The sequence below is a fragment of the Rhizobium atlanticum genome (assembly GCF_030182485.1).
Classification (GTDB): Bacteria; Pseudomonadota; Alphaproteobacteria; order Rhizobiales; family Rhizobiaceae; genus Rhizobium.
Genome location: NZ_JAQJCJ010000006.1, coordinates 57672 through 283336, shown reverse-complemented (window position 1 = coordinate 283336; position 225665 = coordinate 57672). Strand labels below are relative to the sequence as shown.

Annotated in this window: 217 protein-coding genes and 8 pseudogenes (1 of these 225 only partly in view); 101 read left to right on the top strand and 124 right to left on the bottom strand. The window is 62.1% G+C overall.

Features of this window, described 5'->3' with window-relative positions:
- A protein-coding gene (locus PH551_RS11760) for a lysylphosphatidylglycerol synthase domain-containing protein (RefSeq protein WP_285193118.1) crosses the window boundary here: on the bottom strand, window positions 1-83 show its 5' portion. It extends 880 nt beyond the left edge of the window; the window shows 83 of its 963 coding nt (coding positions 1-83); its start codon is at window positions 81-83; its stop codon lies off the left edge, out of view.
- A gap of 183 nt (window positions 84-266) precedes the next feature.
- Between PH551_RS11760 and PH551_RS11755 the strand changes: the two genes are divergently transcribed.
- The 4 genes from PH551_RS11755 to PH551_RS11740 all read left to right on the top strand — a co-directional run bounded on the left by PH551_RS11755 (window position 267) and on the right by PH551_RS11740 (window position 5915).
- A complete protein-coding gene (locus tag PH551_RS11755) occupies window positions 267-1760 on the top strand; it encodes an ArnT family glycosyltransferase (protein WP_285193117.1) in 1494 nt (497 codons plus the stop codon).
- 138 nt (window positions 1761-1898) lie between these two features.
- Window positions 1899-2915, top strand: coding sequence for a glycosyltransferase family 2 protein (locus tag PH551_RS11750; protein WP_085777531.1), 1017 nt, complete (start codon window positions 1899-1901; stop codon window positions 2913-2915).
- A gap of 12 nt (window positions 2916-2927) precedes the next feature.
- Entirely contained in the window at window positions 2928-4427 is a 1500-nt protein-coding gene (locus PH551_RS11745) for a glycosyltransferase family 39 protein (protein ID WP_285193116.1), read from the top strand.
- A complete protein-coding gene (locus PH551_RS11740; RefSeq protein WP_285193115.1) occupies window positions 4428-5915 on the top strand; it encodes an ArnT family glycosyltransferase in 1488 nt (495 codons plus the stop codon).
- A gap of 6 nt (window positions 5916-5921) precedes the next feature.
- Here the strand turns inward: PH551_RS11740 and PH551_RS11735 are convergent, their stop codons facing one another.
- Window positions 5922-7289 (bottom strand): aspartate aminotransferase family protein, encoded by a 1368-nt coding sequence (locus tag PH551_RS11735; protein ID WP_285193114.1) that lies wholly within the window; start codon window positions 7287-7289, stop codon window positions 5922-5924.
- An 83-nt stretch (window positions 7290-7372) separates the two neighbouring features.
- On the opposite strand from PH551_RS11735, the gene PH551_RS11730 reads away from it, so the two are divergent.
- Window positions 7373-8722 carry a glutamine synthetase family protein gene (locus PH551_RS11730; RefSeq protein WP_285193145.1) on the top strand — a complete coding sequence of 450 codons (1350 nt, stop codon included), beginning with the start codon at window positions 7373-7375 and terminating at the stop codon, window positions 8720-8722.
- A 9-nt stretch (window positions 8723-8731) separates the two neighbouring features.
- On the opposite strand, the gene PH551_RS11725 is transcribed toward PH551_RS11730, so the two are convergent.
- A complete protein-coding gene (locus tag PH551_RS11725; RefSeq protein WP_285193113.1) occupies window positions 8732-9676 on the bottom strand; it encodes a diacylglycerol/lipid kinase family protein in 945 nt (314 codons plus the stop codon).
- 290 nt (window positions 9677-9966) lie between these two features.
- Here PH551_RS11725 and PH551_RS11720 point away from each other — a divergent pair, with 290 nt between their 5' ends.
- Window positions 9967-11196, top strand: a complete 1230-nt coding sequence (locus PH551_RS11720) for an MFS transporter (protein ID WP_285193112.1) — start codon at window positions 9967-9969, stop codon at window positions 11194-11196.
- Here the strand turns inward: PH551_RS11720 and PH551_RS11715 are convergent.
- Window positions 11152-11559 carry a winged helix-turn-helix transcriptional regulator gene (locus tag PH551_RS11715; RefSeq protein ID WP_285193111.1) on the bottom strand — a complete coding sequence of 136 codons (408 nt, stop codon included), beginning with the start codon at window positions 11557-11559 and terminating at the stop codon, window positions 11152-11154. The genes PH551_RS11720 and PH551_RS11715 overlap by 45 nt on opposite strands.
- A gap of 101 nt (window positions 11560-11660) precedes the next feature.
- Here PH551_RS11715 and PH551_RS11710 point away from each other — a divergent pair, with 101 nt between their 5' ends.
- On the top strand, window positions 11661-12674 hold the full coding sequence (locus PH551_RS11710; RefSeq protein WP_285193110.1) for a zinc-binding alcohol dehydrogenase family protein: 1014 nt from the start codon (window positions 11661-11663) through the stop codon (window positions 12672-12674).
- A 314-nt stretch (window positions 12675-12988) separates the two neighbouring features.
- A complete protein-coding gene (gene mgtE, locus PH551_RS11705; protein WP_285193109.1) occupies window positions 12989-14362 on the top strand; it encodes a magnesium transporter in 1374 nt (457 codons plus the stop codon).
- Between the two features lie 198 nt (window positions 14363-14560).
- On the opposite strand, the gene PH551_RS11700 is transcribed toward mgtE, so the two are convergent.
- Window positions 14561-15034, bottom strand: coding sequence for an Lrp/AsnC family transcriptional regulator (locus tag PH551_RS11700; protein ID WP_041678850.1), 474 nt, complete (start codon window positions 15032-15034; stop codon window positions 14561-14563).
- A gap of 145 nt (window positions 15035-15179) precedes the next feature.
- On the opposite strand from PH551_RS11700, the gene PH551_RS11695 reads away from it, so the two are divergent.
- Window positions 15180-16082, top strand: a complete 903-nt coding sequence (locus PH551_RS11695; RefSeq protein WP_285193108.1) for a DMT family transporter — start codon at window positions 15180-15182, stop codon at window positions 16080-16082.
- Window positions 16083-16157: 75 nt separating this feature from the next.
- On the opposite strand, the gene PH551_RS11690 is transcribed toward PH551_RS11695, so the two are convergent.
- Both PH551_RS11690 and PH551_RS11685 read right to left on the bottom strand, forming a co-directional pair.
- Window positions 16158-16772 (bottom strand): L,D-transpeptidase, encoded by a 615-nt coding sequence (locus PH551_RS11690; protein ID WP_285193107.1) that lies wholly within the window; start codon window positions 16770-16772, stop codon window positions 16158-16160.
- 130 nt (window positions 16773-16902) lie between these two features.
- The gene (locus tag PH551_RS11685; RefSeq protein ID WP_285193106.1) at window positions 16903-18567 is read right to left on the bottom strand and encodes an electron transfer flavoprotein-ubiquinone oxidoreductase; all 1665 of its coding nucleotides are present in this window, start codon (window positions 18565-18567) and stop codon (window positions 16903-16905) included.
- Window positions 18568-18811: 244 nt separating this feature from the next.
- On the opposite strand from PH551_RS11685, the gene PH551_RS11680 reads away from it, so the two are divergent.
- Complete coding sequence (locus PH551_RS11680; RefSeq protein WP_183703820.1) at window positions 18812-19600, top strand: SDR family oxidoreductase; 789 nt, start codon at window positions 18812-18814, stop codon at window positions 19598-19600.
- A 6-nt stretch (window positions 19601-19606) separates the two neighbouring features.
- On the opposite strand, the gene PH551_RS11675 is transcribed toward PH551_RS11680, so the two are convergent.
- The gene (locus tag PH551_RS11675; RefSeq protein WP_285193105.1) at window positions 19607-20488 is read right to left on the bottom strand and encodes a phosphotransferase family protein; all 882 of its coding nucleotides are present in this window, start codon (window positions 20486-20488) and stop codon (window positions 19607-19609) included.
- A 273-nt stretch (window positions 20489-20761) separates the two neighbouring features.
- Here PH551_RS11675 and PH551_RS11670 point away from each other — a divergent pair, with 273 nt between their 5' ends.
- The 6 genes from PH551_RS11670 (at window position 20762) to PH551_RS11645 (ending at window position 28245) form a co-directional block, all read left to right on the top strand.
- Window positions 20762-22087: an efflux RND transporter periplasmic adaptor subunit gene (locus PH551_RS11670; RefSeq protein ID WP_285193104.1), complete on the top strand. Its 1326-nt coding sequence runs from the start codon at window positions 20762-20764 to the stop codon at window positions 22085-22087.
- On the top strand, window positions 22084-25203 hold the full coding sequence (locus tag PH551_RS11665) for an efflux RND transporter permease subunit (RefSeq protein ID WP_285193103.1): 3120 nt from the start codon (window positions 22084-22086) through the stop codon (window positions 25201-25203). The genes PH551_RS11670 and PH551_RS11665 overlap by 4 nt, the downstream gene beginning before the upstream one ends.
- Before the next feature lie 207 nt (window positions 25204-25410).
- Window positions 25411-26703 (top strand): Hsp70 family protein, encoded by a 1293-nt coding sequence (locus tag PH551_RS11660; protein WP_285193102.1) that lies wholly within the window; start codon window positions 25411-25413, stop codon window positions 26701-26703.
- Window positions 26704-26771: 68 nt separating this feature from the next.
- On the top strand, window positions 26772-27665 hold the full coding sequence (locus PH551_RS11655; protein ID WP_285193101.1) for a uracil-DNA glycosylase: 894 nt from the start codon (window positions 26772-26774) through the stop codon (window positions 27663-27665).
- 132 nt (window positions 27666-27797) lie between these two features.
- The gene (locus PH551_RS11650; protein ID WP_085777512.1) at window positions 27798-27989 is read left to right on the top strand and encodes a hypothetical protein; all 192 of its coding nucleotides are present in this window, start codon (window positions 27798-27800) and stop codon (window positions 27987-27989) included.
- Between the two features lie 97 nt (window positions 27990-28086).
- Entirely contained in the window at window positions 28087-28245 is a 159-nt protein-coding gene (locus PH551_RS11645; RefSeq protein ID WP_285193100.1) for a hypothetical protein, read from the top strand.
- On the opposite strand, the gene PH551_RS11640 is transcribed toward PH551_RS11645, so the two are convergent.
- On the bottom strand, window positions 28246-29118 hold the full coding sequence (locus tag PH551_RS11640) for a hypothetical protein (protein ID WP_285193099.1): 873 nt from the start codon (window positions 29116-29118) through the stop codon (window positions 28246-28248). It lies immediately after the preceding gene.
- A 231-nt stretch (window positions 29119-29349) separates the two neighbouring features.
- A complete protein-coding gene (locus PH551_RS11635) occupies window positions 29350-30288 on the bottom strand; it encodes a DMT family transporter (protein WP_285193098.1) in 939 nt (312 codons plus the stop codon).
- A gap of 363 nt (window positions 30289-30651) precedes the next feature.
- Between PH551_RS11635 and pepN the strand changes: the two genes are divergently transcribed.
- Both pepN and PH551_RS11625 read left to right on the top strand, forming a co-directional pair.
- The gene (pepN, locus tag PH551_RS11630; RefSeq protein WP_285193097.1) at window positions 30652-33300 is read left to right on the top strand and encodes an aminopeptidase N; all 2649 of its coding nucleotides are present in this window, start codon (window positions 30652-30654) and stop codon (window positions 33298-33300) included.
- 191 nt (window positions 33301-33491) lie between these two features.
- A complete protein-coding gene (locus PH551_RS11625; RefSeq protein ID WP_285193096.1) occupies window positions 33492-35795 on the top strand; it encodes a PAS domain-containing sensor histidine kinase in 2304 nt (767 codons plus the stop codon).
- Here PH551_RS11625 and PH551_RS11620 read toward each other — a convergent pair.
- From PH551_RS11620 to PH551_RS11565, 12 genes are all read right to left on the bottom strand, one after another.
- Complete coding sequence (locus PH551_RS11620) at window positions 35792-38749, bottom strand: bifunctional [glutamine synthetase] adenylyltransferase/[glutamine synthetase]-adenylyl-L-tyrosine phosphorylase (RefSeq protein WP_285193095.1); 2958 nt, start codon at window positions 38747-38749, stop codon at window positions 35792-35794. The two genes, PH551_RS11625 and PH551_RS11620, sit on opposite strands and share 4 nt — an antisense overlap.
- 135 nt (window positions 38750-38884) lie before the next feature.
- The gene (locus PH551_RS11615; RefSeq protein ID WP_085777506.1) at window positions 38885-40297 is read right to left on the bottom strand and encodes a sensor histidine kinase; all 1413 of its coding nucleotides are present in this window, start codon (window positions 40295-40297) and stop codon (window positions 38885-38887) included.
- Window positions 40294-41049 (bottom strand): response regulator transcription factor, encoded by a 756-nt coding sequence (locus PH551_RS11610; protein ID WP_483315414.1) that lies wholly within the window; start codon window positions 41047-41049, stop codon window positions 40294-40296. Before PH551_RS11610 ends, PH551_RS11615 begins: the two co-directional genes overlap by 4 nt.
- Window positions 41050-41116: 67 nt before the next feature.
- Window positions 41117-42703, bottom strand: coding sequence for a Do family serine endopeptidase (locus PH551_RS11605; protein WP_085777505.1), 1587 nt, complete (start codon window positions 42701-42703; stop codon window positions 41117-41119).
- Window positions 42704-42880: 177 nt separating this feature from the next.
- On the bottom strand, window positions 42881-43342 hold the full coding sequence (locus PH551_RS11600; protein ID WP_285193093.1) for a cytochrome c-type biogenesis protein: 462 nt from the start codon (window positions 43340-43342) through the stop codon (window positions 42881-42883).
- Window positions 43339-45327: a heme lyase CcmF/NrfE family subunit gene (locus PH551_RS11595; RefSeq protein ID WP_285193092.1), complete on the bottom strand. Its 1989-nt coding sequence runs from the start codon at window positions 45325-45327 to the stop codon at window positions 43339-43341. The genes PH551_RS11600 and PH551_RS11595 overlap by 4 nt, the downstream gene beginning before the upstream one ends.
- Window positions 45324-45806, bottom strand: a complete 483-nt coding sequence (gene ccmE, locus PH551_RS11590; RefSeq protein WP_285193091.1) for a cytochrome c maturation protein CcmE — start codon at window positions 45804-45806, stop codon at window positions 45324-45326. Before ccmE ends, PH551_RS11595 begins: the two co-directional genes overlap by 4 nt.
- Window positions 45803-46930, bottom strand: a complete 1128-nt coding sequence (ccmI, locus tag PH551_RS11585) for a c-type cytochrome biogenesis protein CcmI (protein ID WP_285193090.1) — start codon at window positions 46928-46930, stop codon at window positions 45803-45805. The genes ccmE and ccmI overlap by 4 nt, the downstream gene beginning before the upstream one ends.
- A 96-nt stretch (window positions 46931-47026) precedes the next feature.
- Entirely contained in the window at window positions 47027-47452 is a 426-nt protein-coding gene (locus tag PH551_RS11580; RefSeq protein ID WP_085777500.1) for a hypothetical protein, read from the bottom strand.
- A 118-nt stretch (window positions 47453-47570) separates the two neighbouring features.
- Complete coding sequence (locus PH551_RS11575) at window positions 47571-48974, bottom strand: sensor histidine kinase (protein ID WP_064706664.1); 1404 nt, start codon at window positions 48972-48974, stop codon at window positions 47571-47573.
- Window positions 48964-49635, bottom strand: coding sequence for a response regulator transcription factor (locus PH551_RS11570; protein WP_285193089.1), 672 nt, complete (start codon window positions 49633-49635; stop codon window positions 48964-48966). The genes PH551_RS11575 and PH551_RS11570 overlap by 11 nt, the downstream gene beginning before the upstream one ends.
- A gap of 53 nt (window positions 49636-49688) precedes the next feature.
- The gene (locus PH551_RS11565) at window positions 49689-49937 is read right to left on the bottom strand and encodes a hypothetical protein (RefSeq protein ID WP_085777498.1); all 249 of its coding nucleotides are present in this window, start codon (window positions 49935-49937) and stop codon (window positions 49689-49691) included.
- A 465-nt stretch (window positions 49938-50402) separates the two neighbouring features.
- On the opposite strand from PH551_RS11565, the gene PH551_RS11560 reads away from it, so the two are divergent.
- On the top strand, window positions 50403-51626 hold the full coding sequence (locus PH551_RS11560; RefSeq protein WP_285193144.1) for an MFS transporter: 1224 nt from the start codon (window positions 50403-50405) through the stop codon (window positions 51624-51626).
- 161 nt (window positions 51627-51787) lie between these two features.
- Here PH551_RS11560 and PH551_RS11555 read toward each other — a convergent pair whose 3' ends face one another.
- Together PH551_RS11555 and PH551_RS11550 are read right to left on the bottom strand one after the other, a co-directional pair.
- Window positions 51788-52093, bottom strand: a complete 306-nt coding sequence (locus tag PH551_RS11555) for a Dabb family protein (RefSeq protein WP_085780018.1) — start codon at window positions 52091-52093, stop codon at window positions 51788-51790.
- 33 nt (window positions 52094-52126) lie between these two features.
- Window positions 52127-52800 (bottom strand): annotated as a pseudogene (locus PH551_RS11550) (hypothetical protein); the annotation flags it as partial.
- A 156-nt stretch (window positions 52801-52956) separates the two neighbouring features.
- Here PH551_RS11550 and PH551_RS11545 point away from each other — a divergent pair.
- Entirely contained in the window at window positions 52957-53088 is a 132-nt protein-coding gene (locus PH551_RS11545) for a hypothetical protein (protein ID WP_259668252.1), read from the top strand.
- Between the two features lie 108 nt (window positions 53089-53196).
- Here the strand turns inward: PH551_RS11545 and PH551_RS11540 are convergent.
- The 4 genes and pseudogenes from PH551_RS11540 to PH551_RS11525 all read right to left on the bottom strand — a co-directional run.
- Window positions 53197-53475 (bottom strand): annotated as a pseudogene (locus tag PH551_RS11540) (LmrA/YxaF family transcription factor); the annotation flags it as partial.
- Between the two features lie 16 nt (window positions 53476-53491).
- Entirely contained in the window at window positions 53492-53953 is a 462-nt protein-coding gene (locus tag PH551_RS11535) for a nuclear transport factor 2 family protein (RefSeq protein WP_285193087.1), read from the bottom strand.
- A 61-nt stretch (window positions 53954-54014) separates the two neighbouring features.
- Window positions 54015-54959 carry a pyridoxamine 5'-phosphate oxidase family protein gene (locus PH551_RS11530; RefSeq protein ID WP_285193086.1) on the bottom strand — a complete coding sequence of 315 codons (945 nt, stop codon included), beginning with the start codon at window positions 54957-54959 and terminating at the stop codon, window positions 54015-54017.
- A gap of 58 nt (window positions 54960-55017) precedes the next feature.
- Entirely contained in the window at window positions 55018-55629 is a 612-nt protein-coding gene (locus PH551_RS11525; protein WP_285193085.1) for a glutathione S-transferase family protein, read from the bottom strand.
- Between the two features lie 132 nt (window positions 55630-55761).
- Here PH551_RS11525 and PH551_RS11520 point away from each other — a divergent pair, with 132 nt between their 5' ends.
- Window positions 55762-56655, top strand: a complete 894-nt coding sequence (locus PH551_RS11520) for a LysR family transcriptional regulator (protein WP_285193084.1) — start codon at window positions 55762-55764, stop codon at window positions 56653-56655.
- Window positions 56656-56664: 9 nt separating this feature from the next.
- Here PH551_RS11520 and PH551_RS11515 read toward each other — a convergent pair whose 3' ends face one another.
- Window positions 56665-57033 carry a DUF983 domain-containing protein gene (locus PH551_RS11515; RefSeq protein WP_085777495.1) on the bottom strand — a complete coding sequence of 123 codons (369 nt, stop codon included), beginning with the start codon at window positions 57031-57033 and terminating at the stop codon, window positions 56665-56667.
- A 186-nt stretch (window positions 57034-57219) separates the two neighbouring features.
- Window positions 57220-58623, bottom strand: coding sequence for an aminotransferase-like domain-containing protein (locus PH551_RS11510; RefSeq protein ID WP_285193083.1), 1404 nt, complete (start codon window positions 58621-58623; stop codon window positions 57220-57222).
- A gap of 215 nt (window positions 58624-58838) precedes the next feature.
- Here PH551_RS11510 and PH551_RS11505 point away from each other — a divergent pair, with 215 nt between their 5' ends.
- The 4 genes from PH551_RS11505 (at window position 58839) to PH551_RS11490 (ending at window position 61042) form a co-directional block, all read left to right on the top strand.
- Window positions 58839-59744 (top strand): S1C family serine protease, encoded by a 906-nt coding sequence (locus tag PH551_RS11505; RefSeq protein ID WP_085780016.1) that lies wholly within the window; start codon window positions 58839-58841, stop codon window positions 59742-59744.
- Between the two features lie 133 nt (window positions 59745-59877).
- A complete protein-coding gene (locus PH551_RS11500) occupies window positions 59878-60258 on the top strand; it encodes a VOC family protein (protein WP_285193082.1) in 381 nt (126 codons plus the stop codon).
- 254 nt (window positions 60259-60512) lie between these two features.
- On the top strand, window positions 60513-60896 hold the full coding sequence (locus tag PH551_RS11495) for a hypothetical protein (protein WP_259668253.1): 384 nt from the start codon (window positions 60513-60515) through the stop codon (window positions 60894-60896).
- Window positions 60878-61042, top strand: coding sequence for a hypothetical protein (locus PH551_RS11490; protein ID WP_176536308.1), 165 nt, complete (start codon window positions 60878-60880; stop codon window positions 61040-61042). Before PH551_RS11495 ends, PH551_RS11490 begins: the two co-directional genes overlap by 19 nt.
- Here the strand turns inward: PH551_RS11490 and PH551_RS11485 are convergent.
- Complete coding sequence (locus tag PH551_RS11485) at window positions 61033-61947, bottom strand: SDR family oxidoreductase (protein ID WP_285193081.1); 915 nt, start codon at window positions 61945-61947, stop codon at window positions 61033-61035. The genes PH551_RS11490 and PH551_RS11485 overlap by 10 nt on opposite strands.
- A gap of 106 nt (window positions 61948-62053) precedes the next feature.
- On the opposite strand from PH551_RS11485, the gene PH551_RS11480 reads away from it, so the two are divergent.
- Entirely contained in the window at window positions 62054-62614 is a 561-nt protein-coding gene (locus PH551_RS11480; RefSeq protein WP_285193080.1) for a TetR family transcriptional regulator, read from the top strand.
- 7 nt (window positions 62615-62621) lie between these two features.
- Here the strand turns inward: PH551_RS11480 and PH551_RS11475 are convergent, their stop codons facing one another.
- Window positions 62622-63098, bottom strand: coding sequence for a YcgN family cysteine cluster protein (locus PH551_RS11475; protein WP_285193079.1), 477 nt, complete (start codon window positions 63096-63098; stop codon window positions 62622-62624).
- A gap of 193 nt (window positions 63099-63291) precedes the next feature.
- Between PH551_RS11475 and PH551_RS11470 the strand changes: the two genes are divergently transcribed.
- From PH551_RS11470 to PH551_RS11460, 3 genes are all read left to right on the top strand, one after another.
- Window positions 63292-65478: a transglycosylase domain-containing protein gene (locus tag PH551_RS11470; protein ID WP_183703746.1), complete on the top strand. Its 2187-nt coding sequence runs from the start codon at window positions 63292-63294 to the stop codon at window positions 65476-65478.
- A 150-nt stretch (window positions 65479-65628) separates the two neighbouring features.
- Window positions 65629-66216 carry a DUF1214 domain-containing protein gene (locus PH551_RS11465; protein ID WP_285193078.1) on the top strand — a complete coding sequence of 196 codons (588 nt, stop codon included), beginning with the start codon at window positions 65629-65631 and terminating at the stop codon, window positions 66214-66216.
- Window positions 66209-66760: a DUF1254 domain-containing protein gene (locus tag PH551_RS11460; protein ID WP_285193077.1), complete on the top strand. Its 552-nt coding sequence runs from the start codon at window positions 66209-66211 to the stop codon at window positions 66758-66760. Before PH551_RS11465 ends, PH551_RS11460 begins: the two co-directional genes overlap by 8 nt.
- A 52-nt stretch (window positions 66761-66812) precedes the next feature.
- Here the strand turns inward: PH551_RS11460 and PH551_RS11455 are convergent, their stop codons facing one another.
- The gene (locus tag PH551_RS11455) at window positions 66813-66980 is read right to left on the bottom strand and encodes a hypothetical protein (RefSeq protein ID WP_285193076.1); all 168 of its coding nucleotides are present in this window, start codon (window positions 66978-66980) and stop codon (window positions 66813-66815) included.
- A gap of 839 nt (window positions 66981-67819) precedes the next feature.
- Between PH551_RS11455 and PH551_RS11450 the strand changes: the two genes are divergently transcribed.
- Window positions 67820-68869, top strand: a complete 1050-nt coding sequence (locus PH551_RS11450) for a hypothetical protein (protein WP_285193074.1) — start codon at window positions 67820-67822, stop codon at window positions 68867-68869.
- A gap of 19 nt (window positions 68870-68888) precedes the next feature.
- Here PH551_RS11450 and PH551_RS11445 read toward each other — a convergent pair whose 3' ends face one another.
- The 4 genes from PH551_RS11445 to PH551_RS11430 all read right to left on the bottom strand — a co-directional run bounded on the left by PH551_RS11445 (window position 68889) and on the right by PH551_RS11430 (window position 73672).
- Complete coding sequence (locus PH551_RS11445; RefSeq protein WP_285193143.1) at window positions 68889-69233, bottom strand: DUF1491 family protein; 345 nt, start codon at window positions 69231-69233, stop codon at window positions 68889-68891.
- Window positions 69234-69648: 415 nt separating this feature from the next.
- A complete protein-coding gene (locus tag PH551_RS11440) occupies window positions 69649-71097 on the bottom strand; it encodes a methyl-accepting chemotaxis protein (RefSeq protein WP_285193142.1) in 1449 nt (482 codons plus the stop codon).
- A gap of 108 nt (window positions 71098-71205) precedes the next feature.
- Complete coding sequence (locus tag PH551_RS11435) at window positions 71206-72159, bottom strand: peptidoglycan-binding domain-containing protein (RefSeq protein WP_285193073.1); 954 nt, start codon at window positions 72157-72159, stop codon at window positions 71206-71208.
- Window positions 72131-73672 carry a sensor histidine kinase gene (locus PH551_RS11430; protein ID WP_285193072.1) on the bottom strand — a complete coding sequence of 514 codons (1542 nt, stop codon included), beginning with the start codon at window positions 73670-73672 and terminating at the stop codon, window positions 72131-72133. Before PH551_RS11430 ends, PH551_RS11435 begins: the two co-directional genes overlap by 29 nt.
- 451 nt (window positions 73673-74123) lie before the next feature.
- Between PH551_RS11430 and PH551_RS11425 the strand changes: the two genes are divergently transcribed.
- Complete coding sequence (locus PH551_RS11425; RefSeq protein ID WP_285193071.1) at window positions 74124-74612, top strand: DUF5330 domain-containing protein; 489 nt, start codon at window positions 74124-74126, stop codon at window positions 74610-74612.
- 495 nt (window positions 74613-75107) lie between these two features.
- On the top strand, window positions 75108-75530 hold the full coding sequence (locus PH551_RS11420; RefSeq protein ID WP_064801307.1) for a SufE family protein: 423 nt from the start codon (window positions 75108-75110) through the stop codon (window positions 75528-75530).
- 376 nt (window positions 75531-75906) lie between these two features.
- Here PH551_RS11420 and PH551_RS11415 read toward each other — a convergent pair whose 3' ends face one another.
- Together PH551_RS11415 and PH551_RS11410 are read right to left on the bottom strand one after the other, a co-directional pair.
- A complete protein-coding gene (locus PH551_RS11415) occupies window positions 75907-76338 on the bottom strand; it encodes a Ros/MucR family transcriptional regulator (RefSeq protein ID WP_010060045.1) in 432 nt (143 codons plus the stop codon).
- 456 nt (window positions 76339-76794) lie between these two features.
- Window positions 76795-77010 carry a hypothetical protein gene (locus PH551_RS11410; RefSeq protein WP_085780013.1) on the bottom strand — a complete coding sequence of 72 codons (216 nt, stop codon included), beginning with the start codon at window positions 77008-77010 and terminating at the stop codon, window positions 76795-76797.
- Window positions 77011-77197: 187 nt separating this feature from the next.
- Between PH551_RS11410 and msrB the strand changes: the two genes are divergently transcribed.
- Window positions 77198-77611 carry a peptide-methionine (R)-S-oxide reductase MsrB gene (gene msrB, locus PH551_RS11405; RefSeq protein WP_085777480.1) on the top strand — a complete coding sequence of 138 codons (414 nt, stop codon included), beginning with the start codon at window positions 77198-77200 and terminating at the stop codon, window positions 77609-77611.
- Between the two features lie 431 nt (window positions 77612-78042).
- On the opposite strand, the gene PH551_RS11400 is transcribed toward msrB, so the two are convergent.
- From PH551_RS11400 to PH551_RS11380, 5 genes are all read right to left on the bottom strand, one after another.
- Window positions 78043-78408, bottom strand: coding sequence for an SPW repeat protein (locus PH551_RS11400; protein WP_285193069.1), 366 nt, complete (start codon window positions 78406-78408; stop codon window positions 78043-78045).
- Between the two features lie 30 nt (window positions 78409-78438).
- On the bottom strand, window positions 78439-78765 hold the full coding sequence (locus tag PH551_RS11395) for a DNA-directed RNA polymerase subunit omega (RefSeq protein ID WP_285193141.1): 327 nt from the start codon (window positions 78763-78765) through the stop codon (window positions 78439-78441).
- An 8-nt stretch (window positions 78766-78773) separates the two neighbouring features.
- A complete protein-coding gene (locus tag PH551_RS11390) occupies window positions 78774-79517 on the bottom strand; it encodes an NADH dehydrogenase ubiquinone Fe-S protein 4 (protein WP_285193068.1) in 744 nt (247 codons plus the stop codon).
- A 66-nt stretch (window positions 79518-79583) separates the two neighbouring features.
- A complete protein-coding gene (locus PH551_RS11385; protein WP_285193067.1) occupies window positions 79584-80093 on the bottom strand; it encodes an Hsp20/alpha crystallin family protein in 510 nt (169 codons plus the stop codon).
- Window positions 80094-80181: 88 nt separating this feature from the next.
- Window positions 80182-80661, bottom strand: coding sequence for an Hsp20 family protein (locus tag PH551_RS11380; RefSeq protein ID WP_183703719.1), 480 nt, complete (start codon window positions 80659-80661; stop codon window positions 80182-80184).
- A gap of 214 nt (window positions 80662-80875) precedes the next feature.
- Between PH551_RS11380 and PH551_RS11375 the strand changes: the two genes are divergently transcribed.
- Window positions 80876-81097: a hypothetical protein gene (locus PH551_RS11375; RefSeq protein ID WP_085777474.1), complete on the top strand. Its 222-nt coding sequence runs from the start codon at window positions 80876-80878 to the stop codon at window positions 81095-81097.
- A gap of 38 nt (window positions 81098-81135) precedes the next feature.
- Here PH551_RS11375 and PH551_RS11370 read toward each other — a convergent pair whose 3' ends face one another.
- The 5 genes from PH551_RS11370 to groES form a co-directional block, all read right to left on the bottom strand.
- Window positions 81136-83346: an amylo-alpha-1,6-glucosidase gene (locus PH551_RS11370; RefSeq protein WP_285193066.1), complete on the bottom strand. Its 2211-nt coding sequence runs from the start codon at window positions 83344-83346 to the stop codon at window positions 81136-81138.
- 14 nt (window positions 83347-83360) lie between these two features.
- Window positions 83361-84455: a glycosyltransferase family 4 protein gene (locus tag PH551_RS11365; protein ID WP_085777472.1), complete on the bottom strand. Its 1095-nt coding sequence runs from the start codon at window positions 84453-84455 to the stop codon at window positions 83361-83363.
- Between the two features lie 86 nt (window positions 84456-84541).
- Entirely contained in the window at window positions 84542-84964 is a 423-nt protein-coding gene (locus PH551_RS11360; RefSeq protein ID WP_285193065.1) for a hypothetical protein, read from the bottom strand.
- Window positions 84965-85054: 90 nt separating this feature from the next.
- The gene (gene groL / locus PH551_RS11355) at window positions 85055-86683 is read right to left on the bottom strand and encodes a chaperonin GroEL (protein WP_085777470.1); all 1629 of its coding nucleotides are present in this window, start codon (window positions 86681-86683) and stop codon (window positions 85055-85057) included.
- Between the two features lie 51 nt (window positions 86684-86734).
- Window positions 86735-87049, bottom strand: a complete 315-nt coding sequence (groES, locus tag PH551_RS11350) for a co-chaperone GroES (protein ID WP_097599849.1) — start codon at window positions 87047-87049, stop codon at window positions 86735-86737.
- 279 nt (window positions 87050-87328) lie between these two features.
- Here groES and PH551_RS11345 point away from each other — a divergent pair, with 279 nt between their 5' ends.
- Complete coding sequence (locus tag PH551_RS11345; protein WP_085777468.1) at window positions 87329-87601, top strand: usg protein; 273 nt, start codon at window positions 87329-87331, stop codon at window positions 87599-87601.
- Window positions 87602-87686: 85 nt separating this feature from the next.
- Here the strand turns inward: PH551_RS11345 and PH551_RS11340 are convergent, their stop codons facing one another.
- The 4 genes from PH551_RS11340 to PH551_RS11325 form a co-directional block, all read right to left on the bottom strand.
- The gene (locus PH551_RS11340; protein ID WP_285193064.1) at window positions 87687-88388 is read right to left on the bottom strand and encodes a pentapeptide repeat-containing protein; all 702 of its coding nucleotides are present in this window, start codon (window positions 88386-88388) and stop codon (window positions 87687-87689) included.
- Window positions 88389-88559: 171 nt separating this feature from the next.
- Window positions 88560-89120: a GNAT family N-acetyltransferase gene (locus PH551_RS11335; RefSeq protein WP_285193063.1), complete on the bottom strand. Its 561-nt coding sequence runs from the start codon at window positions 89118-89120 to the stop codon at window positions 88560-88562.
- A gap of 65 nt (window positions 89121-89185) precedes the next feature.
- Window positions 89186-89854: a PAQR family membrane homeostasis protein TrhA gene (trhA, locus tag PH551_RS11330; protein ID WP_221113205.1), complete on the bottom strand. Its 669-nt coding sequence runs from the start codon at window positions 89852-89854 to the stop codon at window positions 89186-89188.
- Between the two features lie 128 nt (window positions 89855-89982).
- Complete coding sequence (locus PH551_RS11325; protein ID WP_085777466.1) at window positions 89983-90402, bottom strand: universal stress protein; 420 nt, start codon at window positions 90400-90402, stop codon at window positions 89983-89985.
- A 183-nt stretch (window positions 90403-90585) separates the two neighbouring features.
- On the opposite strand from PH551_RS11325, the gene PH551_RS11320 reads away from it, so the two are divergent.
- The gene (locus PH551_RS11320) at window positions 90586-91539 is read left to right on the top strand and encodes a VOC family protein (protein WP_285193062.1); all 954 of its coding nucleotides are present in this window, start codon (window positions 90586-90588) and stop codon (window positions 91537-91539) included.
- A gap of 11 nt (window positions 91540-91550) precedes the next feature.
- On the opposite strand, the gene PH551_RS11315 is transcribed toward PH551_RS11320, so the two are convergent.
- The gene (locus PH551_RS11315) at window positions 91551-91934 is read right to left on the bottom strand and encodes a hypothetical protein (protein ID WP_285193061.1); all 384 of its coding nucleotides are present in this window, start codon (window positions 91932-91934) and stop codon (window positions 91551-91553) included.
- A gap of 190 nt (window positions 91935-92124) precedes the next feature.
- Here PH551_RS11315 and PH551_RS11310 point away from each other — a divergent pair, with 190 nt between their 5' ends.
- Together PH551_RS11310 and PH551_RS11305 are read left to right on the top strand one after the other, a co-directional pair.
- On the top strand, window positions 92125-93291 hold the full coding sequence (locus PH551_RS11310) for an AI-2E family transporter (RefSeq protein WP_285193060.1): 1167 nt from the start codon (window positions 92125-92127) through the stop codon (window positions 93289-93291).
- 18 nt (window positions 93292-93309) lie between these two features.
- The gene (locus PH551_RS11305) at window positions 93310-94602 is read left to right on the top strand and encodes an NAD(P)/FAD-dependent oxidoreductase (protein WP_285193059.1); all 1293 of its coding nucleotides are present in this window, start codon (window positions 93310-93312) and stop codon (window positions 94600-94602) included.
- Between the two features lie 54 nt (window positions 94603-94656).
- On the opposite strand, the gene PH551_RS11300 is transcribed toward PH551_RS11305, so the two are convergent.
- Both PH551_RS11300 and PH551_RS11295 read right to left on the bottom strand, forming a co-directional pair.
- Window positions 94657-95454, bottom strand: coding sequence for a polysaccharide deacetylase family protein (locus tag PH551_RS11300; protein WP_285193058.1), 798 nt, complete (start codon window positions 95452-95454; stop codon window positions 94657-94659).
- 98 nt (window positions 95455-95552) lie between these two features.
- Window positions 95553-95942 carry a DUF930 domain-containing protein gene (locus PH551_RS11295; RefSeq protein WP_085777460.1) on the bottom strand — a complete coding sequence of 130 codons (390 nt, stop codon included), beginning with the start codon at window positions 95940-95942 and terminating at the stop codon, window positions 95553-95555.
- A 243-nt stretch (window positions 95943-96185) separates the two neighbouring features.
- Here PH551_RS11295 and PH551_RS11290 point away from each other — a divergent pair, with 243 nt between their 5' ends.
- A complete protein-coding gene (locus tag PH551_RS11290; protein WP_285193057.1) occupies window positions 96186-98294 on the top strand; it encodes a S9 family peptidase in 2109 nt (702 codons plus the stop codon).
- 36 nt (window positions 98295-98330) lie between these two features.
- Entirely contained in the window at window positions 98331-98855 is a 525-nt protein-coding gene (locus PH551_RS11285) for a DUF1697 domain-containing protein (protein WP_285193056.1), read from the top strand.
- Window positions 98856-98940: 85 nt separating this feature from the next.
- Here PH551_RS11285 and PH551_RS11280 read toward each other — a convergent pair whose 3' ends face one another.
- A complete protein-coding gene (locus PH551_RS11280; protein ID WP_285193055.1) occupies window positions 98941-100386 on the bottom strand; it encodes an MFS transporter in 1446 nt (481 codons plus the stop codon).
- A 260-nt stretch (window positions 100387-100646) separates the two neighbouring features.
- On the opposite strand from PH551_RS11280, the gene PH551_RS11275 reads away from it, so the two are divergent.
- Both PH551_RS11275 and PH551_RS11270 read left to right on the top strand, forming a co-directional pair.
- Complete coding sequence (locus PH551_RS11275) at window positions 100647-102149, top strand: protein adenylyltransferase SelO (RefSeq protein WP_285193054.1); 1503 nt, start codon at window positions 100647-100649, stop codon at window positions 102147-102149.
- A 140-nt stretch (window positions 102150-102289) separates the two neighbouring features.
- A complete protein-coding gene (locus PH551_RS11270) occupies window positions 102290-104629 on the top strand; it encodes a glucose/quinate/shikimate family membrane-bound PQQ-dependent dehydrogenase (RefSeq protein ID WP_285193053.1) in 2340 nt (779 codons plus the stop codon).
- A 309-nt stretch (window positions 104630-104938) separates the two neighbouring features.
- Here the strand turns inward: PH551_RS11270 and PH551_RS11265 are convergent, their stop codons facing one another.
- Window positions 104939-106945, bottom strand: a complete 2007-nt coding sequence (locus PH551_RS11265) for a BTAD domain-containing putative transcriptional regulator (protein ID WP_285193052.1) — start codon at window positions 106943-106945, stop codon at window positions 104939-104941.
- Window positions 106946-107119: 174 nt separating this feature from the next.
- On the opposite strand from PH551_RS11265, the gene PH551_RS11260 reads away from it, so the two are divergent.
- On the top strand, window positions 107120-107359 hold the full coding sequence (locus tag PH551_RS11260) for a DUF1127 domain-containing protein (RefSeq protein WP_285193051.1): 240 nt from the start codon (window positions 107120-107122) through the stop codon (window positions 107357-107359).
- A gap of 28 nt (window positions 107360-107387) precedes the next feature.
- Here the strand turns inward: PH551_RS11260 and bla are convergent, their stop codons facing one another.
- The 3 genes from bla to dmeR form a co-directional block, all read right to left on the bottom strand.
- Complete coding sequence (bla, locus tag PH551_RS11255) at window positions 107388-108293, bottom strand: class A beta-lactamase (protein ID WP_285193050.1); 906 nt, start codon at window positions 108291-108293, stop codon at window positions 107388-107390.
- A gap of 150 nt (window positions 108294-108443) precedes the next feature.
- Window positions 108444-109451, bottom strand: coding sequence for a CDF family Co(II)/Ni(II) efflux transporter DmeF (dmeF, locus tag PH551_RS11250; protein ID WP_285193049.1), 1008 nt, complete (start codon window positions 109449-109451; stop codon window positions 108444-108446).
- Between the two features lie 19 nt (window positions 109452-109470).
- Window positions 109471-109743 (bottom strand): Ni(II)/Co(II)-sensing transcriptional repressor DmeR, encoded by a 273-nt coding sequence (gene dmeR / locus PH551_RS11245; RefSeq protein ID WP_097599864.1) that lies wholly within the window; start codon window positions 109741-109743, stop codon window positions 109471-109473.
- A 277-nt stretch (window positions 109744-110020) separates the two neighbouring features.
- On the opposite strand from dmeR, the gene PH551_RS11240 reads away from it, so the two are divergent.
- Both PH551_RS11240 and PH551_RS11235 read left to right on the top strand, forming a co-directional pair.
- The gene (locus PH551_RS11240) at window positions 110021-110515 is read left to right on the top strand and encodes a GNAT family N-acetyltransferase (protein WP_285193048.1); all 495 of its coding nucleotides are present in this window, start codon (window positions 110021-110023) and stop codon (window positions 110513-110515) included.
- Window positions 110516-110556: 41 nt separating this feature from the next.
- A complete protein-coding gene (locus PH551_RS11235; RefSeq protein ID WP_285193047.1) occupies window positions 110557-111186 on the top strand; it encodes a glutathione S-transferase family protein in 630 nt (209 codons plus the stop codon).
- A gap of 48 nt (window positions 111187-111234) precedes the next feature.
- Here PH551_RS11235 and PH551_RS11230 read toward each other — a convergent pair whose 3' ends face one another.
- The 3 genes from PH551_RS11230 to PH551_RS11220 form a co-directional block, all read right to left on the bottom strand.
- Window positions 111235-112149: a c-type cytochrome gene (locus tag PH551_RS11230; protein WP_285193045.1), complete on the bottom strand. Its 915-nt coding sequence runs from the start codon at window positions 112147-112149 to the stop codon at window positions 111235-111237.
- A gap of 87 nt (window positions 112150-112236) precedes the next feature.
- A complete protein-coding gene (locus tag PH551_RS11225) occupies window positions 112237-112677 on the bottom strand; it encodes a c-type cytochrome (RefSeq protein WP_085777447.1) in 441 nt (146 codons plus the stop codon).
- A gap of 129 nt (window positions 112678-112806) precedes the next feature.
- Window positions 112807-113442, bottom strand: coding sequence for a LysE family translocator (locus PH551_RS11220; protein WP_285193044.1), 636 nt, complete (start codon window positions 113440-113442; stop codon window positions 112807-112809).
- Between the two features lie 129 nt (window positions 113443-113571).
- Here PH551_RS11220 and PH551_RS11215 point away from each other — a divergent pair, with 129 nt between their 5' ends.
- Complete coding sequence (locus tag PH551_RS11215) at window positions 113572-114264, top strand: helix-turn-helix transcriptional regulator (protein WP_085777446.1); 693 nt, start codon at window positions 113572-113574, stop codon at window positions 114262-114264.
- A gap of 259 nt (window positions 114265-114523) precedes the next feature.
- On the opposite strand, the gene PH551_RS11210 is transcribed toward PH551_RS11215, so the two are convergent.
- Complete coding sequence (locus PH551_RS11210; RefSeq protein WP_285193043.1) at window positions 114524-115369, bottom strand: metallophosphoesterase; 846 nt, start codon at window positions 115367-115369, stop codon at window positions 114524-114526.
- Window positions 115370-115471: 102 nt separating this feature from the next.
- Window positions 115472-116074, bottom strand: a complete 603-nt coding sequence (locus tag PH551_RS11205; protein WP_085777444.1) for a superoxide dismutase — start codon at window positions 116072-116074, stop codon at window positions 115472-115474.
- A 210-nt stretch (window positions 116075-116284) separates the two neighbouring features.
- Here PH551_RS11205 and PH551_RS11200 point away from each other — a divergent pair, with 210 nt between their 5' ends.
- From PH551_RS11200 to PH551_RS11190, 3 genes are all read left to right on the top strand, one after another.
- Window positions 116285-116611, top strand: a complete 327-nt coding sequence (locus PH551_RS11200; RefSeq protein ID WP_285193042.1) for a hypothetical protein — start codon at window positions 116285-116287, stop codon at window positions 116609-116611.
- 196 nt (window positions 116612-116807) lie between these two features.
- Window positions 116808-117461 carry a class I SAM-dependent methyltransferase gene (locus tag PH551_RS11195; RefSeq protein WP_285193041.1) on the top strand — a complete coding sequence of 218 codons (654 nt, stop codon included), beginning with the start codon at window positions 116808-116810 and terminating at the stop codon, window positions 117459-117461.
- A gap of 59 nt (window positions 117462-117520) precedes the next feature.
- The gene (locus tag PH551_RS11190; RefSeq protein ID WP_285193040.1) at window positions 117521-118252 is read left to right on the top strand and encodes a sulfite exporter TauE/SafE family protein; all 732 of its coding nucleotides are present in this window, start codon (window positions 117521-117523) and stop codon (window positions 118250-118252) included.
- Window positions 118253-118267: 15 nt separating this feature from the next.
- Here the strand turns inward: PH551_RS11190 and PH551_RS11185 are convergent, their stop codons facing one another.
- Window positions 118268-118612, bottom strand: coding sequence for a nuclear transport factor 2 family protein (locus PH551_RS11185; RefSeq protein ID WP_285193039.1), 345 nt, complete (start codon window positions 118610-118612; stop codon window positions 118268-118270).
- A gap of 110 nt (window positions 118613-118722) precedes the next feature.
- Here PH551_RS11185 and PH551_RS11180 point away from each other — a divergent pair, with 110 nt between their 5' ends.
- A complete protein-coding gene (locus PH551_RS11180; protein ID WP_285193038.1) occupies window positions 118723-119985 on the top strand; it encodes a multidrug efflux MFS transporter in 1263 nt (420 codons plus the stop codon).
- On the opposite strand, the gene PH551_RS11175 is transcribed toward PH551_RS11180, so the two are convergent.
- Window positions 119947-120564, bottom strand: a complete 618-nt coding sequence (locus PH551_RS11175) for a TetR/AcrR family transcriptional regulator (protein ID WP_285193037.1) — start codon at window positions 120562-120564, stop codon at window positions 119947-119949. The two genes, PH551_RS11180 and PH551_RS11175, sit on opposite strands and share 39 nt — an antisense overlap.
- Window positions 120565-120681: 117 nt before the next feature.
- Between PH551_RS11175 and PH551_RS11170 the strand changes: the two genes are divergently transcribed.
- Complete coding sequence (locus PH551_RS11170) at window positions 120682-121353, top strand: glutathione S-transferase N-terminal domain-containing protein (protein ID WP_285193036.1); 672 nt, start codon at window positions 120682-120684, stop codon at window positions 121351-121353.
- Window positions 121354-121365: 12 nt separating this feature from the next.
- Here PH551_RS11170 and nadE read toward each other — a convergent pair whose 3' ends face one another.
- Both nadE and PH551_RS11160 read right to left on the bottom strand, forming a co-directional pair.
- Window positions 121366-122199, bottom strand: coding sequence for an ammonia-dependent NAD(+) synthetase (gene nadE, locus PH551_RS11165; protein ID WP_285193035.1), 834 nt, complete (start codon window positions 122197-122199; stop codon window positions 121366-121368).
- 461 nt (window positions 122200-122660) lie between these two features.
- Window positions 122661-123548 (bottom strand): branched-chain amino acid aminotransferase, encoded by an 888-nt coding sequence (locus PH551_RS11160; protein ID WP_285193034.1) that lies wholly within the window; start codon window positions 123546-123548, stop codon window positions 122661-122663.
- Window positions 123549-123793: 245 nt separating this feature from the next.
- Between PH551_RS11160 and PH551_RS11155 the strand changes: the two genes are divergently transcribed.
- Window positions 123794-124837 (top strand): zinc-dependent alcohol dehydrogenase family protein, encoded by a 1044-nt coding sequence (locus tag PH551_RS11155; RefSeq protein ID WP_285193033.1) that lies wholly within the window; start codon window positions 123794-123796, stop codon window positions 124835-124837.
- Between the two features lie 65 nt (window positions 124838-124902).
- On the opposite strand, the gene PH551_RS11150 is transcribed toward PH551_RS11155, so the two are convergent.
- On the bottom strand, window positions 124903-125850 hold the full coding sequence (locus PH551_RS11150; protein ID WP_285193032.1) for an AraC family transcriptional regulator: 948 nt from the start codon (window positions 125848-125850) through the stop codon (window positions 124903-124905).
- Window positions 125851-126092: 242 nt separating this feature from the next.
- Between PH551_RS11150 and PH551_RS11145 the strand changes: the two genes are divergently transcribed.
- The 8 genes from PH551_RS11145 (at window position 126093) to PH551_RS11110 (ending at window position 133318) form a co-directional block, all read left to right on the top strand.
- A complete protein-coding gene (locus tag PH551_RS11145; protein ID WP_285193031.1) occupies window positions 126093-127523 on the top strand; it encodes an extracellular solute-binding protein in 1431 nt (476 codons plus the stop codon).
- Window positions 127524-127659: 136 nt separating this feature from the next.
- Window positions 127660-128538: a carbohydrate ABC transporter permease gene (locus PH551_RS11140; protein WP_085777432.1), complete on the top strand. Its 879-nt coding sequence runs from the start codon at window positions 127660-127662 to the stop codon at window positions 128536-128538.
- Window positions 128535-129368: a carbohydrate ABC transporter permease gene (locus tag PH551_RS11135; protein ID WP_085777431.1), complete on the top strand. Its 834-nt coding sequence runs from the start codon at window positions 128535-128537 to the stop codon at window positions 129366-129368. Before PH551_RS11140 ends, PH551_RS11135 begins: the two co-directional genes overlap by 4 nt.
- A 4-nt stretch (window positions 129369-129372) precedes the next feature.
- Complete coding sequence (locus PH551_RS11130) at window positions 129373-129576, top strand: DUF2160 family membrane protein (RefSeq protein ID WP_207241065.1); 204 nt, start codon at window positions 129373-129375, stop codon at window positions 129574-129576.
- A 4-nt stretch (window positions 129577-129580) separates the two neighbouring features.
- Entirely contained in the window at window positions 129581-130621 is a 1041-nt protein-coding gene (locus PH551_RS11125) for an NAD(P)-dependent alcohol dehydrogenase (RefSeq protein WP_097599883.1), read from the top strand.
- 122 nt (window positions 130622-130743) lie between these two features.
- Window positions 130744-131814, top strand: a complete 1071-nt coding sequence (locus PH551_RS11120) for an ABC transporter ATP-binding protein (protein ID WP_285193030.1) — start codon at window positions 130744-130746, stop codon at window positions 131812-131814.
- A 25-nt stretch (window positions 131815-131839) separates the two neighbouring features.
- On the top strand, window positions 131840-132568 hold the full coding sequence (locus PH551_RS11115; RefSeq protein WP_285193140.1) for an SDR family oxidoreductase: 729 nt from the start codon (window positions 131840-131842) through the stop codon (window positions 132566-132568).
- Between the two features lie 21 nt (window positions 132569-132589).
- Window positions 132590-133318, top strand: a complete 729-nt coding sequence (locus tag PH551_RS11110; RefSeq protein ID WP_285193029.1) for an SDR family oxidoreductase — start codon at window positions 132590-132592, stop codon at window positions 133316-133318.
- Between the two features lie 179 nt (window positions 133319-133497).
- Here PH551_RS11110 and PH551_RS11105 read toward each other — a convergent pair whose 3' ends face one another.
- Both PH551_RS11105 and PH551_RS32900 read right to left on the bottom strand, forming a co-directional pair.
- Entirely contained in the window at window positions 133498-133845 is a 348-nt protein-coding gene (locus PH551_RS11105) for a YciI family protein (protein WP_183706317.1), read from the bottom strand.
- 361 nt (window positions 133846-134206) lie between these two features.
- Window positions 134207-134386 (bottom strand): YjiS-like domain-containing protein, encoded by a 180-nt coding sequence (locus PH551_RS32900; RefSeq protein WP_350223852.1) that lies wholly within the window; start codon window positions 134384-134386, stop codon window positions 134207-134209.
- 679 nt (window positions 134387-135065) lie between these two features.
- Here PH551_RS32900 and PH551_RS11100 point away from each other — a divergent pair.
- The 3 genes from PH551_RS11100 (at window position 135066) to tam (ending at window position 138044) form a co-directional block, all read left to right on the top strand.
- Window positions 135066-135527, top strand: coding sequence for a cupin domain-containing protein (locus PH551_RS11100; protein WP_285193028.1), 462 nt, complete (start codon window positions 135066-135068; stop codon window positions 135525-135527).
- A 390-nt stretch (window positions 135528-135917) separates the two neighbouring features.
- The gene (locus PH551_RS11095; RefSeq protein ID WP_221113239.1) at window positions 135918-137198 is read left to right on the top strand and encodes a hemolysin family protein; all 1281 of its coding nucleotides are present in this window, start codon (window positions 135918-135920) and stop codon (window positions 137196-137198) included.
- A 75-nt stretch (window positions 137199-137273) separates the two neighbouring features.
- The gene (gene tam / locus PH551_RS11090) at window positions 137274-138044 is read left to right on the top strand and encodes a trans-aconitate 2-methyltransferase (protein ID WP_285193027.1); all 771 of its coding nucleotides are present in this window, start codon (window positions 137274-137276) and stop codon (window positions 138042-138044) included.
- A 20-nt stretch (window positions 138045-138064) separates the two neighbouring features.
- On the opposite strand, the gene PH551_RS11085 is transcribed toward tam, so the two are convergent.
- From PH551_RS11085 to speB, 7 genes are all read right to left on the bottom strand, one after another.
- Window positions 138065-139084 carry an Ldh family oxidoreductase gene (locus tag PH551_RS11085; protein WP_483315416.1) on the bottom strand — a complete coding sequence of 340 codons (1020 nt, stop codon included), beginning with the start codon at window positions 139082-139084 and terminating at the stop codon, window positions 138065-138067.
- A 14-nt stretch (window positions 139085-139098) separates the two neighbouring features.
- A complete protein-coding gene (locus tag PH551_RS11080; protein WP_285193025.1) occupies window positions 139099-140232 on the bottom strand; it encodes an alpha-hydroxy acid oxidase in 1134 nt (377 codons plus the stop codon).
- Window positions 140233-140373: 141 nt separating this feature from the next.
- The gene (locus PH551_RS11075; protein WP_097599894.1) at window positions 140374-141171 is read right to left on the bottom strand and encodes an ABC transporter permease; all 798 of its coding nucleotides are present in this window, start codon (window positions 141169-141171) and stop codon (window positions 140374-140376) included.
- Window positions 141168-142025, bottom strand: a complete 858-nt coding sequence (locus PH551_RS11070) for an ABC transporter permease (protein ID WP_285193024.1) — start codon at window positions 142023-142025, stop codon at window positions 141168-141170. Before PH551_RS11070 ends, PH551_RS11075 begins: the two co-directional genes overlap by 4 nt.
- Window positions 142022-143056 (bottom strand): ABC transporter ATP-binding protein, encoded by a 1035-nt coding sequence (locus PH551_RS11065; RefSeq protein WP_285193023.1) that lies wholly within the window; start codon window positions 143054-143056, stop codon window positions 142022-142024. The genes PH551_RS11070 and PH551_RS11065 overlap by 4 nt, the downstream gene beginning before the upstream one ends.
- A 60-nt stretch (window positions 143057-143116) precedes the next feature.
- Window positions 143117-144199: an ABC transporter substrate-binding protein gene (locus tag PH551_RS11060; protein ID WP_285193022.1), complete on the bottom strand. Its 1083-nt coding sequence runs from the start codon at window positions 144197-144199 to the stop codon at window positions 143117-143119.
- A gap of 104 nt (window positions 144200-144303) precedes the next feature.
- Complete coding sequence (gene speB, locus PH551_RS11055) at window positions 144304-145362, bottom strand: agmatinase (RefSeq protein ID WP_285193021.1); 1059 nt, start codon at window positions 145360-145362, stop codon at window positions 144304-144306.
- 173 nt (window positions 145363-145535) lie between these two features.
- On the opposite strand from speB, the gene PH551_RS11050 reads away from it, so the two are divergent.
- Together PH551_RS11050 and zwf are read left to right on the top strand one after the other, a co-directional pair.
- Window positions 145536-146414 (top strand): LysR substrate-binding domain-containing protein, encoded by an 879-nt coding sequence (locus PH551_RS11050; RefSeq protein WP_085777415.1) that lies wholly within the window; start codon window positions 145536-145538, stop codon window positions 146412-146414.
- Window positions 146415-146593: 179 nt separating this feature from the next.
- A complete protein-coding gene (gene zwf, locus PH551_RS11045) occupies window positions 146594-148111 on the top strand; it encodes a glucose-6-phosphate dehydrogenase (RefSeq protein WP_285193020.1) in 1518 nt (505 codons plus the stop codon).
- Window positions 148112-148123: 12 nt separating this feature from the next.
- On the opposite strand, the gene PH551_RS11040 is transcribed toward zwf, so the two are convergent.
- The 3 genes from PH551_RS11040 to PH551_RS11030 all read right to left on the bottom strand — a co-directional run bounded on the left by PH551_RS11040 (window position 148124) and on the right by PH551_RS11030 (window position 149495).
- Window positions 148124-148441, bottom strand: a complete 318-nt coding sequence (locus PH551_RS11040) for a hypothetical protein (RefSeq protein WP_085777413.1) — start codon at window positions 148439-148441, stop codon at window positions 148124-148126.
- Between the two features lie 119 nt (window positions 148442-148560).
- Complete coding sequence (locus tag PH551_RS11035) at window positions 148561-149016, bottom strand: NUDIX hydrolase (protein WP_285193019.1); 456 nt, start codon at window positions 149014-149016, stop codon at window positions 148561-148563.
- 86 nt (window positions 149017-149102) lie between these two features.
- Entirely contained in the window at window positions 149103-149495 is a 393-nt protein-coding gene (locus tag PH551_RS11030) for a hypothetical protein (RefSeq protein WP_085780007.1), read from the bottom strand.
- A gap of 199 nt (window positions 149496-149694) precedes the next feature.
- Here PH551_RS11030 and PH551_RS11025 point away from each other — a divergent pair, with 199 nt between their 5' ends.
- The 3 genes from PH551_RS11025 (at window position 149695) to PH551_RS11015 (ending at window position 155121) form a co-directional block, all read left to right on the top strand.
- Complete coding sequence (locus PH551_RS11025) at window positions 149695-151251, top strand: helicase HerA-like C-terminal domain-containing protein (protein ID WP_285193018.1); 1557 nt, start codon at window positions 149695-149697, stop codon at window positions 151249-151251.
- A gap of 330 nt (window positions 151252-151581) precedes the next feature.
- The gene (locus PH551_RS11020) at window positions 151582-153177 is read left to right on the top strand and encodes an ABC-F family ATP-binding cassette domain-containing protein (RefSeq protein ID WP_285193017.1); all 1596 of its coding nucleotides are present in this window, start codon (window positions 151582-151584) and stop codon (window positions 153175-153177) included.
- Window positions 153178-153588: 411 nt separating this feature from the next.
- Window positions 153589-155121, top strand: a complete 1533-nt coding sequence (locus PH551_RS11015) for an ABC-F family ATP-binding cassette domain-containing protein (RefSeq protein WP_285193016.1) — start codon at window positions 153589-153591, stop codon at window positions 155119-155121.
- Window positions 155122-155282: 161 nt separating this feature from the next.
- Here the strand turns inward: PH551_RS11015 and PH551_RS11010 are convergent, their stop codons facing one another.
- From PH551_RS11010 to PH551_RS11000, 3 genes are read right to left on the bottom strand one after another with little or no spacing between them, the layout of a single operon-like run.
- Window positions 155283-156062, bottom strand: coding sequence for a VOC family protein (locus PH551_RS11010; RefSeq protein WP_285193015.1), 780 nt, complete (start codon window positions 156060-156062; stop codon window positions 155283-155285).
- Between the two features lie 50 nt (window positions 156063-156112).
- Window positions 156113-156580, bottom strand: coding sequence for a DUF1579 domain-containing protein (locus PH551_RS11005; RefSeq protein ID WP_285193014.1), 468 nt, complete (start codon window positions 156578-156580; stop codon window positions 156113-156115).
- A gap of 43 nt (window positions 156581-156623) precedes the next feature.
- Window positions 156624-157352, bottom strand: coding sequence for a DUF899 domain-containing protein (locus PH551_RS11000; RefSeq protein ID WP_183703393.1), 729 nt, complete (start codon window positions 157350-157352; stop codon window positions 156624-156626).
- An 86-nt stretch (window positions 157353-157438) separates the two neighbouring features.
- Between PH551_RS11000 and PH551_RS10995 the strand changes: the two genes are divergently transcribed.
- On the top strand, window positions 157439-157960 hold the full coding sequence (locus tag PH551_RS10995; protein WP_285193013.1) for a MarR family winged helix-turn-helix transcriptional regulator: 522 nt from the start codon (window positions 157439-157441) through the stop codon (window positions 157958-157960).
- Window positions 157961-158135: 175 nt separating this feature from the next.
- Here PH551_RS10995 and PH551_RS10990 read toward each other — a convergent pair whose 3' ends face one another.
- Window positions 158136-158558, bottom strand: a complete 423-nt coding sequence (locus PH551_RS10990; RefSeq protein ID WP_064837534.1) for an organic hydroperoxide resistance protein — start codon at window positions 158556-158558, stop codon at window positions 158136-158138.
- Window positions 158559-158683: 125 nt separating this feature from the next.
- Here PH551_RS10990 and PH551_RS10985 point away from each other — a divergent pair, with 125 nt between their 5' ends.
- Window positions 158684-159166 carry a MarR family winged helix-turn-helix transcriptional regulator gene (locus PH551_RS10985; RefSeq protein ID WP_285193012.1) on the top strand — a complete coding sequence of 161 codons (483 nt, stop codon included), beginning with the start codon at window positions 158684-158686 and terminating at the stop codon, window positions 159164-159166.
- A 39-nt stretch (window positions 159167-159205) separates the two neighbouring features.
- Here PH551_RS10985 and PH551_RS10980 read toward each other — a convergent pair whose 3' ends face one another.
- The 10 genes from PH551_RS10980 to PH551_RS10935 all read right to left on the bottom strand — a co-directional run bounded on the left by PH551_RS10980 (window position 159206) and on the right by PH551_RS10935 (window position 167323).
- Window positions 159206-159442: a hypothetical protein gene (locus tag PH551_RS10980; RefSeq protein WP_285193011.1), complete on the bottom strand. Its 237-nt coding sequence runs from the start codon at window positions 159440-159442 to the stop codon at window positions 159206-159208.
- 139 nt (window positions 159443-159581) lie between these two features.
- Window positions 159582-159818 carry a 30S ribosomal protein S21 gene (rpsU, locus tag PH551_RS10975; RefSeq protein WP_011424510.1) on the bottom strand — a complete coding sequence of 79 codons (237 nt, stop codon included), beginning with the start codon at window positions 159816-159818 and terminating at the stop codon, window positions 159582-159584.
- A 55-nt stretch (window positions 159819-159873) separates the two neighbouring features.
- Window positions 159874-160158 (bottom strand): cold-shock protein, encoded by a 285-nt coding sequence (locus PH551_RS10970; RefSeq protein WP_085777400.1) that lies wholly within the window; start codon window positions 160156-160158, stop codon window positions 159874-159876.
- Between the two features lie 167 nt (window positions 160159-160325).
- A complete protein-coding gene (locus tag PH551_RS10965) occupies window positions 160326-160535 on the bottom strand; it encodes a cold-shock protein (protein WP_085777399.1) in 210 nt (69 codons plus the stop codon).
- A 227-nt stretch (window positions 160536-160762) separates the two neighbouring features.
- Window positions 160763-161497: a L,D-transpeptidase family protein gene (locus tag PH551_RS10960; protein WP_085777398.1), complete on the bottom strand. Its 735-nt coding sequence runs from the start codon at window positions 161495-161497 to the stop codon at window positions 160763-160765.
- 141 nt (window positions 161498-161638) lie between these two features.
- The gene (locus PH551_RS10955; RefSeq protein ID WP_285193009.1) at window positions 161639-162445 is read right to left on the bottom strand and encodes a L,D-transpeptidase; all 807 of its coding nucleotides are present in this window, start codon (window positions 162443-162445) and stop codon (window positions 161639-161641) included.
- 122 nt (window positions 162446-162567) lie between these two features.
- Window positions 162568-163491 (bottom strand): alpha/beta hydrolase family protein, encoded by a 924-nt coding sequence (locus tag PH551_RS10950; RefSeq protein ID WP_285193008.1) that lies wholly within the window; start codon window positions 163489-163491, stop codon window positions 162568-162570.
- A 118-nt stretch (window positions 163492-163609) separates the two neighbouring features.
- Window positions 163610-165235 (bottom strand): cisplatin damage response ATP-dependent DNA ligase, encoded by a 1626-nt coding sequence (locus PH551_RS10945; RefSeq protein WP_285193007.1) that lies wholly within the window; start codon window positions 165233-165235, stop codon window positions 163610-163612.
- A 222-nt stretch (window positions 165236-165457) separates the two neighbouring features.
- Window positions 165458-166468 (bottom strand): ligase-associated DNA damage response exonuclease, encoded by a 1011-nt coding sequence (locus PH551_RS10940; protein ID WP_285193006.1) that lies wholly within the window; start codon window positions 166466-166468, stop codon window positions 165458-165460.
- A 51-nt stretch (window positions 166469-166519) separates the two neighbouring features.
- A complete protein-coding gene (locus PH551_RS10935) occupies window positions 166520-167323 on the bottom strand; it encodes an alpha/beta fold hydrolase (RefSeq protein WP_285193005.1) in 804 nt (267 codons plus the stop codon).
- Between the two features lie 122 nt (window positions 167324-167445).
- Here PH551_RS10935 and PH551_RS10930 point away from each other — a divergent pair.
- Window positions 167446-168218, top strand: a pseudogene (locus PH551_RS10930) (glycerophosphodiester phosphodiesterase family protein); the annotation flags it as partial.
- 209 nt (window positions 168219-168427) lie between these two features.
- A pseudogene (locus PH551_RS10925) lies at window positions 168428-168637 on the top strand (glycerophosphodiester phosphodiesterase family protein); the annotation flags it as partial.
- Window positions 168638-168656: 19 nt separating this feature from the next.
- Here PH551_RS10925 and PH551_RS10920 read toward each other — a convergent pair.
- Entirely contained in the window at window positions 168657-170447 is a 1791-nt protein-coding gene (locus PH551_RS10920; protein WP_285193004.1) for a methyl-accepting chemotaxis protein, read from the bottom strand.
- A gap of 462 nt (window positions 170448-170909) precedes the next feature.
- Between PH551_RS10920 and PH551_RS10915 the strand changes: the two genes are divergently transcribed.
- Both PH551_RS10915 and PH551_RS10910 read left to right on the top strand, forming a co-directional pair.
- Complete coding sequence (locus tag PH551_RS10915; RefSeq protein WP_285193003.1) at window positions 170910-171632, top strand: LuxR family transcriptional regulator; 723 nt, start codon at window positions 170910-170912, stop codon at window positions 171630-171632.
- Between the two features lie 312 nt (window positions 171633-171944).
- Complete coding sequence (locus PH551_RS10910) at window positions 171945-175253, top strand: adenylate/guanylate cyclase domain-containing protein (protein ID WP_285193002.1); 3309 nt, start codon at window positions 171945-171947, stop codon at window positions 175251-175253.
- A gap of 153 nt (window positions 175254-175406) precedes the next feature.
- Here PH551_RS10910 and PH551_RS10905 read toward each other — a convergent pair whose 3' ends face one another.
- Window positions 175407-177716, bottom strand: a complete 2310-nt coding sequence (locus tag PH551_RS10905) for a sensor domain-containing protein (RefSeq protein ID WP_285193001.1) — start codon at window positions 177714-177716, stop codon at window positions 175407-175409.
- Window positions 177717-177963: 247 nt separating this feature from the next.
- Here PH551_RS10905 and PH551_RS10900 point away from each other — a divergent pair, with 247 nt between their 5' ends.
- On the top strand, window positions 177964-179331 hold the full coding sequence (locus PH551_RS10900) for a TIGR03808 family TAT-translocated repetitive protein (RefSeq protein WP_285193000.1): 1368 nt from the start codon (window positions 177964-177966) through the stop codon (window positions 179329-179331).
- 19 nt (window positions 179332-179350) lie between these two features.
- Here the strand turns inward: PH551_RS10900 and PH551_RS10895 are convergent, their stop codons facing one another.
- Window positions 179351-179815, bottom strand: coding sequence for a YbhB/YbcL family Raf kinase inhibitor-like protein (locus PH551_RS10895; RefSeq protein ID WP_221114727.1), 465 nt, complete (start codon window positions 179813-179815; stop codon window positions 179351-179353).
- Window positions 179816-179867: 52 nt separating this feature from the next.
- Entirely contained in the window at window positions 179868-180104 is a 237-nt protein-coding gene (locus tag PH551_RS10890) for a hypothetical protein (RefSeq protein WP_285192999.1), read from the bottom strand.
- A 246-nt stretch (window positions 180105-180350) separates the two neighbouring features.
- On the opposite strand from PH551_RS10890, the gene PH551_RS10885 reads away from it, so the two are divergent.
- Entirely contained in the window at window positions 180351-181016 is a 666-nt protein-coding gene (locus tag PH551_RS10885) for a glutathione S-transferase family protein (RefSeq protein ID WP_085777384.1), read from the top strand.
- A gap of 3 nt (window positions 181017-181019) precedes the next feature.
- Here the strand turns inward: PH551_RS10885 and PH551_RS10880 are convergent, their stop codons facing one another.
- A complete protein-coding gene (locus PH551_RS10880) occupies window positions 181020-181916 on the bottom strand; it encodes a LysR substrate-binding domain-containing protein (RefSeq protein WP_285192998.1) in 897 nt (298 codons plus the stop codon).
- 179 nt (window positions 181917-182095) lie between these two features.
- Here PH551_RS10880 and PH551_RS10875 point away from each other — a divergent pair, with 179 nt between their 5' ends.
- On the top strand, window positions 182096-182281 hold the full coding sequence (locus tag PH551_RS10875) for a hypothetical protein (protein ID WP_285192997.1): 186 nt from the start codon (window positions 182096-182098) through the stop codon (window positions 182279-182281).
- A 258-nt stretch (window positions 182282-182539) separates the two neighbouring features.
- Here PH551_RS10875 and PH551_RS10870 read toward each other — a convergent pair whose 3' ends face one another.
- On the bottom strand, window positions 182540-183001 hold the full coding sequence (locus PH551_RS10870; protein ID WP_285192996.1) for a DUF2231 domain-containing protein: 462 nt from the start codon (window positions 182999-183001) through the stop codon (window positions 182540-182542).
- Between the two features lie 314 nt (window positions 183002-183315).
- On the opposite strand from PH551_RS10870, the gene PH551_RS10865 reads away from it, so the two are divergent.
- Entirely contained in the window at window positions 183316-184194 is an 879-nt protein-coding gene (locus tag PH551_RS10865; RefSeq protein ID WP_285192995.1) for an SDR family NAD(P)-dependent oxidoreductase, read from the top strand.
- Window positions 184195-184369: 175 nt separating this feature from the next.
- Complete coding sequence (locus PH551_RS10860) at window positions 184370-184927, top strand: DUF2087 domain-containing protein (RefSeq protein WP_285192994.1); 558 nt, start codon at window positions 184370-184372, stop codon at window positions 184925-184927.
- Between the two features lie 51 nt (window positions 184928-184978).
- Here the strand turns inward: PH551_RS10860 and PH551_RS10855 are convergent, their stop codons facing one another.
- Window positions 184979-185173 (bottom strand): hypothetical protein, encoded by a 195-nt coding sequence (locus tag PH551_RS10855; RefSeq protein ID WP_285192993.1) that lies wholly within the window; start codon window positions 185171-185173, stop codon window positions 184979-184981.
- A gap of 134 nt (window positions 185174-185307) precedes the next feature.
- Here PH551_RS10855 and PH551_RS10850 point away from each other — a divergent pair, with 134 nt between their 5' ends.
- The 5 genes from PH551_RS10850 to PH551_RS10830 all read left to right on the top strand — a co-directional run bounded on the left by PH551_RS10850 (window position 185308) and on the right by PH551_RS10830 (window position 188704).
- Entirely contained in the window at window positions 185308-186309 is a 1002-nt protein-coding gene (locus tag PH551_RS10850; protein ID WP_285192992.1) for an ABC transporter ATP-binding protein, read from the top strand.
- Window positions 186310-186352: 43 nt separating this feature from the next.
- Window positions 186353-187153 (top strand): ABC transporter permease, encoded by an 801-nt coding sequence (locus tag PH551_RS10845; protein ID WP_285192991.1) that lies wholly within the window; start codon window positions 186353-186355, stop codon window positions 187151-187153.
- A gap of 2 nt (window positions 187154-187155) precedes the next feature.
- Window positions 187156-187959, top strand: a complete 804-nt coding sequence (locus tag PH551_RS10840) for an ABC transporter permease (protein WP_285192990.1) — start codon at window positions 187156-187158, stop codon at window positions 187957-187959.
- An 83-nt stretch (window positions 187960-188042) separates the two neighbouring features.
- Window positions 188043-188297, top strand: coding sequence for a type II toxin-antitoxin system Phd/YefM family antitoxin (locus PH551_RS10835; RefSeq protein ID WP_085777374.1), 255 nt, complete (start codon window positions 188043-188045; stop codon window positions 188295-188297).
- Complete coding sequence (locus tag PH551_RS10830) at window positions 188297-188704, top strand: type II toxin-antitoxin system VapC family toxin (RefSeq protein WP_285192989.1); 408 nt, start codon at window positions 188297-188299, stop codon at window positions 188702-188704. Before PH551_RS10835 ends, PH551_RS10830 begins: the two co-directional genes overlap by 1 nt.
- 60 nt (window positions 188705-188764) lie before the next feature.
- Here the strand turns inward: PH551_RS10830 and PH551_RS10825 are convergent, their stop codons facing one another.
- Complete coding sequence (locus PH551_RS10825) at window positions 188765-189385, bottom strand: glutathione S-transferase family protein (protein ID WP_285192988.1); 621 nt, start codon at window positions 189383-189385, stop codon at window positions 188765-188767.
- Between the two features lie 276 nt (window positions 189386-189661).
- The gene (locus tag PH551_RS10820) at window positions 189662-190018 is read right to left on the bottom strand and encodes a DUF4406 domain-containing protein (RefSeq protein WP_097601544.1); all 357 of its coding nucleotides are present in this window, start codon (window positions 190016-190018) and stop codon (window positions 189662-189664) included.
- A gap of 140 nt (window positions 190019-190158) precedes the next feature.
- Between PH551_RS10820 and PH551_RS10815 the strand changes: the two genes are divergently transcribed.
- Window positions 190159-190914 (top strand): DeoR/GlpR family DNA-binding transcription regulator, encoded by a 756-nt coding sequence (locus tag PH551_RS10815; RefSeq protein ID WP_285192987.1) that lies wholly within the window; start codon window positions 190159-190161, stop codon window positions 190912-190914.
- Between the two features lie 59 nt (window positions 190915-190973).
- Here PH551_RS10815 and PH551_RS10810 read toward each other — a convergent pair whose 3' ends face one another.
- A complete protein-coding gene (locus PH551_RS10810) occupies window positions 190974-191981 on the bottom strand; it encodes an asparaginase (protein WP_285192986.1) in 1008 nt (335 codons plus the stop codon).
- Between the two features lie 186 nt (window positions 191982-192167).
- Here PH551_RS10810 and PH551_RS10805 point away from each other — a divergent pair.
- Window positions 192168-192638, top strand: a pseudogene (locus PH551_RS10805) (MFS transporter); the annotation flags it as partial.
- A 2-nt stretch (window positions 192639-192640) separates the two neighbouring features.
- On the opposite strand, the pseudogene PH551_RS10800 reads toward PH551_RS10805, so the two are convergent.
- The 6 genes and pseudogenes from PH551_RS10800 to PH551_RS10775 form a co-directional block, all read right to left on the bottom strand.
- Window positions 192641-192802 (bottom strand): annotated as a pseudogene (locus PH551_RS10800) (MarR family transcriptional regulator); the annotation flags it as partial.
- A gap of 67 nt (window positions 192803-192869) precedes the next feature.
- On the bottom strand, window positions 192870-193649 hold the full coding sequence (locus tag PH551_RS10795; protein ID WP_097601536.1) for a class I SAM-dependent methyltransferase: 780 nt from the start codon (window positions 193647-193649) through the stop codon (window positions 192870-192872).
- Window positions 193650-193810: 161 nt separating this feature from the next.
- Window positions 193811-194806, bottom strand: a complete 996-nt coding sequence (locus PH551_RS10790; RefSeq protein WP_285192985.1) for an NAD(P)H-quinone oxidoreductase — start codon at window positions 194804-194806, stop codon at window positions 193811-193813.
- A 77-nt stretch (window positions 194807-194883) separates the two neighbouring features.
- Window positions 194884-196779, bottom strand: a pseudogene (locus PH551_RS10785) (GGDEF domain-containing protein).
- A gap of 80 nt (window positions 196780-196859) precedes the next feature.
- Window positions 196860-197102, bottom strand: coding sequence for a ribbon-helix-helix domain-containing protein (locus tag PH551_RS10780; protein ID WP_064801122.1), 243 nt, complete (start codon window positions 197100-197102; stop codon window positions 196860-196862).
- A gap of 192 nt (window positions 197103-197294) precedes the next feature.
- On the bottom strand, window positions 197295-197843 hold the full coding sequence (locus PH551_RS10775) for an HdeD family acid-resistance protein (protein WP_085777365.1): 549 nt from the start codon (window positions 197841-197843) through the stop codon (window positions 197295-197297).
- Between the two features lie 138 nt (window positions 197844-197981).
- Here PH551_RS10775 and betI point away from each other — a divergent pair, with 138 nt between their 5' ends.
- From betI to PH551_RS10755, 4 genes are all read left to right on the top strand, one after another.
- On the top strand, window positions 197982-198578 hold the full coding sequence (gene betI / locus PH551_RS10770; protein WP_097601533.1) for a transcriptional regulator BetI: 597 nt from the start codon (window positions 197982-197984) through the stop codon (window positions 198576-198578).
- Window position 198579: 1 nt separating this feature from the next.
- Window positions 198580-200043 carry a betaine-aldehyde dehydrogenase gene (betB, locus tag PH551_RS10765; RefSeq protein ID WP_285192983.1) on the top strand — a complete coding sequence of 488 codons (1464 nt, stop codon included), beginning with the start codon at window positions 198580-198582 and terminating at the stop codon, window positions 200041-200043.
- 218 nt (window positions 200044-200261) lie between these two features.
- Complete coding sequence (gene betA / locus PH551_RS10760; protein WP_285192982.1) at window positions 200262-201911, top strand: choline dehydrogenase; 1650 nt, start codon at window positions 200262-200264, stop codon at window positions 201909-201911.
- A 114-nt stretch (window positions 201912-202025) separates the two neighbouring features.
- Window positions 202026-203369: a chloride channel protein gene (locus tag PH551_RS10755; RefSeq protein WP_285192981.1), complete on the top strand. Its 1344-nt coding sequence runs from the start codon at window positions 202026-202028 to the stop codon at window positions 203367-203369.
- On the opposite strand, the gene PH551_RS10750 is transcribed toward PH551_RS10755, so the two are convergent.
- Complete coding sequence (locus PH551_RS10750) at window positions 203370-203816, bottom strand: RrF2 family transcriptional regulator (protein WP_097601523.1); 447 nt, start codon at window positions 203814-203816, stop codon at window positions 203370-203372.
- Between the two features lie 418 nt (window positions 203817-204234).
- Between PH551_RS10750 and PH551_RS10745 the strand changes: the two genes are divergently transcribed.
- From PH551_RS10745 to cysN, 3 genes are all read left to right on the top strand, one after another.
- Window positions 204235-204975: a phosphoadenylyl-sulfate reductase gene (locus PH551_RS10745; protein ID WP_285192980.1), complete on the top strand. Its 741-nt coding sequence runs from the start codon at window positions 204235-204237 to the stop codon at window positions 204973-204975.
- 111 nt (window positions 204976-205086) lie between these two features.
- Window positions 205087-206040, top strand: coding sequence for a sulfate adenylyltransferase subunit CysD (gene cysD, locus PH551_RS10740; RefSeq protein WP_064692172.1), 954 nt, complete (start codon window positions 205087-205089; stop codon window positions 206038-206040).
- Window position 206041: 1 nt separating this feature from the next.
- On the top strand, window positions 206042-207538 hold the full coding sequence (gene cysN, locus PH551_RS10735; protein ID WP_285192979.1) for a sulfate adenylyltransferase subunit CysN: 1497 nt from the start codon (window positions 206042-206044) through the stop codon (window positions 207536-207538).
- Between the two features lie 103 nt (window positions 207539-207641).
- On the opposite strand, the gene PH551_RS10730 is transcribed toward cysN, so the two are convergent.
- A complete protein-coding gene (locus PH551_RS10730; RefSeq protein WP_285192978.1) occupies window positions 207642-208022 on the bottom strand; it encodes a response regulator in 381 nt (126 codons plus the stop codon).
- A 6-nt stretch (window positions 208023-208028) separates the two neighbouring features.
- Entirely contained in the window at window positions 208029-209006 is a 978-nt protein-coding gene (locus PH551_RS10725) for a PAS domain-containing protein (RefSeq protein ID WP_285192977.1), read from the bottom strand.
- A 325-nt stretch (window positions 209007-209331) separates the two neighbouring features.
- Here PH551_RS10725 and PH551_RS10720 point away from each other — a divergent pair, with 325 nt between their 5' ends.
- The 3 genes from PH551_RS10720 (at window position 209332) to PH551_RS10710 (ending at window position 213128) form a co-directional block, all read left to right on the top strand.
- Entirely contained in the window at window positions 209332-209772 is a 441-nt protein-coding gene (locus PH551_RS10720) for a hypothetical protein (RefSeq protein ID WP_285192976.1), read from the top strand.
- Window positions 209773-210060: 288 nt separating this feature from the next.
- Entirely contained in the window at window positions 210061-210702 is a 642-nt protein-coding gene (locus PH551_RS10715; protein WP_285192975.1) for a peroxiredoxin-like family protein, read from the top strand.
- A 545-nt stretch (window positions 210703-211247) separates the two neighbouring features.
- Window positions 211248-213128, top strand: a complete 1881-nt coding sequence (locus PH551_RS10710; protein WP_285193138.1) for a PBP1A family penicillin-binding protein — start codon at window positions 211248-211250, stop codon at window positions 213126-213128.
- A 30-nt stretch (window positions 213129-213158) separates the two neighbouring features.
- Here the strand turns inward: PH551_RS10710 and PH551_RS10705 are convergent, their stop codons facing one another.
- Window positions 213159-214025, bottom strand: a complete 867-nt coding sequence (locus PH551_RS10705) for a LysR family transcriptional regulator (protein ID WP_285193137.1) — start codon at window positions 214023-214025, stop codon at window positions 213159-213161.
- A gap of 71 nt (window positions 214026-214096) precedes the next feature.
- Between PH551_RS10705 and PH551_RS10700 the strand changes: the two genes are divergently transcribed.
- The gene (locus tag PH551_RS10700; protein WP_285192974.1) at window positions 214097-215068 is read left to right on the top strand and encodes a quinone oxidoreductase family protein; all 972 of its coding nucleotides are present in this window, start codon (window positions 214097-214099) and stop codon (window positions 215066-215068) included.
- A gap of 287 nt (window positions 215069-215355) precedes the next feature.
- Window positions 215356-216309 carry an NmrA/HSCARG family protein gene (locus PH551_RS10695; protein ID WP_285192972.1) on the top strand — a complete coding sequence of 318 codons (954 nt, stop codon included), beginning with the start codon at window positions 215356-215358 and terminating at the stop codon, window positions 216307-216309.
- 11 nt (window positions 216310-216320) lie between these two features.
- Here PH551_RS10695 and PH551_RS10690 read toward each other — a convergent pair whose 3' ends face one another.
- Window positions 216321-217241, bottom strand: a complete 921-nt coding sequence (locus PH551_RS10690; RefSeq protein WP_285192971.1) for a LysR family transcriptional regulator — start codon at window positions 217239-217241, stop codon at window positions 216321-216323.
- Between the two features lie 100 nt (window positions 217242-217341).
- Entirely contained in the window at window positions 217342-218379 is a 1038-nt protein-coding gene (locus PH551_RS10685) for a LacI family DNA-binding transcriptional regulator (RefSeq protein ID WP_285192970.1), read from the bottom strand.
- 454 nt (window positions 218380-218833) lie between these two features.
- Here PH551_RS10685 and PH551_RS10680 point away from each other — a divergent pair, with 454 nt between their 5' ends.
- Window positions 218834-220336, top strand: coding sequence for a DegQ family serine endoprotease (locus PH551_RS10680; protein WP_285192969.1), 1503 nt, complete (start codon window positions 218834-218836; stop codon window positions 220334-220336).
- 548 nt (window positions 220337-220884) lie between these two features.
- Entirely contained in the window at window positions 220885-221085 is a 201-nt protein-coding gene (locus PH551_RS10675) for a hypothetical protein (protein WP_285192968.1), read from the top strand.
- 158 nt (window positions 221086-221243) lie between these two features.
- Here the strand turns inward: PH551_RS10675 and PH551_RS10670 are convergent, their stop codons facing one another.
- From PH551_RS10670 to PH551_RS10660, 3 genes are all read right to left on the bottom strand, one after another.
- Window positions 221244-221429, bottom strand: a complete 186-nt coding sequence (locus PH551_RS10670) for a hypothetical protein (protein WP_082240273.1) — start codon at window positions 221427-221429, stop codon at window positions 221244-221246.
- A gap of 173 nt (window positions 221430-221602) precedes the next feature.
- Window positions 221603-222031: a DUF1515 domain-containing protein gene (locus PH551_RS10665; protein ID WP_285192967.1), complete on the bottom strand. Its 429-nt coding sequence runs from the start codon at window positions 222029-222031 to the stop codon at window positions 221603-221605.
- An 11-nt stretch (window positions 222032-222042) separates the two neighbouring features.
- On the bottom strand, window positions 222043-222945 hold the full coding sequence (locus PH551_RS10660; protein WP_350223851.1) for a hypothetical protein: 903 nt from the start codon (window positions 222943-222945) through the stop codon (window positions 222043-222045).
- A gap of 565 nt (window positions 222946-223510) precedes the next feature.
- Between PH551_RS10660 and PH551_RS10655 the strand changes: the two genes are divergently transcribed.
- Window positions 223511-224362: a dienelactone hydrolase family protein gene (locus PH551_RS10655; protein ID WP_285192966.1), complete on the top strand. Its 852-nt coding sequence runs from the start codon at window positions 223511-223513 to the stop codon at window positions 224360-224362.
- A gap of 258 nt (window positions 224363-224620) precedes the next feature.
- On the opposite strand, the gene PH551_RS10650 is transcribed toward PH551_RS10655, so the two are convergent.
- Window positions 224621-225163 (bottom strand): YidB family protein, encoded by a 543-nt coding sequence (locus PH551_RS10650; RefSeq protein ID WP_285192965.1) that lies wholly within the window; start codon window positions 225161-225163, stop codon window positions 224621-224623.
- A 142-nt stretch (window positions 225164-225305) separates the two neighbouring features.
- Window positions 225306-225634, bottom strand: a pseudogene (locus PH551_RS10645) (hypothetical protein).
- Window positions 225635-225665 lie beyond the last annotated feature (31 nt).

The following is a 225665-nucleotide window of genomic DNA, read 5'->3' as shown; positions in this document are numbered from 1 at the left end:
GCTGCGACAATTACGACCGTCAGCGCCGTCATGCGATTGCGCATAAACCAGGACTGCTGGCTTTCAACGATCGAACTCTTCATGTAGTAGGCATTCCTCGCTTGGCGTCGGCATGAGCCTCGGCTCCATTGCCAGGCGTTTTAGGAGAAATGAAGGTTGGGCACAACGGCGGAGTTGAAGCGACGGCGGCGAGATCGCTCTAAGGCCGACCACCGCCGCGGCAGACCGACAGATCACGGCGTCTTGCCGGCTTGACTTGGAGATCGATGTTGGAGCGCATTACCAGAAACATCACGAGCGCGAGCATTTTTCTGGCAGTCTATTTCCTGCTGAACATCGTGCTCCGCATCGCATTGCCCCATACGCTTGATCTCGACGAGGCGGAACAATCGTTCTACTCGCAATATCTTCTGGCCGGCTACGGTCCGCAGCCTCCCTTCTACAACTGGATCCAATACGCCATCGTCTCGGTCACCGGAATCACGATGTGGGCGCTCTCGGTTCCGAAGAACATCATTCTCTTCGGCTGCTATCTTTTCTATGGGCTGGCTGCCCGCGAGGTGCTGAAGAACCGTCTGCTCGCACCCGTCGCTATGCTGAGCCTGATTACCCTGCCACAGGTCGGCCTGATGGCGCAGCGCGAACTGACCCATACGGTTGCCCTGCTGTTTGCGACCTCGCTCTTCCTCTTCGGCTTTTTTCGGACACTTCGGCAGCCGACGATCGGGAGCTATCTCGTCATCGGCATCGCCACCGGCATCGGCCTCATCTCAAAATACAATTTCGCCATCCTGCCGTTTGCCGCCTTCGTCGCGGTCCTGGTGGACCGAAAGTGGCGCAGCCGTCTGTTGGATTGGCGTCTGCTGCCGGCGTTCGCAATCGCCATTCTGATCATTCTGCCGCATGCGCTATGGCTGCCCGATAATCTCATCAGCGCTTCGGCCCCGACCATGGAGCGGATGACCGCCGAACACGAGGCCGCCGCTGGCCTTCCCCGCATCGGTCAGGGGCTGTTGTCCCTCGTCATCGCCGTCCTCGGCTTCGTCGCACTGCCCATCGTTCTCTTCGCAGCAGCCTTCCGACGGGATTTCTTCCGTGCGCTTTCCGCGTCCAGTCCGATGATACGGGTCATCGAGCGAATGATGATCGTGAGCCTGCTCGCCTTCGTCGGTGTCGTCATCGTTGCCGGCGCGAGCGATATCCACGAGCGCTGGCTCGACCCGTGCCTGCTCGTCATGCTGATCTATCTGTTCCTGAAGCTCGAAACCGCTGGCGTCGATCTTTCCGCCGGCCTTGCACGCTTCCGGCCTGTGGTGCCGGTCTTCATGGTCGTCATCCTGGCGATCCTTCTGCTCAGAATCGTCGGCATGCAATATACCGGCGTTTACACGAGAACGAACGTGCCCTTCGCGAATTTCGTTGACGAGCTGACCGCGACCCGCAAGCCGGTTCTCATCGTGGCGGGAACCAAGTTCGTGGCCGGCAACATGAAGCTGGAATTCCCCGACGTCCCCGTCGTGATCCCATTCTTTCCAGGCCCCGGGGTGCCTGAATATGCGGCTGCGAAGGGTCCTGTGCTCGTCGTCTGGCGCGGAGAAACCGCAAATGACCCCACCATTTCTCCCGACTTTGCCGATGATCTCGTGAAGTCGGGTATTCATCTGCAGGAGGTGAAGGCGCTGACCCTTCCCTATCTTTTCGGTGACGGCAAACATACGTTCTCGATTGGTTATTCCTGGGTAGAAGGCGGCGCGAAGTAGGGTTGCGGCAAGTCGGCCGATTGCGGGGAAAGCGGCATTGCCCGCTGGCAACGGGCGGACACTTCATGTAGTAGGCTTCCGCAAGCGCGGTGGCGGCAGTAAGATTGCAAGGCCGCCCGGCCTTTTGGAGATGCAAAGTTGCAGACAACGGTAGAGCCCATTCGCGGCACGAATGATCCGGTACAATCGCTCGAGCTGTCGCTGGTCGTGCCCGTTTTCAACGAAGAGGAAAGCGTCGGCCCGCTGGTCGAGCGCATCGTTGCGGCGATGGCCGAGTATCCTCATCGCTGGGAACTGATCCTCGTCGACGACGGCAGCACGGATGCGACGCTCGTCAACGCCCGAAAATTTGTCGGCCGCAAGGGCCTGGCGCTCCGGATCGTCGAGCTGCAGCGTAATTTCGGCCAGACTGCCGCCATGCAGGCCGGCATCGATACCGCCCGGGGGCGGCTGATCGCGACGATGGACGGCGATCTGCAGAACGACCCGAAGGACATCCCTGCGATGGTCTCGGAGCTCGAGCGGCGCGAACTCGACCTGCTGGTCGGCTGGCGCAAGAACCGCAAGGACGGCCTATTCCTGCGCAAGATCCCCTCCTGGTGCGCCAACTACCTGATCGGCCGCATCACCGGCGTCAAGCTGCACGACTACGGCTGCAGCCTGAAGATCTACCGGGCCTCGATCATCAAGCAGGTGAAGCTGATGGGCGAGATGCACCGCTTCATCCCAGCCTGGGTCGCCGGCGTCGTCCCGAGTTCGCGCATCGGCGAGATGGCCGTCACCCACCATGCCCGCGAGCACGGTGTTTCGAAATACGGCATCTCGCGCACCTTCCGCGTTATCCTCGATCTGCTGTCGGTGATGTTCTTCATGCGCTACAAGGCGCGGCCCGGCCATTTCTTCGGCTCGCTCGGTCTCGGTCTCGGCGCGGTTGCCATCTTGATCCTGCTCTATCTCGGGTTCGACAAGTTCATCATGGGCAACGATATCGGCACACGTCCGATGCTGATGGTCGGCGTCGTGCTCCTGCTTTCGTCGGTACAGATGATCACCACCGGCATCCTGGCGGAAATGATCGCGCGCACCTACTATCGTGACGATGCCTCCCCGAACTACATCGTCCGGGAGATCTTCGACGATCAAAGCCAAGCATAAACCGGCAGCACGATGCTGAACCGGGCGACGAGGACGATCAGAACCGCGGCGCTGCTGCTTGCAGCCTATTTCGTGCTGAACATCGCGCTCAGGCTGGTACTTCCGCACGCGCTGGAACTCGACGAGGCCGAGCAGTCCTTCTTTTCGCAATATCTGCTGGCGGGTTATGGCCCGCAGCCGCCCTTCTACAACTGGATGCAATATGCCATCGTTTCGGTGACCGGCTTGTCGATGGGCGCGCTTGTCATCCCGAAGAACATCCTGCTCTTCCTGTGTTACCTCTTTTACGGCCTTGCCGGACGCGAGGCGCTGAAGGACGAGAGGCTTGCCGCCGTCGGAATGATGGCATTGATCACCCTGCCCCAGGTTTCCTACATGGCGCAGCAGGATCTGACCCATACGACGGCGCTGCTCTTTGCCAGTTCGCTCTTCCTCTACGGCTTCTTCCGCACGCTCGAGCGGCCCGACATCGGCAGTTACCTCCTGCTCGGGCTTGCGACCGGCATAGGGCTGATCTCGAAATATAATTTCGCGCTGATGCCCGTCGCGGCGCTGATCGCCGTCCTGCCCGATGCCGAATGGCGGCGCAGGGTGCTGGACTGGCGTATCCTGGCAGCGATCGCCGTCGCGCTCATCATCGTGCTGCCGCACGCGATCTGGCTGCGGAGCAACCTCGAATTCGCCTCCTCCGATACGCTGGTCAAAATGGCCGCCGGCAATGAACCGGCCGGAGCCTTGCGCATCGGCAAGGGCATTGTCGCCTTTGTCATCGCCATCATCGCCTTTGCGGCGCTGCCCATCGCCATTTTCGTCGCCGCCTTCGGCGGGAACTTTTTCAGGGCGCTCGCATCCGGAAACCGCTGGACAGGGATGATGGAGCGGATGATGCTTGCCAGCCTCGCCGGAATCCTTTTGATCGTTCTGTTCACCGGCTCCACGACGGTGCGTGAACGCTGGCTCGACCCGTTCCTGCTGGTGCTGCCGATCTATTTCCTGGCAAAGATGCAGGCGGCCGGGCTTGACCTTTCCGCCGGACTGCGCCGCTTCCGACCCGTCGTGCCGGTGCTGATGGCCTGCGTCCTGGTGGCGCTCGGCTTCCGCGTCGTCGGCGCCGGGCTGATCGGCACCTACAGCAGGCCGAATGTGCCGATGGCCGATCTCGCCCGCGGAATGACGCGACAGGCCGAACCTGCGCTGGTGATCGCCTCGGATACCTATGTCGGCGGGAACATGCGGCTGCAGTTTCCCGGCGTGCCCGTGGTGATCCCGGATTTCCCTGCACCCGGCATCCCGGCCTATGCGACATCGGACGGACCAGTGCTCATCGTCTGGCGCGGCAAGAAGACGGCGACGGCCGCCGATGCGGTCATGCCGGAGCGATTTTCATCGGCGCTGGCGGCGGCCGATATCGCACCGCAGGAGATCGGCGCCTTGTCGCTTCCCTATCATTTCGGTCGCCAGGGCGATAATTTCGCACTCGGCTATGCCTGGGTTTGGCCGGGAGCGAGATAGATGAGCGAGACCAGCCTTCGCGACGTCAGGTGGATTTTCATCCTGCTGGCCGCCTATTTCGCCCTTCAGATCGGTGTGAGGCTGGCGACATCGCATTCGCTCGATCTCGACGAGGCCGAACAGGCCTTTCGCTCACAATGGCTCGCCGCCGGTTATGGCCCGCAGCCGCCCTTCTACAATTGGCTGCAGTATGCCGTCTTCCAGTTTGCCGGCGTCTCGCTTGCCGCCCTGTCCGTCGTCAAGAACCTTCTGCTCTTTATCTCCTATCTGCTGTATGGCCTGACGGCGCGGCTCGTCCTGCGTGACAAGGCGCTCGTGGCAATCGCAACACTCGGGCTGCTCACCATTCCGCAGATGGTTTTCGAGATGCAGCGTGACCTGACGCACACGGTCGCGGTCTTCTTCTCGGCCAGCATCTTCTTCTACGGTTTCATCCGCAGCCTGAAGCAGCCGAGCCTTGCCTCCTATCTGATCGCGGGCATCGGCATCGGTTTCGGTCTGCTTGCCAAGTATAATTTCGCCATCCTACCGGCCGCTGCCCTGATTGCCGCGCTGGCGGATACACGCCTGCGGCCGCGAATCTTCGACCGGCGGCTGGCGCTGACCGTGATCGTGGCCCTCGCCATCATCCTGCCGCATCTCTTCTGGCTGAAGGACAATCTCGATTTCGCAACCGCGCGCACGCTGGAGAAGATGACGGCGAGCGGCCATGCGAGCTATCCGATGCAGGTCGCCATGGGCATCGGCTCGCTCGCTCTCGCCGTCATCAGCTTCGCCGGATTGACCATCGCAGTGTTCGCGATGGTCTTCGGCAAGAAGCTTCGCTCAGCGCTGACTGCCCAATCGGAATGGACACGGCTCCTCGAGCGGATGCTGCTCGTCTTCGTCATCGGCATCCTGCTGTTGATCGTCTTCGGCGGCGCGGCAGGCATCAAGGATCGCTGGCTGGTGCCGATGCTCTTCATAGTGCCGCTTTATCTCTGCCTAAAGATCGAGGCGGCAGGGGTGGAGACCGACAAGGCTTTGCGGCGCTTCATGCTCATCGTCGCCGTCATCATGATCGGCGTGCCGGCCGCCCTTTGCGGCAGTGTGGCGAGCGCGCGCTTCACGGGTCACTACGAGCGCCTGAACAGGCCATATGCTGATATGCTGGAAACCTTGCGCAGGCAGGCCGAACCGGCGGCGATCCTTGCCGGCGACAGCCTGCTCGCCGGCAATCTCAGACAGGATATTCCCGGTATTCCCGTCCTCTCAGTCGATTATCCCGGCTTCAAGCCGAATATCTCAGGCCGCCGGCCGCTTCTCCTGGTGTGGCTCATGCTGCAGAGGGAGAAAAACGAAGGGCTGCCGCCGGCCATGGCGCAATGGCTCCAGGTCAATCTCGGCGTATCCGCGCCCGACGCCGCGGTGATCGATGTGCCATATCTCTACGGGCGCGGCGACGACCGCTATCGCTTCGGTTATGCCTGGATCAACCAGGCCAACTGAACGATTTCATGATTTCAGCTCCTTCCAGGCCGCATCCAATGCCAGCCTGGTGATTCTCGCCATCTCGTCCACCTCCGCATGGCTGATGACGAGCGGTGGCGAGGCGAGCATGCGGTCGCCGGTGGCGCGCAGCACCAGGCCGTTCGCCAATGCGTGATTGCGGACGAGCGCGCCGACCTGATCGGGCTTTTCGTAACGGGTGCGCGCGCTCTTGTCGGCGGTAAGCTGCAGGCCGCCCATGAGGCCAATGCTGACCGCCTCGCCGACAAGATCGTGTTCGGCCAGTGCTGCCCAGGCGTTGCCGAAGTAGGGACCGATATCGTCGCGCACGCGCTCGACCAGTTTTTCCTCCTCGATGATGCGCAGGTTTTCGAGAGCCGCGGCGGCGCAGACCGGATGGCCGGAATAGGTGAAGCCGTGATTGAAATCGCCGACCTCGTTGATCAGCACATCGGCGATGCGGCCGCTGACGAGCACGCCGCCGATCGGCAGATAGCCGGAGGAAAGCCCCTTGGCGATCGGCGCGAGATCGGGTTCGACGCCGAAATGCTGATGGCCGAACCAGGCGCCCAGGCGGCCGAAACCGCAGATCACCTCGTCGGTTACCAGCAGGATATTGCGCGCCTTGCAGATGCGGTCGATCTCAGGCCAGTAAGTCTCGGGCGGAATGATGACGCCGGCAGCCCCCTGCACCGGTTCGGCGACGAAGGCCGCGACATTTTCCTCGCCGAGTTCGTCGATCTTGGCTTCGAGCTCGCGGGCGACTTTCAGGCCGAATTCGGCGGGTGAGAGATCGCCGCCCTCACCGTACCAATAGGGCTGCCCGATATGGACAATGCCTGATATCGGCAGATCGCCTTGCTCATGCATGTACTTCATGCCGCCGAGGCTGGCGCCGGCGACGGTCGAGCCGTGATAGCCGTTCCTCCTCGCGATCACGATCTTCTTCGACGGCTTGCCGACGGCGCTCCAATAGACGCGAGCCATGCGGAACCAGGTGTCGTTCGCTTCCGAACCGGAGCCGGTGAAGAAAATATGGTTGAACCGTTCGCCCGCATGCGACGTCACCTTCTGCGCCAGCAGCGCCGCCGGCGTGGAGGTCGTGCCGAAGAAGGTGTTGTAATAGGGCAGCTCGTTCATCTGCCTTGCAACCGCTTCGGCGATCTCTCGGCGGCCGTAGCCGATGTTGACGCACCAAAGGCCGGCGAAGCCGTCAAGATATTTTATGCCGTGACTATCGAAGATGTAGACGCCCTCGCCGCGCTGAATGATCCGCGTTCCCTCGGCGTTCAGCTTCTTCATGTCGGCGAAGGGGTGCAGATGGTGCGCGGCGTCGACCGCAGCAAGGTTGGAGGGCGGGTAAGTATCGGGCATCACTGGCAAAAGATCCTCGCGGATTGAAAGGCTGCTGTCGATGGGATAGGAGCTTGGCCTTGTCCCGGAGGATTTTCAAGGTCATGGTGAGCGACAGGATGGACGGCAAGGCCGATGGAGACCCACGTTTCGATATCCTGATCGTCGGCATGAATGGCGAGCTGCGCGGCAAACAGCTTCCGCCCGGCAGCGAAGGCAAGGTCTGGGCCGGCGAGATCCGCCTGCCGACATCGACACAGTCGCTCGACATCTGGGGCGACGACAATGACGACATCACCGGCCTGTCGCTGACCATCGGCGATCCCGACGGGATGGTCGTTCCAGACCGACGCAGCCTCGCGCCAATGCCCTGGGCGCCGGAGGGCTCGATGCAGGTCCTCGCCACCATGTGCGAATTCGACGGCACCCCGAGCTTCATGGATCCGCGCGCGATCCTCGCCTCGGTGGTCGAACGCTACAGGCTGCGCGGGCTGACGCCCGTCATCGCCACCGAGCTGGAATTCTATGTGATGTCCGCAGACTGGCGCGAGACCGGACGGCCTTCCCCGCCCGAAAGCCTCACCTATCGCGGCGAGCCGAATGGTTTCCAGCTCTACGACATGAGCGCCGTCGACGCGCTCGACAGCTATCTGCGGACGCTGAGGGCCTATGCCAAGGCGCAGGGGCTGCCAGCGGACGCGACGACAGCGGAATTCGGACCCGGCCAGTTCGAGGTCAATCTCATGCACCGGCCCAGTGCGCTGGCGGCAGCCGACGACTGCCTTTATTTGAAGCGCATCGCCGAACAGGCGGCGCGCCGCCACGGGCTGAAATCGACCTGCATGGCCAAGCCCTATTCCGACCATGCCGGTTCCGGCCTGCATGTGCATGTAAGCGTCGTCGACGAACAGGGCCGCAACATTCTCGACGCCAAAGGCGGCGAGCCGAAGCTGCTGAAATCGGTCACGGCAGGTATGCTCGACAGCATGCGCGAGGCGCAGCTGATCTTCGCCCCCTTCGCCAATTCCTACCGGCGCTTTCAGCCGGGGTCCTTCGCGCCCGTCGATCTGAGCTGGGGCAACGGCCATCGCGGCACGGCAATCCGCATACCCGAAAAGGACGGGCCGGCCGCACGCATCGAGCATCGCGTCGCCGGCGCCGATGCCAATCCTTATCTGCTGCTGGCGGCGATCCTCGGCGGCATGCTCACCGGTCTCGACCGCGAGCTCGATCCCGGCGAGGAGACGACGCCCGCGCACACGCCCGCAGATACGAGGCGACTGACGCATGATTTCCTGAGCGCGGTCGAGACCTTCCGCACCTCGCCCTTCATCGCCGATATCTTCGGCAGCCGATATCAGGCGCTCTATGGGGACACCAAGCGCAAGGAAGCGCTGGCGCATCTTCGCACGGTCTCCGATTTCGACTATCGCACCTACCTACCGCGTCTCTGAATCCTTCCGTTACGCCGCGGGTTCGCGGCGTTCGTCCGCATCGATCTGAGCCGCCAGACCCTGCTTGACGAGAACCTTCAGTTCGCCCGGATGCAGACGGATCAAGACGTCGCGTTCGAGCGGCAGCAGTTCCCCGTCCATCACGCAATTGGCCTTGGAGCGCAGCTTCGGGAAATGCAGGCGCACCTCGGCCGGGTGCATCACCATGACGTCCGCGTTCTCGCGGACCTTGCCGCGCATCATATCGAAGGCGAGGCGGGCGACACCGAGCGGTTTCAGCGGATTTGCCGTATAGAAGCCGAGTTCGCCGCTTCTCAGATTATCGGCATACAGCAGTGCATTTTCGCCAAACGGGTTGTTGGAGACCGAGACTGCCGAAACCCGGCGACGCTCGCGCATGCCGGCCGCTTCGAACTCAACCTCGAATTCTGGCGGATTGAAGATAACGCCGAGGGCCGCCTTCGTGCTTGCCCTGATCTTGCCCAGCCGCGAGCGATAGCTGTAGGAATTGCGATAGCGCACCATGCGGGCATGCAAGCCGGCGGAAAACTGATGAATGAAGGGGCGGCCGTTGGCGCTGGCAATATCAACATTGTCGATCTCGCCTGATGCAAGCACGTCGAGAGCCTGCCAGATATCGAGCGGCACGCGCAGCGAACGGGCAAAGAGGTTCATGGTGCCGGCCGGGACGACGCCGAGTGCGATACCGTTCTTCCAGGCGATCGATGCCGCCGCCGAAATCGTCCCGTCGCCGCCACCGGCGACGATGCCGTCGATATCGTTGCGCTTGGCCGCACGTTCCATGGCCGGAATGATTTCATTTCCAGAGAAAACGATCGCGTCGAAATCGTGCCCCGCATCGCGGAACGCTGCTTCCGCCCTCTTTTCGTAGGCCAGCATATCGGTGGTCTTGAAGGTACCGCCGTCGCGATTGAAAAAGCCTACAAGCTTCATGAGGGCTCCCGTCCCTGGCGCGGAAATCGTCCTGCCTTGCTCCTCAAATGGTTGCGGCACTGACGATTTCAAGCGCCGCCCTGGCGCGGCAGAAATCACAGAAATGCAAATGTTGCAACGGACATATGCACATAGCAGGACGCTGCACTGCGAAAAATGCACTCGACGCCTGTCGGCATATCACGGATAGATCAGACATCGCCATCTTCCTTCCCGCCATTTGTCCCGATCGCCTCGAGGCCGCACTTGGCCAGTGGCCTGCCGAGCAGAACCGTCCAGAGAGAGCTCCCATGAGTGAGATCGCCATCAACGATTCCATCGGTACCCAGCCTGCTGACGAGTTGCCGTCGGCAACGACCGTGGCTTTGGTTCAACTGGCGCTCGCTTGCGGCGGCTTCGGCATCGGCACCGGCGAATTCGCAATCATGGGGCTGCTGCCCAATGTGGCCGACACCTTCTCGGTGACGACGCCGCAGGCGGGATACGTCATCAGCGCCTATGCGCTCGGCGTCGTCGTCGGCGCGCCCGTCATCGCCGTGCTCGCCGCGAAGATGGCGCGCCGCACATTACTTTTGTCGCTGATGCTGCTCTTTGCCCTCGGCAATATCTCGAGCGCCGTGGCGCCGACCTTTGAGACCTTCACCGTCCTGCGCTTCATCACCGGCCTGCCGCATGGCGCATATTTCGGCGTCGCCGCACTTGTGGCCGCCTCAATGGTGCCGATTCATCGGCGGGCACGCGCTGTCGGACGCGTCATGCTCGGACTGACTGTCGCAACGCTCCTCGGCACGCCGCTGACGACGCTTTTCGGCCAATCGCTGGACTGGCAGGTTGCGTTCCTGTCGGTCGGGGTCGTCGGGCTGCTGACAGTGGCCTTGATCTGGGTCTATGTTCCGAGGGACAGGGTTTCCGAGGAAGCGAGTTTCTCACGCGAACTCGGCGCCTTCCGCCGACCACAGGTCTGGCTGACGCTCGGGATTGCCGCGGTCGGTTATGGCGGCATGTTCGCCATGTTCAGCTATATCGCCTCGACGACGACCGAGGTGGCGATGTTGTCGGAAACGGCCGTTCCGGTCATGCTGGTGCTCTTCGGCGTCGGCATGAATGCCGGCAATTTCATCGGCTCGTGGCTCGCCGACAAGTCGCTGCTCGGCACGATCGGCGGCTCGCTCGTCTATAATATCGTTGTGCTGACGACCTTCTCGCTGACCGCCGCCAACCCCTATATGCTCGGCCTCTCGGTCTTCCTCGTCGGCTGCGGCTTTGCCGCCGGCCCGGCGCTGCAGACACGGCTGATGGACGTCGCCGCCGATGCGCAGACGCTGGCCGCTGCTTCCAACCATTCCGCCTTCAACATCGCCAATGCGATCGGCGCCTGGCTCGGCGGCCTCGTCATCGCCTGGGGTTACGGTTTTGCGGCCACGGGCTACGTCGGCGCAGCACTCTCTTTCCTTGGTCTCTTCGTCTTCGCAGCCTCAGCCCGCCTGGAGAGGCGCAGCCGGCGCGTGCAGCGCGCCTGAGGACATGCGCAACTCACGTCCTTCCGGGCTGCAGAAGACATAATCGTCGCCCCAGGCGGCAAGCGCATCGACGACCGGCTTCAGCGTCATGCCTAGCGGCGTCATCGCATACTCAACACGCGGCGGCACCATCGGGAAGACGGTACGCGACACCAGACCGGACCCTTCGAGTTCGCGCAACTGCTTCGTCAGCATCCGCTGGGTCACGGCCGGTAGCTTGCGGCGCAGTTCATTGAAGCGCAGCGTGCCCTTCATGAGGTGAAAGAGGATCACACCCTTCCATTTGCCGTCGAGGTAGCTCAGCGTCGCCTCTACAGGGCAACCGGGAAAATTCCTGACGAGTTTGGCGCGCGGCAACGACATTTACAGTATCCTTTTTAGTACTGCGTACAGAATTGTGCATTCTTGCGTTGCTCGAACATAGTGCGCATCTAGCTTCCGTGCAAAGAACACAGGAGTTTCCCATGCGCGCCGTCGCTTATAAAACCCCACAGCCCATTACCGCCGAGACCTCGCTGATCGATGTCGACTTGCCGATGCCGGAAGCTCGCGGCCACGATCTGCTCGTCGAGATCAAGGCGGTCTCCGTCAATCCCGTCGATGTGAAGGTGCGCGCCCATTCCGCGCCACCTGCCGACGAACTGAAGGTGCTCGGTTGGGATGCCGCCGGTGTCGTCAAGGCCATCGGTGCTGACGTCACGCTGTTCAGGCCGGGCGACGAGGTGTTCTACTCCGGCGTCATCAGCCGTCCGGGCAGCAATGCCGAATTCCACCTCGTCGACGAGCGCATTGTCGGCAAAAAGCCGAGGAGCCTCGATTTCGCGGCCGCAGCCGCCCTGCCGCTGACCTCGATCACCGCTTATGAGACGCTGTTCGACCGGCTGAAGGTGCAGGACCATATTGCGGGCCCGGCACGCTCCATCCTGATCATCGGCGGCGCAGGCGGGGTCGGCTCGATCGCGATCCAGATCGCCCGTTCTCTCACCGACCTCACCGTGATCGCAACGGCATCGCGGCCGGAAACGCAGGACTGGGTGAAGGCGCTCGGCGCACATCACGTCGTCGATCACTCCAAGCCGATCGCGCCTCAGGTGGCAGCGCTTGGTATCGGCGCGCCGGGATTCGTTTTCTCGACAACCAATACCGACAGTCACATCGGCGACATCGTGGAAGCCATCGCGCCGCAGGGCCGCTTCGCACTGATCGACGATCCCAAGACACTCGACATCGTGCCCTTCAAGCGCAAGGCCATCTCCATTCATTGGGAGCTGATGTTCACCCGCCCGCTTTATGGCACGCCTGACATGATCGAGCAGCACAAGCTGCTGAACAAGATTTCCGAACTGGTCGACGCCGGACAGATCCGCACGACGCTCACCGAGACCGTCGGTCCGATCAATGCGGCAAATCTGAAGAAGGCACATGCGATGGTGGAAAGCGGCCGTATGAAGGGCAAGGCAGTGCTTGCAGGCTTCTGATTCGCACTTGCACGAAGGTTTTTTAAGCCGTCAGCCGCAAGTCATTGCCACACGCCGGAATGCGGCACCGCACAGGTGCGACATTCTGGCGTTAAGCATTTATCCTGCTTGACTTTTTCGGCGTTCGGGGCCACCTAGCATGACACGTGGATGACATTCATCTTCCGCGCATTTCAACGGAGCCATCACTCAGATGCCAAGCGACAGTAACAGTCGATTGCCTTTGCCGTACGCGGCCGCCCTCGTGCGCTGACCGACTCCTGTCGGCTCGCCCGATCGGACGCTACGGCGGATCGACGGAAAGGCGAGCCTCAATGAATATCAACCGCCTCCCTCTTCGGGCAGGCCATGCCGCCCGCGCCTTCATCAACAACAGCCGCGGCGCAACAATCGCCGAACGCGTCGAAGCTCTGAATGCGCTCAGCGTCCAGGACGCCGGGCGGGTGCTGTCGGGCATGCCGCTCGACTATGCCGTCAATATGCTCGACCGGCCGGAGCTTCGCAACGCTGCACAGATCCTCGCGCTGATCAGCGCCGAGGACGCCGCACGGCTGATGCACGGCATGTCCAACGACCGCGTCGCCGACGTGCTGCTCGAACTCGACGGCGAGACCCGGGCCCGGCTGTTCTCCAGCCTCGACGAGCCGGTGCGCGTCGCCATCCAGCACCTGATGGGCTATCCCCCGCGCACGGCGGGCGGCATCATGACGACGGAATTCGTCAGTGTTCCCGACAGCTGGACCGTTGCCCAGACTCTCGATCATGTACGCCAGGTCGAACGCTCACGCGAGACGGTTTACGCTATCTACGTGCTCGATGAGTTGAGCCATGCGCTGCAGCATGTGGTGACGCTGCGCCGCCTCATCACCGGCGAGCCGGATGCATCCATCCTCTCCGTGGCTCAGAAGGGCGCGCCGGTTTCGGCCGATCCGCTGATGAAGCAGGAGGACGTCGCCCGGCTGATCCGCAAACACGACCTGCTTGCACTGCCGGTCACCGACGAGCACGGGCAGGTGCTTGGCATCGTCACCGTCGACGACGTGATCGACACGATGATATCGGACACGACGGAAGCGGCCCAGAAGTTCGGCGGCATGGAGGCGCTCGGCCAGCCCTATATGAAGATCGGCTTCGCCGGCATGATCCGCAAGCGCGCCGGCTGGCTCGCCGCCCTCTTCCTCGGCGAGATGCTGACAGCAAGCGCCATGCAGCATTTCGAAGGCGAGCTCGAAAAGGCCGTGGTGCTGACGCTGTTCATCCCGCTGATCATGAGCTCGGGCGGCAATTCGGGTTCCCAGGCCACTTCGCTGATCATAAGGGCGCTGGCGCTCGGCGAATTGAAGCTTTCGGACTGGTGGAAGGTGCTGTTGCGCGAACTGCCGACCGGCATCGTGCTCGGCGCGATCCTCGGCCTCGTCGGCTTCGTCCGCATCGTCTTCTGGCAATCGGCGGGGCTCTACAATTACGGTCCGCACTGGCCGATGGTCGCCGTCACGGTGTTTGCCGCGCTCATCGGAATCGTCACCTTCGGCTCGATCTGCGGTTCGATGCTGCCATTCATGCTGCAGAAACTCCGACTCGATCCGGCCAGCGCCTCTGCGCCCTTTGTCGCCACGCTGGTCGACGTCACCGGCCTCGTCATCTACTTCTCGGTGGCGCTGCTCATCCTCAGCGGGACGCTGCTGTAGCGCATGCGCAACCGGCTAGATGTGCCCCTCACCCTGGCCCTCCCCCCGCACTCGGGGAGAGGGGACCTGCCTTGCGAGAGATTGGTGAGAAAGGAGAGGTTGCGGCGATCCTCTCTTCGCCCCGTTTACGAGGAGAAGGTGCCGGCAGGCGGATGAGGCGTGGGCTCCACGCCCTATCCAAGAAAAACCATTGGGAAATCACCTTCCCTCAGGCAGCTTCAGCGGCCCATGCGTCTTTATGCTGCGGATGGCGAAGTTCGAACGGATGTCGCTGACGTTCGGCAAGGTCAGCAGCGTCTCCGTCAGCAGCCGTTCATAGGCGGCGAGATCCTCCACCACCACTTCCGCTAGGAAGTCGGCCGTACCTGAGATCAGAAAGCAGGAGACGATCTCGGGAATGGCGAGCAGCGCCTTCTGCTGCGCCTCGGAATTCTCGCGGCTGTGATGCACCACCTTGAATTCGACGAAGACCGTCAGGCCGAGACCGACCTCCTTGCGGTCGATATCGGCCGTGTAGCCGCGGATGATACCGGAGCGTTCGAGATTGCGGATGCGGCGCAGGCAGGGCGACGGCGAGAGGTTCACTTTCTCGGCGATCTCGACATTGGTGGCGCGCGCATCCTCCTGCAGGCATTTCAGGATGGCAATATCGAATTTATCGAGATTTGGCATTTTCCAGAGATCCATGGGAATCATTTGGCAGAAGATTGCGTATAGCACGATTTTCAAGCCACAGATAGCAAGGACATGCCCCGGCCTCCGGCGCTAATCTTCTTTTCAACCGGACAGGATCCGGATCGAGGAAAGGATTGGGACTATGAGCACGATCGCATTTTCAAACGACAAATCACCTTCGCAGACGCTCGGTTATGCCGCCGGCAGCGTCACCGTGTTGATCTGGGCGAGCTGGTTTCTGGCAACCCGCCACAGTGCCGCGACGTCGCTCGGTTCGATCGATATCGGCCTTATCCGCTTCGGCATCCCGGCGCTTGCGCTTTCGCCGGTCTGGCTCCGCACTGGCCTGTTGCCGAAGGGTCTGCCGCTCCATCTGCTGGCGATCATGGTTGCGGGCTGCGGCGCGATCTTCTTCCTGGTGACGACGCTTGCCATTCACTCCACACCGGCCGCCTCCTCGGGCATCCTGCTCGGCGGCTCCATGCCGCTTGCCACCGCATTGATCGGCATTCTGTTGTTTCGGGAGCGGCCGGATGCCACACGCATTGCCGGGCTGGCGGCAATCGTCGGAGGCGTGATGATCCTGCTGACCCGCAGTCTTGCCGACGCCTCCCTGCCCTGGACGAGCTTCGTGATGCTGCCGGCCGGCGCCGTGCTGTGGGCAAGCTATACCCATGCCTTCCGCCGCTCAGGTCTGACAGCCATTCAGGCAAGCGCGCTGATCGCCGTCTGGTCTTTCCTGATCATGGCCGGGCTCGCCCTCGTCTTCGGCATCTCGCTGCCGCAGGCCCCGCTTGCCGAGATCGGCCTGCAGGTGCTGAGCCAGGGCATTCTCTCCGGCCTCGTCGCCATGGTCGCCTATGGCACGGCGGTCCGCATCCTCGGCGGAACGCAGGCCGCCGCCTTTACGGCATTGACGCCTGTTCTTGCGACTGTCGGCGGCGGTCTCCTCCTTGGTGAAACGATTGGTCTTGCCGAAATCAGTGCAGCAGTGATCACCGGCATCGGCGTCGCGCTTTCAACCGGTATCGCTGCACGACGCTGACCATCAGCCACAATCGACAATATCAAGCCGCCGGCAGCCATCGCTGCCGCGGCTTTTCAGTGTGTTCTCGATCGCTCAGGCCTGGATGACGACGACCCTCGCACCGACCTCGACGCGACCATAGAGATCGATGACATCGTGGTTCATCATGCGAATACAGCCGCTCGACATTGCGAGACCGATCGATTCCGGCTGGTTCGTACCGTGAATGCGGAAATGCGTGTCGTTGCCGCCGCGATAGAGATACATCGCCCGCGCGCCGAGCGGATTGTTCGGACCGCCCGGCATGCCGCCGGCAAGCTTGCGGTAGCGCTCTTCGCGGCGCTGCATGTTTTCCGTCGGCGTCCAGCTCGGCCACTCGGCCTTGCGCCCGATATAGGCGTTGCCGGCAAATGCCAGTCCCTCGCGGCCAACACCGACGCCATATCGCATCGCCCTGCCGTCACCGAGGACGTAGTAGGCGCGACGCGCCGGCGTGTCGATGACGATCGTGCCCGGCGCATGTGTGGTTTCATAGGCGACTTCCTGGCGGCGAAGTTCCGGCTTGATCTTATCGATCGGCACCTGCCTCAGCGGAAACTTTTCATCCGGAAGTGCTGCATAATTCGTCTGGCTATTGAGGCCGGTCGAGGAGCAGCCGGCGACAAAAAGCGGCAGAGCGATCAGAAAGCCCCGGCGGGAGATCGTCATGAATGTGTCCTTAGTGCGTCAACAACATGTCGCAAGCTAAGGAATTTATGGTTAACGAACGGCTAACGGCAGCCGGCGAGATCACGAAGACGTCAGCGGTCGAAATCACCGCCGATGTCGGCGATGCACCTCACATATTCGGATAGACCGGCCCCTCGCCGCCCTGCGGCGGCACCCAGTTGATGTTTTGGTTCGGGTCCTTGATGTCGCAAGTCTTGCAGTGCACGCAGTTCTGGGCGTTGATAACGAAGGTCTTGTCGCCATCCTTCTCCACCCATTCGTAGACGCCGGCCGGACAGTAGCGCGTCGACGGGCCGGCATAGATGCCGAGCTCGGAGCTCTTCTGCAGCGCCATGTCCTTGACCTGCAGATGCACCGGCTGGTCTTCCTCGTGATTGGTGTTCGACAGGAACACCGAGGACAGGCGGTCGAAGGTCAGAACGCCATCCGGTTTCGGATAGGCGATCGGCTTGTGGTTTGCGGCCGGCTCCAGAGACTGTGCATCCGTCTTGCCGTGCTTCAGCGTGCCGAAGAAGGAGAAGCCGAACAGCGTGTTCACCCACATGTCGAGGCCGCCGAGCGCGACGCCGACGGCCGTGCCGAACTTCGACCACAGCGGCTTGACGTTGCGCACCAGCTTCAGGTCGCGGCCAATGTCTGTGGCGCGCCATTCATTCTCGATCTCGACCACTTCGTCATGGCTGCGGCCTGATACAATCGCCGCGGCTATCTTCTCGGCCGCCAGCATGCCCGACAGCACCGCATTGTGGCTGCCCTTGATGCGCGGCACGTTGACGAGACCGGCCGAACAGCCGATCAGCGCGCCGCCGGGGAAGGAAAGCTTCGGCACCGACTGATAGCCGCCCTCGGTGATCGCACGCGCCCCATAGGACAGCCGCTTGCCGCCCTCGAAGGTGGATCGGATCGCCGGATGGGTCTTGAAGCGCTGGAACTCCTCGAAGGGATAGAGATAGGGGTTCTTGTAGTTCAGGTGGACGACGAAGCCGACGGCCACCAGATTGTCTTCGAGATGATAGAGGAAGGAGCCGCCGCCGGTTTTCATGCCAAGCGGCCAGCCGAAGGAGTGCTGCACCAGACCGGGCCTGTGATTCTCCGGCTTGACCTGCCAGAGCTCCTTGATGCCGATGCCGAATTTCTGCGGCTCGCGGTCCTTCTGCAGGTCGAACTTGGCGATCAGCTGCTTGGCGAGCGAACCACGCACGCCTTCGCCGATCAGCGTATATTTGCCGCGCAGCTCCATGCCGCGGGTGTAGTTGGGACCAGGCTCGCCATTCTTCTCGATGCCCATGTCGCCGGTGGCAACGCCGATCACCGCGCCTTTGTCATCGTACAGCACTTCGACGGCGGCAAAGCCCGGATAGATCTCGACGCCGAGTTCTTCCGCTTTGCCAGCCAGCCAGCGACAGACATTGCCGAGAGAGACGATGTAGTTGCCGTGATTGTTCATCAAGGGTGGCATCAGCACATTCGGCAGACGGATCGAACCGGCGGGGCCGAGGACCAGGAAGTGATCGGCGGTCACCTCGGTCTTGAAGGGATGGTCGGCATCGTCACGCCAGCCGGGCAGCAACCTGTCGATGCCAATGGGATCGACGACGGCGCCGGAGAGGATATGGGCGCCGACCTCGGCCCCCTTCTCCAGCACCACGACGGACAGTTCCGGATTGACCTGCTTCAGCCGGATCGCCGCCGCCAGACCGGCAGGACCGGCGCCGACGATCACAACGTCGAATTCCATGCTCTCGCGTTCGGGCAGCTCAGTCGTCTCGGTCATTCATTCGTCTCCGCTTGGCCAGTGGCCATCATCCCATGGCCACTGTCTTGTCAAAACCGCGCAGCATTGTCGAGCCGGGATGCGACAGCCAATCCTCAATTCGCACAAAGACATTTCAGCCGATGCGAGACTTACAATAACGCTTACGTTAACATCAATTGTGAAACCCGCGAGATCACGGCCCTCCCTTTCCTTTTTTGTCACCCGCGCCTTATACATCCCTCGAAGACATTTGGAGGAAATCATGGATCTCGGTATCAAGGGCAAACGAGCGCTCGTTCTTGCCTCCTCGCGCGGGCTTGGCCTCGGCATCGCCACAGCACTCGCGCGCGAAGGCGCAAACGTGCTGCTGTGCGGACGCAGCGGCGAACAGCTGGAAGCCAATTGCGCGGCGATCAACAGCGAAGGGAATGGCCGGGCCGACTGGATCTGGGCCGATCTTGGCGATGAGCGCTTCGTAGAGACGGCAACGACGGCAGTGAAGGAGAAGTTCGGCGGCATCGACATCCTCGTCAACAATACCGGCGGGCCAACGCCCGGCACGACGGAGGAGATGACGGCCGAAAAGCTCGAGACCTATTTCCTCTCCATGGTCGCCCGGGTGATCACGCTCACCAATGCGCTGCTGCCTGACATGAAGGCGCAAGGCTGGGGCCGCATCCTGACGGTCGCCTCATCAGGCGTGATCGAACCGATCGCCAACCTGGCGCTGTCGAACACGCTGCGCCCGGCGCTTGCCGGCTGGAGCAAGACGCTTGCCTCCGAAGTGGCGAGCTTCGGCATCACCACCAACCTGCTTCTGCCGGGCAGCATCCTGACCAGGCGGCTCGACGACCTCGACGGCGCCGCGGCAAAGCGGACGGGCAAAAGCCTCGAGGAAATCCGCGCCGACAAGGAGGCGCGCATTCCTGTCGGCCGCTACGGCAGGGTCGAGGAATTTGCCGCAACGGCCGCCTTCCTGTGCAGCCAGCCGGCAAGCTACATTACCGGCTCGCTGATACGCTGCGACGGCGGCGCCGCACGGTCCGTCTAGAGCCGCTCAGGCCGCACGGGCCGCCACGGCGGCCCAGGTCGCCGCGTTCCGGATCATCTGTTCGACATTGGCTGGATCGTCGGCAAGTTCGGCGAGTTCGGAAAGCCGATGGAAACCCGTCAGGATCGCAATGCGCCGCCGGTCGAGCCTCCGTCCGGTCAGCATTTCATAGCCAGAGACGATGCGCGCGGTTAGATCGGGCGAGATGAAGTTCGAATAGATGAACTCCTGGTGCAACGGACCGAAACCTGAATCGGCGAAATCGTAAATGCCGTTGAGCTTACCGTGCCGGTGATCGAATGCCATATTCCAGCCGCGGCCATCGAAGAAACCAAAGACGCTGCCGAAGGGATCCGGCGGCAAGGCTTCGAAATCCGAAACAACGCTCTCCGCAAAGCCCTTGATATCAGCCGGCAGCAGCGGCAATGCCTTCGTCCGAACCGCCTCCGGCGATTGCCATGGCTGGATCGCTCCGGCGCCGGCCGCCCGTAGAAGATCGGCATCGAGCGCGTGCAGCTCGGCGTAAAATCGCGCGAGGTCATCCGCGAGCCGCTGACGGTCGCCCTCCCGAAGCGCATCGTAGTCTTCGGCAATTAGGTGTTCACCCTCGAGCTTGGCGTGGCTGGAGAAGATCGGCGGCCCGTCGTGAATGCGCATGTCGGGAACCGCCATCGACAGCGACGGTCGGACGACATCGAGCAAAGCGGCTTCTTTCACAAGCGCTCTTTCGGCGCCTATATGGCGGGGAAACTTGAAGATCAGCGTGTCGTCGACGTCGATCGCGATCGAATCCCAGTCCTTTGCCGCCAGCTTGAAGACGGAGCCGGTCAGTTCGGGAAATACGCTTGTGACGACAGATCGAAATTCGCTGGCATCCAATTCAGTCATGACGAGCTGCCTTCTCTGTTTCCCCATCTTTCGCGCGTGGGGAGTGGCGCCGAGCTGTTGCGAACCGCCGGATTGCAGCCTTCGAGCCCGCGCCAATTTGCACTTCACATATATTAGTATAACCTGAATATTACGGAATATTCATTACAAAAATTTAAGCCATTATAACCACTTAGTGATCGCGACACGGGAATTATGTCTTTTTTGCGCCGCAATATAAGCGGCTCAATCAAAGCGTAAATTTGCGCCCGTGCTCAAACCCCGGTCTCACCCATGAAGAAATTTTGGATCACCGTCAGCTTTGTCGCAATCGCCGCGGTCGGCGTTTGGCAATTCGGGAATCTCGACCCTTATGCCGCGCACATTCCCTACCTCTCGCAGTTCATCAAGCAGCCGGCCGGCCGCAATGGCGGCGGAAGGCAGGCACCGGGCGATCAGACGCAGGCCAATCAGGCGCCGACCGACCAGGCCTGGAATGGCGGGCAACACCAGGGTGGCGGACGCAGACGTGGAGGTGGTGGCCCGACCGTCGTCAAAACAGTCGCTGCGGTGAAAACGACGCTGCCGACGGATGTCACCGCGTCCGGCTGGGCCGATGCCGACGACAATACGACCATGGCCGCACAGGAACAGGGCCTGGTCGTCAGCATCAATGCGCAGGATGGAGCCACCGTCAAAGCCGGCGACCTTATCGCCAAGCTCGACGACCGGACGGCCAAGGCGGCGGTCGACAAGGACAATGCGATGATCGTCCGGGATACGGCAACGCTTTCGGAAGCCGAGACCGCCCTGGTTCGCGCACAGGACCTGTTCGACCAGAAGGCAGGCACCCAGCAGAGCCTCGACCAGGCAAGAGCTGCCCGCGACACCGCCGCGGCCACAGTCGAGGCTGACAAGGCCACCCTGGCCTCGGATCAAATCACCCTCGAGAATACGGATATCCGGGCGCCCTTCGACGGCCGGCTCGGCGATATTGCCGTCAGCAAGGGCGCCTTCCTCAATGCCGGGTCGGCAATCGTCACCATCGCGAAATACGATCCGATCTATGTGAAATTTCACCTGCAGGAGCGCTATCTGCGCGTCCTGAAGAAAGCGCTGGCAGCCGGCCCGGTCGAGGTCAGCACTGTTCCCGCTTCCTCCAAGGGGCAGGTGCGCAAGGGCGAGGTCAGCTTCTACGACAACACGGTCGACACGGCCTCGGGCACGATCTTGGCCAAGGCGAAATTCGAGAATGCCTCCGGTGCGCTGTGGCCCGGCCAATCGGTCAATATCGTCGTGCATTTCAACAACGACGAACAGCAGGTGGTGGTGCCGACGGTTGCCGTCAGCCCCGGCCCGGACGGGTTCTTCGCCTTCGTCGCCAAGGACGGCAAATCGCATCTGACGCCGGTCACCGTCGCCCGCGCCAATGGCGGCTTCACCGCTATCGAATCGGGTCTTCAGCCGGGCGACCATGTCGTCATCGAAGGCCAGGGCCAGCTCAGCGACCAGCAGGCAATCAACGAGCAGTTCGACGACAAGACGCTTGACGTCGCGTCTGCCGAAGAGCCTCGGCAACTGCGGCAGTCCGAGACGATCGCGGTGGGAGCTCAGCAATGATCCCGAATTTCTGTATCCAGCGCCCCGTCGCAACGACGCTGCTTGCCATCGGCGTCATTCTGGCCGGTCTTGCCGGCTACCGGCTCGTGCCGGTTGCAGCCCTGCCGCAGGTTGATTTTCCGACGATCAACGTTTCGGCGCAGCTGAGCGGTGCTTCGCCGCAGACCATGGCGACCTCGGTTGCCACGCCGCTGATCAAGCAGTTCGAGACCATTCCCGGGATCAGCGAAATCAGCGCCTCGAGCTCGCTCGGCAGCACCAGCATCGTGCTGCAGTTTGATCTCAATCGCGATATCGATGCGGCTGCTGCCGATGTGCAGGCGGCAATCTCACACGCGACGCGGCAGCTGCCCGATAACCTGACGACACCACCGAGCTATCGCAAGACCAACCCGGCCGATGCGCCTGTGATGCTGCTCTCCGTGCAGAGCAACACCATGCCGCGCAGCAAGCTCGACGAGATCGCCGAGGACATCATCTCGCCATCGCTTTCGACGCTGCCCGGCGTTGCGCAGGTCAGCGTCTATGGTGCGCAGACCTATGCTGTACGAGTCGAGGTCGATCCCAACAAGCTGCTCACACGCGGCATCGGCATCGATACCGTCAACAAGGCGCTTTCTGCCGCCAACAGCCAGCAGCCTGTGGGGACGCTGCAGAACAATGCCCAGAGTATGACGATCACCGCGAATACGCAGCGCACCAATGCCGAACAGTTCCGGTCGCTCGTCATCGCCAATCCGAACGGCGCGCCGATCCACCTCGGCGACGTCGCCGATGTGCAGGACGGCGTCGAGAACCAGTATACCGGCAGCTGGTATGACGGCCAGCGCGGCATCATCCTCGCCATCCAGCGCCAACCGGACGCCAATACTGTCGATGTCGTCGATGCAATTAACGCCAAGCTGCCGCAGTTGCACGCCGAAATTCCGTCTTCGGTGACGACCGTGGTCATGAACGACGCCGCAAAACCCATTCGCGCCGCCATTGCCGACGTTAAGTTCACACTCTTCCTGACGATCGGCCTCGTCGTTCTCGTCATCTACCTCTTCACCGGCCATGCAACGGCAACGATCATCCCGGGGCTTGCCGTTCCGCTCTCGCTGATTGCGACCTTCGGCATGATGTATGTGCTCGGCTACAGCATCGACAACATTTCGCTGCTCGGGCTGACACTGGCAGTGGGACTCGTGGTGGACGACGCGATCGTCATGCTCGAGAACATCCTGCGCCATGTCGAGGAAGGCATGCCGGTGCGCGAGGCGGCGATCAAAGGGGCCGGCGAAGTCAGCTACACGATCATATCCATGTCGGTTTCGCTGATTGCCGTCTTCATCCCGATCCTCCTGATGGGCGGCGTCGTTGGCCGCGTGTTCAACGAATTCGGCATGGTGGTCGCCATCGCCATCATCTCGTCGGCGATCGTCTCGCTAACCGTGACGCCGATGCTCGGTTCGCGCCTTTCCAACAATCACAGCCGGCCGCCGCTTTTGATCCGCATCTTCGATGCCGGTTTCGAGCGGACACTCCGCGGCTACGACAGATCAGTCGGCTGGTGTCTTCGCCATCGTGTCACGATTCTCGGCCTGTTCCTCGGCTCGGTGGCGCTGACAGTCTATTTCTTCATGACGCTGCCGACCAGCTTCTTCCCGCAGGAGGACATCGGCCGGCTAACGATCAGCACGCAGGCCCGGCAAGATATTTCCTATTCCGCCATGGAGGCTCTGCAGCAGCAGGCGGCAGCCGCCGTCAAGGCGAACCCGGCCGTCAACCATGTCATGTCGACGATCGGCGGCAATCCGAACAAACCGCAGAACAATGGCTCGATGTTCGTCGAACTCAAGGACAAGAAGGAGCGCCCGCCGCTTGATCAGACGTTGCGTGAGCTGCGCACCGCGATCAACAAGATCCCCGGATTGCAGGCCTTCGTGACGCCGAACCAGAGCCTGCGCTTCGGCGGCCGCCAGACCGCAAGCCAATATCAGCTGGTCATCCAGGCGCTGAGCGCCGACCAGACCAATCTCTGGGCCGGCAAGATCCAAGCGGCGATGCGTGGTGACCGCGGGCTGTTCACCGATGTGACGTCGGATGCCCAGAACAACGCCCTGCAAGCCAATATCGTCATCGATAGTGAGCGGGCGGCGGCCTATGGGATCGACAACGATACGCTGCGCACGACACTGCAGGAATCCTTCAGCGGATATACGGCGGCAGAGATCCAGTCGACCGGCGACAGCTACGACGTCATCGTCGAATACGACACCAGCAAACCCTGGGACGACCAGAAGCTGTCGGAGATTCGCGTCGCCTCGTCCAATGGCAGTCTGGTGCCGCTTTCGAACTTCGCGCACGTGCAGCGCACCACCGGCCCCGTGACGATCAACCAGACGGGCCAGCTTGTCTCGACCACCGTTTCCTTCAACCTGCCTGAAGGCGTTTCGCTCAGTGACGCGACGGCAGCGATCGACCAGATCAAGAAGGAGATCGGCCTGCCGGCCGATGTCTTCACCTCCTATGGCGGCACGGCCGAGATCTTCGAACAGTCGCAGGGCAATACGCCCTATCTGATCCTGGCGGCGGTGCTGACCATCTATGTTGTGCTCGGCGTGCTCTATGAAAGCTTCATCCATCCGCTCACCATTCTGTCCGGCTTGCCCGCGGCGGCCTTCGGTGCGCTGCTCGCCTTGAAGATCATGGGCTTCGACCTGTCGATCATTGCCCTCATCGGGCTGCTGATGCTGATCGGCATCGTCAAGAAGAACGCGATCATGATGATCGATGTGGCGGTGGAGACCATGCGCACGACCGGCGAAAAGGCGACGTCGGCGATCCACGAGGCCTGTGTGCGACGCTTCCGGCCGATCATGATGACGACCTTCTGCGCCCTGCTCGGCGCGCTGCCGATCGCACTCGGCACCGGCGCCAGCTCGGAGCTGCGCCAGCCGCTCGGCATAGCCGTCGTCGGCGGCCTCGTCGTGTCGCAGTTGCTGACGCTGTTCATCACCCCTGTCATCTTCGTCGAGATGGACCGGTTCGGCCATTTCCTCGGCCGGCTGATGGGCCAGAAGAAGGTCGAGGAGCCGGTGCTGCAGGAGACAAGGGCGCTGGCCGCCGAGTAAGGCGGTCTGACGATACCGGGCCTTGCCTGTCCGCTTCTTGCCCCCGAGCGGCGAAGAAGCGGGCGCGGCAACGCGTCTCGATCTTCAATCCCCTTGAATGTGTCACGCCGCTATGGCATCAACCGCCCTCCTTGATCCGGGCGTCCTTTACGCCCTTGCGGAGCGCTGCTCCGTCTCCAGCAACAATCGGCATGAAGAGGTGCGGGCATGGCTCAGGCGCTGGGTTTCGACTTCGGCACGACGAATACGGTTCTCGCCATGGCGGATGGCGGGACAACGGGTTCGATGACGTTCACAAGCGCGGCCGGGACGGCCGACAGCATGCGGACGGCACTCTCCTTCATGAAGGACGCCCAGCTCGGCGCCTCGGCGCTGAAAGTGGAGGCGGGCCATGCGGCGATCCGGCAATTCATCGACAATCCCGGCGAATGCCGGTTCCTGCAGTCGATCAAGACCTTTGCGGCAAGCGCGCTGTTCCAGGGCACGCTGATCTTCGCCAAGCGGCACAATTTCGAGGATTTGATGGAGATCTTCGTGCGGCGCCTGCGCAACTATGCCGGCGACAGCTGGCCCTCGGATGTCAGCCGCATCGTCACCGGCCGGCCGGTGCATTTCGCCGGCGCCAGCCCCGATCCGGCGCTCGCGACCGAACGCTATAACGAGGCGCTGTCGCGCTTCGGCTTTCCCGAAATCCACTATGTCTACGAGCCGGTCGCCGCCGCCTTCTATTTTGCGCAGAACTTGAAGCAGGATGCGACGGTGCTGGTTGCCGATTTCGGCGGCGGCACGACCGACTATTCGCTGATCCGCTTCGAAACGGTCGCCGGCAGGCTGACGGCAACGCCGATCGGCCATTCCGGCGTCGGCGTCGCCGGCGATCATTTCGACTATCGGATGATCGACAATATCGTCGCGCCGCTGATCGGCAAGGGAAGCCATTTCAGGAGCTTCGACAAGATTCTCGAAGTGCCGTCCAACTACTATTCCAGCTTCGGCCGCTGGAACCAGCTGTCGATCTTCAAGACCACGCGGGAATTCGAGGATCTGAAGAAACTGGTGCGCACCAGCCTTGAGCCGGAAAAGCTCGAAATCTTCATCGACCTCATCGATCATGACGAAGGCTATCCGCTCTACCAGGCGGTGTCGACGACGAAGATGGCGCTCTCGGCTGCCGACGAGGCGCCTTTCGAATTCGCGCCGCTTGGCCGCGGCGGACAGCGCAGCATTAAGCGCCGCGACTTCGAAAGCTGGATCGCCGAGGATCTCGCCCGCATCGAAGGCGCCCTCGACGAGGTGCTTGTCAAAACCGAGACGAAGCCTGCTGACATCGACAAGGTGTTCCTGACCGGCGGCACCTCCTTCGTGCCGGCGGTGCGCCGCATCTTCACCGAGCGCTTCGAGCGCGACCGGATCGAAAGCGGTGGCGAACTGCTGTCGATCGCCCATGGTCTGGCGCTGATCGGCGAACGCGACGACATCGCGCAATGGACTGTGCAATAAAGCGGGCAAGCGCGGCCAACGTGCCGCCCGCCCTTTCAATGCCACGATCTCTTCGCTAGATTTGCCGTATGATCTCCGCCAACGACCTTTCCCCCGCCGAGCTTGCAGCACTTCTGCATTTCCATGCGGATGCCGGTGTGGAATGGCTGCTGGAAGAAGAGGCGGTCGACCGCTTCGCCGAATTCGAGGCGATGAAGGCTGCGCGCCGTCCGGCCGCGCAGACGCAGCAGGAATCATCTCCCGCTGAGCAACGTCCGTCGCCTGGGCAGCGCCAGACATCGCCTCGTCCGAGTGCAGCAGCACGTCCGACCCCGGTCGCCGGGCCGCAGCCGGCAATCCCGGACGGCGAGGCCGTGCAGCAGGCGCGTTTCGTCGCCGAAACCGCGCGGTCGCTCAGCGAGCTGAAGACCGCAATCGAATCCTTCAACGGCTGCAATCTCAAGCACAGCGCCCGCTCGACCATCTTTGCCAGCGGCGACCCCGGCAGCGGCATCATGGTGATCGGCTCGGCGCCGAGCGCCGAAGACGATCGTGAAGGTACGCCCTTCTCGGGGAAATCCGGCCAGTTGTTCGACAAAATGCTGGCTGCGATCGGACTTAGCCGTGCCAGCGTCCTGCTGACGCAGGTCATTCCCTGGCGGCCGCCCGGCAACCGCGCGGCGTCGCCGGCCGAAATGGATATCTGCCGACCCTTCATCGAGCGGCAGATTGCGCTCGCCGAGCCGCAGGCGATCCTGCTGCTCGGCAATTTCGCGGCGCGGTTCTTCTTCGGAGAAAACGATACGATTCACGGCTTGCGTGGCCGCTGGAGGGAAATTGCCGTCGCCGAGCGCGTCATTCCCGCCATTGCCAGCCTGCATCCTCAGGATCTGTTAACCGCACCTGTCAACAAACGGTTGGCCTGGAACGACCTGCTGATCTTTCAAGCGAAACTTAACTCGCTCTCTTTGCTTAGAAATTAGTCGAAGTAAAACGATTCATAAAATGATCCATGCGTATTTCGCATGGCTGCATCGCATTACGATGCATTGCAGAATCGATGTTGCACTGCAATATAAGGCCGTGTCTTGGGAGGAATTACAGGAACCAAGGCCATGAACAAACGATTTCGTCCTATCCATTGCGGGTTTGAAACCCTTCGTCTCACCGGCGACCAGATTCGTTCCACTAACGGCTATAGCCGCTTCGGCTTTGCCGCGAACGAACAGATGGTTGCCCGCGGCACCGGCATCAACAGCCGCACGGCACGTCCGAACGCCATTTTTTCCGACTTCCAGCAATATTAAGCGGCGGGCGCTGCCGCGCCGCGCATCTTTTCAGAGGCATCAAAGGCCTCTGAGGAATCGCGCAGCCGCCTGCCCGTTCATGTCAGAGTAAACCACCATGTCGACGATCCTGCTGTCGTTTCTGCGCAAAATCGAAACCTTCGAACATATCCGCGTCGCGGTCTGCGCCGCACGGGAATATGAGCGCGAGCTGTCGGTCAGGCCTGCCGATGTCGCCTCGGATCTTGGCGCGAGTGCAGCGGCGATCGTTCTCTGATCAGACTGCCATTTCTTCGATCCGGGCTTTCGCCCATTCGAAGGCTTCGTCGACATAGGCGAACTTGACGGCCTGCCAGGCGCAATATTCTTCGACAAAATCCCGCGATATCCAGAGCCGCGTCTTGCGCGGCTCGTCATGCCAGCCGACGCAGCCGCGCTGCGCCGCCTTCGCCAAGAGCCGCTGCAGGTGCGTGCGCGACATCATGAAATCGGCGGCGAGCGCGCGGGTTTCGACGCGGCCGACGACAAAGCTGTCAGACGCGGTGTTCTCGATATCCATCCGGCTGATGAAGTTGTCGACCACGAGGCCGCCGGCTTCGGTCCAGAGAAACTGCGCCACCTGCTCCGGCGGCTCCCGCCAGGCGGCGTCTTCCAGGCAATGGCGTGCGATGCGCGGCTGAACAAGCTTCATCAATGCTGGATTTGCCTGGAAATAGGCCGCCCTTTCGCCGCCGTCCAGCAGGTCGAGCGCAGCCAGATTGGCGTGAATCCAGCCAAACATTGCCTGGTGGCTGACAATGGCCGGTTCAAAATGCCGTGGGCGGCGCCGCTCGTCGCCAGGCGTGTGAGCGATGAAGCGGTAGGTATAAAGTTCTTCGATGAAAGCGAGCACGGTGTTACGGCTCGCCACCTTGTGTGCGGTGATGCGGCCGGTCAGCCGAACGGCGGTGAAACCCGACGTCGGGTCGCGCGGATCATATTCCAGGTGGAGAGCATAGGCGGTCTGGGTCAGGAGCCAGCGCTGATGGGAGGCGAGCAGTCGCGCCAAACGTGGACCGGCGTCGAACATGCTGCGCGTCTGCCCAGCCAGAAAGCGGATGCTCATCAAAAAGGAGCAGTTCCCCGCCAATTGCTCCGCCGTGAACGCCATTATGCTTTTCTCCATCTCCGCTCGCAGGCCAGCGTTCGGAGCAGTAATATCGAAAGCCGCAAACCGGCTCATTCAGACATGCATAGCATTGAATAAATGATAGTTTTTCATGTTCAACAATCATATTCCGCAGGTCGACGCCATCCCAAGAATTCGCCATTCTTTTCGCTCACCGGCAGCAAGCCTCTCATGACAGCAATCCCTGCGTAAAATATAGTGCCGGTCGGCACCTCAGGCTTGCGGCGTCGTCGCCTTGCGCGCCTCTCGCTGTTCGATGCCCAGCTGATGCTCGCGATAAATGATGAAGATACCGGCAGCAACGACGATGACGGTACCGATCAGCATTGTGACGGTCGGCACGTCGCCGAAGACGAAGTAGCCGACGATACCGCCGAGCAGGATCGACGTATATTCGAACGGCGCGATGGTGGAGACATCCGCATGGCGGTAGCTTTCCGTCAGCAGAATCTGGGCGACGCCGCCGCAAAAGCCGGCAGCGACCAGATAAAGCGCCGACGGCCATGGCAGGACGAGCCAGCCGAAAGGAAGGGAAGCCAGCGAGAAGACCGACGCGGTCAGCGAAAAATACAGCACGATCGTCGCAGTCTTCTCTTCTTCGACGAGCCGACGCACCTGGATCATCGCCATGCCGCCGAGAACGGCCGAGAGCAGCACGCAAAGCGCGCCGACGGCCTGTTCGGCTTGCATGCCGCCGTCACGAAACAGCGTCAGCTTCGGCCAGGAGACGATGGCGACGCCGACGATGCCGACGAGAACGGCGGTCCAACGATAGATGCGCACGGTCTCGCCGAGAAAAACCGCGGCGAAGACAACGGCGACGAGCGGCAAAGCGTAGCCAAGCGCGATCGCCTCCGGCAGCGGCAGATGCAGCAGGCCGTAAAAACCGAAAGCCATCGACAGGATGCCGATCGTGCCGCGCTTCAGGTGGCCGAGCGGGTTGGCGGTGTGGAAGGCTGCGCGCAGCTGGCCGATATAAGCGAGATAAGCCATGATCGGGAAGAGCGCGAAGAAGGACCGGCAGAAGGTGACCTGGCCCGGCGGGATATCCGGGCCGGCCAGCTTGATGAAGGTCTGCATGGCCAGGAAGACCACGACCGACGAGACTTTCAGCGCAATGCCTCTCATCGGGTTTCTGAGAACCGAGTGCATGATCCTGGCTCTGATGCTGACTTAAAAGGAACGGGGAGACGCATCCGACTCGGGGACGCGGCGAGTGACGTCTGTCATCCTAGCTAAAGAAAACCGATGTGGGCGAAAATTTATCGCTTTTCGCATCCGATCCGACTGGTCAGGCGGGAGAGCGGCGCTGCGGCGCTCGATCCGATATAGCGCCTTTCGGCCGACAGCCACGTTCATCCGGCTCCAATGGATATTTTGCCTGCGAACTTCGCGTTTGCGGGCAATTTGCTTTAACTTTAGTTCAGACTTTAATGTAATCATGCCCGTCAATTTAGGCAGAGTGCGCCCGCCTCTGTATCCGCGGTTGTCAAATAACGGTCTTCAGGAAACACCATGCGAACAGATACCGGCCAGGTCATTCATCTGGCAGATTACCGTCCCACCGACTTCGTGCTGGAACGCGTGGACCTGACATTCGAACTTGATCCGACCGAGACAAAGGTCGAAGCGCGTCTCATCTTTCATCGTCGTCCGGGCGCCGACATGGCAGCGCCGATCGTGCTCGACGGCGACGAGCTGACGCTGGCGGGGCTGTTGTTCGACCAGGTGGAGCTTGACCCTTCACGTTATGACGCGACGCCGGAAAGCCTGACGGTGCGCGACTTGCCGGAAAGCGCCCCTTTCGAGCTGACGATCACCACGATCATCAATCCCGAAGCCAATACCCAGCTGATGGGCCTCTACCGCACCGGCGGCGTCTACTGCACGCAGTGCGAGGCGGAGGGCTTCCGCCGCATCACCTACTTCCCCGACCGACCCGACGTGCTTGCGCCCTATACGGTCAACATCATCGCCGACAAGGACGCCAACCCGCTGCTGCTGTCGAACGGCAACTTCCTCGGCGGCGCCGGCTACGGCCCCGGCAAGCATTTCGCCGCCTGGTTCGACCCGCATCCGAAGCCAAGCTATCTCTTCGCCCTCGTGGCCGGCGATCTCGGCGTCGTCGAAGACACCTTCACCACCATGTCAGGCCGTGAAGTGGTGCTAAAGATCTATGTCGAACACGGCAAGGAGCCTCGAGCAGCCTATGCGATGGATGCACTGAAGCGCTCGATGAAGTGGGACGAAGAGCGGTTCGGGCGCGAATATGATCTCGACATCTTCATGATCGTCGCCGTCTCCGACTTCAACATGGGCGCGATGGAGAACAAGGGCCTCAACGTCTTCAACGACAGATATGTCCTTGCCGATCCTGAGACCGCGACCGATGCCGACTACGCCAATATCGAAGCGGTCATCGCGCATGAATATTTCCACAATTGGACCGGCAACCGCATCACCTGCCGTGACTGGTTCCAGCTGTGCCTCAAGGAAGGCCTGACGGTCTATCGCGACCAGGAATTCTCCTCCGACCAGCGCTCGCGCCCGGTCAAACGCATCGCCGATGTGCGCCATCTGAAATCCGAACAGTTTCCGGAGGATGGCGGCCCTCTGGCCCATCCGGTGCGGCCGACGACATATCGCGAGATCAACAACTTCTACACGCGGACTGTCTACGAGAAGGGCAGCGAAGTCACGCGGATGATCGCCACACTGCTCGGCAAAGACGCTTTCAAGCGGGGCATGGACCTCTATTTCGACCGCCATGACGGTCAGGCCGTGACGATCGAGGATTTCGTCAAATGCTTCGAGGATGCAAGCGGGCGCGACCTGACGCAATTCTCGCTCTGGTACCATCAGGCCGGCACGCCGCTCGTCACCGCGTCGGGCAGCTACGATCCGGCGGCCAGCACCTTCACCCTGTCGCTCGAACAGATGGTTCCGGCAACACCCGGCCAGTCGAGCAAGGAACCGATGCATATTCCGCTCAGCCTCGCGCTGTTCGGCGAAAACGGCGGCATGATCGAACCGAGCTCGGTCAGCGGCGCCGAATATGCCGGCGAGGTGCTGCACCTGACCAACCGCGCCCAGACGGTGGTATTCCACGGCATCGGCTCGCGTCCGGTCGTCTCGATCAACCGCAGCTTCTCGGCGCCGATCAATCTGCATTTCGATCAGAGCCCGGCCGACCTTGCCCGCCTCGCCCGGCACGAGACGGATCATTTCGCCCGCTGGCAGGCGCTGATCGATCTGGCGCTGCCGAACCTTCTCAAGGCCGCCCGCGACGCGCGTGAGGGCAAGCCCGTCGCCTGCGAGGCGACCTTCGTCGAGACGCTGATTGCGGCTGCCGCCGACCAGAGCCTCGAGCCCGCCTTCCGCGCTCAGGCGCTAGCTCTGCCGAGCGAATCCGATATTGCCCGCGAACTCGGCAGCAACAACGATCCCGACGCGATCCATACCGGCAGGCAGGCGATCCTGAAACAGATCGCCGATGCCGGGAAGGATGTTTTCGCCAGCCTTTACGCGGCAATGACGACCTCAGGCACCTTCAGCCCGGATGCCAGAAGCGCCGGCCTGCGCGCCCTGCGCAATAGCGCGCTGACCTATCTCTCATACGCGGAACGGACGCCCGTCCGCGCCAAGGCAGCCTTCGACGCAGCCAACAATATGACCGATCTCAGCCATGCGCTGACGATCCTCGCCCATCATTTCCCCGAGAGTGCGCAAACGAGCGAAGCACTGGCCGCCTTCCGTGAGCGCTTCTCAGAAAACGCGCTCGTGATCGACAAATGGTTCTCGATCCAGGCCGGCGTTCCAGGCGCCAAGACCTTGGATCGGGTCCGCGCCCTGATGGAGAATTCGCTGTTCAAGCGGACCAATCCGAACAGGATGCGGGCACTGGTCGGCACCTTTGCCTTCGCCAATCCGACCGGCTTCGGTCGTGCCGACGGAGAAGGCTACCATTTCCTGGCCGGTGAGATTCTCCAAATCGACGAGCGCAACCCGCAGCTCGCCGCCCGGATTCTTACCTCGATGCGCTCCTGGCGTTCGTTGGAGCCGACGCGTGCCGCTCATGCTCTCGCCGCATTGAGCAAGATCGAACAGGCGCCCAACCTTTCCACTGACGTTCGCGACATCGTGGAGCGCACCCTTAAAGGGTGATTTGCCGAACCGGCCGTCGCACATGATGTGACGGCCTGGTCGCCCGGTGCTTCGAATCGCCCAAAAATCCCAGATATATAAATAGTTAACGGATTTTTACCTTTGCCTCTGGACAACGCGAATCACCCGTGATTCTCTAGGTCAGGTTCGAGCGAGCGGCGCGCGAATCACACGAGGGACAAGGCGAAGAGATGATGGACGTGCGGCGGGCAACCGTGGCCGGAGGACGGCTGCGTGTCGATTTTGACGGGTTGAAGGCCTGGCGAAACAGCCTTTCCGGTCACGCGACATCGGACCCGCTCCTTCGTCATCTGCCGAAGGCGGAACTCATCTTGAAGCGCACCATTCCGGCGCTGATCATTGCCTTCCTCTCCGTCGTCGCCGCCTCGCATTTTTTCGGCATGATGAATGAATATGCCCGCCTGGAGGCTTCCGCACGCCATGCCACCGCGCTCTCGGCGGCGACTGCCTCGGCGGTGTTTGCCGATGCCTCCCAGATCTTCGACAGCGGCGATATCGGCCAAGCGCAGACCCGCCTCACCAAGTACCTGCCGCAGGACCGGCTGGACAGCGGCGCTTTCGTGCTGCTGGTGCAGGCTAGCGGCAAGGTTTTCGCCGCCACGACCGCCGGGCTTTCGCATGTCGGCAGCAATGTCGGCGATTTCTTCCCGGAGGTCTCGGCGATCCGGCGTTTCGGCGATCGTGCCGGCGTCATCGAAACCACGATCGGCGGCGTGCCGCACTATGCCGAGATCACTTTGATGGGCAATGCCGGCGGCTACATCGTCGCCGCCACCTCGCTCGAGGAGATCAGCCAAGTCTGGCGCGAGGAGCTGGCGCTCAACGTCACCCTGTTTGCCGGCATATCCTCAATCCTGATCGTCATCCTCTACGCCTATTACACCCAGGTGAAGCGCGCCCGCGACGCCGACGACATCTTCCTGGAATCGAACCTGCGCGTCGAGACGGCCCTGTCGCGCGGCCGCTGCGGCCTCTGGGATTTCGATTTCGAGAACCGCGAATTCTTCTGGTCGCGCTCAATGTACGACATGCTCGGCCTGCCGGGTTCGGACAAGACAATGGGCTTCGGCGAAGCCGCGCGGCTGATGCACCCGGATGACGGCGGCCTTTACGAGATCGCACGCGCCATCGCCAACGGCCATTCCGGTCAGGTCGACCAGATCTTCCGCATGCGCCATGCCGGTGGCCACTATGTCTGGCTGCGCGCCCGCGCCCAGGTGATCCGCAGCAATTCCGGCCGGATGCACCTGATCGGCATCGCCATGGACGTGACCGAACAGCACCGGCTCGCCCAGCGCTATGCCGAAGCCGACCAGCGGCTCGCCGACGCCATCGAATGCACCTCCGAAGCCTTCGTGCTCTGGGACAAGAACGATCGGCTCGTCATGTGCAACACGCATTTCCAGGAAGCCTACGGCCTGCCGGACAGCGTGCTGGTGCCCGGCACCGAGCGCTCGATCGTCAATGCCGCCGCCGCCCGCCCCGTCATCGAGCGGCGGGTCGCCGATGCCGACGGCTCGGGGCGCACGACGGAGGTGCAGCTTGCCGACGAGCGCTGGCTGCAGATCAATGAACGGCGCACGCGCGACGGTGGCAGGGTCTCCGTCGGCACCGATATTACGCTAATGAAACGTCATCAGGAGCGGCTGCGCGAATCCGAACGCCGGCTGATGGCAACGATCGGCGATCTCTCCGCCTCGCGTCAGACGCTGGAGCTCCAGAAGGCCGAGCTTTCGACCGCCAACGCCAACTATCAGGCGGAGAAGGAACGGGCCGAGGCCGCCAACAAGGCGAAGTCGGAATTCCTCGCCAACATGTCGCATGAGCTGCGCACCCCGCTCAACGCCATCCTCGGCTTCTCCGAGATCCTACAGAACCAGATGTTCGGGCCGCTCGGCTCGCTGAAATATGACGAATATGCCCGCGATATCCATGACAGCGGCAAACATCTGCTGAACGTCATCAATGACATTCTCGACATGTCGAAGATCGAGGCCGGCCATCTGAAGCTGCACCGCGAGCGCATCGACCTCGTGCCGCTGATCGAGGAAAGCCTGCGTTTTACCGCCATTCCGGCGGCCGAAAAGAACATCGTCATCGAGCAGCGCATCTCGTCGGGCCTGACGCTGACGGCAGACCGCCGAGCGATGAAACAGGTGCTTCTCAACTTGCTCTCCAATGCGGTGAAGTTCACCGACGATGGCGGCCGCATCGCATTGCGCACACGCCGCGTCGACGGCGCCGTCTTCGTCACCATCGCCGATACCGGCATCGGCATCCCGCGCTCGGCGCTGTCGAAAATCGGCCAGCCGTTCGAACAGGTGCAGAGCCAATACGCCAAGAGCAAGGGCGGCTCCGGCCTCGGCCTCGCCATTTCCCGCTCGCTGACTTCGCTGCATGGCGGCCGCATGAAGATCCGCTCCCGCGAAGCTGTGGGCACGGTGATCTCGCTGCGCATTCCGGATGATGTTTAGGCTTTCACGGTATTCAAGAATATCTTTCTCACTGCCTTCGAAAGCCGCTTCACCTCGCCTTCCAGCGTCCTGATGTCAGGGCAGTCGCCGGCACGGCAGACGAGCTCGATTAGGCCGGCGGGCGCGTCGTTCGGGTCGAACTCGCTCTCGATGCAGAGCCGGATCAGCTGTGAAAGACTGGTGTAGAGCGTGAAGGCTTCGAGGCACGTGTCGAGGTCGGCAGTCGCCATCAGTCGGTCACCAAGCAACTTAAGGGCCTCGCCGGTGCTCTTGCCATTCACGACAATGTCGATGCCCTTGGTTGGTGCGATCAACGCCAGATACTGGGCGATGAATTCGAGATCGATGACGCCGCCGGGAATGTGCTTCAAGTCCCAGGGGCCGGATGGCGGCTTTTCCTTGTCGATCAGTTCGCGCATCTCGGCAACGTCATGCGCCACCTTGGCGATGTCGCGATCTGAAGTCAGCACCTCGCGAATAATATGTTCCGCCTCGGAGATCAGGCTGTCATCGCCTGAGATCAACCGGGCGCGGCTGAGCGCCATATGCTCCCAGGTCCAGGCCTCTTCGCGCTGGTATTTGCGGAAGGCATTGATGCGGGTGGCGACCGGGCCCTTGTTGCCGGAGGGACGCAGCCGCATATCGACCTCGTAAAGTACGCCCTCGGCGGTCGGCGCCGACAGGGCGGCGATCAGTCGCTGGGTGATGCGGGTGAAATAGCGCGTCGAGTCGAGCGGCTTTGGCCCGTCGGATTCGGAAGCCGCTTCGTCATAATCATAGAGCAGGATCAGATCGATGTCGGAACCTGCGGTCAGCTCAAAGCTGCCGAGCTTGCCCATGCCTGATATGGCGATGCGGCCACCCGGATAATCGCCATGCGCCGCCCGCATCTCGCTCACCACGGCATCGAGTGCGGCCGCAATGATGAGATCGGCGAGATGGGTAAAGGCGCGGGCGGCCATTGCGCCATTGATTGCGCCGGTGAGCAGGCGGATGCCGATGAGGAAGCGCTGTTCGGCGGCGAAGATGCGCAGCCGGTCGAGCACTTCCTCATAATGGCGCGCCTGGGCAAGAGAGCCCTTCAGGCGTTCGCCGAGATGCTCGCGGGTCGGCAGCTCGGCCATCAGGCCGGGATCGAGCATGCCGTCGAAGACATGCGGCTTGGCGGCAATCACTTCGGCCAGGCGGGGCGCCGAGGACATGATGTTGACGATTAGCGACAGGAGCGCCGGATTGCTGCCGAGCAGCGAGAAGAGCTGGATGCCGGCGGGAAGGCCGGAGATGAAGCTGTCGAAGCGCAGCAGCGCCTCGTCGGCACGCTTGCTTTCGCCGAAGACGCGCAGCAGCTCCGGCGTCAGCTCCGTCAGCCTTTCCCGCGCCTCCACCGATTGCGTCGCACGATAGCGGCCGTAGTGCCAAGTGCGGATGATGCGCGAAATGTCGGATGGTCTGGTGAAACCAAGCTTCTTGAGCGTCTCCAGCGTGTCCGGGTCGTCGCCCTGGCCGGTGAAGACGAGGTTTCCGGTTTCGCTGGAAAGCTTGCTCTCCTGCTCGAATAGGCGGGCGTAACGACGCTCGACCGTTTTCAGGACACTGACCAGCCTTTCGGAAAAGCTCGGCGTGTCGGGAAAGCCCATCATGAAGGCGATGCGCTTCAGGTCGGCGTCGGTCTCCGGCAGAAGGTGAGTCTGCTCGTCGCGCACCATCTGAATGCGATGCTCGACGTCACGCAGGAACCAGTAGGCCTCCGTCAGTTCGTCGCGCGTCTCCGCATCGATCCATTTCGCCTTGGTGAGTTCACGGAGTGTCTCCTCCGTCGCCCGGGCGCGCAGCGCCGGCATGCGGCCGCCGGCAATCAGCTGCTGCGTCTGGACGAAGAATTCGATTTCGCGAATGCCGCCGCGGCCGAGCTTGACATTATGACCCTTGACGGCGATCGCGCCGTGGCCCTTATGCGCGTGGATCTGCCGCTTGATCGAGTGGATATCGGCGATCGCCGCGTAATCGAGGTATTTGCGGAAGACGAAAGGGCCGAGTCCGCGCAGGAACTCGCCGCCGGCCGCAAGGTCTCCGGCGACGGCGCGCGCCTTGATGAAGGCCGCCCGCTCCCAGTTCTGGCCCCTGCCCTCATAATAGATCATCGCCGCGTCAACCGGGATCGCCAGCGGCGTCGAGCCGGGATCGGGACGCAATCTGAGATCGGTGCGGAAAACGTAGCCGTCCGCCGTGCGCTCCTGCAGGATGCGCACCAGCCGGCGCATCATCCTCGGAAAGATGTCGATCGCATCATCCGGATCGGCCACGATGCCGGCCTGTTCGTCGAAGAAGACCACGAGATCGATATCGGAGGAATAGTTGAGTTCGCACGCGCCGAGCTTACCCATGCCGAGCACGATCAGGCCCGAGCCCTCGCTTGGTTTGGCCGGATCGTGCAGCCTGAGCTTTCCCCCCTCATGCGCCGAAAGCAGCAGATGGTCGACCGCAGCCGCGACCGAAGCCTCGGCAAGCGCGCTCAGCCAGGCCGTTGTCGTCCGGCTGTCGAAAATGCGCGAGAGATCGGCGAGCGCAACGAGAAAAGCGGCCTTGCGTTTGATGATGCGCAGCCTGCTCATCACCACGGATTCCCCCGGCGCCGCCCCTTCACCGTCCCGCCGCCAGCAGCTTCGCGCCTCGGCGATCAGCGCTTCGATCTGCGGCTCCAGCGGTTCGCTGATGGCGCCGGCAAGGACGGCGGGATCGAGATTGACGATTTCACGCAAGTAGGGCGACAGCGACAGCACGGCGGCGATGAAGTCGCGCACCCGCTCGTCCGTCTTCAGCATTGCCGCAATTAACGGCTCGCTTTTGCCCGCCTCCTGCAGATCGGTCAGCGCCAGCTTCAGCTCCGTCTGGCTCAGCGGACGCAGTAGCCCTTCAGCGACATCCTTCAGGCCATGCGTCGATTTCGTCAGCATGCGCTCTCCCTGGCTCTGCAGAAGGCGTTGCGATTATCTGGAATCGGGGTCGCCGCCTTCGGTTTGGAGGTAACTTAGTGTCCTGGTGGAAAACCGCCAATACGCGATTCAGCCTATCGCAATCGGACAAGACCCTCAGGCGACCTTGGCCGGGAAGATCATGCTGACCGTCAACCCGCGCTGCTCAGGCTTGTCGGGATTGGTGTCGGAGAGTTCCAGTCGGCCGTTATGCAGCTCCATCACTGCTTCCACCAGCGAAAGCCCGAGCCCTGTGCCGGGCTTCGAACGGCTCTCGTCGAGGCGAACGAAGCGCTTCACCACGTCGTCGCGCCGGTCGGCCGGAACGCCAGGCCCATGGTCGGCCACCGACAGGCAGATGCCGTCCGGGTGGCGGGCGAGCTTGAGCGACACTTCGCCCGCACCTTCCGTATCGGAGGAATATTTAATCGCATTGTCAAGCAGATTGAAGATCGCCTGGCCGATCAGCTCGCGATTGCCCTGCACCTCGATGCCCGGCTCGACACTGGCGCTGAGGCCGAGACCGGCCTCCTCCGCTGCGGGTTCATAAAGTTCGGCACTGTCGGAAACGATTGCCGAAAGCTCCACCGGCGACATCTCCGCCGCGACCGACCCGGCCTCGACGCGGGAGATCATCAGCAGGGCGTTGAAGGTGCGGATCAGCTGATCCGATTCGCTAATAATGCCTTCGAGGGCGACGCGACGCGTATCGCCATCCGTCATATCGAGCGCATCGGCGGCCTTGTTGCGTAGCCGTGTCAGCGGTGTCTTGAGATCATGGGCAATGTTGTCTGAGACCTGCCGCAAGCCTTCATTCAACTTCTCGATACGTTCCAGCATGGTGTTCAGCGACATCGACAGCCGGTCGAACTCGTCGCCGGAGCCGCCGACCGGCAGGCGTTGCGAGAGATCGCCTGCCATGATCTTCTTGCTCGCATCCGACATGCGGTCAATGCGTTTCAGTGCGTTGCGCCCAATGCCGAACCAAATGATGATCGCGCCGAGCCCCATGATCGCCAAAGCCACCATCAGCGCCTGGCGCACCAGCAGGCGGAAGCGCTCGGGATCGCCGAGGTCGCGGCCGACCAGGATTCTCAAGCCGTTGTCGAGCACGAAAATGTTGGCGATCGCCTTATGGCGGCGCTCGATACCACCGCCGTCTGTATAACGCTGATAGGCGAAAGGAGCCGAGGTCCAGCCGACCTCCTCGAAGACACCGGGCTGCACCGAGGCGACGTTGCCGGCGAGAATATCCCCCGAAGGACCGGCGATGATGTAGAGATTGGCGCCGGGCTGACGGGCACGCCGTTCCATCGTGCGCAGCAGAAGGTTCATGCCGCCGGTGTCATAGGCGCGCTGCACCTGCTCCACCTCCTGCCGGACGGCATCGCGAATCTGGCCTGTCAGCAGCCGTTCCGACATCGCCGTCACATAGAAGACGAGCGTCGCGGCGCAGATGGCGAATAGTAGAATGTAGAGTGCCGAGAGGCGGACTGCGGTGGACTTGAAGAGAACCCTGAAGCGGCTCATCCCTCATCCTTGATCATATACCCCGCACCCCGAATGGTCTTGAGGAGCGGCTGGCTGAAGTCCTTCTCGATCTTCGAGCGCAGGCGCGAGACATGGACGTCGATGACGTTGGTCTGCGGGTCGAAGTGATAGTCCCAGACATTTTCGAGCAGCATCGTTCGGGTGACCACCTGGCCGGCATTCTTCATCAGATATTCGAGCAGGCGGAACTCGCGCGGCTGCAGCGGGATTTCCTTGCCGCCGCGGCGCACCTCGTGGGAGAGCCGGTCGAGTTCAAGATCGCCGACGCGATAGACGACGTCCTGTTCCGGCGTGCCCTTGCGGCGGCCGAGCACTTCGACGCGCGCCAGCAGCTCACTGAAGGCATAGGGCTTTGGCAGGTAATCGTCGCCGCCGGCACGAAGGCCGGTGACGCGGTCGTCGACTTGGCCAAGGGCGGAGAGGATGAGGACCGGCGTGTGGATGCCCTTGCGGCGCAATTCGCTGATGACCGAAAGTCCGTCCCGGCGCGGCAGCATGCGATCGATGACGATAACGTCGTAGGTGTTCTCCGACCCCATGAACAAGCCGGCCTCGCCGTCGCTGGCGTGATCGGCGACGATGCCCGCCTCACGAAAGGCTTTCGTGAGGTAGGCCGCGGCTTCGAGATCATCTTCGATGATGAGAATCTTCATGCGGCCGACATTACCCACCGGCTGCGTTTCGGCAAGGCTCAAAGCATCTTGCTGCGAGGCGGCGCTCATCGCGATCATCCTTGAAAGGTCAGAAGAAACGAGCCGCGCGGACGTTGATCCGCACGGCTCCGATTTTCTTTGCGGATCAGCCCTGGCCGTTGATCGGAAGCGCGACGAAACGGCTTCCTTCGCTGGACTGGATCTGGAACAGCGCGCGGGTGCGGCCGTCCTTCTTGGCCTGATTCAGCACCTTGACGACATCGGCGGCAGTGGAAACCTCCTGATTGTTGACCGATGTGATCTTTTCGCCTTCCTTGATGCCCTTGTCGGCGGCGTCAGAGTCGGGATCGATGCCGGTGATCGTCAGGCCCTTGCCGTCATCGGAGGGGCCGACGGTCAGGCCAAGATCGGCAAGCGCCTTCTCGGAAGCCGGTGCCTCAGGCTGCTGCGGCTGATTGTTGTTGTCGTCGGCGTTGGCATCCTTCTGATCGGCCGGCAGCGTGCCGAGTTCGACGGTGAGCGACTGGGCTTTGCCGGCGCGCCAGACCGAAAGCTCGGCCTTGCTGCCCGGCTGCATCGCGCCGATGCGGCGGCTGAGATCACGGGCATCCTTGATCGTTTCGCCATTGAGTGCCGTGACGACATCACCGGCCTTCATGCCGGCCTTGTCACCCGGCGATCCGGGCTGCGGGGCGACAACGAGGGCGCCGCTCGGCTCGGAAAGGCCGATGGACTCGGCGATATCCTTGGTCACCGGCTGGATCTGGACGCCCAACCAGCCGCGGGAAACCTGGCCATCCTTCATCAGATCGGCGACGACATCCCTTGCGGTCGAGGCGGGAATCGCGAAGGCAATACCGACGCTGCCGCCCGAAGGCGAGAAGATCGCCGTGTTGATGCCGACGACTTCGCCGTTGAGGTTGAAGGTCGGACCGCCGGAGTTGCCGCGGTTCACGGCCGCATCCACCTGCAGGTAATCGTCATAGGGACCGGAGCCGATGTCGCGGCCGCGGGCCGAAACGATGCCGGCCGTCACCGTGCCACCGAGACCGAAGGGATTGCCAACGGCGACAACCCAGTCGCCGACGCGGACATTGTTGTCGTCGGCCCAGTTGACGTAGGTGAACTTCTTACCCTTGCCGTCGACCTTGAGGACGGCGAGATCAGTGCGCGGATCCTTGCCGATCAGCTTGGCATCGAGTTCGGTGCCGTCATTCATGACCGCAACGAAGGCCTGGCCGTCGGAAACCACGTGGTTGTTGGTAACGATATAGCCGTCTTCGGAGATGAAGAAGCCGGAGCCTTGAGCGACCGGGCGCAGACGGCCCTTACCGGGACCATTCGGGCCACCCGGACCGTTCTGGCCGAAGCGCCGCTGGTGGCCCTGCTGGTCGTTCGGATCCTGGCCGAACTGCTTGAAGAACCGCTTCAGGGGGTGATCGTCAGGCAGATCGTCGAAGCCGCGGCCGTTGAAATCGAAGGAGAAGCCGTCATTGTCGGCGACGGGGTTGACGCGGTTTTCGACGCGAACGGAAACGACGGCGGGTGAAACGGCATCGACGACATTGGCGAAGCTCGGCACGGCAGGCGCCTGAACCTTGACAGCTTCAGCGTAAGACCGGGTGATTTCGAGCGGAACGCCGGTTGCGAGCACAGCGGCTGCGATACCGGCGACGGTAGAAGCCTTGAGCACAGTGGCGAGGGACGGACGTCCGTTGAAATTCTTGAGCATTGGAGCACCTTCTCTTGTTCTTAGATCTTCAGACCGGCGGCGCCGGATCAGTCGATGACTTAAGATATAGGATGGCGCACCTTACTGCGAACTGTCCAGCCAATGAAAAGTTGGTAATGTTTGTGATCTCTGCTTGCCCGAATTTGGGCCATCGCGACGAAGGATCGCCATCCAGCGTTACTTATCTAAAAGCTCACTCAGCTTCGCCTGCTCTTCCGGCGTCAGCTTGCTTCCCGTCGGCCTGCCTGTCCTCTTGCGCGCAAAGACGAGCAGCGACGCGCCGCCGGCAAGGACCAGCAGCACCGGGGCGCCCCAGAGCAACAGCGTCCTCACGCTGAACCTCGGCTTCAGAAGCACGAACTCGCCGTAGCGCGAGACGATATAGTTGAGCACCGCCTCATCGCTGTCGCCGTTGCTGATGCGCTCACGCACAAGCAAGCGGAGATCCTTGGCGAGCTCGGCATTGGAATCGTCGATCGACTGATTCTGGCAGACCATGCAGCGCAGTTCGGCCGATAGCGCCCGGGCGCGGGCCTCCAGCGCCGGATCCGCCAGCACCTCATCGGGATTGACGGCGAAGGCGGAAACGGGTGCGAAGAACACGAACACGGCGACGAGGAGACGGAAGAGACGCATCATTCCGCCGGCTCCATCGCAGGAGCTGCGGCCTTCGCCTTTCGGCGCGGGGCGCCGACACGCAGGCGCCGGTCGGAGAGCGACACGCAGCCGCCGGCGGCCATGATCAAGGCGCCGCCCCAGATGCACAGGATGAACGGCTTCCACCAGATGCGCACGACGATGCCGCCGTCCTTGGTGGCGTCGCCGAGCGAGACATAGAGCTGGCTGAGGCCGAAGGTCAGGATGCCCGCCTCCGTCGTCGGCATCTGCCGGGCGGTATAGAGCCGCTTGGCCGACCAGGTATCGGCAATGGTGACACCGGCGCGGCGGATGGTGAAGTGGCCGCGCTCCTCGGTGTAGTTCGGTCCCCTGCCCGCTCGCATGCCGTCGAACTCAAGGCTGTAGCCACCGGCTTCGACCGTGGCGCCCGGCTTCATCTCGACGACATGTTCGCTCTGGAAGGTGGTGACGGCGAAGATGCCGAGCACGCTGACGCCGAGCCCGGCATGGGCGAGCGCCGTGCCTAAGGCTGAGCGCGGCAGGCCCAACAGGCGGCGCCAGGCGATGGAGCCCGCCACCTTGCCGATGCCGGCCCGATACCAGAGATCGGCAATGGCGCCGAGGATCAGGAACAGCCCGGCCGCCAGCCCGAGCACCGACAACACCGGCCCGCCATGTTGGAGATAGAAGAAGGCCACCGCGGCAAGAAATGCCAGGCTTGCAACGGCATAGAGCCGCTGCAGGGCGCCGAGCAGATCGCCGCGCTTCCAGGCCAGCAGCGGCCCGAACGGCACGATGACGAGCAGCGGCGCCATCAGCAGGCCGAAGGTCAGGTTGAAGAAGGGCGGCCCGACGGAGATCTTGTCGCCGGTCAGCGTCTCCAAGAGCAGCGGATAGAGGGTGCCGGTCAGCACCGTGCCGCAGGCGACCGTCAGGATCAGATTGTTGAGAACGAGCGCCCCTTCACGCGAGATCGGCGCAAACAGCCCGCCGGCCGAAAGCTTCGGCGCCCGCAGGGCAAACAGCGACAGCGCCCCGCCGATGAAGATCAAGAGGATCGAGAGGATGAAGACGCCGCGGGTGGGATCGCTGGCGAAGGCATGCACCGAAGTCAGCACGCCGGAGCGCACCAGGAAGGTGCCCATCAGCGACAGCGAGAAGGTCAGGATCGCAAGCAGCACCGTCCAGATCTTCAGCGCCTCGCGCTTTTCCATGACGAGGGCCGAATGCAGCAGCGCGGTTCCGGCAAGCCAAGGCATGAAGGAGGCGTTCTCCACCGGATCCCAGAACCACCAGCCGCCCCAGCCGAGCTCGTAATAGGCCCAGTAGGAGCCCATGGCGATGCCGAGCGTGAGACAGGTCCAGGCCGCCAGCGTCCACGGCCTGACCCAGCGCGCCCAAGCGGCGTCGATGCGGCCTTCGATCAGGGCTGCCACGGCAAAGGAGAAGCAGACGGAAAAGCCGACATAGCCGAGATAGAGCAGCGGCGGATGGATGGCGAGCCCGATATCCTGCAGCACCGGATTGAGATCGCGGCCCTCGGCCGGGGCCGGATCGAGCCGCAGGAAGGGATTGGAGGTCAAGAGAATGAACAGGGTGAAGGCGAGCGAGATCCAGGCTTGCACGGCAAGTACATTGGCCTTCAGCGTCTCCGGCAGATTGGCGCCGAAGATCGCGACCAGGGCGCTGAACAGCGCCAGGATCAGCAGCCAGAGCATCATCGATCCTTCGTGATTGCCCCAGACGCCCGAATATTTGTAGATCAGCGGCACCAGCGAATGCGAATTCTCCCAGACGTTCTCGACTGAGAAGTCGGAGACGACATGGGCATAGGTCAGGACGGCAAAGGCAAAGGCGACGAGCGCAAACATCACAAGCGAGCCAACGCTTGCCACATCCATCATCGCCGGATCATGGCGGCGGGCGCCGATCACCGGCACGATCGAGACGATCAGCGCCGTCGCCAGCGCCAGCACCAAAGCGTAATGGCCGATCTCGATGATCATGGCGTTGCTTTCGCCTCCTGCCCCTGGCCTGCTCCCCCTTGGCCTTCCTGCCACAGCCCCTGCTGCTTCAGCTTGTCGGCCACCTCCTTCGGCATATAGGTCTCGTCGTGCTTGGCCAGCACGGTGTCGGCGGTAAAGACGTTGCTGCCTGCGGCAAACACGCCCTCAGTGACCACGCCCTGGCCCTCGCGGAACAGATCGGGCAGGATGCCGGTATATCTGACCTTCACCGCATTGGCGCTGCCGTCGGTGACGGAAAACTCCACCGTCGAACCGGCGCCGCGTACGACGCTGCCCGCCCCGACCAGGCCGCCGAGCCGGATGCGGGTCTCCGGCGCCACCGGCGTCTTGGCAAGATCGGCCGGCATGTAGAAATAGGCCACCGATTGGCTGAAGGCGAACATCACCAACAACACCGCCGCCAAGATGAAACTCATCCCGCCAGCGATCACCGCAAGGCGCTTCTGCTTGCGCGTCATTGCGTCATTCCCTCCGTGGCAATGCCAAGTTCCCTGGCAAGCGCCAGCAATTGCCGGCCCTGCTCGCCGGACGGCGGAAAGGCGGCCAGCCCGCGCTTCAGGGCGTCGGCCGCGCGATTCTTATCGTTCAATACGGCGTAAGAGCGGACGAGCCGGATCCATCCCTCGAAATTGTTGGGATCCTCGCTGAGTTTGGCATCAAGGCTTTCGACCATGCCGCGGATCATCTGCTGGCGATCGCCGGCGCTCATGTTTCCAGCCGCCGCCACATCTTCCGACGTCGGTCCGCCAGGCACAGCCGGCTGAGCCGCACCGCCGTTCTTGGCGATATGTTCATTGACCAGCGGCAGCCAGGGTGCATCGGCCGGCGATTGCTGCGCCAGCGCCTCGAAAGCCCGGAGGGCCTCGTCGGCCCGTCCCGCCTGTTCCATGCTGAGCGCGATGTAGAAGCGGGCACGCGGATTATCGGGCTCCAGCGTCAGCGACTGTTCCAGCGCCTGACGCGCTTCCTCCGTCACGACGCCGTCCGAAACCGCCATCAGCGTCTCGGCAAGGCCGTCGAGCCGGATCGGGCTCGGGCCCAGAAGCCGGATCGCATTGCGGTAGGCGACCTCGGCATCGGCAATCCGCATCGTGCGGAAATAGATCGGCGCCAGTACGTCCCAGCCCTTGCCGTCGTCGGGATTCTGAGCCAGATGCCGCTCCGCCTTGGCGATCAGCACCGCCACGTCGTCGCCTGGATTTTCCAGCCGCGCTTCCAGCGGCTGCGACGGCAGATCCGGCCTGCCCGTCGTCAAATAAAGACAGAGTCCGAGCACCGGCAGGATCAAGAGGACGAAGACTTCGGTGAGACGATGATGCCGTGCGGGTTTGTCTACCGTCTCCGGCTCTGCTGCAGAGACGGCGATCAGCCGCCGGCCGATTTCGGCCCTGGCGTAATCAGCCTCCTCAGGCGTGATCAGCCCGCCAGCAAGATCGCGGTCGAGTTCGCGCAACTGGTCGCGATAAACTGCCGCCTCGCCGGCGCGGCTGTTCTGCGCCGCCTTCGCACCACGCAGAAGGGGATAGAGCAGGATGACGGCGACGGCTGCCGTCAGAACGGCAACGAGAATCCACAACAGCATATCGGCCCAAATACGTGAAGCACACGCTTATTCCAACTGCCAAAGCCGGAATGACGAAGATTTGAGGCTATTCGCCGCAATTTAGGCTGAACGACTTCAGCCGAGCGGCGACCAGCTGCCGTCGTCGTTGCGGCAGGCTGCACCCCGTGCCACGGTTTCCTTGCCGTCGACGGTCAGCGTATGGGTATATTGCCGGCAGTTCTGCGAGCCGACCTGATAGGGTGCGGCCGCCACGACCTTGCCTGTGACCTCCTTGCCGCTCCAGACCACCGGTTGGCCGACCGCCGCCCCTTCGAGCGCCCGATACTCCGCCTCGAGCGCCCGCTGTTTGTCGCTATCGCTCAAGCTCACGCCGCTGCGGCCGACGATGCCGCCCTGGAGCGCGGTGATGAAGGCGGCCGAGGCGGAGGGTTTGCTCGAAAAAATGCCACGCGAAGCGGCACCCTTCGTCGTCGTGCAGCCGGTGAGCGCGACGGCGAGAAGAAGGATGGAAACCATCATGCCTTGCGAGCGTAGAATCATTGCGTCGAACCACGATCAGAGGTCAAATTCAGCCGATCGAAGTGCAGCGTCCCCGTGTCAGCATTGTGGCAAAGCACGCTATACATTTGCCACTATCCTTGTGACATCAAGCAGTTGGTCATGCAACATCCTTTGTGACGCCGGGCAGGATAAGCTTCGCCTTCAGCCCGCCCCATTCGCCGCGGGACAGTTCGAGCCTTCCCTGGTATTCGTTGGAAATTTCGGTGACGATCGAAAGGCCCAGGCCGGTTCCAGGCTTGCTTTCGTCGAGCCTGCGGCCACGCTTCAGCGCCTCGCGGATCTGGTCGGGCTCAAGGCCGGGGCCGTCATCCTCGACGGCAAGCTCCACCCAGCGCCGGCGGGCGCTCGCCTCCGCCCCTTTCACGTCCTCGCCAGCCTCGACGGCCGAAAGCCGCACCCTGCTCTTGGCGAAACGCGCCGCATTTTCCAGGAGATTGCCGACGGTTTCCTCGAGATCCTGCTGTTCCATGGCAACGGCAAGATGCGGCGGCGACACGACAAGATCGAATTCGGTATCGACGTTCAGCCGGCGCATGACGCGCACCAGCCGCTCCAGCGCCGGCTCGGCATCGGTGCGGGCGAGCACGGATTCGCGCTGGGCGGCGATGCGGGCCCGGTTGAGATAGGATTGCACCTGCCCCTGCATCGATTCCGCCTGGCTGCGCACCAGTTCGCCATGAGACTTTTCAAGGACGCGTGCCTCGTTGAGGAGAACCGCAATCGGCGTCTTCAGCGAATGGGCGAGATTGCCGACCTGCATGCGCGCCCGCTCGACGATGCGGCGGTTGCTGTCGATCAGCGCGTTGACCTCGTTGGCGAGCGGCAGGATTTCGCGCGGGAAGTCGCCCTTCAGCTGCTCGCTCTCGCCGGCGCGGATGCGCTCCAACGCGGCGCGCGCCTTGTCGAGCGGCTTCAGGCCATAGAGGATCGCCAGCGCATTGACGATCAGGCTGCCGACGCCGAAACCGGCAAGCGCCAGATAGAGGCTGTGGGAAAATGTGCGGACATCGTCCTCGACGACGTCGACATTGCCGGTGACGCGGAAGCGAGCCGCTCGCCCGTCGGTGTCGAGCACCACTTCGGTTTCGGCCACCTGCACGCGGTTGCCGGAGGCATCCGTCACCTGGTAGTAGCGCTCATAATTCTTATCGAATGGCGCCTCGACGACGGAGGGTACAGGAATGAGCGCCGAGCCGAGAGAGGGCGAGACCAGCGGCGCGGTGGTATAAGTGCCGAGCGGCTCCACCACCCAATACCAGCCGGTCTTCGGCTGGGCGAAACGCAGGTCGCCGAGCTGCGGGCTGCCGCTCAACGCCCCCTGATCGCCGATCGTCACCGAATTGATGACGTTATAGAGCTGCGCCCGCAGCAGATCCTGAAAACCGCGTTCGGCGCTCTTACGGTAGAGCGTCGAGATCAGCAGGCCGATCACCACCAGGGCCACCGTCGACCAGACCGTGGTCAGCAGCAACACGCGTGCGGTTAGCGACTTAATTCGCATGTTTCGGCGCTTGGATGCGGTAGCCGAGACCGCGCACCGTTTCGATCAGATCGACGCCCATCTTCTTGCGCAGACGGCCGACAAAGACCTCGATCGTGTTGGAATCGCGGTCGAAATCCTGATCGTACATGTGCTCGACGAGCTCGGTGCGCGAGACGACCTCGCCCATGTGATGCATGAGATAGGCCAGCAGGCGATATTCGTGCGAGGTCAGCTTCAGCGTCATGCCGTTGACCGTCGCCTTCGAGGATTTGGTGTCGAGCCGCACCGGCCCGCAGACGATCTCGGAGGATGCGTGGCCGGCGGCGCGCCGGATCAAGGCCCGAATGCGCGCCAGAACTTCCTCGACGTGGAAGGGCTTCGTGACATAGTCGTCGGCGCCCGCGTCGATGCCAGCGACCTTGTCGCTCCAACGGTCGCGCGCCGTCAGGATCAAGACCGGCATGCCGCGGCCGGCGCCGCGCCATTTTTCCAGCACCGTCACACCGTCCATCTCCGGCAGGCCGATATCGAGAATGATGGCGTCATAGGGTTCGGTGTCGCCGAGGAAATGGCCCTCTTCGCCGTCGAACGCCTGGTCGACGACATAACCCGCCTCCTTCAGCGTATCGGTCAGCTGCCGGTTCAGGTTGACGTCGTCTTCGATTACCAGGATGCGCATCGGTCCGCCTTCGTCCGCTTCAAATCGATCGTGTTTGAATAGACCGATTCCGCTTACATCGGAACCTTTACCGTTACCTTGCGTGGACGCTGGCCATTGCCCGACACGAGAACGGTAATGATGCAGCTATCGCCCACCGGTTGCACGGATAGGAGCTGCCCGCCCGTCTGTTCGACGACCTGGGCTGCGGCGGCGCTGCAATCGCCAGCCACGCGCAGGACGAGGGTGCCCGCGCCGTCCGGTGAGGGCGCCGATGCCACCAGTCCGGCGGCCACTACTGCGACGCTCAGAGGAAAGGCCATGTCTTACGCTTTCAAGGTAATTCCAACTTGCTGCGAATATGTACCCACGCGACCTGAATGGCAAATGAATGCGCTGTAATACAGGGCGTTTAGAACCATTCTCGCCTGTTCGACAAAAACGATTCCTACGATCGGAAACCACGCTCGCAGCAGGCAGAGGCGGCGCTTTCTCCGCTCCCCAAATGAACCTCGCCAGACGGGATCAATGCCTTTGCCATCGCGCCGCGGGCAAGCCGACCGGTGGTCGGCGATTGGGCCACAGCGTTGCCGGGAAAGCGGCGGCAAGGCGGTCGATACCGCCGATTTCCGTGCGCAGCAGGTCGTCCTGAAATTGTACCGGCCGATCTCTATTTCCGGCTGGAGAAAAAGCGCCGGGCTGCAATCCGAATCGACGGCGGCTGCTTTCACCGGGGGATCGAAACTGTTATGGCTTGGTCGCTCCCGTTTCAGGCCGTTTCAGCACCGATGCCCATTTCCTTTCGCTTCCGCTCGGCGCAGACGGTCATCGTCCTCGCCGTCACCCAGCTGATCGGCTGGGGCACGACCTTCGACATGCTCGGAGTCATGGGCCGCATCGTGGCGGCCGATCTCGGCATGGCGAACGAGGTGGCGTTCGCCGGCCTGACGATCATGATGATGGTCAGCGCGATCCTCGGTCCGGTGACCGGTCGCTGCCTTGCCCACTATGGCGCCGCCCGGGTGCTTTCGGCGGCTTCTGTGACCTTTGCGCTCGGCCTCTCTCTGCTTGCCGGCGCAAACGGCGTCATTCTCTATGCCGCCGCCTGGATGGTGATCGGCGTCGGCGGCGCGCTTGGCCTGTCGGCGCCCGCCTACACTGCAGTCGTGGAGCGCGAAGGGATGAACGGCAAGCGCGTCATCGCCGTCCTGATGCTGTTCACCGGGCTCTCGAGCGCCGTCTTCTGGCCGATCCTCAGCCTGCTCAACGACACCTTCGGGTGGCGCCTGACCTTCCTCATCTGCGCGGCGCTGCAATTGTTCCTATGCCTGCCGCTGCATCTTTTCGCCCTGCCCAGCCCGATCGCCGCCCAGGTCGGCGGCGGCGCGGCCGACATCGCCCCGGTGACGCTGTCGAAGGCGGCGCGGCGCAGAGCCTTTTTGCTGATCGCCGCCTCGACGACCATCACCACCTTCATCACCTTCGGCATCTCGCCATCGCTGCTGGAGATCTTCCGCCAGTCCGGCGCCTCGCCGGCTTTCGCGCTGCAACTCGGCTCGGCCCGCGGCATTCTCGGCATCTCGGCACGGTTCCTCGACATGCTGCTCGGCCGGCGCGGTAATCCGATCCTCAGCGCCGCTACTGGCATCGGGCTGATGCTGACGGGCTTCCTGGTGATGCTGGTCGCCAGTCCTTCGACGCCGCTGCTCGTCACCTTCATCCTGTTCTACGGCTTCGGCGCCGGCGTGATGACCGTCGCCCGCGCGCTTCTGCCGTTGGCCCTGTTTTCGCCGCGCGAATTCGGCCTGCAGTCGGCCCGATTGTCGCTGCCGCAAAACCTTGCCAATGCCGTCGCTCCCGTCGTCTTCACCGCCATCCTCGATCGCGCCGGCACCAGCCCGGCGCTCTTCGCCGCAGCCGTGCTTGCGGCATTGTCGCTGGCTTTCGTGATAATGCTGATGACGCTGGTGCGCGGCGCGCAGTCATCGCAGCCGAGCCCCGCCACCTCGTAGGCAGGCAGATTTTGCGAATCTTCTGAATCGCTTGCCGCGGCTTTTCTAATAGGCGCCTTCAGTGGCTCAGAAGTTTATTCAACTGTGCGATTCGACTCCGGAAGATTGCTCAGCCAATCGAAGCTTAAGCACTGCCCGGCTCGCGCCAATCGATTGCGAGTTCAGAGCGGCTGCGTCACGGCCGTGCGGCTGTCGTAATCAGCAGCGATGCGTTTTTCCCGGAGCGGGCGGACGCGCTCGATCGAGCGCTGATAATCGGGGTGCGCCTTGTAAGCGGCGAGAGCCGCCGCATCATCGAATTCGCCATAGACCACAAGATCGATCTCGGTGCCCAGCTGATCGGTCTTCACGTTCGTGCCGATTTCCAGCAGTCTCGCGTGCGGAATGCCGGTCAGGATCGAAAGTCCCGCCCTCACCTCCTCCAGATGTTCCTCCTGCACGGTGAAGAAGACGATATGGCGGATCACGCGGAAGCTCCTGTCAGATTCCAGAGGGTTGGCCCGCGCGATAACACGCGCGCCGCAGGCCTTCAACCGCGCGGCCGGTCCTGCGGGGCATCCGGACGCAGTGCCGCATGGAAGGCCATGGCGTAACCCGCAAGCTTCTCGGCCCGGTCGGTGCCGTTGACGATGCGGCGCGCATTGACCCAATCCTCGGTCGTCGCATTCAGGTGATCGGCAAGTTTGTGACCGGTAAAGCTGCCCTGCAGCATGCCTTCGATCAGGATCGTCACCGCCGCATCCATCTCCATTGCCCGATCGGGATCGGCGACGAGATCAATGCCGGTCAGCGTGCTCATCGCCTCGTAATTGCGCTTATGAGTGAGCTGCACCAGTCCGCGCCCGAGCCAGCAGCGGCCGTCCTCGTCCGGCCGCCAGTAGGGCGACCTCACCCAGGAGAGCCGGCCTGCGGCAAAGGCAGTCTCCAGAATCTCGACGGCGCGCAGATCGCTTTCGGCCAGCGTCTCGCGCACCGGCTGCATCGTATAGGCGGTTTCATGATAGGCGGTGGCAAGGATATAGGCGAGCCATCGGCGATCGGCCTGGGTGAACCGCTTTTCCCAGGCGTCGAGAATCGCCGTCATGCCCACCACCTGAGGCTGAGTCAGCCCGCCTTTGAAAAGCTCTTGGCGCACCGCATCAAAAAAGAATACACGGTCCATGTGGACAACCATTCCGCGCTTCCCGTAAACGTTACGGTTAAAATCGTCTTAATCGATTAAAATAAACTTAATCGTTTGAAGTGCCTAAGCCCCTGATTTACATTCCTTTTGGCTTATGCGATGCATTTTCTTGCCCTGAAGCCTTACCACCACAAGAGGAGACTTCCGATGCAGGCGCCCGCCAACACACAGCCCACCATTCCCCAGCATGTCCTCGACCAGATGGAAAATGAGTGGCGCCAGATTCGCCCTGAGCGCGAGAATACCCGTCCGAGCCAGCAGCCTCAACAGCAGCGCTGAGAAATACAGCAAAGCGGTGCGGATGTAAGGCCCGGGCTCATTGCGCTGCGGCCTCAAGCCGGTTTCCAGTGACCGGGTGAAGAGGCTCTATTGCTAAGTGCGCGCCATTAGAACCAGAGCACCCTGAATGCGGCAGACGCCTTCCTCAGCCAGCGTCTGCGCCTCCGCCTCCGCCTCAGCACAGCCGGCCCGCATGAGGGCCGAACGCAATGCATCGATCCAGCGGATGAAATAACCAGCGATCGCCGAGAAAAACCGCTCACGGGTGTCGTGGAGCGCGAAGGCGCCGACGAGGCAGAGGCGGCCGCCGGCGCGGAAGTAATCATTCACATTGTCCCACATTGCCGCGATCGCCTGACGGGCGTCGTCATGCCACAGCGGCCGATATCGCCTGCGACGCGATTTAAAGACCGAGCTCGGTCAGGCCGGGGTGGTCATCCGGCCGCCGGCCGAGTGGCCAGTGGTATTTGCGCTGCGTTTCCCGGATCGGCAGATCGTTGATGCAGGCAAAACGGCGCTGCATCAAGCCCGCCGCGTCGAATTCCCAATTCTCATTGCCGTAGGAGCGGAACCAGTTGCCGCTGTCATCGTGCCATTCATAGGCAAAGCGGACGGCGATGCGATTGTCGGTAAAGGCCCAGATTTCCTTGATCAGCCGGTAATCCAGCTCCTTGGCCCATTTGCGGGTGAGGAAAGCGAGGATCTCGGCGCGGCCGTTGATGAATTCGGCGCGGTTGCGCCAGCGACTATCCGGCGTATAGACGAGCGAGACGCGCTCGGGATCTCGACTGTTCCAGCCGTCCTCAGCGAGACGAACCTTCCGGGTGGCGGTCTCGAGGGTGAAGGGCGGGACGAGGGTGGACATGATCATTCTCCTGTATTGAGTTGACTGTAGCGATTGGTAAGAACATCAGCGAGCATCATGCTCACCTACCTTCTCCGCGGTCGAGATTGCGGCTCCAGCGCAACGGCAGGGCATCCGGGCGAAGCACGGTGCTCTCGGGCTTAAAACGCCACAGCCTTTCGGCCCTTTCAAAGCTGGCGAGTTCAGGCGAAGACAGCAATATTTCGGCCCTTCCGGTGATCTGCAGCATATCGCCGGTTTCGAAATCGACGAAGACCAGCCCGGCCGTCGGATTAACGAGAAGATTGCCGAGCGTGTTGAAGAACCGGTTGCCGGGAAAATCGGGGATGGTCAGCACGCCGTCGGTACCGAGCCGCACGAAGCCGGCATTGCCGCCGCGATGGGAGACATCCACCTGCCGCTCACCATTCTCACGATCGACATAGGAGGCGACGAAAAACGTATCGGCGCTCCCGATCATCCGCCGCGCCCGGTCGTCGAGGCTCACGGAATGAAGCGGCCGCATCGAGGTGGGCTTATCGGGATCGCGGACAAAGACGGCTGAGCGCGGCTGGATATATTGCGGACAGTTGCCGAAGCTCTGGCCGACCCGCAGGCGGAAAGCCTCGGCATCGGTCCTGCGGATCACGCCGTTCAGCCGATTGCGCCTGCGGGTCTCGAGCTGGATGCCGAGCAGCGCGATCGCGTCTCCATCTTCCATGCCTGCGTCGGCAGGATCGTCCGGGTCGCGGCGCAGATCCACGTCGAGAGCCTCCGGCACCGGCGAGGACATGAATCCCGGGCGCCCCGCCCGCACCGTTGCCCAGACATCGCCCTTGGCGGCGACCGCGCCGAGCACGACGAAAGGCAGCATCGGAAAGAAGGCGCGGTGCTGTTCGGGCATGGCCTTGCGAATGAAATTGCGCCCTGGCCCGTCCATGCGGTCGACGACGCCGATACTGCGCTGCATGGCAAGTTCGCCCTCATGCCAGGGCGATGCGGCACCCTGTCCTGTCTCATTCAGCATCATGGCCTCCTTGTGGGATCATCGGGAAGCCGGGACGGCAATCCGCCCCGGCGACTGTTCATGCGGCAAGGCCGATCTTCGTCTTCCGAAAGCCGACGAAACCTGGCAGCGCCTCGATGCGCGCAAGCCATGCGCGGACGCTCGGATAGGCCGAGATATCGACATTGCCCTCCGGCGCATTGGCAATGTAGCTGTAAAGCGCGATGTCGGCGATCGTCGGCCTGTCGCCGAGCAGGAAGCTGTCGCCGCCGAGCTCCGCCTCGACCAGTGCGAGGATGCGGTGCGCCCGGGCAATCACCTCCTCCGTACGGAAATCAGCGCCGAAGACAGTGACCAGACGGGCCGCACACGGCCCGTAGGCAATCTCGCCCGCGGCGACCGACAGCCATTTCTGTATCCGCGCCGCCGCAACCGCTTCCTCCGGCAGCCAATCGGCGCGGCCGTATTTGCGTGAGAGATAGACGAGGATGGCGGAGGAATCGGCAATGATTGTGCCGTCATCATCGAGAACCGGCACCTGACCAAAGGGATTGAGCTTGAGGAACTCCGGCGCCTTGTGGGCGCCTGCCGCCAGGTCGACCTCGAACAGTTCGTAGGGCACATCAAGCAGCGACAGGAAAAGATGGGCACGATGCGAATGGCCGGATAGCGGGTGATGGTAGAGTTTCATGATGGCTCCTCTGGGACCGAAGGCGATTGGCGATGGCTGCTCGGAACCATCGGCAGCGAATCTACGGCCTTCCGCTGAGTTGGAGTAGAATGCTAATCTGAAAGACAGATTTCCAATTTATGGAAGGATAGGATGGACCGCCTCGAAGCCATGACCGTGCTTCTCACCGTCGTCGAACAAGGCAGCCTGTCGGCCGCCTCGCGGCATCTGCACTCGCCGCTTGCCACCGTCAGCCGCAAGGTTTCGGAACTCGAAGCACATCTGGGCGCCCGGCTCTTGCAACGGACCAACCGGAAGATCGGGTTGACGGAGGCCGGCCGCGCCTATGTCGAGGCGGCGCGGGAGATTCTCGACCGCTTGGAAGAGGCGGAGCGGACGGCGGCCGGCGAATACCGCGCACCGAAGGGTGAGCTGACGATGACGGCGCCGATCGTCTTCGGTCGGCTGCATGTCCTGCCCATCGTCTTGGATTTTCTGAAGGCCTATCCCGATATCAATCTCAGGCTGATGCTGGGCGACCGGCTGGCGAACCTCGTCGAGGATCATATCGACCTGGCGCTCAGGATCGGCAATCTGGCCGATAGCAGCCTGATCGCCACAAGGCTCGGCGCGATCCGCCGCACGGTCTATGCAAACCCGGATTATGTTGCCCGGCACGGTGCAATCCGCCACCCCAGCGATCTTTCGGTGCATGACTGCATCACGTTCGAAGGCATGGCCTCGACGCGAAGCTGGACATTCGTCGAGGGCAAACGCGACCTCGTTGTGCCGATCCGCTCACGTCTTGCCGTCAACACCGCCGAGGCGGCCGTGGATGCCGCCGTCGCCGGTCTTGGCATCACCCGCGTGCTCTCCTACCAGGCCGCCCGCGCCGAGAAGGCAGGCCTGCTGGCGCCACTGCTTGCCGATTTCGAACCGCAGCCGGCGCCGGTGCATCTCGTCTATCCCTCGCAGGGGCTGGTGCCACTGAAACTGCGGGCCCTCATCGATTTCGCGACGCCGCGCCTGCGCGCCGCGCTGAAGTAGCCCGCAGCTTCAGGCCAGCTTGCCCTCTTCCGCCTTATAGAAATACTGGCTGGCGACCAGCCAGCCTTTCAGTGGCCTGAGCGGCGGAATGCAGGTGGCGAGCATGAAGGGACCGGTGACGAGAAGATGCGCCCAGATCGGCGCCGAGAAAGCCACCTCCAGCCAGACGCCGAGCAACACGCTCGGGATGCAGGCGAAGCAGATGACGAAGAAGGCCGGGCCGTCAGCCGGATCGGCGAAAGAATAATCGAGGCCGCAGGCTTCGCACTGCGGCTGCAGCGTCAGGAAGCCCTTGAACATATGACCCTGCCCACAGCGCGGGCAGCGTCCCCTGATGCCGGTCTGCATCGGAGGAAGCGGGGGATATTCCGTGTCCATGATGACTGATCCTATCTCACGGCCCATTCAATGCCGCGCAATGTATGCATTCAATACAAATACATTGTACGGAAGACACCATCAATCTGCCAGATTGCCGCAGAAGCCCCCGAACGATCAAGGGGCCGGTCGCAGATGGGCGCAAACCATTCGAAGAGCGGCCTGGCAGGCCGCGACGCGGCCGGATCAAAAGAACGAAGCCGCCATCTCCGGCGGTCCTTCCAGCGCATGGGCCATGAACTCCAATGCGCCCTGCAATTTCTGGCGTGCAATCGGGCCGCCGAGGCAGACCCGGACGGCCTCGGGCGCGGCACCCTCGACCGTGAAGGCATCGCTTGCCACCACGCCGATGCCAGCGGAATGCATATGGCTGCCGAAGGTGGAACGGGTCCAGCCGTTGGCCAGAGGCAGCCAGATATTGAAGCTGATCGGATCGGCGCGGTAGCTGCCGGCGGGCAGAACGGCGGCGACCATCTGCTGGCGGGCGCCCGCCTCTGCGCGAATGAAGCGGAGGATCGCATCGGCCGTGCCATCCTCGATCCATCGGGTGGCGAGTGCCATATTCAACGGCGAGGCCATGACATTGTTTGCGCGCATGGAGCTGACGAAGGGCCACACCGCCCTGGTGTCGGGCGCCACAACATAGGCAAGGCGCAGGCCCGCGCCGAGGCATTTCGCCAGGCCGCCAATATGCCAGGTCAGATCGGGCGCCGTCGCCGCAATCGGCGCAGGCCCTTCTTGCGGAATGAAGCCGTAGGCATCGTCCTCGACGATCGGCAGGTGATATTTGCGGGCGACGGCTGCGATTTCCGCACGGCGTCCGGCGGGAATCGTCAGCGTCGTCGGGTTCTGCAGCGTCGGATTGAGGTACAGCGCCTTCGGCTTCAACCGCTCGCAGGCCGCGGCCAAAGCATCCGGCCGGATTCCATCCCCGTCCATCGGCAGGCCGGCAAGATTGAGCCGCAACTGGGCTGCGATCGAGCGCATCCCGGGATAGGTGATGATTTCCGAAAGTACGGTCTCGCCGGGCTTGGCCAGCAGGCCGAAGATCGCCAGGAGAGCCGGATGGGCGCCCGGCGTGACGAAGAGCCGCTCCTGCGAGGGCGTCAGACCCCGGCGGCCGAGCCAGGCGGCGGCGGCCTCCTTGTCTACTACTGAGCCGCCGAAGCCTTGATAACGCAAAAGCGGGATCAGACTCGCGGCTACCGCCGACATGCCTTCACGCATGCGGGCGATCAACTCCAGATCGTCCGGTTCCGGCGGTAGGTTCATCGAGAAGTCGACAACCGACGCTCGGCGGGGATCGGGCGCGTAATCGGCGCCTAAGTCCTGGTGCTGCCTGACGGCAGCGCCTGTGACGAAAGTGCCTCGACCGACATGGGAATCAACGAGGCCGCGCTTCTGCGCCTCGACATATCCTCTCGCCACCGTGGTGAAATCGACGTTCAGCCGTTTGGCAAGTTCGCGCTGCGGCGGCAGCCGGTCACCTGCTACCAAGTGACCGCTGCGCAGATCCATTTCGATCAGATCGGCGATCGCCATGTAGCGCGGACTGCTGCTGCGGCTGAGATCGGGATACCAGTCCATCATGTCGTGATCCGTGCACGTCTGATTCCTGGATTGACTGTATATTGTTGCGCAGCGCCCTACCACCCCCGCATATTCCGGTATTCCTCCACGCCAGGAGAGGCGGTGGCGGAAATTCCCGCCGCTCCAACCTTGCCGCCGCCCCTTCATCTCCTTACCTATGGAAGGAGAAGTGCCGGCTTTCGGCGTTGCTCGGCGGCGCCCATCGGGATGAAAGCATGAATATCGATCCTATCTTGCGGTCAGTCGTGGCCGTCCGTTCCACCATTCCGGAAGATGCCTTCACGGCGGAGACGCTGGGCACCGTCCGCGAGGGCAGCGGCGTGGTCATTCGCGACAATGGGCTGGTGCTGACCATCGGTTATCTCATTACCGAGGCCGAGGAAGTCTGGCTGACGACCCTGGACGGCCGGGTGGTTCCCGCCCATCCGCTTGCCTATGACCAGGAGAGCGGTTTCGGACTGGTGCAGGCGCTCGGCGTCCTGAACGCGCCGGCGGTGGATTTCGGCGATGCGGCCGCGGCCAAGCCCGGCGATCCCGTCGTGCTTGCCGACGGCATCGGCGAATATGTCCAGGCAAACATCGTGGCCCGGCAGGAATTCGCCGGTTATTGGGAATATCTTCTGGATGAGGCGATTTTTACCGCGCCGGCTCATCCCGCATGGGGCGGCGCGGCGCTGATCGGCGCGGACGGCAAGCTTCTCGGCATCGGTTCGCTTCGTCTGCAGATGAGCCAGGACGGCGAGGTGGCCGATATCAACATGATCGTTCCGATCGATCTTTTGCCGCCTATCCTGGACGATCTCTTGAACCGCGGCCAGGTCAACAAGCCGCCGCGGCCCTGGCTCGGCGCATTCTCCGCCGAAAGCAGTGGCGGCGTGGTGGTGATGAGCGTCGCCGAAGGCGGCCCGGCCGCCGAGGCCGGCCTGCGTCAGGGCGATATCATTTCGGAAATCCGCGACGAAGAGGTCGATGGCCTAGCCGATTTCTACCGCAAGCTCTGGAGCAGCGGCCCAGCCGGCGCCGAGATTCCGATGCGGATTCTGCGCAACGGCCGGGAGGCCTGGCTGCGGATCAAATCCGCCGACCGCAACAGCTTCCTGAAAAAGCCGCAGCTGCAGTAGGTCGCGCCCCGGCTGGCCTCGCAAGAGGGGCCGGTCATCCGGCGCGCCTGTTCGAAGCATGTTCTCTCGTTGACTTGGAGCGGCCGTTGAAAGATGCTGCCGGCCAGCCTGGGATGAACGGAGTTTGAGGTCCATGTTTGATCATATCTCCATCGGCGTCAAAGATCTCGAAAGAGCCCGCCGCTTCTATGACGCGGCGCTGGCGCCGCTCGGATATGAACGCCTGTCGAATTCCGACGGCATGATCGGCTACGGTTCCGAACAGGTCGGCCTCTGGGTGATGCAGGTTGCGCACCCCGTTGTCGCCGACATGCAGTCCGGGCTGCATTTCTGCTTCGTCGCGCCGGACGAGGCTGCGGTCGACGCGTTCTATGCGGCTGCGATCGCCTCCGGCGGCACGGACAACGGCGAACCAGGCATCCGGCCGGATTACGGCCGCTTCTATTATGCCGCCTTCGTCATCGATCCGGACGGCTACCGCCTCGAGGCCTATTTCCACAAAGGCGAAATATAACGGCCGTCGGGGCCGCAGCACTTGAGGGGCCGAGGACACCCTCGCCCGTCAGCCAGCCTGTCGGGCGGCGCAATGATCATCATGCCCAGCATCTCGGAGGTGCCAGCTGTGCCTGCGCCAGAGCCTCTGTCAGTCGCGAAAATCCCGTTGCGTTGCTCCGGCGAAAGGCGCATTGTTTCAGCTTCGGCAGCCATCGCACGGGCGCTGCCGACTGAGGGTTTCATAACCCCCGCCCCGACGAAAGGAGGACGTTGATGTCTTCCACTTCCGATAAGCCCTATCTGACGTCATCCGATCTCGACATGCTTCAGGGCGTGCTCGACGCCGCCGGCTATACAACAAAAATCCCGGTCGAGGACGAACAGGCCTGCAACGCCGCAGCCATGCTGCTGATCAAGCTGTTCCAGGAGGGCGTCACCTCGCCGGTCATGCTCTTACGGGCGCTCGAATACCATTTCGGCAAACCGAAGAAGCAACCGAAACCGGTCACCCCCGTCTGCAACCGCTATGCGATCCAGGGATTGCCGCGCGAACGCCGAACCAAGCCGCCGGTCAAATTCTGCAGGCGGGTAACGCGTGGCCAACAGCTTTCAATTCCAGTCCAACGGGAGATCCATCCATGGCAAAAGGACAGCTGAGAAGCAATCGCGAGGCCCGCAAGCCGAAGAAGGACAAGCTGGCGACGAAGCCGGAAACCAGCTTCGCCGGACAGATGAAGACGGCGGCCCAAACCGCGCCTCAGGGCAGCAGCTCGCCCAAGGGCGGCGGTCAGCCTCACCGGTAATCGGTCACGTCAGCCGGTTTGCCCGGCTCCTGCACTTCCACCAGATAGCGCCAGCAATCCGGCCGCGAACCGTCGATGTCGTCGAAACCATAGGCCTTGGCCAACCCGCCGCTCGACAGCGACTGGCCGTTCCAGCGGGCGCGGTCGGGATCGGCTGACAGCGCCGTGACCGCACGGCCGATGAAGCGCGGAGTTTCGGAAATGGCGAAATGCGGCTGCACCTTGGTCGCGTCGCGCCAATTCTCCTCGCCCACACCATAGGCCTCCAGCATCATTTCGGAGCGCAGCCAGCCAGGCGTGATCGAAACGGCGGTGGCGCCGTATTTGGCCAAGTCCTGCGCATGCGCCCAGGCCATGCGGGTGACGCCCGTCTTGACGAGGTCGTAGAAGGGCGAGAGCCGGTAATGCGTGGCATTGTATTCTGCCGTGCCGTCGGTTACCTCCACCAGCAGCCCGCCCGGCCGCTCGATCATCAGCGCCAGCGCGTAATGGGCGGTGATCAAATGCGTCTCAATACCGAGCCGCAGCATGCGCAGGCCCTTGTCCAGCGAATGCTCCCAGACCGCCTTGTCCCATTCAAACAGCTTTTCGCAGCCCCAGATGTCATTGACGAGGATGTCGAGCCGGCCGACTTCCGTCCGGATGCGCGCGACGAGCGCCTCGACCTCATGCGGAACGAGATGATCCACCTGCACGGCAATGCCCTGGCCGCCAGCCGACGTCACCAGCTCGACCGTCTCCTCGATCGTTTCCGGCCGCATATATTCGGATTGCCCGGCGCGTGTTGTGCGACCCGTCACATAGACGGTGGCGCCGGCAGCGCCGAGTTCCACCGCAATGCCTCGGCCGGCGCCACGCGTCGCGCCCGCCACCAAGGCCACTTTCCCCCGCAAATCCGCTGTCACGTTTCCATCCTCCACGCTAGAACCGAGAGCCGGCGGACTGCCACCGGCCCTAGTTGAATATAAACGAATGTTCGTTCATATTAAAAATTAACGCAAGGGGAAATTCATGCCGCGCCGCCGCACCCTTTCCGACGAACAACTTCTCGCCATGGTGCTGGCCCTGATCTATGCCGAAGGGCCGGATGCAGCAACGTTTGCGGCGGTGGCGAAGGCGAGCGGCCTTTCCGGTTCAACACTGGTTCAGCGTTTCGCGACAAAGGCGGCGATGTTGCGCGCCGCGCTACTGTACGCCTGGGACCGGCTGGATGCGGAAACAGAGCGGCTTGCCGGCAGCGTGGCGAAAACGCCGGAGGGCGCCGTCGCGCTGCTCGTCGGCCTGTCGCAGGATTACGGCGACGATGCCGCCGCCTATGGCGAAGGATTGCTGGTCCTGCGCGAGGATTTTCGCGATCCGGTGCTGCGCGCCCGAGGTGCGGCCTGGGGAACGACGCTGACGGCGGCGATCGCACAATGTTTCGGCTCGGCGAAGGCGCCGGAAACGATCGCCCGGCTGATGCTGTCACAATGGCAGGGATCGCTCACCTGGTGGGGCTTTGGCGCCGGCGGCCCGGTGGCCGCCTATGTGGAGACGGAATTGCGGCGCTTCCTGTCAGCAGTGGAATTATGACCGCCGCTCACGCTTCTTCTTCATCCTTTTCCGCGCCCACGGTCAGCGGCCAGTCAACGACGTAATCCTCGAGATCGTCGATATCGATCTCGTTTTCATTGATCGTGCGGCCGCGGGCGGAAATGCCGGCGGCGTGGACGGTCTCGGGATCGCCGGAGACAAGCGGATGCCACCAGTAGAGATCGCGGCCCTCATTAATCAGCCGGTAGCCGCAGGTCGGCGGCAGCCAGGCGATCTCGGGCACGTTCTCTCTGGTCAGCTGCACGCAGTCCGGCACGAAATCCCAGCGGTTCTCATAGCTGGAGCAGCGGCAGCTGTGGCCGTCCAGCAGTTTGCAGCTGACCGAGGTGAAATAGATATCGCCGCTATCCCATTCCTCGAGCTTGTTGAGACAGCAGAGGCCGCAGCCGTCGCAGAGGCTTTCCCATTCGGCGGCGGTCATTTCGGCAAGCGTCTTCTTCTTCCAGAAGGGCAGATCGTTCATCGTCCGTTTCTTGCAACAGCGGGCCGCAAATTCACGTGACCGCCACTCTATCTCTCTTGTTATCCGCGGCAAAATCAATCAATTCTTCAGCATGCTCCTGGTATCGGAGAGCTTTCGGGCGATCGGGCCTCGCGCTTTCGTCGCGTCCGGCGACCGGACATGAGGCAAGCGCGATCAGGCGGGAATACAGGACGTGCAGGATCCGGACAACCCTGAAAAAGGGCCTGAAAAGGAAGCAGACAAGCGAACCGGTGACACGGTGGGCAGGCGGCCGACCAGGAGCCGCCACATTCTGCTGCGCATCGATTCGTGGATCGATTCGACCGTCTGGAACGCCGGCTTCCGCGCCGCAGAGATCTGGGAAGACACCACCATCTTCTTCCGCCGCTTCCGCGTGCGCGGCTGGAAACGCATCGTCTTCGAGCTCGCCGGCGAAGGGCTGACCCTCGGGGCGGCCGGCGCGGTGCTGATGCTGGTGCTTGCCCAGCCGGCCTTCGAGGCGACCAAGGAGGACTGGCGCAATCGCGGCGATTTCGCCGTCACTTTCACCGACCGCTACGGCAACGTCATCGGCCATCGCGGCGTCATCCACCAGAATTCCGTACCGATCGACGAGCTGCCGGATTCCCTGATCAAATCCGTCCTTGCCACCGAAGACCGGCGCTTCTTCGACCATTTCGGCATCGACGTGGTCGGCCTCTTCCGCGCGATGGTGACCAACGCCCAGGCCGGCGAAGTCGTGCAGGGCGGCTCGACGCTGACCCAGCAGCTGGCCAAGAACCTCTTCCTTTCCAACGAGCGCTCGCTCGACCGCAAGATCACCGAAGCGTTCCTGGCCCTTTGGCTCGAGGCAAACCTTTCCAAGAAGGAAATCCTCTCCACCTATCTCGATCGCGCCTATATGGGCGGCGGCACCTTTGGCGCTGCTGCGGCGGCGCAGTTCTATTTCGGCAAGAATATCACCGATGTGAACCTTGCCGAGTCGGCGATGCTGGCCGGCCTGTTCAAGGCGCCGGCCAAATATGCGCCGCACGTGAACCTGCCGGCGGCGCGTGCGCGCGCCAACGAAGTGCTGACCAACCTCGTGCAGAGCGGTCTGATGACCGAAGGTCAGGTGATCGCCGCCAGACGCAATCCGGCGACCGTCGTCGATCGCAACGAGGTGGAATCGCCGGATTTCTTCCTCGACTGGGCTTTCGACGAAGTGCAGCGGCTTTCGCCGCGCTTCCACCAGCACTCGCTGATCGTGCGCACGACGATCGACATGGGCATCCAGAAGGCGGCCGAAGATGCGGTCGAGACGTCGCTGCGCGAATATGGCGAGGCTTATCACGCCAAGCAAGGCGCCATGGTGATGATCGAGAACGGCGGCGCCGTACGCGCCATGGTCGGCGGGCGGGATTACGGTGAGAGCCAGTTCAACCGCGCCACCAAGGCGCTGCGTCAGCCCGGCTCCTCCTTCAAGGTCTATACCTACGCGCTGGCGATGGAGAGCGGAATGACGCCGCAGACGACGATCGTCGACGCGCCGATTTCCTGGGGCAATTGGAGCCCGCATAATTACGCCAACCGCTATGTCGGCCGCATCACGCTCGAGACGGCGATCGCCCAGTCGATCAATACCGTGCCGGTGCGGCTTGCCAAGGAAAAGCTCGGCATCCAGCCGATCCGGGCGATGGCGAAAAACCTCGGCGTCGAAACGCCGATCCGCGACGACGTCACAATCCCGATCGGGACATCGGAGGTGACGGTGCTGGATCAGGCGACAGCCTATGCCACCTTCCCGGCCGGCGGTTATCAATCGCGCCGCCACGGCATTACCCAGATCCTCGATTACGAAGGCGATGTGCTCTACGACTTTGATCGTGACGAGCCGGCGCCGAAACGCGTGCTGTCCGAGCAGGCCGATGCCTACATGAACCAGATGCTGTCGCGGGTCCCCTATGTCGGCACGGCACGAAAGGCGGCACTCGACAACGGCATCCTGACAGCCGGCAAAACCGGCACGACCCAGGCCTATCGCGATGCCTGGTTCGTCGGCTTCACCGGCAATTACACCTGCGCCGTCTGGTTCGGCAATGACGACTATACCTCGACCAACAACATGACGGGCGGCTCACTGCCTGCGATGACCTTCAAGCGCGCCATGGACTACGCCCATCAGGGTGTGACGTTGCGCCCCATCCCCGGCGTCGAACCCCCCCCGCCCTCGGAAAAGGATCTCGCCAAGACCGCGGCCGCCAAGCCGCAGGACGGATTGCCGCAGCTCATCCGGCCGCGCATGCTCTCGGTGCAATCGACAAACATTCTCAAGAAGCTCGGAGAGAAGTTGAAGGCCGCCGCGCCGCCGACGCCGCAGAAGGTGGCGAGTGCGGATTAGGAGCTGCGTGGAAGTGTCGCTTTTCTCTGTCTCCGCGAGCATTCAGACGAGACCAGCAGCCTCTGACAGATCGGCGTTCATTCGCCACCCGGCATTCCACCCTGCCAGAATCAGTGTTAACCCTGTCATCCCGGTTTCCAAGGTCATGACGTGTTTCGATTCCCCCTTTTCATCCTGATCACGCTGATCGTCGCCTTTGGCGGCGGGATCATGATTTCGCTTTATGCGCTGGATGCGACACAGGGTTTCGGCGCGATCAAGCTCGGCGCCTGGGAGGCTTTTCCGGCGCTGCAAACAGTCGATGCCGACCCTTACGCCAAGTCGCATCGGGCACGCGCCGGCAAGCTGCTCTACGGCAGCGCCGAGGGCCTGACCTTCACGGCGAGCGTTGACGACGAAGGCGCACGGCTGAATGCCGGCTGCCGCTACCGCCTCAGCGGACAGACGCCACCCGCCCGGCTCTGGACGCTCTTTACCGCCGACAATGGCGGCAATCCGGCGCCGGTGAAGACCGGGCTTCCGGCGGCGCTTAATTCCTGGACGGTGCTGCGCCAGCCCGACAGCAGCTTTTCGATCGAGATCTCCGCCGTCGCTCGGCCGGGCAACTGGCTGGCCTTGCCGCAGGCCGGCACCTTCCGGCTGGTGCTGACGCTGTTCGATACGCCGACCGCCGGCAGCTCCGGTGTAATCGATCTCGCCATGCCGAAACTCACCAAGACCGGGTGCGGCAATGGTTAGGATCTTCTTCGCCGTCCTGACCGGGCTTTTCGGTGCGGCGCTGCTGCATCTCGTCATCATCCTGTCCCTGCCGCATTTCACCGGCAGGGATGCGGCGACTCGTGTGGCGGCAGAGGGCGATCTCAACAATTTCTATCTGCTCGGCGAGCAGTACGACGAGGCTGGGCTTGCCAATGGCGACCCCTTCCTGCGGACCGCCGTCTGCTCCTTCGACGTCGAGGATGCGCCGGTGCATTTCACCGCCAAGGGCAATGTGCCCTTCTGGTCAATCGCCATCTACGACAGCGCCTCCAACGAGGTGTTCAGCATGAACGACCGGACCTCGGTCGGCGGGGCGCTCGACGTCCTGGCGGGCGGCCCGATCCAGTTGACGGACTTGCGCAAGAATCTGCCGAAGGAACTGGATCAAGCGATCCTGGTGGAAATGGCGCGGCCGGACGGTTATGCCGTGCTACGGACGCTGGCACCGCAGGCAAGCTTCGACGAAGCAGCGCGCAACTTCCTGACGGAAGCGGGCTGCGAGCAATTCACCCCCGGCAATTAAGCGGGATGTCTGTTCTCAATTTCGGCATCACGCTCCGGGGTTGAGGAAGCGCTTACTTCTTCCTGGCGCACGGCGCGGGCGCCGGACCATGTCTAGGCTTCTCGGCGAGCCGCTCGTAGCGGACCCCGGTGAACCAGAGGATCTTGGCTTCGCGCGGTTCCTTGTCCGGGCGACGCGGCGCCCGCGGCCGCCGATCCGCCAATGCGACTACTATTGCCATTCTCGTCTCCATGCACTGCCCGAGACGGATGAACTTGCGACGGATTTCACCCTGCCCGCCAATCTGCGGGCCGGCGCGTCCTGCGGTGCTGGCATGGCCGAACCGAGGGCATTCGCGCCTTTCCCACGGCACCTGACTGAAATACCGTGATGCGGAGTTTCGACGATCCAAACACTCAAATCGCGTCGTTCCTGTCCGAATTGAGACACATGACAGTTAACAGTTTACTAATATTCGGTGGATGCCAAATACAGTTTCCGTAACTTCCTCTTCAACGCTTGAAGAGTCGATTTAGTTTCACGCCCCCGCTGAAAGATCAGAAGGCGGCCGGCAATATAAAATTAGAAACAATTCATATGGTTGACGCTATCTGCCAGCCGCAGGCGGTGCCGGTGTTGCAAATATGCGGCACAAAAATATTCGTTGCGGCACATCCGGATCGGCTTTGGTTTGTCCCGCATTGGCCACGCGTTTCGGGAGAGGGACCGATCGCAGTTCCCGCCACGCTCGAAATGGCTGTAGCGGCCCGATTTTCATCTTTCTCGTTGCGGCATGTTCGAATCGCGAGAACGATCCGAAGGGAGGAACGAGCTGTTTCAGCCGCCGCGCCGGCCGCGGGAACTGCCCCAGCGCCCTTTCAAAACCGATCGCCTTTCCTTGCCGGCAAACAATTCGCCGCACGTTCCGCAGGCATATTTCTGTATCATTTTAATAAAATCTTCAGCATCCATTAACCGTACCGCTGTAGGATTTGTTCATATCCGTGTGGTCCGAGAGGCGTATCCGCCAGCGCTATCGGCCCGCGGTTTCCCTTGGTTCTGCGTTTTCAGGGTGTGCTTGTGCGTGACCGGTTTCGAGACCTGGAGGGCCCATTGGCCGTCAGGAAAAAGGACGTGGTGTTAATGGCGACGGTGAGCAGTTTCGAGAGCCTATCTCGTCCGACACGATCCGAGCTGCGCCAATTCGCCGAACTTTTCACACCGCTGTTCCAAGCTTCCTCCGAGGAGGCCAAGCGCCAGGCGGTCGCGGCCCTTTCCCAATGCGAGACCATGCCGGCAGCCGTGGCGCTGTTCATCGGCAATCAGCCGATCGAGATCGCCGCGCCTTTCCTTATCGCCTCGAAGGCCATTGCCGACGACACGCTGATCACCATCGCGCGCATGCACGGTGCGGCGCATGTCAAGGCGATCGTCAGCCGCGATTCGCTCTCACCGAAGGTCATCGACGCGCTGGTGGCGTTGCGCCAGACCCAGCCGCGCGCCGCGGCCGCTTCGACGCCGATCACGGAACCGGTGACCGTCCCGCTTTCGCCGGTTCAGGTGGAGAGCAACGAGGCCGAAGCGCTGGAGGAGCAGCGCGTCGCCAATGAAGAAGCCTTGCGCGGACGCATCCTCGATCTCGCCAGCCATCTCGCCCGCGATGATAAAGACAGGCTCGGCCTGCGCACCCTCACCGACGTTCAGGAGGCGCTGCTGGTGCGCTTCGCCCGGTCGCACGAGGCGACGCATTTCGCCACCGCACTTGCCGATGCGCTTTCCGCCAGCCGCTGGCTTGCCGAACGCATCATGCTCGACCTCTCCGGCCAGCAGCTCGCCACGACGCTGACGAGCCTCGGCATGGACTTTCTCGACGCCGTCTTCGTGCTGGAACGCTTCTATCCGCATCTTGCCGAACAACAGCACAATGTGACGCGCGGCTGGATGGTGCTCGATGCGCTCGATCCGGAAGAATGCCACGCAAGGGTGGAGGCCTGGCGGCGCGCCGATCGTTACACCTACAAGGCCGAGGCACCCGATTCGGACACATCTCGGAAAACAGAAACCCACCGCTTCGTCCGTCAGGCGCCGGTGCAGCGCGATATGCGCGCGCTGGGGCGGCGGTCGCGTTGAGTTGAAGAAGACCTGACCCTCAGCGATCCCCCGCCAAGGGGACCATGTCCCCCAACTCCTCCGCCTCCAGCTCGACGATCCAGAGATCTGGGTCGAAGCGGCGTTCGCGATCCAGTATCGCCCGCACCGCTTCCGGCTCGCTTCGCGCGAGACGGACTTCGAACAACCGGTCTCGGATCTCGTCTTCGCCGAAGGCGGTCTGCGGCGCCGGCGCATAGAGGGTCTCCAGGCCGTCGCGGAAGTGCTGGCGGATGAAGATCGCGCCCGCCTCCTCCGCGCCCTTCTTCTCCACAGCCGCGAAATCACCACTCGCGAAGACGCGGCGCAGAAGGGAAGATACGAAGATGTCGGCGCGTAATCTCATCAGCGCGGTATAGAGCCTTTCCGAGTTGGATTGAAGCATCCTGTTGGCTCAAACGGAGTCGGGTGGTCGACCGGCCGGCGCGCGTCGTAGCCCAGCTCTGCGGCCAAGCCGGCCGGTCGATCAGCCGGCCCGTTTCTGCCAACCCTCCCGCAGATTTGCCCGGCAAATCTGCAAGACTTGAGAATCGCCGGACGCATTTATCGCTTCGCCACGGCGAAGCGGTGCGGCCAGTGGGCCGGGCATGTTTCCGCCAGGATCAAAGCGATCGGCTCGGACGTACCTCGGGGGTATGCCCGTCGCCAATCGCCTTTACCCTGACGAAAACCTGCGCCGGCAGAATGCTTCAATCTAGCTCGGAAAGGCTCTAAGACCGGCGCCAGCGCCGGCAATCCGCAGTCGAGCCTTGACGAATGCGTCAGACCTTGATCGCCAGCCGCAAGCCACCCCAATGGCGGCCCCTGACGGTGATCGGCGCGGAGATATCCTTCATCATCACGAAATTGCCGCCGCCCATGTCGCGGCGATAGGTCTGGACGAGGAAAGGTGCGGTGCTGCGGCCGGCGGCAAGGCCGACGCGATCGGCGAAGACGCGGCGATTGCGGCAATTGGCGGTGTTCCAGACGACGTCGCCTGGCCGCTGTGGCTGCGAAAACTTCCGGTTATGGGTCGGCAGATAACCGTTTTCGTCGACCGCCGCGCAGAAAGCGACGCGCTCGTCCAGGGCGACGACGGCCTCCTGGATCGGCGGCAGCAGACGGTCGGTGAGCTCGGTGAAGGCGGCCATCACCTGAACCGGATCGGTGTCAGGCAGCGGCCGGTAGCGCCGGTCGAAGAGGGCATCGAAACCGATCTGACCCTCGGCGACGGCGCGTTCAAAAGCGCCTGATATCTGCCTTGCCACCGATTTTGCTTCCTCGATCCAGCGGCTGTCGGCGGTCTTGACGCCGGCGCTCGCCGTCAGCTGGATCAGCGTTTCCGAGAGGCCAACGACGCTGTCGACGCGTTTTGCCGCCTGCTGCAGCCTGACATTCGAATCGGCGACCTCGGCGGACATCTCGCCGAGCTTCTGGACGAAGCCGGCGCATTGCTGGTCGACCGCCTCGGTGGTGTTGGCCATGACGGTCGAACTGTCGAGAATGCGGGTGATGACATGTTCCATACTTTCGAAGGCGCCGCGCATCGCCTCCGACTTGTCGCGCACGCCGGCGGCGCTGTCGCGGGCATTGCCGCCGACCGCCGACAGCCGGTCGATCTTCACCCGCAGCTCATCCAGCGTGTCCTGAATGGAGCCGGTCGCCTTCGACGTCTGCAGCGAAAGTGCGCGCACTTCGGCGGCAACCACGGCGAAACCCTTTCCTGCCTCGCCGGCGCGCGCCGCCTCGATCGCGGCGTTCAGCGCCAGAAGGTTGGTCTGGCGGGCTATGGTGCTGATCTCCTCGGCAATCTTGTCGACATCCGCAAGCGATTTCGAGAAGCCGGCGATTTCGGCGCCGATGACGTTGGAAGCCTGAACCATATGGCCGATCTCGGCAACGGAGCCGGACAAGCGGTCGGCCGATTCCTTGAGCATCTGGCGGGCTTCGGCCGCCGTGCGGTCGGTCTCGCTCAGCGACAGGGCGACCGAGCGATTGGTCTCGGCAATCGAAAGTGCGGTGCTGGTGACATGATCGAAGGCGGAGGTGTGGCGCGCCGACATCGCCGCCATGTCCTGGATGGCGCCGGCAATATCGACGAGATCGATGCCAAGGGTGGAGGCTTCTTCAGCAAGGCGCTGCAGGATGTGGCGCAATGCCTCGCGATCCGGGCTTTCCGCTTTGGCCGCCGGTTCTCCGGCCAGATCGTCTATCGCCTTCAGCGCATGCATGACCGACATTCCCCCGCCGCAATGGGCAAAGCTTCGGACAACATGGTTAACAAGTTGCAAACGGCGCTAGGGTCTTGGACTTAGGTTGTAATCTACGGCGCGAACGCCTTAGATCGCACCGATTTCCTTCAACTTCTTCAGCACCGCTTCGTTCGGTTCGCCGTTTTCGGGGAGGTTATAGTGCTTCTGGAAATGGCGGATCGCGGCGCGGGTCTGCTCGCCCGCCACACCGTCGACGCCGACATTGGCATAGGCCATGTTGGAAAGGCCCTTCTGGATTTTCAGCACCAGGTCGACGGTGGCGAGCTCGCTCGATGGAAGCTGCTTTGCGGCTGACGGAGCCGTCTTGACGGTCTTTTCGGCGCTGCGGATCGCGGCAGCCACCGGGTCTTCCGCCGCCGCCTTCGAGGTGACATCCTCAGGCGGTTTTTCCACAGGCACAGTCGAGGGGCCGGCAGCGTCGGTTCTCAGCGCGGCCAGCACCTCCGGCGTCGCTTCCCCAGTCTGGGCCATGCCGACGGTCTCCTGGAAAAACAGGATGGCGGCGCTGGTGCGGGGACCAATGATGCCGTCGGCGGTGCCGTTATAGAGGCCGCGACGCACCAGCTGCTGCTGGATGTCCATGACGAGCTGGCTCGGCTGCTGAGCGGCTGCGGCCGGCGCCGGCGTCCCGCTGGTGGTGGCGGCATCCTCCGGCCGTTCGATCCGGAAGGTGGTGACGTCAGCCGGCTGTTCGTCGGTTGGACGGCGCGCACCGAGCACATTGGGAGACTGCGGGTCGCGGGTGCGGAAAATCGGGTGCGGATGCAGGCCAGGCTGATACCAGAGCGCGTTGGCCGCAACGAAGGAGAAGATGACGAAGAAGGCGATCGTGCCACCGGCGACCGACGGATTACGGCCGATGACGCCGCCGAGCGCGGACGCCCCCTGCAGCCCTAGACCACCCAGCGCGGAGGCTCCCTGCAGGCCGAGCGCCCCGAGAGCGGCCGCACCGGACACGACAAGGCCCGGCTGCTGCCGTCGCTTCTTTCCCTTAGGCGATTTTCGCTTGCGCGCGGCCATCGAAAAGCCCCTCTTCCAATTCTGCTCCGGTGCCGACCGCGTCCTTCAGCCGCGGCGGAAATTCGACGGTCGCGCCATGGCCGGCATTTTCGGCGCGCCGGGCGCCCGAGCCATCCACCGCGATCTCAACGGTGATGATCGTACCTTCGCCCGGCTGGCTGGCAATGGCAAAATTGCCGCCATGCAGCGCCACTAACCCCTTGACCAACGAGAGGCCGAGACCGCTGCCCTCGAAGCGGCGGGTGTAATCGTTCTGAATCTGGACGAAAGGTTGGCCGAGCATCGCCAGCTTATCGGCGGCAATGCCGATGCCGGTATCGCTGACCGTCAGCTTCAGAATGCCGTCACGCGCCGCCGCATCGACCGAGACGACGCCGCCGGCTTCGGTGAATTTCACGGCATTGCCGACGAGATTGATGAGGATCTGCTGGATGGCGCGCTGATCGGCGACGATCTCGCCAAGCCCGCGCTGAATCCGGCTCGTCAGCGTGACGCCCTTGGTCTTGGCTTGCAAAGCCAACATCGATTCGCAGGATCTGACGGAGCTTGAGATATCGAAGGCATCGAGAATCAGCTCGTAGCGCCCCGCTTCGATCTTGCTCATGTCGAGCATCGTATTGACGACGGAGAGCAGATGCGCGCCGGATTCGCGGACGAGCCCGACATATTCACGCTGGCGGTCGTTTTCGAACTTCCCGAAATATTCGCCGATCAGAATATCGGAGAAGCCGAGGATGGCATTCAGCGGCGTGCGCAGTTCGTGGCTGACCGCGGCGAGGAAGCGCGACTTGGCATCATTTGCCGACTCGGCCTCGGCCGCACGGTTCTGGGCTTCGGCCCGCAGCTGCTGCTCGACGGAGACATCGCGCAGCTGGGCGATGACGGCGGCAAGCTCGCCATCGGCATCACGGCGCGCCGTCATATCCATTCTCAAATAGGCGAACTGGCGCTGATCGCGCGAGACCGAAGGCCGGTCGAGGCGCAGATCGACGCTTGCGGCATCTTCGCCTCGCCTGAGCTCATCGAGCGCCTGCAAGAACAGGATACGGTCTGAGACATGCACCTGCTCCAGGAAGCCCCTGCCCTTCGGATCGCGCATCCAGGCAAGGAAATCGCGCCGGTCGCGGCCGCCGATGGTGGCGACGCTGCCGTGCGGATCCAGGAAGAAGACGAGGCCGGGGGTGACGGCGAGGAAGAAATCCTCGGCCGACTGTGCGGCAATGCCGGCGGACGAGCCCTGGCGGGCCAGCGCGATGCTGCCGACGGCGGAAAAGAGAAAGGCGGCGCAGACCATGGCGACGCCGGCCGGCAGCGCGACGGCCGGACTGGTGACCGCCGAAAGACCGACAGGCGCGGCGACGAGAGCGGCCGAGGAGAGCAGCACGAGGCGGCGCAGAATCGCAAGCTCGCGCTGGCGCACGGCTTCGCCGCCGCCCGTCCGGGAAAGCCAGCTTGTCGCCGCCCGGTCTACGAGGGTCGTCACCCAGCCGCCAATGTCACTCAATACTCGCACGCAATACCCGCCCAAAGAGGCTGTCTGTCGATCCGGACAATAGGCCGCCGCGACTTAAGGAAAGGATAAGGCAAAGGCGCTGTTCACAGCCAGAAAGAGCAGAAATTCCCACTTTGGAGCATCCGAGAGCTCCTTTGCTTTTTGTGGTTAATGGCCAGTAAGCGGCGGATTTCCTTCATATTTCAGCATCGCGTTAACTCCTGTGGCAAGGCGAACCGGCAAAAACCCTGCAATTGCAAGCAGGTGCCGCCCTGATACTTAACGACAATCGCTCGCATTCGACTTAAATGCGGCTCAAATGCACTTCGCTAAAATTTGAATTAAATTTGCCGCAAATGCGCACGAGTTTCGAAAAGAGGCATTCGCAACTTGCCGATATGGTGAAAGCACACCGGACAACCGGCCTGATTCGGCGATAGAACCGGACGGGAAAACAGGATGGGCAACGACAATGTGGTTTCTGATCAAAGGATCCTTCTGGTTTGGCCTTGTGCTCGTGCTTCTTTCCGTCTTCAGCACGGAGGGATCCGACAAGCTCCCCGGCGGCCCGCAATTGCAGCTCTCCGATGCATTCACGGCGGCGAGCGGCGCCTACGACTATCTCACTGGCATGTGCTCGGAAAAGCCGGAGGTCTGTGCCAAAGGCGCCGAGACCCTGACGGCGCTCGGCTACCGGGCCCGTGAGGGCGCCCGCGTCGCTTACGAGCTTCTCGACAGCCAATTCACGGAGGAACCGACGACGACCGCAAGCCCCGCCGAACCGGCAAACCGGTTAGCAGCCGCCGCACCCTCCCTCGCCTCTCCTTCCGCTCAGGAGAAGGTACGCGAGGCAAAGGGTGCGCTCAACCAGCCGATGCCTTACCGTCCGCCGGTCGACGATGAAGCCGCGACCGTAGTAACCGGCGCGATCCCGCTGCCGACGCCGAAGCCGGCTATCTGACGAAATTGCGCGAGCAATCGGCCCGCCGCGCATGAGCAACATTCGGAGGCGAGACCGCTTCTCAATTGAATTCTAAAGCGCGGTGCGATCCTTGAGATTCGCCTGCCGCGCTTTAAGTCCTTGGTTTACCGCATGTCTTTCACGCAAAACCGCTGCACACTTTTGCGCGACATGCTTTAGAGCTTGCATCGGTGGTCCGCATGACGCGGAAATGCCCCATGCTGACGTGCCTGCCCTGTTTAATTCAGCAGATTGCTGCGCCGTGAGGATGCCCATCCCTCACGGCGTTTCTTTTGAGAGCATGTCGCACAATAATGTGCGGTGGTTTTCGATAACGACGTGCGTAAAATAAAAGCTGGAGCGCGGCATCGGCAAGACGACGCGCTTTAGCGGTTCAAATCTGTCGGTCTATCACCTATATGCAGTCCTAGAGCATGTCCGGACGCAAAATTGCCGTGTCGTTTTGCCAGCATGCCAAAAGGTGAAAGGCATTTTATGGCATCCCTCGACCAGATCATCGATGACTTCGCCTTCCTGGACGATTGGGAAGACCGCTACCGCTATGTCATCGAACTGGGCAAGGCGCTGCCCGAGCTCGCCGAGGAAAAACGCACCTCGGAGAACAAGGTGATGGGTTGCGCCAGCCAGGTGTGGCTGGTGACGCATACGTCGGGCGATCCGGAAAACCCAATCATGAGTTTCGAAGGCGATTCCGACGCGCATATCGTGCGCGGCCTCGTCGCCATCGTGCTTGCCACCTATTCCGGCAAGCCGGCTTCCGAGATCGCTGCTCTCGATGCCTTCGAGATCTTCTCGAAGATCGGCTTGGTGGAGAACCTGTCGTCGCAACGCTCGAACGGGCTGCGCTCGATGGTGAAGCGAATCCGGGAAGAGGCGAAAGTCCGCGCCGCGGCCTGAACGCGATCGATTCGGTCGGTCAGCGCGGCCGATTGCGCATTTGCGGAGACGGCCAATCGACTATATTAACACTTCCTTATAGTATAGGAATACATTCTACGCCACCCTCCCAAGCGTAAGAGAGGCTTCCTGATAATATTCCGTCTCCCCCGTGCATGATCTGCGACAGCGGCGGAATAGTCAGGGTAGATTATTATCCTCATTCAGAACAGGATGAACTCTGTGCCGTTTGCACTAAAGTCTGAATCCTGCTTTCATTTAACAGGCCCGGACAGACAGCGCCCGGAAACGCAACCGGTTTTCGGCATCATGTTTGCGGTACAGACAGAAAAGCCGGGCACAAGACCCGGCTTTTGTCGTTGACTGCTTCGAAAGCTCAGCCGCGGCCGCGCTTGCGGCGCTGACCCAGGCCCATCTCCTTCGCCAGGCGCGAACGCGCTTCGGCATAGGCGGGCGCGACCATCGGGTAGTCGGTCGGCAGGTCCCATTTCTCACGGTATTCTTCCGGCGAGAGACTGTGATGCGTCATGAGGTGACGCTTGAGGGACTTGAAGTTGCCGCCGCATTCCAGGCACGTAATCTGCTCGTCCTGTACGGACTTGCGGACAGAGACTGCAGGCTTCTGCTTTTCGACGACAGCCGCAGCGGGCTGCGGTACGGACGTGTTGCTCAGTGCCGAATGCACGTCGGAAATCAGATTTGCCAGGTCGCTGACCGGGACAACATGGTTGCTGACATAAGCCGCGACGATGTCGGCCGTCAGTTCCACAAGCAGCTCCGGCCCATTGCCGGTCGCCATATCCGTCATATTTTTTCTCCTGTTAGCATGCTCAAACGATCTTTGACTGTCACGCCAAAGACCCGCCTCGTAGAAGCGAACAGCAAAAGCACAGGAAGCAATCTTCTGTTTCGAAAAACGTGAAATCCACCCCTAGATTCCGAAGTCCGAGACCTGTTCTTATACTGCCTGACCGAAAACCACTACCGTCTTGCTCCAGGCGATGGCCCCAGTTAGACATTGAAAAATCAAAACTGAGGGACTTGGAAGCAGAACGATTGTAATTCACAATCAGAATTCTACTTGCATTTTCAAATACCATCGTTTGGCCGAAAGGCCAATTATTATTTGTCGTTTTTCTTGAGAAAAAATGGCTGAGGAAGAATTATAGGACTTTAGGCCAAGCTTTACTCACAGCTTCCTGTGCATAAGTTCGGCGTAAAACAGGTTAAGACGCCAATAGCACGGGTTCAGAGAGTTGCCGTGTCAGGCCAGCGAGCGGGAGAGACGCGTCAGCAGCCGGACGACCGAACCGTGCAGGATAAAGAGCAGAAGCGTCAGCGGCCAGAGCAGGCAGGCGACAAGTCCGGCGAGACGATGAAACGTCAAACCGGCATGATTCGCCCAGCCCTCCAGCAGCGTGACCGTCATGGCGGTCACGGTCACGAGGCCGTAGAGCAGGACGATTGCAGCTTCAAACACCAATGGCTCCTCAATGTACGTAACATTAACCCTAACAGAAAACCCTTAATAGATGTAAAAGCAGACGTCTTCCCTGATAGCTGCATGCCGCGATTCCCGCGGGCCGGCGCCGGAGGCTTGATCAAACAAGGACGGCGCACCACATTTCTGGCGAAACGGAACCGCCCTTCGGCGAAAGGAGCACGTCATGTCCGAAACTGCAACCACCGCCAAGATCTATAAGTCTGACGCCGAATGGAAAGAGCAGCTCACGCCCGAGCAATACCGCATTACCCGCCAGCACGGCACCGAACGCGCCTTCACCGGCCCCTACTGGGATTCCTTCGAGACGGGGCTCTACCGATGCGTCGGCTGCAACGCGCCGCTTTTCCGCTCTGACACGAAATTCGACGCCGGCTGCGGCTGGCCGAGCTATTTCGAAGCGGTTTCTCCCGATGCTGTGACCGAGCATCGCGACACGAGCTACGGTATGGTGCGGACTGAAATCCGCTGCGGCACCTGCGACGCCCACCTCGGCCACGTCTTTCCCGACGGCCCGCCGCCGACCGGCCTGCGCTACTGCATCAACGGCCACGCCATGGTATTCGAGCCGGGGGAATAAGCGCCGAGCCATGATCGGCACGATCAAAGCACTCCAGGCGGCATAGTCGCCGCGGCGAATTAAGTTCCGGAGGCCACCTGAGCCCGGCAAAGGCCGCGCCGGCCTACGACATCTCGGCCGCAATTGTCACCTTCTCGGCGGCCGATTGATCGTGCCGCCCACTCAAGTGGGCTGATCCGCCGCTTCGACCCTGACCAGAAGGGACCGCAAGTCGGTCTCATTTAGATTCTCTTTTTCGAGGAGAAGGCGCCGCTGTCTGTGCAATGACGGGGGTGACGGTGATCAGGACGGCTCCGGCGGCGATAGCTGCGGAAACGGCGATCGTGCGAAGCCTCGGGGCTAAATCGAACATCGGTTTGCTCCTCGACTCTCCTCGTTTGAAACTTGAATTCGGAAGAACGGGCCCGGCGGCCGGACCCGTTCTGAGTCGCTTATACGGTTGACAGCGGATGGTTATGGCTGAACCAGATGCTGCCCGCGGCCACAACGGCGACGACAACACCCACAATCAGATGCACCCACATCGCCGCTGTCACGGCCGCAAAGCCCAGCACCCACGGTGCGACGACGGCCCATACGCCGAGGACAAGATTGACCCATTCCTCCACGTCATAGAAGGCGTAGAGAGCCGCTGCGGCGACCAGGGCGATGGCAGCGCCGACGATCCAGGCATTCCATGCGGCGCCGCTCTCGGCTGCGAAGCCGAGCAGCCATGGTGAGATCAGAAGAGCAAGACCGGCAACGGTATTGACGATATCGAGAGCCGTCCGGTTGCTCGAATTCAGGGACTTCAGCATCGTTCATTTCTCCTCATCTGTTGTTTGACATCATCGATCGACCGCCTCATGCGATGAGGCGACGGGTGCGGCGGCAGTGCTTGAAAGGCCGTCGCCGCGAAGCTCGATTTTCGTGGGTGCAGGTGGCAAAAAGCGTGCGCCTGCTTGCGATGCGAACAGAAATGGCGCCATCTCGTCGTCGGCGAACGCACCGCAAGCAATCTCCTGCAATGCCACCTCGCTCGCGCTTGCGCACCGCGGATCAAGCCTTGGTTCGGCACCCCGCCTTAGTGCGCGGGTGCGGGCTGCTGCCGCGAGCGACAAAGCGAACCTGTTCGGAAGAATGTTCTGGCAATCGAAAACGACATGCGGATCCATGACCCACCTCATGCAGCTTCCCGATTGGCCACAGGATGTGTTTGCGCGCTCTCGACATTTCGCTCCAGGGCAAGCAGCGCCTGCTCGACCTCATGGAGACGCGACGACCGGTCGTTCTCCGGCATGCCTTCGTTTGTTGCCTGGTCGAGAAGATATTCCGTCCAGGCCCAATTCATAAGGATCGAGCGCTTCGCTTGCAGCGAAAGGGAGGGATCAACAACGATGTCCATCGGCGACGACCACGTCGCCGGACCGGAAGAATCTCCTCGACTTGTCGCACCGTCCATGGCCTGCCCGTAGCTCTCGCTCAGCGGGGCAAGGCCAAGCCGGTCCAGTGTCGAGTCAGCGAAAGCATGGGACATTTTTTCGGTTCGGCGGCCGGTCATACGCTTTGCCGTAGCAGCAGCAGGCCGTTGCACGACATAAGTCAGACCGTGACGCTCGGCGTACCGGATGGCGGATCGCAGCGTGGGAAATTCGAGTTCCACCTGCGTCAGCATATCGCGATCACCCGTGTAACCCATCAAAGGTTCGACGAATGGGGCGCTGCTGCGCTCGAAGACGAGCCGCCAGCCCTTCGTTCGCGCTTTGCGCGACGTCGTAACGGAGCGGCACGGTTTGAAGATACGGGCAACGGCGTTTTCGGGAAACAGTGATTGCCCGAAGGAAAGTTTGCTCCGTTCGTTATCGTTCGACGCGCAGATAGTACCAGATATTGGGGTTTTCCGATGTGTGTCTCTTGCGGTCTCCATGGTTCTATCCCTCCCTATCGGCGAAGGATGAGCGGCGGCCGGCCAGGTGGCCGGCCGCCGCGCTCGTCAGCTTCTGATGGCGATGCGCTTGACCTGTGACTGCGCCTTTTCGGTCTTGGGCAGAGTGACAGTCAGAACGCCGTTCTTGAAGGTGGCGTCGACCTGGTCTTCCTTGACCTCGGTGCCGAGCGGGATGCGTCGTTCGAAGCGGCCGTAGTAGCGCTCCGAAAACTGCTTCTCCTTGTCTTCCGTTTCCGAACGCTTCTCACCCTTCAGCGTGAGCACGCCGTCATTGAGAAAGACCTCGATGTCCTTTTCTTCAAGACCGGGTACTTCGGCCGTAACCCTGATTTGCTTGTCAGTGTCCGAAATCTCGACACTCGGCCAGCCTGCACCGAAGCCGCCGGCGCCGCGATGTGACGGCAGGCCGGGGCCAAAGCCGCGAAAAACGTCGTCGAACAGCCGGTTGACCTCGCGGTGAAGCGACAGGAAAGGATCGCGGTCGTCGTCGCGAAGGAGACTCGGCATCTGATTGCCGTTGTTGCGGCCCCAGGGAATCAAATCACGAACACTCATGGCTTTACTCCTTTCTGGTGGTTCTTCGGCATTCCGGTGGGCGCCAGACGACGTCTGGCGCCACGTCTGCTCCCTGCTATTGGAACGCTTAGGCCGCCACCTGTTTCTCACCTTCGATCTGCTTTGTCTCGGCCTTGGGCAGCACTCCGTCGGCCTTGATCTCGATCTGGCGCGGCTTCATCTCTTCGGGAATTTCGTGCTTGAGATCGATGGTCAGCAGACCGTTGACCAGACCGGCGTCGACAACCTTGACATGATCGGCCAGTTCGAACCGACGCTGGAACGAGCGTCCGGCAATGCCGCGATGCAGATATTGAGCATCTTCGCTGTCTGCCTTCTGCCCTGATACCATGAGCATGTTCTGCTCTTGGGTGATTGCCAGCTCGTCCTGCGAGAAGCCCGCCACTGCCATGGCAATGCGGTAGTCGTTCTCGCCGGTCTTGACGATATCGTAGGGCGGCCAGTTGTCGATTGTCTCGGCGCGGCCTGCAGCCTCAAGCGCGTTCAACATTCGCTCAAAGCCGATGCTCGACCGGAACAGGGGAGAGAAATCGAGGTTTGTCCTCATAGCCATATCCTCCTTGCAAGCAACATGGACACAAGGAGACGCCAAGAGCGACCGGCGTCTCCTGGGCTTTCTGTCGATCCCTATTGGGCGATCAACAATACTAATATAATTCAGTGTCTTACGGTTTCAAGGGGACCGAATTTCTCGACGAGAAAAATTGATCTTTTCGAAGACGCCACCATATGTTCTGGAGCTTGAGCGAGGAGCAATTGTTATGACAATGACTTCACACGACGTCGTCGCCGTCCTTGGGCCCGCCGACAAAACGCTTGTGGCCGAGATCATCGCGACAGGTGCAACCCAAGCCGAGCTTGCCGAGGCGTTTGCATGGGCCAACAATGACGAGGCCCTGGTGGGTGAAGGGCGGCATCTACCGACCGGCAGGGTTGCTGCGCTTGTTGACCTGCTGAGGTCGGACGAAGAGGAACCCGATTAGAAAAGGCGGTTGACCCGCCTTCCCTGCACCGTCCTTCATCAGGCCGTGGTGAGCACGCTGACATCGCCCTGTCGATTGAGGACATCGACCACGACCTGGTGTCGAGACCGACGGATGGCCACGTCAGCCGAGCAATTGCCGATCAGCAGACGCCGCAAGATTACCTCGTCGAGAAACGAAGGAAGCCGCGGCACGCTGAAGTTGATCTGCAAATTATTCGGATCGAAGTCGAGGCCAAGGCAGGATTGCAGCAGCGACAAAGGGGCTGCTGCCGCCCATGCTTGCGGCGAGCAGGCAACCGGATAAGAGGTAGGACCGCGTGCGCGTTGACGTGGCAGGCCGCAGAGGAGTTCGGGAAGCCGCCGCAGGTCGATATAGGTCGCAGCGGCAAACAGCCCCTCGAAGATTCGCGCGGCTTCGGCGCGATAGCCATAGCGGGCAAGACCACTGGCGATCATGGCATTGTCATGTGGCCAGATCGAGCCATTGTGGTAGCTCATAGGATTGTAACGTGCTTCGGTCGAGGGAATGGTCCGGATGCCCCAGCCACAGAAGGAGGAAGCATTCATCAGGGTGCGGGTCACCTGTGCGACCCGTTCAGGATAAGCAATACCGGTGAACAGAGCATGGCCGGCATTGGAGGATCGGACCCGGCAAGGCCGTTTATCCCCGTCGAGAGCCAACACATAGGTGCCGAGTTCCTCATCGAAGAAGCTCATGTCGAAGGCGTGGCGCAGTCCCTCCGCGCGCGCGAGAAAGCTCGCCGCGCGCTCCGGCTTGCCCCTCCACCGGAAGATTTCGGCAGCACTTTGCCAAGCGCCGTAGACATAGGCTTGGACTTCGGCGATCGCGATTGGGCCCCGGGCCAATGTGCCATCGGCATGGAAGACCGAGTCGTGGCTATCCTTCCACGCCTGATTGATCAGGCCTTCTTCCGTCAGCCGCCCGTATTCGACGAAGCCGTCGCCATCGCGATCCCCATGTTCGTCGATCCATGTCAACGCCGCTTCGAGATTCGGCAGGAGACGGTCGATGGTCGCAAGGTCACCGGTTCGTTTAAGATACTCGCCGGCCAGCATCACGAAGAGCGGCGTCGAGTCGATGCTGCCATAGTAACGCCGGAAAGGAACCTCGCCGAGTTCGGCCATTTCGCCGCAACGCACTTCGTGCAGGATCTTGCCCGGCTCGGCGTCTGAAGCAGGATCGACGTTCGTCGCCTGATTGGCAGCAAGATGACCCAGAACCCCGCGGGCGATCTCCGGATCGAGCCAAAGTGTCTCAAGCGCCGTGATCAGGGCATCGCGGCCGAAAACGGTGCTGAACCAGGGAATGCCGGCATAAGGATAGGGGCCTTCCGGCTTGTCGGTGATCAGCATGTAGAGGTCAGAGGCGCTGCGCCGCGCGACTTCGTTGAAGATCTCGTTGGAAGTTGTGACCGACGCTGCGCGCGAGGAGGAGGCGCGCAACGCACGGCGGGCATCCCGCAAGGTAAGAAAGAAGGAAAGGCGGCTCAGTCGATCGGCGGAGGTATGGTCGCAGCCGATCTGGATAAAGAGCGATTTGGTCTCGTGCGGCTCCAGATGGAGGTCGTAAGTGACGAGATCGCTACGAATCTCGGCCGGTTCAGGCATGAAGGAAAGGCGCGTCGACCGCTTGCGATCGTCCAGGCCAATATAGGAAAGCAGGATCCAATCCTGTTCCACGACGGCGGGAAGATGGTGCCCTCGCCTTGCCCTTGCGGTGCCGCGGACTTCAAAAAGATCGGCGAAATCGGCCCCGAAAGAGATCTGAATGCGAACATGTTGCCGCCGCTCGTCATAATTCCTCACGGCCAGCCGTTCATAACAACAGGCATTCCAGAGAAAGCGTGATCTGCGCAGATGAATCACGTCATGGCCTAGAACCAGCCTTCCCTTGTCATCGAACTGATCAGGATTAGTAAGATCACAGGTCAGCGTGGCATTGTCATCCCGCAGCGTCGACGACAGAAGCATGGGCCGCTGTTCGTTGATCGTCAGGTAAAGATGCGAGAGATGACGGGTGTCCCGGTGAAAAAGGCCTTCCGGACTGCCGGGACCGGAAAGAGCATCGCCATTATGATCGAAGACGGCAAAAGTATCGCCGTGCTTCAAGGTACGCGGCCGGCGCTCCTGCAGCGATGCGGCGGCCGGAATGAAGAACTGAGCGACCGGCGCCGTCAGGCCTGACGATGCCTTGGCGGGGTTGCTGTCCGCAGACACGTTCGACATGCCTCCTCCTTGCCTCAGGCAACAGCCTGCAGGTCGGGCGCTTGACTACGCGACCGGCGGATCGGCGCAGCTTTGATGCGAACGCCCGGCAGGTTGCGATAGATGTCGAGATAGTCGCACGCCATTCGTTGTGCAGTGAAGCGCTTTTCAAACGCGGCCCGTACCTTGTGCCGATCGAGGCGCAGTGCCCATTCGACGTTTTCGGCCGCCTCGGTGACGCTGTCGACCAGGATGCCCGAGATGCCATTGTCAATGACCTCGGGAACCGAACCACAGCCGAAAGCGATGACCGGCGTGCCGCAGGCCATGGCTTCGATCATCACCAGCCCGAAGGGCTCCGGCCAGTCGATCGGGAAGAGCAGAGCGCCTGCATTTCCAAGGAAGGCAGCTTTCTCACGTTCATCGATCTCGCCGATGAATTCAACATGCGGATTGCTCTTTATCATCGGCTCGATGACGGTTTCCCAATAGGCCTTGTCGGCATTATCGATCTTGGCGGCGATCTTCAGCTGCATTCCGACCTTTGCCGCGATCTGGATCGCGCGATCGGGGCGCTTTTCCGGAGAGATCCGACCAAGAAAAGCCAGGTAATTGCCTCCAGGGTTTTGCGTGAAGGGAAGCAGATCAGCCGGCAGTCCATGATAGACCGTTCCGCGCCAGTCGACCGGCGGCATCGGACGGCGCTGGTCGTTGGAGATCGACACCATCGGAATATCCGGGAACGCCGCGTAGAACGGCTTGAGATCCGGCAGGTCGAGCCGGCCGTGCAGTGTGGTGACAGTGCGGTCGGCGAAATCGCGGATCAGCGGGAAATGCAGCAGGTCGATGTGGAAATGCAGCACGTCGAACTCATGCGCCCGCTGACGGATCTCCTCCAGCATCAAGACCTGATGCGGCAAATGTTCCTTGACCGCAGGGTTCAGCCGCAAGGCGACGTCCGCACATGACACGAGTGTCGCCCGGGTGACGGAATCGCCGCTGGCAAAAAGCGTGACCTCATGCCCCTGTGCCACGAGTTCTTCGGTAAGGTAGGAAACGATCCGCTCCGTTCCCCCATAGAGCTTTGGCGGAACGCTCTCGGCGAGCGGCGCAATCTGAGCGATCTTCATCGGCAAAACCTCCTCAGTTGAGCAAACAGTCGTCGGCAAAATCATGCCCGCGTCCTTTAGAGGCACACGGCGGGCCGGACGGAGGGTCAGGTTTCGAGTAGCGGTCGGCGCCGTCCTCCTTTCCAGTAGCTGCACAAGCCAAGGCCGGGAAGCCGGCGTACCGACGGTCTTCGACGACGCGTCCTGTGGGCACTCAAGGGAGCGGACGTATCTTGTTTCCCGGATGGCAGATCGCCTTTGTCCAAAGCCTTCAGCGCTTCGAGGATCTCGTCGTAGGATACAGCTTTTTCGGTCCCGGGGTAAAGGCGAAGGGCAGGTACGGATTCGATCGCGAAGATATCGGATGCCCATGAAGCGAGAATGGCCCGCTTCTCGTCGTTGCCGATGTCGGCGGCGTTAAGCACGTCACGCGGGTGACTGAAATGTTTCGCTGGATGAAGCAGATGTGCCGCGCTGATGGCAGCCATGGCGCTCTGCTGCATGGAATTGCTGATGCTTTCCTTTCTCATAGCTCGCTCCATTGATGTTGACCGATGGAACTTGGTTCATTCGATAGTGTGAGGCCCGCCCCGATGTCAGAGCGGGCCGAGTGGTTGCTATTAGAAGTCCATGCCGGCGCCGGCGGGCATAGCCGGAGCAGCTTCCTTCTTGGGCTTCTCAGCGATCATCGCTTCCGTCGTCACCAGCAGGCCGGCAACGGAGGCGGCGTCCTGAAGTGCGGTGCGCACCACCTTGGCCGGATCGATGACGCCCTGCGCGTAGAGATCGCCATATTCGCCGCTCTGGGCATTCCAGCCATAGGAGAATTCGCTCTTCTCGCGCAGCTTGCCGACAATGATGGAGCCTTCGGCGCCGGCGTTTTCGGCAATCTGGCGAACCGGGGCTTCGATCGCGCGGCGGACGATGTCGACGCCGACCCGCTGGTCGTCATTTGCCGTCTTGACGGCGTCGAGCGCCTTGACTGCACGCAGCAGCGCCACGCCGCCGCCCGGCAGAATGCCCTCCTCGACCGCTGCGCGGGTGGCATGCAGCGCGTCGTCGACGCGATCCTTTTTCTCCTTCACCTCGACCTCAGTCGAGCCGCCCACGCGGATGACGGCAACACCGCCGGCGAGCTTGGCGAGGCGTTCCTGCAGCTTCTCGCGGTCATAGTCGGAGGTGGTTTCCTCGATCTGCGCGCGGATCTGAGCGGTACGACCGTCGAGCTCCGCCTTCGAACCGGCACCGTCGATGATGGTGGTGTTTTCCTTTTCGATGGCCACCTTCTTTGCCCGGCCGAGCATATTGAGCGTCACATTCTCGAGCTTGATGCCGAGATCTTCGGAGATGACGGTGCCGCCGGTCAGGATGGCGATGTCTTCCAGCATGGCCTTGCGGCGGTCGCCGAAGCCAGGCGCCTTGACGGCGGCTATCTTCAGGCCGCCGCGCAGCTTGTTGACGACGAGCGTTGCGAGCGCTTCGCCTTCGACGTCTTCAGCGATGATGAGGAGCGGCTTGCCCGACTGAACGACGGCTTCGAGAACCGGCAGCATCGACTGCAGGTTCGACAGCTTCTTCTCATGAATGAGGATATAGGGATCCTCCAGTTCGACCCTCATCTTGTCCTGATTGGTGACGAAGTAGGGGCTGAGATAACCCCGGTCGAACTGCATGCCTTCGACGACTTCGAGTTCGGTTTCGGCAGTCTTGGCTTCCTCGACTGTGATCACACCCTCGTTGCCGACCTTTTCCATTGCTTCGGCGAGGTAACGGCCAATCTCGGCATCGCCATTGGCGGAGATCGTGCCGACCTGGGCAATTTCGGAATTGTTGGAGATCTTGCGGGCGTTGGTCTTCAGTTCCGCCACGATAGCGTCGACGGCGAGGTCGATGCCGCGCTTCAGGTCCATCGGGTTCAGGCCGGAGGCGACCGCCTTGGCACCCTCCTTGACGATCGCCTGGGCGAGCACCGTCGCCGTCGTGGTGCCGTCGCCGGCGAGGTCGTTCGTCTTCGACGCCACTTCGCGCAGCATCTGCGCACCCATGTTCTCGAACTTGTCTTCGAGCTCGATTTCCTTGGCGACCGAGACGCCGTCCTTGGTGATGCGCGGCGCGCCAAAGGATTTGTCGATGACGACGTTGCGGCCTTTCGGGCCAAGCGTTACCTTCACGGCATTGGCCAGCACATCGACCCCACGCAGCATGCGTTCACGGGCATCGCTATGGAATTTCACTTCTTTCGCAGCCATGCTTTAACTCCTTCAATAGGCAGCTTTTTTGACTAACGCGGGGCGAACGCCTCAGGCGGCGATCTTTTTGGCCGCCTGGGCTTCGATAACACCCATGACGTCGCTTTCCTTCATGATCAGCAGGTCCTCGCCGTCGATCTTGATCTCCGTGCCGGACCATTTGCCGAACAGGATGCGATCGCCGACCTTGACGTCGAGCGCCTGGATCTGGCCGGCATCATTGCGCGCACCAGGACCGACGGCGATGACCTCGCCTTCCTGCGGCTTTTCCTTGGCGGTGTCGGGAATGATGATGCCGCCCTTGGTCTTTTCTTCGGAATCGACGCGGCGGACGAGAATGCGGTCATGAAGCGGTCGGAACGACATGTTTTCCTCCAATGGACAAACAATAACGATGTTTTTCCCCTGGCCGGACCGGATGACCAGTCCGGGCGAGTGCAAACCTCTGTCGAGCGTTTTGCGCGCATTGATCTGGTTTTGCGATTTTTCGATTTCAAGAGGGCGCAGAGAAAAAATTAGCACTCACCCGAAGTGGCTGCTAACACCCTGAGAAGGAACAACAAAAGCCGCCGTTGCGTTGAGAATCCCGTTGATGGACGCCAAGATATGCGCCACCTTCTCGTTGTCGTGAAACGGAGATGAAGCATGCAATTTTCATCGGATCTAGAGCGCCAGCTCAGCGGTTACGGCCTTACCACTGCCCACATCCTCTACCGCCTTCCGGATTTCGAATCCGTTCTGCAGACTTATGTCTGGCAGGATTACGACCTCGCCCCGGGCTTTCCGGAAATGCACAAGTTCCTCGATTTCTGGCAGTCCAACCTTGACGGACCGCTGCATTCCGTCCGCTATAGCCATCAGCGGCTGATCGGACCGAATGAATGGCGTCGGGTCATTGGCGAGTTAAGGCTGCACTAGTTCGAACCGGACACATTCCACATCGGCCAGGCATTGCTGCCATAGCTTTCGTCAACCTGCACGGAATCTATGCAAAAGCCCGAGTTCACTCGTGCTCGGCAGGGCATGGCCAATTTGAAGGCGCAGAAAGGCCTGCCGGCAATTTGGTCGAGGCATCGCCGCAGGCCAGGTCGATCTGCGCCTGCTCGAGGCCGGCGGCAGCCGAGAGGTCAAGGCCTTCGATGCGGGTCAGGAACATGAAGGCGCGCTCGAACGTCGCCGGGCCTTCGAAGACGGCGCTGGAGAGATCGGCGCGGGAGAGATTGGCGAAGGAGAATTTCACCCCCGTCAGTACCGCCTTATCGAAATCGGCGCGGCCGAGTTCGGCCTTTTCAAAGCTCGCGCCGGAAAGCCGGGCACCCGCGAAATTGGCGCGCTGCAGCTCGGCCCCGGCAAAGGACGCGGCGTCCGCGACAATATTGGCGAAGCTGGCGCGATAGGCCTCGATCTTGGCGAAGTTGGCCCCTTCGGCATGTGCCCCCTCAAGCGAGGCGCGCACCAAGCTCGCCTTTTCCAGATTGGCGGATTTCAAATTCGAACCGCTGAGATCGGTCAGCGAGAAATCGGTGCTGAAGAGATTGGCGCCTTGGAGATCACTGCCCTGCAGCATCAGGTTCTTCTTCGTGCATTCCTGCCAGTCGAGCTTCGGCGAGGCCGTGCTGCCGCAATCGGCAGCACGCGAGGAAATCGGAGCAGCGGCGAGAAGAAGGAAGGCAAGGAGGCCGAGCGGCGATCTATGCATTACCATTGAATTGTTGATCTCCATGACGCTTATCACGCCGCCTCTCGCGAAGCAGGCGGCCTCTCTTTTCTACACAGCTCAGAATACAATAAAAAGATGGTGACCGCTCCGGCAATGATTTGCCGGTTCACTCCGTCCAGCGAGCGCTCGTCCCTCCGTCGGCCTTGGGCAGGCAGCTCAATCGGCCTCGCCGGGCAGGCGAAGCTCCATGCAGGTGAGGTCCAGCCAGCGGCCGAACTTGGTGCCGACCTCGGAAAATCTGCCGGCAATGCGGAAGCCGAGCTTTTCGTGCAGCCGGATCGAGGCTGTGTTATCAGCCTCGATGCCGGCGATCATCACATGGATATTGGCGGCCGCCGCACGCGCGATCAATTCGCGCATCAGGGCCTCGCCGATGCCGGCGCCGCGATGATCCTTTTCGACATAGACGGAATGTTCGACGGTGTGGCGATAGCCTTCGAAGGCGCGCCAGTCGCCATAGGAGGCGTAGCCCGCGACCTTGCCCGCCATCTCGGCGACGATGACCGGAAAGCCGCGGCCCTTGCGCGCGCTCAGCCATTCCCGTCGGTTTTCGAGATCGACGAACGTTTCGTTCCAGATCGCCGTCGTGTGCTCGACGGCATGATTGTAGATATCCCGGATGGCTGGAAGATCGGCTTCGGTGGCGTCGCGGAGAAGGACGGCGTCTGTCATGATCACCCGGTTCGGATTGACTGCCGGATTGGCATACGCTGCCAATCAAAAGATGTAAACGGCTGACACGCCAGAGAAAGGCTCGCGGGACGCGCTCGGCAGGCCGCAGCTCAGAAGGCTGGCATCGGCAGGCTGAAACAGGTGAAGACGGCTGAATAATGCACAGCCGCGGCGATGACGACGAAACCGTGCCAGATGGCGTTCTGGAAACGTAGTTTCTCCCAGACGTGGAAGATGACGCCGAGCGAGTAGATAACGCCGCCGATAACGATCAACAGCATCGAAGCGGAGGGAATGCGCGCGGCGACAGGCCCCGCCACCAGCACGCCGCTCCAACCCATGGCTAGGTAAAGCAGGATGGCGAGGCGGTCATAGCGCCCTGGAAACACGCATTTCAGGACGATGCCGACAGCTGCGAATAGCCATATCGCCATCAGCATGAAGAAGAGCAGCGGATCGTCGGCGCCGCGTTCGAGAAAGGGCGTATAGGTGGCGGCGATCAGGATGAAGATCGCCGAATGATCGAAGCGGCGCAGGAACCATTTGGTGCGCGAGACCGGCCAGAGATTGTAGGAAAAGGAGATGGCAAGCGTCAGCACCAGTCCGACGCCATAGATCCAGGCGGCGGCGAGCGCGCCGTGGGAGCTCCAGACCGTGGCGTAGAAGATCAGAGCGGTGGCGCCGATCAGCGCCAGCACGAGACCGACGCCATGGACGATGCCGTCGGCGATCAGCTCATATTTGTCGTAAGCCCAGCGAATGCCGTTAAACTCGGCCATGCACGCCAACCCGTTTCGTACCCATGGCGATGGTCGCACCGAACGGGCGGGGGCGCAACTACGGCGCATCGTGCGCGTGGTAAATCTTCGTGACAGACCACACAGGCGACCTCGACGGCGGCGCAGATTCAGATCTTCTGCCGCTCGACCAGCACGGAGCACTTGGCGTGCCGCACGACACGGTCGGCCGTGGCGCCGATAAAGTAGTTGGAAAAGTCCGGAATATGCGAGGCGAGGATGATGAGGTCGGCGCCGTGGCTTTCGGCGGCTGCGATGATGGCTTTGGCCGGCGGACCGTTGCGGATGTCGATCGTCGCCGTGACCCCGGTTGCGGCGACCAGCGCCTCCAGCTTGTCGCGGCCATCCTTCATGGCGTCCTCGAGCATGTTGGCCGGCAGTTCGATCGCGACATAGGTCGGCACATCCTCGACGACGTTGAGCGCGACAATCTGGCCGCCCGCGTCGAGCAGCGAGGCGGCCTTGCGGAGAATGTTCTCTCCCCTGTCGAGGCTGCCGAGCGCGATCGCCACGATGATTTTCCTGTACATGGCTCCCTCCATGACTGAGATGCATAAGCTTGCTCAGATGAAGATATGGGCGCATTGACTCCGATCAAGCCGGTGAAGGTCATCGTCAACATCTGCTCAACGCTTCATCCTCAAAAACAAGCCTTCTGTGAACAATCGGGATAGGCCATATAGAGATCAACGGCAACCGAAGAGACCAGGCGCATGAACCGGCGAGACTTCCTCGGATTTGCCACGGGCGGCATGGTTGCCGCCACCGCCGGTACACCTTCAACTGCAGAGGCAGGAGACCCATTGATGACGACAGAAACATCCTATGCGCTGACGCGGCCTGCCTATATCGACCAGTCGCATCTCGTCGTCACCGACCTCGGCCTCGTTTCCGGCTTCTATCAGTCGATGCTCGGCCTGAAGGTCATCGAGAAGACGACGAGCGGCGAAGTGCTGGGTGTCGGGGGCCATCCGCTGCTGACGCTGACCACGGCAAAGGACGCGGCAGTCGCGCCACGGAATGCCGCAGGCCTTTTCCACACAGCCTTCCTGATGCCCGACCGCATCGAACTGGCGCGCTGGCTGCGCCACGCCGCCCAAAACAACGTTGTGCTCGACGGCGCCTCGGACCATCTCGTCAGCGAGGCGATCTACCTTTCCGATCCCGAGGGCAACGGCATCGAAATTTATGCCGATCGGCCACACGAGGGATGGAAATTCCTTGAGGATGGTATGGTCGAAATGGCGACGCGGCGGCTAGACCTGCAGGCTCTTTATAACAGCGCACCGGAGGATCGCTGGGGCGGCATGGCTGAGGGAACGGCAATCGGCCATCTGCACCTGCAGGTCGGCAATATCCCGCAGGCCGACGCCTTCTACCGCGACGTGCTCGGTCTCAAGCTGATGGCCCGTTATCCCGGCGCGAGCTTCTTTGCGACCGGCGGCTATCACCACCATCTCGCCGCCAACATCTGGAACAGCCAGGGCGCCACCGCCCGCGCCGACAATATGACCGGGCTTTCGGACTACCGGATCCGTTTCAACGACAAGACGACGCTCGACGCGGCGGTTTCCAGGCTCGACGCGCTGGAGCTCAACAGCGAGAAGCGCGACGGCGGCGTCTTCCTCAAAGATCCCTGGGGCATCGGCCTGACACTTTCGGCCTGAACCTGAAAACCCTATTGAACCTTCTCGGTTCCTGATGGCGTCGTCACCTGCGTCGGTCCGCCGCCGTTTCCGCTCGGCGTTGGCGACCGGTCTGTCGCTTCGGGCGGCCGTGCAGGGCCGGAGGCCGGGTCGTTATTGAAGGCGCCGGGACCGGAGGGCTGCGTATTGATCGCATCCGGCTTGGTCGAAGCCGTTGCAGTCGGATCATTGTTGCTGGGATCGGGCCAGATTGCAACGCTCACGCCGGCAATGATGAGAACTGCCGCGCCCGCCGCAAGAACGGCCCAAACCCACCAACGCTGCTGATCGGCGGCTTTCAGCCTCGCCTCGTCCGCATAAGGGGGATTGCTCGAATAGGTCTCGGTGGTTTTCGTCTGATCGGGATCTGCAATCACGAGCACTCTCCTTCCGAGGTCGAACGCCAGCGACGGCGAGGTTGTTCCGGCGGCAGGATCAAATCGGCGGACGAACCGATGAAAGGGCGGGCGCTTCAGCGCCCTTACAACAGCGCCATGGGCCGGCGGAACCGGAACCGCATCAGCGCGTTTTTGTGGCGAAGCAATCTGGCTTCGGGGACCTCAACGCATGGGCATCGCCAACGGCATCCGCAAACACGCAAAGAAGATCGCCATCGGCGAACGCCAAACCAGCGCCTGGGCTAAGTCGTTGCAGGAGACGGCGGAGGCATTGCCGTCCCCGCCGGTGCATCGGCTTGAGAAGGACGGGCTCGACATCAGCATGGCCTGGGCGATCATCGGCATCTTCGGCATCCTCGGCCTTGCCGCCGTCTATACGATGTCGCTGATCCTGATTCCGGTCACCCTTGCCGTCGTCGTCGGTATGATCCTCGGCCTTGCCGCAGAAAACCTCAGCAAAATGGGTGTACCAAGGCTTGCCAACGCTTTCCTCCTGTCAAGCGGTGTGGCTCTGGTCATCGTCCTGGTGGTTAGTTCGCTTGCCGACCCGCTGGCGACGCTTGCCAACGAAGCTCCGGCTTTCATCGAACGGACGATCAGCCGCGTCCTGCCTTATCTGGAGCGCATCGAATGGCTGCACATCACGCCTGCGACTTTTGAAAGCGGGCCGATGTCGATCGGCGCGCTGCTGGAAAACACCGGTAACGTGCTGCATGTGGTGACAACAAGCCTGACGCCGGCGCTGATCCAGGGGCTGATCTTCTTCGCCGCGCTGCTCCTCTTTCTTGCCAGCCGGGTCAATCTGCGCAAGACGATCATCATGACCTTCCGCACCCGCCCGCAACGACTGGCGGCGATCCGCGTCATCAATGGCGTCGAGCAGGTGCTCGGCTTCTATTTCGCCACCGCTTCGCTGATCTACATCGGGCTTGGCGTCGTCATGACCATCATCGCCTATGCGAGCGGCTTGTCGGCGCCGGTGCTCTGGGGCTTCTTCGCCTTCCTGTCGAGCTTCATTCCCTATCTCGGCATCACGCTGATGACGCTCTCCGTCGCCATCGCCGGGATCATCACCTATGACGGCTTCATCGTCGGTCTGGTGCCGGCGGCAGCCTTCTTCACCGTGCATCTCGTCATGGAGAACCTGATCTTTCCAGCGGTGATGGGGCGGCGGCTGGAAATCAATCCGTTTATCGTCTTCCTCGCCATCCTGTTCTGGACCTGGATGTGGGGTGCCGTCGGCGCAATGCTGGCGCTGCCGCTGTCGCTGATCGTCATGACTATCATCGAGGAACTGCTGATCGAGGAAAAACCGCAGCCGCAATTGCCGAAGTGATCAAGCGAGGAGACATAAGTGGCTTCCGATCTCGATCTCGACGAATCCGATCATGAACAGATGGTCAGCGGCCGTTCGCTCTGGGGGAAGAATGCCATACGTCCGCAATGGCGGCCGCTGGCGCAGAGCTTTTCGACGGATGTTGCGGTGATCGGCGGCGGCATCACCGGCGCGCTGATCGCAGATCATCTGACGGCGCGCGGCTTTTCCGTTGTTATCATCGACCGGGAAGAGCCGGGCTTCGGCAGCACCGCCGCCAGCACCGCGATGCTGCAATGGGAAATCGACAGCACGCTCATGGAACTCGAGGCCTATTACGGCTTCGAACGAGCGGCCGGAATCTATCGCCGCAGCGCCGCTGCCGTCGCCGGTCTTTCCAAGCTGATCGCAGCGAATGGAATCGCCTGCGGCTTCCGTCCGCGCAACACGCTTTTTCTCGCCTGCAATCTGGAAGGCGCCCGCGACCTCAGGGAAGAGCGCCAGCTTCGCCGGCGGGCGGGGCTGCCCGGCGTCTATCTCGAACATCCTGATCTCTTTACGCAATTCGAGTTCGATCGCGATGGCGCAATCTATTCGCCGGGTTCTGCGGAGGCCGATCCGCTGCTGCTCACCTGGGCGCTGATCGCAATCGCCGTCCGGCGCGGCGCCCAGTTGGTCAGCGCTTCCGTGACCGCGCTGCACAGCGAAGGCGATTGCGTCACGGCGGAGACGGATGGCGCCCATGTCATCGAAGCGCGGCATGCCGTGCTGGCGACCGGCTATTCAATGCCGGGTTTCGACATGCCGAAGCTGCATCGGGCGCGTTCGAGCTGGGCCTTCGCCACCGTGCCGCAGGATCCCGCCACCTTCTGGCGCGACCGGGCTTTGATCTGGGAGGACAATCATCCCTATCTCTACATGCGCACGACCGCGGACAATCGCATCGTCGCCGGCGGCGAGGACGACGGTACGACAGATGCCGCGGCGCGGGATCGAAAGCTGCCGGCCAAGATCAGCGCTGTCCAGGAGAAGATGAGGCGGTTATGGCCGAGAGCGGATACCCGCATCGCCCATGCCTGGGGCGGAACCTTCGGCGAAACGGCCGACGGCCTGCCGCTGATCGGCCCGGCGCCCGGGATGCCGCATGTCTTCGCCGCCCACGGTTATGGCGGCAACGGCATCACCTTCTCCTATCTCGCTGCCCAGATGATCGGGGCGATGATTGCGGGGATCTACCGCGACTGGTTCGAGGACTTTGCGCTCGACCGGGAAGGACCGGGGATACGGCGGTTTGGCGAGGACAGGTTGGGGGCTGGAGATGCGTTGCGGTAGAGGCTTTGCCTTGGCTATTGTGCCGCGCCACATGGCCCATCTTCAACCGCAGCCCTACTCCGTCGTCTTGTCGTCGCCCATATCCTCGACATCCTCAAGACGAACGAACGCCGCGCCCTTCATCTTGAGATCGACCAGTGCCTTCGCCACACCCTCGCCCGCCGCATGGGTGGGCTGATTGATGTGGGAGATAACGACATCGCCGTCCTTAGCGGAGGCGATGCGTTTTTCGGTGATCGCTGCGCCGAGCAGCGAACCACCGTCGCCGTTCACCGAGTAGCCGGCGATGCGATAGCCCATGGCGCGAATCTCGCCGATGGCGGAAAGATCGTATTTGGCCGTGGAGCCGCGGAACCAGTGCGGTGCGGGAATGCCGGCCGCGATCATGGCGGCGGCGCCGCCTTCGACTTCCTGCCGCACCGCCTGCGGCGAGCCGGCCGAGGCGATGCCATAGACGAGCGTCGGCGTATCGACGGCCGGAATATGGTTCTCGCCATGGTTTTCGAGCTCGAAGAGATCCGGATTTTGCAGGAAGACGGCAAGGGCTTGCGGGTTGCGCTTCAGCCAGCGGGCGGTGACGAAGATCGTTGCCGGAATGCGCTCGCGCACGAGGATCGAAAGGATGCGTTCGTCCGCCTGCCCCATGCAGGCGTCGAAGGTGAGCGCGACGCGGGCATGGCCCGGTATGTTGGAACGGGCGATATGCAGATGCGGCTCGACGAGCTTGACCGACGGCGCCTTGGCCGGACCAATTGCGATCGGGGCCGAAGCGATTGGTGGCGGCATTTCGTCCGCCAATGCAGCGGAGACGGAGGCGAGAAGCAAGGCCGATGTGAGCAGGATGCGGTTCATGTCATGGACTTTACGATTCGAGCGCCGCGACTCTAGCCGCTCGCCTTGCCAGACGCCATGTGGCCGGATGTCACCGCAGCCGCCGGCGGGAGACCGCATCAATCGTAGAGATAGTACTTGTCCCACTTCTCGCGCGGCACCTTCTCACCGATCTGGTAGTCGAGCTGGCGCACGTTGATATGCTGCGGGCCGGTGATGCAATTGTAGGAAAGATGATACCAGTCGCCCTTGCTGCGGAAGACCGCGCCCGGCGCCTGCAGCGAATTGTCGCCGGCGATCGGGTCCTTGAAGGTATAGGCGATCACCTTGTCGGGCTTGAAGCCGGTGCTGTCCTTGTTGATGCGGCTCATCGCTTCCGTGTCGCAGCTCTGTTCGAGGCGGGTGGAGGGATCGAGTTTTTCCAGCTGCTTCTTGATTGCCGGGTCGACGGCAAAGGCGGGGGCAGCCAAGCCGGCCAGGGATACAAACAGGAGCAGACGTTTCGGCATTGCGGAGGAAATCCCTTACTGTTGTACAGTCTTCGTCCTGCCGCCGGCGGCTTGCCGGGGGCTGGGCACGTGCAAAATTCGCTCTGCGATAGCGGACCTCCTTAAACATTGTGGTGACATCAAGGCACGGCGGGCGGTGCCGTCTCCTCGACTGTGGACGGTCACCTGCACCCTTGGCGCTTGATCCGGCGGCGGCGCGCCTCTATCTCTTGCCAACCCGACATTCCCACCGGAGCCAATTCCTTGTCCGTCTTCAAGAGCCTGCCGACACCGCCCGCCGCACCGAAAAAGCCCGTCTCCGATACGCGCCACGGCATTACCCGCACGGACGATTACGCCTGGCTGCGCGCCGACAACTGGCAGGCGATGTTCAAGGACCCGTCGATCCTCGACCCCGAGATCCGCCGGCATCTGGAAGCCGAAAACGCCTATATGAATGCGGCGATGGAGGATACCAAACTGCTGCAGAAGGCGCTGTTTGCCGAAATGCGCGGCCGCATCAAGGAAGACGACAGTTCGGTACCGATGAAGGACGGCGCCTATGCCTATGGCACGTTCTATGTGACCGGCGGCGAACAGCCGCGTTATTTCCGTATTCCCCGTGACGGCGACGTTGCCGACGAGACGATCCGTACCGTGCTGCTCGACGGCGACAAAGAAGCCGCCGGCAAAGCCTATTTCCGCCTCGCCGGCCTCGACCATTCGAGCGACCACAGCCGCGGCATTTGGGGCTATGACGACAAGGGCTCGGAATTCTTCACCCTTAAAGTGCGCGACCTAGCGACCGGTGAAGATCTCGAGGACCGGATCGAGAATACCGGCGGCGGCGGCGTCTGGGCGCCCGACGGCAAGAGCTTCTTCTATTCGGCTCTCGATGAGAACCACCGGCCCTCGAAGGTGTTCCACCACATTGTCGGCCAGCCGCAATCGGAAGACCGGCTGGTCTATGAGGAGGCCGATGCCGGCTTCTTCATGGGTGTCGGCGGCTCGCTGCTCGACGACTTCATCTATATCGATATTCACGACCACGAGACCAGCGAATACCGGCTGCTGTCGACCAAGGATCTGACAGCTCAGCCGAAGCTGGTGGCGGCGCGCGAGGAAGGCATCGAATATTCGCTGACCGAGGGCGGCAACGTCTTCTACATCCTGACCAATGACGGCGGGGCCAAGGATTTCAAGATCATGGAAGCGCCGGTGGACAATCCGGGCAAGGAAAACTGGCGCGAAGTCGTCGCTCACAAGCCCGGCACGCTCATCATCAGCCACATGGCCTATGCCCGCCATCTTCTGTGGCTGGAGCGCAAGGACGGGCTGCCGCGGATCATGATCCGCGACCGGGCGACCGGCGAGGAACATGCGATCGCCTTTGCCGAGGAGGCCTATTCGCTCGGGCTTTCGGGCGCGGCGGAATACGATACCGACGTCATCCGCTTCTCCTATTCCTCGATGACGACGCCGTCGCAGCTTTACGACTACAATATGGTGACGCGCGAGCGCACATTGCTGAAGACTCAGGAAGTACCCTCCGGCCACAATCCTGAGGACTATGTCACCCGCCGCGTTTTCGCCCCGGCATGGGACGGTGAGACGGTGCCGATCACTCTACTCTATCGCAAGGATACGGCGCTCGACGGCTCAGCACCCTGCCTGCTTTACGGCTACGGCGCCTACGGCATCACCATTCCGGCCGGCTTCAACACCAATTGCCTGTCGCTTGCCGACCGCGGCTTCGTCTATGCCATCGCCCATATCCGCGGCGGCAAGGACAAGGGCTTTGCCTGGTACGAAGACGGAAAGATGGGCAAGAAGACGAATAGCTTCAAGGACTTCGTCGCCGCGGCGGATTATCTGAATCAACAGAAGTTCACCTCTTACGCGAAGATCATCGCCGAAGGCGGATCGGCCGGCGGCATGCTGATGGGCGCCGTCGCCAACATGGCGCCGGAGAAGTTCGCCGGTATCATCGCCGCCGTTCCCTTCGTCGACGTGCTCAACACCATGCTTGATGACACGCTGCCGCTCACCCCGCCGGAATGGCCGGAATGGGGCAACCCGATCGACAGCAAGGAGGAATACGAGCAGATCGCCGCCTATTCGCCCTATGACAATGTCGAGGCAAAGGCCTACCCGCCGATCCTGGCGCTCGGCGGCCTTACCGATCCGCGCGTCACCTATTGGGAGCCGGCCAAGTGGGTGGCGAAACTGCGCGACAAGACAACCGGCGAGGCGCCGATCCTGCTCAAGACCAACATGGACGCCGGCCATGGCGGGGCGTCGGGACGGTTCCAGCGGCTGGAGGAGATTGCGTTCGAGTATGCATTTGCGATCAAGGTGGCTGGGAAGATGTGAGGTGGCGGCGACGGCACAAGATCGAGCGAGAGAGAAATGCCAGTCTACATCGCCCTCCTCCGCGCGATAAACGTCGGCGGCACCGGCTCGCTGCCGATGGCTGAACTCAAGGTGATCTGCGAAGGCCTCGGCTTTACCGACGTGAAAACCTACATCCAGAGCGGCAATGTGCTTTTCCGCTCTGACGAAACTGAGAAGGCGGTCGCGGAAAAACTCGACGCCGCGCTCGGACAAAAGATGGGCAAGCGGCCGGGCGTGATGGTGCGCAGCCGGAAAGAGCTCGAGGCGATTGCCGCCAACGCGCCCTTTGTCGATGCCAAGCCGAATTTCCTGCTCGTCACCTTCCTGCCCGAAAAGGCGTCCGGCGATGCGCTCGATAAAATGGTGGCGCCCGATGGCGAGGAGGCGAAGCTCGCCGGCCGGGAGATCTACGTGTACTACCCCAACGGGTCCGGCCGCTCGAAGCTGAAGCTGCCTGCGCTTAAATCAGGCACCTCGCGCAATCTCAATACCGTGCGCAAGCTTGCGGAAATGGCCGCTGACATGGAGGACAAGATCTGAGAACAAGGATTAAGAACGGCTGCGTCGCGCAGAATTTAATTCAGGCGAAGCGCCTCAAGTGCTTGTTTTCATGGCGCCGCTTTTCTCAAGAAGCATCTTTGGCCCGCTTGGCCTTATAGCCGCTGATCTCCTCGCCAGCGGTCGGCGAAAAACGCAGGTTCCAGACGGTCGCGGTGATCGAGATGATGGTGACGACGATGAAGGCGGTCGAGAAATCGCCGAGATCAGGCGTTTCGCTGCCTGAGAAAGCCATGGAGCCGTGCAGCGCCAAGGCCCCGATGCAGATGCCGAGCGACAGCATCAGCTGCTGAAAAGTGGTGTAAAAACTGGTGGCCGAGCTCATCCGCTCCTTGTCGATCTCGTCATAGGCGATGGTGTTGTAGGCGGTGAACTGGAACGACAGGAAGAAGGCGCTGAGCACCAGAACGACGAAGATCAGCGGCATCGGCCAGTCCGGCCGGAAGGCGGCGCAGAGAGCATAGCCGGCCGTGCCGAGGATGCCGTTGAGGACGAGGCTGCGGCGGAAGCCGAGCCGGCTGAAGACGAACCGCGCCATCGGCTTCATGGCGAGCGCGCCGAGCGCGGTTGATATGACGATCTGACCGGCCGCGGCGGCGGAAAGGCCGAAGCCTATCTGGAACAGTAGCGGCAGCAGGAAAGGCTGGGCGCCCTGGGTGATGCGCGTCAGCGAACCGGCAATGACCGAGGTGCCGAAGCTCGGCACCTTCATCAGCGAAAAATCCATGATCGGCGATGGATGCCTGCGGGCATGCCTCAAATAGCCGATGCCGAAGATGAGGCCGACTGATATCAGGAAGATCGAAAAGGCGCCCTCGCCTTCATGACTCGACATTTCGAAGCCGAAGAGCAGCGAGCCGAGAGAAATTCCCGAGAGGACGAAGCCGATCGTATCGAAGGGGCCGGCCGCCTTGCCCTTGACCTCGTCGATATAGATCGAGACGAAGATTATGCCGATGATGCCGATCGGCACGTTGATGTAGAAGATCCAGCGCCAGTCGAGATAGGTGACGATGAAGCCGCCGAGCGGCGGGCCGACGATCGGGCCGATCAGCGCCGGCACCAGCAGCCAGGACATAGCGCTGACCATATCCTTGCGGGCGACGCTGCGCATCAGCACCAGACGACCGACCGGCATCATCATGGCGCCACCCATTCCCTGCAGCAGCCGCGCCAGCACCAGGAAGGGCAGCGTCGGGACCAGCGCGCAGAGGACGGAGCCGATGACGAAGACGGCGATCGCCGCCCTGAACACTGTACGCGAACCGAAGCTGTCGGCCATCCGGCCGCTCGCCGGAATGAAGATCGCAAGGCTGAGGAGATAGGAGGTCAGAGAGATCGACATGGCCGGCGCGCTGACGGCGAAATCGCGCGCCATCGTGGGCAGCGCGGTCGCCAGCACGGTCGCGTCGATATTTTCCATCAGCATCGCACTTGCGACGATCATCGCGATCACCCGAAAATTGGGCGCGGCGCGCCGAACCATCGGCGCCTGGTAAATCTGATCCGACATCGTCCGGAATCACTCACGGTGGCGCGGCGGAGCAGAGGAAGCAGCAAGGCCGCAGGGATGACATGGCACAAGGCCAAGGGGAGACGATCTGCTATACGCCCGAGATCATGGCGGGGCTATGGCCTTTCTGGCAAAGCAGCTTTGACGAGAGGTAAAAGCAGATCACGATTCCTTGCATCGGCATGATCTGCGTGACGGCCGACCGACCGGGCGCGCAAGACCGGCTTGCGCGCGGGCCACCCCGGCCCTACCTATGAACAATGACCTCGACCCCGCAGAAAATCCGGTCCGGTGCGGCCTTTCCGTTCGACAACAGCTATGTCGGCTTGCCCGAGCGCTTCTTTGCGCCGCAAACGCCGACGCCGGTGGCCGAGCCCCGGCTGATCAAGCTGAACGAACCGTTGGCCGCCGAGCTCGGCCTTGACGTCGAGACGCTACGCCGCGACGGCGCGGCGATCTTTTCCGGCAATCTCGTTCCCGAAGGGGCCGAACCGCTGGCGATGGCCTATGCCGGGCATCAGTTCGGCGGCTTCTCGCCGCAGCTCGGCGACGGCCGGGCGATCCTGCTCGGTGAGGTGGTCGACCGCAGCGGCAAGCGTTTCGATATCCAGCTGAAGGGCGCCGGGCCGACACCTTTTTCGCGCCGCGGCGACGGCCGGGCGGCAATCGGGCCGGTGCTCAGAGAATATATCATCAGCGAGGCGATGTTCGCGCTCGGCATTCCCGCCACCCGGGCGCTGGCGGCCGTGACAACGGGCGAACCGGTCTATCGCGAAGAGGTGCTGCCGGGCGCGGTCTTCACCCGGGTGGCGGCGAGCCATATCCGTGTCGGCACTTTCCAGTATTTCGCCGCAAGGGGCGACACAGACGGCGTGCGGGCGCTCGCCGATTATGTAGTCGACCGCCACTATCCCGAACTGAAGGCTGCCGAAGAACCCCATCTCGCGCTGTTTTCGGCAATCGCGGAGCGCCAGGCGGCGCTGATCGCCCGCTGGCTGCATGTCGGCTTCATCCATGGCGTGATGAATACGGATAACATGACGATATCTGGCGAGACGATCGACTTCGGCCCTTGCGCCTTCATGGATGTCTATAACCCGGCGACCGTCTTCTCGTCGATCGACCAGCATGGCCGTTATGCCTATGCCAATCAGCCCGCCATCGGCCAGTGGAACCTCGCGCGGCTCGGCGAAACGCTGTTGCCGCTGATCGATGCCGAGCCGGACGGCGCGGTCGACAAGGCCAATGCCATCATCCGCGCCTATGGCGAGCGGTTCCAAGCCGAGTGGCTTGCCGGCATGCGAAGAAAAATCGGCCTTGCCGGCGAAGAAGATGGCGATCTCGAGCTTGTCCAGGCGCTGCTGTCGCTGATGCAGGCACAGGGCGCCGATTTCACCGTGACCTTCCGGCGGCTCGCCGATCTGGCTGGCAACGACGGCGCGGAGCCCGCCTTTGCCCGGAGCTTCCGGGAACCGGAAGCCTGCCCCCCCTGGCTGACGCAGTGGCGCGAGAGATTATCGCGCGATCCGCAGACAGCGGCCCAACGCGCCAGCGCCATGCGCCGCGTCAACCCAGCCTTCATCCCCCGCAACCACCGGGTCGAACAGGCGATCGAGGCTGCGGTCGAACACGGCGATTTCTCGCTGTTCGAGGCGCTGCTCACCGTGCTGTCGAAGCCGTACGAAGACCAGCCGGAATTTGCCGCTTATATGGAACCGCCGAAGCCGGAGGAACGAGTGCTGCAGACTTTCTGCGGGACCTAAGCGGCTTCAATACAACCGTACCGTGACATCCACCTGCGGCAATGCCGGCCGTTGAAAGGCATCTCCCTCGCTCTATCTGCCTGACCGGCGGACCTTTTCCGCTGATCCCCCACCGGCTAACCCACGCGGGAGACAGCCTTATGGCGCTCGTCATCACCTCCATTCTCTTCATCATCATCGGGGTTGCGCTCGGCGGCGGCGGGCTCTGGCTCATCTCGCTCGGCGGCAGCATTTTCTATCTGTTTGCCGGCCTGATGTTCCTCATCACCGCAGCGCTGCTGCTGATGCGCAAGGCGGTGGCGCTCTGGGTCTATGCGGTGCTCGTGGTCGCCGCACTCGCCTGGGCGATCTGGGAGGTGGGATTCGACTGGTGGCAGCTAGGCCCGCGCGGCGGAGTCATAATCCTGCTCGGCCTCTGGCTGCTGACGCCCTGGATCCGTCGGCCGCTCGGCTTTCGCAGCCCGACCGGCATTGTCTACGGCGCCAATCCCTGGCCGCTCGCCGTGCCGGTCATTCTCGCTATCCTCGTCGCCGTCTATTCGATGACGACGGATCCGCATGATCTGGCCGGCGATCTGCCGAAGGATGCGGTCGCCGCCAATCCAAGCTTCGGCGGCAGCGTGCCGGACGGCGAATGGCACCAATATGGCCGCACGCCCTTCGGCCAGCGCTATTCGCCGCTCGACCAGATCAATGTCGCGAATGTCTCCACCCTGAAGGAAGCCTGGAGATACCAAACCGGCGACGTCAAGCGGCCGGAGGATATCAGCGAGACGACCTATCAGGTGACGCCGCTCAAAGTGAAGGACACGCTCTATCTCTGCACGCCGCATAACTGGGCGATCGCGCTCGACGCCAAGACCGGCAAGGAAAAATGGAAATACGACGCCAATTCCGGCATGAATCCCAACCGGCAGCACCAGACCTGCCGCGGTGTCACCTATTATGCCGATCCCGATGCCGCCGCCGGCGAGCCCTGCGCCGAGCGCGTCTATCTGCCGACGTCGGACGCCCGGCTGATCGCCCTCGACGCGGCCGACGGCAAGATCTGCACCGGCTTTGCCGATCAGGGCGTGCTGCATCTGGAAACCGGCATGCGCTTCAATCCGGCCGGCTATTATTATTCCACCTCGCCGCCGGTCGCGGTGGCCGGCAAGATCATCATCGGCGGGGCGGTGAACGACAATTATTCGACCGAGGAGCAATCCGGCGTCATCCGCGCCTTCGACATCAAGACCGGCGCACTGATCTGGAACTGGGATTCCGGCAATCCCGACGTGACGACGCCGATCGCCAACGGCCAGACCTACACGACCAACTCGCCGAACAGCTGGTCGGTCTTCAGCGTCGATGAGGCGCTCGGCATGGTCTACATCCCGCTCGGTAACCAGGTGCCCGATCAGATCGGCATCGGCCGCAGCGACAATGTCGAGAAATTCTCTTCTTCGATCGTCGCGCTCGATATCGCCAGCGGCCAGCTGCGCTGGGTACGCCAGACCGTGCATCACGATCTCTGGGACATGGACGTCCCGGCCCAGCCGGCGCTGATCGATCTGACCAAGCAGGACGGCACCGTCGTTCCCGCCCTCGTCGGCCCGACCAAGCAGGGCGATCTCTATGTGCTCGACCGGCGCAGCGGCGAGCCGATCATCCCGACCAAGGAGATTCCGGCGCCCGGCGGCGCAGTCTCGGGCGATCATACGTCGCCAACGCAGCCGATCTCCGACCTCACCTTCTCGCCGGAGCCGCTCAAGGAAAAGGACATGTGGGGCGTGTCGCTGTTCGACCAGCTGCTCTGCCGCATCGACTTTCATCGCTACCGCTACGAGGGCCGCTACACGCCGCCGTCGCTGAAAGGGACGATCGTCTATCCCGGCAATTTCGGCACCTTCAACTGGGGCTCGGTGGCGGTCGATCCGGAGCGGCAGATCATGTTCGGCATGCCGACCTATCTCGCCTTCACCTCGCGCCTGGTGCCGGCCGCCGACATCCCGCCGCGAGGACAGGACGAGAAAGGCAGCGAACAGGGGCTCAACCGCAATGACGGCGCACCCTACGGCGTCTTCATGGGTCCCTTCCTCGGACCGCTGGAGATCCCCTGCCAGGCGCCGCCATGGGGCTATGTCGCCGGTGTCGACCTGCGCACCGGCAAGATCGCCTATATGCACAAGAACGGAACCGTGCACGACATGACGCCGCTGCCGCTGCCCTTCAAGGTCGGCGTACCGGGCATCGGCGGCCCGATGCTGACCAAGGGCGGCGTCGCCTTCCTCGGTGCTGCGGTCGACAATTACCTGCGCGCCTATGACGTGACCAACGGGCGCGAGCTCTGGCGGGCGCGCCTTCCGGCCGGCGGCCAGGCGACGCCGATGACCTATACGACCGACGACAACAAGCAATATGTCGTCATGGTCGCCGGGGGCCACGGCTCGGTCGGCACCACGCCCGGCGATTACGTGATCGCGTATACGCTACCGTGATGGGAAATCTTCTCGCGAGCTCCATGCGGCCGCCGCATGAGCCCCCCGGAAAGTGGAGCGTTTCGATCACCCGCGTTTCCCTCACATTCCGTCGTCGCCGGGCCTGACCCGGCGATCCATGCTGCGGGCGCCGACTGGAGAGCTGACGTCCGGCGAAACCCACCCTGAAGTCAGGCGCATGGATGCTCGGGTCAAGCAAAAAGCGGATGCCGCGAGCCTCCATCGCCGGCCTCGGCGACATAGACGGCGGCACAACGGGGACCAGCGGAGCGGAAAGCGAATGGGGCAGAGGTCTCCTTCGCCGCATGCCTACTCCGGCAACCCCGCCATACGAAGCGCCTCTATATAGCGGTTACGGTCATCCGGTCGCCGGAACGGTGGGAGAATATCGGCGAGGTTCGAAAGCCGAAGCGCCGGATCCAGCAAGCGCAGGCGCGCAATCGTTTCCACTGCTTCCGCTTTCCGCCCGGCCATGGCGTGCCCCGCCGCCATCACCCGCATCGCGCTGGGGTAATTCGGCTGGTGGCGCAACGATTTTGCGGCCCAGACGGCGGCGTCCTCGTAACGACCGGCGCAGAAGTGAGCCAGGCCGGTGTTGAACTGCCAGGCAAACAGGCGCGGATCCACGGGGCTCAGCCTCATGGCGAGGGCAGCATGTTCGACGGCCTTGTCCGGCTCGCCCAGGCAGGCTCGCACCCAACTGCTGACGCCCAAGGCAACGGCCAGGTACGGGTTGAGGAAGAGCGCGCGATCGATGCAAGCCGCGCTGTCATCGAGGTCGCCGCCGACATAACCGAGCACATATCCGCCATAGGCGAGCGCGACTGCATCGTCCCAGCCGAGTTCGACGGCTCTTCTCGCCAGTTGGGTCGCCTCGGCAATTTCGTTGGCCGGATCGATCATCCAGCCATTGCTCTTGCGGGTCGCGTAGCATCGCGCCGCCCGGGCGTGGGCGATGGCAAAATCCGGATCGCGCTCGATTGCCTTCATGAATAGCCGCAGAGCCTCGTCGACGACTGATCTGTTGGTCACCGTCCGATCGAAGGCCGCCAGCCCGCGGAGATAATAGTCATAGGCGTCGAGGCTCTCGGTCGGCTTGCGTTTAGCCCGCTCGATCTCCGCCTCTTCCACTTTCGGCGTTATTGCGCCGACAATGCTGGATGCGACCTGATCCTGTAGATCGAACAGGTTCGCCAAGTTTCCGTCAAAACGGTCTGCCCAGAGATGCGCGCCGGTCGAGGTGTCGATGAGTTGTCCGGCGATACGAAGCCGGTCGCCCCCACGGCGCACGCTTCCCTCGACCACATAGTCCACGTCCAGCTCGCGCCCGACCCGCTTTATGTCGACGGCCTGCCCCTTGTAGGTGAAGCTCGAATTGCGGGCGATGACATAGAGGTGACGGAACTGCGCAAGAGCGATGGTGATATCCTCCACGATGCCGTCGGCAAAATATTCCTGCTCCACATCGCCGCTCAAATTCTGAAACGGCAACACCGCAAGGGATGGCCGATCATGATGTTTCGTCGGAGCGGAGAAGACCTGCAGCTGCGGCTCGACTGCGGCCGCGGCCCGCCGATCACCGGATCGCTGCCGCGGTTGCAGCGAGGCAGCCAGGGACGACGTCTCCGCTTCGGGTTCGACATCCAGATGCTTCTTCAGGAGAGCTCGGCAGGTCTCGAACTGGCGCAAGGCCATGTTCTCGTGGCCGCGGAGAGTGTGGATCCGCATCAACGCCCTGTGAGCACCCTCCGCCGTCGGGTCAGAGGCGAGAAGCCTCTCGGCAAGCCCTTCACAGGGCGGTTCTTCCGCGGAGCCTGGTTCCAAGAGGGCAAGGCTCAAACGTTCCACGAGCTGCAGCGCCTTGCGCTGATATGTGCTTCGGTACGGTGCGAACCACTCAGCCAATTCATCCGGAATGGCTTCGCCTTCAAGCAGATCGCCGCGGTAGAGATCCGCTGCGGAGGCGAGATCTTCGCTCGCCCCCGTCCCCAGCTTCCGGTCGAAGAGCGAAATGTCGGCTTGATCGGGATCGACGAAAAGCGCCACCGTCTCCTGATCCCCTTCGATAGAGACGGTGCCGTCACTGCTCGCGGGGAACGACCGCCTGATGTCGACCAGCGCCTGCCGCAAACTATTGCGGGCCTGCTCATTACCTCGTCCCGGCCAGAAGGCTTCGGACAGCACCTCCCTGCGGCAGCCGCGGCGGCCTGCCAACGCCAGGGCAGCAAACAGCAGCGACGTCTTGCGCGTGGCGAAGCGGACTGGCCGGCCTTCTCCGGAGATGACCTCGAGACCGCCTAGCAACCTGATGCGCATAGAAAGCCCCCAGACTTTGAACCGCCGCTCGCAGAATAGCATTTGGGAAGACGAATTTAACACCGATTTAGCGGCGGCTTGTCGAAGTTTTCTTCCCGGTTCACGCTCAGCCGAACAGGCCGAAAACGCTCGTACGGCAGATTTCCACCCGCACATCACAAGTGGAGATCGGAAATGGCTCATACGGAAACACAACCCATCGTCAGCGCGCCGACAAACCAGGTGGCTGGCCCCATGAACATAATCGCAAACCTGATCACTGGCCTGCAGGCGTGGCGACGGGCGGTCGTGAGCCGGCAACGACTGGCCGAGCTGACACCCGATCAGCTGAGAGACATCGGTCATCCGGAGGCCAATCGGCCCGTGCTCGAAATCAAAGCGGGCCTGATCACGAACTTGATGTCGATGCGGTAATCAATTGCTTCTGAAGCGATTTAACACATCACACCATCTCGGTGATCATCCTGCCGACTTCGGCAAAGATCGGGTTGAGATCCTTCATCGGCGCCGTCGCTTCGGCGATATAGACGGCAGCGACGATCGGCCCACGGTCCGGCGGCCAGATAACGGCGATGTCGCCGAGGGAGCCGTTCGGGCCGGTGCCGGTCTTGTCGCCGACCTTCCAATCGGCAGGCAGGCCGGCCCGCAGCCTTTCCTTACCCGTGGTGCTCGCCACCAGCCAGGCGATCAGCTTGTCGCAAGAGGCCCCGGTCAACACCGAGCCGAGCGTCAGATTGCCGAGCGTATCGAGCATCGCATCCGGTGCCGTGGTGTCGCGCGGATCGTCCTTGCGACCCTCGTTCAGTGTCGGTTCGGTGCGGTCGAGACGCGTGGTGCCGTCGCCGATCGAGCGCAGCCAGTCGGTCAGTGCCGGCGGGCCGCCGAAACTTTCGAGCAGCAGGTTGCCGGCGGTGTTGTCGCTGACCGTTACCGCCGCCTCGCAGAGTTCGGTGATCGTCATGCCGTCGGCACCGGCGTGTTTTTCGCTGAGCGGCGAATAGTCGACGAGCTTGTCCCTGCCGTAGGTCACCCGGCGCTCGAGGCTCTCCTGCCCCTTGTCGACGCGGGCAAGGACGAAGCCTGCCGCCAGCGCCTTGAAGGTGCTGCACATCGGAAAACCTTCGCTGCCGCGATAGCCGAAGGAAATGCTCGTCTGGGTGTCGAGCACCGAGACGCCGAGGCGTCCGCCGGTGCGCTTTTCCAGCGCGGCCAGGCGATGCTCGATATTGTCGTCGCCCTCCCCCGCAGTTTCCTGTGCATTGGCCGCAAGCGCCAGCGTGGACAGGCCCAAAGCAGGCAGGCAGAGTGCCGAGCCGATCAGCATGCGGCGAGTAAGGCTGGGATCCATGAATTCCTCCGACGATTCGGAGAATAGAGCTAAGGACCGATTGCGGCGGCATCTCGTCCCCGCTGCAACTTGTTGTCGGCCGCTGCAACCTTGTTGTCAGCCGCTGCACCCTTGTTGAGTAGCGGCGATTTCGTCCTCCGCCCGCAGCAATCAGGCGGCGCGCGTGACCTCGACCGTCACATGCGACAATTCTTCCAGCGCCGAAAGCCTGTCCTTGTAAAAGGCCGGATCGCGCGGCTGCGAGGTGACGACCGCGACGATCGCTGCATGATGGCCGGGGCCGACCTGCCAGACATGCAGGTCGGTGATCCGATCCTCCTCTGTCTCGATCGCCTGGCGGATTTCGCTCGGCAGGATCTCGCCTTCGGGCATGACGTCGAGAAGGACGCCGCCCGACGATTTCAGCAGGCTCCAGGACCAATTGGCGATGACCAGGCCGCCGACGATGCCCATGATGGGATCGAGCCAGAGCCAACCATAGAGGCTGCCGAGGGTCAACGCCGCGATGGCGAGCACTGACGTGAGCGCATCGGCCATGACATGCAGATAGGCGGCGCGGATATTATTGTCGCCGGCCTCTGCGTGATGGTGGGCATGGTCGCCGTGACCGCCATGGCCGTGGTGGTGTGCGTGGTGCCCATGCGCGTGATGGCCATGCGCGTGCGCATGATGAGCATGCGCGGCATGACCGCCGCCGGCCAGCAGCCAGGCGCTGGCGAGATTGACGGCAAGGCCGATGACCGCAACGGCGATTGCCTGGGCAAAGCCGATCGGCACCGGATTGGAGAGGCGCAGCAGGCTCTCCCAGGCCATCAGCAGGGCGATCAGGGCAAGGACAATGGCGCTGGCGAAGCCGGCGAGATCGCCGAGCTTGCCGGTGCCGAAGGTGAAGCGCGGATTGCGCGCCTGCCGGCGGGCAAAGAGATAGGCGAGCGCGGAAATCAAAAGAGCGCTGGCATGGGTCGACATATGCCAGCCATCAGCGACGAGGGCCATGGAGCCGTAGACGGTGCCGGCGGCGATTTCCGCCACCATCATCACCGCCGTCAGCGCAATCACAAGCCAGATGCGCCGCTCGTTGCGCAGATGATCGGCGCCGAGGAACACATGATCGTGTTCGAGGGCTTTCACTTCGACTTTCCCGATCCCGGCATTCATTCCCAGGGTCCTTCTCTCATCAGCGGATATAGGTTCTCAGCACTTCAGATATTTCTTCGACCGCCTCGGCCCGGGCTCTGTCGTCCTCGGCATTGAGCACGTGCTCGCGCAGGTGATCATCCAAAACCTCGCCGGTCAGCCCAGTCAGCGCGCCCCGAATGGAGGCGAGCAGTTGCAGGATTTCGCCGCAGGGGCGTTCAGCCTCGAGCGCCCGCTCGACCGCTTCCAGCTGCCCCTTCAGGCGGCTGACGCGGGCAATGAGCTTCTTCTTCTGCAGGGTGGTGTGAGACATCGCAGACCTTCAGGTAGCATAGGGGGGTATCCTATTTAGGTTCTCGGCTGGATTCAAGGCCTGAGATGTTTCAACGTCACGCGCTCACGCCATTGACAAATGCCGCGTTTGCGGCGATGGATGCTGCATGATCAAGAACGTGCACCAGAGCCGCTCGTATTTTTGGCTGTACCTGTAAAGGGCGGCCGGACAGATCATATTGTCAACAAGCCGCCGTCAGGCGGCTTTGTTGTATCGGCAGCGTCCTGACGGCAGATTATCAAAGGACGCGAAGACCATGACTGAAATCGAAGACAGCGAAATTTCACTGATGCGCCCATCGGTGGTGACGATCCGCGCCGCCAAGCCGCGCGACCTGCCCGAGCTCAACGAGATGATCGCGCTGCTTGCCGCCCATCATGGCGACGCGGCCGCGACGACGCCGGAGCAATTGGAGCGCGACCTGTTCGGCCCGCTGCCCTGGATCACCGCGCTTATTGCCGAAAGCGGCGAAGGGCTGATCGGCTATGCGATTCTCGTGCCGCTCTACAGGGCGCAGGAAGGCAAACGCGGCATGGACCTGCACCATCTCTTCGTGCGCGACGGCCATCGCGGCCACGGCACCGGTCAGCTGCTCGTCGACCGCGCCCGCGAGACGGCGCGCAATGCCGGCTGCGGTTACCTCTCCGTCAGCGCCGCTACCGGCAATGTGCTGGCGCATCGTTTCTACGAGCAGATGGATTTCACCCCGCGGCCGGTGACCGGCATGCGTTACATGCAGTCGATCGCATAACCCGCCCCGCGAGTCTAAGTCTGTGTTGATGAGGAGATTTCATGCCTGACTTCAAACTCCATTGCTTCGCTCTCTCGGGGAACGCCTACAAGGTCGCCCTCTTCTTCGCCCTTGCCGGCATCGAGTGGGAGAGCATTTTCGTCGATTATCTCGGCGGTGAAACGCGAACCGAACAATGGCGCGAAACCATCAACGAACAGGGCGAGGCGCCCGTGCTCGAACATGGGCAAACGAAGATCAGCCAATCGGGAGTTATCCTCGACTACTTGTCAGAGGTGACGGGGCAGTTCGGGGCGCAGTCAGCCGAAGAACGGCGCGAGATCATGCGTTGGATCCTTTTCGACAACCATAAATTCACAAGCTATTACGCGACGTTGCGGTTCATCTTTGGCCTTCAGAAGAGCGGCGAGACGCCGGTCGTCGAGTTTTTGAGGCTGCGGGCCAAGGCTGCTTATGCAATTGTCGACGGCCACCTTGCCCACCGAGCCTTTATGGTCGGCAACCGGCTGACAATCGCAGACCTCTCCTTGGCAGGCTACGCATTCATGCCGGAGGAAACCGGGATCGATCACAGAGCCTATCCGGCGATCGCAGCCTGGAAAGATCGGATCAGCAGCATGCCAGGCTGGCGCCACCCCTATGATCTGATGCCGGGTCCCACCTCGCTTTAAACAATTTGAACAAGCGTCCTCGTCCGTCCGAATGGACGCACCGCCGCTTTAACGTCCCGGCACGGCCTTGAGATAGGCGGCAATCGCCTCGCGGTCGGCAGCCGGCAGGCGGGCGATATTGTGCTGCACATCGACCATCGATCCGCCGACGGAATCGAAATCGGGCGTGAAGCCGGTTTCGAGATAGTTGGCGATATCCGCCTCGCTCCAGCCGCCGATGCTCTTGGAGGCCGGGGTGATATCGGGGATGCGGCCCTTGCCTTCCGGATTGGGCGCGCCGGCAAGCCACTGATCTGCCTGGAAGCCGCCGAGCCCATTGCGCGGCGTGTGGCACTCGCCGCAATGGCCGGGGCCTTCGACGAGATATTGCCCGCGCTTGATCTTGTCGTCGCTCTTGGCGAGCGCGACGCGCGGCTGATCGTTGAAATAGAGGAATTTCCAGCCGCCGAGCGCAAGGCGGATATTGTAGGGAAAGGGCAGTTCATGCGGGGGCGCGACGCTGGTGCTCTTCGGCAGGGTTTTCAGGAAGGCGAAGAGATCGTTGACGTCCTTGTCGCTCATGCGGGAATAGGAGCCATAGGGAAAGGACGGGTAAAGATGCTCTCCGCCCGGGGCGACGCCGCGCTTCATCGCATTGCCGAACTGGGCGAGCGTCCAGGCGCCGATGCCGGCCTTTTCATCCGGCGAAATGTTCGGCACGTGGAAGGTGCCGAAAGGGCTCTTCAGCGCCAGACCGCCCGCCAGCGTCAGCCTGGCATCGCCTTCGGAACCGGGTGCTGAATGACAGCTGACGCATCCGCCCGCCCAGAAGACCATCTCACCGTTTGCCGGATCCGGCGCGCCGAGACCGGCCCAATGGCTCTCCGGCAGCGGATCGGGCGCGGTAACGACATAGACGGCGGCGCCGCCGAGAACGGCGACGCCGATCAGACAGAGCAGTAACCGGATGAACCTGCGGACCATGCGCCGCCTCCCCTGTTGCCGACGTGACCCGCCGTCCGATCGCAAATCAGGCGATCCGCGCCGACGGAAATTGCTCAGGCCGGCTTATCATTCCTTAATACGATAGGCCTTGTGACAGCCGCCGCAATTGGCGCCGAGCGTATTGAGCGCGGCACCGACACCGGCGGCATCGGCCGGGAGCTGAGCGAGGGCGGTTTCCGCGTCGGTCGAGAGCTTTGCGGCGCGCGCCTTGAAGTCGTCCATGTTTTCCCAGACCTTCGGGCTGACCTCGGGATCATTCATATCGCTGCCCGGCTTGAACTGATCGGGGAAAACCTTGGCGGTGGCGGCGATCGTCGTCAGCGCCGACCTTACCGTCTCGGCATCATAGGGCTTCTCGCCCTTGGCGATGGCGGCCATCGCGCCCGCCGAACCGCCGATCTTCTTCATCAACGCAATGCGCGAATCATGGGTACCATCGGCGGCGGTCACCGAACCGAAGGCGATGGCGGCGATCGCTGCGGCGGCAGCTACTGCTTTCCAATTCATATTTCCTCTCCGTTTTCTTGAGACCAGGGCGGCCGCTGGCCAATCTGCACCGGGAGCATGACAAAATCCATGCGTCCAGGCAGTCACGTTTTGCCGGAGGGTCATAAAAACAATGTGATAACCGGCGGCTCAGGCGGTTTTCCAGCCTTGCCAGAGGCTGAAGGCGGAGACCGCAACCAAAAGCAGTCCGGCGCAGCGGCCGACAAAGGCCGTGGCGTCGGGATTTGCCACCAGCAGATCGCGGCTGCGGCCTGCCGTCATCGCCAGCGTTCCGTAAACGGCAAACTGCGTGACGACGGTCATGGCGCCCATGATCAGCCCCTGCAGCCAGATCGGGCCATATTCAGGCTTGAGAAACTGCGGGTAGACGGCGAACATGAAAATATAGGCCTTGGGATTGACGAGACAGGTTACGGCGCCCTGGCGGAAGGCGCGCCAGCCGGAGCGCGCCGTCGCCGGTCCGACCGCCTCGACGGTGATCGAACTGCGCATCAGCGAAACGCCAATCCAGATCATATAGGCGACGCCGGCAAAGAGCAGCAGGTTGAAGAGCTGCGGCAGCATGGTGACGAGCACGCCGACGCCGGCCGCGCCATAGGCCGAATGCACGGCACCGCCCGCCATGATGCCGCCCGTTGCCGCCAGCCCCCGCCTGATACCGCCGGTCAGCGCGTTGGCAAGCACGAAGAGCATGTCCATGCCCGGCACGATGATGATGCCGAAGAGAAGGGTAAAGAAGAGCCAGAGGTTTTCATGGTAATTCATGTCAGTTGCCACCTTCAGTTCCACGGGCCATTTTCAAAAGACCCCGATTGATTTCAATCCGATAGGCGGCTCTATACGCAAACCCAACTGACAGTGTATTGTCAGGAGCGTGAGAAATGGAGAGGCAAAATGCGCAAGGCCTCGCGGCTTTTCGAGATCATTCAGATCCTGAGGCTCGCCAGAAAACCGATGACGGCCGCTGTCATGGCCGAGACGCTCGAAGTGACCGTGCGCTCGATCTATCGCGACATCGCCGCCCTCCAGGCAATGCGGGTGCCGATCGAAGGCGGTCGCGGCATCGGCTACATCATGCGGCCCGGCTTCGACCTGCCGCCCCTGATGTTCTCGATCGAGGAGATGGAGGCGATCGTTCTGTCGCTAGCGCTGCTCGAACGCACGGCCGACGAGGAGCTGAAGCAGGCCGCCCGCAGGGTCAACCAGAAGATATCGGGCGCCGTGCCGGCGCCGCTTCGTGAGGCGATGAACAACAAGGCGCTTTATGCCTGGGGCTCGACCGCGCAGCCGGCTGCCATCGACCTTGCGGTCGTGCGCCGGGCGATCCGCGACGAACGCAAGCTGATGCTCGCCTACCGCGACGAACTCGGCCGCGCCAGCGAACGGACGATCCAGCCGATCGCGCTGATCTATTATTCGCAGACCGCCAATATCGTCGCATGGTGCGAATTGCGACAGGCGATCCGCAATTTCCGCAGCGACCGGGTGGAGGGTTGCGAGGAGGCCGACGATTTCTTCAAGGGCGACGGCGACCGGCTGCGGGATTTGTGGACGAGCGGGTGGACGGAGAAGGCTGCGGCGGTGTGAATCAGCCGCTTGGCCGATCGGCGATGCTCACATGCGCGTCGACGTGCCCCTCATCCGCCTGCCGGCACCTGCTCCCCGTAAACGGGGCGAAGGGGATATGCCGCGGCCCCTCCGTTCCTCACCAACCTCTTGTATGGCACGTCCCCTCGCCCCGTTTACGGGGAGAGGGTTAGGGTAAGGGGCAGCTATTGCACTGATCTGACGGCAGAGTGGCACAAGCCTGAGCAGGATGAAAAGACGTGCCGGCCCCGGTCGCAGCCTAATAAACCAGCGTGCGGCTCTTCTCGCGGCCGAAGCCGCGGATCTCGATGCGGTTAGGGTGCAGCTCGACGATGGCGAAGGCGTTCTGGTTCTCGGTGTCGACCACGCCCTTGAAGTTGACGAAGTGGCAGGCGCCGGCCTTGCCGTAATTGCCGACATGGTCGTGGCCGTTGAGATAGGCGACGACATGGGGCTGCGAGGCGAGCAGCGCGACGACGCGCTCGCTGTCCCACATGCCGTGCTCACCCGGCGGATACACCGGATAGTGGTTCATCACGATGACCTTCTCGCCGGCGGCAGCCGCGGTGGCGATCTCATCACCGAGCCAGGCGAATTGCTCGTCGCTCAACGCACCGTTCCAGTGATGGGCGTTCGCCGCCTCTTTGGCCTGCAGCTCCGCCAGCATCTGTGCGGCAAGAGCGCGATGAGGATGGTTTTCCGGCGGCGCGAAGGTGCTGACCTCGCTGCCGTCGAGGACGATGAAGCGCCACCCGTGACGGGAGAAGCTGTAATAGGGAGACGGCATGCCGAGACGAGCGACTATTTCGGACAGATGCCCCGCGGAGACGGAGAAATCGTGATTGCCGAGCAGGAAGAGCGCCTCGTGCCTCAGCTTGCCGTAGACCGGCAGGATGTCGTCGAAGCTGGCGAAGCTGCGGTCGATGACGTCGCCGAGCGTCATGACGAAGCTCAACTCCTCGCCGTTGAATATCTCGATCGCCTCGGCGACTTTGGTCAGGCTGTTGGCGTAATGGCGGTCCATGGCCGCGTGTGGGGCGACCGCCGCATATTGCGGGTCGGCGATGATGCCGAAGCGGAACAGAGGAACAGCAGAGGACGACATGGGGCGTGCTTAAGAGCGGCCGATGACAGGGCTGTGACGGCTTTATGCGAAAAGAAAACACCCGGCGTTTGCGACGCCGGGTGTCGAATTGGGCGAAGTCGCTTACTTCGTGGCTGCTTCATAGCGCTCCAGGACGTAGTCCCAGTTGATCAGGCTATCGATGAAGGCTTCGAGATACTTCGGACGCGCGTTGCGATAGTCGATGTAATAGGAGTGTTCCCAGACGTCGACGCCGAGGATCGGGGTGGCGCCGTGAACGAGCGGGTTTTCGCCGTTCGGGGTCTTGGAGATTTCGAGCTTGCCGTTCTTGACGGAAACCCAGGCCCAGCCGGAGCCGAACTGGGTGGCGCCGGCATTGGCGAAATCGGCCTTGAACTTGTCATAGCCGCCGAGATCGGAGGCGAAGGCCGCTTCGAGCTTGCCCGGCAGCTTGTTGCCGCCGCCGCCCTTCTTCATCCACTTCCAGAAATGGATGTGATTGTAGTGCTGGGCAGCGTTGTTGAAGAGGCCAGCATTGGTGCCGAAAGACTTCTTCACGACCTCTTCGAGCGAGAGATCCGAAAGGCCGGCTTCGGCGGCGAGCTTGTTGCCGTTGTCGACATAGGCCTTGTGGTGCTTGTCGTGGTGAAACTCCAGCGTTTCCTTCGACATGAAGGGGGCAAGCGCTTCGTAATCATAGGGAAGTTCAGGCAATTCGAAAGCCATGTCAGATCTCCTCTTGGCAATAGATTGCGTCCTCGGCAGGTGAGGCGGAACATAGGAGGGGAAAGGAGGAGAGGCAACCGGCGAAATATCAAAAAACACCCGGACGGAGGAAAATTTGCCTCAGTTTCAGGGCGGTATTCGAGTGTGCAAATCGGCCGCCACACCGCCGAAAACCGCTTCGTCGGCGACCGCTACCAATGGAGATCCGATATGAACAGGAATATAATCCCGCATCTTGCCATTGCCGCGCTTCCCTTTCTTGTCACTGCGGCCCGTGCCTCTTCGGACGAGGCCTGGAAACAGCTGGCAGCCGACGTGGAAGCCAAGTGCAGGAAGGCCGCGGTCGCGATCGAGAAGCCGAAGGCCGCCGTCGATCCCTTCGGCACCTCGCGTTACGGGCTGGCCCTGGTGACGGGAAAGCCGAAGGGGGCCAAGGGGCTCATCGTCCAGATCTGCGTCTATGACAAGCAGGAGAAATCGGTCGAGATCGGCAGCGAGATGGATGCCAAAGAGCTTGGGTTGACGCCAGCGAAATAGCCTCCCCCGCAGCGATTGTGACTTCAGTCACATTCCGGAGCGGAACCCGGCCCCACTCTCAGGAGTTGAAGGTCTCGGTGTTTAGAGCGCCGCGCCTCTGTGAGAGGCGTGAAGGCGCTCTATGTTTGCGATAAATGCATGATTTACTCCGAGAATCGATTCCGATTCTCAGGTTCATGCGCAGGGAGGGTCAGGCATGTCGGAGCGTCGCGACAGGGCGGAAGATCAGCAGAAAATCTATCAGCGCTGGGCACCGGTCTACGACCGCGTCTATCGCGGCATCCTGCGCGACGGCCACCGCAAGCTGGCCGCACTTGCCGCCGCAGCCGGCACCGATATTCTTGAAATCGGCGTCGGCACCGGCCTGACTCTCGCCCACTATCCCAACCGGTGCCGGGTGACGGGCATCGACATTTCCGAACATATGATCGCCCGGGCGCGCGAAAAGGTGCGGCGCGAAAATCTTCAGCATGTGCGTGCGCTCGAGGTGATGGATGCGCATGCGTTGCGCTTTGCCGACAAGTCGTTCGACGTGGTCTGCCTGCCCTTCGTCATCACCCTCATTCCCGAGCCCGAGCGGGCGCTGGACGAATGTGCCCGGGTGCTGCGGCCGGGCGGCGAGATCATCCTGGCGAGCAAGCTCGGCGACGGCGCGGGTCTGCAAGGTGTGATCGAGGCGGCGGTGGCGCCGCTGGTGCGCCATATCGGCTGGTCGTCCGCCTTCCGAATCCACCGCATCGTCGCCTGGGCCGAGCGTCGCGGCGATTTTTCAACAACCGATATTCTGCCGGTTTTTCCGAACGGCTTTTTCAAGATCGTCCGCCTGAAGCAGCGCGGCTTTTCCTCCTGACACCAGAAGATTTTTCCGCATCGCCGATCCTGACGCTACCGTTCGCCTGAGGGGACCGCATGACATCGGATATCTTCTTCTTCATCGCTGTCGGCTTCTGCGCGCAGATCGTCGACGGCGCGCTCGGCATGGCCTTCGGCGTGCTGTCGACGACGAGCCTGCTGGCCTTTGGGGTGCCAGCGGCCAATGCCAGCGCCATGACGCATGTGACGGAAATGTTCACGACGGCGGCATCGGGCCTGTCGCATGCCTATCATCGCAATGTCGACTGGCGGCTGGTGGCGCGTCTCGCCCCGGCCGGCATGATCGGCGGCGCGATCGGCGCCACTCTGCTTGCCAATATCAACGGCAAGGTGATCGAGCCCTTCGTGTCGGCCTATCTGATCGCGATTGGGCTCCTGATCCTATACAAGGCCTTCCGACCGCAGAACAGGCGCGAGGTGCGGGACTGGGCCGTGCCGCCCGTCGGCTTTTGCGGTGGCCTGCTCGACGCGATCGGCGGCGGCGGGTGGGGTCCTGTCGTCACCAGCACGCTGATCGGGCGCGGCCATGATCTGAAGCGGGTGATCGGCTCGACGAATTTCACCGAATTCGCGGTGACGCTGACGATTTCGATCACCTTCGTCGTGACGCTCGGGTGGTCTGAGCTTAATTCGGCGATCGGCCTCATCATCGGCGGCGTCATCGCCGCCCCTTTTGGCGCCATCCTCGTCAAGCGCCTGCCGGTGCGGGCGCTGATCGTGGCGGTCTCGATGGTCATCATCACGACGTCGGCGTTGCGGATCTTCTAATGCCGTTTCGCCGGGTCAGAGATTGCGGCCGAAATAGACCTCCACGGAGGCGATCCTGTCGCCGCGGAAACGAAGGCTTTCCATATTGGCGAAGCTTGCGCCATCCAGTTTTTCAGCGCGGTAGCGAACAGCAGCCTCGTCGCCGTCAATCGCCAGGAATTCGATGTGGATCGCGCGGAAGAGTGGCTCCTTCGGCCAGCAGCGCTCGAAATAGGCGGCTCGATCGATATGATCGTCGCGCGGGCTGGAAAAGGTGAAATCCTCCGTCAGCATCGCGCCGGCAATATCCTTGCGGTCAGCGAGATAGGCGCTGTAGAGATCACGGACGGTCTGCGCCCGTGTCGGGATCATGGCGTTCATGGCATGTCCTCCGATGGACTGATTGCATTACGCAATCGGATCTGTCCTAGCACTTTTCGCCGAGATGATCCAGATTGCGGCGCAACCGCGCTACAGGATCAACGCAAGCAATGACAGACACACAATGGGACGCCGGTGTCAGGCCGGGCTCCATCTATTGGAAGCGCAATCTCGCCGTCTCGCTGATCGGCTCCTTCACGACGATCGTGGCGATGACGCTGCTGCTTCCCTTCCTGCCGCTCTATGTCGAGGAACTCGGCGTGACCGACCATGCGGCGATCGTGCAATGGTCGGGCATCGCCTATGGCGCGACCTTTCTTGCCGCGGCGCTGGTTGCGCCGCTCTGGGGGCGGCTCGGCGACATCTACGGCCGCAAGCTGATGCTGGTGCGCGCCAGCCTCGGCATGACGCTGGCGATTTCGCTGATGGGCATGGCCGGCGATGTCTGGCAGCTGGTGGCGCTGCGCCTGTTCGTCGGGCTTGCCGGCGGCTACTCCTCCGGCTCGATGGTGCTGGTGGCGACGCAGACGCCGAAGGACCGCTCCGCCTGGGCGCTCGGCGTGCTCTCCTCCGGCATCATGGCCGGCAATCTCGTGGGGCCGCTGATCGGCGGAGCGCTGCCGCCGATCATCGGCATCCGCGGCACGTTTCTCGCCGCCGGCGGCATGATCTTTTTCGCCTTTCTCGCCACCACCTTGCTGATCAAGGAGGAGAAGTCGCCGGATCGCCGCCAGGCGGCCAAGGCGAGCGGCGGCTGGAAATCCATCGCCGACAGGCGGCCTGTTATCGCCATGCTGGCGACCGGCATGCTGCTGATGCTCGCCAATATGTCGATCGAGCCAATCATCACCGTCTATGTCGCCGAGATCGTCCCCGTCGAAGCGCAAGTGACGATGATATCCGGTCTCGTCATGTCGGCTGCCGCCCTCGGCAGCATTCTTTCGGCCTCCTGGCTCGGCAGGCTCGCCGACAGGATCGGCCACTGGCCGGTCATAGCAGGCGCGCTCGCCGTCGCGGGCCTGCTACTGATCCCGCAGGCCTTCGTCACCAGTTCCTGGCAGCTAATCCTCCTGCGTTTCCTGATGGGTGCAGCCCTCGGCGGGCTTCTGCCCTGCATCGCCGCCGTCATCCGCCATAGCGTGCCCGACAGCGCCGCCGGCAGCATTCTCGGGCTTTCCGTCTCCTCGCAATATGTCGGCCAGGTGGCCGGCCCTGTCCTCGGCGGCTTCGTCGGCGGGCATATCGGCATGCGGGCAGTTTTCCTCGGCACCTCGCTGCTGCTTGTGGCGGGTGCCGCCTATGCCTGGGCGGTACGGTCGAGGGATACGGAGACATCAAACATGCGTGCTTCCGCAGATCAGCTCGACGCCTGAGCGGGCGATCGCCTCCAGCGTTTCGCGGCTGTCGCCGGCGCGGGCGCGCACGGCGAGCGAATGCATGACGGCGGAAGCGAGCCTTGCCAGCGCCAGCGGGTCGGCGCTTTCGGGAAGCTCGCCCCTTTCAACGGCAATGCGCATGCGCTTTTCGATCTCACCGTCGAAATCGTTCAGGCTGCGGCCGAGCACCTCGCGCACACGCTCATGTTCGACAGCCTCGACCGAAGCGGTGCCGATCAGCAGACAGCCGCGGGCGGCGGTTTCGCCATGCAGGTAGATCGCCAAAGCACCGGCATAGACGCGCGCGAGATTGTCGCGCAGCGGCAGCGACGGATCGAGCGCCGGCTTCAGGACGTCCATGCCATCCTGCCGATAGGCCTCCAGCGCATCGAGATAGAGGGCCTCCTTATCGCCAAAGGCGCCGTAAAGGCTTGGGCGGTTGAGGTTGGTCGCGGCACTGAGATTGTCCAGCGAGGCGGCGGCAAAGCCCCTGTCCCAAAAGACATCCCGCGCCTTGCCGAGCGCTGCCTTGGCGTCGAAGGCCCGTGGGCGGCCGCGCTTCTTCTCATCCTTCATATTTGTACCACTTCGCAATAAATTCTTGACGAAGGTCATTTTATGCGAAACAGTACAAATGTCCAATCATTACGGCGGGCGGAATCTCGCCGCCTCCGCAAACAGGGGAAACCGACGATGAAACTCTATATGCACGCCGCGGCCTGCTCGCTTTCGCCGCACATCATCTGCCGGGAGCTGGGACTCGACATCGAGCTCGTCCAGGTCGAACGAAAAACCCACAGAACAAGCAATGGCGAAGATTACCTTGTCATCAATGGCAACGGCTATGTCCCGGCGCTGATGCTCGACGACGGGAAGGTACTGACCGAAGGACCGGCGATCGTGCAGTTTCTGGCGGAAGGCTCGGCCCTGCTGCCGGAAGTCGGCGATATCAGGCGCAACGAGGTTCAATCCTATCTCAATTTCATCACGGCCGAACTGCACAAGCCGATGGTACTGCTGTTCAATCCGATCTATTCCACCGTGCATGAGGAGATCCGCGCGCTGATCTCGAAACGGCTTGCCTGGCTGAACGATCGTTTCACCGCACCCTACCTTACCGGCGATGCCTTCACCGTGGCCGACGCCTATCTGTTCGTCTGCCTCAACTGGTCGCCCTGGATCGACATCGATTTGAAACAATGGCCTGATCTGCACGGCTTCATGGCTCGCGTCGCGGCGCGTCCCAAGGTGCGCGAGGCGCTGCAGGCGGAAGACCTTCAGGCCTTCGATGCCGACGGCGTCTACTTCGCCCCGCAAGCCTATCTTGCCTCGGCCGGACGGGCGGGCGAGCCAGTACGGCCGTAGCGCCGGCCGCTCTCAGAGTGCGTTGACGGCAACCGGCAGGGCGCGCTTATGCGCCGTCGCCCGATAGGCGGCAAGGATCCGGCGGCGAGCAATCTCGCCGACCGGCTTGCCTTCAAGAAAATCGTCGATCTCGTCATAGGTGACGCCATAGGCCTCCTCGTCGGGACGTAGCGGCCGCTGATCCTCGAGATCGGCGGTCGGCACCTTGAAGACCAGTTCGTCCGGGGCGCCGAGCCGCTTTGCCAGCAGGCGGACGCGGCGCTTGTTGAGGCCGGCAAGCGGCAGGATATCGGCCGCACCGTCGCCGAACTTGGTGAAGAAGCCCATGACAGCCTCGGCCGCGTGATCCGTGCCGATGACGAGACCGCCGAGCGCGCCGGCCAGAGCGAACTGGGCGATCATCCGCTGGCGCGCCTTGATATTGCCTAGGATGAAATCCCGTCGGCCGGCATCGGCGAAAGCGAGGCCGCCGTTTTGAGCGGCGGCCAGCATCGCATCCGCCGCCGCCTTGATGTTGACCACCATTGATCGGTCGGCGCCGATCGTGGCAAGCGCCCGCTTCGCATCGGCCTCGTCCGCCTGGACGCCATAGGGAAGGCGCACGGCAATGAATTCTGCAGAGTGGCCGCTGTCGCGCAGCTCACGCACGGCCTTCTGAGCGATGAGCGCCGCCGTCAGCGAATCGACGCCGCCGCTGATGCCGAGCACATAGCCGCGCATGCCGGAAGCGACGAGATAATCCTTGAGAAATTCGGTTCGCCGCTCGATCTCGTGCTCGGGATCGATCTCGGCGGCAACGCCAAGCTCACGGATGATCTCGCCTTGTTCGTCGGACAGCACGGTCATGGGTCGTTTCCTCGGTGTTATGGAGTTCGCGGGCACTATGGCGGTAGGAAAGCGAAGCGGTTTCGGGCACGCCCGCCCTGCATAGTCGAGCGAGTGTTTAACGTTTAGGATCAATCGGCGAAGCCGAAATGATTGCGTGACGACATTGTTCCCGACGAACTGCAACCTGCGTGAGGCCAGATGCAACGGGCATCTCAAACGCTCGTTACGTTGTCTTCGCTGAACGATTGATGACCGATTGCCGGCGTGGGACTGTTCCGCTTGGTGGGGCCGACGCGGATCTCCATTTTGCCACGCATGCCAGACGGCCTTCCAGTCCCCGAGGTTCGCAGTTTGTAATCGCTTATTGGGTCGATTACTCCCGCTTCGCGGGACCTCTCCGGCCCTACACTTGCGCTCCGGGCGTTCGCAGTTGCAATCGATTCACCGGATCGATTGCTTCGGCTGCGCCGAACCACTGCTCACTCCTCGCTATCGCTTCGGCCGTGGGCCCAATTCATGTAGAGTTCCAGCGCCTTGCGGCTGACCGGGCCTTCCTGGAGATTGCGGTCGTCGAGGCGGGTGACGCCGACGACTTTGGAATAATTGCCTGTCGTGAAGATCTCGTCGGCTGCGAGGAAATCTTCGACCGAGAGCGTGGCTTCCACAACGTCGAATCCGGCCTTGCGCAAGAGGCCGATGACGCGGGCGCGGGTGATGCCGGCGAGAAAGGTGCGGTTGGCAGCCGGCGTCATCACCACGCCGTCGCGCACCAGGAAGACGTTCGAGGAGGCGGTTTCGACGACGTTGCCATTGAGGTCGCGCACCAGCGCATTGTCGAAGCCGCGGCTGCGGGCCTCGGCGATCATGCGGCCGCTGTTCGGATAGAGCGAGCCGGTCTTGGCCTCGGTCATCGCTGTTTCCGGCGAAGGACGGCGATAGGGCGAAACAGTGAGGCTGGTGCCGCCATGGCCGCCCATCGGCGCCTCGAACAGGCAGAGTGCGAAGCGGGTCGATTCGGCATCGACGGAGACGACGCTGCCGGGCGAACCGTGTTCGCCCCAATACATCGGCTTGATATAGATCGCCGTGGCGCCATCGAATTTCGCAACCCCCTCCCAGGCGAGTGCGGCGATCTCCTCGGCCGACTTCACCGGCTTCAGCCCCATGGCAATCGCGGAACGGTTGACGCGCTGGCAATGCAGGTCGAGATCCGGCGCTATGCCGTCAAACCAGCGGGCGCCGTCGAAGACCGAGGAGCCGAGCCACATGGCGTGCGACGTCGGCCCGATCAGCGGCGGATTACCGGGGAGCCACTCCCCGTCGACATGAGTCCAGGTGGTTGAACGCGGTGATGTATCGACGGCCATGCTGCCCTCCCCTATCAAGTCGGGAAAGCAAAAGCCGCAGCGGCAAGTCCGGTCAAGGACAAATCCGGGCGGGAAATGCGGAAGCAAGAAAATGCCGGAGGACGCCGCGCAGCCGCAATATTCGTGCGCGGCGACGGGAGCTTCGGCGATGGTTGCATCAGCAAAAATGATGGAATGAATGTTGGATCGGCCAGCTGCCGCATGCGATGATGACGAACCGCGGGATAGCTGCAAGGGAGACGCCGATGAAAGCCATGTTCTACGAAGCCTTCGAACAGGCGCCCGAAATCCGCACCCTGCCCGATCCCACGCCTTCCGAGGACGGTGTCGTCATCGCGGTCGGCGCAAGCGGGCTCTGCCGCAGCGACTGGCACGGCTGGATGGGCCACGATCCCGATATCCGCCTGCCGCATGTGCCTGGACACGAGCTTGCCGGGCGCGTCGTCGCCACCGGCCGTGGCGTCATGCGCTTCAAGGTCGGCGACCGGGTGACCGTGCCCTTCGTTTCCGGCTGCGGCCATTGCTCGGAATGCCATTCCGGCAACCAGCAGGTCTGCCCGAACCAGTTCCAGCCGGGCTTCACCCATTGGGGCTCCTTCGCTGAATATGTGGCGATCGATTATGCCGACACCAATCTGGTGCATTTGCCCGATGCGATCGAGGATGCGACGGCGGCAAGCCTCGGCTGCCGCTTCGCCACCTCGTTTCGCGCCGTCGCCGACCAGGCGCGCACCGGGCCCGGCGAATGGATCGCCGTGCATGGCTGCGGCGGCGTCGGCCTGTCGGCGATCATGATCGCCACCGCACTCGGCGCCAATGCGATCGGCATCGACATATCGGAGGAGAAACTCGCCTTCGCGCGCGAATGCGGCGCGGTGGCGACGGTCAATGCGTCTGATGTCGCCGACGTGGCCGAAGCGGTGCGCAAGATCACCAAGGGCGGCGCGCATGTCTCGATCGACGCGCTCGGTCATCCCGCCACCTGCTTCAATTCGATCAAGAATCTGCGCCGGCGCGGCCGGCATGTGCAGGTAGGGCTGATGCTCGGGGAATACGCCACCCCGCAGATTCCGATGGCGCAGGTGATCGGCCACGAACTGGAAATCTACGGCAGCCACGGCATGCAGGCCTGGCGCTATGACGCGATGCTGGCCATGCTTTCGGCCGGCAAGATCGCCCCGCAGAAACTGATCGGACGCCGCGTCAGCCTCGAGGAGGCCGTGCCGGCGCTGATGGCTCTCGACAAGGCGGAGGCGACAGGGATCAGCGTGATTACGCGGTTTTCATAGGGAGCGTCCGAGTCTGGGCATAAATGAAGTCGCAAGGAGAGAATACATCTTCTCCTCTTTGAGTATCATCGACCGACCGCTAGACTCACTGCACTGGGCATATAATCTGTCACTGCCTGAGGTAACGGAACGGTTCTGCGGTTGGTGGACAGTTTCCGGTATTTTGACGGTGTTAGGTTGTGGTGGCGGAGAAACACCCGGTTGAAATTTGAAAGATTGCGATAGCCCACCTCGAAGCAGATGTCCGTTATCGGCATAGAGGTATCGGTCAATAGCTGGCCCGCCTTCCAGATACGAAGCTTGTTGACGTGGTCGGTGAAGCTGTGGCCGCTGTTTTTCTTGAAGAATCGCGAGAAGGCGCTGTCGCTCATGCCGACCATGCGAGCCATATCAGGCAACCGGATATCCTCCGACAGGTTGGCGAACAGATATGCGAAGACCTGTTGCAGGGCTTCGAGCGAACCATAGCTCAGGTCCGGCACGTAAGCCTCCGAAGACAGTATATCGAACTCGTCGGTGTCCCGCAGCAGCGAGAGCAATGACAGGAAGGTCGAAAGCCGCACCGAGCCGGACTGGAACTCCATGTCGAGTATCAGCGCCTCCGCCTGATCCCGCGCCCGGCCCTTGAAGGAGAGCCCCCGCTTTGCGCGAGCGAGAAAGTCACGTAGCCCCGCCAGTTCCGGCAGGAAGGCCGAAGCCTGCTCCAGCTTGGCCGGCAGAAACTGGATGACGATGTCACGTCCTGGAATGCGCTCATCCGGCCCGAGCGGCGTCACCCAGTCGTGCGGCAGGTTGCTTCCGATGACGGAAATATGGCCCGGGGTGAACGCGCCGACATGATCGCCTGCAAGTAGGACGCCGCTGGCGTTGGGAATATAGTGGATCTCCACCTCCGGGTGGAAATTCCAGACGTTGCGTTCCCACGGATAGTCGTCGCGGCGCCAGAGGAACGACTCGTCCGCGCCGGTCAAGACATATTCAAATCTCGCGACCGTCGGCGAAATAACTGACATTGCGCACATTCTCCCGTGCCTCCCAGCATGCCCCATACGCCGACAATCAATATTAGATTGTGCAACGCACACAAGAAATCATGAATAAATTCGGTATTTCGCGCATGAGAGTATCAGTATTGCGCAACGGCCGCGCTTGTGTCCACCCGTTCTTTCTACAACTATTGTGGTCCGTTGGGCGTCTTGGAGGAGAGTTTAGACGCACAACCGGACCGACTTTGCGATCCAAATGGAGGAGAACAATGAACAGTTTCGTCAAAGCCGTGGGCGTCGGCTTCATTTCGCTTGGCCTTTGGAGCTCGACCGCTCTTGCTCAGGATTCCTGGTGGAAGACTGCCGCCCAGCCCTATCAGGGCGCAACCATCCGGGGCATCTCGGAATCGACCCCAGCATCGAAATATGTCGAGCAGGTGCTCGGTCCGAAGTTCACCGAAGAGACCGGCATCAAGGTCGAATTCGAGGCGACATCCTGGGACCAGATGTACGACAAGGCGATCAAGGACATGGAGGCCAATACCGGCATCTATGACTTCGTCTATATCGAGCAGGACATCGTATATACGTATCTGGCCCGCAACTTCCTGGTCGATATCACCAAGTCGCTCGCCGATAATGCGAAAATCGCTTCGCCGGACTTCAAGCCGGAGAATTTCACCACTTTCCTGAACTATTTCAAGGATCCGAAGTCGGGCAATGTCATGGGTGTTCCCATGGAAGCATTCATCAAGCCTTATCTCTACCGCAAGGATCTTTTCGATGATCCGGCGATCCAGAAAGCCTACAAGGATTCCACCGGTGCGGATCTGAAGCCCGCGACGACGCATGAAGAGTATACCCAGATCGCCAAGTTCTTCACCGAATACGGCGCAGACAAGGAGCTCTGGGGAACCACCGTACAGGCCTCGTCGAGCCACCCCGCCGCCTTCTACGAATTCTTCGAGTCGGTCGCGCCGACCTTTGGCGTGTACAACTGGGGCATCGATGGCACGACCTTCGCGGCCACCGAAGCGAACGGCGGCCAGATGAACTCCGCCGCCGCGAAGAAGGCGCTCAACTACTGGATCGGCCTGCTGAAATACGCGCCGCCGGAATCGACGTCGTCCACTTGGGACGAGGTTGCCGGGACATTTGCCGCCGGCCGCGCAGCCCAAGGCCTCGTCTACGGTGAAAACGCTGCCTGGATCGCTACCGACGAAAGCAAGTCGACCGTCGTCGGCAAGGTGGGTGTGGCATTGCCTCCCGTCGAGGCGGGTGTCATGGAGGCAGCCGAATCCGGCAAAGGATATATCGGCTATTACGATGGTGGCGCGTTCGGCATCCCCCATTCGTCCAAGAACAAGGACGCGTCGCTGCTATTCCTGCAGTATATCGGTCAGGCTTCAGTGCAGACCGACTGGGCGTTGGCCGGCTCCCGCATCGTCATGAACTCGACCTACAACGATCCCAAGATCGTCGATCAGGACAAGAAGATGAACGGCTACTACACGCTGATGCGTGAGGATGGAAAGCTGTTCGCCGGAGCGCCGCCGTTCCCGTTCCACGCGCAAGTTCTGCAGGTAGTCGCGCCATTTATCTACAAAGCGATCGTCGGTGAGATCAAGCCGGACGATGCGTTGGACCAAGCCGCCACCGCAGCCGAAGCTGAACTCGTGAAGCTCGGCTACCGCAAGTAAAAGACCGCACCTCCCAAGCGGTTGGCGGCCGCCTTCAGCAAGGTGGCCGCCCCTTTCCTGACTGCGGTTTTCGGGCCTGCCCGCGGCGCTGGTAGTCAGGCGAATTAGTGTCAAGGACGATCTGACGGAGCGCAGGATGAGACAATCCAACATCGGATGGCTGTTTCTAACACCAGCCACGCTAATCCTGTTCGTCGTCGGGTTCGTTCCCTTTATCTACATTCTCTATGTCGGCTTCTTCGACTGGAACACCAACGCAGTCGACCCAACCCTGCGCTGGGCCGGCCTTCAGAACTATCGCAGCCTCGTTTTTGACACGACATTCCTGAACTCGCTTGCGCGCACGCTGGTCTTCGCATTCTTCGTCGTTGTGAGCGAACTGTTGTTAGGCTACGTCCTGGCCCGCGCGCTGATGGCGGACCGCCTGTGGGGCCGGCAGTTCTTTCGCACGATCCACACACTGCCGATCGTTGTCGCGCCCATTGCAGTCGGCGCTACCTGGCGGCTGCTTTGCGTTCCCGGCTTCGGCATCGTGCCCTATTACCTGAAACTGTGGTTCGGCATCGACTACAACATCTCGACCAATGCCTATCACGCCTTCGTCACGGCGATCATCATGGACCTGTGGCATTGGACGCCGTTCGTTACGCTGTCGCTCATGGCGGGACTGACCGCCTTGCCGAAAGAACCGCTCGAACAGGCGCAGATCGACGGCGGCAACAAGCTGCAGATTTTCTGGTACGTGATCGTTCCGATGTTGAAGCCGGTGCTGCTGACAACCGTCTTCATCCGGCTGATGGACGCATTGCGCTCGGTCGACGAAATCTGGATGCTGACCAAGGGTGGCCCGGCTGAGGCGACCCGGTTCATCGGCCTTCATATCTGGATCAACGTCTTTCCGAAGACCGATTACGGCTACGGTGCGGCCATGTCGCTGCTGACGCTATACGTCACGATCGTTCTGAGCTGGCTGCTGTTCGTTGCCATGACCGGCCGCAAGGGAGGCGCACAATGAGACGTTCCGGTATAGCGTCCTTCGTCCTTTGGATCTGTCTGACCATTCTGACACTGCTTCCGGTCTGGTGGATGCTGGTCGTTTCCATGCGCCCCCGCGTGAAGCTTTATTCGAAGTCGTTCCTCATCGACGATCTTTACTGGAACAATTTCCTGGCGGTGCTGAACAGCTCGACCTTCCTGCAGTATCTCTGGAATTCGCTGATCGTGGCGACATCGAACGCAGCGCTGGTGTGCGCGCTCGGCCTGCTCGCGGCGTTCGGGCTGTCGCGTTATAAAATCGGCGGCGGTGACAACGTGTTTTTCTGGCTGATCACCAACCGCATGGCGCCGCCAGCCGTGTTTCTGCTGCCGCTCTTCCTGCTGTTTACCAAGTGGTTCGTGTTCGGCGATTTCATGCTGTTCGACACGAAGATTGGCCTGATCCTGCTCTATTGCGTCTTCAACCTGCCATTCGCCGTCTGGCTCTTGAAGGGCATGCTCGACGGGATTCCGCTGGAGCTTGACGAAGCGGCGCGGGTCGATGGTGCGACAACCGGCCAGGTGCTGTCCAACGTCATCCTGCCGCTAGCGCGGCCGGGGTTGGCCGTCACCTTCATCCTGACCTGGATTTTCGCCTGGAACGAGTACCTGTTCGCAGCGACCCTAACGTCGTCGGCTCACGCCAGGACGGTGACGACAGCGCTCGCTGAATATGTCTCGGTGACCGGAACGAACTGGGGCGAGATGGCGGCGATGGCGTTCCTGACCACGCTCCCGGCCCTTATCGTGCTCGGCTTCGTCCAGAAGCACATCGTGACCGGCCTCACGTTCGGCGCATTGAAAGGGTAAGATGATGGCTGGCGTTCAACCCCAGAAAACCCAACGCGACGGATTCCTGCCTATCCGAACCAACGGCTTCGACAGGGGCTTCATCTCGGTCGTGATCCTAATCCTGGTGCATCTTCTCTGGATGCGCTTCCTGGAGGGCGTATTGCCCCTATGGGTGGCGACGGTGCTCTGCCTGGCGCTCGCCGTGTTCATTATCCGAAAGGGCTGAAGACATGAGATCACTCGTCCTCGAACGCAAAGACGAACTGCGCATTCGCGACCTGGACCCGAAGGAGGCGCTCGGTCCAACCGACGTGCGCATCGCCATCAAAACCGTCGGCGTCTGCGGATCGGACGTTCACTATTACACCCACGGCGCGATCGGCCCGTTCGTTGTGCGCGAGCCAATGATCCTCGGCCACGAAGCCGCCGGCATCATCGAAGAGGTCGGCAGCGCGGTACAGAACCTGAAAGTGGGCGACCGTGTTTGCATGGAGCCCGGCATTCCCGACCCTCAAAGTCGCGCGTCGCGGCTGGGTCTCTACAATCTCGATCCCGCGGTGCGCTTCTGGGCGACGCCGCCGGTGCATGGCGTACTCCGACCGAGCGTGGTCCACCCGGCGGCCTTCACCTTTAAGCTTCCGGACAACGTTTCGTACGCCGCTGGCGCTATGGTCGAGCCGCTGGCTGTAGGCTTTCAAGCAGTTTCCAAAGCGAGGCTGACGCCCGGTGCGATCGCGCTGGTCACGGGCGCCGGGCCGATCGGCATGGTGACAGCGATCGCGGCGCTGTCGGCTGGTTGCGCCAGAGTTATCGTTACCGATGTTGTCGACGAAAAGCTTGCCGTGGCGCGCAAGCTCGGCCCTGCCATCATGACCGTCAATGTACGCTCGCAGGACCTGAAGAGTGTCATAGCCCGCGAAACCGACGGCTGGGGCGTCGATGTCGTCTTCGAATGTTCCGGCGCGGCCGACGTGATCGCCGACACGGCGCACCATGGTTGCCCCGGCGGCGCCATCGTCCTTGTCGGCATGCCCCTGAAGCCGGTCCCGCTCGATGTCGTCATCGCCCAGACCAAGGAGCTGCGCATCGAACACGTGTTCCGCTACGCCCATGTCTACCCGCGCATCGTCGCGCTGTTGGGATCGAACCAGATCAATGTCGACGCGCTGATCACCGATACCTACGCTTTCGAGGATTCTGTCGAGGCGTTCGATTACGCCGTGCGACCGAAGCCGTCCTCCGTGAAGATCCAGATCGAGCTTGGGAGGTAGCATGTACCTGCGGAAGTTGGATCTCAGTGGCGGATGCAGGATACACCTCGTGGTGAAGCTGCCCGTGGACCCGTCCCGAATGATCGGCGGCCAAGCCGCCACAACTGACTAAGGATTGACACATGGCGACGATCGAGCTCGACCAGGTCGACAAGCATTACGGCTCCTATCACGCACTGCGCAACATCTCGTTCGATATAGCCGACGGTGAGTTCGTCGTACTGGTCGGTCCCTCCGGTTGCGGCAAATCCACGCTGCTGCGGTCGCTTGCCGGCCTTGAGGAGATCACCGGCGGCACGATCAAGCTTGGCGGACATCGCGTCGACAACATCGCTGCCAAGGACCGTGACGTGGCGATGGTGTTCCAGAACTACGCGCTCTATCCGCACATGACCGTTCGGGAAAACATGGCCTTCGCCCTGAAGTTGCGCGGCGAGAATCTTGCGGATCGCAATACCAAGGTCGACAAGGCTGCCGAGATGTTGCGGCTTACGCCCTATCTCGACAGATATCCGAAGGCGCTTTCCGGAGGCCAGCGGCAGCGCGTTGCCATGGGGCGCGCGATGGTTCGCCGCCCAAAGGCGTTCTTCTTCGACGAGCCGCTGTCAAACCTGGACGCCGCGCTGCGCGTAGACATGCGTTCGGAAATCAAAACTCTTCACCAGCGCCTCGGCGCGACTTCCGTGTATGTCACGCATGACCAGATTGAAGCCATGACAATGGCGGACCGCATTGTCGTGCTTCGCGACGGCAAGGTGGAACAAATCGGTGCGCCACTAGAGCTTTACGACAGGCCGGCAAATATCTTCGTCGCCGGCTTCATCGGATCGCCGGCGATGAACATGCTGCCGGCCACAATCGATCTCTCCTTGAACTCCGCGCGGCTCGCTGACGGGTCGGCCCTTCCCCTTCCACAAGGCACGCGGGCGAGTAACGGCCAGGAGGTTATATACGGCGTACGTCCAGACCAGTGGATACTGTCGAATGGCGATGCGGGGGTACCGGCAACTGTCGAGTTGATCGAGCCCACGGGGGCCGAAATTCTGCTGGCAGTCCAATTGGCGGGCAAGCGGGTCTTGTGCGCCTTTCGCGAGCGCCACGCGCTGAAGCCGGGCGACAGGATACGGGTCGACATCGATCCTGCCGCGGCTCATGTGTTCGACAGGCAAACCGAGCAAAGACTCCCGTTCTGAGCAACAGGCATCGGAAGGATCAACCATGTCGGACTTTACAGGAAAAACGGTCATCATAACCGGTGCTGGCAAGGGTATCGGTCGCGCCTGCGTTGAACTGCTCAGCCACCGTGGCGCTCGAATCGTAGCCTTGTCGCGGACGCAGGCCGATCTGGATGATCTTGCGGCAAAGTTCGGTGCAACCGTAATATCAGTTGACCTCGCCGACAATGCAGCAGCACGCGCCGCCATGAAGAAGGCGGGACTGGCAGACGCGCTGATCAATTGCGCGGGAACCAATGTGCTTGAAAGCGTCATCGACATGACGGAGGAGGGCTATGAGCAGGTCCTCGGCATCAACCTGCGGGCCGCGCTGATTTGTGCGCAGGAGTTCGCGCGGGCTCGCATTTCAAACGGCGGCGGCGGTACGATCGTGAATGTGACCTCGATCGCCGGACATCGTGGTTTCGTGGATCACGTGGCTTACGCCGCTTCGAAGGCGGGGCTGGAAGGCGCGACACGTGTGATGGCCAAGGAACTCGGCGCCTATGGAATCCGGGTCAATGCAGTGGCGCCCACGGTTACCATGACGGAGCTTGCCGCCAAGGCGTGGTCCGAGCCTTCCAAACGTAACCCGATGATTGTTCGCCACCCGATGGCGCGCTTTGCAGAGGTCGACGATGTCGCACGATCGATCGCACTGCTTATTTCAGAGGACGCAGCCATGATCAGTGGCGCAGTCCTGCCAGTCGATGGCGGCTTCCTTGCTGTCTGAAAATCAAAAAGGCGAGAGACGATGACTAAATTACTCGAAGGAAAGATCGCTGCAGTAACCGGCGCAGCTTCCGGTATCGGGCTGGCGACCACCCGTGCGCTGGTCGATGCCGGCGCCAAGGTCGTGATGGTCGACTACAACAGACAGGCGCTGGAAACCTACGCTGCCGAGTTCGGCGACGCCGTGGTCATGCAGGTCACCGATCTTCTGGACGCCGCAAGTTGTGCGGCCATGGTGCCGGAAATCCTGGCAAAAGTCGACCACCTCGACATCATGCACTGCAATGCAGGATCCTACATCGGCGGGGATCTTATCGATACCGATACCGCGGCAATCGATCGGATGCTGAATCTGAACGTGAACGCCGTCATGAAGAACGTCCGCGATATCGCTCCGCATATGATCGAGCGCGGGACCGGGGACATTTTGGTCACTTGCTCCGTAGCCGGCCATGCGCCGATCCAGTGGGAGCCGGTCTATTCCAGCTCCAAATGGGCGATTACCAGTTTCGTCCAGATCATGCGCCGGCAGTTGAAAAACCACGGCATCAGGGTCAGCCAGGTCTCGCCCGGTCCGGTCGTTTCCGCTCTGCTTGCCAATTGGCCCGCGGAAAACCTTGAGAAGGCAAAAGCCAATGGGAGCCTGATCGAGCCTTCCGAGGTCTCCGATGCCGTCATCTTCATGCTGACCCGCCCGCGAAACGTCACGATCCGGGACATGATTGTCTTGCCGACAAATTTCGACGTCTAGGTATAGCCGCAGTGTTTTCCTCCGCTGGCGTCGTGTTGCTCTCGACCACCTCAGGGATCTCCACCCGGCTCTTCAGGCGTGTCTCCTCAACAGCGTGAACAATCCAGCGAACAGGACTCTTGTGACCTAATCAGAACGTCGGTCGCATGGCCGCCGGAATTGGCCGGGACACCTCGAATCTAAAAGCCGGCGGTCTCGCGCACCTCGATCGCCCCCATCCGAGCGAGCGGGTCCCGCACCGCGATCGCCATTACCTCGGCAAGGTTCTTCGCTTCGATGAGCAGGAAGCCACCCAGATGCTCCTTGGTCTCTGCGAAGGGCCCGTCGGTCCAACTTGCCTTGCCGGCCCGAACGCGCAATGTCTTTGCGGTCTTTGGGTCGGCAAGAGCATTGGAGGCGAGATAGTGGCCTGATCGTTGGAGTTCTTCATTGGAAGCCAAGGACTGCCGGTCGATCTCGGCCCATTCCTCCTTGCTGGCGGCATCAGCAAGTGTTTGATCGATGTAGAAGAGACAAAGGTAGCGCATCCGTTTCCTCCATGGTGCTGCCGATACTAGTCGCATTTGGATACCGCGAATCGAGAAAGAGCAAAAAAATGCTGCCAGTTACGCTTTCCGGTGAGAGCGGCTTGCTGCTCTGCGTGACCAGCGCCTCATCGTGCCTTTTGTTCGCTTCGCTTTCCTTGCCAGCCATTCTTCTGGGATCTCTATCTCTCCGCTTGAGCTAGCGGACAGGAGGTGACCTCCGACCCATCAATCCTAGATGTGAGCCGAAGAAGAGGATATATGAGAACAGCCGCATTGCGTCTCGCCGGCACTGTCACACGCCGACTACGGGAAGAGGGCGACGGCGGCGCAGCTGAAGGCAAACGCACTCATACCAGCGGGGTCAGACATCGTGGACGGTTTCTGGTTCCAGCACTCTGATCATCTGGGTGGAGAGGTCATTCTCCGATCTTTCAAGTGGAGACCCTGGGGGCGCCAAGCCGATGTCACGGAGCAGGCGAGAGTTAAACCGCGAGAGTTCGCTCACGCTTCGGCAGTACCTTCGCTGATGTTTCAGCAGCATCCAAACGGTTTGCAAAGTGCGCACGGCACTGAAGCACGGCGACTGTAGTTCGACTTGCTCGGAATACATAGTGGCAGCCATACTTGTCTCTCCTTTGACTGGCTCGCGGCGCTCCGTCTTAATCGAACAGGATCGGCCGAAATCGACACGCTGGGTTCAGGAGCTTGGTTCGAGCGGGTGACAAGACGGTGCGCGGACATGGACGTATTTGATGAGACACGATCTTGAGGGAATAGCGCCGACCGACCCGCAGGACTTTGTGATGGCGATTTTCATCATGAAGGCAGCGGGCGTACCCACGGTGGGTTCTGTCGAAACTTCACACCAAACGATGTTCCGGCAAATTTTCGGGTGGCGGAGGGACGGCTAGAACGGGCAAGAACAGCCGCCGCATTCTATGGGCCCTTTCTGTGTCGGCGGTATTACAGGTGGAGAGTCCTCAGAACGCGGCAGGCCCCGTGTCATTTTCACGCAGGCCGCCCTGGATCGAGGACCTTGCGGAAGCGGCCCGCTGCACCGATATCCGCCGCGACGCTTCATCAGGCATTATCCGTGACGAAGCCATCCGGCGATCTTTCCCCGGCAACGGGGCAGTTGCCAAAGGCGGCGCAAAGGTCTAACGGCTGCGCCGGCAAGAAGGCGCCTACAAGAAAAGCCTCGTTAAGAAGAAGAAAGAGACATGATGTCCAACTCGTTTGTGAAAATGCCTGCCGAAAACACGAAGCGATATTTCGTGCTCGGCGAACGGATCGAGCGGCGGCTTCGGCTCCGCGGAACCTGGTTCAACATCTTCGACGTCACAGTGCCATCCGGCAGCCGGACGCCGAAACACGCGCATGCAAGCCCGGAAGTCTTCCGCATTCTCGAGGGCCGCTTGACGATCTGGCGGCTGACCGACAGTGGTCCCGAGGAGATCGAGGCCGATGTTGGCGACATCGTCACGATCCCGCCTTTCACGGTGCACGGCTATGCCAACCGCGGGACCGTTCCGGCAGTCTTTTCGGCCGTCGTCGATCGCGAGATGGCAGAGTTCATCGAAACGGAAGGCACCAGCGAGCCGCTGAAAGCCCCCTCGCCTGAGACCATCGCCCGGATGACGGCCGCTGCCAATGCTTATGGAATCACCATTCTGGCGGCGTGACATTCGAGCGCGTGATGCCGCAGCGTTCGGCGTTCGGCATCACGCAGGAATGCGTGAAGGCATGCTTGCCGCCGTTTTTCGAAACTGTCACATCAAGGCGCTATAAGGAATTCGCCCAGCGCCTCTTGCGCCGGACCTGTTTCACCGCCAAAATTGCGCCATGCCCGATAGCGACCCATCCAGTACAAGCTCCGCCCGTTCAAACCGAAAAGCCGCCGCAGAAGGTGCCGGCCCCTGTCGTAGACGGTGCGGCGATGTCTGCCTCGCGCCTCGCATCCAGCCGAGTTCACAGAAAGCTTTGCCGATGGGTGATGCGCATATATAGCGTCTCAGCGAAAGCTCCGCCGCCTCGCCTTATGCGGTATCAAAACCTTAACGAATAGGGTCCCTGTGTTTCTGGAAATTGGAATTGTGGCGTTTCTCACCATCCTGAATGGTGTGCTCGCCATGTCTGAGCTGGCTGTCGTGTCTTCTCGAACAGCCCGCCTGAAGGTCCTCTCCGACAATGGGAGCAAAGGTGCAGCTCAAGCCATCAAACTTGCCGAAAACCCCGGTCGCTTTCTTTCCACGGTTCAGATCGGCATCACGCTCGTCGGTGTTCTCTCCGGCGCTTTTTCCGGGGCCACGCTTGGCGGCCGCCTGACAGCATGGCTGGAGGCGCAGGGAATGTCATCGACGGCCGCTGACGCCATTGGCGTCGGCTCCGTCGTCGTGGCGATCACCTATCTTTCCCTGATCGTCGGCGAACTTGTGCCAAAGCAGATCGCATTGCGGGAACCGGAAGCGGTTGCGGCGAGGGTCGCGCCCGCCATGGCGCTGCTTTCACGAATTGCGCTGCCGCTCGTCTGGCTTCTGAACGCGTCGGGAAATCTGATGCTCAAGCTGCTCGGCCAGACGGGAAAAGCCGGCGACAACGTCTCTGACGAGGAGATCAAGACCGTTCTGGCCGAGGCGCAGTCGGCGGGCGTCATCGAAAGCGAAGAGTCGGCGATGATATCAGGCGTCATGCGGCTGGCGGACCGCACCGCCCGGGCGCTGATGACGCCGCGGCGGGACGTCGAAATTATCGATATCGACGACAGTCTCGATGAAATCCGGGCGCAGTTGCACCGGACGAAGCGGTCTCGACTGCCGGTCCGCAAAGGCAGTTCGGATGAGGTGATCGGCATCCTGCCGGTCAAGGATTTTTACGATTCGATATCGGAACACGGCAGCGCCGATATCAAGGCTCTGACGCAGGACGTCCCGGTCGTATCAGACCTTGCAACCGCGACCAGCGTGATCGAAGCCATCAGGAAATCGCCTGTTCATATGGTGCTGGTGTTTGACGAATACGGCCATTTCGAAGGGATTGTTTCGTCAGGCGACATTCTGGAAGCGATCATGGGCGCGCTGCAGGAGGGACCGGTCGATGAGCAGGCCATCGCGCGTCGAGACGATGGTTCCTATCTCGTCTCCGGCTGGGCGCCGATAGACGAATTCGCCGAGTTCCTGAACCTCAAGCTCGAGGATGATCTCGAATATCAGACCGTGGCCGGCCTGGTGTTGGAGGAGCTGAAACATCTGCCGGAATTGGGGGAGAGCTTCACAAGAGATGGATGGCGCTTCGAGGTCATTGATCTCGATGGCAGGCGCGTGGACAAAATCCTCGTCTCTGAAGTTCGCGACTGAGCTCTACGGGCGCAACATCGAAACGTTCCGCATCCGCCACAGGAAAGACGTGGCCCGACATCAGGAGGTATCGCCATGGCATGGTCCGCCAGCCAATATGTGAAGTTCGAGGACGAGCGCACGCGGCCGGCGCGCGATCTTCTGGCGCAGGTACCGCTGCAGAGCTTTCGCCGCGCCGTCGACCTCGGCTGCGGCCCGGGCAATTCGACCGAGCTCATCATCGAGCGTTATGGGGCTGCCGGCGTCTCCGGCCTCGACAGCGACATCAACATGCTGGAGGCGGCCCGCAAGCGGCTGCCGGGCACAGCCTTCGTCGAGGCGGATCTTGGCAGCTGGCAGCCGACGGAGCCCGCCGATCTGCTCTTTGCCAATGCCGTCTTCCAGTGGCTGCCCGATCATCTCGACATTTTCGAGCGGCTGATGGACGGGCTTTGCGAAGGCGGCGTTCTTGCCGTGCAGATGCCCGACAATCTCGGCGAACCCTCGCATCTGGCGATGGAAGAGACTGCCCATGCCGGCCCTTGGAAGGTCGCCTTCGAGGCGAAGAGCGTGCGCCGTCAGCCGCTGGCACCGCCGTCCACCTATTATTCCAGGCTGATTGCCAAGGCGGCGCGCGTGGATATCTGGCACACCATCTACAATCACCCGATGGCCGATGCGGGGGCGATCGTCGAATGGGTCAAGGGAACCGGGCTGATGCCCTATCTCGCCCATGCCGGCGAGAGACATCGCGAGGCTTTTCTCGCCCATTATCTGGAACGGGTGGAAAAGGCCTATCCGAAGCTGTCGGACGGGCGGGTGCTGCTGCGGTTCCCACGGATTTTCATCGTAGCGGTGAAGAAATGACCGACTGCGAACGACGTGCTTTATTTGACGGCGGCCAGTCCGCCAGCCAACAGCGCATCCAGTTGGGCGATCTCCGCTGCGGTGAGGCTGATCCCTTCGGCTTCCGATTTGACGCGCGCGGCGAAGCGGCGCTGCGACGGAAGCCGCGCGCCTTGCCCGACGATCGTTTCGAAGAGCGCTTCGGCGCGTGCGAACGGATCGCCGGGACGGCCCCTGGCGAATGCTTCGGGTGACATCGCAATGATCAGTTCGCCATGGAACGGCGCCAAGGTCGTCGTGCCGAGGTAGTCTAAGACCTCGGGACTGGTGAGATCGCCGATCATGATGCCGGCGAGCAGCTCTATCATGGTGGCGATGGCGGACCCTTTGTGGCCGCCAAAAGGCATCATTGCGCCTTCAAGCGCGGCAGTCGGGTCAGTGGTGGGATTGCCGTCAGCGTCGATCGCCCAACCCTCCGGCAGTTGCTTGTCGGCGCGGCGGTGCAGTTCGATCTCACCGCGCGCCGCCACCGACGTGGCAAAATCGAACACGTAGGGCGGCCGGTCTTTGCGAGGCCAGCCGAAGGCAAGTGGATTGGTGCCGAGCAGAGGCTTGCTGCCTCCTGATGGGGCAACCGTCGCATAGCTCGGACACATCACCAATGCCGCCAGGCCGTGCGCCGTCAGCGCCTCGACCTCGGGCCACAGGGCCGAGAAGTGCGAGCAATCGTTGATGACCATCGCGGCGATGCCAAGCCGCCTGGTGCGTTCCGCCAGGGCGGGTACGCCGAGTTCAAACGCCGCGCTGGCGAAACCGCCCCGCGCATCGACCCTGACGATGGCGCTGCCGTCATCCGGTGCAACGACGGGAGCGGCATCAGGCATCACCTTGCCCGCCTTTACCGTGCGCAGCGCACCCTCGATGCGGTATATTCCGTGCGACTTGCAGGCATCGCGTTCTCCGGCCACGATGACATGCGCCAAAGCCGCCGCCTGCACCTCGTTCAATCCTGCGCGTTCGAAGATGGCAACGACTCGATTTTGCAGGGCTTCGACGCTCATGGTAACGGCTTCAGTCACGCAATTCTCCATCCGAGATCAAGTTCCGCTTTCGCCCGCCCTGCTTTTGGCCGCCAGTGACACGCTGGCAAGTCCTCAACTGCCTTGCAGCCCAGCTGCGCCATCGTTGCCCTCAGTTCGGCTTTCAGGACGTTCATCAAATGATCGCCGCCGCGACGCCCGATGGCGGCGGAAGCAAACAGGAATGGCCGGCCGATCAGGACAAAATCGGCGCCGAGCGCCAGCATCCGGGCGATATCGAGGCCGGAGCGCACGCCTCCGTCTGCGAGAAGTAAGGCCTTGCGGCCAAGTCGTGCGCGGATTTCACCGATGACCTCCGCCGCCGACGGCGCGGCGTCGAGTTGGCGCCCCCCATGATTGGAGAGGATCAGACCATCGCCGCCCAAGGACATATATTCCTCCGCTTCGTCGGCGCGAAGCACACCCTTGACCAGGATCTTGCCTGGCCATGCGTCTCGGATTTTCTTGAAGCGCTCGCGCGTGACGTGACCCGTCATCACCCTGCCGACAAATTCGGCCGCTGCGGCAAGGCTCGAGCCCTTCGGGTAGTAGGGCGAGAGATTGGCGAAGTCGGGAGCGCCGTTTTGCAGAATGCCCATCGCCCATGACGGACGCATCGCCACCTGCATGATCGTCGAAAGGTCGTAGACCGGCGGGATGCTCAAACCATTGCGGATGTTGCGCTCGCGCCGCGTGGACGCTGGAATGTCGACAGTCACGACAAGAACGTCGTAGCCCGCTCTGCGCGCCCGCTCCACCATGTCCTCTTCCATGGCGGGATCATTGGGTGGATAGAACTGGAACCAAGTGTGATCACCGCCTGCAGGACGGATCGTCTCAAGCGAGGTGTTGGCGAAAGTGCTGAGGATATAGGGAAGGTTATGCTGCCTGGCAGCCTGTGCCAGCGGTAGCTCCGACCCGGGCCACAGAAGGCCGGCCAGCCCAAGCGGCGCGACGGCAAATGGCGCGTCGAAACGATGACCGAACAGGCATGCGCCGATATCGGGCTCGTCAGCGTCGGCCAGGTAGCCCGGCATAAGCACAACCTCTTCCATGGCCGCCAGATTGCGCCGCAAGGAAGCTTCGCGCCCGAGTCCGCCGGCGAGATAGTCCCAAGCGAAACGCGGCATGCGTCTTTGGGCGGCTTTTTCCATGTCCGCGACGCAGGGAAACCGTCGTTCTAGCGCTAGGTCCATCTCGGGTGCTTCGATGTTGAGGAGGTAGGGACGCCTGATCGCCTGGCGTTTCGCGGCGGGGACTGGTTGCTTCGATCAGGGTTCGTTTGACGTCATCGCGCCAAGCAGTTTCGGCAGGTCGCCGAAGCGCGCGACAAGGCTGAAGACGATCGCTGCGGTCGCCACGAACAGGATCGTCACCGCCGCCATGGTCGGCGTGTAGCCGTATCGCAGCGAATTGAAGATCTTGATCGGCAGCGTTTCCAGCGTGAAACCGACCGTCATGTAGGCAACGATGTATTCGTTGAGCGACAGCACAAAGGCAAAAGCGTAGCCCGACACGATGTACGGCGAAATTAGCGGCAGAACGACGGTTCGGAACACAGTACGGTCGTCGCCTCCCAAGGTCGAGGCGGCCTCCACCAGTGAACGGTCGATCGCCGAAAAGCCGAGCGAAATGGTCACCAGCGGCAGCGTGACGAAGAAAATGGCGTGGCCGATCACCGCCGTCCAGGGTTGCCCGTAGAATCCGGTCGTGGCCCAGAAAGTCAGCAGGCCGAGCGCCGTGATAACCGGCGGCAAGGTAAAGGGCGCCACGCCGAGCAACTGGAAAATATTGGCCCAAGGCGCGTGGCGGCGCCAGAGGAACCAGGCGAGCGGCAAGGCGATCAGCACCGCAAGCGCCGCCGACGACAGCGCCAGCACAAGCGACGCGATCAGCGCGTTGCGCCATTCCATATCGAGAAATATCTGGCCATACCAGCCGAGCGAGAAGCCTTGCGGCGGGAAGGTGAGGCTCTGCTTGGCATTGACCGAAACGCCGGCGACAATGATCAGCGGCAAAGCGAGAAACAGTCCGACGACCCCGAAAAGAACGTTGCGGAGAATGGTCATTTAGTCGCTCCTCCTCGGCGGCCAACGAGCAGGGTGAGCGCTACAAGGGCCAGTGTGACCAACACCAGGAAAACCGCCATCGCAGCCGCGAAGGGCATGTTCGACTGATAGATAGCCTGGTCGGTAATATGCACGGAAAGCGTCCAGTGCTGCGGGCGGCCGAGCAGTTGCGGCAACAGATAGGACCCGAGCGCGAAGATGAAGACCATGATCAGCGTGGCGAGAATCGTGTCGCGCAACGCAGGCACGACGACGGTGAAGAAGGCCTTGACCGGCGAAGCGCCAAGCGTACGCGCAGCCTCCGAAAGCGTCGGATCAAGCCGCACCAGCGCGGGGTAGAGCACCAGGACCGTGTAGGGGAAGGCCTGATAGACCATGCCTGTGACGACGGCTCCGATGCTTGGCGTCAGGGCGACTGCCTGCTGCATGAGGCCGAGCCATACAAACAGGTTGGTGATGCCGGCCGTGCGCGAAAACAGCGTCGACCAGGCGAAACCGATGATTACCTCAGACAAAGACAGGATCGAAAGGAGTGCGACCAGCCAGGCCACCTGGGTGCTCCGCTTCATGCGGATCAGCAGGTATGTGAAAGGCAGGGCCAGAACGACACAGGTCGCGGCCACCGCGATCGCAAGGAGCAGCGAGAAGCTGAGCACGCCGCCGAAGAAGGCTGAGAGGAAGCGAACATAATTGTCGAAGACGAAATCAGGCGTGTAGAAGCCGCCCTGCTGGCGTTTGAAGAAGCTGACGGAAATCATCGTGCCGAAAGGCACGACGAAGAAGACGATCAGCATGATTGCCGGGAATGCGAGTGGGGCATAGTCGCCGAGCGTCTGCGGGGGTTCGCGTCTCATTGCTCGAGCACCACGCAATCCTTGTCGGTCAGCGCAATGCCCACCCTCTGGCCCACCGCCACGTCAGGGCGCTCGCGTGGCGTCGAGACCGCAATGAACTGCTGACCGCCGACATTGACAAAAGTCTCGACGACGCCGCCGAGATCGCGCACGAAGGTGACCTCGCCCGTCAATACGCCGGCCTCGGGCGGCCCCAGGCGCACGTCTTCCGGCCGGATCGAAAGCGTGGCGCGCTCGATACCTGCCGACAGCGACAGGGCTGCGACCGGCTGCCCCAATATGCTGACTGCGCCGCCCTCTCGCCTGGCTTCGACCAGATTTGTCTGGCCAATGAAATCCGCGACGAAGCTGTCTGCCGGCCTGCGATAAATCTCCGTCGGCGACGCCGCTTGGCGTATCTGACCGCCGTTCATGACCACGACCGTATCGGCCATGGTCATCGCCTCACGCTGGTCGTGCGTGACGGCGATCGTGGTGATGCCGAGCCGCTGATGAAGCTGGCGAAGCTCCACCTGCATGGCTTCGCGCAGCTTGGCATCAAGCGCTGACAGCGGCTCGTCGAGCAGAAACAGTTTCGGCGAAATCGCCAGTGCCCTTGCGATTGCGACGCGTTGCCTCTGGCCACCGGAAAGTTTCGACACGGAGCGGTCAGCGTAGCCCGGCAAATAAATCATCGCCAGCAGCTCTTTGACGCGCTTCGCCTGCTCGTCCTTGGGACGGCCGCGAATGCGCAGTGGATAGGCGATATTCTCGCCTACCGTCAGGTGCGGGAACAGCGCCAGCGACTGGAACACCATGCCAAGCTCGCGCTGGTGCGTCGGCGTCCTGGTGATGTCTTTCCCGTTGAGCGTGATGCGGCCCGAGGTCGGCAGATCGAGACCTGCGATCATGCGCAACAAGGTCGTCTTGCCGCAGCCGGAGGGGCCGAGCAGACAGACGAATGCCCCGTGCGGCACCGTCAGGTCGACATTGTCGACGGCGCGAATGACGTTGAAGTCCTTGACGATATTCTGAAGCGTGAGTCCCGACATATGCCTCTTCCCGACCGAAAGGCAGGCCCTTGAACAGGGCCCGCGAAAGCACGATGAGCGTCAGCTGGCGATCATTTCCGTCCACTTCTCGTTCAGCCAGTCGGCCTTGGAGAGGTACATGTCGTAGTGTGGAATGATCGGTTCGATGTCGGAGGAAACCGCCGCAAATTCCTTCTCGTTCAGATCGGTCGTTTCGCGCTTGACCGTTGGCGACGTGCCCACCTTGCGTGACAGCACGGCCTGGATGGACGGCTGACACATATAGTCGATGAAGATATGCGCCTCGTCCGTCTTCTTCGACGCCTTCGACAGCGCCCACGAACCTGCGTCCTGAATGCCGCCCTCCTTCGGGAAGGTCGAGCGAACGGGCTGGCCGTCCGCGGCGGCGAGGCCGGTCACGTCGTGATAATACTGTCCCATCGGAATTTCACCCGACTTCAGCGCCTGTTCGAACTGCGCCTCGTCGCGATACCACAGTCGTACATTCGGCTTCAGTTCGGCCAGCTTGGCGAAGACCTTGAGGATGCTCTCCTCAGTGTCGAGGGCCTGGGCGCCGCCGAAATAGGTCTTTGCCGTCACGTCGAGCAGGAAGGAGTTGGACACGAGCGCCAGCAGACCGAGCTTGTCGGCATTGGCAGGGTCCCACAGCGCTGTCCAGCTGGTCGGCGCTTCCTTGTAAACATCTGTGTTGGTGACCAGGGTGATGAACCATGAGACCGCGCCGATGCCGGCGACGCGGCCATCCGGGTATTTGTTGATGAAGCGCTCAAGCAGGTTGCTGGAATTCTTGATCTTGGCGAGATCGAGCGGAGCCCAGAGCTCTGTGGCCTGGCCCTTGCGCATCGACACCTGCGACATCATCGAAACGTCAGCCGGCGCCTGACCTGCCTGGGCTGCCTGCTGCATCTGCACCAGCCAGGCCTCACCGGTCGGTTCTGCGACGGATTCGACCGCGATGCCGGTCGCCTTGGTGAACTCCGGGAAGATGTTCTTGTCGAACGAGTCCTTGAAGTAGCCGCCATAAACACCGACCTTCAGCGACTTGTCCTGGGCGCGCAGCACATTGGGCATCGCCAACATGGCAACACCAGCACCTATTCCGACGCCGAGCACGGTGCGGCGGTTCATTGTCAATTTCGTCATCGTCTTTCTCCTAACCGATGCGGCACGCCGCTTCCCTCTTTCAATCTATTCGAGGCCTTTGCGGCCTTCTTGTCGTTCCTGGCCTTGAGCTGCGGCCAGGCCCGTCACGCGGTACGGCGGATTGCCGGGCTGAACGCCATCAGGCTCAATATTTCGAACAGCATCTGCGCGCCGGCATGGGCTGTGTTGGTGGTAGCGTCATACTGGGGCGCGACCTCGACGACATCGCCGCCGACCAGGTTCACGCCCTTGAAGCCGCGGATGAGCTCCAGCGCCTCGCGGGTGGTGAAGCCGCCAATCTCCGGCGTGCCGGTGCCCGGCGCGAAGGAAGGATCGAGGCTGTCGATGTCGAAGGAAAGATAGGTCGGCCCATCGCCGATGACGGCCTTCGCCTTTTCGATGATTGCAGGGATGCCCATTGCCGAGATCTCCTCGGCATGGATCACCGTCATGCCCGAGGCGTAAGAAAACTCCCAGAGATATTCAGCCGAGCCGCGAATGCCGATCTGAATCACGCGGGTCGGGTCGAGCACGCCGTCGAGCACGGCGTTGCGGAACGGTCCGCCGTGGTGGAACTTGGTCAGGTCGTAAGCACCGCCGGTGTCGCAATGGGCGTCGATATGGATCATGCCGACCGGCCGCTCCTTGCCGACGGCCCGCAGAATCGGATGGGTGATCGAGTGGTCGCCGCCTACCGAGAGCGGCAGCACGCCTGCGGCAACGATCTGCGCGACGCGTTTTTCGATATCCTCATGTGACAATTCCAGACGGTAGCGGCTCTGAAACGCTACGTCGCCAATGTCCGCCACGCGCAGTTCCTGAACCGGCGCGCAGCCGAGCACATGGTTGTAAGGACCGATGCGCTCAATGGCGCGCAACGCGCGCGGTCCAAAGCGCGAGCCCGGGCGGTTCGTCACGCCAAGATCCATGGGCACGCCGAGGATCGCCACCTGCAGATCACCGAAATCCGGATTCTCGTTGTCGACCTGCATCAGCGGGGCGGAGAGGAATGTCGGGATTCCCGAATAGGGCGCGAGCCGGGTGCCGCTCTTGTTAAAAATCTTCTCCGCTACCTTGCGGAACTCCGGATGGTGCAATTCACCGCCGTGGCTGTCGCCATATCTGGTTCGGAGTTCGGAAAGCTTGGTTTCATTCCAGGACATGACGGCCTTCTTGAGGATGACGATGCTGCGATCAGGATGGCAAATCGGTCCTCGGCTGCAGCTCTGCCGCAGAGGCCGATGGCTTCTTCAGTGATTGAACGGCAAGCTCGCTGGAAAATCAATTGATATTAATCTACAGTTTCATGCGATTTTTTCTCACAGGTCGTTGTCTCATGTCCAGCCGTCTGCCGCCCCTCAACCCGCTGCGCGCGTTTGAGGCAACTGCCCGCCATGGATCGGTTTCCGCCGCAGGCCGCGAGTTGAACGTCACCCACGGCGCGATCAGCCATCAGATACGCACATTGGAGGAATCGCTCGGCGTGCGCCTGTTTGAGCGCGGCGGCAAATGGTTGAAGCTGACCAGCCAGGGCGCGTTGCTGATGCCGGTCGTCTCCAACGCATTTTCGGAGATCGCAGCAGCGAAAGCCGCGATGACCCGGCCGGCAACTGGCGGCACGCTGCGGGTAACCTGTGTTGCGGCGGTGCTGTCGCTCTGGCTGATGCCACGGCTGCAGGAGTTCACCGATCAATACCCCGATATTCAACTCGACCTGCGCGCCTCGAATGACCCGAAAAATCTGAGTTCCCCGAATGTCGACCTGTGCATTCTCTACGGCGGCGGCAACTGGCCCAATTATTGGTCGCGCCTCTGGAGCCGGATGGAGCTCTTCCCCGTCGCCAGCCCGGCCCTCATGAACAGGCGGCCGTTGCGCTCCCTGCGCGATCTGCGCGACCACATGCTCCTGCATGCCGATCGCGGCAATGAGTGGAACACCTGGCTCACCGCAGCCGGCGTTGCGATGCCGGCGCGCCAGCACATGATGAGCGACGCGCGCCTGTCGATCGAGGCCGCCATGTACGGCCATGGCATTGCGCTCGGCGACAACATCACCACCGCGCACATGATTGCACGGGGCGAGCTGGTCGCGCCATTCGATCTTACGGTTCCGGCCAATGACGCGGTCTATGTGGCCTGCCGATCCGAGGCTCAGGCGACGCCAATCGTCCGCGTCTTCATCGAGTGGTTCTATGCTTCTCTCGTCCGAAACTGAGCATGGGTTGAGGCTGCTTGGCTGAGCGCCACATTGACATCGCCACGCCCCCTGCAACTCGCCGGTTCTCGGCACTCCCGCCGCCCCAGTGTGTCAAATGGGCGTTACCTCTCGCCGCCTATGTTGCGGCGAAGCCGGCAGGCATTATAGTCGGCCGCACAATCTCGGAGATGACACATATGCACGCTGCCCCTACCCCGCCGGTCACCCTCGTCATCTTCGGCGCCACCGGCGACCTGACGCGCCGCCTCCTGGTGCCGGCGATCATCAACCTGACGCGCCAGGGCCTCGTTGGTGAGGACCTCAGCATTCTCGGCATCGGCATCGAAGCGGGCGACGACGAATTCCTGCGCGGGCGGCTCGATGCCTTCCTCAATCATCTGAACGGAGACGAGCAGACGGTCAAGGACCAAGCCTGGGAGAGCCTGCGCCGGCGCATTTCCTATATGTCGGGCGATTTTACCAAGGATGACATCTTTATCGAAATCGGCAAGCGGTTGGGGCCGAACGCCAATGCCGCCTTCTATCTCGCGGTGCCGCCATCCTTCTTCGGCACCATCGTTGAGAAGCTTGCCGCCCATGGGCTCACCGATGAAAGCGAGGGCGTCTTCCGCCGCGTCGCGATCGAGAAGCCGTTCGGCACCGATCTCGCCTCTGCGCGGGCGCTCAATGCGCAAATCCTCACCCAGATCGGCGAAAGCCAAGTCTACCGGCTCGATCATTTCCTCGGCAAGGAGACGGTGCAGAACCTGATGACGGCGCGTTTCGCCAACATGATCATCGAGTCGCTGTGGAACAGCCGCTATATCGACCACGTGCAGATCACTGCCGCCGAGGTCGTTGATGTCGGCGGCCGCGGCAAATTCTACGATGCCACGGGGGCGCTGCGCGACATGGTGCCGAACCATCTCTTCCAGCTCTTGGCGATGATTGCCATGGAACCGCCGAACAGCTTCGATGCAGAGGCGATCCGCAACGAGAAGAGCAAGGTGCTGAAGGCACTGCGCATCTATACGCCAGAGGAGGCAAAGACGCATGGCGTGCGCGGCGCCTATGCGGCCGGCCCGTTGAACGGCGTCGATCTTCCCGCCTATCGCGACAGCAAGGATGTTTCCCCCAACAGCCGGACCGAGACCTATGTGGCGCTGAAGCTTTATGCCGATACCTGGCGCTGGGCCGGCGTCCCTTTCTATTTGCGAACCGGCAAGGCACTGACGGCGCGCGACACCGAGATCGTCATCACCTTCCAGCCGGTGCCCTTCGCGCAGTTTCGCGAGACCGAGGTCAATCGCCGCCTGCCGCCGAACCGGCTGGTGATCCAGGTACAGCCGGACGAGGGTTTGAGCATGGAAATCTCAATCAAGTCGCCGGGGCTTTCGGTCGATACGACGCCCGTGTCGCTCGATTTCCGCTATGCCGACAAGTTCGATATCGGCAAGACGACCGGATATGAATCGCTGCTCTACGACCTCTTCATCGGCGACCAGACGCTGTTTCAGCGCGCCGACGGCATCGAGGCCGGCTGGGCGGCGGTGCAGCCCTTCCTTGACATCTGGAGCAAGGATCCGAGCACGCCCGAAGCTTACGCGCCGGGCAGCATGGGTCCCACCTGCGCCGACGAGCTCATCGAGCGCGACGGACGCAAATGGCACGAACTCGGGGTCATCCTGCACCGCGACAGCCAGAACGGCAAATAGGGCGTGCCTGGATCATTGACCTTCGCGGCACGCCGGGCTGACGGAGGCGCCGCTGTTGCCGCCCTGCGTGGCAAGCGCGCCACGGGCCTTGCGCGGCGGGCAGCGCGCCCAGTCGACGCGGCCGCTCGGAACGCCGTTGTCGACGCTGCCTGTTTCGATCGAGTCGAGCGGGATGACCAGCCCGGCTTGCGGCTCCGCGCCCGGCGCCGTGCCGAGCGGCGGCGTGCCATCGAAGCGGCCGCTGGCATCCATGCCCATGTTCGATTGGGCAAGAACCGGACCGGAAAGGCTGAGGAGAGCGATCGACGTTGCTGCAATGAACCTGCGCATGATGCTGTTCCTTCTGATGTCAACGATGCGGCAGAAACAGCAATTCTACTCCCTTGTTCCCTCTGGAGCGAGTACGGGCGATCAAAATTTGGCGAGCAGATTCAAAACGTCCTTGGGGCTCAATCACGCCAGCGCGACAGCAGCGTCTCGAGGCCCGTGGGAAAGAGATCGAGGCCGGCGTCACGCAGCATGTCGCGACTGAACCAGCGCGCCGTCGCCGCCGTTTCGTCCAGTTCGCAATAGCGGATCTCGTCGCGCTCGTAGAGAGCTTGATCGGCCAGTTCGACATCGGCGGCGAAGATGAATTCATGGCCGATCGAACCATGGTGTTCAAAGATATTTTCGAGAACATGCCAGGGGCCGACGATGCGGATTTCCGTGCCGAGCTCCTCCCGGATTTCGCGGTGCAGGGCCTGTTCGCGCGTCTCGCCGAATTCGATCGAGCCGCCGAGCGGCCGGACACCTTTGATGCGGCCGCTGTCATCTTCCACTTCCGCGGCGAGCAAGCGGTTCTCTCGCCAGGCAAGGCCGATCACCTTCACCCTGATCTGCTGCGGCGGGCGCCAGACGGTCATGCAGTTCGTCCATCTTGAGAGCTTCGGGGAGCGACAAAATTAAGCCCCGCAGCGGCGCCGCGGGGCCCTTGCCGTTCTGTCGTCGTTCAGACGAACTGGCTGAGGCCGGGGACGGAGGCGACGACTTCGTCGACGACCTCTTCGCCGGCATATTGCTTGGCGATCGCAATGGTCTCCTTGGCGAGCGAGGTGATCTCGCCCATGCCGAGGCCCTCGCCCATAAGCTGCTGGCCGAGCCCCATGATGCCGCCGCCGCCGAGCGAGCTCATCAGCCCGCCGAGCAGACCGCCGCCGCCGGCACCCGCGCCATTGAACTGGGCGACGAGATCCGCGCCGCCGGGGATGGCCTCGATCATCCGGGCAACCGGGCCGTCGGCGGCCTCGCGCTGCAGGAAGCCGAGCATCATGCCGAGCGCCTTCTCCGCCTGCTCCGGGGAAATGCCCACCCGATCGGCGATTTCAGTCACAATTCCATTCATCGTCAGCCTCCTCATATTTTTGACGTTAACGTCAACGTTAATCGAGATTCGAATGCAACTCAAGCCAGCGGTTTCGCTTTCGATGCAAACAGTTGTCCGCATTCGCCTGCCTGCTTATAACAGGGAAACAATGGTTCGATGAAGGCGGCGGAAGCCAGACCTTCTCAACAAACGGCGGCAGGGCCGAAGGGAGATTGCGATGATCGAAGACGGCAAGATTTTCATCGGCGCGAGCCGCAATCCCGACGACAGCATCAACAAGCCGGAATATCTCGACCTGAAGTTCGGAAACCGCCACGGTCTCGTCACCGGCGCCACCGGCACCGGCAAGACAGTGACGCTGCAGGTGCTGGCCGAAGGTTTTTCGCGGGCCGGCGTTCCGGTCTTTGCGGCCGATATCAAGGGCGATCTTTCCGGCATCGCCGCCAAAGGCGAGCCCAAGGATTTTCTCACCAAGCGCGCCGAGCAGATCGGTTTCACCGATTACGAATTCGACCAGTTTCCGGTGATCTTCTGGGATCTGTTCGGGCAGAAGGGCCATCGGGTGCGCACCACCGTCGCCGAGATGGGGCCGCTGCTGCTCGCCCGGCTGATGGACGCTTCCGAGCCGCAGGAAGGCGTTATCAACATCGCCTTTAAGATTGCCGATGAGGCCGGCCTGCCGCTGCTCGATCTCAAGGATTTCACCTCGCTTTTGAACTATATGGGCGAGAATGCCACCGAGCTTTCCAGCCAGTTCGGCCTGATCTCCAAGGCCTCGGTCGGTTCGATCCAGCGGGCGCTGCTCGTGCTCGAACAGCAAGGTGCTGAGCACTTCTTCGGTGAACCGGCGCTGAAGATCTCCGACATCATGCGCACCCACACCAATGGTTACGGTCAGATCTCGGTGCTTGCCGCCGACAAGCTGATGATGAACCCGCGGCTCTATGCCACCTTCCTGCTGTGGCTACTGTCAGAGCTGTTCGAGGAACTGCCGGAAGTCGGCGACCCCGACAAGCCGAAGCTGGTCTTCTTCTTTGACGAGGCGCATCTGCTCTTCAACGACGCGCCGAAGGTTCTGATCGAACGCGTCGAGCAGGTGGTGCGGCTGATCCGCTCCAAGGGCGTCGGCGTCTATTTCGTCACGCAGAACCCGCTCGACGTGCCGGAAACGGTGCTCGCCCAGCTCGGCAACCGCGCCCAGCATGCGCTGCGCGCCTATTCGCCGCGCGAACAGAAAGCGGTGAAGACGGCGGCCGATACGTTCCGCCCGAACCCGGCCTTCGACTGCGCCACCGTCATCACCAATCTCGGCACCGGCGAGGCGCTGGTCTCGACACTGGAGGCCAAGGGCGCACCATCAATCGTCGAGCGCACGCTGATCCGCCCGCCATCGGGCCGCGTCGGCCCGCTGACCGATGGCGAGCGCCAGCAGGTGATGGACAGGAGTCCCGTCCTCGGCGTCTATGACGAAGACGTCGACCGCGAATCCGCCTTCGAAATGCTGGCGGCGCGGGCAAAAAAGGCGGCGGAAGCAGAGGCCGCCAAGCGGGCGCAGGAAGAAGCGGCCGAACAGCCGGGCACGACCTCCGGCTGGAACCTGCCGGGCTTCGGCGGCGATGACGACAACCGCCAGGGCCGCGGCCAATCGCGCGGTCGATCCGGCTACCAGCGAGAAACGGTGGTGGAAGCGGCGATGAAGAGCGTCGCGCGAACCGTCGCCACCCAGGTCGGCCGGGCGCTGGTGCGCGGGATCCTGGGGAGCTTGAAGCGGTAGGCATTTGCCGCGGCAGCGCGCTTGAACCCCTCATCCGCCTGCCGGCACCTTCTCCCCGCTCGCGGGGCGAAGGGACCAGGCCGCGACCTCTCCGTCCCTCACGAAGCTCTCGCGTGGCACGTCGCCTCGCCCTGTTTGCGGGGAGAGGGTTAGGGTGAGGGGCAGCCATCAGGTCTGCTTGAAAGAATGCAGAATCGCCACTTTGCCTTGAACCCAACGCCTTCCTCCCCTAAATTCCCGCCATCGACCATTTCAACAGGATGTGTGCAGCAATGGATTTCAACCCGATCGCAATGCCAGTTCGCCTTGCCAACGGGGAAATCCATATCGATGTTTGCATCCATCACTCTCTCGCAAATTTCCTGGGCCACGCCTGACGGGCGGCCGCTTTTTTCCGATTTCGATCTCAGTTTCGGCAGGGACCGCAGCGGTCTTGTCGGACGCAACGGCGTTGGCAAGACGACGCTGCTGAAGCTTATCTCCGGCGATATTCGGCCGCATTCGGGATCGATATCGATCAGCGGCAGCTTCGGCATGCTGCGCCAGAGCGTTCAGGTTGCGGCCGACGAAACCATCGCCGATCTCTTCGGCGTGGCCGGGGCGCTCGCACTTCTGCGTCGTGCCGAAGCCGGCGCGGCAACGGCCGACGAGCTTGCCTCGGCGGACTGGGCGCTGGAGGCACGCATCGCAACCGCGCTCAACCGAACGGGACTCGACGCGGAGCCGGAGACGCCGCTTGCCGCACTCTCCGGCGGGCAGCGCACACGTGCGGCGCTTGCCGCGCTCATCTTCAGCGAGCCGGATTTCCTCCTGCTCGACGAACCCACCAACAATCTCGATCGCGACGGCCGCGCGGCGGTGATCGCGTTGATTTCAGGCTGGCGGGCCGGCGCCGTCATCGTCAGCCATGACCGGGAACTGCTCGAAAGCGTCGATCAGATCGTCGAACTGACGTCGCTTGGCGCGACACGCTACGGCGGCAACTGGAGCCATTACCGCGAGCGCAAGGCGCTCGAGCTTGCGGCCGCCCGGCATGATCTTGCCGATGCCGAAAGGCGGATGGCGGAGGTCGCCAGGAAGGCGCAGGCGACCGTGGAGCGTCAGGCACACAGGGACAGCGCCGGGCGGAAGATGGCCGCCAAGGGGGGCATCCCGCGCATCATGCTCGGCGGCATGAAGGAGCGAAGCGAAACCACCGGCGGCGACAATGCGCGTCTTGCCGAAAGACGGCGCACCCGGGCGCTCGAAGAGGCAAAGGCGGCGCGCGAGAAGATCGAGATCCTGCAGCCATTGTCGGTGAGCCTGCCGGCGACGGGGCTGCCGGCCAGCAAGATCGTGCTGAAGATCGACGGCGTGACGGCAGGCTATCAGCCAGATGAACCCGTCATCGACGATCTGTCATTCGACGTGACGGGACCGGAACGTATTGCCATCACCGGACCGAACGGTTCGGGCAAGACGACGCTGCTCGCGCTCATCACCGGCGAGCTCAAGCCCCGGGCCGGCACCGTCTCGGTAATGACCGGTTTCGCCATGCTCGATCAGAAGGTGAGCCTTCTCGATCCGTCAGCCTCGATCCGCGACAATTTCCGCCGGATCAACCCGCAAGCCGATGAAAACACCTGTCGGGCTGCGCTGGCCCGCTTCATGTTCAGGGCCGATGCGGCGCTGCAGACGGTCTCGACGCTCAGCGGCGGCCAATTGCTGCGTGCCGGCATTGCCTGCACACTCGGCGCCGCACCACCGCCGCTGCTGATCCTCGACGAGCCAACCAACCATCTCGACATCGACTCGATATCAGCAGTCGAGGCGGGTCTCATCGCCTATGACGGGGCGCTGATCGTCGTCAGTCACGACGAGGCGTTTCTCGAAAACATCGGCATAACCCGGCGGCTGGAATTGCCGGGCGGCGGTGTGGGTGGGTGATTTAGGGGGAGCAGCAATGCCGTTCCCCAGCGGCGGCACCTCTCCATCCTCGCCGGCCTGTGAGAGCGCGGAATCCTCCAACGTCCCTCATGCTGAGGTGACTGCGGCTCGCTTGCCTGTTCTTTCGGGCAATGATATTTCTGCCCTGCAACCCTTTCGAGAAAGGAGGATCACGCTATGCAGTATTATTTCCGGCATCATCGCCAGCGTGGTCCCGTCGACGCCCTGCAAATGCGTTTGCAGGGCTGACCAGAGACGCTTTTACATCTCTTCCTGGTCTGCCCTTCGTGGCCGATGCGCCGCCGTCAGATGACTGCGCGCATTCCCTTTATCCCGGACGCGAAAGACGCAATCCGTGATGGCCTGATGCCACCGATTGCGTCTGCTCCCGGTCAGGACCAGAGAACGAACATGACTCTCATCAATATGCGCAATCTCGGCATGACGCTGAGCAAGCCGCTGTTTTCCAACCTCAATCTCGTCGTCAATTCAGGCGACCGCCTTGGCCTCGTCGCCGCCAACGGGCGCGGGAAATCCACCCTGCTTGCCTGCATCACCGGCGCGCTGGAGCCGAGCGCGGGCGAGATCACCAAGGCGCGCGGGCTGACGATCGGCCATGTCGCGCAGAATGTGCCGGCTGCACTTTTCGATACGACCTTTTATGATGCGGTGCTGCAGGCGCTGCCGGCCGATCAGGCCGAAAGCGAGAGCTGGCGCGTCGACGTCGTGCTGGAATCGCTCGAGGTGCCGGAGGTCATGCGCGGCCGGCCGCTGGAGCAATTAAGCGGCGGCTGGCAGCGGCTGGCGATGATTGCCCGCAGCTGGGTCGGCGAGCCCGACGTGCTTCTGCTCGACGAACCGACCAACCATCTCGATCTCGAAAGGATCGCGCAGCTGGAAAGCTGGCTGAATGCGCTGCCGCGCGAGGTGCCGGTCATTCTCTCCAGCCATGACCGCGCCTTTCTCGATGCGACGACCAACCGGACATTGTTCCTGCGGCCGGAGCAATCGCCGGTCTTTGCGCTCCCCTATAGCAGGGCACGCGCGGCCCTCGACGAGATCGATGCCTCGGAGGCACGGCGGTACGAGCGCGACATGAAGGCGGCGGAGCAGCTGCGCAAGCAGGCCGCCAAGCTCACCAATATCGGAATCAATTCCGGCAGCGACCTGCTCGTCGTCAAGTCGAAGCAGCTGAAGCAGCGGGCGGAGAAGCTGGAAGATGCGGCAAGACCGGCGCATCCTGAACGTTCGGCCGGCGCCATCCGGCTTGCCAACCGCGGCACTCACGCCAAGGTGCTTGTGACACTGGAAGACGCGGCGGTGACGACGCCGGACGGGACGCTGCTGTTCAAGACCGGTCGTCAGTTCATCTGCCAGGGCGACCGTATCGTGTTGCTCGGGCTCAACGGCGCCGGCAAGTCACGGCTGGTGTCGATGCTGAAACAGGCGGTCGAGAGACCGGAGGCCGGGCAGGATGGGATCAAGACGACGCCATCACTGGTTCTCGGCTATGGCGACCAGGCGCTTGCCGATCTTTCCGACAAGGATACGCCGATCGGCATGATCATCCGCCGCTTCGATGTCGGCGACCAGCGGGCGCGGGCGTTGCTCGCCGGGGCCGGCATGACGATCGATATGCAGGCGAAGCCGATCGGCCAGCTTTCCGGCGGCGAGAAGGCACGGCTCGGCATGCTGGTGCTCAGGCTGACGGAGCCGAACTTCTATCTGCTCGACGAGCCTACCAACCATCTGGACATTGAAGGCCAGGAGGCGCTGGAAAGCGAGTTGATGGCGCAGGAGGCGAGTTGCCTGCTGGTATCGCACGACCGCAGCTTCGTGCGGGCGGTGGGAAACCGCTTCTGGCTGATCGAGAAGAAGCGGCTGATGGAGGTGGAGAGCCCGGAGGGTTTTTTTGCTTCTGTGGGATCGCGGGATGATCGGTGATGGCGGTGCCGGGAGGCCCCCTCATCCGACCCTTCGGGCCACCTTCTCCCCGCTGGGGAGAAGGGGAATCGAGACGTCGCCACAAGTCTCTTCTCCCCTCGGGGAGAAGGTGGCGGCAGCCGGATGAGGGGGCCTCCCGGCACGCCGCCAAAGCCAAAACTCTACCGCTTCGGCGCCACCAGGCAGAAGAAGGCGCCCTGCGGATCGGTGGCCTGGATGATCCAGCTGCCGCCCGGGACTTCCATCGGGCCGTTGACGACCTTGCCGCCGCCCGATGTGACGCGTTCGATCGCCGCGTCGATGGCGGGGACGATGAAATAGTAGCTCCAGCAGGGCATGGGCACGCTGTCGGGCTTGGTCATCATGCCGCCGATCTGCCGGCCGTCATGGGAGAAGAGGTAATAGACGCCCATCGGCCCCATATCCATCTCGCTATCCTTCGTCCAGCCGAACAGCTTGGAATAGAAGGAAACAGCTTCCCTGCCGTTGCCGGCATAGAGTTCGTGCCAGCCGATGTTGCCGGGCGCGTCGGGGGCGAGTTCCGGCCAGGTCTGTTCCATCGGCGCCGGCGTCATGATGCAGATGACGGCGCCATGCGGATCGGCGACGACAGCGAAGCGGCCGACGGTCGGGATGTCCTGGGGCGGCCGGCGGACTGCGCCGCCATTGGCGGCGAAATCCTTTGCCATCTGATCGACATCGTCGACACCGACATAGCCCGTCCAGTTCGGCGGAATGCCCTGGCCCTCAAGCTCGGCCGGAAACTCCATCAGGCCGGCGACCCCGATGCCGTTCGCCTCGAAGATCGTATAGGTCGGCATACCCTCCACCTGCATGTCCGAGGTGGTCCAGCCGACGACGGAGCTGTAGAATTTTGCGGCGGCTGAGGTGTCTGATGTCATCAGCTCACACCAAATGAACTTTCCATGCGTCTTGGACATCATGCTCTCCCTCTTCTGACGCCGCCTTTTCGCTTGGGGCGTCGTGATTGTCAGATTTTGCGGATGTAATGCGCTTCCATGAACTGCTTCCACGAGCCGTCCTCCTGCTTGGCGCTGGAGGTGAAAGTGCGGTGATTGTCGTCGATGAAGGTGATCTGCTCGCGGTAATCGGCAAGGCCATCGCCGCTGAAGTCGGGTCCAGTCGTATAGAGGTCGAGAATATTGCCGGAGGCGTCGACCTCGCCTTCATAGACCCACATATAGTCCATCATGCTGCCGATCCAGCTGCCGACATATCTGCCTTTTTCAGCGTTGTAGCCGAGCGTCAGGATCGTGGTGGTCGGCTTGCCATTCGGCATGTGGCCGGTCCCTTCGGCGACGAACCAGATGCCGTGCAGCGAACGGACGGTCTCCGTCCATTCCTTGCCATCGGACATCTCGGGTGCGGTGACGCTCCAGTCGCCGACAAGTCTTTCCAAAAAGGAATGCTCTTTCAGCACTTCGGCGGCCTTCATCATGCTCTCCTCCCTTCGAATGATGATATCCCAGATGTTTGATTGCTCAGTGACAGCAGGACGATGTCTTCGGAGCATCCTCATATTCGTCATGGCGGCGCACGAAATTCATCGTGCTTTCCTCGTTGCGGCCCTTCGGCGCGCGGTCGAGGATCATCAGGGTGCCGATCAGTTCCTCCGGACCTCGGGCATAACTGGAATAGGTATGAAAGACCTCGCCCTTGTCGTTGCGGTAGAAGGCGCTGAGGCCCGGCAGTTCGTCATGCGCCTCAGCCGGCTCGATAGAGGTGAAATTGTAGAAGACCTTGTCTTTGGCAAGGTCCTCCGGACTGAAAGAGACGTGATAATCGAAATTGAAATCGCTGCCGAAGGACGAGACCCAGGGAAATTTCCAGCCCATGCGCCTTTTGTAGGCGGCGATCTTGTCGAGCGGAGCACGCGAAACGGCCACCCAGGTGACGTCGTGATGGTTGAGATGCGGCAGCGCGCCATCGACGTGATCCGACAGGAAGGAGCAGCCGGGGCAGCCGGCCTGCCAGTCGGGACCGAGCATGAAATGATAGATCAGAAGCTGGCTGCGGCCATCGAAGAGATCGGCGAGCGATTTCTTTCCCTCGGGCGTTTCGAAGACATAGTCCTTGTCGACCTTCACCCAAGGCAGCGCCATGCGCTCGGCGTTGATGCTGTCGCGCAGCTTCGTCGCCTCCTTTTCCTTCAAGAGCAGGGCACGCCGGGCCTCCAGCCATTCCTCACGGGAAACAACTTCGTTCTGCATGAAATGCGCCCTCCTCCGGCGCTGCCGGCGAGCCGGCTCATCCCCTTCTCCTTGACTAATTACATTGATATCAATATAAAATGAGCATGTCAAATTCGATCGAGATTCCCTTTTCGACGACGCTGATGGTGCGCGACACCTGCCTCTGTCTGCATGTGCAGCGCGCGGCACGCGCGCTTGCCCGGCTGTTCGACGATGCGCTGCGGCCGGCCGGCCTCACCAACGGGCAGTTCTCCCTGATGATGTCGCTGAACCGGCCGGAACCGCCGCCGATGGGACCGGTCGCCGCCCTGCTCGCCATGGACCAGACGACGCTGACGGCGGCGCTGAAGCCCTTACAGCGCAGAGGCTGGGTGGCAGTGGTGGCGAACCCGAAGGACAGGCGCGGCCGGCTGCTCAGCCTTACCGCAGAAGGCAAGGCGGTACTGGCAAGAGCACTGCCGATCTGGGAAAGCACGCATGCGGCCCTTGACGATGAATTGCCGGGCGGCGGCGTTCTACGGCTGCGGCAGGATCTGCAGGCGCTGTCGGGGGTGACGGTGGAAGCGCCGAAGCCGGCTGAGGCGTCGCGCCGGCCGCGTCAAAGTGGACGGGCGACGGGCGACTAGGGCAACCTGCCCCTCATCCGCCTGCCGGCACCTTCTCCCCATTTTGACGGGGAGAAGGGATATGCCGCAACCTCTCCGTCCCAAGCCGACCTTTCGCAGGGCACGTCCCCTTCCCCCGTCAGAACGGGGAGAGGGTTAGGGTGAGGGGCAATTCCAAGGCGCTGAATCGCCGTGATCAGGCGACGGTGACCGGAACTTCGGTCGAGGTGCGCATGGCGTGGCTGTAGGGGCAGACGATGTGGGCCGCGGCAGCAAGTTTTTCGGCGGTTTCGCGGTCGAGGCCGGGGATATCGACCGTCAGCGCTACTTCGATGCCGAAGCCGGTGCCGTCTTCGCGCGGGCCGATGCCGACCTTGGCGGAGACGGTCGTCTCTTCCGGAATCTTGACCTTCTGCTGGCCTGCAACAAATTTCAAGGCACCGAGGAAGCAGGCGGAGTAGCCGGCAGCGAAGAGCTGTTCGGGATTGGTGCCGGTCGCGCCGTCACCGCCGAGTTCCTTGGGAACGGTCAGTGTCACGTCCAGAACGCCGTTCTCGGAAACGGCGCGGCCGGCGCGGCCGCCGGTGGCAGAGGCTTTGGTCGTATAGAGAATAGGCATGACGATCTCCTTTGGTTGGCCCTTCGATCGGGTTGGAGTTTTACTATCGCACAATTAAATTGTACGCAAGTTAATTTTGCAAATTGCATTTCACGAATGGAAAGAGGACAATCGCGGCCTCGGGGATGACGGATATGAATGCGCAAACGGTAAAGACGATGGAGATACCTGAGGAAGAGAAGAGGCTGGAAAAGCAGCTATGTTTCGCCGTCTACGCGACGGCGCATGCTTTTACCCGCGCCTATAAACCGATCCTTGACAGGGTCGGCCTCACCTATCCGCAATATCTGGTAATGCTGGTGCTGTGGGAACGCAGCGCACTACCGGTGAAGACGATCGGCGAGCAGTTGGACCTCGATTCCGGCACGCTGTCGCCGCTGTTGAAACGGCTGGAGCAGAGCGGGCTGATCAAGCGCATCCGCGATCTGCGCGACGAGCGACAGGTGATCGTGTCGCTGACGCCGAAAGGCGAAGCGATGAAGTCAGAGGTCGATACGATCATGACGGCGATCGGAAAAGCCGCCGGCTGCACGATCGAGGAAATGGCCGAGATGCGCGACATGCTGCATCGGCTGCGGGCCAATCTCGGCCGGGCCGGCGACGGCTGAAAGCCCCTGCCCCAAGCCGGTATGACGTCTGCGGCGGGATCAGGACCGCCGAGTGGCGGCCTTCGCCGTCGAGCGGCGCTTTTTTGCAGGCGCAGGTGCGGCATCCGCGTCCTCGGCCGCCTGCTGCAGACGAAGCGCCCTCAGCTTCTCCGTCTTCTTGTCACGCGCCGATGCCTCGGCGGCAATGATGGCGCGGGCCGTGTGATCGGTCGCTTCGGCCTTGTCGCGAGACGAAAGCTTGGCGGGGTTGAAGAATTCTCCCTTGGTGGCGGTCATGTGCCCCCTTTCTCGGGTAGTGTCGGCGTTTGATCCTTGCATTTCGGATGCCAACATCATTTTACGGCCGGGACGTACTTCCACAAGGCCGAGATGTGGCGACCGGCCCGTGACATAGGGCCGGCATGCCACGGCCGGATCAGCGAGCGCGGACAGCCTTCTTCGGCGCCGGCAGCAGGCCCTCGCGCTGCAGCTTCTTGCGGGCAAGTTTGCGCTGGCGGCGGACGGCCTCCCCCTTTTCGCGGGCACGCTTCTCCGACGGCTTCTCATAAGCGCTGCGCGCTTTCATTTCCCGAAAAAGCCCTTCACGCTGCATCTTTTTCTTAAGCACGCGCAACGCCTGATCGACATTGTTATCCCTAACGAGTACCTGCAAGCGAATATCCTTCCTGTCGGCGGCGAGGCCGCTGTCATATGATAAAAACGGCGGGCTACTTGCCCATGCGGATTCCCGAAAATTTCAGCCACGGCTCGGCATCATCGGCTTTGGCGGCCGCCTCAAGTGACGCCGCCCGTGGCGATTCCCCGATGTCGATATCGTCATCGGTGATGCGGCGCTCGAAATTCTCGCCGGTGAACTGAACGCGATATTGCACGTGCCCGTGATCGTTGGGCAGGATGCTGGCGATCCGGCATCGCTTGTCTGCCTTTGCCGTGCGGGTCAGGCCGGACTTCAGCACGATCATGTCGCCGACCTTGTAGCTTGGTCTGCTCATTCTGCGTCCCTCAACTCTTCGGCTGCTCAACTTCAAAACAAAAGGCCGGGCTTGAACCCGACCTCTTCCAGTCATTCAGCCACCAAGCTGCCTTTGACGGTCAGCGCGCTGCCAGTACATCCGTGGTCAGCGCGCCGCAATCTGTGGTCAACCAAGGCGAATGACAATCATGCGGCCTGAAGGTTGTCGGCCGCGCTCTTGCCGGAACGCTTGTCGCGGACCAGGTCGTAGCGGACCTTCTGGCCTTCGGTGAGTTCGCGCATGCCAGCGCGCTCGACTGCCGAAATATGGACGAAAACGTCCGTGGAGCCGTCATCAGGCTGAATGAAACCGAAACCTTTGGTGCCATTGAACCATTTGACTACGCCTGAATTCATAACGATTTCCTTTTCAACCGTTTGAGTGCACCCGTGGCAGAATATCCGCGGGAAATATCGATGCTGAGAGGAGATCTGACGAAGCGCGTTGGCGCATGGACAAAGGTCACGAGCATATTCGATAGGCACCATGTAGGCCTTTTACCGAATTAAGCAATGCTAAATCGAAAATAAAACTTTTCCGAGCGGTGAGCAGAGGCGGCCGACTGGCGACCGCCCCGGCGGCGTCACTGCCAGACGACGATCGGCGCCTTTGTCGGAACGCGGTCGTAGAGATCGATGATATCCTGGTTCAAGAGCCTGACGCAGCCCGAGGAGACGGCCTTGCCGATCGAGCGCCAGTCGGGATTGCCGTGCAGGCGATAGAGCGTGTCCTCGCCGTTCGAGAAGATATAGAGGGCGCGGGCGCCGAGCGGGTTCTTCAGGCCCGGCTCCATGCCGCCGTTCTCGATCGAGTATTTGACCAGTTCCGGCTGGCGGGCAACCATCTCGTTCGGCGGCTTCCAACGCGGCCATTTCTGACGCCACTGGATGACGCCCGATCCCTGCCAGGCGAAACCCTCGCGGCCGATGCCGACGCCGTAGCGCATCGCCATTCCATCGGCCTGGACGAGATAGAGGAAACGCGACGGCGTATCGACGACGATGGTGCCGGGCGGCTGGCCGGTGGGGTCGAGGACACGCTGTCGATAATAGCGCGGATCGATCTCTTCATAGGGAACGGCGGGAATGAGGAAGCCGCCGTCCTCGATCGGGCCGTACATGACGGCAAGCTCAGGCCCGCTCGGCACGCTGGAGGCACCAGGCGACTGGAACAGGCGCATGGGCGAGCGGTAAATGATCGATGTATCGCCCGATGTCACTGTGTTGACGGAGGAGGCGCAGCCGGTGAGCGCAGAGGCTGCCGTCAGAGCCGAAAGGGAAAGAAAGCTGCGGCGGGAAAGATGTCTATCGGAACTCATGACGCGGGACTGATTTCCTTTTGATGCGGGAATCCTGGAATAACGACACCAGGAAATCTATCGGCTTGCGCCAAATAAACCATAGCTTCACGCAGACGTGTTCCGGCCGGAGCCGACGATATGAAGAGCGCTGTTGCAGCGCTACATCACAACGATCTCGGCCTTGGCAGGAAGCCGCTCGTAGAGATCGACGACATCCTGGTTCAGCATGCGCACGCAGCCCGACGATGTCGCCTTGCCGATCGACTGCCAGTCGGGCGTGCCGTGGATGCGATAGAGCGTATCCTGGCCGTCCTTGAAGATATACATGGCGCGCGCGCCGAGCGGGTTCTGAAGCCCGGGATTCATGCCGCCGTTTTCCGCCGAAAAGGCGCGGACTTCCGGCTGGCGCGAGACCATTTCGACCGGCGGCGTCCAGCGCGGCCATTTCTGCTTCCACTGAATGACGCCGCGGCCCGACCAGGCGTAACCGTCGCGGCCGAGGCCGACGCCGTAGCGCATCGCCTTGCCGTTAGCCTCGACCAAATAGAGGAAACGCGCCTTGGTGTCGACGACGACGGTGCCAGGGCGCTCGGTCGTCTGGTAATCGACTTCCTGGCGCAGGAACTGCGGCTGGATGCGGCTGACCGGGATCGCCGGCAGAGTGAAATCCTCGACGCGCTGCTCGCCATACATCGCCATATGCACGGGATTGGTGAGCGGCAGGCCGTAGGTCTGATGGAACTGGGTCTTGTAAAGCTCGCGCGTCTGCGGCACCGGCTGATCGGGAATCGGCCGCACCCGGCGCGGATCGACGCCCGGCGGCTGGTAGAAGACCGGCGAGGTTTCCTGGACGAAGCGGGCGGGCGAATCGGCAGCAACATCGGGGATCAGGATGTTGCAGCCACTGAGCGGCGCCGCAGCAATCATAAGCCCGGCAATCGGCAAAACCCGGCGCAGAAAATTCATGGACCACCCTAATCAACGATCGGCGAGACAGCGATATCTGGCGCGACGATTGCATTCGCGGCTGGTGCGAGGCTGGCGTTCGTCGCAATGCACGACTATGGCTGTTCCGCCGGCGGCAGAGCTTACGCCGCCACCCCGTGGAAGAAGCGGATGCTCTGTTCGATCTCGGCTGGCAACGCCGAGGTGTGGTTGCCGGCGACGGTGTCGGTCTCGATATGGACGCCGGCGGCGCGGGCGCGGCGGGCGAGCAGATCGGCGCGGTCGTTGAAATGCGACTCTTCCGTACCGTGGACGACCCGGATAGGGCATTTGAAGCTGTGGGCGTAACAGAGCGCCGAACGCACCTCGAATTCATGCGCATCGCTGTCGTCGAAGCGGATGTCCTGCGGATAGCGGCTGAAGAAACGGAAGGCGTTGGGATTGCCCGAAATCGGCGCGGCGGCGCGGAATTTTTGGCTGCTCATCGCCGTCAGCATGGTCAGCGTGCCGCCGATGCTATGGCCGGCGATGAACAGGCGGCCGGGATCGACGCCCGGCAGATGCGCCAGGCGCTCGGTTGCGGCAAGCACATCGTCGACCTCATCGTAGAAGCCGGAAAAATTGCCCCTCTGGCCGTTTTCGCCGCGCAGCGACGGCATCATCACGACATAGCCGGCATCCATGTAGGGCTTCATCAGCTGCCAATGGCCGATGCCCATGGCATTGCCGCCATGCAGGAAGAGCACGGCCGGCTTGGCAGTGCGCTCGCGTTTGTACCGGGAAACCCATGCCACCAGTTCGAGCTCGCCGCCATAGCCGGAGCGGTAGAATATCTTCTCGGCGTCGGCAGGCGCGGTCAGCGGTTCGTATTTATCCGGCGCCGGGCCCTTTTGCAGGAGCTTCGTGCGGAAGCGGCGGCGGACCGCGGCATAGTCGTGCTTGGCAAGGCGCGGCTCGTCGGGGACATCGAAGGCGGTCGCCATGCGCGGCAGGACGAGCGCGCCGGCAAGCCCCGCCAGCACGGCGCGGCGTTGGCGGAAAAAGGAATTTTGTTCATGCGAGCTCATGACGCGGCACCCAAATCATTTCCCCGGCACGCCAGATTTGCATCGGAAAACCGATGCCGCCAATACACATGATGTTGAAAATATTGCCCTGCGTCATTGTTGCACAGGAGCGCAAAGCTCAGCCCGGCTTCGCATCGATCATGGCGACCAGTGTGCGGAGGCGGTCGGCCTCGTAAGGTGGCTTGTCGGGGCGAAGGCGGGCGATGCGAGGGAAGCGCATGGCGACCCCCGATTTATGCCGCGTCGAGCGGTTGATGCCCTCGAAGGCCACCTCGACGACGAAGCCGAAATCCCTGTCGGCGCGGACGGCCCGCACCGGGCCGAAACGCTCGGTGGTGTTGTTGCGCACGAACTTGTCGAGCAGTTCGAGTTCGGCATCGGTGAAACCGAAATAAGCCTTTCCCACCGGCACCAGCTGTTCGCCGTCCTCGTCATCGGCCCAGACGCCGAAGGTGAAATCGGAATAATAGCTGGAGCGCTTGCCGTGGCCGCGCTGGGCATACATCAGCACCGCATCGACATTATAGGGGTTGCGCTTCCACTTGAACCAGGGGCCTTTCATGCGGCCGGCCTGGTAGATGCTGTCACGCCGCTTGATCATGACGCCCTCGATGACCGGATCGGGCGGGGCCGCACGCAGCGCATCGAGCTCCTCCCACGAGGAGAAGGGCACGAGCGGCGAGAGGTCGAATCGGTCGTGGGGGGCGCGTTCAATGATATCGGAGAGACGCTCGCGGCGCTCGACATAGGTGCGCCCGCGAATATCCTCGTCGCCGTCGAAGAGCAGGTCATAGGCGCGGATGAAGGCGGGATAATCGTCGAGCATCTTCGCCGTCACCGTCTTGCGGTTCAGGCGCTGCTGCAGGTCGGAGAAGGTGCGGGTCGGGCTGTTGGAACGGGCGGTGCCGCCGACCAGCAGCTCACCGTCTACGACGCCGGAAAAATTGATCGCCTCAAGAATATCGGGAAAGGCGCCCGAAATGTCGTCGCCGGAGCGGGAATAGATCTTCCGCCTGTCGCCGGAGCGCGACAGCTGGACGCGGATGCCGTCCCATTTCCACTCGGCGGCGTAGTCGGCCGGGTCGAGACCTGCCAGGTCTCCCTCCTCCACGGCATTGGCGAGCATGACGGAATGGAAGATCGCCGGTGTCGCCAGCGCCGGTTTGTCGCCGCCGCCCATCAGCCATTGGAACAGCGTCTCGTAAGGCGGCTGCAGGCCATGCCAGAGGGTTTCGATCTCGGTGACGTCCTTGCCGCCGAGATCGGCCAGCGCCTGCTTGGCAAGGCGGGCGGAAACGCCGATGCGCAGCGCGCCGGTCGCAAGCTTGATGAAGGCGAACCGGCCGGAGGAATCCAGCCGGTCGAGCAGATCGCGGACATAGGCGCGCACTTCGGTGCGGCCGAGCGCGTTCATGCGCTTGACGACCTCACCCAGGCGCGGCTGAGCCAGGGCCGAGCGGTCTATGTCCCGCTCATTGTCCCAGACGAGCGAAATGGTTTCGGCGAGATCGCCCACATAGTCGTAGGAATAATGGAACAGCACCTCGTCCATGCGTTCCAGCACCAGGTCGCGCAGCATAGCAGGCTTGACGTCGCGCACTTCGAGCGTGCCGGCAATGGCGGCAAGGCCGTAGCCGCGGTCCGGGTCGGGCGTATCGCGGAAATAATCGGTCAGCAGCTTGAGCTTGCCGTTGCGGCTGGGGGTCAGGACCAGGCGGTCGAGGAGGTCGGCGAAGGCTTTCATATTGGCCTCCGCATTCCGGGGGAAAACCCCTCCCCAACTTCGCGAGACCCCTGCCCAACCCCTCCCCGCAGTTGGGAGGGGCTAACGCGCGGCACTGCCCTGCCCTTTTTCAACAACAGCGTTCTCGGCATTGATTTCGTCGCGCGACGGTGCCGCAGGTTAAGCCCCTCCCCCTTGTGGGGAGAAGTTGGGGAGGGGTTTTGACGCACGCTCCAGCTCATCTCAATCCGCCTCATCCTCATAGCCCACGAGATGCAAGGGCCTCGCCTTGATGCCCTGCAGCTGGCACCAGCGCACCAGCGCCTCCTCGCGGCCATGGGTTACCCAGACTTCAGCCGGATTCAGTTCGCGGATCGTTTCGGTCAGTTCCGGCCAGTCGCAATGATCGGAGATGACGAGCGGCAGTTCGACGCCGAGCTGTTTGGCGCGTTGGCGCACCATCATCCAGCCGGAGGCGAAAGCCGGCAGCGGCTCGTTGAAGCGTCGCGCCCAGCGGTCGGCGAAGGCCGAGGACGGGCCGATGACGACGGCGCCCCGGAAGGTGGATTTGTCGCGGCTTTCGATCGTGGCGGGCTGCAGCTCGCCGAGATCTATGCCTTGGCCGACATAATAATCACAGAGCTTTTCCATGGCGCCGTGGATATAGATCGGCTCGGCATAACCGGCATCGCGCAGCAGCCGGATGACGCGCTGGGCCTTGCCGAGCGCGTAGGCGCCGACGAGATGGGTACGCTCGGGAAATTGCCGGAGCGAGGCCAGCAGCTTGCCGGTCTCGTCGATCGGATCGGGATGATGGAAAACCGGCAGGCCGAAGGTCGCCTCGGTGATGAAGACATCGCAGGCGACCGGCACATAGGGCGCGCAGGTCGGGTCTGGGCGGCGCTTGTAATCGCCGGAGACGACGATGCGGGTGCCGTTCTTCTCGATGGCGATCTGAGCCGAGCCGAGCACATGGCCGGCGGGGTGAAAACTCACTTTGACGCCATTGATCCCCAGCTCTTCGCCGAAATCGGCTATCTGCTCGCTGGCGCAGAAGCCCTCGCCATAACGCAGGCGCATGATGTCGAGCGTCTGACGGGTGGCTAGCACGTTCACATGCCCCGGCCGGGCGTGGTCGGAATGGCCATGGGTGACGAGCGCCCGTTCGACAGGCCGCACCGGATCGACGTAAAAGCCGCCTTCCGGGCAATAGAGCCCTTCCGGGGCGGGATAAAGCAGCGCATCAGCTCTCATGATGCAAGAGATAGCGGGAAACGGGCGCGGGGCCAGAGGAAGCGATTGTCATCACCTGATCCCGTCGAGAAAGGATAAAATCGCGGCGTTGAACTCCGCCGGCCGCTGCAGTGGCGCGAAATGGCTGACGCCGGGCAGGTAGATCATCTGAGCGTCCGGGATGCTGCCGGTAAGATATTCGGCATGCTCGGGCTTGATGAATTCATCGTGTTCGCCGAGCACGATCGCGACCGGAACGCCGATGCGGCCGAGGTCGGCCGCCCCATAATTCGGCTCGGTCCGCATCATCAGGCTGACCGCCTCGACGAAGGAATTGAAATCGTCCGGCGTGGCGGACAATGCCGCATAATCCTTGGCGTGGCGAGCGAAACATCGGTCGATGACCGGGGTCGGAACGAATTCCAGCGTGCCGCTCGGATCCATGTTGCAGGCGAAGAAAAAGACGCCCTCCACACGCGACGGCGCCGTCATGGCGAGGATCAGCGCGATGCAGGCGCCATCGCTCCAGCCGACGAACGCCGCCGTTTCCAGCCGCAGTTCGTCCATCACCGCCAGCACGTCGGCAGCCATCAGCTCATAGCTGTAGGGACTGACATCGCGGGTGCTTCGTCCATGGCCGCGGCTATCGATCAGCACGACACGGCGGCCACTGGCAAGGAGCGCCGGGACCTGGTAGCCCCAGTTGCCGCTATGGCCGAGGCCGCCATGCAGCAGAATGACGGTAGGGCCTGTGCCGTAGCTCGCATACCAGATGCGAGCCCCGGCGCGCCCGACATGGCCTTCGACAGCAGCCAACGGCAGCGGGGCCGCCCCCTGCGCTTCGAAATGAATGAGCTCGTCGTCCTGTCGTTCCATAGCGGTCCCAATCCTTTCCGGCGAATAATCCCGCGCATAGAAAAGCCGGAAAACAGCCCAAGAACAACCAGAATCGATTTCTAGCTGTTGCCTCTTTCCATGCAATCAGGAGGGGCAGAGAAATGGGCAGGAAGCTTCTCTATTGCGCGGCGGCGATCGCGCTCGCAGCCGCCGGCATCTATCTCAACAATACCAGCCGCATTGCCGAGCATCGGCCGGAAAGCCGGTGCTTCTCGCCCATCGCGGCATTGCCCAGCGGTTCGACGAGACCGATCTGAAAAACGACACCTGCACGGCGAGCCGCATGCTGCCGCCCAGGCACGGCTATCTGGAAAACACTATACCGTCGATGCAGGCAGGCTTCGCCGCCGAGGCCGACATCGTCGAAATCGACGTGCATCCGACGACCGACGGCGAATTCGCCGTCTTTCACGACTGGACGCTCGACTGCCGCACCGACGGACACGGCGTGACCCGCAAGCATTCGATGGCTGAAATGAAAGGGCTCGACATCGGCTACGGCTATACCGCCGATGGCGGCAAGACCTTTCCCTTTCGCGGCCAGGGCATCGGCATGATGCCGACGCTGGCGCAAGTACTTTCGGCCTTTCCAGATCGGCGCTTTCTCATCAACATCAAGAGCCGCGAACCGTCCGAGGGGGAAAAGCTCGCCGCCGTGCTGAAGGCGCTTCCGGCGGCACAGCGGGCCGGCATCATCGTCTATGGCGGCGACGAGCCGATCGACGTTCTCGGCCGGCTCGCACCGGATATCAAAACCGCCTCGCGCAAAAGCCTGAAGGGCTGCCTGTTCGGCTATATCAGCTATGGCTGGACCGGCCTCCTGCCCGAGGCCTGCAGGCATCGGATGATGCTGGTGCCGGTTAGAGCCTTTCCGGGTTAGATTGAAGCATTCTGTTGGCTCAAACGGAGCCGGCCGGTCGATCAGCCGGCCCGTTTCAGCCAACCCGAAGGGCCGGGCATCTTTCCGCCAGGATCAAAGGCGATCGGCTCGGACGTACCTGGGGGTATGCCCGTCGCCAATCGCCTTTGCCCTGGCGAAAACCTGCTCCGGCAGAATGCTTCAATCTAACTCGGAAAGGCTCTAATATCGCGCCTTGGCTGTGGGGCTGGCCGGACCGCTTTCTCAACCGGATGCAGGATGCCGGAACGGAGGTTTTCGTGCTCGGCCCCTATCGCGGCGGCGATTTTTCCACCGGCATCGACGATGCCGCGCAGCTGGCGCGGCTGCCGCGGGATTATCCGGCAGGCCTATGGACGAATGAGATCGAGACGATCGGCAAGCTCATGAAATGAGGCGGAGTCTCCGCGCGCCTCAGAACTCCTGCCAATCGCCGCCGGCGACTGCCGTATTGCCGTGGAAGGCCGCGCTCACCTTCGCGGCCATTGCACGCGGTGCCGATGGAATGGGTCTGGAAGCCGCGGTTGCCACGGCGGGGCGTGATTGGCGCAAGCCCGCGCCTCCGATGTTGAACTGCCCCAGCAGCCGGAAGAGCGCGTCGGCCTCCTTGGCGAGGCTGTGGGCGGCGGCCGTCGATTCCTCGACCATGGCCGCATTTTGCTGCGTACCCTGGTCCATGGTGTTAACTGCAGTGTTGATTTCCTTCAATCCCGTCGCCTGCTCCTTGGAGCTTTCGACGATTGCCAGAACATTGCCGTTAACCTGCTGAACCTGAGCGACGATTTCCTCCAGAGCCTTGCCGGTCTCCCCGACCAGGCTCACTCCGCTCTTCACGTGCTCGTTGGAGGCGCTGATCAGCTCCTTAATCTCCTTCGCCGCTTTGGCCGATCTCTGAGCCAGCTCGCGAACTTCCTGTGCGACTACGGCAAAACCCTTGCCGGCATCGCCCGCGCGTGCCGCCTCGACGCCGGCGTTCAGCGCCAACAGATTGGTCTGAAACGCGATTTCGTCGATCACGCCGATGATATTGCCGATCTCGGCCGACGATGTTTCGATCTTGCCCATGGCTTCGACGGCGTTGCGGACAACCGCGCCGGAGCGCTCGGCATTCTCGCGGGTCGTCCGCACCAGCTGGCCGGCCTCCTGGGCGCGGTTGCTGGAATCGGAGACGGTTGTGGTGATCTCTTCGAGCGCGGCGGCGGTTTCCTCGACGGAGGCCGCCTGCTGTTCCGTGCGCTTCGACAGATCGTCCGAGGCGGAACGAACCTGCTGGGCTCCGGCAGCGATGCCGGTTGCGTTTTCGGCCACGGCCTGCATCGCTGCGCGCAGCTTGCCGACGGCGGCGTTGAAGTCGGTCCGGATTTTTTCCAGCGTCGGAATGAATGGAGTTGCGACTTCCTGGGTCAGATCACCGCCGGACAGCGCCATCAGGGATGCCGCCAGCTGATCGACGTTGTTGACGCGGGCGGTCACGTCCGTCGCGAACTTGACGACCTTGAAGACCTTGCCGTTCATGTCGAAGATCGGATTGTAGGATGCCTGGATATAGACCTTTTTGCCGCCCTTGCCGATGCGCAGGAACTCGTCAGCCACGAATTCGCCGGCTGACAGACGCACCCAGAACCGCCGATAATCGTCACTGTTGGCGTAAGCGCTGTCGCAAAACATCGAATGATGGCGGCCCTGGATCTCGGCCAGCTGATAGCCGAGCGCCGATAGGAAATTCTCGTTGGCCGTCAGTATCTCGCCCTTCGGCGTGAATTCGATAACCGCCTGGGCACGTGACAGCGCGCTTATCTTGCCGGCATCCTCGGCGCTCTGCAGCTTCTGCTTGGTGATATCGGTCGCGAACTTCACGACCTTGTAGGGTTTCCCGCCGCTGAAGACCGGATTGTAGGAGGCTTCGATCCAGATTTCCTTGCCGCCCTTGCCGATGCGTTTGTACTGGCGCTGATCGAACTCGCCTCGGTTGAGCCTCGCCCAGAACTCGCGATAATCGGCCGACGAGGCTTCTGCCGGCTCGACGAACATCCGGTGATGCTGGCCGACAATCTCGGACAAGTCGTAACCGAGGGCAGCACAGAAATTGGCATTGGCCGTGAGAATCTTGCCGGTAAGGTCGAATTCGATGATGGCCTGTGACCTGCTCATCGCGGCCAGTACGGCCTTGGCATCCGAACCGAAGCCGAATCCTATTTTCTTCATGCTGTTCCCCCATCGCTCAAATCGAGCGCATGACTGCCGCCACCCACCGCGGGCTTGCGCTGGACGGGCACCCCGAAAATAAAATCCGATAAATTCTTTAAGCTTCCTTTAACCGAGCCGTCTCGAAACCGGATGCGTGACATCCGAGCAACGGTGAAAAATAGCGAAGCACAAACAGCGACTTGACCTGAGGCTTCGCCAGGGATGCTGATCTTTCGGGACGTTATCAAACATGTCGCCACCGATTTTTTCGCCTTTGCCGGGTTCGAATGTTCGAAGATCCGTAAACTCTTTGTTAATCAACGGCCGCCCGCCCGTTGCCGACAGTCAAGGGCCTTTCCGTTTTTCTCTGCACATGCATATTTTTTCCGTCCTTCGAGCCGGCAGAATCAACTTCAGATACGAGCGGCAAGTGGACACATCAGCCGCCAAGCGCCGGATGCGAGGCAATCGGAGAAAGACATGCCGCTCGAGGCCGAGTTCAATCGAATTGAGGAAGTCGCTGCAGGCTTCAAGACGCATTACGAAGTCTTCAAATACATGAAGCGCCTCACCCAGGACCTGGGGATGACGGCCTTCCTGATCATGACGCTTCCTTCGGTCGATGTCGTCGAAATCGGTGCGACGAAGATCATCACCAACTGGCCGGCGGAAATGGTCGATTATTACGACGCCCATAACCTGATGGTCGACAGCCCGGTCATCCGGAGGATGCTGAGGTCAACCAGCCCCTTCAACTATGATGTCGAGGCGATCAATACCGATCGCGGCGAAGGCAAGAAGTCCACCGTCATCGAGTTGTTCAGGCGGTACGGCATGGAAAAAGGCGCCTATTTTCCCGTTCATGATGCCGCGGCAGGACGCGGTGCGATGTCGATTTCGGGGTTTCGGAATTTCAGCATGGTCGAAATGGCGAAACTCCTGTTTATCGCGACGCTCATTTATGATCGGCTGTCCCAGCTGACATTGAACGAGAAACACAAGCCGGTTTCCTTTACGCAGAGCGAGCTGGACTGCTTGAGGATGACGGCTGGCGGCAGGAAGAGCAGCGAAATTGCGAAGCTTCTCGATCTGTCGGAAAGCGCGGTCAACAATCAGATCGGCAGCGTGATCAGGAAGCTGGGATGCACGACGAGAACGCAGGCAGTTGTCAGCGCTCTGCGTCTCAACATCATTCGGGTCTAGACGCGGAGCCTCAATAGGTTATCTGGGTGGGAGTGAGCCAATTGATGCCTGCATCACAACAATGGACGCCGTGCATATCCTTGAGCTCTAACCGCGTTTTCCGCAAGAATTTCCTCGCATGAAAGAGGCCGAATCCAGGTCGCTACCGGCGGCGACCGTCATTGTGACCACAGACCGCCGTCGAGCCGGCGCTGATGTCGCAAGGGGCGATTTATCGCTTCAGTAACATGATCGCGGTCACGGAATGATGATGCGCGACGGCAGTTCTTGGTCTAGTATGGCGGGGCGAATTCTAGCGAGGGGGAAGCCGTCGTGGACATTGCCTCCTGGTTGCGAGGCCTTGGCCTTGAGCAATACGAACAGGCATTCCGCGAGAATGCGATCGATGCAGACGTTCTGTCCGACCTGACCGACGCAGACCTCCGCCAGCTCGGTATTCTGCTCGGGCATCGCAAGCGGCTCCTCAAGGCAATCGCGGAATTGGAGCGGACTGCAAACCGCTTCGATTCGACCGCTGCCGAGCCCGTCGCCGAGCGCCGGCAGCTCACCGTCATGTTCGTCGATCTCGTCGGTTCCACAGCGCTTTCGTCGCGTCTCGATGTCGAGGATCTGCGTGAGATCATCGGGGCTTTCCATCGCTGTGTCGCCGATACGATCGCCGGCTTCTCCGGCTTTGTGGCCAAGTACATGGGCGACGGCGTGTTGATCTATTTCGGTTACCCGCAGGCGCGCGAGAACGACGCGGAGCAGGCGGTGCGAGCCGGCCTTGCTCTCGTGGACACTATCGGGCGGCTGCAGCAGTCCGAGCCCTTGCGGGTTCGCGTCGGCATTGCCACCGGCCAAGTGGTCGTCGGCGATCTGATCACCTCGGACGAAGGGCAGGAGCGCGGCGTCGTTGGCGAGACGCCGAACCTTGCGGCACGTTTGCAAGCTCTTGCCGAGCCAGATGCCGTTCTGATCGCACCGCAAACGAGGCAGTTGCTCGGTGAACTTTTCCAATACCGCGATCTTGGGGCGGTCGCTGTGAAAGGGTTTCCGGAGCCCATCCGCCCATATCAGGTCGTGAGCGAAAGCGCCGTCGATAGCCGGTTCGAGGCGCTGCACGGGACGACACCTCCGTCCCTGATAGGTCGTGAGGAGGAGCTCGAGGTGCTGCTGCGACAGTGGCATTGCGCGAAAAATGGTGAAGGCCGCGTCGTGCTGCTCTCGGGCGAACCTGGGATAGGCAAGTCGCGGCTCGCCGTTGCCTTGCAAGGGCGTATCCAGAATGAACCGCATACCCGCCTTCGCTATTTCTGCTCGCCACATCGCCAGGACAGCGCGCTCCATCCGACCATTGCGCAGCTCGAACGGGCCGCCGGCTTCGAGCGGGAAGACACGCTGGAGAGGAAACTCGACAAACTGGTGGCGCTGCTTGCTCCAATCTCGCAAGAGGATGGAACGTTGCTCGCCGAGCTGTTGTCGCTGCCGACCGAAGGCCGCTTCCCACCTCTTCAGCTCACGCCCCAAAGAAAGAAAGAAAAAACGTTCGAAGTGTTGATTGCTAAGCTCGAGGCGCTGTCGAGACATGGCCCGGTTCTGATGCTCTTCGAGGATGTGCACTGGCTCGACCCCAGTTCGCGCGAGCTCCTCGACCTCGTCATCGAGACGGTGCCTCGCCTGCGGGTCCTGCTTCTCGTCACGTTCCGTCCCGAGTTTGAACCGACCTGGACCGATCAGGCCCACGTAACGATGCTCCTGCTTAACCGGCTCGGCCCACGTGACGGCGCAGCACTCGTTAAGCAAGTGGTCGGCAGCCGAGAACTGCTTAGCGAAATCGCTGCGGAGATCGTCGAGCGTACCGATGGAGTGCCGCTCTTCATCGAAGAGCTGACGAAGGCAGTGCTGGAGAGCGGCGATGCCCATACTGTACTTTCGCATGCGGCCACGACTGCGTTGAACGTTCCGGCCACATTACAGGCTTCATTGATGGCGCGGCTCGACCGTCTTGGCTCTATCGCCAGGGAGGTCGCCCAGGTCGGCGCCGTCATCGGACGCGAATTCTCCTACGAATTGTTGGCAGCCGTCGCACGGCGAAACGCGATTGAATTAGATGGAGCGCTGGATCAGCTCGTCGCCGCCGGTCTCGCATTCCGCCGCGGGACGCGGCCACTGGCCACGTACCTCTTCAAACATGCGCTCGTTCAGGACGTAGCCTATGGCACGCTTCTACGAGGCAAACGCCAGGAATTACACAGGCGTGTCGCAATCGCGTTAGAGGAACAATGGACCGAAATCGCCGACGTGCAACCCGAACTTCTCGCGCATCACCTGCAAGAAGCCGGAGATTGGGCGGCTGCTCTCGAGCGCTGGCAACAGGCCGGAGAGGCCGCGGTGGCCCGAGCTGCCACTCGCGAAGCCGTGTCGCATTTTGCCAGTGCTATCGAGTGCAGCAAGAGACTGGGCGATGTATCAGGCGGCGCCGAACGAGTGACACGACTCCACCTTTCCATGGCCAATGCTCTGATGCAGGCCCAGGGGTATCGCTCCGAGCGCCTTGGGAAAACACTTGAAGACGCATATCTTGCCGCCGCAACTACAGATCTGGTCAAGTTGCAATGTGACGTTGTGCTTTCACTCGGTCCTTTTCATTTTGCCACCGGGCGCAATCGCGACTACCTGACGATCGCCGATGAGCGACAAACAAGAAGCGCCGATCTTCTGCCTCCGGCGTATCTGGGTGGCCTTTGGACATGGAAGGGGGTTGCTCATTTCAACCGGGGAGAACAACCCCTGGCAGCCGATGCCCTGCGTAGGTCGTTGGATGTGACTGATCGCATTGATCCCGGTCAGCACATTTTGCTAGGCGGTGGAGATCAACGTGTTGTTGCCCAGTTCTATTTTAACAATTCGCTGATATTCATGGGTTTCGTCGATGCTGCGGTCGAATTGAAAAAGCAGATTGCAGGAGCTGTTGATCAACTCGATAAGCCATTCGACCGCGCCTGGCACTTTCTCACCCAGTGCGATTTGTGCGCCTTATTTGGCCAGTATGAGGAGCTCCTCGAGAACGCTTCTAAGATCGTCGAGATTTGCGAACGGCATGGCTACGCGGCCCGTCGGAGCGGCGGCCTCAGGTGGCGTGGTTATGCCCGCTGGCATCTAGGTGAACCGGATGCCGGTATCGAAGACGTTCTGGAGAGCTTGCTTCTTTGGCGAGGTCAGGGGGTCGTATTTCACACCCCCTATCGGGCATGCATCCTTTGTGATCTTCTCCTGCCCGCCGGTCGCATCGAGGACGCATCGCGATTGCTGGATGGCGTCGACGGACTGGTTTCCGATACGGACGAAGCGTGCTGTCTGGCAGAATGCGTTCGCCTTCGCGGCCAGATTGCTGCGGCAAGAGGTGATCTGACGGGCGCCGCGCGCCTTTTCGAAACAGCCATCGCCACTGCCCACCGGCAGCATGCAAAACTCTTTGAGCTTCGCGCCATCACACAGCTAGCACCGGCTCTGGCACGACAAGGTCGCGTCGAAGATGCCGCAGCGCGTCTGCGAGCGGCGGTCGATATGTTTGACGCCAGGCATCAGATCGTGGACCTGATTGCGGCACAATCGGCGCTGGATATGCTGTGCAGTTAAGGCGGGTCTCTTTGCATCGAGGAGAGCTGCCTTGCGGCCGCTGATGCTCAGTGATTTTCAACGGATATCGATCGACAACAACCACCGGTTTCCACCGGGGCAAAGCGATATTGTGGAACTCGCACATCAGCGTAGGCGGCAAGCGGAGGCCGGTCAGGGAGCGTGATTCCACGGCAACTGCGCCTGCAGCAACAACGGGACCTGCTCCGGTAAGACGGGCTTCGAGAAACGGTAGCCCTGCGCTTGCTCGCAGTGGGCCTGCCGCAGGAAAGCCATCTGGGCATCGGTCTCGACGCCTTCGGCGAGAACCGACAGCTTCAGCTTCTGCGCCAGCGAAATGACGGCCGAGGCGATGGCGACGGCCGTTTCGTCGCCCGGCAGGGCCTCGACCAGCGAACGGTCCATTTTCAGCCTGTCGAAGGGGAAGGTCTTCAGTGCCGCAAGGCTGGAATAGCCGGAGCCGAAATCGTCGATCGACAGGCGCACCCCGAGCGCCCTCAGCTGCTCCATCATGGCGAGCGCGCGCTCGGCATCCTGCATCACCACGCTTTCGGTGACCTCGAGCTCCAGCCAGCGGGACTGCAGGCGGTTGCGCTCCAGCGCCTCGCCGACATGGCTGGCAAAATCCGGATCGGCGAACTGCTTCGCCGAAACATTGACGGCGATCGTCACCGGCGTCAGGCCGATATCCTGCCAGTTGCGCGCCTGGCGGCAGGCCTCGTTCAGCACCCAGAGGCCGAGGGGAACGATGAGGCCGGTCTCTTCGGCAATCGGGATGAAACTCGCCGGCGGCACCCTGCCCTTTGCCGGATGGTTCCAACGGACCAACGCCTCGACGCCGGTGATGCGGCCGGTGGCGACATCGACCTGCGGCTGATATTCCAGGAACAGCTGATCGGCTGTTATCGCCTGATGGAGCTCCTCCTGCTCGCCGCGCGGCATGCCGACCCCGCTGCTGTCGCCATCATGATGCTGCAGCGTGTTGCGGCCGAATTGCTTGGCGCGATACATGGCGCGATCGGCATTGGCGAGAAGCTCTTCCGAGGTGGAGCCGTCGACGGGAAAGGCGGCGACGCCGATACTCGAGGTGATGATGATCTCACCGCTCTCGCCTTGCATCGGCCGAGTAATCGCCTTCTGCAGATCGCGAAGGCGGCGGGTGATGCCGGCATCGTGGCTCGACTGGTGGACGAGCACCACGAGGAATTCGTCTCCGCCGAGCCGCACCACCATATCCGAGGGACGGATGCTGTTGGCCATGCGGGTGGCGATCTCCTTCAACACCTCGTCGCCGGCGGCGTGGCCGCGGCCGTCATTGACGTCCTTAAAGTTATCGAGATCGATATAGGCGACCGTGACCTTGCGATTATTGCGCCGGGCCTGGTCGAGGATGCCGGCCAGCCTTTCCTTCAGAAAGGCTCGGTTCGGCAGGCCGGTGAGATCGTCATGATGCGCCATGAAATGGATGCGATCGTCGACGCGCTTGCGTTCGATGGCGATGCCGGCGATGTGGGTGGCGAGCGCCACCAGCCTCATTTCATGCTGGGTCGGACGGCGTACCTCCCTGGAATAAAGGGCGAAGGTGCCGAGCACATTGTTCTCAGAGGTAGCGATCGGCGTCGACCAGCAGGAGCGAAAGCCGAAAGGCGCAACCAGCCCGCGGAAATCCTCCCACAGCGGATCGCTCATCACGTCCTCGACGATGACGGGCTGGCCGCGCCAGGCGGCGGTACCGCAGGAGCCGACCTTGGGGCCGATGGTGACACCGTCGATGAGCCGGCTGTAGCCTCCGGGAAGATTGGGAGCCGCACCGTGATAGAGCCGGGTGCCCTGGCCGTCGAGCAGAAGAACCGAGCCGTCGATATCCGTCAGCTGGGCTTCGATCATCAGCACCAGCGCCTCGAGGATCATCGGCAGCGGTTCATTGCGGGCGATCATCTCGAGCAGTTTCGCCTGGCCGCGATGGAGATCCTCCTGCAGCTTGCGTTCGGTGATATCGCGGGAAACGCCGATCAGCCCGACGACCTCGCCGCGATCGTTGCGCAGCGGTATTTTCGAGGTCAACCGGCATACCGGCTTGACGGCGCAGGGAAGGACGACCGTCTCCTCCATGTCGATGCGGGCTACGCCGCTCGCCATGATCTGCTGCTCGATATCGAAATGGCGGCGCGCCGCCTCGAAGTCGAACAGGTCGAAATCGCGCTTGCCGGCGATCTCTTCGGCGCTGAGGCCGAGGCTGGCCGCCGTGACGGCGTTGGCGAAGACAAAGCGGCTGTCACGATCCTTGACGTAGAGGAAGTCCGGAAGTTCGTGGATAATCGCCTTCAGGCGCAGGTTTTCAACGCCTTCCGAGAGGAGATGGGCGGTAGACGCCATCATCGCCTCGGTCGCGGCAACGAAGCGCCGGGTTTCGGCCGTCAGGGAATCGAGCGATTCCCATCGCCCGGCACTCGCTTCGTGCATAACGCCATTCTCCTGCAGCGGCTGAAGGGCCTGCAATATCCATTTATTTTCCCTTCAAAGTAGTCTCCATTCCCTTCGGGTTGCTTAAATGAAAGAGTGAATAACACACCAATATAAGCGGCGAGATCCTGCCATAGGTCCCTGTCGCAGCAAGAATTTTGGATTGATGTGACGGGCCTGTGCCAAAAGAGGACAGGCGGGCTGGCACATTTTCTGCTACGGGCGCGTCATGACAGGAGAGCCCGGAATGCCTTTTCGCCGCGACATGCTTCTCTTTCTCGCCGCCTCCGCGCTTGCGGGCGGGACATCGCGCACGCTTGCCTCGCCGCTGACGGCTGCCAGCCAGCCGGATCTCCGCGGTACGATCGACGCGGTGGAATATCGCGCCGTTCCCGAAATTGGGGACCGCAAGATCCGCAACCTGGAGCAGATGATCAGACAGGCGGCGGCCGAGAACGTGCCGGTCTTCCTGCCGCCCGGTACCTATAAGATCTCCAACCTCAGCCTGCCCGACAATACCCGCATATCAGGCGTGCCCGGCGCCTCCCGGATCGTTTATACCGGCGACGGCCATCTGTTTGCGGCCGAAAACATCAGGCGCATCGAGCTTTCCAATCTCGTCATCGACGGCGGCAACCGCTGGCTCGGCGACTACGCCGGCGGGCTTCTGCAATTTACCGGCGTCGACGAGGTGCTGATCGACAATTGCGAGATCGGCGGCAGCCGCAAACACGGCCTGCAGCTGGAGCGCTGTGGCGGGCGGATCGAACGCAGTCGCATTTCGGGCGCCGCCCAGTCCGGCCTCTACGCTGTCGATTCCGCCAATCTTTCGATCGTGGCAAATACGGTCTCGGATTGCGGCAATGGTGGCATTCTCGTGCATCGTTGGAGACAAGCGGAGGACGGCACGGTCGTCTCCGGCAACCGGATTTCCAACATCCGAGCCAATGACGGCGGCACCGGCCAGAACGGCAACGGCATCAATGTCTTTCGCGCCGATGGGGTGATGGTGGTGAACAACCAGATTTCCGACTGCGCCTTTACCGCTATCCGCGCCAATTCAGCCTCGGACATCCAGATCACCAGCAACCAGTGCCGGCGCTCCGGCGAGACGGCGATCTATGTCGAATTCGCCTTCGAAGGGGCGGTCGTTTCCGCCAACGTGATCGACGGGGCGGCGAACGGCATTTCGATCGCCAATTTCGACGAAGGCGGCAGGCTCGCAAGCGTCACCGGCAATGTCGTGCGCAACCTGACGCTGAAAGGTCCCTACACCCACGAGGTCGGCTTCGGCATCGGCATCGCGGCGGAGGCCGATACGCTGGTGTCTGGCAATGTGATCGAGGGCGCGCCGCGCTGGGGCCTGCAGATCGGCTGGGGGCCCTATCTCAGAAATGTCGTCGTCAGCGGCAACGTGGTACGCAAGGCGCCTGTCGGATGCGCGGTCTCGGTCGCCGAGGGCGCCGGCACGGCCGTCATCACCGACAACATCTTCCAGGAGGTTGGCGAAGGGGCTGTCCTCGGCTTTGAGTGGGACAGACAAGTCTCCGCCGAAATGGCGGGCGGCAGAGCGCCCTATGCGCAGCTGACCGTCGAGCGAAACCGCGTGTCCTGACACGCGGCTCCGCTTTTGCTCAGTGCGTCTGATAGGTGCCGGTGACGGTCGCTTCCGCCAATGCGTGTTTCTTCGCCTCCGCCCACATTGCGCTGATACCGGCGGCATCCGGAGTAGAAAGCTTCGGCACGTCGAGGGCCGCGAGGCGGAAGATGTAGTGATGCGGGCGATCGCCTGCCGGCGGCTGCGGACCATCGTAACGGGCATTGCCGAAATCGTTCTTGTAGAAGCGGGGGGCTTGCTCCGGCGCCGTATCGACGCTTTCGGCAAGGGCGCTCCACTGCGCCGGGATATTGGCAATGCCGCAGTGGCGGAACGTGCCGCGCGGAGCATCCGGATCCTCGACCACCAGAGCGAAGCTCCGGGTCCCGGCGGGAGCACCGCTCCAGGCAAGCGGCGGAAAGAGGTTCTCACCGGCTCGCGCATATTTCTTCGGGATCGGCTGATCCTGGGCAAAAGCCTTGCTGATCAATGTCAAGGTCATGAAACTCTCCTTTCCTGATCGGCGCTCCTTCCTAATCGGGGCTCCTTCACCGTCAGGGACGACCGCTCCCTTTTTTATGCTCGCTCTCCTGATTGCGGCCACGCATGATGACCCGATCGTCATTGTGAGGGTCCGGATCGGCCTTCAGATCGCCTTTCCGATAGGCCTCCTTTGCCTGCGCATTGCGTTGCAGATCCGCCTTGGCGTCGAAATCCTCGCCGGCATTTGCGGTTTTCTCGCGTTTCTCGATGACACGAAGCTGTTGTTCATGTGTCTTCTTGCCCGTCATGTGTTCCTCCTTTGCCTGGTGCGCGCTGCGCACGCGGGTCATCGCATTCGACGCCTCGACGGCGCCAATCACTGGGTCCAACCCGCCGGCCCTTTCATTGTTCCCCCTGTCAGGCAATTGTGCTCGATCTGCCGCCGGGAAGGCGCTCGCCAGATCAAAAGCTTTCATCATCCCATCAGCGGCGAGGACTTTTCCGGGGGTGATCCGGTGTTTACCTTTTCTGCGACAGATCGAGGGGGTATCGTCATGCTGACAATCTATGGAGTCTATCGATCGCGCGCTTCGCGCGTCTACTGGATGGCGGAGGAGCTCGGGCTCGAATTCCGCTCCGTGCCGGTGCTGCAGGCCAGGCGGCTCGCCGACCCGCTCGCCGAAGAGGCGCCGCTCAACACGCATTCGCCTGAATTCGCAGCCCTCAACCCGATGGCCCAGATCCCCAGCATTCGCGACGGCGATCTCGTCATGCACGAGTCGCTGGCAATCAACCTCTACCTCGCGCGCAAGCATGGCGGGCCGCTTTCCGGCCAAACCGTCGAGGAAGACGGATTGCTGACGATGTGGACGATCTGGGCGGCTTCGCAAGTCGAGCCGCATTCGGTGCGGATCGTGCTGACCTATGACAACGGGCTTGAAAACAGCGAGGACGGCAAGCAGACGATCGCCGCCGCCTGCTACGGGCTGCGTCGGCCATTTGTGGCGCTCGAAAGCCATCTCGCCGGCCGTCAGTGGATCGTCGGCGAGCGCTTCACCGTCGCCGATCTCAACATCGCCGAGGTGCTGCGCTATGCCCAGAGCGAGACGGACCTTTTCGACATGCATCCGAACATCAAAGCCTGGATCGAGCGCTGCCAGTCCCGCCCGGCCTACAAGGCGATGCAGGCGGCGCGCGGCAAGGAGCCGATCGAAGTCTAAGGCCTACTGGAAAAGCGCCAGCGTGCCGGCCATTTCCTCGCGGATCCAGGCCTTGAAATCCTTGACCTTCTTCGGCTCGCGCGCGCCTTCGGCCGTCACGAAATAATGGCCGAAGCCGGTTTTCGCGCGAATGCCGAAAGGCGCTGCCAGCCGGCCTTCTGCAAGCGAATAGCCAGCAAGCGTCTGCCAGGCGAGCATGACGCCCTGGCCGGCGATCGCCGCATCTAGGCAGAGCGAGGCGTCGTTGAAGACGTGGCGCGTCGACAGTGTCGCGCCCGACAGCCCGGCCTCGCGCATCCAGACTTCCCAGCTGAACATCGCGCGGCCGTCGACGACGGCGGGCAGTGCCAGGATATCGGCGGGTTCACGCAGTTTCGCCGCCATCTCGGGCGAACAAACGGGAAAGACCTCCTGCTCCAGCAGCAGCTCGGCCTTCACATCGGGCCATTTGCCGGCGCCGACGCGGATGCCAATGTCGACGTCTGAGATCGCGGGATTGACGAGATTGGTCGTTGCATCCAGCCGCAGCTTGATGTCGGGGTAACGTTCGGCGAACCGATGAAGCCGATGGACGAGCCAGCGGGCGGCGAAGACCGGCGCCACCGAAATGGTCAGGATCGTATCGTCCTTGCGGCTTACGATCGAGACTGCCTGCGAAAGACGGGCAAAGCCTTCGTCGAGCGCTGCAAGCACCGGCCGGCCGGCTTCGGTAGCCATCATGCCCCGGGCGGTGCGCTCGAAGATCACTTGCCCCAACTGCGCTTCGGCCTTGATCACCTGCTGGCTGACGGCGCCGACCGAGACGCCGAGCTCGTCGGCGGCCGCCTGCAGCGAGCCGAGACGACCGACGGCCTCGAGCGCGCGCAGGCCGTTGAGATGGACGCTATTCAGGTTCTTCATATAGTTTTTCTATAACGGCACCGTAGTAATCTCAATTGAAAAAGCACCGGCGCAGGCAGACATTGCAGGCATACAGAATCCCCGCTCGGCAAGCGATGGCACGATGCGCGGGAGAGCTTGTTCGGCACCAGCCGCCGGGTGATCATCTTTCCGCGCCGCTGGAGAATGCGAGGTTTGCTATGTCGTGGCTGAAGTTTTTCTTTAAGTCTGCCGCGCGGACGCAGATCGACCCGGCCTGGAAGGATGACCCGTTGCGGCATCCCGAGGTCCAACGCATGTCGCTGCGCGAAATCGCCGATCTGCCGCTGGGAGCGGAGACCGGTTTTCATGCCGAGGCCAGGCCGCAGCTGGCGAAATGCGCGTGAGCACCGCTGCCGCACATTTGCTGAATTGGACGAGGCGAGCGCGCCGGTGGTGAATGCAGGAAGCAGCGCTGGAGGGCGTCCTTCGAGGCTTCGCCCTTTGGGCTGCGTGCCTCAGCATGAGGAGCGTTGGAGGGTGCCGCAGCCAATTGGGGGCGTTGGTGGTTCCGAACCGAAGCGCTCCGACAGCCTTATCCTGAGGTGCCCCGCAGGGGCCTCGAAGGACGAGGCGGGCATGCTGCCGTTGAAGCATGCCGTTCATTATCTCGTCGGATTGCCCGGATCCTCGCTGACGCCGACGCGGTGGCGATAGACCATTTCCCAGCCCTTCCAGCCGTTGAACAGAAGAAGGGCGGTTGCGATCAACGACAGCACCAATCCGGTCGGCACGATGAAGTCGCTGCCTTCGGCCATCCGCCGCCAGAGGTTGAAGGCCTCGATGAGGACGAGGACGATGTTGCCGATCATATGGAACCAGGCGTCGCGCAGCTCGCGAATGCGGCTGTCGCCGAAGAAGTCGATCAAGCCGGCAACGGCCGCCAGCGCCGCCATGACAAGGCCGGCGCCGAGCATCCAGTTGGTCGCATCTGCCCAGGCCGGATCGCCTGATCTGGCGTAGACGATGTCGACGACCAGCGTGCCGACGAAGGCAGCGACCGGGAACGGGATCAACATCGGGTGGATCGGATGACCGGCAATACTCAGGGTGCTTTTCGGATTCATCTTATTGTCCTCCGACCTATTTCAAAGCGTCTTCCCTATGGCCGGAGACCTGCCCGGCCTCCGAATTCCAGGTAACGTGATCTCCCCGAGCAAATTTGGCCATGTCGAACAACTCGCCGGATTCCAGTTGCATCTAACATCTGAACCGCCTTGTTTGTTCCCGTCATAATCGACATGCTGAAACCTGCGGCTGTGGAGAAGAGACGCCGGCACAGAAGGTCCGCGACTCGCAAAAAGCAATCGCCCGGCAGAAGCCTCTCTGCCAATATGCGCTTATGCCGCGTTGATCGCCAGTTCATCAGGGAGAGCCCACTATGAAAGACGTCGTCGCTTTGGTCACCGGCGGGAGCCGCGGCATAGGGCGCGGCATTGCCCTTGCTCTGCTTGCCGAAGGCGTCACCGTTCATGTGACCGGCAGGACGCGTTTTGTGGCGGAGGCAAAGCAGGCGGGATCGGCGGGATCGCTTGAGGGGCTCGAGTTTGAAGCGGCAAAACTGCCGGGGCGCCTTTCCGTCCATCGATGCGACCACGCTAGCGACGCCGACAGCGAGCGGGTGGCCGAAGCGATCCGGGCCGGCGGCAGGCTGGATATTCTGGTGAACAATGCATGGCCGGGCTACGAACGTATGGTGGAAGACGGGGAATTCACCTGGCCCAGGCCATTTTGGGAGCAGCCGGTATGGCGGTGGGAGGCGATGATTGGCACCGCGCTCAGGGGCGCTTTCATGATGTCTCGCGCGGTCGCTCCGTTGATGATCTCGGCGCGACGCGGCCTCATCGTCAACATCTCCTTCTGGGCCGCCCAGCTCTACGATGGCAATGCGGTCTATGGCATCGCCAAGGCCGCCGCCGACAAGATGGCCGCAGACTTCGGCCATGAGCTGCGCCCTCACAGTGTCGCCGCCGTTGCGCTTTATCCGGGGCTCGTCCGCACCGAAGCCGTTCTTGAGAACGCTGAGCATTTCGACATGAGCAATTCGGAATCACCTCAGTTCATCGGCCATGTCATTGGCGGGCTGTGGCGCGACCCGCTGCTCATGTCGAAATCCGGGCGCGTGCTGATCGCCGCGGCATTGGCGCGGGAATACGGCATCGCCGATGTCGACGGCACCCGGCCGGTTCCGCTTAGCGCTGCCGACTTTGCCGGGAACGCCGGGCCCTCTGCCGGAGCCAGCGAACTGGAAGACTGTTGAAATATCGAGGGCCCGATGATAATTGCTGCGTCGGGTCTGCAGTTCACCCAGGCATCGCCGTTCTTCGGAACACGCTAAACCTGACAATAACCGAGATATGGACATCGATCCCGTGCCATGTCGGAAGGGCGATCACCGGTAATCCATCCGGAACGGCACGACCAAAGGATAGGTCATGTCCAGAAAACTCATTCCTCTGCAGGTGAGCGATGCGTCCTCATTTGCCAAGTCGCTGCGCCTCCAGCTCTCCGCCCACGAAGGGCTTCCATCTCACCTCCAATTCTTGAACATGCTGGCACGGGCTGCCGGTTACGGCAATTTCCAGAGCCTGCGTGCAAAAGCCGGTCCCGCAGAGAGCGGGGGGCAGCTACCGACATCGGTGCCTGCCGCCAACGTCGAGATCGACCGGAAGCATATTGATCGCGTTCAGCGCAGCTTTGACGAAGAGCTCCGCCTGGTGCGCTGGCCCTCGCGGCGCATGGATCAGATCACAGCGCTTTGGCTTCTGTGGTCGCAGATTCCCTCGACCACGGAGATGTCCGAGAAAGAGGTCAATGCTCTTCTTCGCGGCAGGCACCTGTTTGGAGATCACGCATTGCTGCGTCGGGAACTCTGCGAGCTCGGACTGATGAGCCGGACTCGCGACGGCAGCGTCTACCGGCGCGTCGAACGGCCCATGCCGATACACGCATCGGCAATCCTCAGTCAGCGTTCCGAGCGCCAAGCGAGCTGATGCCGACCTCCGCGGAAGCGCCTGATCGAAGAGAGCCTTCTATCAGGCGCCTCATTCTTCTTGCGTATCATCATCGCCGCCCTGCCTCTTGCGGCGCGGACGGAGATTGCCGAAGCCCATATAGTGATCGGCATCCGAGGTGTTCCATCGGCCTGCGAGGAAGATGATCGCAATGGCCGCGGCAACGATGAGCAAGGCGTAGATCTTGTCCATGCCTTCAATGTAGCGCAGGCGGAGATCGGTCAAGGTCTTGGCGACACAAGGCCGAAGTGATCGATCGAAACGCAACTTAAGCTTGAACGAATCCCACTTCGCGTTAGCCTGCGTTCTCAAGCCCATCGCCGCCCGAGTCGGCTCGCTTCATATCCGAGGGAATAGACATGCCGGCTTTGATCGAAGCACGGGACGTCAGCAAGCGCTTCCGGCAGCACAAGAGATTTCCGGGTCTCATCGGCGCCTTCAAGACGCTGGTGACCAGCGAATATACCGAGGTTCAGGCCGTTTCCGATATCAGCTTCGATATTACGGCCGGCGAGGCCGTCGGCTATGTCGGCCCGAACGGCGCCGGCAAATCGACGATGATCAAGATGATGACCGGCATTCTGGTGCCGAGTTCAGGAACGCTTTCGGTGCTCGGCCGCACGCCGCATCTCTCCCGCATGGATAATGCGCGCGAGATCGGCGTCGTCTTCGGCCAGCGCAGTCAGCTGTGGTGGGATCTGCCGCTGATCGACAGCTTTACCCTGCACCAGCGCATCTATGATATCCCGGCCGCCCGCTATACGAACAATCTGCGCCAGTTCAGCGAACTGCTCGACCTCTCGCCCTTCCTCGACCGGGCGGTGCGCCAGCTCAGCCTCGGCCAGCGCATGCGCGCCGAGATCGTCATGTCGCTGCTGCACGATCCGAAGATTCTGTTTCTCGACGAACCGACGATCGGGCTCGATGTGGTTGCCAAGGATGCGGTGCGGCGCTTTCTCGCCGAGATCAACCGGGAATGCGGCGTCACGATCATCCTCACCACTCATGATCTGCAGGACATCGAGACGATCTGCCCGCGACTGATCATGGTCGATCACTCCAGGCTGATCTTCGACGGCGAATTGCGCAGCCTGCGCGCCGCCCTCGGCTCGGCCCGGCGGCTGACGCTGGAATTTGCCAGCGACCCGGGGTCATTGCGGCTCAGCACGGCGTCGCTCGTCAGCGATGAGGGCCTGCGCAAGGAATATCTGATCAAGCGCGAGGACGTGTCGCTGGTGAGTATCCTTTCGGAGGTCGGCAGCGACCGCGACCTCAAGGATGTAGCGCTGCACGAGCCCGACATCGAAGAGGTCATCCGCACCTTCTACCAGGGTCGCAACACCAGGGCCCGGGCCTCATGAGCACCTATCTCGCCTTCACCCGCAATGCCCAGGCGCCCACACCATGAGCGCTTATCTGGCCTTCACACGCAGCGCCTTCCACGCGCAGCTCGCCTACCGCAACGAGGTCTGGGCCAATATATTCGGCAAGCTGGCGCAGGTCGTCGCCCGCGTGGCCATCTGGCTCGCCGTTTATGCCGGCGTCGGCGCGACCGTGGTCGACGGCGTCTCGCTGCAGCAAATGGTGACCTATGCCCTGCTCGGCGGCGCTGTCATGGGCGCCACCCGCCCGGAAAGGATCATCGGCGAGATCGGCCGGTCGCTCAAGACAGGCGATATCGCCGTCTGGCTACTGAAGCCGCTCTCCTATCCGCTCTACCTCTTCGCCAATGAATGCGGCAGCTTTTCCTACCGCCTGGCGACGCAGGTGATCCCGACCGTCGCCTTCACCGCCTCGTTTTACGGCATGCTGGCGCCGGCGAGCCTGTTTCACGGTCTGATGTTTATCGCCTTCTGGGCGCTATCTTTCGTGCTGATCTTCCTGATGTCGGCGCTGTTCGGGCTGATCGCCTTCTGGCTGATGACGAGCTTCTCGCTTGCCTGGATTCTCGGCGCCCTGCTGCATCTGTTCTCCGGCCTGCTGGTGCCCTTCTGGTTCTTCCCCGAGCCCTTAGCGACGATCGCCCGCCACTTGCCCTTCGCCTGGGTCGTCTATTATCCCAATGCGGTCTATCTCGGCAGGCTTTCCGTCGCCGATACCTGGCTGCATCTCGGCCTCGGTCTCGGCTGGGCCGGACTGTTCCTTATGGGCGTGCTCTGGCTATGGCGCCTGGCCTCGCGCCGCATAACCGTGCAGGGAGGCTGATCGTGCTCTTCCATCACCTCCGCGTCATTCCGCTTCTGGTGCGCATGCATGTGCGCTCACAAATGGAATATCGCGGCGCCTTCTGGCTCGACCGGCTTGCGCAGATCCTTTCCTATGGCAGCGTCTTTGCCACCATCGGCATCCTGCTTGCCCGCTTCCAGACGCTCGGCGGCTGGACCTGGCCGGAGCTGGCGCTGCTCTTCAGCTTCCAGCTGCTCGCCTATTCGCTCGGTGCGGCGATGAGCTTCGTGCAGTTGCGCGATCTCGAAGAACTGGTACGGCTCGGCACCTATGACACGCTGCTCGTCAAGCCGTTCAGCCCCTGGGCCTATCTCGTCTTTTCCGGCCTCAATATCGGCTATGCCGGCCACATCATCCTGGCAGTGCCGCTGCTCTGCTGGGCCGTCCTGTCGGTCGACTTCATCTGCACGGCCCCGTCCCTGGCGTTCCTGCTTGCCGCGATCGCCAGTGCGACGCTGCTCACCGGTGCGATGATCACCATGATCGGCGCGACGGCACTGATGTGGGTACGCTCGAACCACCTGTTCTCGATCTTCTTCGGCTTCTGGGAACTGACGCGTTATCCGCTCAACATCTTTCCCGGCAGCATCCAGCTGACCCTGATCACCGCTGTCCCGCTGGCGCTGACCAGCTCAGTCCCGGTCGGCACGCTGCTCGGCAAACCGATCCCGATCCTCGGCGACTGGGCCGAGCCGGTGGCGCTCGCCGCCGGCCCGGTATGGGTGCTCATCGCCATCGCCCATTGGCGCTACGCCACCGGCAAATACCAGGGCGCCGGCGGCTGATGATCGGCCAGCCGAGAACACCCTCATTGACCTGCCGCCCTTCCGCTCTTATATAGCTAGACAGTCTAGCCAGGAGCAGTTTTATGGAATGGCAATTGCAGGACGCGAAGAACCAGTTCTCGAAAGTGGTGCAGAAGGCGCGAGACGAAGGACCGCAAGTGGTCACCTTGCGCGGTGAGCGCGCGGCTGTCGTATTGTCCGCCGGCGATTACGACGCCCTTCGCGCCGGCAGACCGACCCTGGTTGATGACCTATTGGGCGGTCCTGCCTGGGATGACGAGTTCGCCGATGCAGTCGAAGCGAGGGCCAAGAGCCCTAGCCGCGGCGTGACCTTCTGATGTATATCGTGGATACAAATATCGTCTCTGAGGCGCGACGCGGCACGCCGCAGGCGGTTTCCTGGCTGCGCTCCGTCGATCCGCTGAGCATCCATCTGAGCGCGTTGACGCTCGGCGAGATCATGCGCGGCATTGCCCTCAAACAGAGGTCGGATCCGAAGGCCGCGACCCACTTAGCCGAGTGGCTGCGCAAGCTGCGCCACGACCATGGCAGCCGTATCCTTCCGGTGACCGATCAGATTGCCGTGGAATGGGGCCGCATCGCAGCAATCCGGCCGCGCGGCGACATTGATGGACTGATCGCTGCGACGGCGATCGTCCACGATCTCATCGTCGTCACCCGCAATGTCGGCGATTTCCGCGACACCGGTGTATCCGTAATCGACCCCTGGCAGACGTCAGCGTGAATGCAGGGGCGGCTACGACCGGCCCCGCATCACAGACGGGTTTTAACATCTCAGGGCGGATCAGCCCCGGTCATAGACCAGCGCCCGCTGGACGGCGGGGCGCTGCAGCATGCGGGCGTGATGGTCGCTGACCTTTGCGAAACGGGCGGGATCGACGCCGTCGGACGGCAGCCAGTCGGTCATGACGAAGAGATAGGGATCGGCAAGCGAATAGGTCTCGCCCATCACCCACGGGCCTTCGAACATCTTCTCTTCGATCAGCGTGAAGCAATCGGCCATATTCTGCGGCACCTTCGCCTTCATCGCCTCGAGCGCCGTCGGCTCGTCGGCCCAGCGGGAGCCGCGCGGGCGGTGGGCATGATTCACATGCACGGTCGAGCAGAGATAGCTGTTGAAGGATTGCAGCCGCGCCATTTCGAAGGCATCGCCGAGCGGCGCGAGCTTGGCGGCCGGGGCGCTTTCAGCGATGAAGCCGAGAATCGCCGGCGTTTCCGTCAGCACGCCGCGCTCGGTAACGAGCGCCGGCACCCGGCCCTTCGGATTGATCTTCAGATAGTCCGGCGAACGCTGCTCGCCGTCGCGGAAGTTGAGCTTTTTTGTTTCGAATGCAAGGCCGGATTCTTCGAGAGCAATCAGGCTTGCGAGCGCGCAGGTTCCGGATGCGTAATATAATGTCAGCATGATTATCGACTCCCTTTCGGCACGTCTTATAGCGCGGGGATTGGTGCGCCGAAACCGGGGGAGATGGCGGTTGCCTAGGCTTTCGGGAGCCGGACAATGAACGGCGTGCCGGGAGCCTGCCCCTCATCCGGCTGCCACCACCTTCTCTCCGTTCTGACGGGGAGAAGGGGTATGCCGCACCCGCTTCCTCTATCTCAAGGTTGCGTTTGGCACGTCCCCTCCCCGTCAGAACGGGGAGAGGGCTAAGGTGAGGGGCGCCCCACGGGGCACCCTTACTCACCCGCAGCCCGGCACATCCTCCAGCCGATGCCAGACCGGGATGCCGCGTTCCCTGGCGATGCGAACGTCGTTGTCCGCGCCCTTCGATTCACCCGGCAAGCGCAGCACGCCCTCGCAGAGCTGCAGCAGCCGGCCGGCGACCGGGTGGAAGATCTGCTCGTAGAGCGCATCGCCGACCGATCTGCCGCCGGCGGCGTGCCAGATCGGCAGGGCCACCCATTCGCCGATCATCGGCACATGGCCGGCCTCGAACAAGGCATAAGAGGGTTCCTCCAGCCGCTTCAGGTTGGCAGCCATCTTTTCCGGGTCGTCGCCCGTCCCGGACCGATAAGGCCCGGCAATCAAAATCAACATGATCCACTCCATCGCTCCGCTTCTGTGCGAGCACTCCCGGCCTCATGCACGGGATTTCCTGAAAATGCACGATATTCCTTGAATGTCGAGTCATCTCGTGCAATATCATGCCATCTCGTGAATTTTCGTGCGGAGACACAATGCTGACGACGCAGCGCAAGACCCTGATTCTCGACATATTGCGCCGCGACGGCCAGGTGATCGCCAGGCGTGTCGCCGAGGATTTTTCGCTTTCGGAAGACACGATCCGGCGGGACCTCAGGGAAATGGCGGCGGAGGGACTCTTGAAACGCGTGCATGGCGGTGCGATGCCGCTGGCACCGGAGCTGCCGGATTTCACGGCGCGGCGCAGCGTCTCGTCCGAAATCAAAGCGCGGCTCGGAGCCGCGGCGGCGGCGATGGTCAAGCCGGGGCAGATGATCTTCCTCGACGGCGGCACGACGACCGCGGAAATTGCCAGGCACCTGCCACGCGACATGGCGCTGACGGTCGCGACCCACAGTCCGACGATTGCCGCCGAGCTCGAGCACCATCCGACGGCCGAGGTGATCCTGGCGGGCGGACGGCTCTACAAACATTCGATGGTGGCGACCGGCGCTGCGGCGATGGCGGCGATTTCCCAGCTGCGCCCCGATCTCTTCTTCCTCGGCGTCACCGCCGCCCACCCCGTTCACGGGCTTTCCACCGGCGATTTTGAGGAAGCCGCGATCAAGCGGCATATCGCCCGCTGCGCAGCCGAAACGCATGTGCTGCTGACGGAGGAGAAGTTCGATCTCGTCTCGCCCTGCCCGGTGCTCGGCATTGCCGAGGTGGCGGGACTGATCGTGCCGGCCGAGATTCCGGCCGAGCGGCTGAAGCCCTATCGCGACCTCAACGGCACGATCGCTGCAGCGTAATCCTGCGCAGAAAAGTCAGGGGCTCGATGGCATGCGAAAACCGTGCGCAGTTTTCCGCATCATGCGGAGAAGACGGTGGTCGCGCTGATATCGCCGACATGGATGCCGTTCCAATTGCGCATCGCGGTTGCGGCAAAGCCCATCAGAGCGGCATGCACCGTCTCCTCCGTCTCGAAGAAGCGGGCGAGTGTGGCCGCCACCATGGCCTCGGCGGCGCGGGTGGCGCCATCCTCGCATTTGAGCGCGATGGCGATGCCCTTTTCCGGGATTGCGGCGCAGAAGACACCCTCGGCGCCCGTCTTGACGAAGATGCGACCGGGAGAGATCTGCATCAGTTTGGTGCAGGCGCGGCCGGAGCCGGCGACATAGAAGGGCTCGGCCATGCAGGCCTCGATCAGGCGCCGGGATGCTTTGGCGCGCAAGGGCTCCAGACTGGTGCCGGTCGCCATCTTCGCAAAGCCGTGGGCCAAGCTGCGCAAAGGCACGGCATAGGTCGGGATGGAGCAGCCGTCGGTGCCGCAGCTCTCGGCGCCGAGCGCGGCTCCAGTCAGGCTTTCCATCACTGCTCGGATCTCGACCTGCAGCGGGTGCTCGTAGCCGACATAACCCTTCGGGTCGATATCGCGGTGGCAGCAGGCGCAGATGAAACCGGCGTGCTTCCCCGAGCAATTGTTGTGCAGCGCCGTCGGTGCGGCGAGCGTGCGGGCCTGATGGATCAGGACTTTCTGGTTCATCGACCAGTGGGCGCCGCATTCCAGCGCTTCGGCATTGCGGCCGGCGCGGGACAGCATCGAGGCGGCAAGCGCCACATGTTCGTCCTCGCCATTATGCGAGGCGCAGGCGAGCGCCAGCTCCTTATCACTGAAGCCATAGGCATCGGCCGCACCGCTCTCGACGAGCGGCAGCGCCTGCATCGCCTTGCAGGCCGAGCGTGGGAAGACGGCGGCGTCGATGTCGCCGAGCGAGAAGACAAGCTTGCCGTCGCCATCGACGACCGCCACCGCGCCACGATGACGGCTTTCGACGAGCAGGCCGCGGGTAACTTCGACGGTGACGGGATTGGTCATGGGCTCTCATCCGAATGCTGGCGCGATGCGGCAGGCATAACGCGTCGGGGCGCGAAAGCCAACGGGGTGGCCTGTTTTGTGGCTGCGCGGGCTCCTGCTGACGGAGGCGCCGACGATGTTTGGCAGAGACTTTCCCTCACATTCCGTCATCCCAGGCCTCGACCAAGCCTCGACCCTGGGATCCATTGCACCTGCTTCTGCCTGTATTTCTTCTTAGCCCCCGGCAACGGCAGCGCCGGCCCTGCTGCCGATCCGGTGGGTTTCCTCGCTTCGCTGAAACGGATCTTCATGCCGAACGTGCTGATCCATGTCGTCATCATGTCGCTGCTCTTCGCGCTGCAGCGGCTCAACGGCATGCTTCTGCCGCTGATCATCACACGTGCGGCGGGCGGAAACGTCGCCGATGTCGGATTCATCGCCGGGCTGACGGCGCTTCTCGAAATGCCGTTCATGATGATGTGGGGCATGGCGCAGCGGCGCTTCCGCACCGCGCATGTGCTCGCCTTCGGCGCGCTCATCTACTGCGCCTATCTGCTGCTGCTCGGATTTGCTTCCGCGCCCTGGCACATCTATGCGCTGCTGCTCGTCAATGCCTGCGGGGCGGCGGCAATCCTCAGCGTCCCGATCACCTATCTGCAGGACCTGATCGCCGACCGGCTGTCGGCCATATAACCTTCGCGGGTGCGGATCGCAGCCAGGCCCTCGGCACGCGCGGCCAGGTCGCCGGCGTTTTCGAGCTCGTGGCGATAGCGCTTCAGCGTCTCGGTCTCGCGGGCGGAGATGACGGTGTCGAGCGCTCCTGCCCCAAGCTGATCGACGAGACAGGTGAAATTGAAAAGGCGCCTCGGCTTCGGGACGCCTTTTCACCACTGAATGATTTCCGGGTTCTCAGGCTACGTTGCGCTCTGGTTCCGGCTCCTGCTGGATGGCCTCCTGCTTGACGCCAAGATAGAGAACGGAGCCGCGGCCGATGCCATAGGTATCGCAGACGTCTGGCGTCAGGAAGTCGGTGACCGGAATCTGCTGGACCGCCAAACCGGCGCGCCGGATCACTTCGATGAAGCCGGACCTTGAGAAGATGCGCACATGGTCGTCCTGGCCGAAATGCGCCCAGCGGCCTTCCGGTGTCGTCACCTCGGGATTTTCATAGGTGTCTTCGATCGACAGGCAGATCGGCGCCATCAGGATAGCCACGCTGTCCTGCTTGAGAACACGCCTGATTTCTGCGGTGGCTCGCACCGGATCGTCGACATGTTCAAGCACATGAGAGCAAAGCACGAAGTCGAAGCTCTCATCGGCATATGGCAGGTTATGGATATCAGCCTTGTCGTCTGCCTCCGGCATATGCATGTCGCAGCTGCGGTAGAAGACATGCGGGTGGCTCTTGAGCCAGAAGCTCAATGCCCGGCCCGGCGCAATGTCCAGGAAGCGCACCGCCTTTGCCTGGTCGAGCCGCTGGAACACCGGCGTCAGAAACAGCGCGTAGAGCCTGTCGCGATCGGTCGAATGACAATTGGGGCAGCTATAGGCCTGATGATTGATCGTCTCGAATTCATCGATGCGATAGGGAAAGCCGTGCTCAACCGCCTTGTCGATGTAATAGCGCGGAAGCGGTACGAAATGCGGGATTCTGCTGCGGCAGATGGGGCAGGCGTGGAATAGAGCCATTGTATTCCTCGTAGGGACCGTACAACGCGCAAGCAACGCCACATCATGATGCGCAGTTTCGGGGCCGGGTTTCGATCAGACAACTGTTCAACGACCCCAGAGACTCACAGACAGCCAAGGTCAGCTTCACCTTGCCCACGAATGCTGGCCCGAAGCTGACCTCAAACGGTGAGCATGACCTTGCCGACATGGCTGCCGTCCTCCAGCAGCCGGTGCGCCTCAACGACTTCTTCGAAGGCGAAGACCTTGTGAATGACGGGGGCGACGGTGCCCGCTTCGAGCAGCGGCCAGACCTCCGAGAGCAGATCGTCGCGGATGGCTCGTTTTTCCTCGGCCGTGCGCGGGCGCATGGTGGAGCCGGTGACCGTCAGACGCTTGACCATGATCGGCGAGAGATTGACCTTTTCGGCGACGGCCCCGCCCAGGAAGGCGATGATCGACAGGCAGCCGTCCTTTGCAAGCGAGGCGATGTTGCGCTCGAAATAGGCGGCGCCGATCATATCGAGGATGACATCGACGCCGTGACCAGTCTCGGCCTTGATCACCGCGGCGAAATCCTCGTCCCTATAGTTGATGGCGCGTTTGGCGCCGAGCCTTTCGCAGGCCTCGCATTTTTCCTTCGAGCCTGCCGTGGCGTAGACCTCGGCGCCGAAGGCGCGGGCAAGCTGGATCGCCGTCGTGCCGATACCGCTCGTGCCGCCATGGATCAGTACGCTTTCGCCTTCGGTCAGCCCGGCCATCTGGAAGAGATTGGCCCAGACCGTGAAGAAGGTTTCGGGAAGCGCCGCAGCCTTCACGGCGTCGTATCCCCTGGGAAAGGGCAGGATCTGACCTGCCGGCAGCAGGCAATATTCAGCATAGGCGCCGCCATTGGCGAGGCCGCAGACCTTGTCGCCGACCGCATAGCCGCTGACCCCAGGCCCGACGGCGACGATTTCACCGGCCAGTTCCAAACCGAGGATCGGGCTCGCATCCTTGGGCGGGGGATAGCTGCCCTGACGCTGGGCAATATCGGGACGGTTGACGCCGATCGCCTCGGCACGCACGAGGACCTCACCTTCGCCGGCAACCGGCAGCGGACGCTTGCCGATCACCATCACGTCAGGCCCTCCGAAGGACTTGAGATCGACGAAATGCATTTCCTGAGGCATTGACATGGCGCGGCCCTCCTGATCCCGGAGGTTCGGAATAGATCAGCCCGGCCGGCTTGGGAAGGCTGGAAGCGCCAAGGGCGTCAATTCGCCTCGCCCAGGAAATGGAAGGCGAGGCCCTCCTCGCTCTCCTTGGCGGCCGACTTGATGACGGCGATCTCGGCGCTGACGCGGCTGATATCGTCGATAACAAGGCCTTCCGGCAGTTCGAGAACGCCGATCGAGCAGCGCATCAACGGGAACAGGGCTTCCGCGCCAGCGCGGTCGTGGCCGAGGATGCGGCCTTCGGCGCGGTGCTCGTCGGAATAAAGATCGAGCACGTCGTCGTGGAAATCGCTGATCAGCCGGTCGAGAATCTCGGTCAGCTCCTCCTTGGTCCAGCCGACGACGCCGATGAAGAAATCGTCGCCGCCGACATGGCCGAGGAAATGGCGTTCGGCGAAGAAATAGCGGCGCATCAGCGCGGCAAACAGGGAGATCGCATGGTCGCCGAGATGAAAGCCGTAGGCATCGTTGAACGGCTTGAAATTGTCGAAGTCGCAATAGCAGAAATGACGGACTTCGTCGCCGTCGCGGCCGGACTGGCGCATGAAATCTCGGATGGCGCGATTGCCCGGCAGGCCAGTCAGAGGGTTCTGGTCCTGGGCAGTCTTCAGCTGTTTCTCATTGATGACCTTGATCAACGATGCGGCGGAAACGACCCCGGCATAACGCATATTGTCGGTCAGGATCAGGCAGTTGCTGCCTTCCATATTGGCGAAGATCGCCATCAGCTGCTCGGCATCGCTGTCGAGGCCGACGATCGGCGCCATCTCGACGAAATGCGAAATCGAGCGCTCGTACATCTTGTTCTTCAGGAGGTCGCGGCCGAAGGGCTGATAAATATATTCCTTGAGGTGATGCTCATGGATAATGCCGCGCGGCTCGTCATTAGCGTTGAGGACGGGAAAGAAGGCCTGGCGCGGATTGCGGCGGAAAAGTTCGAAGACGCTGTCGATGCTGTCGTTTTCGTAGACCGTCGGCAAGAGCTCGATCTGCTTGCGGATGAGGATTTCGTCGAGCGACTGGCTGCCGCGCTTGCTCTTCCCGAGCTCCTGCAGATGCGGAAAGGATGGGGCCAGCTCCGACATATGCGTCGTCGGCCGGGAAATGAACCAGCCCTGGACGAGATCGACACCATATTCGCGGCAGGCGATGAGTTCGGCTTCGGTCTCGATGCCTTCGGCGATGACGCGCGTTCCGCGCACGTGGGCGATGTTGACGATGCTCTTCAGCAGATGGCGCTTGCGCGGGCTGCGGTCGATCTCCGCTACGAAATGGCGGTCAATCTTCAGATAATCCGCGGCATGATCGCAAAGCAGTTTCATCTCGCCGTGACCGACGCCGAAATCGTCGATCGCCAGCTTGAAGCCGGCCTTGCGCAGCGTGGAAACCAGGGCGGCGAATTCCGGCACGCTGGTATTGTCGAAACGTTCGGAGAATTCGAAACAGATGGAGGACGGCGGAATATTCGCGGTTCGCAAATGTTGCAGGAGGCTCTCGACCAGGCGCTCGCCATCGCGGATCAGCCGGACGTCGAGATTGAGGAACAGGGTCGAGGTGGAGAAATTCGACAACGTCGCGAATTTGGCGAGCGCACGGCTGGCGACCATCTGTTCGAGCTGCAGCAGCTGGCCGGTCCGATGCGCCTCGTCGAGAATGTCGGCCGGGGTGTCGTAGCCGATGCGTTCCTGGCCGCGCATAAGGGACTCGTAACCGAAAACCGTACCGGTGCCGGCTTCAACGATCGGCTGGAAGGCGTTCTCGATCACGAGCTTGGCAAGGGTTACCATCTGATCGCTCGCATAACGGCGGAGCATGCCCGGCTCGACGGCGCCAGCAAAGGATATTGCAGTCTTCATTGTGGGCCGATCTCCACTGCGACTTGTTCTTCTTGCTCAGAAACCTGCCGCAGAAGGATCAACGAACCCTTTCGCCAGTTTGAAAGTTTTGTGAAAGACGCGGATCCCCGCCACGCTCCCGCGTGAATTCGAATTCCCGAGCGCAATCAGGCGCTTGTTCAGGCGGAGCGACGGCGCTGCGCCTCGTGATCGGCGAACATGTCAGCGACGCATCTGCCGCCGGAGGCGACGCTCTCGTCGTCGAGGAGATCTGCCTTTATTTCGCCGAGCTTGCGGGCGGTATCCCAGAGGCGAAGCGCCTCACGGACGACCTCACTGCTCGAGGCGTAGCCACCCGTATCGACGGCGGCACGGATGCCCGCTGCCTGTTGCGGAGAGAGGGAAACGGTGACCATCGGCATGAACTTCCTCCCTTTTTCTTCAGGCAGAATCCTGCCGTTGGGGGACGCATGACCATTTTCAGCATTCCCGGCGGTTCAAGCCGGCGCCTTGGTGCGTTCGCACATAAACTATCCGGCATACCGGACGGTCCTAATCCCTAAAGTCTAATCCCCCGCCATTCCCTTGTCAAAAAAGAAAAGGTCCATCGCGGTTCAACTGCGCAAGCCAAGGCCAACGGCGATCATCGTCCACCCCTGGACCATCAGGTCGAAGGCTAGAAAAAGGCCAAGGATCCAGAGGCTGTTGACCGGCCAGCCCAGTGCGATGACAAAGCCGGCCAGCGCCGTCATGACGCCGCTTGCAGCGATCCAGCGCCAGCCCTTGAGCGGTCGCATGCGCATCCCGACCCAGAGACGGAATATGCCGGCCACCAACAGCGCAATGGCAAGAAACAGGGTCAAGGCGGCCGAGGTGAAGATGGGATTGACGAAGGCGCAGATACCGGCAAGCACGTAAAGCACGCCGCTCAAAGCCCAGAAGAGCACCTGATCCCAGCGGCGCAACTGAAAAGCGTGGACGAGATAGATGACGCCGCCCGCCAGCATGAGCATGCCGACGTAAAAGACCGAAGCGACGGTCGCCATCAACAGATTGCTAAGGGCGATGAGGCCGCAGATAAGAAGCAGAACCCCGAGGCCGAGGAACCATACCCATTTCGACCGCAGCGAGGATTCCGGCATTTCATTGAAGACGCTGGTCATAGCACACCTCCTGATCATTTGAATATGTTGCCTCAGCTCTTCCGGAAAAGATGTGAGCCAAATCAATTCGCCGAAGATTTTTGTTGATTGATCAGTCAATCAAAAATATCATGGCGGGGTTTTCAGAGGGTTGTCGTTTTGCCGAAAGTCGGAATGGAGCCGGTGCGCCGCAAGGCGCTTGTCGATGCGGCGCTGCGGGTGATCGGCGATCACGGCTCGCTTGCCGTCACCATGTCCGACATCGCCCGCCAGGCCGGCGTCTCGCCTGCCCTCGCCCATCATTATTTCGGCAGCAAGGAGCAATTGCTGATCGAGACGATCCGCTCGCTCCTGAGACAGTTGCGCAGCGATACGGTGGCAGCACTCAAGGCAGCGAAGACGCCGCGCGAACGGCTTTCGGCGGTGATCCGTGTCAGCTTCCACGCCGACCAGTTCGCGCCGGAGACGATTGCCGCCTGGCTTGCCTTTTACGCCGAAGCGCAGCGTTCCGAGGAGACGCGGCGCTTTCTGGTGATCTATGCCAGGCGGCTGCGCTCCAACCTGCTTGCCGATCTAAGGGCGCTGCTGCCGGCCGACGCCGCAGAACGCATCGCCGAGGGCGCAGCGGCGATGATCGACGGGCTCTATATCAGGCAGAGTCTGAAATCGGCACCGATCGGCATCGAAGCCTCGATCGCGCTGACGGAGGATTATCTGAACGCGCTTCTATCCACCACTTCCGCCAAGGACAAATGACATGAAAGCCCAGCCGAAAGCCTCGCACTTCATCGACGGCGAATATGTCGAGGATACCGACGGCACCGTCATCGAGAGCCTCTACCCTGCCACCGGCGAGGTGATCGCCCGGCTGCATGCAGCAACGCCTGCGATCGTCGAGAAGGCGATTGCGGCGGCCAAGCGCGCCCAGCCGGAATGGGCGGCGATGAGCCCGATGGCACGCGGCCGCATCTTGAAGCGCGCGGCTGAGATCATGCGCCAACGCAACCGCGAGCTTTCCGAGCTGGAAACGCTCGATACCGGCAAGCCAATCCAGGAAACGATCGTTGCCGACCCGACTTCGGGCGCTGATGCCTTCGAATTCTTCGGCGGCGTCGCGCCGGCCGGCCTCAACGGCGCCCACATTCCGCTGGGGCAGGATTTTGCCTATACCAAGCGCGTTCCCCTCGGCGTCTGTATGGGCATAGGCGCCTGGAACTATCCGCAGCAAATCGCCTGCTGGAAGGCTGCCCCGGCGCTTGTTTGCGGTAATGCCATGGTGTTCAAGCCCTCGGAAAACACGCCGCTCGGCGCCTTGAAGATTGCCGAAATCCTGCATGAGGCGGGGCTGCCAAAGGGCCTCTTCAACGTCATCCAGGGTGACCGCGACACCGGGCCGCTGCTCGTCAATCATCCCGACGTCGCCAAAGTGTCGCTGACCGGCTCGGTGCCGACCGGACGCAGGGTCGCGGCGGCAGCCGCCGGCAACCTCAAGCACGTCACCATGGAGCTCGGCGGCAAGTCGCCGCTCATCGTCTTCGACGACGCGGACCTCGATTCGGCGGTCGGCGGGGCGATGCTCGGCAATTTCTATTCCACAGGCCAGGTCTGCTCGAACGGCACGCGCGTCTTCGTGCAGAAGGGCATCAAGGCTGAATTCCTCAAGCGGCTGAAGGCGCGCACCGAGGCGATGCTGATCGGTGATCCGTTGGACGAGGCGACGCAGATCGGCCCGATGGTCTCCTGGGCGCAGCGCGAGAAGGTGATCGCCTATATCGAGAAGGGCAAGGCCGAGGGCGCGACGCTTGTTGCCGGCGGCGGCATTCCGAACAATGTCTCGGGCGAAGGCTATTACGTGCAGCCGACCGTCTTTGCCGATGTCACCGACGATATGACCATCGCCCGCGAGGAGATCTTCGGGCCGGTCATGTCGGTGCTCGATTTCGACGGTGAGGAAGAGGTAATCGCACGCGCCAATGCCAGCGAATTCGGCCTCTCCGGCGGCGTCTTCACCGCCGACCTCACCCGCGCTCACCGCGTCGTCGACCGGCTGGAGGCCGGCACGCTGTGGATCAACACCTATAATCTCTGCCCGGTGGAGATCCCCTTCGGCGGCTCGAAACAATCGGGCTTCGGCCGTGAGAATTCTCTGGCGGCGCTGGAGCATTATTCCGAGCTGAAGACGGTTTACGTCGGCATGGGGCCGGTGGCCGCGCCTTATTGAGAAACATTTGCCTCCGCCCCTGCCCCTCACCCTAACCCTCTCCCCGGAAGAACGGGGAGAGGGGACGTGCCAAACGCAGCGTCAAGGTTGAGCGAAGCCGGTGCGGCATATCCCCTTCTCCCCGCAGGCGGGGAGAAGGTGCCGGCAGGCGGATGAGGGGCAGGCTCCAGGAAAAACAAGAAGCAGCCGGATGATGGCAGCTCGAGGGAAACAAATAGATGCAAGCAGATTTCGTCATCATCGGCTCGGGCTCCGCCGGGTCCGCCCTCGCCTACCGTCTCTCCGAAGACGGCATGAACAGCGTTCTCGTCATCGAGGCCGGCGGCAGCGATTTCGGGCCGTTCATCCAGATGCCGGCAGCCCTTGCCTGGCCGATGAGCATGAAGCGCTACAATTGGGGTTATCTCTCCGAGCCGGAGCCGAACCTCAACAATCGGCGCATCACCGCGCCGCGCGGCAAGGTGATCGGCGGCTCCTCCTCGATCAACGGCATGGTCTATGTGCGCGGCCATGCCGAAGACTTCAACCGCTGGGAGGAACTTGGCGCCAGCGGCTGGGCCTATGCCGACGTCCTCCCCTATTTCAAGCGCATGGAACATTCGCATGGCGGCGAAGAGGGCTGGCGCGGCACGGACGGGCCGCTGCACGTGCAGCGCGGCGGCTTCACCAATCCGCTCTTCCGGGCCTTCGTCGAGGCCGGCAAACAGGCGGGCTTCGAGACGACGGAGGATTACAACGGCAGCAAGCAGGAAGGCTTCGGCCTGATGGAGCAGACCATCTTTGCCGGCCGCCGCTGGTCTGCCGCCAACGCCTATCTGAAGCCGGCGCTGAAGCGCCACAATGTCGGGATCGTCTATGGCCTGGCGAGCAAGATCGTCATCGAGAACGGGCGGGCGACCGGCGTGGAGATCGAACGCGGCGCCAGGACAGAGGTGGTGAAGGCCAACCGGGAGGTGATCGTCTCCGCCTCCTCCTTCAATTCGCCGAAGCTCCTGATGCTGTCCGGCATCGGCCCGGGCGAGCATCTGAAGGAAATGGGCATCGAGGTGAAGGCCGACCGGCCTGGTGTCGGCGCCAACCTGCAGGACCATATGGAATTCTATTTCCAGCAGGTCAGCACCAAGCCGGTGTCGCTCTATTCCTGGCTGCCCTGGTTTTGGCAGGGGGTGGCGGGCGCGCAATGGCTGCTCTCCAAGGGTGGGCTCGGCGCTTCCAACCAGTTCGAGGCCTGCGCCTTCCTGCGCTCGGCCCCCGGCCTGAAGCAGCCGGATATCCAGTATCATTTCCTGCCGGTGGCGATCAGCTATGACGGCAAGGCGGCGGCGAAGAGCCACGGCTTCCAGGTGCATGTCGGCTACAATCTGTCGAAATCGCGCGGCAGCGTGACGCTGCGCTCACCCGATCCCAAGGCCGATCCGGTGCTGCGCTTCAACTATATGAGCCATCCGGAGGACTGGGAGAAATTCCGCCACTGCGTGCGTCTGACCCGCGAGATCTTCGGGCAGAAAGCCTTCGACACCTATCGCGGCCCGGAGATCCAGCCGGGCGAAGAAGTGCAGAGCGACGATGAGATCGATGCCTTCCTGCGCGAACATCTGGAAAGCGCCTATCACCCCTGCGGCACCTGCAAGATGGGCGCCAAGGACGATCCGATGGCTGTGGTCGATCCGCAGACGCGGGTGATCGGCGTCGATGGCCTGCGGGTCGCCGACAGCTCGATCTTCCCGCACGTCACCTACGGCAACCTGAACGGCCCGTCGATCATGACCGGCGAGAAGGCGGCGGATCATATTCTCGGCAAGCAGCCGCTGGCGCGCTCAAACCAGGAGCCGTGGGTCAACCCACGGGCGGCGGTCAGCGATCGATGATGAGTGGCGAAAGCTGCCAGGCCGCAATCACAGAAGCAATTTTCGGAAGAAAGAGGTGGCCCATTCCCTGCAAACCGGTTTAGGAAGAGGCCTGTCCAACATCCGCGCTCCGGCATGCCCGTGTTCCATCGCAAGTCCAGACTTTTCCGTCGATCGCGTGTCCTGTGGGGCTCCTTCTCCCTCTGGCGTCCACGGCTGATCTTCTGGTTCGGCGCCTTTGCGATCGGCATCATCAGCGTCGGCTTCGCCAGGCTTGCCGATCTGGCGCAGCGCGGCTTTGCCGGCGTGACCGCTTCCGGGCAATGGGGTTTTCTGCTGCCGCTTCTCATCACGCCGCTCGGCTTCATGCTGTCAGCCTATCTCGCGGCAACATTCTTCCCGAACGCGCAGGGCAGCGGCATTCCGCAGGCGATTGCCGCGCGGCATCTGCATGATCCGGAGGACCGCACGCGGCTGCTGTCGCTGCGACTCGTCTTCGGCAAGATTCTGCTGACCGTGCTGGGGCTCGCAAGCGGTGCATCGATCGGCCGCGAGGGGCCGACCGTGCAGGTGGGCGCCTCGATCATGCTGGCCGTCGCCCGCTTCGGCGGCATGGCGCAGGCGCGCGGGCTGATCCTCGCCGGTTCGGCGGCCGGCATCGCCGCGGCCTTCAACACACCGCTCGCCGGCATCGTCTTCGCCATTGAGGAAATGAGCCGGACCTATGAGTCCCGAGCCAACGGTCTGGTGTTAACGGCCGTCATCCTTTCGGGTCTTGCCGCCCTCGGACTTGCCGGCAGCTACAATTATTTCGGGTCCACCGCGGTCGCCCCGGCCTCGGTGGGCGACTGGGAACTGGTGCTCATCTGCGGCATCGGCGGCGGCGCACTGGGTGCGGCTTTCAGCGGGCTTGCGCTCCATCTCGGACAGCAGGTTCGCCGGTGGGCACATCCGCAGCCGCTGCCGCGGATGGTGATGCTGGCAGCGGCCTGCGGGCTTGTCGTCGCGGCGATCGGCATCCTCTCGGGGGGCATGACCTTCGGAACGGGTTACGACCAGGCGAAAGGCGCTGTAGAGGGCAATCCCCTGCCACTGCTGTTCTTCCTCGAAAAGCTTCTTGCGGGCTTTCTGTCGATGATGTCGGGGATTCCGGGCGGCATCTTCGCGCCCTCGCTCTCCGTCGGCGCCGGCTTCGGCAGCACGATCGGCCAGATCATGGGCAGCAGCATAGCGCCTGCGGCTATTCTCGGCATGGCCGGGTATTTCTCCGGCGTGGTGCAAGCACCGATGACCGCCTTCGTCATCATTCTGGAAATGACCGGCGACCATCAGGCTGTCATTCCGATCATGGCGGTATCGATGATCGGCTACATCACCTCGCGCATCCTGTGCCGCGAGCCGCTCTATCACGGCCTGTCGCGCGTCTTCATCGCCGCGGCGATCCGAGCCCGGCGCGCCAGGGAAACGGCTGAGAACTGATCAGGCGAGCAGGCGGGTGACTTCGGCGCCTTGCCGCGGGGCGACGGCATCGGCGATCGTAGTCGAAAACAGCACCTTGCGTGTGGCGTCGGCCACTTTGGCAAAGACGTGTCTGATTTCGCAATTCTGTTCGCCGTCGCAATCGTCGCACCTGCGATAGGCGGTGATCGACAGGCACGGCAGCGGGGCGATCGGACCGTCGATGATGCGCAGGATTTCGCCGAAGGTGATGGTGTGGGCGGGCTTGAGCAGGAGATAGCCACCCTGCTTGCCCCGGCGGCTGACGACGATGCCGTGATGTTTGAGGTCGAGCAGGATCTGTTCGAGGAACTTCTTCGGGATCTTCTGCTGCGCGGCGATATCGGAAATCATAACGGGTTCGTCGGCACCGGCATCCGCCAGAACCGTCAGCGCCCGCAGCGCATATTTCGCCTTTTGAGTAATCATCTCAGACCGTCAACACACAGGCGGCGCGCATCCCGCGCCGCTTCACACGTATATTCGCCTCTATGGCACAACCAGCATGAACGGAATTTGAACGCGCCGGCAGAACGCCTTGAGGGACAAGCATTTTTGGCCTTGTTTTTCACGCTTGGCCAAGCCCCCGCAAACTACGCCAAATCAGCGCCTTCCGCACCTTTTTCAGCATCACTTCAGATTTCGGATTGACAGGCTGCGTGTAAGTCTACTAATTCGATAGACATTGAAGCTGCCGACGCGGATTTCGCCCGCGGGCGGCTGCTTTTCTGCATTGCGGCAGCTTCGGAGAGATATTTGCTCTTCCGCCCGCAGCTTTCGAAATCCCTTTTTCTGTCCGATCCAGGCTTGAACTGCGATACTCCCGGCAACTAAGGACAGGATTTCCATGACTGTTATCAATCCGAATACAGAAGCCGAGGCGCTGAACGACAAGCTGGCAGGCATCGACCTTGCCGGACGTCTGTCGCTGGTGGCAGGTCTTGGCGGCCGCGTGGTGTTCACCACCTCGCTCGGCATCGAGGACCAGGTGATCACCGCCGAGATCGGCACGCATCGCCTGCCAATCGACATCGCGACACTGGAAACCGGCCGCCTGTTTGCCGAGACGCTGGCGCTGATCGACGAGACGGAAGCCCAGTACGACATCCATATCCAGCGCTTCGCGCCAGAGAAGGCCGATATCGACGCCTATGCCGCGCAATACGGCCTCAACGGTTTCTACGAGAGCGTCGAAGCCAGGCATGCCTGTTGCGGCGTGCGCAAGCTGAAACCGCTTGCGCGTGCGCTCGAAGGTGCGACGATCTGGATCACCGGCCTGCGCCGCGGGCAATCGGCCAACCGCGCCGAGACGCCCTTTGCCGAATATGACGCCGAACGGCATCTCCTGAAGGTCAATCCGCTGGCCGATTGGGACATCGAGGCGATCAAGTGCTTCGTTTCCCAAAACGGCGTGCCGGTCAATCCGCTGCATGCGCGCGGCTATCCCTCGATCGGCTGCGAGCCCTGCACAAGGGCGATCAAGCCCGGCGAGCCGGAGCGCGCCGGCCGCTGGTGGTGGGAGCAGGACGAGAAGCGCGAATGCGGCCTGCATGTCGCCGAAGAGGCCGCGGCGATCGCCGCACAATAACCATCTTCACGGCTTTTCGGATCAGGGCGCGGCGATCGCCGCAGGCCCCGAAGAGCCACAATCGAGAAAGCCCTGCGGGCAGCCGCAAGGACCGACAGTCTGGAGTAAGACATGCCCGATAGCCGTCCGGATACGGAACTCAGCAATCCCCAGAGCGCCAAGGCGCCGCTCGACCCGCATCTGAAAGCGCTCGAAAACGAATCCATCCACATCTTCCGCGAAGTCGCAGCCGAATTCGAGCGTCCCGTCATGCTCTATTCGATCGGCAAGGATTCCTCTGTGCTGCTGCACCTGGCGCGCAAGGCTTTCTATCCCGGCCGCGTGCCCTTCCCGCTCTTACATGTGAACACCGGCTGGAAGTTCCGCGAGATGATCGCCTTCCGCGACGAGACTGCGAAGAAGTACGATCTCGATCTCATCGAGCATATCAATCCGCGAGGCGCGGCCGAAAACATCACGCCCTTCACTCACGGCTCGGCGGCCTTCACCGACATCATGAAGACCGAAAGCCTGCGCCAGGCGCTCGATGCCGGCCAGTTCGACGCCGCTTTCGGCGGCGCCCGGCGCGACGAGGAGGCAAGCCGCGCCAAGGAGCGCATCTATTCCTTCCGCACTCCGGACCATCGCTGGGATCCGCGCAACCAGCGACCGGAACTCTGGAACATCTACAACGGCATGATCCGCAAGGGCGAGAGCGTGCGCGCCTTCCCGCTGTCGAACTGGACCGAGGTCGATATCTGGCGCTACATCCAGGCCGAGGACATCCCGCTCGTGCCGCTCTACTACGCCCGCAAGCGCAAGTTCGTCGAGCGCGACGGTATGATCATCCTTGCCGAGGATCCGCGCCTCGAGCTGCTGCCCGGCGAAGTGCGCCAGGAGGGCATGATCCGCTTCCGCACGCTCGGCGACTTCCCGCTGACCGGCGCCATCCGTTCCGAGGCGAGCACGCTCGAAGAGGTGATCGCCGAACTCGAAATCGCAACGGTGTCCGAACGCCAGGGCCGCGCCATCGACCGCGACCAGTCCGGCTCCATGGAAAAGAAGAAGCGTGAAGGATATTTCTGAGATGACCGCAGCCAACACCGCCGTCTCGGCCGCAACCGTCGCCAGCCTGCCCGCCGCCGAGCCGCAGAAGGCTCAACGCGACTCGCGCCCGCTGCGCCTGATCACCTGCGGCAGTGTCGATGACGGCAAGTCGACCCTGATCGGCCGCCTGCTGTGGGACACCAAGGCCGTCAAGGAAGACCAGGCCGCCACGCTGCAGCGCGATTCCACCGGTAAGCAGAACGACCTCGGCCTGCCCGACTTTGCGCTCTTGCTCGACGGCCTGCAGGCCGAACGCGAGCAGGGCATCACCATCGATGTCGCCTATCGCTATTTCTCGACCGACAAGCGCTCCTTCATCGTCGCCGACACGCCCGGTCACGAGCAATATACCCGCAACATGGCGACCGGCGCCTCGACGGCCGATCTCGCCATCCTGCTCGTCGACGCTCGTCTCGGCATCCTCGAACAGACGCGCCGCCACGCGACGATCGCCTCGCTGCTCGGCATCAGGCAGTTCGTGCTTGCCGTCAACAAGATCGACCTGACGGGCTATGACCGCGCCGGCTTCGAGAAGATCAGCCACGAATTCCGCGAATTCGCTCTGTCGCTCGGCGTCAAGCAGATCACCGCCATTCCGATGTCGGCGCTGAAGGGCGAAAATGTCGTCTATTCCGGCCAGGGCGCCATGCCCTGGTACACTGGCCCGACGCTGGTGGAGACGCTGGAGCTTGCCACCGTGCGCTCGTCGCAGACCGTCGGCTTCCGCCTGTCGGTGCAGCGTGTGTCGCGTCCGGGCGAAAGCTTTCGCGGCTACCAGGGCACGGTTGCCGGAGGCTCGGTCAAACCGGGCGACAGCGTCATGATCCTGCCGTCGGGCATGGTCGCCAACGTCTCCAAGATCGTCACCTTCGATCTCGTGCGCAACGCCGCCGTTGCCGGCGACGCGATCACGCTGGTGCTCGACCGCCAGGTCGACGTGGCACGCGGCGACATGATCGTCTCGATCGACGCCCAGCCGCAGGTCGGCCTGGCCTTCGACGCGCAGATCGTCGCGCTGCAGCCCGAAGGCATCGAGCCTGGCAAGCGCTACTGGCTGAAGAGCGGTTCACGCCGCCAGCGCGTCCAGGTGCAGCCGCTCAGCCAGCTCGAATTGAAGACCGGCACCTGGAACCCCGCCCAGCGGCTCTACATGAACGCTATCGGCAAGGTCCGGCTTGCCTTTGACGAAGCGGCGATCTTCGATCCTTACGAGCAGAACCGCCAGTCCGGCTCCTTCATCCTGATCGATCCGGAGACGAACAACACGGTCGCCGGCGGCATGGTGACCGGCAAACGCACCGAACTCGGCGGCCTGCACAATGGCGAAGCCCGCGTCATCCTCTCGCTGCCGGCCGACTTTGCCGAGCAGATCATGGCCAGCGAACTCTTCGCCAGCCGCAGCCACGAGGCCGAGGTCCGGCGGATGACGGCAGCCGAGGCGGCCGAGTTGTGGTCGAGCGCCGCAAGCGATATTTGATCATGGATCAAGGGGCCAGCCAGACTGGCCTCTTTTCCAACACTGCGGACTGGCGAATTTCCCCAAGCAGACCTCCGCCGAGAGGTTGCAGCCCTGAGAACCGTCACTTGACCGCCCTGCGAACGGTTTCGATGAGAAGACCGAAATCAGTGGGCTTTTCCAGGATGACAGCGCCCGCGAGGACTGGGTCAGATGCAAGTTCATGGGCAGGACTTGCTGTCGCCAGAACGATCGGGACATTCAACTGGCGAAGCTTCGCAGCTACCGCGGTCACTCTTGCCTCGCCGAGATGAACGTCAAGGACAGCAACGTCAGGTCGATCCTGCTCCAGCAGATCGAGAGCGCGCTCGTTCGATGACACCGGGCCAAGCACCCGCAATCCGGCAGCGGTCAGTTTCCGTCGGAGTTCATCGGCGATGAAGAACTCGTCCTCGACGACGAGGACCTTGGTCGCGCCTGCCCTCGTGTCGACAACATCGCTCACATGACCTCACATCGGGAATTTGATCGTCGCAGTGAAACCACTGGGAGGATAGTTAAGTTCCACGCTTCCACCCATATGGGCGGCGAGGCCTTCGATCAGTTCGGTCCCGTAGCCCTGGCGTACAGACTCATGAATAGGCGGCCCTGCTTCCTCGCGCCACTGACATACGAGCCACGTCCGGTCCCGCGGCCCGGCTTTCATTTCCCACGTCACCCGTATCTTTCCGCCGGGCACCGAGGCAGCACCATGCTTCAACGCGTTCGTGCCGAGCTCGTGCAGGATCATGCTGACCGGAAGAACCTTCGAACTTCGAAATTCTACGGACGGTCCAAAGCATTCGAGCCGTTCCCAAACCGTCGCACCGACCGCGCCTCGCAGCAATGCTTCGAACTCAGTCAGCCCGCCAATGGTAGCAACTTCCTGAGCTCGAAAGGTGATATCCAGCCTTCCAAGCAGCGCTTCCTTGAAGCTTGCCACAGCCGGATCGTCGGTCCTGGTGTTGTTCACGACCGACTGAACGACGGCCGACAGGTTCCTCAGCCGATGCCGCATCTCGGCCACGATGAAGTCCATCTCGGCATCGTGGCGCCGGCGCTCCGTCACGTCGTCGAAGATGACCAGGATGTTGGGACTGTTGTTATCCGGATGAACGAGGCGGCGGGCATCGACAAGGAATGTACGCTGGCCGATCGTCGGGAATTCATGCTTCACTTCGAAGCCAATGACGGCCGCCGCCCGTGGGATCACCGAGGCTATGAGCTGCCGAAGCTCCGGAATATCCCATTGCCCATTTCCAAGCCGGAAGAAGTTCTGCGAGAGGATGTTGTCCCGCTCGACTTCGAAAGTCTTGATGAACGCATTGTTTGCGGTCGTCACACAGAAATTCTGATCCAGCACGACAACGGGCTGGGTCATCGTGTCGACGATGCCCTGGGCCTGTACGTGCCCGGTCTTCATCAGGCGATACAAATCTTCCAGCAACATCGATGGCATTCCCTCCTCACCGCACGCTTAACGAGTCGACAATATGAAGGCCCCCACAGCCCTGCGTCTAAAGTAATCTTTTCTGCATGGCTGGCAATGTCCGCCAGGTGGCGGCCCGGTCAAGCCCGGTGACAGCGTCATGGGCTGCCACCGGCTGCCCTGCCACTGAGACTATGTTTGCCATCCGTTGGCCGCTTTCTCCCGGTCGGATTCTGGCCGCGTGCTTGGAACTAATGACGGGCGAGACTGTTTCAGCTGTGACTTTGGCATGACGTTGACACTCCCTCCTGGCTGGGTAAGCCTCGATTTTGAGGAGACTTGCATCATGAAGAATTCGTCCACAATTCGTTCAGTCGCGGCTGCGGTTATCGCGGCAGCGGGAGTAAGCTTCGCCGGCTCCGCGCATGCCGACAGCGGTACGATCAGCTTCTCGGTCTACAAGGCTGCCTTCTTTGTGGGTGGTACTGGAGGCGAAGGCACGCTGACCTTCCATGGTCGCCGCTATCCCATCACTGTCGGCGGCATCTCGGGAGGCCTCGCCTTCGGGGCTTCTAAGACCAATTTTCATGGTACCGTTCGCCATATCCGCCGCGCCCGAGATGTGACGGGGGTCTACGGTGCGGCGGGCGGTGGCGGCGCGGTCGGCAAAGGTGCCCAGATGATCGTCATGACCAATGACAAGGGCGCCGAACTCGAACTCTCAGGCAAGCAGGTAGGCCTGCAAGTCAACGCCGATCTCAGCGGTATTGCCATCACGGTAAAGTAAGAGCCGTCCCGAAGTGGTCGCGATGCGCAGAGTTGCTAGAGGCTGGCGGCCCGGTCAGTGTGCGATAATTCACAGACTGGCCGCTAAAAAACAGTGGTGCAGAAAACGGACTTTCTCAATTCACGATTCGCAGTTTACCGCTTGCCCGCGGGCTCATGTGAGGCCATTCTTAGATCGGATCCTGGCGGTGCGGTGAGACGAGAGGTCAGGCCTGAAACGCTCAATCTCGACCTCGCAGTACTTCACGTGGCGCCTTTGCTCGACTGATCCCGAGCGAGGAGGTTATCCATGTCCACAAACCATGTCGACCATCCGTTACAACCGGGCGACCGGGTCCCGAACGTTGAGTTTGATGCCATCTCGCACGAGGGGAAAATCGCACTTGATGATTTTCGTGGCCGCAGCCCGTTGTTGATCGGTTTGTTTCGAGGCCTGCATTGCCCGTTCTGCCGGCGCCATGTCGCCGCCATGTCATATCTCAACCCGGTACTACGTGAGAAAGGCGTCCAATCCCTGGCTGTTGTAAACACCCCGGTCGAACGCGCGCGACTCTATTTCCGTTACCATCCGATACCCGATCTTCTTGCTGCTTCCGACCCGGTACGGGCTTCGCACCAAGCCTTCGGCTTGCGCGAGGTCGGGATCGATACGCTCATGGCGATACGAATCGATCTTCCGGGCGAGTTGCCCGAGCCTATGGGCGTGAGGGCAATGGACGAATTTCTCAACGAGAAGGAAGGATATCAAATGACGGAAGCCGATCAGCAGATGATGACCGCCGACCATGGGCAGCTTGTCGGTCAGTTCCTCATCGACCGGGAGGGCATCGTACGGTGGAGCTTCACTGAAGCTCTGGAGCCCGGGCTACAAACATTCAAGGCACCGAATTCCCAGGAATTGATGTCGGTAGCTTCCCAAGTCGCACCTTGAGAGAAAAACTCGCTCGACGCCCACCGCCCGGGTGGTGAGTTCCGGAACTGCTGCGACCTTTTGCGGTAGAACACTCCGCATCACGCGGATATATAGATCACGCTGCGTTGGCTTTTTAGCGGTACCCGATGCCCAATTCTCACGATTCCCCAGGTGAAAGCGTTAGCAGCTCGATCTCGGGTCGCAATCAGACAGCAGATCCGGCAGCGCAAGCGGCCGCCTCGGATCCACCAGACATTACCAAAGTCGACGACCCGCAACCGCCCGACGGATCCTTCGGCCAAACCAGACAGGCCGCGAGCAATCTATTCCGGGCGCTGCGTCACGATTTGCGGGCAAGCGCCGCCTTGGCGAAGAGCAGGACGGCCGCTTCGCTTTTGAGGCGGAAGCTCAGGAGGTCGATGCGGCGGGCAGCCACATCGGCTCCAACCCAGTGGATGACCACTGCTCTGGCCAGAACCCGCCGCAGGATTCGCGATCGGCGCACCAATCCGGCTGAAAGCAGCCAGCCCCGGTCCCTTCTGGCGGGCTGGCGGAAATACGCTATTGGGTCGATCCTTCTTGTCTGCCTCCTCGTCGGCAGCGTGCTGGTGTGGGCATTGAAAGACGTGCCCTGGAGCGAGATCCGGGATGGAACGTTGAAGCCGGTCGTGGTGCTGGAAACCGCCGACGGCGCGCCATTGGTGAGACAGGGGCCTTATCAAGGTCCCTATGCGCGATACGACCAGTTTCCACCCCAACTGATCGATGCCGTGCTGTCGATCGAGGACCGCCGGTTCATGGATCATTTCGGCGTCGATCCGAGGGGCATCGGCAGGGCGTTTCTGCGGAACCTGGAGGCCGGCTCCGTGGTGGAGGGCGGCAGCACCATCACCCAGCAGCTCATCAAGCTGCAATATCTCGACAGCGACAGGACGATAAAACGAAAGATTCAGGAGCTTGTCATCGCCGTCTGGCTGGAGTGGAAGCTCGGCAAGCATGAAATCCTGACGCGCTATCTCAACAGCGTCTATCTTGGCGCCGGTGCGACCGGCATGCCCGCCGCCGCGCGCATCTATTTCAACAAGGATATCGGCGCCCTCAATCTGCCGGAGTCGGCAATGCTGGCGGGGTTGCTGCGGGCGCCCAGCCAATGGAACCCCATCGACAATTTCGAAGGCGCCCGGCAGCGCACCATGGTCGTTCTCGACGCGATGACGGCCAATGGCAAGATCACCGCGCCACAGGCGACGGAGGCCAAGACGAGCTTTGCCAAGCTGCACCCAACAACGCCGACGCCGCGCTCCGGCAGCTGGTTTGCAGACTGGATTTCGCCGCAGGCGAGCGAAATCGCCGGCTCCTCGCCAGGGTCGACGACGGTGCGCACCACGCTGGTGCCGCAGTTACAGCAGATCGCCGAGAGGATCGTGAAACGGTCTTTGGACGGCGAAGGAAAATCCGCAGGAGCATCGCAGGCTGCGCTGGTTGCGATGACACCGGACGGCGCTGTCGTAGCCATGGTTGGCGGGCGCGACTACAAGGCGAGCCAGTTCAACCGCGCCGTCACTGCGATGCGCCAGCCGGGCTCCACCTTCAAGCTGTTCGTCTACTACGCAGCATTGAAGGCTGGGCTCACCTTGTCCGACCAGATTCTGGACGCACCAATTGAAATCGACGGCTGGTCGCCGGAAAATTCCGGCGGCAACTATAGTGGGTGGGTGACGCTCGCCGAGGCGTTCGCGCGATCGCTCAATGCCGCGTCGGTATCGCTTGCCCAAGAGGTCGGTCTGGACAATGTGATTGCCGCGGCGCGCGAACTCGGCATCGATGCGCCACTGGCCAACACGCCGTCATTGGCGCTCGGTACCTCCGAAGTCAATCTGCTCAATCTCACCAGCGCCTATGCCTCCGTCCAGCTCGGCAAGGCCCCCATCAAGCCCTGGGGTATCATCGATTTCCAAGCGGCAGGGCAGCCCAATGCCTTTCGCGTTGGCGCACAATCAAAGCCGAATGTCGATCTTTCGCCCTACCAGTCCGATCTCCTCGGCCTCCTGCAGCTGGTGGTGGAGCGCGGCACCGGACGGGGAGCAGACCCAGGCACGTTTGCGGCCGGCAAGACCGGCACCAGCCAGAACAATCGTGATGCCTGGTTCGTCGGCTTCACGGACGCCATGGTCGTCGGTGTCTGGGTCGGCAATGATGACGACGCGCCGATGAAGGGGGTGACGGGCGGCGCCCTCCCCGCCCATATTTGGCGGGACTTCATCCGCGAGGCGACGATCGAGCCGACGCTCAACGGAGTGCGGTCGAGCGAAGCGGTCGTCGATGGTCAAGGCGCACCGCAGTCCTGCAACATCACCGCCTGCTCGCGCAGCTACCGCTCCTTTCGCCCATCCGATTGTACCTATCAGCCCTATTCGGGCGGCCGAAGGCTTTGCGAAAAGTGATCTGGTTCGGCAGAGATCCAACCGCGGGGACTACCTGCCAAAAGCGTTTTTCAGCGCATCGGCGACGACGCGGACGGAGGGGACGTCCTTGATATCGGCATGGACCACCAGCCAGACCTCTCTCGTCAACGGCCGTTCGGTCTCGATGCGCTGAAGACCGCTCGACTCCGCGACGGCGAAATCGGGGAGCATGACGACACCTGCACCAAGGCTTGCAGTTGCAGCCTGAAACTCCAAAACGGACGATCTCACAGCGATCGGCCGGCCGGCGGCCAGTTCGATCAGCCGCAATTGCTGCGGTGAGGCATTCATGGTTTCGTCGTAACCGATGAAGGTCCAGTCCGACGGCGGAACCGTTTCGAGATAGGTCTTCGATGCGTAGAGATGAAAGCTTGTCTCGCCGAGCTTGGCGATCGCGTAATCTCCGTCCTCCGGACGCGACATTCGCACGGCCACATCCGCCTCCCGCCTGTTGAGGGAGGCGAGGCGCTTTTCTCCGACAAGCGTGATCTCAACGCCGGGATGGTCTCGCCTGACGGCTGCGATCGGTTTTGCAAGCAGCATGCTCGAGAGCGCGGGAGGGGCACTGATCCTGACATGGCCGCGCAATTCCGTGGCGCTGCTGCGGCCGAGCTGCTCGATGGCGGCGGTCTGGACGGCGACGAGAGCCGCGTGCCTGGCGACCTGCTCTCCGTCCGAAGTCAGGATGATGCGGCGTCCGCGGCGGTCTGCGAGTTTGCGTCCGAGACTGGATTCGAGCGACGAAACGCGGCGACTGACGGTGGCATGTTCGACGCCGAGTTGTCTTGCTGCACCAAGCAAGGTTCCCGATTGCGCGAGCGCCAGGAAATGCCGAAGGTCGTCCCAATCGAGTTTTGTGAAATCTCTCCCAACCATTGTGCAGCAATAGGGAATTTTCACCCATCACGCCATCGCTTATTTTATCCGAAATAAGGAGAGCACGAGCGATGACCGACCAGATCATATGGCTGAAAGCGGCCGGCGACATCAATCAGTTCCATGTCGAGCAGCGCCAGTGTGACAGCCCCGGCTATGGCGAGATCAGAATCCGTCACGAGGCAATCGGAACGAACTTTCTAGACATTTATCACCGGAAAGGTATCTACCCGATGCCGTCCTACCCCGCGGTGATCGGCGCCGAAGCGGCTGGAATCGTCGAGGCTGTCGGTCCGGGCGTCTCGATGTTCGAAAGAGGTGATCGCGTCGCCTATGCCGGGCCTCCGGTCGGCGCCTATCGCTCCGCGCGCAACATCGCCGCTGAAAGGGCGATCAAGCTGCCGGATACCGTTTCGACAAAAACGGCGGCGAGTTCGCTCCTCAAAGGCATGACCGCCTACATGCTGTTGAAGAAGACCTATGATGTGCGTGCCGGAAACCACGTTCTGATCCATGCGGCTGCCGGCGGGCTCGGCAGCATCCTGGTTCGCTGGGCCAAGTCGCTCGGAGCCACGGTGATCGGAACGGTCGGTTCCTCCGAAAAGGCAGCCCTCGCCAGATCTTGTGGAGCCGATCACCTGATCGTCGGGCGCGGCGCTGATTTCGTCGCGGAAGTGAAGCGGCTGACGAACGGGCTCGGCGTCGACGTCGCCTATGACGGGATCGGCGGGGATACGCTTCTCAAAAGCATACAATCTGTCCGCCCATTCGGCATGGCTGTCACCATCGGTCAGGCCGCCGGCGCCATTCCACCGGTGCCTGTCGAGGAACTTCGCCCGGGCAAGGCGCTCTGCCATCCGAGCATCATGGCCTGGTGCGCCGACGTCGGACAGTATCGCGAAGCTGCTCTCGCTGCGATCGGGGCGATGGAATCGGGGATCGTTTCGCAGATCGGCGCCGAATACCGTTTGACCGACGTTGCGAAGGCGCACGAAGAGATGGAATCCGGGCGCGCGGCGGGCAGTATCCTGCTGATCCCTTGATGGTTCGAGAAAGAACACCGGCAGAAATCATGGATCGCCAGCGCTTCCGATCCGCGCGGCGGCCTTCGACGGCCTGATCCGGTCGCGCGATCCGCGGCGACCGGCTGGACGCGTCTATCCAAAAAATGGCATTATCTTATCCATTCATGCTATCTACAGCGGGAAAACCTCTTTCGATAGAGTGCCGCCATCGAGGTGGGCGATCGGCAATGGACTGGCCCGCGCCCTGCCTCGCAAAGACGCCGGCCTGTCTGGTCGGCGTCGAATGACGGGAAAGGATGAAAGACATGTCTACAGCCAACAAGCCACTGATCGCAGTCACGGGTGCAACGAGCAAACAGGGGCGGAGCGTCGTTGCGACGCTTCTTGAAAGCCAGCGTTTCCGCGTCCGTGCGCTCACTCGAAGAAAGGATTCGCCCGAAGCCTTGCGTCTCGAAAAACTCGGCGCGGAAATCGCCGCCGTGCCCCTCGAGCTCGGCCTTCAGAAGGAATTCGCTGCGGCATTCAAGGGCGCGGATGGCGCGTTTCTGATGACGCCGCCGATCGCTCCGCCGCAGACGACCGAAGCACCTCTCGGCCGGCAACTGGCGGACGCTGCCGTGGAGGCCGGCTTAGGACACATTGTCTTCAGCACGCTGGAGAATGTCGACAAGATCACCGGTGGGACGAAATATGCGCCGCATTTCACCGACAAGGCGCGCGTTGCAGATTACATACGCGGCCTGCCGATTTCTCATTCCTTCGTCATGCTGGCATTCTTCTACACAAACCTTATCGAGTATTATGCGCCGCGGATGGAAGGCGACACCCTGCTCTTGCCGATTTACCTTCCGGAAGATTTCCGGGCGCCTTTCGTCGATCCGCTGACGGCGACGGGGCCTGTCGTCCTGGAGATTTTCTCAAATCCTGAGCGCTACAACGGCAAAACGCTGCCGGTCGTCGGCGATATCATCTCTCCGCGGGAGATGGTCGAGACCTTCCAGCGCGTCACCGGCCTCAAGGCTGAGTATCGAGATGCTTTCACCAGGGGTGGCCTGCTCCACTATTTTCCGGAATTCGCCGCCAACGAACTTCTCGTTCGAGAAATTCTTGGGATGGTCGAATATGCTGTCGAGTATGGCTATTTCGGCAAGGAACACGATCTCGAATGGAGCCGGCGGCTGAATCCCCAGACGCTCGACTGGGAGCAGTTTCTGCGGGCAACCGGATGGCGTGGCGACAAGCGGTCTTTCGGAGGTTGAATCAGCGGTTCTTACGACGGCCGGATTCCCGGCAGCTTGGCAACCTCGGCGGCAAGAAAGTCGACGAGGAGCCGAACGCGGGCAATGGCTGCACGCTCCGGAACAATCAGCAAGCTTAGCGGAACCGGCGAAGGCCGATAGTCGCCAAGCACCACTTCAAGCCGGCCGTCGTCCAGCAGATCTTGAACCAGCCAGAGATGTGTAGGACCGATGCCGCGTCCGGCGGCAAGAGCTTCGCGCGCCGCAAGCCCGTGATCGACACGCAGCCGACCGCCGACCGGGATCATCAATCTGGCGCCATCGGGGGCGGAAAGAACGAGCTGGTTGCTGCCTGCCACATTGGACATCACGATGGTTTCGTAGCGTGACAGATCGGCCGGACGCTCCGGCCGCCCCCGGGCGGACAAATAGGCCGGAGCGCCAACCAGCAGCCGCTGGCTCTCTCCGACCGCATGAAGTTTCATCGAGCTGTCGGCGAGAGGTCCAAGGCGAAGCGCCACGTCAATGCCTTCGCGAACCAGGTCGATGCGTTCGTCCGTCAGGTTGAGGTCGATGCGGATGTCCGGATGCCTGTCCTGGAAGTCGAAGATCATACGCGTGACATGCATCACACCGAGCGCTGCCGTACAGGAAAGCCGAACAGCCCCCGCCGGAGCCTGACGGGCATCTCTGGCTTCCTCAGCGGCCTGTTCGACCAGGCGCAAGATCTGAAGGCAGGTGGTATAATAGCGACTGCCCTCCTCCGTCAGGGTGACGCGGCGGGTGGTGCGGCTGAGCAGCGGCACGCCGACAGCCTCCTCGAGTTCATTGAGGTGCCGCGTCACGGTGGATTGGCCGAGGCCCAGCTCCTTTGCGACCATTGACAGGTTGCCGCGCTCAGCGACCCGCACGAAGGTGCGCATCCTGTCGAAAGACAATCCGGTCTTATCCATTCTTAAGCACAGTCGTTGCCATCCGCTCCATATACGGAATAATCCTGACTGTGCCCAGACCTCAAGGCGCCCCACTTCCATCATCGCGGCACGTGCCAGATTATCGCGTCGAACCGCGCGGCACGATGGAAAAGCCGCAATTGACCCTGTCTTCCCGGGGCGGCTCATCATGAATGGCATGCAGCAGCATGTCGGCGACGTGGTAGCCGATGTCCTGGCGCGGGATGTGCACCGTCGTCAGCGACGGCTCGATGAATGGCGAAAATTCCAGGTCGTTGAAGCCACAAATGCCGACATCCTCCGGCACGCGGATGCCGCGCGCCTTGCATTCGATCAGCACGCCGAAGGCCAGTTCGTCGCTCTGGGCAAAGACGGCATCGACATTGGGCACGCGATCGAGCAGGCGGGAAAACAGCTCTCTGCCGAGGCTGATACGGCTCGGCGCATCGCCGCCGATGATGAGATCCTCGTGGAAAAGGCCGGCTTGCCGCATCACCGCCTCATAACCCTCAATGCGCCGGCGCGAGCGGACATCGGCGCCGCGACCGATGAAGGCGATCCGACTATAGCCCCTCGACAACAGGAACCGGGTGGGCTCGGCGCCCGCCATATAATGATCGAGGCCGACGACCAGGCTTTGCGGCTCCTGACTAAGATCGGTGACATGGGCGATGGGACAGGGGGCGCTCGCCAGCAGCGGCAGAAGATCGCCGTAGTACTCGGCGCCGGCGATGATGACGCCGGCCGGCTTCTGGGTCAGGATGGATTTCAGCAGGCCGGCTTCACCCTCGCCATGGTGCAGCGTGCTCGAATATTGCACGGTGAACTCCGTGCCGCGGAAACAATCCTCGATACCGATCATCAGGGCGGCGAAGCCGTACTGGTGCAAGGCGGGAGTGATGACGCCGACAATGCCGTTGTGGCGGCCGGCCAGCGCCCGGGCGGCAAGATTGGGGATATAGCCCATCTCCTCGACCGTGCGCAGAATCTCCTCGCGCAGATCCTCCGAGACGATTTCCGGATTGCGCAATGCACGCGAAATGGTGATCGGGCTCACGCCCACCTTCTTCGCCACGTCGCTCAGCTTCACATGCATCCCGCGCTCGGCTTTCCGCCCCCGCTCAACCGAATTCTTCATCGCCCCTCATATACCGTGGGCCAGACGCGCCTGCGGCCGATTCCCCGGTCATGACTTCCTGACGAAGAAATATTTTAGAGTCCACTAACTTTTATAGCCGCAACAGGTTCCGGAGATCCGACTTTGCCGAAGCGAGCGGGACCGCCTTTATCAGGCGAGACGGCCGGCAGTTGGCGGGGAACGCGGCGGCTGGCGCGGGCATCGGCGACGGATGTTAAACTTCAGTAATGTCTTACAAATCGGCAATATCAACATGATCAATATTTAATTTGTAAAGCCATCCGGCGTGATCATATTTAATCCCGAGCGCGAATTCTTCCCCCCTCCCCGATCGTCGCCTCCCGGCGATCCGCGCCGGCGAACGGAGGAATTGGCGCACCTCATCCGACGCCAGGTCCCAGACATGGAACTACGACGCCGTCACAAGCCAATGTTCTCGCAAGGGATAACCACCATGTCACATATTCTCAGCAAACATCGCACAGCAGCACTTGTCGGGGCCGCCATCATCGCCGGCGCGGCATGCCTTCCCTTCGCCGTCAATTCGCCCAGCGCCTTTGCCGCACCATCGGACACGGGCGGTATTCTCGCCCCGAGCGGCTCCTTCGCCTCCGTCGTCGACGCCGACAAGCCTGCCGTCGTCACCATCACCACGACGATGAAGACGACGGATGTCAGCGCCGAGCAGGAATCGCCGATGGACGAGCAGTTCCGCCAGTTCTTCGAGGATCAGGGCATTCCCCTGCCACGCCCGGCCCCGCAACAGCGCGGCTCCCAGCATGCGATGGCGCTCGGCTCCGGATTCATCGTCAGCCCGGACGGCCTGATCGTCACCAACAACCATGTCATCGACAATGCGCTCGACATCAAGGTGACGCTCGACGACGGCACCGAGCTGCCCGCCAAGCTGATCGGCGCCGATCCGAAATCCGATGTCGCCGTGCTGAAGGTCGAGGCAGGCAAGCCGCTGCAGACCGTCGCCTGGGGCGATTCCGACAGGCTGAAGCTCGGCGATCAGATCCTGGCGATCGGCAACCCCTTCGGCATCGGCACGACGGTAACGGCAGGCATCGTCTCGGCCCGCGGCCGCGACCTGCATAGCGGGCCGTATGACGATTTCATCCAGATCGATGCGCCGATCAACCACGGCAATTCAGGCGGTCCGCTCGTCGATCGCGAGGGCAAGGTCGTCGGCATCAACACCGCCATCTACTCGCCGAACGGCGGCAGCGTCGGGGTCGGTTTCGCCATTCCCTCCGACGAGGCCAAGGCGATCGTCGCCAAGCTCGAGAAGGATGGTTCGATCAATCACGGCTATCTCGGCGTGCAGATCCAACCGGTCACGAAAGATGTCGCCGACGCCGTGGGCCTCGACAAGACAGGCGGCGCGCTGGTGGCCGCCGTCTCCGCCGATACGCCGGCGGCCCATGCCGGCCTGAAGCCCGGCGACATCGTCACCTCGGTCGGCGGCGAGACCGTCAAGACGCCGAAGGACCTGTCGCGTCTCGTCGCCGATCTTTCACCGGGCACGCAGAAATCGCTCGGCGTCTGGCGCGACGGCAAGACCATCGATCTCAACGTCACCGTCGGCGCCAATGCGGATGGCCGGAAGCAGGCTGCGGCGACAAGCCCGGAAGCGCAGGGCCACGCCTCCGGCCAGCCGAGCCTCGGCATCGGCCTTGCCGACCTGACGCCCGATGTGCGTCAGCAGCTCAACCTGCCGCGCTCCGTCAGCGGCGCGGTGGTCGCCAGCGTCAATCCGGATAAATCGGCCGCCGCCGCCGGCATCCAGTCGGGCGACGTCATCGTCTCGGTCAACGACCGACCGGTGCACAATGCCCGCGACGTCAAGGCCGCAATCGCCGAAGCCGGCAAGGCCGGCCGCAAATCCGTGCTGCTGCTCGTCGAACGCGACGGGAATAAAACCTTCATCGCCGTACCCTTCAACACGGCCTGAGGCAATCCCAGGGAAGAGCCCCGCGAAAGCTGGCTCAATTTGCTGACAAAGTCTCTTCCGTCATGCTCGGCCTTGTGCCGAGCATCTGACCACCTTAAATGTTCCAGTATAAAATCTTTTATTTTCAAGGGCTTACTTTGACGTGCGCAGATCCTCGGTACAAGGCCGAGGATGACGTCAGGATCTATGGCTATCCGGCTGCGGCACAGAGCTGCGGCCGGCCCTTGAAGCATATGGTAAATGGCGGCATTTCCCCTCGAAAAACCGACAGACCGCCGGTTTTTCGTTCCGAAAAGAGACACTGAAACAGGGTGTTGCGCCATTGCCTGACAGGGCCGCCGATGGCAGTCAACTACCGCTTTACCAATTAACCCTACTGGCTTACCTTAATATCAGCATCAACTTGAATACATCCCGCCCTGTGACATCGTGTTTTCATAATCGCTAATTTGTTCCGGCACGGCGCACCGGAACGGTGACTCGCTTTTCCCGAGAGGGACCGGCTTCGTGCATCGAGCAGCGCCGCAACATTGAACGGAGGGTATGCCATGAATAACGTGGTGGAATTTCGCGCCAAATGCCCGAACGACGCAAGCCTGGCCGACTGCCGGGAGGCGCTTGAACCGCAGGTGATGAAGATCGTCGCCGAGGCCGTCGGCAGGGGCTATCCAGCGGCCGAAGCGGCCATGGTGGTCGCCGATATCGCCGACGACTATATCCTGATGCTGTCGCGCGAGCTGCGGAAATAATGGCGCGGCGTGCGCAGATCCGCACGCCGACAAGCCGGAAATGAGGGAATCAGTGGACCGCGCAGCGCCTGCCGGGGTAGCAGGGGTACAGGAGACGAGACCGGCCACGCGGCCCGGCGATCCTAACGCCGGATAATGCCGGAAGTTCCGGCCCGGCGTTATCGCCATTTCGGCTGGGGCGGCGGCGCATTGGCCCGGATCTCATGCAGCGGTGCGTGAGACCCGAGTAGCTTTTTCAGCTTCTTCTCCTCCGCCGGGCCAATCCCAAACTTGCGGCAATGCTCGGCAACGTCATGCTCCCGAGGCCCCGGAACGCGAACTTGGCGGTTGCTCATGCTCTTCATGTTCGTTTCCTCCTTGAAGGGGATAACAAACAACCGGCATTTTTGTTCGTTAGAAAAGTCTAATTTTAGTAAGGGGCGAAATACGGCAATATATCAGCGGAGCTGACGCCGTTATGCTGCGTTTGACTTGCCAGCATTCGCCGTCAGTCGATTGCCAACCGCAAGGATGGCGCTCAACTGATCTTCAGCCAATGCCTGAGTGCCGCCACAGCCCCGTCGCTGGCATAGGCAATGACCCCACCCGTCGTCAGCCCGGCGAAGGCAATCAGCCCTGAGATGCCATAGCCGATCGACTTCATCCGTTTCCACTCTTCGAGCGCCGGGCCGACCGTCTCCTGGTTCTTGTCGACGGTATCCTTGAGCGTCAGCATCTCGGCGCGGATCTGCACGTCCGCTCCGCCTGTCATCGCCACTCTCGTATCGAGATGGGCGATCTGCCTTGCCTGTTCGTCGAGCCGCTTGTGGATCACGGCTCGACCCTCATGGCCATTGGCTTTTTCGTCGCTCATCTCCTGGCGCAGCAGCGCGACGTTTTCCTCGATGCCGGTCAGCCTTCCCTCGACGCGCCCGAGCGCGCGCAGGATATCGTCGTTGGATGTCATGGCAGGCCACCTCAGGAATTGAATTTCAGCTTTTCGGACTGGACAATGCCGCTCGAAATCCGGTCGATGATAATCGGCTGCGGATGGATGAAGGAGACCGGCGAAAGCTCCCCGACAGACGGCGCAGGACGCACTACGGAGCCAATCGGCATGACGACGGCGCTCACGCCTTGATAGGTGATGACGTTGCCGGCGATGCTGGCGACGACCTGCGTGCTCAAGCGCGCCAGGCCGTCCGGGCCGGAATAGATGTGCAGCGTCTGCTCGGGCCTGAAGATGCTCGCATCCGCGACGACAATCTGGTTATAGGTGGCAACGCCGTCAGTTCCGGCCTGCGCGGTCAATGTCGTGCTCGCAAGCTCCAGCATGCCGGGCCAGACACCGCCTCTGGAGGGGGAGACCCAGGCTGCGTAAGTATCGATTGCCGCGTCGCAGCAAGCCGATGTCTGCGCAAGAATATCATCGCGAAGCCGCCATTTGCCGGAAGCGTCCGTTCCATCCGACGGCCAGCTGTTGTTGGTTCCATAGACCTGATACTCGGCCCTGAGGCCGAGATCGTTGCAGGTGATCGTCCCGGTCGCCGGCGAAGTGCCGCCGGCGAAATTGTAGGTGAAGGTGTTGGCGTCGACGACCGATATTACATAGCTTCCATTGTAAGCGGTCGGCGTTGCTCCCGAGATACTGACGGTCTGGCCTGTCGCAAGTCCGTTGAGGCCGCTTGCGATGGTCGCCGTGGCGACCGTGCCGACCGAGGTCAGCGTGATGTTGCGTGTGATCGTCGTCCGCCCGAGCGGCGGGAAGGCGACGATTCTGGCGCCAGAATATTCGCGGTGATCAAGGACTTTCGACCGCAGAAATTCACTCCAATGCCGATTCGAAATCTGCGAAGACGAATTGTTCAAACGTCGGTCCAAAACGCCCCTCCACCCTCCGTCATCCCAGGCCTTGAGCCTGGGATCCATGCCCGCCCCTGGTGGAGCCCAGCGTGGATCCTCGGGTCAAGCCCGAGGAGGACAGAGCAAGGGGTGGGCATGGTGCCACACCCACAGTGGTGTTCGATGACGCCGGCCGGAAAGCCCTGGCGAATGACGCACGCCATCGAAGCGTCGCCGGCCTTCGCCGTCGACATCACCTTTGGATTCAAATCTCGCAGCTTGGATTTACGGTAGGAATTAAATGATCCGCCGGGGGGTGATCAAGGACTTTCGAGCGTAGAAATTCACTTGGATGTCGATTCGAAATCAGTGGAGGCGAACCGGTCAACGTTGGTCCAAAACGCCCCTCCACCCTCCGTCATTCCAGGGCTTGTCCCTGGGATTCACGCCGATGCTGGTGGAGGCCAAGGTGGATCCTCGGGTCAAGCCCGAGGAAGACGAAACAAGGGTGAACGCTGCGCCAAACCCCGCGGTGGTGCGATACCATCCAACGTGAGCGAGGAATATACTATCAACAGGCTGCCGATCACAGAAGGAGGAGTCTGTGAACACCACCGTCTCAGGACTTCTTCTTTGCCTCGCCACTTTTATCGGCGTGCACCTGTCCGCGAACCCGGCCGATGCCGAGGAACTGGTGCGGTTCGAAAGCGCCCCCGTCAAGCTCAGCCCGTTTCGCATCCGCAAGGCCCTCGAACAGGGAGAAATTCTCTCCCAACCGCAGGGCACGCCGTTGCTCGGCTATCTATCCCGCCCTGCCGGCGACGGCCCCTTCCCGGCGGTGGTCATCCTGCATGGCTGCGATCACCTGCGTTTGAGCGTCAAGGAGCTTTGGCCGAAACGGCTGGTGAGATGGGGCTATGTCGTGCTTGTCGTCGACAGCTTCACCACCCGCAAGCTCGCCGACACCTGTCGAAGCGCTCTGCCCGAGCGCGTCTTCGATGCCTATGGCGCTTTGGACTTTTTATCGAAATCAGGCTTCGTCGATATCCGGCGCGTCGCCTTGATGGGCTTTGCGGCCGGCGACACCGCGGCGCTGGACGCCACGAAGACCGACGGCAACGAGCAGCTTATGGAGCGCAAGTTCAGGGCGGCGGTTGCCTATTATCCCGCCTGTGACGCCGATCGCGGCGACCCGACAGTACCGACCCTGATCATGACTGGCGAGAGAGACAATTGGAGCCGGGCCGAACGATGCCAGAAGAGGCTTGCCCGCCTCAGCGACAATGCCCCGCCCGTCGAGCTCAATGTCTACAAGGGCATCTATCACAATTTCGATGCGCCGGAGTTCATGGTGGGACGGAGAGTGCTGGGTCATATCGAAAAATACGACGCCGACGCCGCGGCGAAGTCCATGCGCAGCGTTTACGCCTTTCTACGCAAGTACCTGGCAAACTAAGCCTGCCTGATCTCAGGAGGATCGATCGCGGCGCAGCTCCCCCCAACCTCCGCCATTCCAGGGCCTTGGAGCCTGGATGCCTCCCGCCGGTTGCCCGGCATTTACCGGCACCCCAACCTCCGTCATCCGAGGCCTTGAGCCTGGGATCCATGTCCGCTGCCGACGTGGATCCTCGGGTCAAGCCCGAGGAGGACGGAGTGTGAGGCGATCTCTGCGGCAAATCAATCCAGGGCGATATTTACGCTCCGAACTGAACGCCTAAACCTCACTCGGCCGCCCTGACGTTGCCTGGCTCGCCGAGGACGTGAACGCCTCTTCGGCGCTCGGCACTTTCCCCTCCGGCGTCAGATCGTCGACGGCCTTCGGAAGATCGCGGCTCAGCCGCCCGAGGATCTCCTGATGCGAGAGGCCGGTATTCCTGGCGATCTCGTCCAGGACATCCGGGCCGAGGGCTGTGGCAAGTTCGCCGTCATTGATGTCGGCATTCTGGCCGCGGCGCACCCAGGATTCCATCTTGTCGCCCTGGCCGTTCTGCTGAAAGGTCTTCAGGAGGTCGCCGAGGCCGCCGCTGACGATGCTGCCGGACGTCAATCCACCGAGAAGGCCGCCCAAGCCGCCCAAACCACCCCCGGAACCGGCCAGTCCGCCGAGAATGCCGCCGAGCCCGCCTGATGGCTGGCCTCCGGCGCCTGCCTGCTGCGGGTTCTGGAGGCCCCGCAGGAGCTCCCGGATCTTGTCCCTGTTCTGGTAACCGGCAACGGCAAGAACGGCGAGAAGCGCCTTCATTTGACCGCTCATCATGATGAAATCCTCCTGTGGTGCTCCGTGGGTTCAAGCCAGTCGGAGCGCTGTATGGGCGCAATGTTCACAAAGTTGGAAAGCTCCCCGCCGGCGGGCGCAAGATCCCGTGCCGGCGGCATTGTTCGACTGTCTCAAGGCCGCATCAGATTTCCGGGCAACCGCGCCGGTTGGCGAAGATCATCCGATCCGGCCCGCGGCGGGTCATGCCCTCGACGACGATGCTGCGCGGCGACATGCGCACGACTCGGGCCCGGCGCAGGCCTTCGCTGCGGGCGATGTCGAGCGCATCGTCAGGATCGCAGCGTCGCGGTCCCCGCGGTCGTAATCGCGATCACGGTCACGGTCGTAGACGCCGACGCCGCCGGGGCCGATGCGCAGCTCCATATCCTGGGCGGCGGCAATCGTCGGTGCGATCGTCAGGCCGGTCATGGAGGCCAGGCCGATCAACACGAACTGAAGAGACTTATGCATGGATTCCTCCCATGGCCTTGTTTGCTTATCG

Excerpts from the sequence above, each read along its gene's own strand:
- PH551_RS11755 (WP_285193117.1), top strand. The coding sequence starts at position 267 with ATGTTGGAGCGCATTACCAGAAACATCACGAGCGCGAGCATTTTTCTG.
- PH551_RS11745 (WP_285193116.1), top strand. The coding sequence starts at position 2,928 with ATGCTGAACCGGGCGACGAGGACGATCAGAACCGCGGCGCTGCTGCTT.
- PH551_RS11740 (WP_285193115.1), top strand. The coding sequence starts at position 4,428 with ATGAGCGAGACCAGCCTTCGCGACGTCAGGTGGATTTTCATCCTGCTG.
- PH551_RS11735 (WP_285193114.1), bottom strand. The coding sequence starts at position 7,289 with ATGCCCGATACTTACCCGCCCTCCAACCTTGCTGCGGTCGACGCCGCG.
- PH551_RS11730 (WP_285193145.1), top strand. The coding sequence starts at position 7,373 with ATGGTGAGCGACAGGATGGACGGCAAGGCCGATGGAGACCCACGTTTC.
- PH551_RS11725 (WP_285193113.1), bottom strand. The coding sequence starts at position 9,676 with ATGAAGCTTGTAGGCTTTTTCAATCGCGACGGCGGTACCTTCAAGACC.
- PH551_RS11720 (WP_285193112.1), top strand. The coding sequence starts at position 9,967 with ATGAGTGAGATCGCCATCAACGATTCCATCGGTACCCAGCCTGCTGAC.
- PH551_RS11715 (WP_285193111.1), bottom strand. The coding sequence starts at position 11,559 with ATGTCGTTGCCGCGCGCCAAACTCGTCAGGAATTTTCCCGGTTGCCCT.
- PH551_RS11710 (WP_285193110.1), top strand. The coding sequence starts at position 11,661 with ATGCGCGCCGTCGCTTATAAAACCCCACAGCCCATTACCGCCGAGACC.
- mgtE (WP_285193109.1), top strand. The coding sequence starts at position 12,989 with ATGAATATCAACCGCCTCCCTCTTCGGGCAGGCCATGCCGCCCGCGCC.
- PH551_RS11700 (WP_041678850.1), bottom strand. The coding sequence starts at position 15,034 with ATGCCAAATCTCGATAAATTCGATATTGCCATCCTGAAATGCCTGCAG.
- PH551_RS11695 (WP_285193108.1), top strand. The coding sequence starts at position 15,180 with ATGAGCACGATCGCATTTTCAAACGACAAATCACCTTCGCAGACGCTC.
- PH551_RS11690 (WP_285193107.1), bottom strand. The coding sequence starts at position 16,772 with ATGACGATCTCCCGCCGGGGCTTTCTGATCGCTCTGCCGCTTTTTGTC.
- PH551_RS11685 (WP_285193106.1), bottom strand. The coding sequence starts at position 18,567 with ATGACCGAGACGACTGAGCTGCCCGAACGCGAGAGCATGGAATTCGAC.
- PH551_RS11680 (WP_183703820.1), top strand. The coding sequence starts at position 18,812 with ATGGATCTCGGTATCAAGGGCAAACGAGCGCTCGTTCTTGCCTCCTCG.
- PH551_RS11675 (WP_285193105.1), bottom strand. The coding sequence starts at position 20,488 with ATGACTGAATTGGATGCCAGCGAATTTCGATCTGTCGTCACAAGCGTA.
- PH551_RS11670 (WP_285193104.1), top strand. The coding sequence starts at position 20,762 with ATGAAGAAATTTTGGATCACCGTCAGCTTTGTCGCAATCGCCGCGGTC.
- PH551_RS11665 (WP_285193103.1), top strand. The coding sequence starts at position 22,084 with ATGATCCCGAATTTCTGTATCCAGCGCCCCGTCGCAACGACGCTGCTT.
- PH551_RS11660 (WP_285193102.1), top strand. The coding sequence starts at position 25,411 with ATGGCTCAGGCGCTGGGTTTCGACTTCGGCACGACGAATACGGTTCTC.
- PH551_RS11655 (WP_285193101.1), top strand. The coding sequence starts at position 26,772 with ATGATCTCCGCCAACGACCTTTCCCCCGCCGAGCTTGCAGCACTTCTG.
- PH551_RS11650 (WP_085777512.1), top strand. The coding sequence starts at position 27,798 with ATGAACAAACGATTTCGTCCTATCCATTGCGGGTTTGAAACCCTTCGT.
- PH551_RS11645 (WP_285193100.1), top strand. The coding sequence starts at position 28,087 with ATGTCGACGATCCTGCTGTCGTTTCTGCGCAAAATCGAAACCTTCGAA.
- PH551_RS11640 (WP_285193099.1), bottom strand. The coding sequence starts at position 29,118 with ATGGCGTTCACGGCGGAGCAATTGGCGGGGAACTGCTCCTTTTTGATG.
- PH551_RS11635 (WP_285193098.1), bottom strand. The coding sequence starts at position 30,288 with ATGCACTCGGTTCTCAGAAACCCGATGAGAGGCATTGCGCTGAAAGTC.
- pepN (WP_285193097.1), top strand. The coding sequence starts at position 30,652 with ATGCGAACAGATACCGGCCAGGTCATTCATCTGGCAGATTACCGTCCC.
- PH551_RS11625 (WP_285193096.1), top strand. The coding sequence starts at position 33,492 with ATGATGGACGTGCGGCGGGCAACCGTGGCCGGAGGACGGCTGCGTGTC.
- PH551_RS11620 (WP_285193095.1), bottom strand. The coding sequence starts at position 38,749 with ATGCTGACGAAATCGACGCATGGCCTGAAGGATGTCGCTGAAGGGCTA.
- PH551_RS11615 (WP_085777506.1), bottom strand. The coding sequence starts at position 40,297 with ATGAGCCGCTTCAGGGTTCTCTTCAAGTCCACCGCAGTCCGCCTCTCG.
- PH551_RS11610 (WP_483315414.1), bottom strand. The coding sequence starts at position 41,049 with ATGATCGCGATGAGCGCCGCCTCGCAGCAAGATGCTTTGAGCCTTGCC.
- PH551_RS11605 (WP_085777505.1), bottom strand. The coding sequence starts at position 42,703 with ATGCTCAAGAATTTCAACGGACGTCCGTCCCTCGCCACTGTGCTCAAG.
- PH551_RS11600 (WP_285193093.1), bottom strand. The coding sequence starts at position 43,342 with ATGATGCGTCTCTTCCGTCTCCTCGTCGCCGTGTTCGTGTTCTTCGCA.
- PH551_RS11595 (WP_285193092.1), bottom strand. The coding sequence starts at position 45,327 with ATGATCATCGAGATCGGCCATTACGCTTTGGTGCTGGCGCTGGCGACG.
- ccmE (WP_285193091.1), bottom strand. The coding sequence starts at position 45,806 with ATGACGCGCAAGCAGAAGCGCCTTGCGGTGATCGCTGGCGGGATGAGT.
- ccmI (WP_285193090.1), bottom strand. The coding sequence starts at position 46,930 with ATGCTGTTGTGGATTCTCGTTGCCGTTCTGACGGCAGCCGTCGCCGTC.
- PH551_RS11580 (WP_085777500.1), bottom strand. The coding sequence starts at position 47,452 with ATGATTCTACGCTCGCAAGGCATGATGGTTTCCATCCTTCTTCTCGCC.
- PH551_RS11575 (WP_064706664.1), bottom strand. The coding sequence starts at position 48,974 with ATGCGAATTAAGTCGCTAACCGCACGCGTGTTGCTGCTGACCACGGTC.
- PH551_RS11570 (WP_285193089.1), bottom strand. The coding sequence starts at position 49,635 with ATGCGCATCCTGGTAATCGAAGACGACGTCAACCTGAACCGGCAGCTG.
- PH551_RS11565 (WP_085777498.1), bottom strand. The coding sequence starts at position 49,937 with ATGGCCTTTCCTCTGAGCGTCGCAGTAGTGGCCGCCGGACTGGTGGCA.
- PH551_RS11560 (WP_285193144.1), top strand. The coding sequence starts at position 50,403 with ATGCCCATTTCCTTTCGCTTCCGCTCGGCGCAGACGGTCATCGTCCTC.
- PH551_RS11545 (WP_259668252.1), top strand. The coding sequence starts at position 52,957 with ATGCAGGCGCCCGCCAACACACAGCCCACCATTCCCCAGCATGTCCTC.
- PH551_RS11535 (WP_285193087.1), bottom strand. The coding sequence starts at position 53,953 with ATGTCCACCCTCGTCCCGCCCTTCACCCTCGAGACCGCCACCCGGAAG.
- PH551_RS11530 (WP_285193086.1), bottom strand. The coding sequence starts at position 54,959 with ATGCTGAATGAGACAGGACAGGGTGCCGCATCGCCCTGGCATGAGGGC.
- PH551_RS11525 (WP_285193085.1), bottom strand. The coding sequence starts at position 55,629 with ATGAAACTCTACCATCACCCGCTATCCGGCCATTCGCATCGTGCCCAT.
- PH551_RS11520 (WP_285193084.1), top strand. The coding sequence starts at position 55,762 with ATGGACCGCCTCGAAGCCATGACCGTGCTTCTCACCGTCGTCGAACAA.
- PH551_RS11515 (WP_085777495.1), bottom strand. The coding sequence starts at position 57,033 with ATGGACACGGAATATCCCCCGCTTCCTCCGATGCAGACCGGCATCAGG.
- PH551_RS11510 (WP_285193083.1), bottom strand. The coding sequence starts at position 58,623 with ATGATGGACTGGTATCCCGATCTCAGCCGCAGCAGCAGTCCGCGCTAC.
- PH551_RS11505 (WP_085780016.1), top strand. The coding sequence starts at position 58,839 with ATGAATATCGATCCTATCTTGCGGTCAGTCGTGGCCGTCCGTTCCACC.
- PH551_RS11500 (WP_285193082.1), top strand. The coding sequence starts at position 59,878 with ATGTTTGATCATATCTCCATCGGCGTCAAAGATCTCGAAAGAGCCCGC.
- PH551_RS11495 (WP_259668253.1), top strand. The coding sequence starts at position 60,513 with ATGTCTTCCACTTCCGATAAGCCCTATCTGACGTCATCCGATCTCGAC.
- PH551_RS11490 (WP_176536308.1), top strand. The coding sequence starts at position 60,878 with ATGGCAAAAGGACAGCTGAGAAGCAATCGCGAGGCCCGCAAGCCGAAG.
- PH551_RS11480 (WP_285193080.1), top strand. The coding sequence starts at position 62,054 with ATGCCGCGCCGCCGCACCCTTTCCGACGAACAACTTCTCGCCATGGTG.
- PH551_RS11475 (WP_285193079.1), bottom strand. The coding sequence starts at position 63,098 with ATGAACGATCTGCCCTTCTGGAAGAAGAAGACGCTTGCCGAAATGACC.
- PH551_RS11460 (WP_285193077.1), top strand. The coding sequence starts at position 66,209 with ATGGTTAGGATCTTCTTCGCCGTCCTGACCGGGCTTTTCGGTGCGGCG.
- PH551_RS11455 (WP_285193076.1), bottom strand. The coding sequence starts at position 66,980 with ATGGCAATAGTAGTCGCATTGGCGGATCGGCGGCCGCGGGCGCCGCGT.
- PH551_RS11445 (WP_285193143.1), bottom strand. The coding sequence starts at position 69,233 with ATGAGATTACGCGCCGACATCTTCGTATCTTCCCTTCTGCGCCGCGTC.
- PH551_RS11440 (WP_285193142.1), bottom strand. The coding sequence starts at position 71,097 with ATGCATGCGCTGAAGGCGATAGACGATCTGGCCGGAGAACCGGCGGCC.
- PH551_RS11435 (WP_285193073.1), bottom strand. The coding sequence starts at position 72,159 with ATGGCCGCGCGCAAGCGAAAATCGCCTAAGGGAAAGAAGCGACGGCAG.
- PH551_RS11425 (WP_285193071.1), top strand. The coding sequence starts at position 74,124 with ATGTGGTTTCTGATCAAAGGATCCTTCTGGTTTGGCCTTGTGCTCGTG.
- PH551_RS11420 (WP_064801307.1), top strand. The coding sequence starts at position 75,108 with ATGGCATCCCTCGACCAGATCATCGATGACTTCGCCTTCCTGGACGAT.
- PH551_RS11415 (WP_010060045.1), bottom strand. The coding sequence starts at position 76,338 with ATGACGGATATGGCGACCGGCAATGGGCCGGAGCTGCTTGTGGAACTG.
- msrB (WP_085777480.1), top strand. The coding sequence starts at position 77,198 with ATGTCCGAAACTGCAACCACCGCCAAGATCTATAAGTCTGACGCCGAA.
- PH551_RS11400 (WP_285193069.1), bottom strand. The coding sequence starts at position 78,408 with ATGCTGAAGTCCCTGAATTCGAGCAACCGGACGGCTCTCGATATCGTC.
- PH551_RS11395 (WP_285193141.1), bottom strand. The coding sequence starts at position 78,765 with ATGGATCCGCATGTCGTTTTCGATTGCCAGAACATTCTTCCGAACAGG.
- PH551_RS11390 (WP_285193068.1), bottom strand. The coding sequence starts at position 79,517 with ATGGAGACCGCAAGAGACACACATCGGAAAACCCCAATATCTGGTACT.
- PH551_RS11385 (WP_285193067.1), bottom strand. The coding sequence starts at position 80,093 with ATGAGTGTTCGTGATTTGATTCCCTGGGGCCGCAACAACGGCAATCAG.
- PH551_RS11380 (WP_183703719.1), bottom strand. The coding sequence starts at position 80,661 with ATGAGGACAAACCTCGATTTCTCTCCCCTGTTCCGGTCGAGCATCGGC.
- PH551_RS11375 (WP_085777474.1), top strand. The coding sequence starts at position 80,876 with ATGACAATGACTTCACACGACGTCGTCGCCGTCCTTGGGCCCGCCGAC.
- PH551_RS11370 (WP_285193066.1), bottom strand. The coding sequence starts at position 83,346 with ATGTCGAACGTGTCTGCGGACAGCAACCCCGCCAAGGCATCGTCAGGC.
- PH551_RS11365 (WP_085777472.1), bottom strand. The coding sequence starts at position 84,455 with ATGAAGATCGCTCAGATTGCGCCGCTCGCCGAGAGCGTTCCGCCAAAG.
- PH551_RS11360 (WP_285193065.1), bottom strand. The coding sequence starts at position 84,964 with ATGAGAAAGGAAAGCATCAGCAATTCCATGCAGCAGAGCGCCATGGCT.
- groL (WP_085777470.1), bottom strand. The coding sequence starts at position 86,683 with ATGGCTGCGAAAGAAGTGAAATTCCATAGCGATGCCCGTGAACGCATG.
- groES (WP_097599849.1), bottom strand. The coding sequence starts at position 87,049 with ATGTCGTTCCGACCGCTTCATGACCGCATTCTCGTCCGCCGCGTCGAT.
- PH551_RS11345 (WP_085777468.1), top strand. The coding sequence starts at position 87,329 with ATGCAATTTTCATCGGATCTAGAGCGCCAGCTCAGCGGTTACGGCCTT.
- PH551_RS11340 (WP_285193064.1), bottom strand. The coding sequence starts at position 88,388 with ATGGTAATGCATAGATCGCCGCTCGGCCTCCTTGCCTTCCTTCTTCTC.
- trhA (WP_221113205.1), bottom strand. The coding sequence starts at position 89,854 with ATGGCCGAGTTTAACGGCATTCGCTGGGCTTACGACAAATATGAGCTG.
- PH551_RS11325 (WP_085777466.1), bottom strand. The coding sequence starts at position 90,402 with ATGTACAGGAAAATCATCGTGGCGATCGCGCTCGGCAGCCTCGACAGG.
- PH551_RS11320 (WP_285193062.1), top strand. The coding sequence starts at position 90,586 with ATGAACCGGCGAGACTTCCTCGGATTTGCCACGGGCGGCATGGTTGCC.
- PH551_RS11310 (WP_285193060.1), top strand. The coding sequence starts at position 92,125 with ATGGGCATCGCCAACGGCATCCGCAAACACGCAAAGAAGATCGCCATC.
- PH551_RS11300 (WP_285193058.1), bottom strand. The coding sequence starts at position 95,454 with ATGAACCGCATCCTGCTCACATCGGCCTTGCTTCTCGCCTCCGTCTCC.
- PH551_RS11295 (WP_085777460.1), bottom strand. The coding sequence starts at position 95,942 with ATGCCGAAACGTCTGCTCCTGTTTGTATCCCTGGCCGGCTTGGCTGCC.
- PH551_RS11285 (WP_285193056.1), top strand. The coding sequence starts at position 98,331 with ATGCCAGTCTACATCGCCCTCCTCCGCGCGATAAACGTCGGCGGCACC.
- PH551_RS11280 (WP_285193055.1), bottom strand. The coding sequence starts at position 100,386 with ATGTCGGATCAGATTTACCAGGCGCCGATGGTTCGGCGCGCCGCGCCC.
- PH551_RS11275 (WP_285193054.1), top strand. The coding sequence starts at position 100,647 with ATGACCTCGACCCCGCAGAAAATCCGGTCCGGTGCGGCCTTTCCGTTC.
- PH551_RS11270 (WP_285193053.1), top strand. The coding sequence starts at position 102,290 with ATGGCGCTCGTCATCACCTCCATTCTCTTCATCATCATCGGGGTTGCG.
- PH551_RS11265 (WP_285193052.1), bottom strand. The coding sequence starts at position 106,945 with ATGCGCATCAGGTTGCTAGGCGGTCTCGAGGTCATCTCCGGAGAAGGC.
- PH551_RS11260 (WP_285193051.1), top strand. The coding sequence starts at position 107,120 with ATGGCTCATACGGAAACACAACCCATCGTCAGCGCGCCGACAAACCAG.
- bla (WP_285193050.1), bottom strand. The coding sequence starts at position 108,293 with ATGGATCCCAGCCTTACTCGCCGCATGCTGATCGGCTCGGCACTCTGC.
- dmeF (WP_285193049.1), bottom strand. The coding sequence starts at position 109,451 with ATGAATGCCGGGATCGGGAAAGTCGAAGTGAAAGCCCTCGAACACGAT.
- dmeR (WP_097599864.1), bottom strand. The coding sequence starts at position 109,743 with ATGTCTCACACCACCCTGCAGAAGAAGAAGCTCATTGCCCGCGTCAGC.
- PH551_RS11240 (WP_285193048.1), top strand. The coding sequence starts at position 110,021 with ATGACTGAAATCGAAGACAGCGAAATTTCACTGATGCGCCCATCGGTG.
- PH551_RS11235 (WP_285193047.1), top strand. The coding sequence starts at position 110,557 with ATGCCTGACTTCAAACTCCATTGCTTCGCTCTCTCGGGGAACGCCTAC.
- PH551_RS11230 (WP_285193045.1), bottom strand. The coding sequence starts at position 112,149 with ATGGTCCGCAGGTTCATCCGGTTACTGCTCTGTCTGATCGGCGTCGCC.
- PH551_RS11225 (WP_085777447.1), bottom strand. The coding sequence starts at position 112,677 with ATGAATTGGAAAGCAGTAGCTGCCGCCGCAGCGATCGCCGCCATCGCC.
- PH551_RS11220 (WP_285193044.1), bottom strand. The coding sequence starts at position 113,442 with ATGAATTACCATGAAAACCTCTGGCTCTTCTTTACCCTTCTCTTCGGC.
- PH551_RS11215 (WP_085777446.1), top strand. The coding sequence starts at position 113,572 with ATGCGCAAGGCCTCGCGGCTTTTCGAGATCATTCAGATCCTGAGGCTC.
- PH551_RS11210 (WP_285193043.1), bottom strand. The coding sequence starts at position 115,369 with ATGTCGTCCTCTGCTGTTCCTCTGTTCCGCTTCGGCATCATCGCCGAC.
- PH551_RS11205 (WP_085777444.1), bottom strand. The coding sequence starts at position 116,074 with ATGGCTTTCGAATTGCCTGAACTTCCCTATGATTACGAAGCGCTTGCC.
- PH551_RS11200 (WP_285193042.1), top strand. The coding sequence starts at position 116,285 with ATGAACAGGAATATAATCCCGCATCTTGCCATTGCCGCGCTTCCCTTT.
- PH551_RS11195 (WP_285193041.1), top strand. The coding sequence starts at position 116,808 with ATGTCGGAGCGTCGCGACAGGGCGGAAGATCAGCAGAAAATCTATCAG.
- PH551_RS11190 (WP_285193040.1), top strand. The coding sequence starts at position 117,521 with ATGACATCGGATATCTTCTTCTTCATCGCTGTCGGCTTCTGCGCGCAG.
- PH551_RS11185 (WP_285193039.1), bottom strand. The coding sequence starts at position 118,612 with ATGAACGCCATGATCCCGACACGGGCGCAGACCGTCCGTGATCTCTAC.
- PH551_RS11180 (WP_285193038.1), top strand. The coding sequence starts at position 118,723 with ATGACAGACACACAATGGGACGCCGGTGTCAGGCCGGGCTCCATCTAT.
- PH551_RS11175 (WP_285193037.1), bottom strand. The coding sequence starts at position 120,564 with ATGAAGGATGAGAAGAAGCGCGGCCGCCCACGGGCCTTCGACGCCAAG.
- PH551_RS11170 (WP_285193036.1), top strand. The coding sequence starts at position 120,682 with ATGAAACTCTATATGCACGCCGCGGCCTGCTCGCTTTCGCCGCACATC.
- nadE (WP_285193035.1), bottom strand. The coding sequence starts at position 122,199 with ATGACCGTGCTGTCCGACGAACAAGGCGAGATCATCCGTGAGCTTGGC.
- PH551_RS11160 (WP_285193034.1), bottom strand. The coding sequence starts at position 123,548 with ATGGCCGTCGATACATCACCGCGTTCAACCACCTGGACTCATGTCGAC.
- PH551_RS11155 (WP_285193033.1), top strand. The coding sequence starts at position 123,794 with ATGAAAGCCATGTTCTACGAAGCCTTCGAACAGGCGCCCGAAATCCGC.
- PH551_RS11150 (WP_285193032.1), bottom strand. The coding sequence starts at position 125,850 with ATGTCAGTTATTTCGCCGACGGTCGCGAGATTTGAATATGTCTTGACC.
- PH551_RS11145 (WP_285193031.1), top strand. The coding sequence starts at position 126,093 with ATGAACAGTTTCGTCAAAGCCGTGGGCGTCGGCTTCATTTCGCTTGGC.
- PH551_RS11140 (WP_085777432.1), top strand. The coding sequence starts at position 127,660 with ATGAGACAATCCAACATCGGATGGCTGTTTCTAACACCAGCCACGCTA.
- PH551_RS11135 (WP_085777431.1), top strand. The coding sequence starts at position 128,535 with ATGAGACGTTCCGGTATAGCGTCCTTCGTCCTTTGGATCTGTCTGACC.
- PH551_RS11130 (WP_207241065.1), top strand. The coding sequence starts at position 129,373 with ATGGCTGGCGTTCAACCCCAGAAAACCCAACGCGACGGATTCCTGCCT.
- PH551_RS11125 (WP_097599883.1), top strand. The coding sequence starts at position 129,581 with ATGAGATCACTCGTCCTCGAACGCAAAGACGAACTGCGCATTCGCGAC.
- PH551_RS11120 (WP_285193030.1), top strand. The coding sequence starts at position 130,744 with ATGGCGACGATCGAGCTCGACCAGGTCGACAAGCATTACGGCTCCTAT.
- PH551_RS11115 (WP_285193140.1), top strand. The coding sequence starts at position 131,840 with ATGTCGGACTTTACAGGAAAAACGGTCATCATAACCGGTGCTGGCAAG.
- PH551_RS11110 (WP_285193029.1), top strand. The coding sequence starts at position 132,590 with ATGACTAAATTACTCGAAGGAAAGATCGCTGCAGTAACCGGCGCAGCT.
- PH551_RS11105 (WP_183706317.1), bottom strand. The coding sequence starts at position 133,845 with ATGCGCTACCTTTGTCTCTTCTACATCGATCAAACACTTGCTGATGCC.
- PH551_RS32900 (WP_350223852.1), bottom strand. The coding sequence starts at position 134,386 with ATGCTGCTGAAACATCAGCGAAGGTACTGCCGAAGCGTGAGCGAACTC.
- PH551_RS11100 (WP_285193028.1), top strand. The coding sequence starts at position 135,066 with ATGATGTCCAACTCGTTTGTGAAAATGCCTGCCGAAAACACGAAGCGA.
- tam (WP_285193027.1), top strand. The coding sequence starts at position 137,274 with ATGGCATGGTCCGCCAGCCAATATGTGAAGTTCGAGGACGAGCGCACG.
- PH551_RS11085 (WP_483315416.1), bottom strand. The coding sequence starts at position 139,084 with ATGAGCGTCGAAGCCCTGCAAAATCGAGTCGTTGCCATCTTCGAACGC.
- PH551_RS11080 (WP_285193025.1), bottom strand. The coding sequence starts at position 140,232 with ATGCCGCGTTTCGCTTGGGACTATCTCGCCGGCGGACTCGGGCGCGAA.
- PH551_RS11075 (WP_097599894.1), bottom strand. The coding sequence starts at position 141,171 with ATGACCATTCTCCGCAACGTTCTTTTCGGGGTCGTCGGACTGTTTCTC.
- PH551_RS11070 (WP_285193024.1), bottom strand. The coding sequence starts at position 142,025 with ATGAGACGCGAACCCCCGCAGACGCTCGGCGACTATGCCCCACTCGCA.
- PH551_RS11065 (WP_285193023.1), bottom strand. The coding sequence starts at position 143,056 with ATGTCGGGACTCACGCTTCAGAATATCGTCAAGGACTTCAACGTCATT.
- PH551_RS11060 (WP_285193022.1), bottom strand. The coding sequence starts at position 144,199 with ATGACGAAATTGACAATGAACCGCCGCACCGTGCTCGGCGTCGGAATA.
- speB (WP_285193021.1), bottom strand. The coding sequence starts at position 145,362 with ATGTCCTGGAATGAAACCAAGCTTTCCGAACTCCGAACCAGATATGGC.
- PH551_RS11050 (WP_085777415.1), top strand. The coding sequence starts at position 145,536 with ATGTCCAGCCGTCTGCCGCCCCTCAACCCGCTGCGCGCGTTTGAGGCA.
- zwf (WP_285193020.1), top strand. The coding sequence starts at position 146,594 with ATGCACGCTGCCCCTACCCCGCCGGTCACCCTCGTCATCTTCGGCGCC.
- PH551_RS11040 (WP_085777413.1), bottom strand. The coding sequence starts at position 148,441 with ATGCGCAGGTTCATTGCAGCAACGTCGATCGCTCTCCTCAGCCTTTCC.
- PH551_RS11035 (WP_285193019.1), bottom strand. The coding sequence starts at position 149,016 with ATGACCGTCTGGCGCCCGCCGCAGCAGATCAGGGTGAAGGTGATCGGC.
- PH551_RS11030 (WP_085780007.1), bottom strand. The coding sequence starts at position 149,495 with ATGAATGGAATTGTGACTGAAATCGCCGATCGGGTGGGCATTTCCCCG.
- PH551_RS11025 (WP_285193018.1), top strand. The coding sequence starts at position 149,695 with ATGATCGAAGACGGCAAGATTTTCATCGGCGCGAGCCGCAATCCCGAC.
- PH551_RS11020 (WP_285193017.1), top strand. The coding sequence starts at position 151,582 with ATGTTTGCATCCATCACTCTCTCGCAAATTTCCTGGGCCACGCCTGAC.
- PH551_RS11015 (WP_285193016.1), top strand. The coding sequence starts at position 153,589 with ATGACTCTCATCAATATGCGCAATCTCGGCATGACGCTGAGCAAGCCG.
- PH551_RS11010 (WP_285193015.1), bottom strand. The coding sequence starts at position 156,062 with ATGTCCAAGACGCATGGAAAGTTCATTTGGTGTGAGCTGATGACATCA.
- PH551_RS11005 (WP_285193014.1), bottom strand. The coding sequence starts at position 156,580 with ATGATGAAGGCCGCCGAAGTGCTGAAAGAGCATTCCTTTTTGGAAAGA.
- PH551_RS11000 (WP_183703393.1), bottom strand. The coding sequence starts at position 157,352 with ATGCAGAACGAAGTTGTTTCCCGTGAGGAATGGCTGGAGGCCCGGCGT.
- PH551_RS10995 (WP_285193013.1), top strand. The coding sequence starts at position 157,439 with ATGTCAAATTCGATCGAGATTCCCTTTTCGACGACGCTGATGGTGCGC.
- PH551_RS10990 (WP_064837534.1), bottom strand. The coding sequence starts at position 158,558 with ATGCCTATTCTCTATACGACCAAAGCCTCTGCCACCGGCGGCCGCGCC.
- PH551_RS10985 (WP_285193012.1), top strand. The coding sequence starts at position 158,684 with ATGACGGATATGAATGCGCAAACGGTAAAGACGATGGAGATACCTGAG.
- PH551_RS10980 (WP_285193011.1), bottom strand. The coding sequence starts at position 159,442 with ATGACCGCCACCAAGGGAGAATTCTTCAACCCCGCCAAGCTTTCGTCT.
- PH551_RS10970 (WP_085777400.1), bottom strand. The coding sequence starts at position 160,158 with ATGAGCAGACCAAGCTACAAGGTCGGCGACATGATCGTGCTGAAGTCC.
- PH551_RS10965 (WP_085777399.1), bottom strand. The coding sequence starts at position 160,535 with ATGAATTCAGGCGTAGTCAAATGGTTCAATGGCACCAAAGGTTTCGGT.
- PH551_RS10960 (WP_085777398.1), bottom strand. The coding sequence starts at position 161,497 with ATGAGTTCCGATAGACATCTTTCCCGCCGCAGCTTTCTTTCCCTTTCG.
- PH551_RS10955 (WP_285193009.1), bottom strand. The coding sequence starts at position 162,445 with ATGAATTTTCTGCGCCGGGTTTTGCCGATTGCCGGGCTTATGATTGCT.
- PH551_RS10950 (WP_285193008.1), bottom strand. The coding sequence starts at position 163,491 with ATGAGCTCGCATGAACAAAATTCCTTTTTCCGCCAACGCCGCGCCGTG.
- PH551_RS10945 (WP_285193007.1), bottom strand. The coding sequence starts at position 165,235 with ATGAAAGCCTTCGCCGACCTCCTCGACCGCCTGGTCCTGACCCCCAGC.
- PH551_RS10940 (WP_285193006.1), bottom strand. The coding sequence starts at position 166,468 with ATGAGAGCTGATGCGCTGCTTTATCCCGCCCCGGAAGGGCTCTATTGC.
- PH551_RS10935 (WP_285193005.1), bottom strand. The coding sequence starts at position 167,323 with ATGGAACGACAGGACGACGAGCTCATTCATTTCGAAGCGCAGGGGGCG.
- PH551_RS10920 (WP_285193004.1), bottom strand. The coding sequence starts at position 170,447 with ATGAAGAAAATAGGATTCGGCTTCGGTTCGGATGCCAAGGCCGTACTG.
- PH551_RS10915 (WP_285193003.1), top strand. The coding sequence starts at position 170,910 with ATGCCGCTCGAGGCCGAGTTCAATCGAATTGAGGAAGTCGCTGCAGGC.
- PH551_RS10905 (WP_285193001.1), bottom strand. The coding sequence starts at position 177,716 with ATGCACGAAGCGAGTGCCGGGCGATGGGAATCGCTCGATTCCCTGACG.
- PH551_RS10900 (WP_285193000.1), top strand. The coding sequence starts at position 177,964 with ATGCCTTTTCGCCGCGACATGCTTCTCTTTCTCGCCGCCTCCGCGCTT.
- PH551_RS10895 (WP_221114727.1), bottom strand. The coding sequence starts at position 179,815 with ATGACCTTGACATTGATCAGCAAGGCTTTTGCCCAGGATCAGCCGATC.
- PH551_RS10890 (WP_285192999.1), bottom strand. The coding sequence starts at position 180,104 with ATGACGGGCAAGAAGACACATGAACAACAGCTTCGTGTCATCGAGAAA.
- PH551_RS10885 (WP_085777384.1), top strand. The coding sequence starts at position 180,351 with ATGCTGACAATCTATGGAGTCTATCGATCGCGCGCTTCGCGCGTCTAC.
- PH551_RS10880 (WP_285192998.1), bottom strand. The coding sequence starts at position 181,916 with ATGAAGAACCTGAATAGCGTCCATCTCAACGGCCTGCGCGCGCTCGAG.
- PH551_RS10875 (WP_285192997.1), top strand. The coding sequence starts at position 182,096 with ATGTCGTGGCTGAAGTTTTTCTTTAAGTCTGCCGCGCGGACGCAGATC.
- PH551_RS10870 (WP_285192996.1), bottom strand. The coding sequence starts at position 183,001 with ATGAATCCGAAAAGCACCCTGAGTATTGCCGGTCATCCGATCCACCCG.
- PH551_RS10865 (WP_285192995.1), top strand. The coding sequence starts at position 183,316 with ATGAAAGACGTCGTCGCTTTGGTCACCGGCGGGAGCCGCGGCATAGGG.
- PH551_RS10860 (WP_285192994.1), top strand. The coding sequence starts at position 184,370 with ATGTCCAGAAAACTCATTCCTCTGCAGGTGAGCGATGCGTCCTCATTT.
- PH551_RS10850 (WP_285192992.1), top strand. The coding sequence starts at position 185,308 with ATGCCGGCTTTGATCGAAGCACGGGACGTCAGCAAGCGCTTCCGGCAG.
- PH551_RS10845 (WP_285192991.1), top strand. The coding sequence starts at position 186,353 with ATGAGCGCTTATCTGGCCTTCACACGCAGCGCCTTCCACGCGCAGCTC.
- PH551_RS10835 (WP_085777374.1), top strand. The coding sequence starts at position 188,043 with ATGGAATGGCAATTGCAGGACGCGAAGAACCAGTTCTCGAAAGTGGTG.
- PH551_RS10830 (WP_285192989.1), top strand. The coding sequence starts at position 188,297 with ATGTATATCGTGGATACAAATATCGTCTCTGAGGCGCGACGCGGCACG.
- PH551_RS10825 (WP_285192988.1), bottom strand. The coding sequence starts at position 189,385 with ATGCTGACATTATATTACGCATCCGGAACCTGCGCGCTCGCAAGCCTG.
- PH551_RS10820 (WP_097601544.1), bottom strand. The coding sequence starts at position 190,018 with ATGTTGATTTTGATTGCCGGGCCTTATCGGTCCGGGACGGGCGACGAC.
- PH551_RS10815 (WP_285192987.1), top strand. The coding sequence starts at position 190,159 with ATGCTGACGACGCAGCGCAAGACCCTGATTCTCGACATATTGCGCCGC.
- PH551_RS10810 (WP_285192986.1), bottom strand. The coding sequence starts at position 191,981 with ATGACCAATCCCGTCACCGTCGAAGTTACCCGCGGCCTGCTCGTCGAA.
- PH551_RS10795 (WP_097601536.1), bottom strand. The coding sequence starts at position 193,649 with ATGGCTCTATTCCACGCCTGCCCCATCTGCCGCAGCAGAATCCCGCAT.
- PH551_RS10790 (WP_285192985.1), bottom strand. The coding sequence starts at position 194,806 with ATGTCAATGCCTCAGGAAATGCATTTCGTCGATCTCAAGTCCTTCGGA.
- PH551_RS10780 (WP_064801122.1), bottom strand. The coding sequence starts at position 197,102 with ATGCCGATGGTCACCGTTTCCCTCTCTCCGCAACAGGCAGCGGGCATC.
- PH551_RS10775 (WP_085777365.1), bottom strand. The coding sequence starts at position 197,843 with ATGACCAGCGTCTTCAATGAAATGCCGGAATCCTCGCTGCGGTCGAAA.
- betB (WP_285192983.1), top strand. The coding sequence starts at position 198,580 with ATGAAAGCCCAGCCGAAAGCCTCGCACTTCATCGACGGCGAATATGTC.
- betA (WP_285192982.1), top strand. The coding sequence starts at position 200,262 with ATGCAAGCAGATTTCGTCATCATCGGCTCGGGCTCCGCCGGGTCCGCC.
- PH551_RS10755 (WP_285192981.1), top strand. The coding sequence starts at position 202,026 with ATGCCCGTGTTCCATCGCAAGTCCAGACTTTTCCGTCGATCGCGTGTC.
- PH551_RS10750 (WP_097601523.1), bottom strand. The coding sequence starts at position 203,816 with ATGATTACTCAAAAGGCGAAATATGCGCTGCGGGCGCTGACGGTTCTG.
- PH551_RS10745 (WP_285192980.1), top strand. The coding sequence starts at position 204,235 with ATGACTGTTATCAATCCGAATACAGAAGCCGAGGCGCTGAACGACAAG.
- cysD (WP_064692172.1), top strand. The coding sequence starts at position 205,087 with ATGCCCGATAGCCGTCCGGATACGGAACTCAGCAATCCCCAGAGCGCC.
- cysN (WP_285192979.1), top strand. The coding sequence starts at position 206,042 with ATGACCGCAGCCAACACCGCCGTCTCGGCCGCAACCGTCGCCAGCCTG.
- PH551_RS10725 (WP_285192977.1), bottom strand. The coding sequence starts at position 209,006 with ATGTTGCTGGAAGATTTGTATCGCCTGATGAAGACCGGGCACGTACAG.
- PH551_RS10720 (WP_285192976.1), top strand. The coding sequence starts at position 209,332 with ATGAAGAATTCGTCCACAATTCGTTCAGTCGCGGCTGCGGTTATCGCG.
- PH551_RS10715 (WP_285192975.1), top strand. The coding sequence starts at position 210,061 with ATGTCCACAAACCATGTCGACCATCCGTTACAACCGGGCGACCGGGTC.
- PH551_RS10705 (WP_285193137.1), bottom strand. The coding sequence starts at position 214,025 with ATGGTTGGGAGAGATTTCACAAAACTCGATTGGGACGACCTTCGGCAT.
- PH551_RS10700 (WP_285192974.1), top strand. The coding sequence starts at position 214,097 with ATGACCGACCAGATCATATGGCTGAAAGCGGCCGGCGACATCAATCAG.
- PH551_RS10695 (WP_285192972.1), top strand. The coding sequence starts at position 215,356 with ATGTCTACAGCCAACAAGCCACTGATCGCAGTCACGGGTGCAACGAGC.
- PH551_RS10690 (WP_285192971.1), bottom strand. The coding sequence starts at position 217,241 with ATGGATAAGACCGGATTGTCTTTCGACAGGATGCGCACCTTCGTGCGG.
- PH551_RS10685 (WP_285192970.1), bottom strand. The coding sequence starts at position 218,379 with ATGAAGAATTCGGTTGAGCGGGGGCGGAAAGCCGAGCGCGGGATGCAT.
- PH551_RS10680 (WP_285192969.1), top strand. The coding sequence starts at position 218,834 with ATGTCACATATTCTCAGCAAACATCGCACAGCAGCACTTGTCGGGGCC.
- PH551_RS10675 (WP_285192968.1), top strand. The coding sequence starts at position 220,885 with ATGAATAACGTGGTGGAATTTCGCGCCAAATGCCCGAACGACGCAAGC.
- PH551_RS10670 (WP_082240273.1), bottom strand. The coding sequence starts at position 221,429 with ATGAAGAGCATGAGCAACCGCCAAGTTCGCGTTCCGGGGCCTCGGGAG.
- PH551_RS10665 (WP_285192967.1), bottom strand. The coding sequence starts at position 222,031 with ATGACATCCAACGACGATATCCTGCGCGCGCTCGGGCGCGTCGAGGGA.
- PH551_RS10650 (WP_285192965.1), bottom strand. The coding sequence starts at position 225,163 with ATGATGAGCGGTCAAATGAAGGCGCTTCTCGCCGTTCTTGCCGTTGCC.